Source organism: Paenarthrobacter sp. NPDC089714 (assembly GCF_044748905.1).
GTDB lineage: Bacteria > Actinomycetota > Actinomycetes > Actinomycetales > Micrococcaceae > Arthrobacter.
This window is the reverse complement of record NZ_JBIVGX010000005.1, coordinates 1-230686: the sequence shown is the minus strand read 5'-3', so window position 1 is coordinate 230686 and position 230686 is coordinate 1. Positions and strand designations below refer to the sequence as shown.

The window sequence follows — 230686 nt, the reverse complement described above, 5'->3', positions numbered from 1 at the left end:
GGGTGGGCAGGCCCTCCCCGGCCGTTGGCTCGTGTCCGGACGTGAGGACGCGGGTGAACCCGAGCTCCAGGAGTTGCTCCAGGGCACGGAGAGGATCCCGGGATTGATCGATGGCACGGTGGAAGGTTATCCCGGCCTCCGGCTTGGTCTGCCGGGCCACGTCCACCAGTTTGGCCGTCACGGGAACGTCCACTTCGTCGTCGCGGGTCAGCGCCCCCACCACAACGCCGTCAGCTCCCAGGGCCAGCAGGTGCCTGACTTCGTGAACCATGGTGTCCACGTCCGAGGCGGAATAGTGGAAATCGCCGGGCCGGCACCGGACCAGGGCATGGATTCCCAGGCGACCGTCCACATGTTCCATGCTTGACTCCAGGAGGCCCTGGCTTGGAGTAAGGCCACCGAGTTCCAGGCCGCTGCACAGTTCGATCCTGTCGGCGCCTTCCGCGGCTGACGTTCCTGCGCCCGCAGCGCTTGTCACGGCGATCTCAAGTTTCATGGTGAAACTCTACGTGGACCCGGGTTTGGGCACACCAAAGGCCCCTGAGAAGCATCTCCCAGAGGCCTTAGGTGCAAAACACGGCGGCTCAGGCCTGGTAGGCCGCGAGCTTCTCCTTTTGCTCCGGCGTGAGCCTCAAGACCCGTCCGGTCTCTTCAGCCACGAAAGCCAGGTGCGTGCTCGCTTTGACGCACTCCTCACGGGTTACGGGATCCCTGATGACGTAGTGGAGATCGAAACTGGCTCCCTTAACGGCGCCCACCCAGATTTCCACGACTGCCGGGATGTTGCGGTACTCCAAGGTTCGGACATAGCGGACCTTGTGCTCGACGACGAGGGTCATGACGCCTTCGCCAACATCGTTGAACAAGGCGGCGGGCGGCTCCGTGCCCGGCAAACCGGCGCCTGCGGGCGGACCGAAAGCCGCGATGCGGGCTTCCTCCAGCATGCGCACGATCTGCACGTTATTGATGTGGCCGTAGGCATCCATGTCACCCCAGCGCATGGGCACCAAGACCTCGATGCGCTGGGGTGCCACCGACGATTCCGCGGACGCGGGTGCCGTTTGCGTGCTCAGCTGTGCACCGCCGTCGAATCGTCCACAGTGGTTTCGCCCGCATCCTCACCGGCAAACTGGGACATGTAGAGGCGGTAGTACGCGCCCTGCAGTGCCAGCAACTGGCTGTGGTTGCCCTGCTCCACGATCTGGCCGTTCTCCATCACCAGGATGGTGTCGGCATCGCGGATGGTGGAAAGGCGGTGGGCGATCACGAAGCTGGTGCGGTCCGTGCGGAGGGCAGCCATGGCCTTCTGCAGCAACAGTTCGGTACGGGTGTCAACGGAGCTCGTCGCTTCGTCGAGGATCAACAAGGATGGATCGGAAACGAACGCACGTGCGATGGTGATGAGCTGCTTCTCACCGGCGCTGACGTTGTTGCCCTCTTCATCGATGATTGTCTGGTACCCGTCCGGAAGCGCACGGACAAAGCGATCCACATAGGTGGCCTTTGCCGCCTCCATGACCTGTTCCTCTGTCGCATCCAGGTTGCCGTACTTGATGTTGTCGTAGATGGTGCCACCGAAGAGCCACGCATCCTGCAGCACCATGCCCACCTTCGAGCGGAGCTCGGCCCGGCTGAGATCCTTGACATCCACGCCATCCAAGGTGATCCGCCCTGCGTTGAGCTCGTAGAAACGCATCACCAGGTTGACCAAGGTGGTCTTGCCAGCCCCGGTCGGTCCCACGATTGCCACCGTGTGACCCGGCTCAGCGCTGAAGGAGAGGTCTTCGATCAGCGGCTTGTCCTCGACGTAGCTGAAGTACACCTTCTCGAATTCCACGTGTCCGTCTGTCTTGGCCGGCAAGTGCTTGGTGCCGGTTTCCTGGACTTCCTCCTCGGCATCCAAGAATTCGAAGACACGCTCTGCCGAGGCCACGCCCGACTGCAGCATGTTGGCCATGCCCGCGATTTGGCCCAGCGGCTGGGTGAATTCGCGCGAGTACTGAATGAAGGCCGTGGCATCGCCGAGGCTCATGGAACCTGAGGCGACGCGCAGGCCACCGACGACGGCGATGCCCACGTAGGACAGGTACGAGACAAAGTTCATGGCCGGAAAGATGATGCCGGAAACGAACTGTGCACCGAATGAGGCTTTGTACAGTTCCTCGTTCTTTTCATCGAAGCGGACCAGCATGTCTGCATCGCGGCCGAAGACCTTCACCAGGTCATGGCCGGAGAACGACTCCTCGATCTGGCCGTTCAAGGCACCCGTGTTCTTCCACTGCGCTGCGAAGAGCTTCTGGCTCCTGGCACCGATCACGCCGGCCATGACTCCGGAGAGCGGCAGCGCGATCAAGGCGATCAGCGCAAGCTCCCAGGACACAATGAACATCATCACGATGATGCCCAGCACGGTCAGTACCGAACTGACCAGCTGCGCGAATGCCTGCTGGAGGCCCTGCTGGACGTTGTCCACATCATTGGTGACGCGGGACAGGATGTCGCCCCGCTGGCGGGTGTCGAAGTAGTTCAGCGGGAGCCGGTTGAGCTTGGCCTGGACTTCGTCGCGGAGGTTCCTGATGACCCGCATGACGATCCGGTTCAGCAGCCATCCCTGGGCCCACAGGAAGATGTTGGCCACGAAGTACATGAGCAGGACGATCGAAATCAGGAATGTCAGCTTCGGGAAATCGATGCCGTTGGTCAGGGTCATTTTGGAGACCATGTCCGCGAAGTTGTCCTGGCCCTGCTGGCGCATGAGGTCCGCGAACTGCTCCGGGGTCACACCTGGCGGTATCTGCTTGCCAATGACGCCACCGAAGATGACGTCCATGGCGCTGCCGAGGACCTTGGGAGCGATGACGTTGAGGACCACGGAAACCACCACGAGTCCGATGACGATCAACACACCAACCCGTTCGGGCTTGAGCAGGCCCATGAGACGCTTGGCGGAAGGCCAGAAAGCCTTGGCCTTCTTGGCCGGCACATCGCCGAACATTCCGCCGTCGGCCTCTGTGGGGACGTACTCTTCCTCGACGAAGTCCTCGTCTTCAAGGGCCTCTGTGGCTACATCAGCGGCAGCCTCGGCCTTGGCGGCTTTGGCGGCTTCCGCCTTGGCAGCCCAGCCACGCTTCTTTTGCTGGTTCTGCTCGGTCATGCCACTTCCTCCACGCTCAGCTGGGATTCAACGATTTCCTGGTAGGTGGGTGAGGTTTCCAGGAGTTCGTCGTGGGTACCCCTGTCAACGATCCGCCCGTTGTCGAGGACGAGGATCTCGTCGGCGTCGCGGATGGTGGAGACGCGCTGGGCGACGATGATCACCGTGGAGTCGCGGGTCTTGGCCTTCAGCGCCTTGCGCAGCCGGGCGTCGGTAGCGACGTCCAGTGCCGAGAACGAGTCATCGAAGACATAAACGTTGGGCTTGGTCACCAAGGCGCGCGCGATGCAGAGGCGCTGCCGCTGGCCACCGGAGACGTTGGTGCCGCCCTGCGCGATTCGGCGGTTGAGGCCTGCCGATTTCTCCTCCACGAAGCCTTTGGCCTGCGCGGTTTCGAGTGCCTCCCAGAGTTCCTCATCCGTGGCCTCGGTCTTGCCGAAACGGAGGTTGTGCTCGATGGTGCCGGAAAACAAGTACGGCTTCTGGGGAACGGCGGCCACACGGCTGCTGATCTCCGACGCATCCAGTTGGGTGACAGGGACGCCGTCGAGCAGAACTTCACCGGAGGCGACGTCGTAAAGCCGCGGTAGCAGCGAAACCAGGGTGGTCTTGCCTGCGCCGGTGGACCCAATAATGGCCAGTGTCTTGCCGGGTTCGGCTTTGAAGGAGATGTTGCTCAGCACGGGAGCCTCAGCGCCCGGGTACTTGAAGGTAACGTCGCGGAACTCCACGCGACCGGCTTTTTCGGCCGGCACCACCGGGGTGGTGGGGTTATGGATGGAAGGCTCGACGTCGAGTACCTCGCCGATGCGGTCTGCACACACCGAAGCGCGGGGAATCATCATGGCCATGAAGGTACCCATCATGACGGCGATCAGGATCTGCAGCAGGTACTGGAGGAACGCGGTCAGGGCCCCCACCTGCATGTCTCCGGAATCGACTCGCTGGCCACCAAACCAGAGCACGGCGGCGGTTGAGAGGTGGAGGATCATGCCGATGGCCGGGAACATGAGGACGAACAGGTTGCCGATCTTCACGGACACGGCCGTGAGGTCCTGGTTGGCCTCGCCGAAGCGCTTTGCCTCGTACGGCTCCCGAACGAAAGCCCGGACCACGCGGATACCGATGATCTGCTCGCGCAGCACGCCGTTGATGGCGTCGATCTTGGCCTGCATGGACCGGAAGAGCGGCATCAGGCGAACCACCAGGTAACCGACCACCGCCACGAGGACGGGCACGGAGACCCACACGAGCCATGACAGGCTGACGTCTTCCTGGACGGCCATGATGATGCCGCCCACGCACATGATGGGCGTGGAGACCATGAAGTTCAGGCCCATGAGGACCAGCATCTGGACTTGCTGGACATCGTTGGTGCCGCGGGTGATCAGGGTTGGAGCGCCAAATTTGTTGACGTCCTGGGCGGAAAAGCTGCTGACTTGGCGGAAAACGCCCCGGCGGAGGTCGCGGCCAATGGCCATGGCCGTCCGGGCTCCGAAGTAGACGGCCGCGATGGCAGTGAGTACCTGGGCGAGGGCGACAGCGAGCATCAGCGCGCCGGTCCGCCAGATGAAGTCGGTATCGCCGCGGGAAACTCCCTCGTCAATGATTTTGGCGTTGAGGCTGGGAAGGTAGAGCGTTGCGATGGTGGACGCCAACTGGAAGATGAGGACGGCCACGATTTGCGGCAAATACGGCTTGGAGTAGCGCCGTATAAGGGTGACAAGCATGCCCACGGATCCTTAAGGAGAGAGTACGTGAATGAGTTAAGTAAGTTCTAGCAGCAGGCGCTGACAGTATTAGCCTCCCCACTCTACGAGGTCAGTTGCCTATGCGAAACAACCTCCGGAAAAGATCATCCCAGCGGAGTACCAGCAGCGACACTCCGGTGTAGATGGCGCTAGCCAAGCATCCCGAGGTACTTCGGGCGGCATTTCATCGCATGGATCAGTTCTTCACTACCGTCGTCCCAGACCAGTACTACGAGTTCCAGCAGTCGCCCGTGCATATCAAAGCCGAGGCGAAGGAACCTGCGTGGGTCCTCATCATCCAAAGGGACTGACACCAGCGGCCAAGTCGCCGCCTCGATCGCGTCAGCGGAGCTGATACCGTGCTTGCTTGCGGAACGGCGGACATTCACGCCGCGTGCGACCAGGCGGCCAGGGCGGCACGGATGGCTTCGGATCGGTTGAGGTGTTCGCGCTCGGCTCTTGCCATCACAGCTGCCAACTCGTCCACCGTCAGGCGTACCGGAATGACCTGAGATGCCTCCGCCCCCCGGGCAGGGCGCCCCATCCGCGCCTTCAACTCCTCAAGGTCGTAGCCAGCTTCGGCCTCCTCCACCCATTCGTCGATCTCAGACTCCGAGACTTCCCGTCCGCGCATTTTGCGTTCCATGCAAAGAATCGTATTACGAATATCTTCTGGTGACCACAGCGACCGACGGCTGCGACCCAAAGACAAAAGGCACTGGCAGGAATCCCGGCCAGCGCCTTTTGTCGCGCCCTTGTTCAATTCCCGTCTCAGCGAGGTGGGGAAAGCGAGCAGGAAAGGCAGGTTGGCAAACTTAGCCTGCGTGCTTGCCGTGGTCCGTTTTGGCTTCGACGCCCTGCAGGAGCATCAGGGCCATGCGTTCCTGCTGCCGGCGTTCGCGCTTGAGTTCCTTGCGCAGGGCCCTCAGCTCATCGGCGGTCCTGGCTTGCTGCTCGGCGACGCCCTGCTGCTCGCGGAGCCGGGCCTGGAGTTCCACGTTCGCCCGGCTGAGCTGGAGCTGTTGTTCCGCCAGGACGTACTGGGTCCGTGACAGTTGCTCCTGGAGTTCCTTCACGTCGGTCGCCGCATGGGGCCGTTCCTGGGTCAGGATCCTGGCGAACTCAAGGTCGAGGTCCTCCGACGAGCGGTCCCCCGGTGCCGAACGCCGCGCGCTTTCCCCGGACCCGCCCTGCCGGGGACCGGAATCCTGAACCGAGCCGGAAGCAAGGTGCCGTTCGGCATCGAGGCGGGTGCCGGCGTCGTGCGATTCACCAGCGCCGGACGGCACTGCGTCCAGGGACGTCGTGTCCAAGGACATCGCTGCCTCACCGGACGCGGTGGCGATGAGTTCCTTTTCCGGGGCCGCGTCGACGGTCCGGCGGAGGGGGCGTTCCTTGATCAGGAGAACGGCCAGAAGGGCAACCACGCTGATGACGGCAGAGATCATGAAGATCTGGGCAGTGGCGTCACCGTAGGCGGCACGCATGATGTCGCGGATCGGGGCGGGCATGTCGGCCAGGTCCATGCTGGCACCGGAGGAACCACCCTGCACGGGGATTCCGGCGGCGGCCAGTCCCTCGACCGCCAGGTCCTTCACGTGGTTGGACATGATTGCGCCCAGGACGGAGACACCGATCGCGCCACCCACCGAGCGGAAGAATGCCACGGAAGCACTGGCCGTTCCAATGTCCTTGGCCTGCACGGTGTTCTGCACGGCAAGCACCAGGTTCTGCATGAGCATGCCCAGGCCAAGGCCGAACACGCCGGTGTAGATCGCAACGATCCACAGTTCAGTGGTGTGGTCCATGGTGCCGGCGAAAGCGAGCCCGCCGATCAGCAGGACGCTACCGGCGATGAGGAACCTCTTCCACTTGCCGAAGCGGCTGATCAGGATACCCGAGGCCACCGAGCCCACGAGGTTTCCGGCGATCATCGGGAGCGTCAAGAGGCCGGCCTCCGTAGGCGTGGCGCCACGTGAAACCTGGAAGTACTGGCCAAGGAACGTGGATGAACCGAACATCGCGATGCCAACGGCAACGGAAGCCAGGATGGCCAGGGCCGTGGTGCGCTCCGAGATGATCTTCAGGGGAATGATCGGCTGGGACACCTTGGTCTCAACGAACACCAGGAGCGCCAGGAGGGCCACACCGCCGCCCACCATCAGGGCGGACTGCCAGGACACCCAGTCGTAGTACTCCGGGTTGCCGGCGAAGGAAACCCAGATGAGGAGGAGGCTCACGCCGGTGGTCAGCAGGATGGCACCCAGCCAGTCGATCTTCGCCGGACGCTTGATGTGCTCGATCTTCAGCGTGATCTGGAGCAGGATGAGCGCAATCACGGCCAGCGGAACGCAAACGAAGAATGTCCAGCGCCAGCCGAGGGGGCTGTCCACGATGAAGCCACCAAGCAGCGGGCCACCGGCGGTGCCAACAGCCATGACAGCACCCATGTAGCCCGAGTACTTTCCGCGGTCGCGCGGCGGAATCATGGAGCCGATGATGGCCTGGGCCAGTGCCGTGAGGCCACCCATGGCCACGCCCTGGACCACGCGGGCAGTCAGCAAAAGCGGAATTGTCTCGGACAAACCTGCCATGACCGAGCCCGCAACGAAGATGATGATGCTGAGCTGCACCAGGAGCTTCTTGTTAAAGAGGTCTGCGAGCTTGCCCCAGATGGGCGTGGTGGCCGCGTTGGCGAGCAGGGCCGCGGTGATGACCCAGGCGAAGTCGGTCTGCGTGCCCTTGAGCTCGGACATGATGGTGGGGAGGGCGTTCGCCACGATGGTGCTGCTCAGGATCGCGGTAAAGAACGCTGCAAGGAGGCCCGTCAAAGCCTCCATGATCTGGCGGTGGGTCATGGGCGCTGCGGCGCCCACGTGCCCTGGCGCTGCGGTTTGGACTGCTGGTTTGGCCATGCGTGGCTCCTAAACTGTGAGTTTCGTCGTTGTGGAACCGGCCGCCGTTGCCCGGATTGAGTCTTTGAGGGACGTGCTGAGCTTCTCCAGCACCCTGGATGCTTCAAGCGCATCTGCTTCGCTCCAGTCCGCGAGGTAGTCCCGCAACCGGACGCTCCGCTGCTCTTCGAATTCGCGGAGTTTGGCTGTGCCGCTCTCCGTCAGCGCGAGGAGCTGCGCCCTGCCATCTGCCGGATCAGGCCGCCTCATGACGAAGCCCAGGTCCTCCAGCTCGGCTATGTGGCGGCTCAGGACGGGCGCGCTGACGCCCAGCTTGGCCGCCAGGTGGGTGGCACGGGTCTCCCCCTCGCCAATGAACCGCATGACACCTTGGACGGCCATTCCGACGTCGGGAACGCGGGCCAGGTGGGCGGTCACCACACAGCGCAGAGTCCGCTGCAGGTCGAAAATTTGATGCACAAGATCGGTTGCCGTGGCTGAACCGACGGACATGGAAAACACCCCTTTTTTGTTTGCCTAAAGCAACTATACACAAGAATGATTGCTTTGGGAAACTAAAGAAGGGTCAGGAGGCGTCCTCGGTCAGCTCCCGCGCCACGGAAATGACTTCCTCCACCCGTCTGGGCCGGTGCACACCCGGCGGGACCACGGCAACGAGCTTGTTCTCCGGCAGCTTGTCCTCAATGGGAACCAACGCCACCCGGGCGCCTGTATAGAGGGACTCGATCCCGGGCCACACGTTCGTCACCGAATACGCCCTGCCACTGGCCACAATCCCGCGGATGGTCTGAGCCACCACGCTCCGCCACCGCACCTTGGGCTCGATCCCCGCCGAATGGAACATGGCAATGACGCGCTCCGCGCTGGGTGGTACGTCAAAGAGGACTACGTCCTCCTCCGCCAGATCGGCGAAGCTGAGCGATCTCCGCTGTGCCAGAGGGTGGTCCGCCGCCAGCATGAACTGCGGGCGGGATGCTGCCACCGTGAGGATTTCGACGCCGGGAACCGCCTGGAGCGAATAGATGAACGCCACGTCCAGCTCCCCCTCCCCCACAGCCCGTTGGAGTTCTTCGGCATTGCCCTCCACGAAGTCGAGTTCCACGTCCGGCCACCGCGCGGCGAAGACACGGATCAGTTCTGGAATCAACCGTGGCGAGATCGCGATCATGCAACCAATCGACACACGGCCGCGCATGTCCTCATGGGAGCCGTGAAGCGCGCCATGGAGTTCCGCGGTTTCCCGCAGGATGCGTCGCGCACGGACACCCAGCTCCATCCCCGCCGGCGTGGGTTCCACCCGCTTGGCGCGCGTACGGATCAGCAGGTCCAACCCCAGGCTCTTCTCCAACTGGGCGATGGCCATGGAGGCCGCAGCCTGGGAAATGTTGGATTCGCTGGCGGCCTTGGTCAGCGAGCCGTGGTCCAGGACGGCCACGAAGTATTCCAACTGCCGCAGCGTAAACTCACCCATCAGTTCTCCTTATGAACTTCTTAGAATTGATTGATTATACAAGTGACGTGGTGCGGACCACACTGGAAGAAAGACCTTCCGACCAAGGAGAACCATGACGCCGACGTCATCCCTCAAACCACACATCGTCACCCTCGGAACAGCCGGTGGGCCACGGTGGTGGGCCGCAGCCGATTCCGGCGAGCGCACGGGAATCGCCACGGCCGTGGTGGTTGGGGATGCCTTCTACCTGGTGGATTTCGGGCAAGGCGCGGGACGACGGCTCAGCCAGTCCGGACTGCAACTGAAGGACCTGCGTGCCCTGTTCATCACGCACCTCCACTCGGACCACGTCTACGACCTTGCCGGGCTCGGTATCTTCGGGCTCTACGCCCTCACCGAGCGCACGGAGAACCCGGTCCGCATCATTGGACCCGGCAACCGTGGCGAGCTTCCCGCGGTGTCGCCGCGCGCCGTCGTCGCTCCTGAACCGCTGGCTCCGGAGAATCCGACGCCGGGCACCCGCCAAATGTTCGAACAGCTCATGAAGGCCCACGCAACGGACCTCAACGACCGCATCCTGGACAGCCTCCGGCCCAGCCCCCTGGACATCTTCCACGCCGAAGACATCCGGATCCCGGCCGAAAGCGGCTACCACCCCAACACCAACCCGACGCCGGACATGGAACCGTTCGAGGTATACCGCGACGAACTGGTCACGGTGACGGCCATCCTGGTGGAGCACCCGCCGGTGGCTCCGGCATTCGCGTTCCGCTTCGACACCGCCGAGGGCTCGGTGACCATCTCCGGCGACACCGCGTACACGCAGAACATGATCACCCTCGCCCAGGACACGGATCTGCTGCTGCACGAAGCCATCGATTTCGCGTGGGTGGAGTCCCTCTACGCGGACAAGACGGACGAGTCCAGCCGGGCTTCCCGCGACCACCACTACAAGTCCCACACCAGCGTCCGCGAGGCCGCCAAACTGGCAGAAATTGCCGGCGCCGGCCACCTGGCCCTGCACCACCTCGTCCCCGGTTCCGCCCCGGAGTCGGTCTGGCAGGAAGCGGGAGAGCACTTCACCGGGACCTTCACTGTCCCGAACGACCTCGACACCATCCCGTTCGCCCGTCAGCGCTGACGCGGCCCGAAACACCAGAGGAAACCCCATGAGCTCAGCCCCAACAGCCCCGGAAACCGGAGCTGTCACCACCACGGAATCGTCCATGAATTCCAAGGACATGCGCCGCATCCTGGCCTCCAGCTTTATTGGCAGCGCGATCGAATACTACGACTTTGTCCTGTATGCGACGGCAGCGAGCCTGGTCTTCAACAAGGTCTTCTTCGCCAACCTCGGCCCGGGCTTCGACCTGTTCGCCTCCTTCGTGACCCTTGCAGTGGGCTACATCGCCCGCCCGTTGGGTGGCCTGATCTTCGGGCACTTCGGCGACCGCCTGGGCCGCAAGCAAATGCTGGTGCTGTCCATGTTGATCATGGGCCTTGGCACCACGGCCATCGGCCTTCTTCCCACCACTGCACAGATCGGCATGGCCGCACCGTTGGCCCTGGTGATCCTCCGGCTGGTCCAGGGTGTGGCCGTGGGTGGCGAGTGGGGCGGAGCGGCGCTCATGGCGATCGAACATGCGCCCAAGGAACACCGTGGTTTCGCTGCAGCGTTTGCCAACGCAGGCGGGCCGGCCGGGGCCATCCTCGGCACGCTTGCGCTGTCCCTGTTCGCCGCGGTGTCCGGCAAGGATTTCCTCGTGTGGGGCTGGCGCGTTCCGTTCCTGCTGAGTGCCTTGCTGATTGTGGTGGGCCTGGTGATCCGCCTGAAGGTGGCCGAAACTCCGGCGTTCCAGCGGCTCGAGGCAGCCGGCGAAAAGCGCCGGGTCCCCCTGCTGGATGTCCTCAAGAACAACCCCAAGGCCGTGCTCCTGGGCTTGCTCGCAACCACCTCGTTCTATGTATGCCAGTCGATGACCACCGTTTGGGGCGTTTCCGTGGCCGTTGACAGCGGCGCGGACAAAAACGGCGTCCTGAACATCAAGGCGTTTGCCGCACTCCTGACCCTGGTGATCTGCTTCTATTCCGCCCGCCTCAGCGACCGCGTGGGCCGCCGTCGGGTGCTCATCGGCGCGTCCCTCCTGGGTGCGGTGCTGGTGTACCCCATCCTGATGCTGCTGACCAACGGCGAGTTGTGGGGCTTTGCGGTGGCGATCATCCTGGGCAACGGCCTGGTCCAAGGGTTCCTGTACGGACCCATCGCAGCCTACGTGGCCGAACAGTTCCCCACCCGCAATCGTTACACGGGCGCATCCTTGGCGTACCAAGGCGCTTCCATGATCGGTGCAGGTTTCACACCGATGATCGTCGCGGGCCTGAGCCTCGCTGCCGGAGGCGGGATCTGGCTGATCGCAGTGTTCTGGATCGTGGCCATGCTGGCCTCGGCGATCGCGGTCAAGGCCACACCGGAGGGCACGCGGCGCGACCTCGACTAGCTTGTGGGTTCCGCCCTGCAACGCAGAAAAACCCCCGCGCTTCTGCGCGAGGGTTTTTCGTGCTGCTAGTCGTCCAGGTGGGTGGGGCCGAACATCTTCAGCAGCGTTTCAACCACGACGACGTTGGGTCCGTCTGCGGCAAAGGACGCCTTGAGCGCATCCCCCACTTCCTCCGGGGATACCCGGCGCGCGGGGACGCCGAAGGACTCGGCCAGTTTGACGAAGTCCGGGCGGGCCAGTTCGGTAGCCGTCGCCTTGCCGAAGGCACCCACCATGTATTCGCGCAGGATGCCGTAGCCGCCGTCGTCCACGATCAACCACGTGACCGGAATGTTGTGCTGCTTCGCAGTGGCGAGTTCCGAGATGGAGTACATGGACGAACCGTCGCCGGACACTGCGAGTACCCGCCCCGGTTTGCCGGTGGTTTCCAAGCCCACGGCACCGCCGATCGCGGCGGGGAACCCGTAGCCCAGCCCGCCGGCGCCCTGCGCGGAATGGAACTGGCCTTCACGGGCATCCCAGCAGGACCAGCCCCAGTACGCGGAAATGGTCATGTCCCAGAAGGTCTGCATGTCCGCCGGAACGGCTTCGCGGATATCGGCCATGAACTTCAGTTCCTTGGCGAGGTCCTGCGATTCCAGACGGGCTTTGACCTTGGCCAAGGCGTCCTTGACCACATCCTCCGGGCTGGTACCGTGCCAGTCGCGTCGGGTTGCATCCGCGGCGCCAGCTTCAGCAAGTGCCTCGGTGAGCGCCTCATCGAGTGCTGCGAGGGCCTGCCCGGCGTCGGCACGGATGCCAAGGCCGGGACGGTTGGACTCCAGGACACGGGGTTCGGCGTCGATCTGGATGATCCGGCCGCGGGGGGCGAACGTGAAGTAGTTCGACGTCACCTCGCCCAGGGACGAACCGATGACGATCAGTACGTCCGCGTCCTCAAGGACGTCGGTCATGTACCTGTCCTCGATCCAGGACTGCAGGGACAGCTCGTGGTTCCACGGGAACGCGCCATTGCCGCCCGGGGTGCAGATCACCGGGGCCCGCAACTGCTCGGCAATGGAGAGCAACGACTTTTCGGCCCGGCCACGGCGCGTACCGCCGCCGGCGATGATCGCCGGACGTTCCGCCGTCGTAAGCCACTTCACGGCCTCACGGACCAACTCCACACGCGGCGGGTTGTCGAAAGCCTCAGCCAAGGCATCTTCCACCGGCGGGACCACGATCGGATCCAGCAGCACGTTCTGCGGAATCTCGATCCACACAGGGCCCTGCGGGGACGAAATCGCTTCCGTCCAGGCGTCCTGGATGGCAGACGGGATACCCGAAGCGTGCTGGATCAGCCGCTGGCTCTTGGTGACATTCGCGGCCGACGCCTTTTGGTCATCAAGCTGGTGGAGCATGCCCTTGCGGCGGGCACCCAACCCCTCCAAGGGGATCTGGCTTGCGACGACCACCATCGGAACACCGGTGGCGTAGGCCTCCTGCAAACCAGCCAGGGACGTCAACGCGCCCGGCCCCGTGGACAGGAACAGCACGCCGACCTCGCCGGTAGCGCGGGAGTACCCGTCAGCGGCGAACGCGGAGTTGTTCTCCACGCGCGAGGAAACGAAGTGCAGGTTGCCGCGGCCCATGGCATCGAACAAACCCAGGGCGTGCTGGCCGGGAATGCCAAAGACCGTCTTCGCACCGAGCGCTTCAAGGGTCTCGACAACGAGGTCCCCACCGTTGCGCTGGCCTGTCTCCTTGGTGGGAGCCGCCGTGCCCGGATCAAAGTCGATCATCGCCGGGTAGCTTTCGCGAGTTCTTCGATGCGTGCACCCAGGGCCTGCTGGGCGTAGCCGTTCGGAGCGCCGTGCCGGTCGCCCTCCACAGCGTTGTCCGCCATGAGGGTCACCAGTTCGTAGGCAACGTGGCTGCCGGCCACACCCGTAATTTCCGCGTGGTCGTAGGCCGGAGCAACTTCCACAACATCGGCTCCCACGAGGTTCATGCCACGGAAGCCGCGGATGATCTCCAGGAGTTCACGGCTGGTGATGCCGCCGGCTTCCGGCGTACCCGTTCCCGGCGCATGGGCCGGATCCAGGACGTCGATGTCCACGGAGATGTACAGCGGGCGGTTGCCGATCCGGTCCCGGATCTTGGCCACCGTCTCGGCAACGCCCTGGTAGTAGACGTCTGCCGAGGTGACGATGCCGAAGCCAAAGCGGTGGTCGTCGTCGAGGTCTTTCTTGCCGTACAGCGGACCGCGGGTTCCAACGTGGCTGATGGCCTCGGTATCCAGGATGCCTTCTTCGACGGCACGCCGGAACGGGGTACCGTGCGTGTATTCCGCACCGAAGTAGGTGTCCCAGGTGTCCAGGTGGGCATCGAAGTGCAGCATGGCGATGGGCTCGCCGGCACGTTCAGCCGCCGCCCTCAGCAGTGGGAGGGCAATGGTGTGGTCGCCGCCGAGAGTGACCAGTTTGCTGCCCGTGGCGGTAAGGTCCAGGGCGTTTTGCTGGATGGTTTCGATGGCCTCGTTGATGTTGAACGGGTTCACGGCCATGTCGCCGGCGTCGGCAACCTGGATGTTCTCGAACGGGCTGACGTCCCACGCGGGGTTGTACGGGCGCAGCAAGCGGCTGGCCTCACGCACGTGGTTGGCGCCGAAGCGCGCGCCGGGACGGTAGGAAACGCCGGAGTCGAATGGCACGCCGACAACGGTGACGTCGGCCTTGGACACCTGGTCCAGGCGGGGCAGGCGGGCGTAGGTGGCTGCACCGGCGTAGCGCGGGATGCGGGAGGAATCGATGGGGCCGAGGTTGCCGTTGGCCTCGATACGGAGCTCTTCCAAAGTTGCGCAACTCCTTAAGTAGATGGCTGCTGTGACACCCATCATACACTCAAAGTTGTCTAATAAGCATCACCTGTTTACAAGTCAGCTTTGTCGGGTCGACCATATGAGATGCCGGTCACATGAGGCGTAAAGATTCCATAAAAACCGGTATTAACAGGCAATTCCCAGCAATACGCTCCATTCCGGGAGCAGCACCGTGCTGCGCGAAAGGACGACGTGACCACGCTGACCAGGCCTCCGGCCGACCCTGCCGACCGGCGCAAGGAAGCCTTCAATCTCAAGGCGTGGCTGCTGGAAGGCATGCCGGACACGTCGGGCAAACGGCAAGGACCGCACGGGAAGCCGTCCGAGTCGCACAAGCCGCAAGCCTGGTGGAAGGTCATGTGCCTCACGGGCCTGGACTACTTCTCCACCCTTGGTTACCAACCCGCCATCGCGGCCCTTGCCGCAGGCCTGCTCTCACCGCTGGCTACCCTGCTCCTGGTTTTCGCCACCCTGGCCGGAGCGCTGCCCGTCTACCGACGCGTGGCCAAGGAAAGCCCCCGCGGCGAAGGCTCCATCGCCATGCTGGAACGCCTGCTCCCCCGCTGGGGAGGCAAGCTCTTTGTCCTTGCGCTCCTCGGCTTTGCGGCAACGGACTTCATGATCACCATTACGTTGTCCGCCGCTGACGCAACAGCACACCTCATCGAGAACCCGTTCGCTCCGGAATTCCTGGAGGGGCAGCACGTGGTGATCACCTTGGCCCTGATCGCCGGGCTGGGCATCGTCTTCCTCCGGGGATTCCGGGAAGCCATCAACGTTGCTGTGGTGCTCGTCGCGGCCTTCCTGGCACTGAACCTTGTGGTGGTCTTCGTGGCCATCAGCCACCTCTTTACCGAATCCCACGTGATCACCGACTGGTGGAGTGCACTGACCACGTCACATGGCGATCCGTTGATGATGATCGGGCTTGCCCTGCTGGTCTTCCCGCGCCTGGCCCTGGGCCTCTCCGGGTTCGAAACCGGCGTGGCCGTGATGCCGCAGATCAAGGGGCGCGCCACGGACACCGATGCCAACCCCGCAGGCCGGATCAAGGGTGCCCACCGCCTGCTGACAACGGCAGCGATCATCATGAGTTCCTTCCTGATCACCTCAAGCTTCACCACGGTCATGCTGATCCCCGCCGCCGAGTTTGAATCCGGCGGCAAGGCCGAGGGGCGCGCCCTGGCCTACCTTGCCCACAAGTTCCTCGGCGATGGCTTCGGCACCGTGTACGACATCAGCACCATAGCCATCCTGTGGTTTGCCGGCGCTTCTGCCATGGCCGGCCTGCTGAACCTGGTCCCCCGCTACTTGCCGCGCTACGGCATGGCTCCCGCGTGGGCCCGGGCACTCCGCCCCTTGGTTCTGGTGTTCACGGTCATCGCCTTCGCCGTGACCATCATTTTCCAGGCAGACGTGAACGCCCAGGGCGGCGCCTATGCCACGGGCGTGCTGGTGCTCATTACGTCGGCATCCATTGCCGTGACGCTCTCCGCACGGCGCAAGAAGCAGCGGGCCCAGTTCATCGGCTTCGGCATCGTCTCGCTCGTCTTCATTTACACCACGGTGGTCAATTCGATCGAGCGCCCGGACGGCCTCAAGATTGCTGCCCTGTTCATCCTGGGCATCATGGTGGTGAGCTTCATTTCCCGGATCCGGCGCGCCTTCGAGTTGCGGGCCACCCATATCAAAATGGACGAGGAGGCCCTCGAGTTCACCGCGAACAACAGTGATGGTCCCGTCCGGATCATTGCCCACGAGCCCAAGCACCTCAGCGCGGACCGGTACCAGGAGAAGCTGGAACACGCCCAGCAGGCCAACCACCTGCCCAAGGACTGCGGCGCACTTTTCATCGAGATCATCGTGGACGACAGCTCGGACTTCGAGCAGGAACTCCAGGTAGTGGGCAAGGAACGCCACGGCTTCAAGATCCTGGAAGTCCACAGCAACAACGTGCCCAATACCTTGGCTGCCGTACTCCTCCACATCCGGGACGTCACGGGCTTCATGCCGCACATCTACTTCCGCTGGACCGAGGGTAACCCGATCTCCAACCTGAGCAAGTTCCTCTTCTTCGGCGAGGGCGAGATCGCACCGGTCACCCGGGAAGTGCTGAGGGAAGCCGAGCCGGACATCACCCGCCGCCCCTGGGTCCACGTGGGCTAAGCCCCCAGTCCTACCTGCTGGCCGCGGGCACCAGGACCCAGAGCACCTCCACCGTCTCATCCGTGGGGTTGATCCAGGTGTGGGGCTCGCGGCCCGGGAAGGAAAGGGTATCCCCCTCTTCGAGGTCATATTCCTCGTTGGTCAGGATCAGCTTGATCCTGCCTTTGACGACGTGCAGCACGTCAACATCGCAGTCCACGGCATAGAGTTCGTTTTCGCCACGCCCCCGCGGCTCGATGGTTGCCTGCAGGATCTGGAGCCTGCGCTCGGAACGCGCCGTCAGCAGCCGCTCCACAATGCCCTGGCCACCCAGGGAAATGCGCGGTCCATCGTCGCGCCGCGTCAGATGCGTTTCGGGCGCTGCGAACAAGTCGCCAACAGACACGGACAGCACCTGGCACAGCGTCACCAGCGAGGCCACTGACGGTGAGGTGAGGTCCCGCTCCACCCTGCTGAGGAAGCCTTTGGTCAGTCCCGTCGCGTCTGCAACCTGCTCGATAGTGAGCCGCTGCGCCTGCCGGGCTGCACGGATTCTGGAACCGATGGCAACGGGAACATTGCTGGGTTCAACGGGTAGAGCCTTCATTCACAAAACCTTTCAGGCCCGTCCGGGAGGCCCTGTCATTGGAGCCAATAGTAGCCGGACAGCCACGGCAAAGACCCAGAATCCGCGGAACCATGACCAAACCACCTTGACTGTTACTCCCATCACAACATATCCTCATAGGCAACAAGTGTTGTCTGTGAGGCACACAACACACGTCCAACTCCGTTCGTCAGCACAGAGACTTCGACGCCCTGCAGGAGTATCGTCGAATACCCCAACCTCCGTGCATCAGCTCCAAGGAGCCACTCATGGACTCTTCGTTCATCAACATCGCCATTGTGGTGGTGTATTTGCTTGCCATGCTGGCGTTCGGCTGGTGGGGCAAGTCCCGCACCAAGAACAACAGCGACTTCCTGGTGGCCGGCCGCCGCCTGGGACCGTTCCTCTACACCGGCACCATGGCCGCGGTTGTCCTGGGTGGCGCATCCACCGTTGGCGGCGTTGGCCTGGGCTACAAGTTCGGCATCTCCGGCATGTGGCTGGTGGTGGCCATCGGCGCCGGCGTCCTCTTGCTGAGCCTGCTGTTCGCCGGCACCATCCAGCGCCTGAAGATCTACACGGTCTCGCAGATGCTGAGCCTCCGCTATGGAAGCAAGGCCACCCAGACCTCCGGCATCGTCATGCTGGCCTACACCCTCATGCTCTGCGCAACCTCCACCGGCGCCTACGCCACCATCTTCGTGGTCCTTTTCGACTGGGAACGCTGGCTGGCAATCGCCGTGGGCGGTGCGATCGTGCTGGTTTACTCCACCATCGGTGGCATGTGGTCCATCACCCTTGCTGACCAGGTCCAGTTCATCATCAAGACCGTGGGCATCTTCCTGCTGATGCTGCCGTTCGTCATGAACGCAGCCGGCGGCCTGGACGGCATCCGCCAGCGCGTTGATGCAAGCTTCTTCCAGATCGACGGCATCGGCCTGCAGACCATCATCACGTACTTCGTGGTGTACACGCTTGGCCTCCTGATCGGCCAGGACATCTGGCAGCGCGTCTTCACGGCAAAGACCCCCACGGTTGCACGCTGGGGCGGCGCAACCGCCGGCGTCTACTGCATCCTCTACGGTGTAGCCGGCGCCCTGATCGGCCTCGCCGCACGCGTGGCCTTGCCGGACATCGACGTGGCAAACCTCGGCAAGGACGTTGTCTACGCCGAGGTGGCAACGCACATCCTGCCCATCGGCATTGGCGGCCTGGTCATGGCAGCTGCCGTTGCCGCGATGATGTCCACCGCCTCCGGCGCACTCATTGCCGCGGCCACAGTGGCTCGCGCAGACGTTGTCCCGTTCGTCGCAAGCTGGTTCGGCAAGACCATCAACACCGACGACACGGAGAACCCCGAGCACGACGTCAAGGCGAACCGCTACTGGGTCCTGGGCCTCGGCGTCCTGGCGGTCCTGATCTCCATGGCGGCCCAGGACGTGGTCGTGGCCCTCACCATCGCATACGACATCCTGGTAGGCGGCCTCCTCGTCGCCATCCTCGGCGGCCTTGTATGGAAGCGCGGTACCGGCATCGCGGCAGCCTGGTCCATGGCCGTGGGCTCGGTCCTCACCCTGGTCCTGCTGATCCTCTTCGCAACGGGTGTGATCGAGAGCGCCGACGGCGTCTACGCGAACGATCCCATCTACTGGGGCCTCGGCGCTTCGTTCGTGACGTTCGTGGTGATCTCTCTGCTCACTCCGCCCACCGATGCCGCCGTCCGCGCGGCGTGGGACAAGCGGGTTGCTGGAGCCATCTCGGATGAGCTCCCGCTGGACGCCCACCCGGTCACCAGCCACAAGGCCTGACAGGCTCGATTCACTGCGGTAAACCAAGCAATTCACGACGGCGGCGCCACCCTTCGCGGGGTGGCGTCGCCGTTTGCGTCGTCCCCGGCATCCACAAGCACACCCACCCCCATTGCGGGGAGGCATTAGGATAGGACGCAGCTTCAAGAGATGTGGCGCCAAGCTCCGACTGGCCGCACACCAACCCCATGTTCACGGGTGGTTCGGATGAGGAAGCGGCCCGCCCCGGACCAGAGACAACCGAGCGGGCAAGAGCACTCCCACCAAGGAGCAGTCCTTGCCGTACCAGGCTGAAACCAGCACGATCCAAGATCCCGCACACCGAGCAGGCGCATCCCAAGCGGCTTTGATCAACGCCAGCCCCATCGAAAGCGCCGCCCCCGCAGTCCGGGTGATTCCCGTCGTCGATCTCGTCCACGGCACGGTGATCATTGCAGCGCGCGGCCGCGCCGAACGCTTTCACCACCCCGAGCCCCGGCTGCTGGCCGCGGCGTTGGCACGGTCCGTCCGCGCCGCGCGTTGGTGTTCCGCGTCGCAGACGCTGACGGTGACCGTTGCCGCCGTCGGACGTGCCGCCGGGCGCGAGCGGCTCTTCAACCTGGTGCCGGCCGCCTAGGAGTCGTCGCCGTCGCCGCGGAATTCTTCCTCTGCCTCATCGAGCGGCACAATGCGCTCGTCGTCGTCCGCCACCTCGCCTTCCTCTGCCCAGGCCTCGTCCACTTCCTGGTCCTCGTTGTAGTCGTAGGCCGGATCCGATTCGATGGTTGCCCGTTCCGGGTGGTGGGGATGTGATTCGGTGCTCATGCTGCAACCTCCGTCCGACGGGCCGCACCAGGCGGTCCACTGACCGATGTGCGGGGAGTGCCCCGCCCCTGTCTATCCATCTGAGCACCGCCTCAAGGAGGGGTCAAGGGAGGGTTGCCGACGGCCGCAGCGCCGCTGCAGCAGGGTACGGAATTAAGGCATGCCGAACATTCCCGCTAAGGAATACCAGCCAAAAATCCCCGGAAATAAGCGGTACAGTGGGCGGTGCAAAGGGGCCGTAACCGTCCCATCAAGCCCAGGAGAAACAGTGCAACAGCACCAGGAATCCCACGGTCCGTCGAGCCCCGCTCCGGCCCCCCACCCCGCAGACGAAGCCCCGCGAACACCCACGCAGTCGGATATCCGGCGCTGGCGGCAGTACCTGGCAGACGAACGGGCCGAGGCCGCCGTCTACCGCGAACTCGCCCAACGCCGTGACGGCGAGGAACGCCAGATCCTCCTGGCCCTGGCAGAGGCGGAAGGCCGGCACGAAGCCCACTGGCTCAAGCTGCTCGGGGAACACGCCGGCATGCCCAAGGCGGCGTCCGCACGCAGCCGGCTCCTCGGTTTCCTGGCGCGGCACTTCGGATCCGTCTTCGTCCTCGCGTTGGCCCAACGTGCTGAGGGGCGCTCCCCCTATGGCACCGACCCGTACGCCACCCCCGCCATGGTGGCCGACGAGCAAATCCATGAGGAAGTTGTCCGCGGCCTCGCAACCCGCGGCCGCAACAGGTTGTCCGGCACGTTCCGCGCAGCGGTTTTCGGCGCCAACGACGGCCTGGTCAGCAACCTTTCCCTGGTGATGGGCATGGCCGCGACGGGCGTTTCCAGTGCCGTGGTGCTGATGAGTGGCGTTGCCGGCCTGCTGGCGGGTGCGCTGTCCATGGGTGCCGGCGAGTACGTCTCCGTCCGGTCGCAACGGGAACTGCTCAACGCCACCCTTCCCACCCAGGCCACGTTGGCCGCAGCGCCGTCCTTGGACGTGGAGCACAACGAACTCGTCCTGGTGTACCTGGCGCGCGGCATGACCAGGGAAGCTGCTGAACACCGCGCCGCCGAGCGCCTGGGGCTCTTCAGCTGCGACTGCGATCCCAGCCTTTCGCTCCAGCCAGAGAAGGAAGAGGTGGCGGACGAGCACGAGACCGTCGGTTCCGCATGGGGCGCTGCCATGTCGAGTTTCTGCTTCTTCGCCTCGGGCGCCATCGTCCCCATCCTGCCATTCGTCTTCGGCATGGTCGGCTGGAACGCGCTGATCCTGGCCGGAGCGCTGGTGGGCATTGCACTTCTGGCGACGGGCGCCGTCGTCGGGCTGCTCTCCGGAACGTCCCCGCTGAGCCGTGGCCTCCGCCAGCTGGCCATCGGCTTGGGCGCCGCAGCTGCCACCTACGGACTGGGCCTCCTCTTCGGAGCGGTGATCGTCTAGGCCTCGCCGGCATGAATAGACGGGACCACCCCGGTCCCGTAATGTTGGTTCGTCCTCTGCGCCGCCTGCGTGAACGGGGCCTGAGGAATGGAGAACCGTGGACACCGAGCATGGGGAGTCGCATGCGCAAGAACCCCGCCGTGCCGGCAAGGCGCTGCGTTTGCTCCTCGGCCTGGTCATGGCGGTGGTTGCGGCTGTAGTCGCCGTCCTGGTCAGCGGTTTCCTGCACGGCGATCCACGCATTACGGCCCTGGTCCCGGGCGCCGCCCTGCCCAACGCCCAAGAAGGCGGACCAGGCACGCACAACCCGGCGCGCGCCCTCAACGCTCCCCCGCCCGGGCTTGAAGAGGCCGATGCCCCGCTGGCGTCACCTCCCGCGCCGGCCTTCACGAGCGATTCATACAAGTTCCTGGCGACGAACGACGACGGCACACCGGTTGGCTATTCGCCGTGCCGGCCGCTGCACTACGTGGTCAATGACGCCTCGGCGCCCGCGGGAACGGATGGGCTGCTCCAGACTGCCTTGGCCAACGTCTCCGCCGCGACGGGCATCCAGTTCGTCAATGACGGCACCACGGACGAGCTGCCCACTGCGAAGCGGGAGCCCTACCAACCGGCGAAGTACGGCGAGCGCTGGGCACCGCTGCTGATTTCCTGGACCACGCCGGAGGCCGCACCCGCGCTGGAGGACAAGGTCATTGGCACCGGTGGCAGCACCATGTATTCGCTGAACAAGGGACCCAAGAGTTACATCACGGGCAGCTTGGAACTCGATACGCCACAGATCTCCGAGCTCCTCGCCGAGGAAGGCGGCTCGGATTACGTCCTGGCCGTCATGCAGCACGAACTGAGCCATGTGATGGGGCTGGACCACGTGGATGATCCGGTGCAGTTGATGTATCCGGAGATCGGCGCACCCGATGGTTTGGCTGACGGAGACCTGACCGGCCTGCACCTGCTGGCGTCTGCCCCCTGCCGCAAGGACATCTAGGCCCGCTCTTGGCTGGAGCCGGACCATGGACTTCCCGGCGGGCGCGGTCCTATGCTGTCCCCAACGGCCGACGGCGGCGCCCCAACCGCGGTTCCGGGCCGTCGCGTCAGGGGGTTCGATGGAACCTGATGGGTCGCCACAAGGGCCAGACCCCTATCCCCCGCCGCGTCATCTCCCTCCTGCGCAAGGACCGCTGCAGCAACCCACTCCACAGATCAGGCACCGCACCGTGGCCGCGGTCTTCTTCTTTTTCGGGGTCCTGGGATTGGTCTGCGCAGGTGCCTATTTCGGCGGAGACCTGCAGCCGCTGTGGGGTTCGTCCGCCCCGCAAAGCCAGTCCCCGCGCCCGGGGGTGCTGCCGTTCGGCCAACGGGAAGACCCGGTTCCAGGGCGGGAGGAGGCTGACGCTCCTCTGGGCGCACCCGCGCCCTTGCAGCGGAGCAGTACGGCCTACAAATTCCTGGCGGTCAAGACGGACGGAACACCCGTGGCCTACTCCCCCTGCCGCCCCATCCATTACGTGGTGAACTCGACTCTGGCTCCCGCGTCCTGGCAGTCCTTGGTCGAGGAGGCTGTGCGGCAGGCCAGCCTGGCGACGGGACTCCACTTCGTTTACGACGGCCCCACCTCGGAGCAGCCCACCAGCAACAGGGCCGGCTACCAGCCTGAAACGTACGGCGACCGCTGGGCTCCCGTCCTGATTGCCTGGACCACCCCGGAGCAGGTCCCACGGCTCACGGGCCAGACCGTCGGACTGGGTGGCAGTTCGTCGATCGGACTGAGCAACGGCTACAAGGCCTATGTCACCGGCACGGTGTCCCTGGATGCGCCGCAGTTCGCCGGAATCATGGGGTCCTCCCAGGGCCGCGAGATCGGCGTGGCAGTGATCATGCACGAGTTGGGACACGTCCTGGGCCTCGACCACGTGGATGATCCCCGCCAGCTCATGTACGACCAAGCCTCATGGGTGCGCCAATACGCGGCGGGCGACCTGACGGGCCTGGCCAAGCTCGGCTCCGGTCCGTGCAGCAAGGACTTCTAGCGCTCCTTTACACGACGCCCGGCCCGTCCGGCCACGATGTCCACCGCTTCCTCCACAGTGTCCACCAGGAAGATCCGTTCAGCCATGGGCCTTCCCGCGGCCAGGCTTTGCAGCATGGGCCACGCGGGGAAGCTCCGTTCCCAGTGCTCGCGTCCCACCAGCACCATGGGCGTGACGGTTTCCGGCGCACCGTAGTAGTTCTCGCACGCGTCCTGGAAGATCTCCTGCACGGTCCCGGCCGAGCCCGGGAGGAACACGATTCCGCCGTTGCACAGTTCCAGAAGGATGGCCTCCCTGATGGCGTTCGCGAAGTACTTGGCGATGTGCGTCGCAAACAGGTTGGGTGGCTCATGACCGTAAAACCAAGTGGGAATGCCCAGCGTGGCGGTGCCTTCCGGATGATGGTCGACGACGGCGGCGGCCTCGCGCGCCCAAGCCGTCACCGACGGCCTGAACCCCGGAACGACGGCGAGCGCCTGCAGCGCCGCGCGGAAGTCGTCGTCGTGCGTTTCGCTCAAGTACGCACCCAGGTTGGCCGCTTCCATGGCACCAGGCCCGCCGCCCGTGGCGACCGTGAGACCGGCCTGGGCCAGGAGGCGTCCCAGTCGGGCGGCGTCGGCGAACTCCCGGGTGCCACGCTGGGCTGCGTGGCCGCCCATGACTCCCACCAGTTTGGAACCCGCGAAGGACCCATTCCGGAGTGCCGCGTCCAAAGCGTCGCCGATCGCGTGGTCATGGAGTGCTGCGGCGAGGGTCGCATCAAGGCTTGAGCGCTGGCCCGGAAGGATGCTCCACTGGTAGACCCTGGCGTCCAGCGTGTCCTCGTACTCAGTGGCGGAGATGTGATCGTAGAGCTCCTGTGCGGTGTAGAGGCTGCCGCGGTAGGGGTTGAACGGGACTCCGCGCAGCTTGGGGAAGATCAGGGCGCCTCGGCCCCGGAGGGTGTCTTCCACGCCGTCGTCGAACGTACATCCCAGGAAGATGGCACCCTGCGGACTGAGGGAGAGCAGTTCCCGTGAGCGTCCGCGGAGGTCCAGGGACTGGGCGTGCCAGCCATGCATCGAAGCCGCTCCGGCGCCAACCAAACGGTCGAAGTGAACCACGCTTTCGACGTCGAGCGTCCGGGGGCTGGGGTTCAGGGAGCCGGAGGGATTCATGGTTTCAGCGTAGTGCGCGGGAAGGTTACACCGCCGTTTGGGGCCCGGGACACCGGCCGTGCATCATGAAGCATGACCAACACTTCCGGCGCTCCCACGCGCATCGGTGTCCCCGTCCGCCTCAGCAGCTCCGACGCCCCGGACGCCCGGGTGGGCGAGGCCAATGAACTGTTCGTGTTCATTGTCGAGCTGCTGCGTGAGGCCGGCGCCGAGCCGGTGCTGCTGACCCCGGAATCCGTGTTGGACACAGAACTGGGCGCGCTGGACGGGGTGCTCTTGCCGGGCGGCGGCGACCTTGACCCCCGGCTGTATGGCCAGGAACCGGTGGAAGCCGTGTACGACGTCAACCCCGAACAGGACACGCTGGACCTGGCCGTTGCGCGCGCAACGCTCGACGCCGGGCTGCCGCTCCTTGGCATATGCCGCGGACACCAGCTCCTCAATGTGCTCTATGGGGGAACGCTCATCCAGGACATGCTTCCGTCCACCGTGGTGCACAGCGGCCTGGATCCGGATGATGCCGCCGCGAGCGAGTGGGCGTGGCATGACGTGGTGCTGGCCCCCGGCTCCCGGACCGCTGCCCTCTACGGCTCCACGGACGGCACCACGGTCAAGATCGCTTCGGGCCACCACCAGGCCGTGGCTACCGTCGGCGAGGGCCTGGCAGTCACAGCCATTGCCGACGACGGCACCATCGAAGCACTGGAAGATCCCGACCGGTGGGTGACGTCCGTGCAGTGGCACCCCGAAGCAGCCCAGCTCCCTTCCGCCGAGCGTCTCCTGCCTTTCAGCGCCTTCGTAAAAGTGTGCCGGAGAGCTACCCAGGACCGGCCCGGAGGAGTACAGTAACGCTCACTGCATCAGTTCCCTTACTTTCTGGGGACCTGGAGCGCACAATTACATTCGAATGACGTCGCAAGGGCGTCTTAAGTTCGCCGGCTGGGGGGCCCAACGTCTGCTCAAAGGAGCATTGTTGTGGTCCGTTCAAAACCCGCCAATCCACACCGTCATCCGAAGACTCCCGCTTCCCTCCTTGGCATCCTGCTGACTTCCGCTCTGGCCTTCGGCGGGCTTGTCCTCGGCGGCGCCGCGCCGGCAGCCGCCGCAGTCCCACCCTGCGCCGGAACCGGCGGGGCCATGCAGATCGTGGCCCACACCGACGACGACCTGCTGTTCCTCAGCCCCGACTTCATGCGGGATATCCAGGCCAAACGCTGTGTCCAGACGATCTTCACCACCGCCGGGGAAGCCGGCGAAGGCGCCTCGTACTGGCGCGGCCTCGAGGCAGGCATCCGTGCGAGCTACTCCAAGATGGCCGGCGTCGCCGACTCGTGGACCACCTCCGACGCCGGTGTCCCCAACAGGCCGCTGACCATGCAGACGCTCAACGGGGCACCCAACATTTCCGTGGTGTTCATGCGGCTCCCCGACGGATTCCCCGATGGCGATGGCAGCGCCGCGTACAACGACCAAAGCATCCTGAAACTCTGGGACGGACGCCTCTCCTCCATCCGGCCCGTGGACAACGCAGCAACGTTCACCAAGACGCAGTTCCAGAACGCCCTCAACCGCTTGGTGGCCAACTTCCAGCCCACCACGTTCCGCACGCAGGACTGGACCGGGAACTTCAACAACCCCTACGACCACAGCGACCACTGGGCCACGGCAAAGTTCGCCCAACTGGCTACCCGGAGCTACACCGGTCCGCACACCTCCATCGCCTACGACGCGTATGTGATCGACGAGTATCCGCAGAACGTGACGGGTGCTGATCTCACGGCCAAAGTGGATACCTTCGTGCGGTTCGCCGACTTCGACATGTACATCTGCAGCAGCCCCGGCGAGGGCTGCCCGGACTCTCCCTACGACGAATGGCTCAAACGGCAATATGTCACGGCCATCGAGTGGGTAGGAAACGCTGCCAAGTTGGCGGGCACCACCGTCACGGCTTCGTCCCAGAAAGCTGCAGCCCAGAGCCCCGAAAAGGCACGCGACGGGTACTTCTGGGGCGCGCCGATGGACGCTACCCGGGAGTGGGTCACCGCCAGTGAAAAAACCGGCAGCTGGATCCAGTACAACTTCTCGCCCACGCGGACCATCAACGCGGTGACGCTCTCGGACAGGCCTGTCCTCACTGACCAAGTGACCGGCGGCAACCTTACCTTCTCCGACGGCAGCACCGTGGCGGTCCCGGCCTTGCCAAACAACGGCTCAGCCCTGACAGTCAACTTCCCGGCGCGGACCGCGAGCTGGGTACGTTTCAACATCACCTCAGTCAGTGCGGGCACCACCAACGCCGGCCTGTCCGAATTCGAAGCGTACGTCACTGCTGACACCGTGGCGCCCGTCGTCACGGCCACACCGCCGGGCGGAACCTACGCCGCCGGCCAGGCCATCACCCTGGCAACCAACGAGACCGCCACCATCTACTACACCGTGGACGGCAGCACACCCACCACGTCCAGCCCCAAGTACTCGGCCCCGATCACCCTCAACGGTGCGATGACCCTGAAGTACTTCGCCGTGGATGCAGCGAACAACTCCTCCGCCGTCGCCACGCAGATGTACTCAACCGGCCCTGACGTCACCAAGCCCGTGGTGACGGCCAACCCGGCCAGTGGAGCCTACGCGGCGGGAACCAAGATCGCGCTGACCGCCAACGAGCCGGCCGAGATCCGATACACCACGGACGGCACGGATCCGCTGACAGCAGGACTTGTGTACAGTGCACCGGTCACCTTCAACGGCCCCGGCCCCCTGACGTTGAAGTACTTCGCCAAGGACACGGCAGGGAACACCTCCGACGTCGCTACCCAGACGTACACAGTGCCCCCGGACACCACGGCACCGGTGATCACTGCCAATCCCACCGGCAGGGCTTTGGCCAGTGGGGCAACCATCAGCCTCGGCGCCAATGAGCCGGCCACGATCTACTACACCACCAATGGAAGTACCCCCACGGCTACCGAATCGGCGACCAACCTCAAGTACACGGCCCCGATCGTCATGGGCAGCTCCACGCTGACGCTCAAGTACATCGGCGTGGACACGGCCGGGAATACCTCGGCAGCGGGAACCCAGACCTACACCGTGCCCGCAGCCGGACCGCCGTCGGCCCATGACTTCAACGGCGACGGGCGTGCGGACGTCCTGGCTGCGGACACCGCAGGCAACCTCTACCTGTATCCGGGCAACGGTTCCGGCGGGCTCCTCCCCCGGCAGGTGGCCCTGCCCGCCCCTGCGTGGTCCTCGATCACGGACACCATCACTCCGGGCGACTTCAACAGGGACGGCAAGAACGATCTCCTGGCCCGTGCCGGGGACATCCTGTACTTCTACCCCGGTGACGGTGCAGGCAGCTTCGGCGCAAGGACCCAGGTGAGCACGGGCTGGAGCACCATGACCCAACTCTTCTCCCCCGGCGACTTCAGCGGCGACGGAATCCCTGACTTCATGGGCCGGCGCAGCAACGGTGAGCTCCGGCTGTACGAGGGCAACGGAAACGGTGGCCAGCGCACCCCGTACACAGTCGGCACCGGCTGGGGCATCATGAACGCCATCTTCAGCACCGGCGATTTCAACGGAGACGGCAAAGCCGATGTACTGGCGCGCCGAACGGATACGGGAGCATTATGGCTGTATCCGGGCAATGGCTCCGGAGGTTGGCTGCAGTGGAACCAGATCGCTACGGGCTGGAATACGCGCACTGCACTCGCCGGCCCCCGGGACCTAAGTGGCGACGGCAAGAACGACGTCCTGGGCCGCATTGGAGACAACTTGTGGCTCTACCCCGGATCGGGAGGCGGAACTCTGGGAAATGTGCCGCCGATCAGCCTGGGCGCGGGTTGGCAGGGGATGAAGGTCATCGCCTGAACAACCCCCACTGAACCTGGCGCGGGTCGGAGTTTTCCCCCAGACTCTTCCGGCCCGCGTCAGCCACGTCCGACCCTCTCTCACCAAACCGCCCTCTCCCACCGACCCTCTCTCACCAAACCGCCCTTCCCCACCGACCCTCTCTCACCAAACCGCCCTTCCCCACCGACGCTCTCTCACCAAACCGCCCTCTCCCACCAACGCCCTCTCACTTGCCTCAAGAAAGCCAACCGCAGGAAGGCCCGACGGCGGCACTCACCCGCGTGCCGACGTCGGGCCCTCCTGCGGCCGATGAGAGACCGTTCGGTCGATAGGGGCATTGGATGAGAGAGGGACCGGTCAAAAGGGGCATTAGGTGAGAGAGGGACCATTCAAAAGGGGGGATTCGGTGAGAGAGGGACCGGTCAAAAGGGGCATTCGGTGAGAGAGCGTTTAGGGGCGCACCTTGACGGGGACGCCGGTTTCGAGTGACTCCTGCGCTGCGTCGGCCACGCGGGAGGCGGCCACAGCGTCCTCCGGCGTGCAGGGGTTCTTGCGTTCGCCAAGGATCACTTCCGCGAACGCTGCCATCTCCGAGCGGTACGCCTGGTGGAAACGCTCGGCAAAAGTGCGGTGCGCGGTACCGGCTGGGAACGCGATCCCCAATTCGGCTGAACGTACCGCCATCTGGTGGTCCATCCCCACCAGGATTGAACCGTCAGAACCCTGCAATTCCAACCGGACGTCATGGCCAGCCCCGTTGTAGCGGCTGGCCGAGACCGTTCCCACCGTGCCGTCGTCGAACGTCACCACCGCCAGAGCGGTGTCGACGTCGCCCACCTCACCGATCGCGGGGTCGCCGTTGTTGGAGCCCTTGGCGTAGACCTCCACGATCTCCCGGCCCGTGAGCCAGCGCAGGATGTCGAAGTCGTGGACCGAGCAGTCCCGGAAAAGACCGCCGGAGCTGGCAAGGAACTCAACAGGTGGCGGCGTCATATCGCACGTGACGGCGCGGACGGAGTGGATCCAACCGAGTTCACCGGCATCGTAGGCCCGTTTGGCCTCCAGGTAACCTGCGTCGAAGCGTCGCTGGTGTCCGATCTGGACGGTGCCGCCCTTCTCACGGATGTAGTCCAGCACCGGGAGGGATTCGGCAACGTTGACGGCCACGGGTTTCTCGCAGAAAACCGGGATGCCGGCGTCCACGCCCGCCCGGATGAGGTCCGGGTGGGTGGCCGTACCGGTGGCGATCACCAAACCGTCAATGCCGGACGCGATCAGCTCCTCCACCGCGGGCAGGAACTCCGCCCCGAAGTCCGCGGCAACGGACCTGGCGTGTTCGTGCGCGACGTCGGTCAGCTTCAGCCGCACGTGAGTCCCATCAGGGTTAAGGACCTCGTTCAGCGCGACGATATTCCTGGCGTGCATCACGCCGATCCTGCCCACGCCCACCAGGCCGAGGGTTACTTCTTTCATGCTGTCTCACTTCCTCTCCGGACATTCGCCGGATAATCCAGGGAAACCACGGAAGGGCCCCGGCGGACGTGCATCAGCCGGGGCCCGTACGCGGGCGAACTAGTGCCGTTTGGTGGTGCTTTCGGGCGCGGCATCGGCGACGTCGGCTACTTCGGCTTTGACTTCTTCCAGGGCGTCCGAGTGTCCGCCGAGTTGTTCGAGTTCGTGCGCCAGCTCGGCGAGTTCGGCGCCACCGGCCATTTGGGCGGTCAGCTCTTCGAGGGTGATGTCCTTCTTCTCGTAGTAGCCGATGGACTTGCCGCGCTTGAGCAGGAGGAACCGGTCGCCCACGGGGAAGGCGTGGTGCGGGTTGTGGGTGATGAAGATGACCCCCAGGCCGCGGTCGCGGGCCTGCAGGATGTAGCGGAGCACGACGCCGGACTGCTTGACTCCCAGCGCGGCGGTGGGTTCGTCGAGGATCAGGACCTTGGCGCCGAAATACACGGCCCTGGCGATCGCCACACATTGGCGCTCACCGCCGGAGAGCTGGCCGATGGGCTGTTCCACGTCGCGCAGGTCGATGCCCATGTCCGCGAGTTCCTTCTTGGTGATGTCCTTCATTTTCTGGACATCCATACGGCGGAACGGGCCCACGCCTGTGGTTAGTTCGGAGCCCAGGAAGAAGTTCCGCCAAATCGGCATGAGGGACACCACGGCGAGGTCCTGGTACACCGCTGCGATGCCGGCGTCGAGCGCTTCACGGGGTGAACCGAGCTTGCGGTCCTCGCCCATGATCTTGAAGCTGCCTTCGTCGTGCTGGTGCAGGCCTGCGATGATCTTGATCAGCGTGGACTTACCGGCACCGTTGTCGCCCAGGACGCACGTGACGCGGCCGTTGTCCACGGCCATGGTCACGTCCCGGAGGGCGATGATGTTGCCGTAGTGCTTGCCCACGGCTTCGAGGGAGAGCAGGTGCACGGGCGTGTGGGTCAAGGGGTCCTTCTCGTCTTTCAGCAGGGTCTGCTGGTCGATCTGGTGTGCATTCATTGGTCCGGCCCCTTACTTCAGTTCTGCCCGGCGTTTGACGATGAGGTTGACGATGGTGGCCAGCAGCAGCATCAAGCCCAGGAAGAACTTGAACCAGTCCGGATTCCATTGTGCGTAGACAATGCCCTTGTTGGCCATGCCAAAGATGAATGCACCGATCGCGCCGCCCACGGCCGAGCCGTAGCCACCGGTGAGGAGGCAGCCACCGATCACTGCGGCGATGATGTAGAGGAACTCGTTGCCCACGCCTTCACCGGATTGCACGGCGTCGAAGGCGAACAGGTTGTGCATGCCCAGGATCCAGCCGCAGAAACCGACTGCCATGAACAGTCCGATCTTGGTCTTGGTCACCGGAACACCCACGGCGCGGGCGGCATTCGCGTCGCCGCCAACGGCGAAGATCCAGTTGCCGACGCGGGTCCTTAGCAGGATCCAGGAAGCAATCAGCACTAGAACGATCCAGAAGAACACGGTGATCTTCACTTCAACACCGCCGATGCTGATGGAGGAGGCGAAGACGGCGCGGGCGGAATCGAAGCCGTCCAGCTTGGAAATCGAAGGGGAAGAAACGGAACCGCCGATCAGGCGGGTCAGTGCCAGGTTCAGGCCGGTCAGCATGAGGAAGGTGGCCAGGGTGACGATGAAGCTGGGCAGCTTGGTCTTGACCAGGATCCACCCATTGATGAAGCCGATGCCCAGGGAAACCACCAGCGCCAGGAGGACGCCCACCCAGGCGTTCATGGAGAAGTACCAGCTGAACAGCGATGCGGTCAGGGCCGAGGAGATGACGGCCACACCCGTGGAGAGGTCGAACTCACCACCGATCATCAGGAGGGACACTCCCACTGCCATGATCCCGATGGTGGAGGAACCGTAGAGCACGGTAGCCAGCGCATTCGGCTGGGTAAAGGTCTGCGAGACGGATGCGAAGAAGATGAAGAGGACAACGGCACCAACGAGTGCGCCAACCTCGGGCCGTGCGAGGAATTTCTGGAACGGGTTCCGGCGCCCGACCCGCTCGTCACCGGGCGCTGTCGCCGGCGGCAGGGTTGCTGTGTTTGCCATAGGAATGACTCCTTGTTGGTCAGGCTGCGCGGCGGGCGAATCGCCGCGCAGCCGGATTCCTGGATCTAGCGGACGCCCTGCTGGGCGAACTTGAGGACGTCGGAAGCGTTGGACTTGTCCACGATGGTGGGTCCGGTCAGGACGGGCTGGCCGCCACCGATCTTGAAGCCGCCGCGCTTGGCCTGCCACAGGGCGTCAACGGACATGTAGCCCTGGAGCCACGGCTGCTGGTCGACCGTAAAGATCACGTTGCCGTCCACGATCTTCTGGGCGAGTTCGGCGTTGAGGTCGAAGCTGGCCACCTTGGCCGAGCTGCCCGCATCGGTAACGGACTTGAGGAGCGTCAGGGTGATGGGGGCGCCAAGGCCGATGATGACGTCAGCGTCCTTCGAAGCCTGGAGCTTGGCGGTTGCGGTGGACTGCACGGCGGTCATGTCCTTGCCGTCAACGTAGAGAATCTCTGTTGCGGGGACTTTGGCCTTCACGCCTGCACACCGGGCTTCGAGGCCCACGTGGCCCTGCTGCTGAATGACGCACACGGGGTGCTTGTAGCCCTCCGCAGCGAGCCTGGTTCCCACTGCTTCGCCAGCGAGCTGCTCGTTGGAACCGAAGTGTGTGAAGGCGCCGAGCTTTGCCGAGACGGATTCTCCGGCGTTGAGGCTGACGACGGGAATACCTGCATCGGTTGCCTTCTTGAGGACGTCCTTCAGGGCGTCGGGTGTGGCAATGGTGACGGCAATGCCGTCCACTTTCTGGTCGATGGCCTGCTGGACCAACTGCGCCTGGCGCCCGGCTTCAGGGTCGCTCGTGTAAAGGAGTTCAACGTTGTCCTTGGAGGAAGCTTCCTCCGCACCCTTCCGGACGATGTCCCAGAACGTGTCGCCGGCTGCGGCGTGGGTGATCAGGGCGACCTTGATGCGGTCAGTGGAAGCTGCCTGGCCTGCCGCAGCACCACCGCCGTTGTCTGCGGGCTTTCCGCCCTGGCTCGAACAGGCGCTCAGTGCTATCAGGGGAACCACTGCTGCGGCGAGTGCCGCTTTGCGCCACGAGAATTTTGCCACCGTTATCTCCTTTGATTTCAGCTTGGGGTGTCCGGAGACTCGTATCCGGATCAGCCACTACTCAGATCATGGTGACTGACCTCACACTTTGTCAAGAGTTTGTCCTGACATTAGGATGTTTTTACGTAAACCCTTCTCAATGACGGCGCCATACTTCCGGGCGAGACCAATTCCTTGACGGCCCGATAGCGGCTGCTATGATCAGAAAAAGGCAGTATGTCCTATCAAGCGAACATGAGCGGACAAACTCATCCATCCGGCAGAGGAGCCATGACCCTGCTCCCCGGCCGGCTTTTCGAGCCGTCCAGGAGGAAACAGTGACGAACCAACTCAGCCTCAGCATCGACCGTTCGTCCCCGGTGCCGCTCTACCACCAGGTGGTGCAAGGCATCGAAGCCGCGATCCACAGCGGACTCCTGGAACCGGGCAGCCGCCTGGACAACGAAATCGATCTCGCGGCGCAACTGAATCTCTCCCGCCCCACCATGCGCAAAGCCATGGACGAACTGGTCCGGGCCGGCCTCTTGGTCCGCAAGCGGGGCGTGGGCACCCAGGTGGTCGCCAGCCAGGTCCGGCGGCCGCTGGAACTCTCCAGCCTGTTCGACGATCTCAGCAACAACGGCAAGAAACCCACCACGGATGTACTGAGCTTCTCGCACGTGGAGGCCGATGCCGCGACACTCACGGCCCTGCAACTCCCTGCCGGATCCAAGGTGTACCACTTCACGCGACTCCGCAAAGTGGGCGGCAAACCCTTGGCCCTCATGGAGAACTGGGTCCGCGACGACATCACCAGCATGGACGAAGCCCAGCTCGCCAGCGAAGGCCTCTACGCCATCCTGCGGCGTGGTGGCGTGAACTTCCGGCTCGCTTCGCAGCGCATCGGCGCCATGATCGCCAACGACTACCAGGCTCCCCTCCTCGAAGCCGAGGTGGGTTCGGCCCTGGTCACCATGGAACGCACCGCGGTGGACGACACCGGACGCATGGTGGAAACCGGACACCACGTCTACCGCGCCGATTCCTACAGCTTTGAAATGACCCTCGTACAGCGCTAACGCAAGGACACAACTTATGGCCAACTGGGTATACCCCCTGGGAACCGCCACCGACGGCAAGTGGGACGTTTCCCTCGGCACCTCCGATTCCAGCCTCGCCGTCGACGGCTGGGCCCATACCGGACTGAAGGTCGCGACGCTCGCCCCGGGTGCCGCCGTCGAACTTTCCGCCGCTGCCGAAGAGCGCATCGTGGTACCGCTGAACGGCTCCTTCACGGTAACGGTCGACGGCGGGTCGTACAGTCTCGCTGGCCGGCAGTCGGTTTTCCACGGGCCAAGCGACGTCCTCTACACGGGTATCGATAAGGCCCTCACCATCAGCTCGAACGACGGCGGCCGCGTCGCCGTCGCGACCGCACCGGCAAAGGCCGGGTACCCCACACGCCTGATCACCGCCGCCGAAACCCCCGTGGAACTGCGCGGCGCGGGCAACTGCTCCCGCCAGGTGCACAACTTCGGCACACCGGCCGCACTCGAAGCCGACCGTTTCATCGTCTGCGAAGTCATCACCCCCGCCGGCAACTGGTCCTCCTACCCGCCGCACAAGCACGACGAGGAGAAGGACGGCGAAACCAGCCTCGAGGAGATCTACTACTTCGAAACCCGCGTGGCTCCCGGCTCCCCCGCCCCGGAAGACGCCGATGCGTTCGGCCATGCCCGTGTGTACGCCTCGGACGAGCGTCCCATCGACGTCTCCGCGGAAGTCCGTACCGGCGATGTTGTCCTGGTCCCCTACGGCTGGCACGGCCCGGCCATGGCAGCACCCGGCTATGACCTCTACTACCTCAACGTCATGGCCGGCCCTGGACGTGTCCGCGACTGGCTCATCAGCGACGACCCCCACCACGGCTGGATCCGCCAAACCTGGGAAGGCCAGGGCGTGGACCCGAGGCTCCCGTTCTCGGCCTGATCCTGAAAACCCAGAAAGCCCCTGTGACTCGACGAGTCACAGGGGCTTTCTTTGCGTTTGGGCGCTACTTCGCTTGGGCGATGTAGTCCGTCATCGTCTTGAGCTGGTAGCGGGAAACGTCCTCGGCGTTCTCGTCCTCGGCGAAGACGCTGGAGACCATGACGGTGTTCTCCTTGTCCAGGAAGCCGATTTCCTTCAGGCCGCCGAAGAACTCGTTCCAGTTCACGTCGCCGTCACCGATCTTCAGGTGCTGGTGGACGCGGACGGCGTTGCCGGGCGGGTTGGTGATGTAGCGCAGGCCGTGGGAGGCGTGGTGGTTCATGGTGTCTGAAATGTGCACCAGGCGCAGCTTGTCACCGGCGGCGCGCATGATATCCAGCGGCTTGTTGCCCATGTGGAAAGTATGCGAGGCAACGTAGACCATTCCGATGTTCGGGGAGTTGATGCCGCGAATCACGCGCAGTGCGGCCAGGCCGTCCTCCACGAAGTCATCCGGGTGCGGATCGATCAGCACGTCCAGGCCCTCGCGCTCGATGATCGGCACCAGCTCCTCCATGGACCGGTAGAAAGCCCGCTCTGACTCTTCGGCCTTCTCCGGGCGTCCGCTGAACTCGGTGTTCATGGTCTGCACACCGAGGTCGACGGCGATCTGGATGGCACGCTTCCAGTAACGGACCGCCGCTTCACGGGCGTCCTCGTCCGGGCCTGACCAGCGCAGGACGGGAAGGATCGAGGCAATCTCGACTCCGGCGTCCTTACAGGATGCCTTCAGCTTGCCAACCAGCTCATCGTCCGCCTTGGGGTGGTTGTAGAACGGGATGAGGTCCGCATGCGGGGTCATTTGCAGGTACTTGTAGCCGAGATCGGCAGCAACGCGCGGGAACTCGAGCAGGCTGTGGCTGTGGTGGAACGGTGTGGGATCGAGGGCGATCTTCACTGGGCACTCCTTTGTGGTCTCTGGGGAAGGAAAACGGTGGCCGGCCGCGGTACTGCCGGCCAGACACCGCTGTGATGGTGGGGCTGCGTTAGTTGTACAGGTCCGGCTTGGTGTTGAGCTGCACCTTGACCTTCTCGCCGGACTTCTGGGCCTCGACGCCGGCCTCACAGCACGCTGCCGTGGCATAACCGTCCCAAGCCGTGGGGCCGCCGATTTCACCGCGAAGTGCCGCGTCCACCCAGCCCTGGACCTCGACGTCGTAAGCGGCACCAAAACGGTCCTCGAAACCGGGGGTGACGTTGCCGCCCCACTTGCCCGCTGTCTGGACGTACGGGCCGCTGTCGCCACCGATGCTCACGATGCCGTCCTCGAAGGACGCCTGCGTGGCCACCTGGTAGCCGAACTTGGCATTGACATAGATTTCGACGTCGGCCAGCACACCGGATTCGGTTTCAATCAGGACATGCTGGGGATCGTGTTGGCCGCTGGGTGCGTTGCGCGTGGGCTTGCCCAAGCGAACCTGCACGGACGTGATTTCCTCACCCGTGAAGTAGCGGATCGCGTCGAATTCGTGGACAACGGAGTCGTTGATCAGCATTTCGTTGGTGAAGCCCTCGGGCGTGGTGGGGTTCCGGTGCTGGTGGTGCAGCATCAACAGCTCCCCCAATTCGCTGTTGCGGATGATGGAACCCAACGCCGAGTACTCTGCGTCGAAGCGGCGCATGAAGCCAACCTGGATGCGCTTGTGCCCCAAAGCCTGCTCGGCCTGCACAACCTTCCAGGCGCTCTCTGCGTCCGGGGTCAGCGGCTTCTCGCAGAGGATCGGGAAGTCCTTCTCCAAGGCCTTGTACAGGATTTCCTCGTGCAGGAAGCCCGGGGTGGCGATCAGCACGGCGTTGACGTCGCCATTGTTGAGCGCCTCGTCGGCGCTGGCCAGGGCAACCGCCCCGTCAATGCCTTCGATGGCGGCTTGCGCACGGGCCAGGTCGACATCGACGACGGCGGCCACTTCGGCGCCGTGGATGCGGGTGCTGAGGCGCTTGATGTGGTCCGCACCCATGCGGCCTGCGCCGATGACGGCAACGCGGAGAGACTTTGTCACTTTCTTATCCTTCGTGAGGTTTGGTTGGCTACTGGACCCGTGTACGGGATCCGCAGGACAGGAGGTAATTGCGGGTTCGCTTGGCAATGGGCATCGGTACGTCGAACGCTACCGGGTACATGTCCTGCTCCACGATGCCGAAGATCGGCCGGTTCAGGCCCTCGACTGCTTCGATGACGGCACGGAGATCCGGGAGGCCGTTCGGCGGCTCGGTCATGACGCCGGCCAGGTTCGCGGCGGCCCAGGTCATGTTCTTCTCGTTGACTTCCGCCAGGACCTCGGGGTTGATCTGCTTCAAGTGCAGGTAGCCGATGCGGTCCGGGTAGTTCTTGATGAGCTCCAGGCTCGAAGCACCGCAGTATTCGGCATGGCCGGTGTCCAGGCACAGGTTCAAGTACTGCGGGTCCGTGGCTGCCAGGAGGGTTTCGATATCCTTCTGCGCTCCAACATGGGAGTCGGCGTGGGAGTGGAACTGCTGGTGCAGGCCGAAGTCCTCCAGGAGGACCTTGCCCATCCGGTTGTGGCCGGCGAAGAGATCCGCCCACTGTTCGTCCGTGAGTTCGCCGTTCTCCACGGCCTCACCCGTGACGTCGTCCCGCCACATGGCCGGAATAACCACGATGTGCTCGCCGCCCATGGCCGCCGTCAGTTCGGCCACCTTGCGGGCCGGTTCCCAAGCTTCGTCGTACTGCTTGGCACCGCGGTGGAATGCCGTGAAAACCGTACCGGCGGTGACCTGCAGGTCGCGCTGCTTCAGTTCTTCTGCGAGCCGGGTGGGGTCGTTCGGCAGGTAGCCGTAGGGGCCCAGTTCGATCCACTTGTAACCGGATTCGGCAACCTCATCCAGGAACCGTTCCCACGGGGTCTGCTGGGGGTCATCCGGAAACCAGACACCCCAGGAGTCGGGGGCGGTGCCAATGATGAGCTTGTTCTCGACGTCGGTCATGACCACGGTGTCTTTCTTTCGAGGGTCCGTCATGCTCCGGCCGATTGGCCGGAGCAGGACGGATGGAACTAGTTGGAGGGGAAGTTGTAGGAGGCGCCGGAGGCGTGGTGGGTTTCGGGCCAGCGGGAGGTGATGACTTTGCCGCGGGTGTAGAAGGAGACGCCTTCGGGGCCGTAGATGTGCTTGTCACCGAAGAGGGAGGCTTTCCAGCCGCCGAAGGAGTGGTATGCCACCGGGACGGGCAGGGGCACGTTGATGCCGATCATGCCCACCGTGACCGAGCGCTGGAACTTCCGTGCTGCTGCGCCGGAGGAGGTGAAGATTGCGGTGCCGTTGCCGTAGGGGTTGGAGTTGATCAGCTTTATGCCGGCTTCGAGAGTGTCCACGCGGACCACGACCAGGACGGGGCCGAAGATTTCCTCGGTGTAGGCGCTCATTTCGGTCTTGACGTGGTCGATCACGGTGGGGCCAACCCAGAAGCCGTCTTCGTGGCCCGGGACGACGAGGTCGCGGCCGTCCACTACCATCGCAGCACCGGCGGTTTCGGCTTCGGTGACGATCTTGAGGATGCGTTCCTTGGAGGCCGGGGTGATGACGGGGCCCATTTCTGCGCCGGGTTCTGTGCCGTTGTTGACCTTCACGGCCAGGGCGCGTTCTTCGACCTTCTTCACCAGCAGGTCCGCGGCGTCACCGACGGCGACGGCCACGGAAATCGCCATGCAGCGTTCCCCGGCCGAACCGAACGCGGCAGCGGCGAGGTGGTCGGCGGCGTTGTCCAGATCAGCGTCCGGGAGCACGATTGCGTGGTTCTTCGCCCCGCCCAATGCCTGGACCCTTTTGCCGTGTTTGGTGGCGGTTTCGTGGACGTATTGGGCGATCGGGGTGGACCCGACGAAGGAGATGCCGTCCACGTCCGGGTGGGTCAACAGACCGTCGACGGTTTCCTTGCCGCCGTGCAGGACCTGGAACACGCCGTCGGGCAGGCCTGCGTCCTTCCAGAGCTTGGCGAGCAGCAGCGACGGGGACGGGTCCCGCTCGGAGGGTTTGAGGATGAACGCGTTACCCGTGGCGATGGCCATCGGGGCCATCCACAACGGGACCATGACCGGGAAGTTGAACGGGGTAATACCCGCCACGACGCCGAGGGGCTCGCGGAAGGAGAACACGTCAATGCCGGTGGAAACCTGGTCCGAGTAATCACCCTTGAGCAAGGACGGGACACCGCAGGCGAACTCGATCACTTCCAGGCCGCGGCCGATCTCGCCCTTCGCGTCGGAGAGGACCTTGCCGTGCTCGGCCGTGATCAGTTCGGCGAGTTCGTCCACGTGCGCGGCGACGAGCTCACGAAACTTGAACAACACAGCGGTGCGCTTGGCCAGGGAAATGTCACCCCAGGAATCAGCGGCCTTGCGGGCCGCGGCGACCGTGGCATTCAGGTCGGCCTCGTTCGCCAGGCGGAGCTCCGCGGTGACCTGCCCTGTGGCCGGGTTGTACACCGGCTGGGTCCGGTCGCCCTCACCGGCGGATTCAGCACCGTTGATGAAGTGGTTGATGGTGGTCAAAGTGGTCGTCGTCGACATGCGGACTTCCTTGTCTGTGGTGCGCGGGTAGTGGCTGGGAAACTCAGCCGAGCAGTTTGCGCTGGCGGTTCTTGTGGTCGGTGTAGGTCTTGTAGGCCTGCTGGGTGGACTCGAGCTCGGAGACAGCCGAGACCGGCACGTCCCACCAGGACTCGGAGGACGGGGCGTCCAGGAGGGGATCGGATTCGACGTGGATCACGATCGGTCCGGTCTCCTCAGGAGCGGCTTTCGCATCCCGGATGGCTTGTTCGAGTTCGGCGATGACCTTCTCGCCCGGCTCGATCCGGATGACTTTCGCACCGAGGGATTCTGCGTTGGTGGCGAGGTCGATGGGCAGGTTCTCGCCGGCGTCGAAGGAGTGTTGTTCCTTGTCCAGGACGCGGTACTGGGTGCCGAAACGCTGCGAGCCGAGGGACTCGGAGAGGGACCCGATGGAGGCGTAGCCGTGGTTCTGGATCAGGACCACGATCAGTTTGATGCGTTCGGCGACGGCGGTGACCAGTTCGGTGTGCATCATCAGGTAGGAGCCGTCCCCCACCATGACCACGACGTCCCGGTCCGGACCACCGTTCGCGGCTTCGGCAAGGGCTGCGCGCTTGACGCCCAGGCCACCGGGGATTTCGTACCCCATGCAGGAGTACGCGTATTCCACGTGGTACCCGAACGGGTCCCGGACACGCCACATCTTGTGCAGGTCACCCGGCAGGGAACCCGCTGCGCAGATCACCACGTCCTGGGCATCCATCGCCTTGTTCGTGGCACCGATGATCTCGTTCTGCGCCGGCAACGGCGTGAACCGGGTCTCGAACGCCTCATCCACGATTCCGTCCCAGCGGGCCTTCTCGGCGGCGACCTTCTCTTCCAGGTCAGCCCCCACACGGTAACCGCCCAGGGCCTGGTTCAGTTTCACCAAGGCCTTGCGGGCATCAGCGACGATCGGCAGCGTGGTGCCGTGCTTGTACGCATCGATCGCGGCGACGTTGATGTTCACGAAGCGCACGTCCGGGTTCTGGAACGCCGTGCGGGACGCGGTAGTGAAGTCCTCGTACCGGGTGCCGATCCCGATGATCAGGTCCGCCTCCGCGGCCATGGCGTTGGCCGCCGTCGTGCCCGTGGAACCAATGGCTCCGAGGGAGTGCTTGTGGTCCCACGGCAGAACGCCGACACCGGCCTGGGTGTTGCCCACCGGGATGCCCGTGAGCTCGGCGAACTTCGCCAGCTCGTCATTGGCGTAGGCGTAGAGGACGCCACCGCCGGCAATGACCAGCGGACGCTTCGCTGCGCGGATCGCTTCGACTGCGCGGCGGATGTCCTCATCTTCGGCCTCGGGCCGGCGGATCCGCCATTCCCGCTCGGCCAGGAACTCCTCGGGCACCTCGAACGCTTCGGCCTGGACGTCCTGCGGCAGCGAAATGGTCACCGCACCGGTCTCGGCCGGGTCCGTCAGCACCCGCAGACCGTGGTGGAACGCGGAGAACAACTGCTCGGGGCGGGAGACCCGGTCAAAGAACTTCGAGAGCGGCCGGAACGCGTCATTGACCGTGATGTCATACGCGTACGGCAGCTCAAGCTGCTGCAGCACCGGGTCAGCGGCGCGGGTCGCGAACGTATCCGACGGGAGCAACAGCACCGGCAGGCGGTTCGTCGTGGCCAGCGCGGCACCGGTGAGCAGGTTCGAGGACCCCGGACCGATCGAGGTGCTGATCGCGAACGTCTGCCGGCGGCGCGTGTGCCGGGCATACCCCACAGCCTGGTGCGCCTGGGCCTGCTCATTGCGGCCCTGGTAATACGGCATGATCGACGGGTCAGCAGCCTGGTACTGCTTCAACGCCTGGCCCACACCAGCGACGTTGCCATGCCCGAAAATACCGAACGTGCCCGGAATCAGTCGCTCACGGAACTCCACACCAGCAACAGAATCCACGGTGTACTGCTTGGACAAAAACTCGACCACGGCCTGAGCCACGGTCATCCGACGGGTTACAGATCCCATGGGTAACTACTCCGATACTTTCACGGGGATACGGTCTGACGAAGCGAACCCCGCGGCAGCGGCGGCAGCGGGCGCAGTGGTGTTCAGCAGCGAGGCGGCCGTCGCGACGGCACCTGCCACATCGCCGTCGTGCGGGTAAAGCAGCGTCCGCCCCACGGTGAGGCCCTGCACACCGGGCAAAGCCAGCGCAGCCTGCCAGGAAGCGAACACCTCGTCCTGGGAACCGTCCGGGTCGCCACCGAGCAGCACGGTCGGCAGGGTGGTGGAGGCCATGACCCGCTCCATCTCGGCCACCACGGGCAACTTCATCCACGTGTAGGCGCTCGTGGAACCCAGACCCTCGGCGATCCCGACAGACTTGATCACGGCATCGGCACGGAGATCGTTACGGACCTTGCCGTTCGCGTCACGCACGGACAGGAAGGGCTCCACCATGGCGATGAGCTTCCGCTCGGCCAAGGAATCGATCGCCTTCGCAGTCGCTTCAAGCGTGGCGACCGTGTCCGGGTCGCCCAGGCAGATCCGGGTCAGCATCTTCCCACCATCCGCGCCCAAAGCCTCCAAAGCGGCGGCGGTATGCCCAGTGAAGCGGTCATCGAACTCGTTCACCAGGCCGGCCAGGCCGCCGCGGTTCATGGAACCGAACACGAGCTTGCCCTCCAAAGCACCGAGCAACAACAGGTCATCCATGATGTCCGGGGAAGCCAGGATGCCGTCCACGGCAGGGTTCGCCAGCGCGACCTGCAAACGGTCCAGCAAATCGCGCCGATCAGCCATGGCCATCGGCTCCGAACCAACAGACAGGGCACCACGGGCCGGGTGGTCCGCGGCGACAATGAAGTTCTGCACGCCATGCTTCAAGCCAGGATGACGACGGCGGGTGGCAGCAGCGCGGGCCACGGCCTCCGGATCCTCCAAACGGATACGGCTCAAGTGCTCATAACGGCGGGGGTCATCGTTGAGGCTCAACGCACTGCTCCTTCTGTAACGGCGGCGGAAGCGCCGGGGACCGGACGGCCGCGTTCAGCCAGCAGCGAGGTGACCTCATCCGGCGTCGGCATCGCATCCGCGCAGGACAGACGCGAGGCGACAATCGCACCAGCGGCGTTCGCGTAATCCAGCACCTCGGACAAAGGCCAACCGGACAGCAATCCGTGCACGAACGCGCCACCGAAGGAATCCCCCGCACCCAGGCCGTTCACCGTCTCCACCGGAACCGGGGCCGACACCACACGCTCGGTGCGGGTCTTCGCCATCACACCTTCCGGGCCGAGCTTCACCACGGCGATCTCCACGCCGGCAGCCAGGAGGCGGTCCGCCTGCTCATCAGGAGTCCCCTCCCCCACAGCCACGGCGCATTCCTTGTCATTGCCGATCGCGACCGTCACATGCGGAAGGATCTTGGCCACCTCCGCGCGGGCCTCTTCCTCGGAAGCCCAGAACATCGGACGGTAATCCAGGTCCAGGATGGTGAACTGGCCATCCTTCAAACCGGTCCGGGGGCGGGCCTCATGCGCCGCAATATGGGCGCTGCGTGAGGGCTCCTGGCACAGGCCCGTCACCGTGGACCAAAAAATCACGGCGTCCCGGATCGCGTCCAGATCCAACTCTTCGGCCTTGATCTGCAGATCCGGCGCCGTGGGAAACCGGCCATAGAAGTACAACGGGAACTCATCCGTGGCCGGCTTGATCGCACAGAACGTGGCCGGAGTCTGCCCAGCAGCGGGGGTGACGAAGGAATCATCCACATTGAACTTGCGCAGCTCGCGGTGCAGGAAATTGCCAAAAGGATCATCACCGGTCCGGGTAATCACACCCGTGCGGCGGCCATGGCGGGCAGCGGCTACGGCCACGTTGGAGGGCGAGCCTCCCAGGTACTTGCCGAAGGACGTCACGTCCTCCAGGCCGACTCCAATGTCGTTCGGGTAGATATCAACGCTGATGCGCCCGATCGTGAGCAGTTCGTGGGTCACGGTACTCGTGGACCTTTCTCTTGTGAACTCTGAACCTTTGAGCGCTGGGCCCCAATGCCTTGCTACCCCTCAGTGAGCGGGGCCACATGACTACTTTGCACCAGATTTAATGTCCTGTCAAAGGTTTGTACTGACATATTTACAACGTGACACGCAGCGCGCCTACTTGCGGGGAACCGCCAATTCTCCGGTGACATACTGACTGCGCCCAAAGCCGAACGACCAGTCCCCGGCAGTGTTCTCCACATAGCCCAAGAACACGTCCTCGCCGGCAATCCCCACCCCCGCGAGCCCGGAAGCAATGGCCTCGAAGAGCGAACTCTTCGCCACCTGGCTGCGACCACCCTGGGTGAAGATTTGGATCATCACAACGCCGGAACTGCGCTCAAAACCGAGTCCGGCGTCCTGGGCGACGATCTGGCCCTGTGGATGCTCCGTGAGGATATGGAAGTAGTCCCGCTCTGGAATTCCATACTCAGTCAGGATGGCATCGTGAATGGCTCGGCTAATGGCGGCCAGATCCTTGGGCGAGCGGCCCTGGTTGACGTCGACACGAACAAGAGGCATTGCAGGTCCCTTCGAATAGTTTGTCCTAACATACTAACAAACTATTCCGATTCCGGATACAGCAATGGCCCGCCCAATACCTGGACGGACCAAATACCCAGCCTTGCGAGGCCGCTCTACATCCCTACCCCCAACCTCGCAAGCTCGGCCAGGCAACCCGGGTGCTGCGCCCGGCTGAGGAATAGCGCGCTGAGCAGGCCTCACAACGGGCGCTTAAAGCACGACGGCGGCCCGTCACCTTTCCGTTCGAAAGGTGACGGGCCGCCGTCGTAAGGCTGTTGTAAGCCTAGAGCGCTGCGAAAACCTCGCGCAGCAGCTTGGCGGTCTCGGACGGCGTCTTGCCGACCTTCACGCCTGCTGCCTCGAGGGCTTCCTTCTTTGCCTGTGCGGTACCAGCGGAGCCGGACACGATGGCGCCGGCGTGGCCCATGGTCTTGCCCTCGGGAGCCGTGAAGCCTGCCACATAGCCGACAACCGGCTTGGTGACGTTGGCCTTGATGAAGTCGGCTGCGCGCTCTTCAGCGTCGCCACCGATTTCACCGATCATGACGATCGCCTTGGTCTCCGGGTCGGCTTCGAACGCAGCCAGGGCGTCGATGTGGGTGGTGCCGATGATGGGGTCGCCACCAATTCCGATCGCGGTGGAGAAACCGAGGTCGCGGAGTTCGTACATCATCTGGTAGGTCAAGGTACCGGACTTGGAAACCAGTCCGATGGGGCCCTTGCCCGTGATGTTTGCCGGGGTGATGCCAACCAGGGCCTCACCCGGGGTGATGATGCCGGGGCAGTTCGGTCCGATGATGCGGGTGATCTGCTTGCCGTCAGCGTCCACCTTGGACTGGGCGAGTGCCCAGAACTCGGCGGAGTCCTGAACCGGCACACCTTCGGTGATGACTACAACGAGGCCGATCCCGGCTTCGATGGCTTCAACCACTGCGTCCTTGGTGAATGCCGGCGGAACGAAGACGATCGAAACGTCCGCGCCGGTTTCGGCGATGGCTTCCTTGACGGTGCCGAAGACGTTGATTTCCTTGTCGCCGTGCAGGACCGTGGTGCCGGCCTTGCGGGCGTTGACGCCACCAACAATGTTGGTGCCGGCCTTGAGCATCAGGGCGGTGTGCTTGGTGCCCTCGCCGCCGGTGATGCCCTGGACGATGACCTTGGAGTCCTTGTTGAGGTAGATAGACATTGTCGCGTCCCTTTACTTAGCTGCGTTGGCGAGCTCGGCGGCCTTGTCGGCGCCCTCGTCCATGGTGGCGGCCAGGGTAACCAGCGGGTGGTTGGCCTCGGTCAGGATGCGGCGGCCCTCTTCGACGTTGTTGCCGTCGAGGCGAACAACCAGCGGCTTGTTCGCCGAGGAACCGAGCTCTGCCAGTGCACCGACGATGCCCTTGGCGACGGCGTCACAAGCGGTGATGCCACCGAAGACGTTCACGAAGACGCTCTTGACCTGGGAGTCGCCCAGGATGACGTCCAGGCCGTTGGCCATGACCTCGGCGGACGCTCCACCACCGATGTCAAGGAAGTTGGCGGGCTTCACGTTGCCGTGGTTCTCGCCGGCGTAAGCGACGACGTCGAGGGTGGACATCACAAGACCGGCGCCATTGCCGATGATGCCAACTTCGCCGTCCAGCTTGACGTAGTTGAGGTCCTGGGCCTTGGCCTTGGCCTCGAGCGGGTCGGCCGCGTCCTTGTCTTCCAGCTCACCGTGGTGCACGTGGCGGAAGTCGGCGTTCTCGTCCAGGGAAACCTTGCCATCGAGGGCAACAATGTCGCCTGCGCCGGTGCGGACCAGCGGGTTGACCTCAACCAGGGTTGCGTCTTCCTTCTTGAAAACGTCCCACAGCTTCAGAATGACATCGGCGACTTTGCCGCGCAGTTCTTCAGCGAAGCCGGCAGCTGCGACGATCTCGTCAGCCTTGGCCTGGTCGATTCCAACAGCAGGATCGATGGCGATCTTGGCGAGTGCCTCGGGGCGCTCTACAGCAAGCTGCTCGATCTCCATGCCGCCTTCAACCGAGCACATGGCCAGGTAGTTGCGGTTGGCACGGTCCAGGAGGACCGAGAAGTAGAATTCTTCGGCGATGTCAGCGCCCTGGGCAATCATCACCTTGTTGACGGTGTGGCCCTTGATGTCCATGCCCAGGATGTTGGTGGAGTGCTCAAGCGCCTCGTCGGCAGACTTGGCAACCTTGACGCCGCCAGCCTTGCCGCGGCCACCAACCTTAACCTGCGCCTTTACGACAGTAACGCCGCCGATCTTCTCAGCAGCTGCCTTCGCTTCTTCAGGAGTGTGCGCCACGATGCCGGCGAGCACGGGTACACCGTGCGCTTCGAACATATCGCGCGCCTGATATTCAAACAGGTCCACGGTTTAGTGTCCTTCTACGTCGAAGTAGTTTCTGTCCAGCCGGAACCGCGATGACCGCGATTAGCCAGCTGCGGAAAGTACGCGGTCATAACCAGTAATCATGCCCGGTCACATTGCGTAAGGTCCTCTCGGAACTTTAGCCCTTTGAGGCGTCCCGCCACTCCCACAGTACCGGTTAAGTGAGTAAGCTTACACTTCTATCGAGCGTAGAAAATCCGCGTGATGGCGCGGTTTTTGGGCTCACACGTACGCTCCGCAGTGGTCAGGAATCTTCCTTCAGGTTCCCGCGGACCGTCTTGCCGCCGTCGGAAATCAGCTGGTAACCCTCGCGGCTGACGAAGAACGCTACGCCACCGGAGACGTTTCCGCAGGCAACGCCGTCGTTGTACGCGGAGCACCGCAGGCCGTTACGTTCGATGTTCTGCCCGTCAGCCAACTCACGGAGCTTGGAAATGGTACCGTTCCGCGTTCCTTTGGGACCGTACTCCGACTCCATTTGTGTTACGCCGGAGCGACACGAGCCGTACACGGCCTTGTCCGGCGAGAGCAGCACGGTCCCACCCAAGTAGCCCAAGCCGGTAGCGCCGCAATCGTCGGAAATGTCCTCCGCTTCAGGTTTGGCGTAGGCCGCCAATTCGCACTGCACCACGGGCACCACGGCGAATTTGTTGTTGGCAGCGTCCGAGTACGTGTTGGGCTCATAGGGCAGGTTAATATGGCCGCCCCGCGAGGACGTCATGGCGCAGACGATGTTGTGGTCCGGGGTGACGAACGCAATGACGTCGTCGCCCGCGGCGAGGGTTGTCTGTTGCGTCACCGGCACCTGCTTGAGCTGTTCCAGGGGAGGCAGCGGCTCCGGAGGAACGTAGTTGGGGTCCTTGGTGGAGAAGGAACACGCCGTGCTGGCCAGCAAGAGCAAGGCGGCAAGAATCCCCAATACAGTCCGTCGCATGGCTCCAATTATGCCGTGGCTGCTCAGCCGGCCCCGCCACGCCTCCGGCTTTGATGCGCTGCGACTGCGATCAGTGTGCCGAACGTCAGAAGACCTCCGGCGGCCCACAGCATTGCGTTGAGGGTTCCGGACTGCAGCCCCGTAGCCGCCAGTTCAGCGGACGACGCCGGCTCTACCGCGCCTGCCGGCAGCACCGTTGTTGGAGGTACTTCACCCGCGGCTGGTGGTTGTGCTGCAGGCGGCGGTTCGACGGCGGGTGGCCGGGTTTCGAGGACGGTGACGGTGGTCCAGAAGATCTCCCGCTCAACGAGGCCCGCGTCACGGAATTTCACGTAAATCCGGAACGATCCCGCCCTGGTGGGCGTGCCATTGAGGAATCCGTTGCCATCAATAACGAGCCCGTCCGGACCGGGATCGTGCCAATGCAGGCTGCCGGCCATGTGCTGCGGCGTTCCCCACCACATGGAGTAGGGGCCGACGCCGCCGGTCACCGAAGCGATCTTGGCCGAGTAGGGCTCCCCCAGGACGGCGGGCGGCACTACATAGCCCACAGCGTACGGTGCACTTGCCCGCACAGTGATCCTGAACGAGGCTTCGCTGGAACCGAACTGGTCCGTCGCCCGGACGGTGAAGGCGTACGTGCCGACAGTCGTGGGGGTTCCGCTGGCTGACTTGTTGCTCCAGGACATTCCGGGCGGAAGTTGCCCTTCAACGATCGATGTGGTGAACGGTATGACTCCGGCCGTGAACACGTCGATGCTCTGCTCATACGGAAGGCCAATAACGGCGTCCGGGTACTGACCGGTGTAGGTATGCAACTCAATTTTTGGCGGGTGGTATTCGCTGATGCTCGCCGAGACTTGTCGTGACACGGTCTGGGCAGGTTCCGAGGAGTCCGTTACGGCCACGGTCATCTGGTAGTAACCAGCTTGGCTGGGCGTCCCCGTGACCTTCAGGCCAGCCTCATTGAACGCCAGCCCTGGCGGCAGGTCGGTCACTGTCACGGAATACGGGGCAGTACCTCCTGAGACCACCAACGGTTCGTCGAAGGGCTTTCCCACGAAGCCGTTCTCCACGTACCCCTGCACGGCCAAGGGCTCAGGGTCCGCGGCGAGAGTTTGGTCAGGCCCATTGGTCGACCCTGTGGGCACCACCGCTTCCGGAATCGCAGGCTCTGTGGCCGGGATCGACACGGTGCCTGTTGGTTGTGGCTCTGGAGTCGCCGTGGCAGTGGCTGTGGGTGTTGCTGTGGACGAAGGGAGCGGCGCGGTGCCCGGCTCGGTGGACACCGGTTCCGGCGCGGGCTCGACGGCGGGAAGCTGGGTGGGCGTTGCAACCTCGGCGCCCGGCACGGGTTCGCCTGCAGCTAAACCGGGAGGCGCCAACTGCAACGCCAACCCACCAGCCAAGGCGGCGGCCAGAATCATCCCCCAGATTTTAGCGGCAAAACCACGTTCCCTCTGCATGGCGCCCACGCGCGTCCTCCCCCACAAGAATGCGAAACCCCCGAAGCGCAGCGCCCTACCGAATCATGCGGACCCCAAGCGCGCACGCCCGGCCAGTCTAAGACGCGCTAAGGCTCCTGACAACGGGCAGACCGGACGGCTCAGTGCTCGACCCCCCCCCCCGCTGAAGTCACACCACAACCGTCAATCACGACAGAAGACGCGATGGTGATTGGCAAACACAGCCACCGGATACCAGGCCTTCCGGCACGGGATATCTTTGCGTGGTGTGACTCGCTGGCCAAGGCTACGTGGTCTTCTTCCGTGCGGCAGGGTCCAAAGTGCACTCGCCGATTACTTTAATGAAGCTGCCGTACTTTGTTGCTGTGAAGATCAGGGTCATTCCCCGTGGACCTGACGCACCTATTTCAAGGCCAGTGCTGTCCGCACCCTTGCCGTCGAAGATATTTCCAATGGTGTAGCCCTTCGATTCCCAGTGCGCTTTCATCACTTCGACTGCTGCCTGTGGATCGGCGATGGCACCACCCTTGATTTGCCGCTGGTACAGCCTGCCGTCGGCGCGCGCATGTATGCCACAGGGTTCGGAGACGTAGTCCACGGTGTCCTGGCGGTCCCATCCTGGCCAGGTGGTGCCGGAATGTTGAACCGTGTCTTCCATGGCATCCAAGAAGTCGGTGAACACTTCGGAGGCGCTGCGTTGGCCTGGCCCCGGCTCAGTGCTCGATCCACCCGCTGAAGTCACACCACAACCGGCAATCACGACAGAAAACGCGATGGTGATTGGCAAACACAGCCACCGGATACCAAGCTTTCCGCCACGGGATGTCCTTGTGTGGTGCGACTCTTTGGTCATGTCTATGTGGTTTTCTGCCTGGCAGCGGGATCGAGGGTGCACTCTCCAATTACGTTGATCAAGCTTCCCCGGGGTGTTGGCGAGAATTGAAGTAGCATTCCTCGGCTTGTGTAAGCGTTTATCTGGGCACCCGTCGCGGGGTCTCCGTTATCGAAGGTGTTTCCGATCTTGTAACCCTTCTCCACCCAGTGCGCTTTCATGTTCTCTATTGCGGCCTGCGGATCGTCTATAGGACCTCCCTTGATCTGTCGTTCGTATGAGCGACCGTCAGCGCGTGCGTTCACACCACATGGCTCTGAGACGTAGTCCGCCGTATCCTGGCGGTCCCATCCTGGCCACGTGGTGCCGGAATGTTGAACCGTGTCTTCCATGGCATCCAAGAAGTCGGTGAACACCTCCGATGCACTCCGCTCGCCAGGTCCTGGCTCGTCAAGCTGCCTATCCTTTGTTGGATCTACATTGCATCCGGTCATCAGTAAACTTCCCATCATCATCGAGACCAACCACACCCTGTATGCAGGCTTTAGCATCATCATTTGCCAAGTTCTTCTCTTAGTTCTTGCGGTGTAAGGTCGCGCTCTACGGAGCGTCCCAGCGGAGCCATCTCACCGCGAATTTCCACCAACTCGCGTCGGAGCGGAATCAGCTTCTTAATCTGGCCTTCCTTGCCCGTGGACGTCAATGCGATGTTATGGGCGGACTCGGTGCTGGGGTCGAGGTAGCCATGATCACGCGTCGCAGCAAACAGGGTATTGCCGCTACCCTTTACTGCCCAACCGTTGGCGTCGTGGCCCGTGGTCCTCCAATAGACCTCACCAGTGTCCGGATCGTAGCCACCCTCGGAAGAGAAGTTTTTCCCGCCAAACCAAGAATTCAGAGGATCTAGCCGACCCTCACGACCACGCAGTCCGCTGCCAATAATTCCGAATGGAGCAACACGGTCCTCGCTGGACGCCGTCACAAAGACGTCGGGCCTGCCGTCCGCGTCCTTTGCCACGTGCAGGTCCATTGCCGAGCCCACGTCCCGCCAGGCAATTCCGGCAGAGCCGAAGAACGTGACTGTATCGACGGAGTGGGTGGTGGAGATCAGCGCATACGATGCGGTGGTGGTGCCGTAGGAGTGGGCAACTACGTTCAGATGAGGTTGGTCAACTCCGTCGGATCCGCTCGTACGCAACTCCGAAAACCCATCCAAGGCCATGGCTAGCTTGGCCCCGCCAGCCTTGGCCTGTTCAGTCGATAACACCTCACTGCTGGGCGGAGCCTCAGGGCTGTCGTAACCCACCCAGGAAACCACGGCAAGAGTGCGGATGTCGCCGCTTTTAAGCCCGGCAAATTCTTGGACCTTATACAAATCCTGCGCCGACTTCGTCCATGACTCCAGCCCGTCGGCCACGGTGGTTTTCATGCCCGGGACGTTCCATGTCACATTCGAAGCCGTGTCTAAGTCACCAATCGCAACAGCCACGAGAGGTTTTCCATTCTCGTCCGGGGTGAATGAGACGATGCTCCGGGGAGCGGCAGGGTCTTCATCGTTGTCTTTTCGGGGCTCCAGCGCGTCGTATATTTCCTGCAACACAGCCTTGTGCTCAGCAGTGGTCCGCGGATCCTTGTACACGGCATCCACGTTTGCTTTGTTGGCCTTGGCACGCGCGGCGTACGGAATCCCGTTCAGGTTTCCGATGACTCCTGGTGCCGCCACCACGAGGGCCGCCTGTTGGTCGGTGGTTAGACCAGCCCACCACGCCTTCACCTGCGCGACCGGTGGCGGCGAACGGAATCCCGATCGAAGGTAGTCAGACTCGGCCATCCCGTAATCGAGCAGTTGCCCCGGCGTCAGGGTCTTCCACAACGCCAACATTGCCAGGGGATCCCCTCCCCCGGACTCCATGCGGCGCAATTCCGCACGAGCATGGTCCAGCGCCGGATCCGTGGCGGTCCCACCCGGGTAATACGGAGGAACCGTTGACTCCCAGCGGTGCACCCCACGGACAGCGAACTCGCATAAACGCTGAGCTTCCTCGTGTTCCGACACCAACACCGAAACCCTGCGCAGTAGGTCGGAATGTTCCATAAGCGGAGCCTGTCCAGTGTGCTGACTGCCGAAACTTTCTTGGCTGGAGTGGGGATCCCAACTAGGGGTTTGCCCCAGATGGATCTCCATCCTCCGGTGGAAATCGGCGATGTCGTCCAAGAGGAGCTGACGCTTCCGTCGCAACTCCCGGACGGTTTCGGCGTAACGCATCAACGCGGAGAACACTGTGACCATGCCGGACCGAATGTTGTCACTCGTCTGGGTCACGGGCTTGAACAACGCCAAGACCACCGGCGCCTCAGGAGCTACGTAGGCATCAGCCAAAGCGGACCATTCCGATGACGCAGCCTGCACTGCATTGATCATCCCCTGCGCATGCCGCACCAGCGGAGACACAGCGGTTTCCAGGGCATCCGGATCAGGGAGGGCGAACAAGCCTGACGTATCAATCTGGTACTCGTTCACGCGGCCCTACCCCATCGGCCTAGCGCGGAACTTGTCCAGGCGGAAGCTGAACGTGGGGGCATCCACAATGCTTCGAGCGTTCCTGAGCACATCTGCGGCCAACTGCTCGTCACCGGCCACATAAGCAGCAACCGCAGCTTGGGTCCCGCCAAACACGTTGGCTATCCGCTGTGACAGCGCGAGGAGGTCCAGCAGCAGCACGTCGTCGCCGTAGAACTGGAGGGCACCGAAGACCGGCCCCGCACGCAAGGACCCGCCCACTTCATCAACGGTATGCCGCACGGCTGCGCGTATCGGCTCAAGTTCGCTGCAATGCGCCTTCGCTGCAGCGACCACACCCAGAGACTTGGCCACATCGATGTCAAACGTCATTGCTTGTCCCCAATGATTCAGTAAGGATTCTTATTAATCAATCGAAATGATTAATCCAAGCAAGAGTGTATACCGACAGAGAACTATCGAATCAAAGCGCCTCAGGCATCCAGTTTGGTCAGTGGCGCGTAACGCAACAGCAGGCGCTTCTCGCCGACGTCGAACTTCACCTTGGCCACTGTCTTGTCGCCGGCTCCTTCGACGCCCAGCACCACCCCGTTGCCGAAGCTGGTGTGGTTGACCTTGTCCCCCACCGACACGGCGATGACTTCCTTCTGCGGCTGAACCCGGGTCCTAGCCACGGCTGCAGGGACATCGGCGTCGAACCCGGCGGTTGGGCTCGCGGCAACTCCGCGGGAGGTGCCGGCTCCCCAGAAGGATCCGCCATAGCGGTTGGAGCCGATGGGTGCACCGCCCCAGCCGCCTGCGGCCTGGCGGGATGTACCCTCGCGTTTCCAGTCCACCAGTTCCGAGGGGATTTCCTGCAGGAACTGGCTGGCCGGGTTGTACTGGCTCTGGCCCCACATGCTGCGGACCTCGGAGCGGGTCACATAGAGCCGCTTGCGTGCGCGGGTCAGCCCAACGTAGGCAAGGCGGCGTTCCTCGGCGAGCTCCTTGGGATCCGTGGCGGAGCGTTGGTGCGGGAAGATCCCGTGCTCCATGCCGGTCAGGAACACCACGGGGAACTCCAGGCCCTTCGCCGTGTGCAGCGTCATCAGCGTGACCACGCCCAAGCGCTTGGCTTCGGCGACTGCGGCGTCGATGTCGGCCCCCGGCGCGTCCGGGATCTGGTCGGCGTCCGCCACCAGGGAGACCTGTTCCAGGAACTCGCCCAGTGAACCTTCGGGGTTGTCACGCTCGTACTCGCGCACCACGGCCACAAGCTCTGCGAGGTTCTCCACGCGGGATTCGTCTTGGGGGTCGTTGCTGGCGCGGAGTCCGGCAAGATAGCCAGTCTGTTCAAGTACGGCTTCCAAGGCCGCGGACGCCCCGGACCCCGAGGCTACCTCGGCGAGGTCGTCCAGCAGCTTCACGAAGCCCAACACTGCATTGACGGAGCGGGTAGCCATGCCGGGTGCTTGATCGGCGCGGCGCGCTGCGTCCATGAAGGACGTCCGGTCCCGCTCGGCCAAGGCAGCAACAGCGCCCTCGGCACGGTCCCCGATGCCCCGCTTCGGTTCGTTCAATACACGGCGGAGGTTGACGTCGTCGTCCGGGTTCACCAGGACGCGCAGGTAGGCCAGTGCGTCCTTGATTTCCTTGCGCTCGTAGAACCGGGTACCGCCAACCACCTTGTACGGCAGGCCAACGCGGACCAGTACGTCTTCAATGGATCGCGACTGGGCGTTGGTTCGGTAGAAGATGGCAACGTCGCCGGGACGCAGCCCCTCCTCGTCCTGTAGCCGGTCGATTTCCTTGGCGATGAACTGGGCTTCGTCGTGCTCGTTTTCGCCGACGTAGCCCACGATCTTCTCGCCATCGCCCTCGGCGGTCCACAGGCGCTTTTCCTGCCGGTTGGGGTTCCGGGAAATCACGGAGTTGGCAGCGCTGAGGATGTTCTGCGTGGAGCGGTAGTTCTGCTCCAGCTTGATGGTCCGCGCGTTCGGGTAGTCGTGCTCGAACTCCACGATGTTGCGGATGTCCGCGCCCCGGAAGGCGTAGATTGACTGGTCCGAGTCGCCAACCACTGTCAGTTCGCTCGGCTGGACCTCGGTGTCATTACCCAGGCCTACGATTTCCCTGACCAGGGCGTACTGGGCATGGTTGGTGTCCTGGTATTCGTCCACCAGGACGTGCCGGAAACGGCGTCGGTACGATTCCGCGAGCGCCGGGAAAGCCCGGAACATGTAGACGGTCTGCGCAATGAGGTCGTCGAAGTCCATGGCGTTGGCCTGGCGCAGACGCTGCGTGTAGCCCTTGAAGACCTCAGCCACAGCGGTTTCGAAAGGCTCGTTGTAATTGGCCGAAGACGCAAAGGAATCGTCGTCGATGAGCTCGTTCTTCAGCGCGGAAATCTTGTGCTGGATGGCCTTGGGCGGGAACTTTTTGGGGTCCAGGTCCAGGTTCTTCGCCACGAGCGTGATGAGGCGCAGCGAGTCCGCGGAGTCATAGATGGAGAAGTTGGAGTTCAGTCCCACGTTGGACGCCTCGCGGCGAAGGATGCGCACGCAGGACGAGTGGAAGGTGGAGATCCACATGGCCTTGGCACGTCCACCAACCAGCGCTTCGATGCGTTCCCGCATTTCCGCCGCAGCTTTGTTGGTGAACGTGATGGCCAGGATCTCACCGTGATGCGCCCGCTTGGTGGCGATCAAGTACGCGATCCGGTTACTGAGTACACGGGTCTTGCCCGAGCCGGCGCCGGCGACAATGAGCAGCGGGCTGCCGGAGTGCTTGACGGCCTCTTCCTGTTGCGGGTTGAGGCCCTGCAGCAAGGCATCAGCGGACGGCAAGCCATGCGACCCCTGGTGACCCCAGCCGCCCGAACCGGGAGCCCCATCATCCTCGCCTGTCCGGGCAGGAGCAGCACCACCGCCGCTGTGTGAAAGCTCCGGCGCAGCCTTGACTGCGGCCCGTGAGCCTGCCTTGAAGGGTCCGTCTGCATAGGGGTCAAACAACATATCCATGGTGCCTACCAGTCTAGGCGGTGGGTCTGACACTCCTTCGACCGGTGCCCGGGATGCGGACCACGTGCCCGCTCAAGCCAGCCCAGGACTAAGCGAACTGGGGCACGGAGGTGAGGGCAGCACTCAACTCGCGGACCGCCGTCGTGCCTCCTGCGACGAACCAGTTGAGTCCGTTGACCTGTACGACGGCGGTGTCCCCACCGGCAGCGCGGACGATCGCCTTGCCGGGGAGCCAATCCCATTCGGGGCAACTGTGCTGGAACCAGCACCCCAGTTCGCCGTCAGCCACCCGGCCGAGGTCGCACGAGCCGGAACCGAACATCCGCAAGGATGCCGCGGTGATTGCCGCGGCGTGCCACGGCATGGCCGCGCGCGGATCCGCCAGCCAGGTCGGGTGGATGTAGGTCGCGGCACTCAGTTGGCCCACTGCCACATCCCCCGAACCGGAGATCGGTTCCCCATTGAGCGTTGCGGGACGTCCTTCGCCGCCGAGCCACAGCTTGTCCGTTTCCGGCTGGTAGATGGCACCAAGCACCACGGAGGGATCCGCTACCGGGTTGCCGCCGCGGTCCGAGTCGTCGCGTTTCAGGGCGATGGCCGAGCACCAGTAGGTGGAGCCATGCAGGAAGTTGTAGGTGCCATCCACGGGGTCGATCACCCAGGTCCGGCCGCTCGTTCCGGCAACGGAGGCACCTTCTTCGCCCAGGATGCCATCCTCGGGGCGGCAGCGGCGCAACTGTTCAAGGACGTAGGCCTCGGCGGCGCGGTCGGCAGCCGTCACCACGTCCGACACCGAGGTCTTCCGCTCCCCCTGCAGGCCCCCCATCCGCATAAGCAGGGCCAACTGACCTGCCTCACGGACCAGGGCGCTGGCCAGTTGGTAATCGTCGAGTGATGGGTCCAGTTCAGTTGCTGTGTGCCTGCCGATGGTCATGGGTCCAGCTTATGTGGCGGAATAATGAATCACATGGCCAAGACCCCAGCGCAGCGCATCAAGAAGCACGGAGCCAAAGCGGCAGTCCCGGAGCACTCCCTGCCGCCCGTGATCAATCCCACCACCCAGCGCACCCCGCAGAAGGCACAGAGCAACTCCAGGCTCATTGTGATTGCGGGCGTGGTGGCCAGCGTCTTCCTGTTCTGGTACCTGCACCTGCTGACCCTCAACCAAATGACGCAACTGTCTGGCGGCCTGGCGATGCCGGACTCCCTCATTGGCGGTTTCTCCACGGACTACATCGCCCAGCTCCGTAACGCCATGGACGATGCCGCCCGGGGTCAGCTAAATTACGTCCACAAGACCGCCGGCACCCTGTTTCCCTTGATCTTTGGCTTCAGCTGGCTGCTCCTCATCGGCACCAACGTGGCCCGCAAATCGTGGCGCTGGGCCATGTGGGCGGCGCCGTTGCTGTTTGCCGTGGCCCACTTGTGGTCGAACGTCGCCATTGATTCGGTGATGGCTTCTGAAACGCCCGACGCCGGCTCGGTCGCCATTGCCTCGGCCGTGACCGTGGCGTCGTGGGTGCTGTTCCTGCTCAGCCTGTTGTGCGGACTGGTGGCTGTGTTCCTTGGGCGGAAGGACGCTACTGCACGGAAGGACGCTGACCCAACGTCCTGACCGCTTTCCGTTCCCTGGTGACCTGGTGGGCCACAACGAGGCCCACCAGGGACAGGCCCAGGATGATGGGATACGCCATGGTCCGTTCGATGGCACCGGCTTCATCCACCCGGAGCTGCACTGCCAGGACATAGATGGTGGTTCCCAGCGATACCACCCCGAACAGCAGCACCATCCACGACATTTGCGTGTGTCCGCGCCACACCAGGCCCAGGACCACCAGGGCGATGGGTCCGGCGATGAAGTACATTCCGGCGCCCGTCAGATGCAGTGCCAGCTCCGTGTCCTCGGGAACCAGCCCCACCATGGCCTGCCCGATCCCCGCAACCAGGATGAGCGCCCGAACCGCACCCGCTGCGATCCACGGAAAAGCCTCCGCGGATTTCGAAGCCATGCTGGGCCGGATGCCGCGCTGGCCCGGCTCTGCAGCCACGGACAGCACGGCGGAACTGACCAGCACGGCCCCCAGTACCATGGCCACGCCCTGGAGGACGAACGAGGCGTTCATCAGCCAATTCAACGGCGAACACACGTCGTAGCCATTGAAAGGTCCACAGTGCGCGGCACCGAGATCGCTGATGACGTGCTCCCGGCGGTCATAGGGCGGATCGCCGCGCCACGCCGCCATCGCAATGGCTTCCACCACGAAGTAGTGGATCAGCGTGATCGCAGCCCAACCCCCAACAAGTTCGCGTCGCCCTGCGAGGTCAGGCAGAAGCCCGCGGTCCCCGCCACGCGGACCAGCCGCCGTCGTCATAGCGCCAGAATAGACCCGCCGCAGCAGGCAGCGCAGCCCTTGTTTGACTCCGTCCCGCTACCGTTCACGCCGGACGCGCCATTCGTTGGCAGGCGCCGCTACCGTTCACGCCGGACGCACCCCTTGCGAAAGCGCGCCGCTACCGTTCCCGCCCAGCGCACCCGTTCTTACGGGAGCCCACGGCGCAAACGAGTGCGACCAGGCCAGCACACACCCCTCGTTGGCCGGCGCCGCTACCGATCCCGCCCAGCGCGCCCTTCGTTGGCCGGCGCCGCTACCGTTCACGCCGGACGCACGCCTTGCGAACCCGCCCCGCTACCCTTCCCGCCCAGCGCACCCGTTCTTACGGGAGCCCACGGCGCAAACGGGTGCGACCAGGCCGGCACACACCCCTCGTTGGCCGGGGCCGCTACCCTTCCCGCCCAGCGCACCCGTTCCGAACCCGCCCTGCTACCCTTCCCGCCCAGCGCACCCGTTCTTACGGGAGCCCACGGCGCAAACGCGTGCGACCAGGCCAGCACACACCCCTCGTTGGCCGGCGCCGCTACCCTTCCCGCCGGACGCACCCGTTCTTACGGGAGCCACGGCGCAAACGGGTGCGACCAGGCCAGCACACACCACTCTTGGCCGCCGCCGCTGCCCCGGGGCCACTAGCGGGTCCGGAAACGCCGTTCGCGGTGCACGCGCTGTGCAATCACCAGGCCTGCGGCCGCCAGGCCGATCGTCACGGGGTAGCCCATGAGCCGTTCAAGGATCCCAGGCTCGGGCACGTCCATGCGGGTGAGGCCGCCGACCACGAGCGCGCCGATGCACAGCGCCCCGCTCGCTGCGAGGAACCAGCTCACAGGGGTTTGCCGCAGCCAAAGGATTCCCAGCAGGATCAGGGCGAAGCCGCCACCAATGAAGAACATCAGGGCGCCCGCAAAATGCCATGGCGAGCCAAGGTCCTCCGGCACCAGGCCCACAAGGACCGTGCCCACGCCGGCAACCCCGGTCAGGATGCGAATGGCCACCGCAAGGATCCAGTGCTGGGCAATCACCCGCGGCGCCTCGCCGTGGAACCGCCGGGCCGGTACCCCCGGCCTCGCTGCGACACACAACAAACCGGCCGTCAGGAACACGGCACCAAGGATCAAAGCGAGCCCTTGGACAACAAACGAGGCATTCATCAGCATGTGCAACGGAGAGCACACAGAGCGGTCCTCGTAGATTCCGCAGGATATTGCGCCAAGGTCGCTGATGTAGCCGGTGGCGCGGCTGTACGGTTCGGGTCCCGCCCACGCGTCGATCACGGCAGCCTCGGCCACGAAGTACTGCACCACGCTCAGCTGGGCCCAGCCGCCGATGGCCGCACGGATGCTGCGGACGTTGGGAAGGAACGTGCCAGCCGATGCCGGTACTGTCGCGTGGCCACTCATGTCCGCCAGCCTAACCGTGTTCGGGCAGCGCCCTTGCAGCTTGTATGCTTATAGTCGTGTTCGGGCCGGAAGGCTCCCGCCAGGGACCTCCACAGGCCATGGACATGCGCCCTCGTAGCTCAGTGGATAGAGCACGGCTCTCCTAAAGCCGGTGTCGTTGGTTCGATTCCAATCGAGGGCACTTGAATGACCAGCAGCCACGGATGGACTTGCGGGCCTACCTGGCCGGCGAATGGAACGTGGAGCGGACCCTCCTTGATCGCGCCACCGGCACCCGCGGAACCTTTTCCGGCGTCGTACGTTACGTCCAGAACCCCGACGGCGGCCTGGACTACCGCGAAGACGGAACCATGCACTGGCCCACCCACTCAGGCCCGGCCTTCCGCGAGTACGTCCTGAAACCCGGCGCCACCGGGCAAAGCATGGACGTGTTCTTCCCCGATGGCCGGCCCTTCCACGTGATGAGCTTTGCCGCGGACGCCAACCAGGACAAGCACTGGTGCGATCCGGACGACTACTACGTCAACTACACCTTGGAGGGTCCTGACGCTTTCAGTTTTACGTGGGACGTCCACGGGCCGGCGAAGGACCTGCTGCTGGAGTCGCATCTGAGGAGGAACACATGAACGTGATCGTGGTCAGCGCCGTGTGCGTCTATAACGGGGCGGGCCAGCTCCTCACCGTCCGCAAGCGTGGGACGGACAAGTTCATGCACCCCGGCGGCAAGCCGGAGCCCGGCGAAACCGCTGCCCAGGCGGCGTCCCGGGAACTGGCCGAGGAAGTCGGCATCAGCGTGGCTCCGGACCAGCTTGAGCCCATGGGCGTGTGGCATGCCGTTGCCGCCAATGAGGAAGCGACCACCATCGAAGCCACGGTGTTCACGGCACCGGGTACGTGGGACGCGCACCCCTCGGCCGAGATCGCGGAGATCCGCTGGCTGGACCTGCACGCGCCGCTGCCGGACGACCTCGCCCCGCTGCTCACGGACCACGTCCTCCCGGCCCTCGCCGCCCCCAAGTAGGTCGCATTTGTGCGCGTTTTCCGCGATCAAAACGCGCACAAATGCGACCCAGTTGGGTACACCGGCATCAAAGCTCCGGGACCGCTTCCTGGGCCACGGCTGCGGCTTCCGCGAACTGTGTCCGGTACAGCTCGGCGTAGCGGCCGTCCGCAGCGAGCAGCTCGCTGTGCGTGCCCCGCTCCACGATCCGGCCGTCTTCCACCACCAGGATCGCGTCGGCAGCCCGGATGGTGGATAGCCGGTGGGCAATCACGACGGCGGTACGACCCTCGAGCGCTTCGCCCAAGGCTGCCTGGACGGCGGCTTCGTTCGTGGAGTCGAGCGCGGCGGTGGCCTCGTCCAGGATGACGACCCTGGGCTGCTTGATGAGGAGCCGGGCGATGGTGAGGCGCTGGCGTTCGCCACCGGAGAGCCGGTAGCCGCGCTCCCCCACCACCGTTTCGAGTCCGTCAGGCAAAGAGCGGATCATCGCTTCCAGGCGGGCGCGCCGCAGTACGTCCCACATCTGTTCCTCGGTGGCATCAGGCCGGGCCAGGCGCAGGTTGGACGCGATGGTCTCGTGGAACAGGTGGCCGTCCTGGGTCACCATGCCCAGGGTTTCGCGGAGGGCATCGAAGCGGAGGTCGCGCACATCCGTTCCGGTTCCAACCCCGTGGCCGCCCAGGCGCACCGCTCCGGAGTCGACGTCGTACAGCCTGGACAGCAACTGGGCCACCGTGGACTTGCCGGCACCGGATGACCCCACCAACGCCACAGTCTGGCCAGGCTCCACCCGGAAACTGACCCCATGGAGGACTTCTTCGCCGCCACGCGTGTCCAGCGTGGCCACGTCTTCGAGGGATGCAAGGGAGACCTTGTCAGCCGAGGGGTAGGAGAAGCGGACGTCGTCGAATTCGACCGCCACAGGTCCCGCCGGAACCGCCACAGCGTCCGGCTTCTCGGTGATGAGCGGCTTGAGGTCCAGGATTTCGAAGACGCGCTCGAAGCTGACCAGCGCACTCATGACTTCCACGCGGGCGTTGGACAGTGCAGTCAGCGGGGCGTAGAGGCGCGTGAGCAGGAGGGCCAGCACCACAACGTCACCCGGTGCCAACTGTCCCCCGATGGCGAGCCAGCCGCCGAGCCCGTACACCAGTGCCAGGGCCAGCGCGGAGACCAGGGTCAAGGCGGTCACGAAGGTGAACTGCAGCATGGCGGTCCGGATGCCGATGTCGCGGACCCGGCCTGCACGGGCAGCGAACTCGAGGGATTCCTCATCCGGCCGTCCGAAGAGCTTCACCAGCGTGGCGCCGGGCGCGGAGAACCGTTCGGTCATTTGGGTGCCCATGGCGGCGTTGTGCGCTGCGGCTTCGCGGCGCAGGTCCGCCAGCTTTGACCCCATCCGCCGTGCAGGGATCAGGAAGATCGGGAGCAGCACCATGGCCAGCACGGTCACCAGCCACGAGGTGTTGAGCATGACGGCCAAGGTCAGGGCCAAGGCAACCACGTTGCTGACCACACCGGACAACGTCCCGGCAAAGGCGGACTGGGCCCCGATCACATCATTGTTCAGGCGGCTCACCAACGCACCGGTCCGCGTGCGGGTGAAGAAGGCGATCGGCATGCGCTGCACGTGGTCGAACACCCGCGTGCGAAGGTCCACGATGACCCCCTCGCCGATGGTCGACGACAACCACCTGGTCAGGAGCCCCACGCCGGCCTCGCCCACCGCTACCAGCGCGATGAGCACGGCAAGCCAGACGATGGTTCCGGCACCGGATTTTCCGATGATGGCATCAACCACCTGGCCGGCCAGCACCGGCGTGGCCACGGCCAGCACGGCACCGGCGATCGAGGCGATCACGAACGCGATGAGCTTGCCCTTGTGCGGGGCAGCGAAGCCAAGGACGCGTTTCAGGGTCTCCTTGGAGAACGGCTGCGAACCGCTCTGCGCCCGGGTGATCTTGTAGAGCGAGCTCCAGGCCACGCCATCCATGCTCATGGTTACTTCTCCTGGCCCGGTATGTGGTGCAACTCCTGGACACGGCCATTTTCCAGGTGCCATCGTGAATCGAGCCGGACGTTCTCCAGCAGCCTGCGGTCGTGGGTGACCAACAGCAGGGCACCCTCATAGCTTTCCAGGGCTTCTTCAAGCTGTTCGATCGCGGGAAGGTCAAGGTGGTTGGTGGGTTCGTCCAACACGAGCAGGTTGACACCGCGCGCCTGCAGGAGCGCCAGGGCGGCACGGGTCCGTTCCCCTGGGGACAGGGAATCCACCGTGCGGGATGTGTGGTCGGCCTTGAGTCCAAACTTGGCCAAAAGTGTGCGGACATCGGCGCTGTTCCAATCAACCAGCACGGCCTCCACGGCGGCACCGAGCGGTTTGCCGCCGTCGAGCATTCCGCGGGCCTGGTCGATCTCGCCGATCGCCACGGAGGCACCCATGGAGGCATCGCCGTCGTCCGGGGTCCTGGTGCCGAGCAACAGCCTTAGGAGGGTGGACTTGCCGGCACCGTTGGGACCGGTGATACCGATGCGCTCACCGCCGTTGAGTTGCAGGTTGACCGGTCCCAGCGTGAAGTCTCCTTGGCGTACGACGGCGTCACGCAAGGTGGCGACGACGGCGCTGGACCGCGGTGCCTGGCCGATGCTGAACTGCAGCTGCCATTCCTTCCGCGGTTCCTCCACTTCCGTGAGCCGGGCGATGCGGGACTCCATTTGACGGACCTTCTGGGCCTGCTTCTCGGAGGACTCGGTGCTGGCCGCGCGCCGGATCTTGTCATTGTCCGGGTTCTTCTTCATCGCGTTCCGGACGCCTTGGGAGCTCCATTCCCGCTGGGTCCGGGCACGCGCCACAAGGTCAGCTTTGGTGGAGGCGTACTCCTCATAGCGTTCCCGGGCATGGCGTTTTGCCACGGCCCGTTCATCGAGGAAGGACTCGTAACCGCCGTCGTACACAGCCACGGAGTTCTGGGCGAGGTCCAGCTCCACCACGGTGGTGACGCAGCGGGCCAGGAACTCGCGGTCGTGGGACACCAGCACCACGCCGCCGCGCAGACCCTGCACGAACGCTTCCAGGCGGGCGAGTCCATCCAGGTCCAGGTCGTTGGTGGGTTCGTCGAGGAGGACGACGTCGAACCGGCTCAGCAACAAGGCGGCGAGCGCCACGCGCGCAGCTTGCCCGCCGGAGAGGCCGGTCATGAGGGCTTCGGCTCCGAGCTCCAGGCCAAGGTCCGCCAGCACGGCCGGGATTCGCTCTTCGAGGTCCGCGGCACCGGAGGCCATCCAGCGGTCGAAGGCCACGGAGTAGGCATCGTCAGCGCCGGGTGCACCTGAGCCGAGCGCCTCGGCCGTGGCTTCCATTTCTGCCGTCGCCTGGGCACAACCCGTCCGGCGCGCAATGTAGGCGGCGATGGTTTCGCCCGGAGTCCGTTCGTGTTCCTGCGGCAACCAGCCAACGAACGCATCGGACGGCGCCAGGCTCACCGTGCCTTCCTGCGGCTGGTCAACGCCGGCGAGGATGCGCAGCAGCGTCGATTTGCCCGCACCATTGGCGCCCACCACACCCACCACATCGCCGGGAGCCACCGTCAGGGACAGCTTCGAAAAGAGCGTGCGATGGCCATGGCCACCGGCAAGGTCCTTGGCTACCAAGGTTGCAGTCATGAGTTCAATCCTCTCGCTGCCTGCCCATTTTCTGCAGGCATGGAAAAACCCGCCGGTCCGGACTTGGGGGGTGTACGGACCAGCGGGTTCAAGAATCAAGCATAATTCAATGTGGCGTCCGCGTAAAATCGATTCGTACTACCACTTACAGCAAACTTTCCAGAGAGTCCTCCATGCCCCTACAGTCCAAGGCGTTCCAGCGCTGGCTCCACGGCGTTGCGCCGGACGCCAGCATCGCCGATGTCTGCAGGGTCTCCGGAATCAAACGGACGACGCTGGCCCAGCAGTTGGTTCGCGGCAAGGTAGCCGAATCCACGCTGGTGAGCATCAGCCGCGCCTACGACCTCAACCCGGTCCAGGAATTGGCCACGTTCGACCTCTACGCACAGCTTCGGGGCGAGCCCGTTCCGCCCACTCCCGCCGAGTTGGTCAGCCAGATCGCCACGATCGACCTGCTGCGGGCCGTGGTGGAACGTACCGAACCGGGCAGCGTCCCCGCCACCGGACTCACCGCAACACCGCACCCCACCGCCGTGCGGAACTGGGTGGACGCGATCGACGACGGCGAGTTGCGGCACCGGGTCAGTGAGGCCACCGGGATCGCGCCCCAAAACTTTTCCGCCCACCTGACAGCCAACCGGCTCCCTCCCGAACTGGCCATTGCCACCTCACGGGCCGCCGGGGTTGGACCGGCAGGTGGGCTGGTCGCCGGCGGGTTGATCACCGAAAGCGAGGCCGGCTGGACACCCCACGGGCGCCGGGACGCTTTGGACAGGATGACACTGGGCGAACTGGTGACACTGTCCGGCGAACGCCTCCAGGCCCTGGGCAAGAACCTTCGCCGCCAAGAACAAGACCACGAACGAACTGAACGAATTTGGGAGAACCTCGGATGACGGCTGTCCTGCCCTGGGCAACGCTTGTTATTTGCCTGGCCATTACCGTGGCGCGCATCCCCAGTGCGCTGCGCGGAGAGAACCGCGTGGTCTTCTACATCTTTGCCTTGATGACCATGGACATCCTGCTCAGTATCGAAGCACCCTACCTGGCCATCGACGCCGTCCTCGGGGGCATGAACCTGACCAACCTCATCCTGCGGTTCCTGCTGTATGGAACCTTCCTGCTGATGGGCATCAAGATCGCCACGGGCTTCGACTCCAAATCCGCGGTCCGGGCCATCCGGGGCCCGTGGGGCCTGACCGTCCTGGCCATCACTGCGGCGTTAACGGCCTACTTCTTCCTCATCACCGATACCCGGGGCTCCACCGTGGGCATGACGGGCCTGACGTGGGGTCCATCCATGGAGGCCTACGCTGCCCTTGGCCGGTTCTACCCGGGCTTCGTTTCGGCATGCCTGCTCCCGGCGATCTGGCGCACGGTGACCGGTCGTTTCCCGGCTCTGTTGCGCGGCGCATCGGCCTTGTTGTTCGTCGGCTTGACACTGTTGTTGGTGTCCCAGCTCTTCCCCTTGATTCCCCTGGTACATCTGTGGCTGCGCTCACTGATCAATTACTCGGCCGTGCTGGCGACCGCCATTGGCCTGGCCGGAATCTGGTTTTCCAAGGCCTACGCGAGGCGGAAAAGACGACGCACAGCGTAAGACTTTCACAAAAGCATTAGATCGTGGCACAATCATGAATGTGTGAATGAGGCTTGCAGCCTGACAGCGGAATCAGAGAACGGGTTTCCGGTGGATGTGGCGCCCTCATGATCACAATTGGGGGGATGAGTGGTGGCGGGCTGTTGGGGACCGCCCCCACTCAGCCTTTTTAACGGCCATTTCGCGGGGGCTGGCCGCGTCGGCGCAGCGGGCCTGACGGGGGCCGTGGCTAAGATGGCTTCCATGACCAGTCTTCGTACCCGCCGCTCTGTCCTGGCAGCTACCTTGGCCTCCGTGGCCCTTGCCCTCTCGGCATGCGGCGGTGGTGGGTCCACCCAGTCGCAGTCCGGTGGCGATACGTCCCTTTCCGATGTGAAGTCCAAGGGTGAACTGGTCATCGCCACCGAGGGAACCTACCGCCCCTTCAGCTTCCACGCCAACGGTGCCGGCGAGCTGACAGGCTACGACGTGGAGATCGCCAAGGCAGTGGCGGACAAACTGGGCGTGAAGGCAACGTTCCAGGAGACCCAGTTCGATGGCATCTTCGCGGGACTCGACGCCAAACGCTTCGATACGATCGCCAACCAGATCTCCATCAACGAAGACCGCAAGGCCAAATACGACTTCTCCACGCCCTACACGGTCTCCACGGGCGTGGTGGTGACCAAGTCCGACAATTCCGGCATCAACAGCTTCGCCGACCTCAAGGGCAAGACCACGGCGCAGTCCCTCACCAGCAACTTCTACAAGATGGCCGTGGACGCAGGAGCCAACGTCCAGGCCGTGGAAGGCTGGGCCCAGGCGGCAACGCTGGTTCAGCAGGGCCGGGTGGACGCCACTGTCAACGACAAGCTCACGTACCTGGATTACGCCAAGACCACCCCGGATTCCGGCCTCAAGGTGGCGGCAGAAGCCCCGGACAAGACCGAAAGCGCCATGGTGTTCCGCAAGGGCTCCACGGAACTGGCCAACGCCGTGAACAAGGCCCTCGCCGACCTGCAGGCTGACGGCACCCTGGCAAAGATCTCGGACAAGTACTTCGGCGCGGACGTCTCCAAGTAAATGAACTGGGACCTCGTCTGGAGTTCCTTCGGGCCGCTCGTCACAGGTGCCGTGACGGGGACCATTCCGCTCACGCTGCTGTCTTTCGCGTTCGGGCTGGTCCTGGCGCTCCTGGTGGCCTTGATGCGGCTCAGTCCCAACTGGCTGCTCTCGGGCATCGGGCGCTTCTATGTGTCGGTGATCCGCGGAACTCCCCTCCTGGTCCAGTTGTTCGTGATCTTCTACGGCCTGCCCAACCTGGGCGTGAAGCTGGATCCGTGGCCCAGCGCCATCATCGCGTTCTCGCTGAACGTGGGTGGCTACGCGGCCGAGATCATCCGCGCTGCCATCCTGTCCGTACCCAAAGGCCAGTGGGAGGCCGGGCACACCATCGGCATGTCCACCCGGCAAACCCTGGTCCGGATCATCCTCCCCCAGGCGGCCCGGGTGTCGGTCCCACCGCTGTCCAACACCTTCATTTCCCTGGTGAAGGACACCTCGCTCGCTTCGCTGATCCTGGTCACCGAACTGTTCCGCAATGCCCAGCAGATCGCCGCGTTCAGCCAGGAATTCATGGTCCTGTACCTGCAGGCAGCCTTGGTCTACTGGGTGATCTGCCTTGTCCTGTCCACGGCGCAGTCAGCCGTGGAACGGAGATTGGACCGCTATGTCGCCCACTGACTCACCGCAGCCCCGCCCGGCACCGGTCCTGAAGGCCCGCAACCTCGCCAAGGCCTTTGGCAGCAACGTCGTGCTGCGCGACATCGATATCGACATCCGCCGGGGCCAGGTGGTCGCACTGATCGGCCCGTCCGGTTCGGGCAAGACCACCGTCCTGCGCTCGCTCAACGGGCTGGAAATTCCCGACGCCGGCACGGTCGCCTTCGGGGACGACGGAACCGAAACTGGTCTCTCCATCGATTTCGGCACCAAGGTGGGCAAAAAGGACATCGCCGCCTTGCGGGATCGCAGCGCGATGGTATTCCAGCACTACAACCTGTTTCCGCACATGACTGTGCTGAAGAACATCATCGAGGGCCCCGTCCAGGTCCAGAAAAGGCCCAGGGCCGATGCCATAGCAGACGCCGAGCGGCTCCTGGAACGGGTTGGTTTGGCCGACAAGCGCGATGCGTACCCCTTTGAACTCTCCGGGGGCCAGCAGCAGCGTGTGGGCATTGTCCGTGCCCTGGCGCTCAAACCGCAGCTGCTGCTCTTCGACGAGCCCACGTCGGCCCTGGATCCGGAACTGGTTGGTGACGTCCTCGGCGTCATCAAGGAGCTTGCCGAAGAAGGCTGGACCATGGTGATCGTGACCCACGAGCTCGCCTTCGCCCAGCACGTAGCGGACGAGGTCATCTTCATGGACGGCGGAGTAGTGGTTGAGCGCGGCCCCGCCACCGAGGTCCTCCGTGCTCCCAAGCAGGAACGCACTAAGCTCTTCGTCAAGCGCCTCCAGCACGACGTCTAGCCCGGCTGGCGTATCCTCATAAGGTTCCTGCTCAAAAGGAACCTTATGAGGCTTCAAGTGCCCGGAGCCGGGCGCGCGTCAAAAAATCGGGGGGTAAGACGGACTGTGGAAGAGACAGAACAGCCGGCGCAGAAGAAGAGTCGGCGAACACCCATCATCGTGGCAGTAGTGGCGCTGGCTTTGGTGGCCGGAGGGCTTGGCACGTGGTACGCGCTGTCACGCCCCGCGGGTGTCCAGCGTGCGGACGTGCTTCGCCTGGACAAGCAACGGGCCATCGTGGACAACTCCATGAATATCTACGACCCCTTGGTGCAGGAATTCACGGCCCGGTACACCAGCGCGGTCTCCACTGATGCGGATGAAGATGAGGTGGGCCAGGTACTGCAACAGCAGCGAGATGTCCTGGAACGGGAATCCGCCACGAACAAGAACCGCTTGGAAGCCATGACTGGCTCGCCTGCGCTGCAGGAGTCCGAGGTCAAGGATGCCGTGGGGCAGTTCAAGGACAAGTACGGCGCAGTGGTGGCCTACAACGACCAGCGCTTGACCAACACGGCAAACATCACCCAGTCAGTTGGCGGAGCCTGTGCACCTTTGCACCGCGACCTGAACATCGGCAGCGAAACGTACGCCAAGGACTACGTTTCCACCGCCGATGCGTGCTTGGCCGCCCTGTCGGATGCCAAGAACGGGTCCGATGCAGAGACAAGCACGCTCCTGGGTGCCTTCGAGGGCGTCATTCGCGGACAGCGGGACAAGCAGCAGGAAGTCCTGGACGCCAAGGATGACTTTGAGCGGGCTGCGAAGCGTACCCTGGCGGCCATCGCGCTGCTCGACATCAATGATTCCCTGGACAAGCCCCGCACGGAATATGAGAACGCAGTGAAAAAAGCGTCCACGACGGTGGTCAACGAAGCGAACGAATCAAACGCCAACCTCGAGCGGATCCTGAAAGAGCGGTTGGAACGCTTTGATGCCGCCGGCCAGGAGGGGAAATAGGCCATGAGCAACCACATTCCGGAGACCACTGCCGTCCCCGTCCGCCGCAATCGCCGCCCAGTACTCCTGGTGATTGGTATTCTCCTCGTTGTGCTGGTCATTGCCGCCGGAACGCTGGTGGCCATGAACAACTTGGCTGCACAACAGCGAAAAGAAGGCCTGTCCTTACTGAAGGAAGACCGGATGAATGCCCTCAGCGAGGCCAGGGACAAGATCCAGCCGGCAGTCAACGCTTATCTGGCGGCCTACAAGAAGGCACGGAACGCCCCCGCTTCCCGGGACGAGGCAGCACGGAACAGCCAGAAAGAGAAGGATGACGTCCAGCAGGCCACGGAGTCTGCCCGGGCCGCTTTGGACAACCTGAAGGCCACGCATGGTTCCAGCGACGACACCGTGGGAGTCGCACTGCAGCAGTTGGTGGAGTCCCACGACGGGTACTTCGGCTACATGGAGGGACTCGTGAACTCCTACCCGCAGTTCGAGGGCCTCTTCCGCGAGGACGACGCAGCCGGGTGCAACGGCCTGTTCGTGGGTTCCAAAGCAGCCAGCCTGCGGGAACGCCAAACCTTGCTGGCCAAGGCTGCCACACCGTGCCGGAAAGCAGCGGAGGAACTGAAGCAGTCCAACAACACCGCTTATCAGGAGTTCGCCCGCATATTCGACGCCAAGGTGGCCGAGCTTGAGGTGCACGCCGAGGCAACCGCGAAGGGCGAAGAAAGCTATGCGGAGTTCGTGCGGCTCAAGGACGACTTCGTCAAGAAAGCAGACGATGCTGAGGCGCGCAACGCCCCGGCCGAGGAAGTCCAGAAGATCGCCGACGACGCCAAAGCGCTCAACGCCAAGATCCGGTACAACAGATCGGACTTCGATTTCGCCGCGAAGCGTTACCTGGCCGGGGTCAAGGAAATGCCGTCACTGGTTGAGGAAGTGTTCACCAAAGGGGTGGCGGACGACATCAAACACTTCAGCACTGTCATCCCCCTGCGCGAACAGGTCCTGAAAGGCGTCGTGGACGTCGAACTGACCGAGTAGCCGGATGCGGGCCTGCATCCAAGGATGCAGGCCCGCACCGACTACCTGGAAAAGCGCAGCGTGACCAACTGGAACGGCCGGAGAACCAGCTCCGCTGCCGAACCTGCGCAGACCACACCCGCGGCCTCAACGGTCCGTTCAAGCAAGTCCGTCGCCACCACACCGGAAGATTCAAAGTTGGCCATCACCGTGCCCTTCGACCGCTGTCCAAGGGATTCGTAGAGCCGCACAATGACGTCCCCACTGCCGTCCTCCGCGAGCTTCACCGCTTCCACCACTATTGCGGGGTTGGACACCGAAACCAGTGGCTCCACCGGGTTGGTTCCCGTGACGTAGCGGGGCTTGAGGTTGGTCCGGTAGCCCTCTTCCACGGCGTCGGCGATGCCCGCTCCGGGCCTGATGGACACCTCCAGCGTGTGCTCGCCACGGTCTGCCTCGGGGTCCGGGAACTTCGCCGACCGCAGCAGCGAGGTGCGCACCGTCGTCGTGGTTCCACCATCCTGGCGGACCGCCCGGGTGACGTCGTGCCCGTAACTGGACGAGTTGCTGACCGCCACGCCATATCCCGGTTCCCCTACATGGATCCAGCGATGCGCGCAGATCTCGAACTTGGCGGCATCCCAGGACGTATTGGTGTGGGTTGGCCGGAACACGTGGCCGAACTGGGTTTCCGAGGCCGAATGGTCGGCCCGCACATCCAGCGGGAAGGCGATCTTCAGCATCTTCTCGCGTTCCTGCCAGTCCACTGTGGTGGCTATCGCCAGAGACTCCGCGCCGGCGTCGAGCGTGATGCGTTGCGTGATGGTGGACCCGCCCACCGAACGCTCAACGACGACGACGGCGCCCGTCGCGGTCCGCTCCAGGGCGGTACCTTCGACGTCGGTCAGCGGGGTGACGTTGTGGCGGTAGAACTCCTCGATGTCCCAGGCGTCCCATTCGTTCGGGGTGTCGCGGAAGAGCTCCAGCAGGTTCCCCGCCTGGCCGGGGGCGATGGCGTCACGGCCACTCGCATGGTCGACGAGCGAAGTCAGGAGGCCGTTGCTGTCCAGGACTGCCCGGATGATGCCGTTGTCCACCACATAGCCGCCGGCCTCTTCCAACACCTCCACGGAAGCGTCGGTGCTGGCGGCTTCGGCGACGCCCAGTGCCTGCACGCCATTCCGCTTGTGCGGCGCGGCATTGAGGAGGAACCGCGTGTCCCCCTGGCCGACCAGAGCCTGCGCGGCCTCCGCGATGATGGCCTCAAGGTCGCGGGCGATCGCCGCATAATTTCGTTCGGCGTCCTGATGGACCCAGGCGATGGAGCTGCCGGGCAGGATGTCATGGAACTGCTGGAGCAACACCAGTTGCCAGAGCCGCTTGAGCTCCGCCGCCGGATACGGGAAGCCCACACGGACGGCGGCCGTGGAGCACCAGAGCTCCGCCTCGCGGAGCAAGTGCTCGCTGCGGCGGTTGCCCCGTTTGGTCTTGGCCTGGCTGGTGTAGGTGCCGCGGTGCATCTCCAGGTACATTTCGCCCACCCAGACCGGCGGGTTGGCGTACTCCGCCTCGGCCTTGAGGAAGAAGTCCCTGGCCGTCCCCATGCGGACCTTGGGTGAGCCCTCCAGGTCTGCCGTGCGGTGCGCCGCGGCCACCATCTCGCGCGTGGGTCCGCCACCGCCGTCGCCATAGCCAAACGGGACCAAGGACATGGTTCCCCGGCCGTGGTCGCGGTAGTTCCGCTGGGCGTGGGCCAGTTCGCGTCCGTGCAACTCGGCGTTGTAGGTGTCCACTGGCGGGAAGTGGGTGAACAGGCGCGTCCCGTCAATGCCTTCCCAGGTGAAGGTATGGTGCGGCATGCGGTTGACCTTGTTCCAGGAAATCTTCTGGGTCAGGAACCACCGGGACCCGGCGGACTTGACGATCTGCGGGAGGGCACCGGAGTAGCCAAAGGAATCGGGCAGCCAGGCTTCCTGGCACTCAACGTCGAACTCGCGTTGGAAGAAGCTCTTGCCCTCCACGAACTGGCGGGCCATGGCTTCGCCGCCGGGCATGTTGGTGTCCGATTCCACCCACATGCCGCCGACAGGGACGAACTGGCCGGCCTTGACCTTCTCGCGGATGCGGACAAAGAGCTCCGGGAAGTACTCCTTGATCCAGGCCAGTTGCTGGGCGGAGGAGCAGGAGAACACAAAATCGGGGTCGTCATCCATGAGCGCCACCACGTTGGAGAAGGTCCGGGCGCACTTGCGGATGGTTTCCCGGACGGGCCAGAGCCATGCCGAATCAATGTGGGCGTGGCCGGTGGCAAGCAGTTCGTGGGCCGAGGCGTAGGCGGGACGGCTCAGCACCCCTTCCAGCGCGGCGCGGCCGGCCGCCGCAGTCCCGGCAACGTCGTCCGGATCCATGATGTCCAGCATGCGTTCCAGCGCCCGCAGGATCTCGTGCCGGCGGGGCAACTCCATGGGGAGCTCGTGCATCAGACCAGTCAAGGTCCACACGTCCTGGTTGAGCTCCCACACGGTCTCGTTGAGCTCGGCGATGGCGATGCGCCCCAACCGGTAGCGGGGTTCGTCACCGGACGTGGCTTTGTCCCCCAGCGGTGTGGGCGCAAAGGACCAGCCCTGGGCTACGTCCGGGTTGGCGGCCGCTTCGACGTAGAAGTCCACGGAAAGACCGCCACCCAGCAGTTTCAGCGGTACGTGGTAGTTCCGCGGCGAGATCGCCTTGATGATGCTGCCGTCGGCACGCCAGGCCGTACCCTCGCACTGGAATCCGGGGACATCGCTGTTGAAGCCGAGGTCAACGATGATTTCCACCGTGGTGTCTTCCGAGGCACCCCAGCCTTCGGGGACCTCGCCTTGGAGCCGGAGCCACTTGGTGCTCCACGCCTTGCCCCAGGCGGCACCGGCCTCCTGCGGAGTGAACAGCTGCCGCATTGCTTCGGCAGCGGGGACCGGCTCACCCGGCGCCTCCCAACTGCTCAGTTCAAGGGGAACGGACCTGCCGTATATGGCCGGAAGAAGGCGTTCCCGAACAAATCGATCGAGACGCTGTTCTGTGATCCGACGGTCGTCGTGCAATTAAATCCCCTTTGGCGTGAGCTGGGCGGCGGGACTGGCAGGCGGGTGGACGGTGCTCCTCAAAGAGGTGGCGTTCCGGGCACTCCGGCGATTCCATTCGATGGATAAAATCTACGTTGTTCCAGCACAATAGCCAAGTGATGGGGAACTATCCCTGGCCCGCCAGGTCCGCGGAGACCGGGATCTCCTGCAGGATCCGCTCGACGCCGGCATACACGTTGATGCTGTGGCCGCGGCTGAACCCGGCCAACGTCACACCCGTTTCGGCGGCCAGTTCCACGGCGAGGCTGGAGGGGGCGCTGACAGCGGACAGCACGGGGATGCCGGCCATGGCTGCCTTCTGCACGAGCTCGAAGGACGCACGGCCGGACACTTGGAGCACCGTTCCCTTGAGCGGCAGGTGACCGGCCCGCAACGCCCAGCCAATCACCTTGTCCACCGCGTTGTGGCGACCCACATCCTCCCGCAGGCAGAGCAGCTCGGAGGTACCGTCGTCGTCCACCCGGAAGAGTCCGGCAGCATGCACGCCGCCGGTCTTCGCGAAAACTGCCTGCGCTTCCCGGAGCCTGTCCGGGAGGGCCGCCAGGGCCCGCACCGGCACCGTGACGGGATCTTCCTTGGGGCTGTGGTGCGAAGACTTACGCACGGCTTCAATCGAATCGGTGCCGCAGATGCCGCACGAACTTGAGGTGTAGACGTTGCGGCCCGTTTCCGGACGTACGACGTCGGGACGCAGCTGGGCGTCGACGACGTTGAAGGTCTGGACCCCGTCCTCGTCCTCCCCCGCGCAGAAGCGTTCCGAGACCAGCTGCCCGGGCTCCCAGATAACGCCCTCGGAGACCAGGAAACCGGCAACGAGATCGAAGTCGTCGCCCGGCGTGCGCATGGTCACCGAGAAGGACATCTCCCCCAGCCGGATTTCCAGCGGCTCTTCCACGGCAAGGACGTCCTCCTTGTACCGGACGGGATGCTCCATGGCCTGGGGCGATCCGTCCAGGACGAACTTGTGCAGTTTGCGGCGCTGGGTGACGCGTCCCATGTCAGGCTTCTTCCTCTGCATGCCGGACGAACCGCACGGTCATGGCCTTGTAGCCCGGCGTATTGGACTCCCGCGCCACCAACTCCCGGTGGACCAGAGCGTTGGCCTCCGGGAAGTAGGCGGCCGCGCAGCCCTTGGCAGTCGGATACGCGATGAGGCGGAACTTGTTGGCCCGGCGTTCCGTCCCGGCGAACGTGGAGATGACATCCACCAGGTCCCGGTCCTGGAAGCCGAGTTCCTTGATGTCGTCCTCATGGACCAGGATCACCCGGCGGGCCTCGGATACCCCGCGGTAGCGGTCATCCAAGCCGTAGAACGTGGTGTTGTACTGGTCATGGCTACGGACGGTCTGCAGGATCAGGTGCCCGGCAGGGGCTTCGAGGTACTCCAGCGGACTCACCGAGAACCGCGCCTTGCCGATGTCCGTGGCGAAGGTCCTGGTATCGCGTGGCGGGTTGGGCAGGACAAAACCGTTCTTGGTGCGGACCCGGGCGTTGAAGTCCTCGAAGCCGGGGATGACGCGCGAGATGTGGTCCCGGATCACGTCGTAATCCTCGGCCATTGCGCGCCAGTCCACCTCGTGGTCGTCACCGAAGGTGGCCTGGGCCATCCGGGCAACAATGACCGGCTCACTCAGCAAGTGTTCGGAAACAGGTTCCAGCCGTCCCTGGGTCTTGTGGATGACGGACATGGAGTCCTCCACGGAGAGGAACTGCCGGCCCTTGGGGTGCTTGTCATCGGTGTCCGTGCGGCCCAGCGTGGGCAGGATCAGTGACGTCCGGCCGTGCACCACGTGGGCACGGTTGGGTTTGGTGGAAATGTGGACCGTGAGGCCCGCGGTCTTGAGCCCGGCCTCGAGTGCGTTGGTATCGGAACCGGCAGCCGCGAAGTTCCCGCCCATGGAGACGAACACGTCAACTTCGCCCTTTTCCAGTGCGTGCTGGGTTTCCACCGAGTCGTAGCCGTGGTCCCGGGGCATCCGGAAACCGAATTCCTTGTCCAAAGCCTCCAGGAACGGTTCCTTGGGCTTTTCCCAAATGCCCATGGTGCGGTCGCCCTGCACGTTGGAGTGGCCGCGCACGGGGCAGGCACCGGCGCCGGGCTTGCCGAAGTTCCCCTGCAGCAGGAGCAGGTTGATGATCTCCTTGAGGGTGTCCACCGAGTGCGGCTGCTGGGTCAGTCCCAGTGCCCAGCAAATAATGGTGCCCTTGGAGGCAGCCATCATGCCCGCAACCTTGATGATCTCCTCGCGGGACAGGCCGGTGGCCCGCTCCGTCTCTTCCCAGTCCAGCACGGAGCGGGCCCTGGCGTAGTTCTCGAAGCCCTCCGTCTGCTTACCGATGAAGGACTTGTCCACCACCGTGCCGGGATTGCGTTTCTCCTCTTCCAGGAGCAAGTGGCCCAAGGCCTGGAACAGGGCGAGGTCGCCGCCCACCTTGATCTGCAGGAACTCGTCCGCGATGGTGGTGCCGCCGCCAATGACGCCGTTCAAGGACTGGGGATCCTTGAAGTTCAGCAGGCCCGCTTCGGGAAGCGGGTTGACGGCAACAACCTTGCCTCCGTTGCGCTTGCAGTCCCTCAAGGCGGACAACATGCGGGGATGGTTGGTGCCCGGGTTCTGTCCCACCACCAGGACCAGCTCGGCCTGGTGGAGGTCTTCCAAGGACACCGTGCCCTTGCCGATGCCGATGGTCGGATTGAGCGCGCTGCCTGAAGATTCATGGCACATGTTGGAACAGTCGGGCAGATTGTTGGTGCCCAGGCTCCTCGCGAACAGCTGGTACATGAACGCTGTTTCGTTGGCCGTGCGGCCCGAGGTGTAGAACACGCAACGATCCGGAGTGGAGGCGTTGATGTGCTCGCCGATCAAGGCAAACGCGTCCGTCCAGCTGATGGGCGAGTAGTGGGTGTCACCCGGCCTGATCACCACTGGTTCGGCAATGCGGCCCTGGCTGCCCAGCCAGTACTCGGTCTTGTCTTCGAGGTCGGCAATGGAGTGCTTGGCCCAGAATCCACCGCCCACCGTGCGGGTGGTGCTTTCCTCGGCGATGGCCTTGGCGCCGTTCTCGCAGAACTCCGCAGGGCTTCGCCGGCCCGTGATGGACTCCGGCCAGGCGCAGCCCGGGCAGTCGAAACCATCGTGCTGGTTGACCCGGAGCATGGATCGGACCGTACGGGCCACACCAGCCTGGGAATAGCCCCGTTCGAGGGCGACGCTCACGGCCTTCAGACCGGCAGCGGCTCGTTTGGGCGGGTGGATCTGCAGGTCATCTTCGTTGATGTCCTGTTCTGGGGCATGCCTGTTCATGTGTCCATCATTACAAGTCCGGCGGCAAAGCCGCCACCTGCGTCCACGGACAGCGTCAGGCGTCCAGCGCGCTCCAGTCCACCGGTCCCGCCGGTGGCTTCTTTGCGGTGCGAACGGGGGCCTTGCGCGGTTTGTCCTCTGTAGCTTGGGGAGCGGGCAGAGGCTTTCCCCACGGCAACGGGAAAGCGGGTACCGGTTCACCCATCTGGACCCCGTGGGGAGGCACCACCATGACACCGTCCGCTCCTGCCAACCCGCGCATCATTCCGGGTCCGGCATGCTGCGACGGCGAAGCCAGCCCGTAAACCAGCTTGAACGGCATCAATCGGGTGCGGCCCGGATCGGCATCGATCATGGAACCGCACGGTACTTCGCCCACGTCGCCGAGGCGCCCATGTCCCAGGGCTGCCAGCAGCGGTCCGCCCACGGTAAAAAGGGCCATCATGGCCGCGAGGGGGTTCCCCGGCAGCCCCAGCACAAAGCGTCCGTCAGGCAGCTCAGCAAGTACCGCCGGGTGTCCGGGACGCATGGCGATCCCGTCAATCAGCAACGTCCCGCCCAGCTCCGCTACGGCCTTACGGAAATGGTCGGTTCCCGAGCGTCCGGTCCCGCCAGTAGTAATAACGACGTCGGCCGGCGGCTCTGCGCCAGCGTCCAGTTCCGTCGTGTCCGCTTCCAGGGTGCCCGGCTCCGCGTCCTGCAGCGCCGCAAGCCACTCCCCGTAGTTATCGCCCACACGGACCAAGCCGCCGTCGATCCCGCCAAGGAGTTCCACCACCGAACCCAGCTGCGGCCCGAAGGTATCCCTGACCTGTCCAGGAGCAGGGACGCCCTGTTCAACCACCTCGGATCCGGTCAGGAGGAACCTCACCAAGGGTTTGCCCAGGACAGGGAGTTCGTCCAGGCCGGCCAAGGCCGCGACGGCCAGGTGCGCAGGGTTCAGCACCGTTGCCTTCTTCAGGAGGACCTCGCCCTCAGCGGCTTCCTCTGCCGCCTTGCGGATGTGTTGCCCGTTGCGCGGCTCCCCCGGCTTCGCGGTGCCGCCGAGCACCAAAACCGGCAGGCCGTCGTCGTCCGTGGCGATGATGCCGCTTTCGCTGCGAAGAACCGCTTTGGCACCGGGTGGAATCAGCCCGCCGGTGACGATCGGGCTGGCCTGGTGTGGTGCCAGCCGCTGGCCGGGTTCGCTGAGGATCCACGGACCGCTGCCGTTGACGGCCCACCCATCCATGGCCGACGACGCGTAGTGCGGCATGTCCTGCAGGGCAAGTACATCCTGGGCGAGGGTCCGCCCCAACGCCCCGCGCAGCGGAACCGGGCTTGCGGGGATGGGAGTGGCGACGTCGAACGCACGCTGCCTGGCTTCGTGCCAGGTATGCGCCGCATGGTGGCCCTGTTCGGGGGCCTCCGTCATTCGGTTTCGGCCCCGGGCTCCGCATACTGCTTGGCTACTTGGCGGGCAAGGTCGAGGGCGGCGGCCATGGCGGCGTCGTCGTTGGCCTGGCCGATGCCGCGTGCCATTCCAGCCGCGTACCCCGCGATGAATGTGGTCAAAGGCGCCGCGGGACGCACCACGGAGTGCGCGGCCACGCCGGCGACTGCAAGGATTTCGTTGACGTCCACGTCTACGCCCTCAAGCTCAAACGCCTGCAGCAGTGTGCGGCACCATTCCTCGAGTGTCTCGTCCTGGCTTTTCACGTCCGCCTCCAAGTCGTTGTCAATGCCCAGGGCCGCTGCGTCCTCCCACGTATCCACGTCGTCCGTGGAGCCATCGGGAACGGCAACAGCCAGCACGTTCAGCCTAGCAAGCAGCTTGAAGACAGATGCGTTCGTTAACGACCGGGCTGCAGCGACTTCGCGTTCCAGGGCCTGTGTGCTGTAGATGCCAAGGAGGGGCTGTTGCCTGCCATCGGAAGACACTGCCATGGCTCCCTCGGTGCCATGGTGCCCCGCGACTTCCTCAAGGATGGCAGCCACTCCCCGTGAGGCATGCGGCATATCGCAGGCCAGCACCAAGGTCCACGGTGCCGGATCAGTGGCCCCAAGAACGGCAAGTCCCGCGGCAATGGCCGCCGCCGGTCCTGCGTAGGCGGGCTCCTCGCGCGCGGACAGTACCCCGTCCGGAAGGCCGTCCTGGCGCGGCCCCACCACCACAATCCGCGAAGCACCCCGGACGGAGTCCAGGGCATGCGAGAGGAGGCTCGCGCCGTCGTACCTTAATCCCGGCTTGGGCACGCCACCGAGGCGGGTGGCCCTGCCACCCGCCAGGATCACGGCGTTGAACTCCATCCGCCCAGATTACCCGTACGGCCGGAGCCCAACAGAAATCGATCAGGCGGCGGATTCCGGCAAGAGGAACGGGTCCCAGTCCGGCGCAGGTTTCTCGAGTTCTTTGATCTGCCACATGGTTCCCGTGGGCACGCCGGGTGTGAAGCGAAGCTTCCAGCCCATCTCGGCGAGCGTCTGGTTGCTCTTGGCGTTATTGCATTTCAAGCACGCCGCAACCAGGTTTTCCCAGGAATCCGCGCCGCCCCTGGATTTGGGGTGGACATGGTCTATGGTGTGCGCTGTCTTGCCGCAATAGGCGCAGCGGTGGCCGTCGCGGCGGAGCACCCCGCGGCGGCTCACAGCGGTGATCCTGTTGTACCGGGGACGGATGTAGCGGTTGAGGAGAATCACGGACGGACGTCCCAGAATCTCCTGTGGCCCGACGACAGGTTCGCCGCCTTCGGCCACTACGCTAGCTTTTCCAGTCAGCACAAGGACCAGCGCCCGGCGGAAGGTGACTACCGCCAGCGGTTCATATCCAGCATTCAGAACGAGTGTGCGCATGCACGTACCTCTTCACGGCCGCACCCGTCAGGGGCACGAGGGCCGGCTGCCCTCTGCATGTACGGGCTGTGGATCGACACCATAAGGGTAAGCACTTATATGCCGTATCAACGAATTTTCTGGCCTGTTCCCGTGCAGTGTCGGCGAATGTTCATGTGCGGGACACCTTGCATGGCCCTCCGCGAGAGGCTTAAAGCGGAACACCCCGCAGGTATTCCTGCGGGGTGTTCAAAGAATCTGTATCAGCCGTTCACACGGATGAAGACCGGGCCGGAGCCGACGTTCACACTGAAGAGTGCAGTGGTGGACCCGTTCCATCCACCGTGTACTGCCATTCCGTTGCCGACGTAGACGGCGATGTGTGCCATTCCACCGTAACCACCGTTGGCGTAGTACGCGAGGTCGCCCGGCTGGGCTTCGGCGGCGCTGACGGTGCGGCCCAAGGAGAGGTAGCCCGCCGGCCAATCGTGGAAGTTGATACCCACGGCCGCCAGCGAATTAGTGACCAACATGGTGCAGTCCTGGGTCACTCCCAGCTGGGCGTAGGCTGCAGCGGCGATGGCTGCCCCGAGGCCACTGGAAGCTGCAGGAACCTTGGCGGCCGCCGTTGCTGAGTTGTCGACTGCCAACGTGGCGGTCGCGCCGGTAGCCGTGGAGCCGGATGCGGCTTTCGCTGCGGGCTTCTCGACGACGGGAGCCGGAGCTTCCACCGTGGTCACAACCGGGCTCTCGTAGGAGATGGCCACGGTGGAGTCGGCAGCGATGGTGGACTGCGTGACTGCCTGGACATCAAGGGCTGTGGTGGCCGTGGATTCACGCTGGACGTTGGTATCGGCGGCGTTCGCAGCAACGCCACTGGTCAAGACCAGTCCTGAAGCGGCAGCGATAACGACTGCCTGGCGGCCGACGCCACCGGCGTTGTTGCTGACAGCCTTCGCGATCACGGCAAGGGAGCTGGTCTTGGGGGCCTCAGCTCGGTGCCGTGCAACCTTGTGTGCACTGGTCATTTTTAATCTCTTTTCGTTTCCGCACGCGGTTGGGGCACGCGCGGTTTGCGGGCAAGCCAGCACTTGGGGGGCATGCTGGCGTACCCCGAACGGGGTTTTAGCGGAGGGTGAAGAATGAAGACGTGCCGGTGGAAGCCACCGAGTGGAGCAAGGTTCCCTGGCTCGGGTTGAGAGCGCTGATCATCATGCCGTTGCCGACGTAGATGCCTACGTGTGCGCCGCCGTTCTGCATGACCAGGTCACCCGGCTGCGGCGTGCTGGTGGCCTTCATGGCAGTCCAGGCGTTGACGCGGGGAATGCTGATGCCGGCCTGGGCGTAGACCCACTGGGTGAAGCCGGAGCAGTCCCAGCCGTTGGGAGTGGTGCCGCCCCAAACGTAGGGGTGGCCGATGCCCGTGTAGGCGATCGCGGCGAGGCCGGAGGCTGCGGCGCTGGAGGCCGTTTCCTGGGCGTCGGAAGACTGTGCGGCGAGCGAGCCGGCGGCCTGGCTGCCAGTGGTCTGGTTACCAGCTGTCTGGGAGCGCTGGGTGGTCTGCGAAGCACGCTGGACCTTCGGGGCTTCCTTGGTGGCCACGACGGGGCTCTCGAAGGAAACAGTGGCCGTGGGCTCTGCAGTGACAACCTCGGTGGTGAGGAGCTGCTGCGTGCTCGTCTCGGCCTTGGAAACATCGGTGTCCGCTGCCTGGGCCGGAAGGCCGACGCTGAGGACGAGGCCGGAGGCTGCGGCAAGAACTGCGGCCTGGCGGCCAACGGTTCCGGCATTCGCTGAAACAGCCTTCGAAAGAGTGTTCAACGGGTGAACCGTCTCGGCGCGGTGGCGCGCAGGGGTAGTGCGTGATGACACGTAGGTAGCCTCTCCCAATGCCTGCGAGGTGAGCTGTCGGATTCGGATGGGAGTCATCCGGCCACGCGCTTCGAGAAGCTTTGTGACTTAACCCCAAGGCCTTCTCTCGAAGACCAAAAGTGGTTCCCCCGCCCCTGCCAGACGAATTTTGCGAACGGATCCTGAGTGGTGGCAGAGCTAGGCAATCCACTCAAGTGCATCGGCCCCCTAAAAAGCCGATGCGCTTTAGACGGTACAACAGTTGAAAGCGAATGTCACATTCAGGTCACGGGGTGTGTCGCGAATGCGAGAGACGACCATCGACTTTGCTTAGAGCCAGCCCATGGGGTCAACAACTTCGCCGTTGACCTGGACCTCGAAGTGCAGGTGGCAGCCCGTGGAGGCGCCCGTGGTGCCGCTCAGGGCTACAACGTCACCGCGGCTGACAGCCTGGCCAACCTTGACGTTGAAGGACGACAGGTGGTTGTACGTGGTTTCAAGGCCATTGCCGTGATCCACCACAACGCGGTTGCCTCCGCCATACTCGTGCCACCCGGCAAACGTGACCTTCCCGGCGGCGGCAGCGTGGACCTGGGTGCCGCACTGGGCAACGAAGTCCTGGCCGCGGTGGAAGTCGCCGGTGCCGCCGGTCAGCGGGCTGACGCGGTATCCGAACGGAGAAGCGGTTGTCAGCGTGTCCAGCGGACTTCCAAGGGTGCCCTTGGAGGAACTGGCCTGGATGCTGCCAACGGACTGGGCGCTGAGCAGCTGCTTGAGCTTGCCGTCGGGATCGGCCTTGGTGGCCACTGCCGCACGGCTGAAGTCGATTTTTGCCGAAGCTTCCGCGGAAACCTCAGGCTGGCTGCCGCCGGATACGGCAAGGGCAGCTTCTGTTTGGCCCGACTCGGAGGTGGCCATGACGGGGCTTGTGGCCGGCAGACCGACAGTGAGGGCGAGGCCTGTGGCGGCCAGGGCCACCCCGGCTTTCTGCCCTACGCCACTGGCTGCGGCGAAATCGGCAACCTGGCGCAACGGGCTCTTACGGCGGCGCACCTGACGCTGGGTGTCGCGCGGCCGGATCTCCGTTACGACGCGGGCTGGCCGCAGCTCAGCAGCGGGGCCGGACGCGCGTCGGCGGCCCCTGACGTTCTGCGATGTCAAACTCTGTTCCTCTCTAGAAAGCCTGCGAAGTTAGCTGTCGGATTCGGATCAGAGAGTGCAAAGACCCGGCCCGCACGCAGCGCATACGGCACACAGGTATCCCGGAGGAAATTGCGTAAGTAGGCACTGCTGCTGCGGACTTCACCCCAAGGCTGCTTCTTCAGGCAGCCGATGGTGGTTCCCCCGCCTCTGCCAGTAGTGGATAACACCCCTGATCTGCTGGCAGAGCTCGGCTCCAGATCAGGTAACGCTTTGGTATCGGCGCTAGTAGATAACTATAGGGGATTAAAGCCTTCGGTAATAAATTCGTTATCTTTCGCAGCGCCGCTTTCCGGGGTGGGCCTTTAGCACCTTTCGGCGGAAACTGCAGGTCACGCCGTTCTACCCGACTCTGGTAGTGAGATCAGACACTCCGGCCGGGACACAAGTGAGGCACCCATCCTTTTCGGGAGAGGTGCCTCGGAAGTCCTACGTTCAGCCAACCGCCACGAAGACGTGGGCTGCAACTTCGGGGGGCAGTTCCAGCGCGCCCTCGATGCCGGGGACGCGGACGGAGATGTACTCCCCTACCCGCGCCAACGAAACTGCCGCGCCCGGGCGGATCCCGCCTTCATCGAGTTGGGTCAGGAGTTCAGGCTCGACCTGGATGGGTTCGGCCAACCTGCTCACCACAACCCGTGAGTCCGTGGCGTAGCCGTCCATTGCCTGGATGAGGTTGACGTCGCCCTTGAGGGAGATCTGGCTGGCCCGTCCACCGAGTGCTTCCAAGCCCGGGATCGGGTTTCCGTACGGCGACTCGGTGGGGTGCTCAAGCAACTCGTACAGCCGGCGTTCAACCCGCTCACTCATCACGTGCTCCCAGCGGCAAGCCTCGTCATGCACATAGGCCCAGTCCAGGCCGATGACATCGGCCAGGAGGCGCTCGGCCAGGCGGTGCTTGCGCATCACTTCGGTGGCCCGCTTCCGGCCAACCTCGGTCAACTCCAGGTGGCGGTCATTGGACACGACCACCAGGCCGTCGCGCTCCATGCGGCCGATGGTCTGGGAAACAGTGGGACCGGAATGGCGCAGGCGCTCGGCAATGCGGGCCCGAAGAGCAACGATGTTCTCTTCCTCAAGCTCCAAAATGGTCCGAAGATACATCTCAGTGGTATCGATCAGATCCGTCATCCAGCTCAGCTCTCCTCGAACGCAGTTCTCGCGTAGTGTCCACCGTACCGCGTCCAGACGAGGCGGTCGGTCCCGCGGCGCCGCCCCATGACGCCTTCTCCAGCTTAGCTTATTTGGAATTACTCTGAATAATCCTCCTTCGCGTTCCTGCGCTCCCGGACTGCACCGTTCCACGTGGCGGACTATGACAACCGCAGGTTCCTGCCCGCGCGCCGTGTCAGGCAGAATTGGGGTGTCGAAGGAGCAGTTGATGCCACCTGCCACGACCCATCTTTGACCGATACCCATTGGAGCCACCCGTGAGCGACAACAGCATCACCATTCCCGCCGACCTGCTGCCCAAGGACGGACGCTTCGGCGCAGGACCGTCCAAGGTCCGCCCGGAGCAGGTCGAAGCCCTGTCCGCCGCGGCCACCACCCTTCTTGGCACGTCCCACCGCCAGGCACCGGTGAAGAACCTCGTGGGGTCCGTCCGCGAAGGCCTCAGCACTTTCTTCCGCGCCCCGGAGGGCTACGAGGTTGTCCTCGGCGTCGGCGGTTCCACGGCGTTCTGGGATGTCGCAGCGTTCGGCCTGGTGGAGAAGAAGGCCCAGCACCTCTCCTTCGGCGAGTTCGGTTCCAAGTTCGCGGCGGCCACCAACAAGGCTCCCTTCCTGGACGCTTCCTCCATCATCAAGTCCGAGCCGGGCACCCGTCCGTCGCCGCAGGCCGAGGCCGGGGTGGATGTCTACGCCTGGCCACAGAACGAGACGTCCACGGGCGTCTCAGCTCCGGTCAAGCGCGTTGACGGCGCAAACGAAGGCTCGCTGATCGTGGTGGACGCAACCTCTGCCGCCGGTGGCCTGGACGTGGACGTCGCGGAGTCCGACGTGTACTACTTCGCGCCGCAAAAGAATTTCGCTTCCGACGGCGGCCTGTGGCTGGGCCTCTTCTCCCCCGCCGCGCTGGAGCGCGCTGCCCGGGTGAAGGCCAGCGGCCGCTGGATCCCCGACTTCCTGGACCTCCAGACAGCGATCGACAACTCCATGCTGAACCAGACCTACAACACGCCGTCGTTGTCCACGCTGGTCACGCTGGACGCCCAGGTGCAGTGGCTCAACAGCAACGGTGGCCTGGATTTCGCCAGCAAGCGCACGGCGGACTCCGCCAGCCGCGTGTACTCCTGGGCCGAGGCCTCCGAGTACGCCACGCCCTTCGTGGCCAACGCCGAGGAACGCTCCAACGTCATCGCCACCATCGACTTCGATGATTCGATCGACGCAGCGGCCATCGCCAAGGTGCTGCGCGCCAACGGAGTGGTGGACACCGAGCCTTACCGGAAGCTTGGCCGCAACCAGCTCCGGATCGCCACGTTCGTGGCCATCGAACCGGATGACGTTTCGGCACTGCTCGCCAGCATCGACTACGTGGTTGGCGAACTGAAGAAGTAAACACCATCAGCGGCCGCACGGCCGGAACGCTAAAAGGCGCCTGCCGGGAAGGATTCTTCCCGGCAGGCGCCTTTTTGTGTCTTCAGTTATTGCTGGTCGTCCTGGCCGGAGTGGTCCGCGTCTTCGACGGCCTCTCCGGTCTCGTCCGAATCGTCATCCGCGTCGTCATCAACCTGGGCATCGTCTTCGCCCGCCTTGACCGTTTCCTCGGCGACGTCTTCCTCGGTCTCTTCAACCAACGGCTTCTCGTCCTCCGGGCGGACCCGTTTGGCCCACGGCACCCATTCCGGCGCAAGGATGGAGTCCTCGGACGGCAGGAGCCCCAGCTCGCTGACGGTGACGATTTTGGACCGCGAGTTACGGGTCACCACGGCGTACCACTGCCAGCCGCCGTAACCTGCCAGCTTCGATTCGAACAGGTGGGTCACCACCCGGTCGCCTTCCGATTTGGCTCCGAGGTGCGCACCTACTTCCCTACGGTTGGCAATGCCTTCCACGGCCTGGCGGGCGACATCGACGGCGGCAGCCAGGTAGGAGTCCGGCTTGCCGGTGCGCCATACAGGAACGCCGGCGCGCGGCTTCGGGGCTGCGGCCTTGGCTTCAGCGGGCTTCCGCCCGGGAACTTCCCTGGTGGCAGGGGCGTCCCCGTTTGCAGGAGCCTCGGCAACGGGGAGGGCAGGGGATTCCTGCGCGCCTTCCCCTGCCTCTATATCCCGTGCGGATTCCGATGTCATGGCGTTCCTAGGCTTCCAGCTCGTCGGCAACCTTGCGCAGCGCCATTCCGATCGCCTTGGCCTTGTTGCCTTCCGGATACTTTCCCGAGGACAACGTACCGGACAGATTGTCCAGGACGGTGACCAGGTCCTGGACCAGCGGTGCCAGGTCGCGGGCGTTCATGCGCTTGGCCTTTGCGATGGAGGGGGTCTTGTCCAGGACGCGCAGGCCCAGCGCCTGGGCACCGCGGCGGCCGTCGGCAACGCCGAACTCCACGCGCGTACCGGCCTTCAGCTCGGTGACCCCTGCAGGCAGGGACGTCTTGGGCAGGAAAACTTCCTGGCCGTCTTCGGCCGCGAGGAATCCGAAGCCCTTTTCCTTGTCATACCACTTGACCTTGCCGGTGGGCACGTAATCAACCTTCTTCGTTCTTGCGTGGGAACACGTCGGGCCGCCACCGCATCCACAGAGTCCTGCGGGATCGAGGGTGACAGCCCGCTCCGTGTGGGTCTGTTCCTTCAAGGTTATCCTGCCGGGCACCCTAATCATGCTTCGCACCGTCCCGCGTAGCGGCGACCGCGAGCAAACAGCTAGCGTTGAGGCATGACTTCCACGGGTTACCGCCGCCCCCTGACGATTGCCGCCGCGATCGTTGCCATCATTTCCCTGGCCGCCGTCGCGGCTGTCATGGCCATCGCCTTCAACGGCGGAATTGCACCCGTGTGGATCACGTCGACGGCGCTCTATGGGCTGCCCTTGGCCTTCATCCTGGCCGTTGTTCCCGTGGTGGACGCCGTCCGCCAGCGTCGCCGCCACTAGCTGACCTGCAGTTGCGGGTCCCGCTTTGCGTGGCAAAACACGAGCCAAGCGCGCAGAGCAGGCCCAGCAACGGTAAATTTGAAGTGATGTCCCTCATTCGCGCGCTCAGCAAGGAACTTGAAACGCGCAGCGACGCCTCGCTGCGGGCTCTGTTTGCCGCGCGACCGGACCTGATCTCGCCCATGGCCCCCGATTTCGCGGCCCTGGCGGCGCGGGCCAGCGCACGGGTCAGTGTGCAGCGGGCCTTGGAACGCCTCACCAAACCCGAGATGCAGGTCCTGGAAACACTGCATCTCTGTACCAACGCGGATACGGGCCACAGTGTTTCGGCGGCAGGACTGAAAAAGGCCATTGCCGGGTCCACCCTCTCAGCCCTGGAACCCATCCTCGCCAAGCTGCAGGAATTGGCTTTGATCCACCGGGCCGAGGCGCCACCGGCCACCCACCCTCCGGCAAGTTCGCGGCAGAAGTTCTACCTTCCCGTGGGCAGCCTGAAGGACGTCATCGGGATCTACCCCGCCGGGCTGGGGCGCAGCTACACGGAGTTGGTCCGGCTCCAACCCGCCTTCGCCCAACGGGTAGTCCAACTGGTGGGCGAACTCCACCACAGCGGACTCGGTATCCACCCGGCCAGCACCCCTATGGACGCAGCCCTCTCGCTCCAGCGCTGGACGTCGACCCCCGAGGGCGTCCGCGACATCCTGGCCAACGCACCGGAACGGACCATCGGCCTCCTGGACAAGTTCGGAAGCTGGGCCATGGGTGCCGTACCCCAAGCGCAAAGGCGCGCCTCGGTCACCCACGAAAGTGCCGACGTCGGGCCTATCGACTGGCTCCTGGCCCGCGGACTGCTGGTCCCCCTGGACGCCGGCCACGTGGAATTGCCGCATAGCGTGGGCATTGCTTTAAGGGGCGGGGCCGTTGTTGACGACTTCACCCTGGCGCCCCCGGTTCCGGAGCTCGGGCACACCAGCGCAGCCCTGCGTCGCAATGCGGCCCTGGGTGCCATTGCAGAAACCCTTCGGCTCGCCAACGAGCTGCTGTTCGCCGTCCGGGAGCAACCCTTGGCAACCCTGCGGAGCGGCGGCGTGGGGGTCCGCGAATTGCGGCGGCTCGCCGAGTCCATCCGCTGCGGCGTCCATCAAACGGCGATCCTGCTGGAAACCTGTGCCCTGGCCGGATTGCTGCGGCTGGACGTTGACAGCTCCACCTGGGTCCAGCCGCCGTCGTTGGAGTGGCTGACCTTGCCGCGGCAGGAACAATGGCTGTGGCTGGTCAACGCCTGGCTGGCCAGCGAGCGCGCGCCGTCGTTGGTGGGCCAGCCCCTTGCCGGCAGCACCCCGGCGGCGCATCCAGGAACTGCCGGAACCACCATCAATGCCTTGTCCGCGGAAGCGCAGCGGCCTGACGCCCCGGTGGTCCGCCGGAGGATCCTGGAGATCCTCAACGAACTCACCGTGGAGGCGGCGGCCCCCGATGGCAAGGCTCCTGTCCTGGATGCCCGTGCGGTGCTGCAGCGTGCGGAATGGACCCAACCCCGGATGTCGCGGCGTTTCAGTTCGCTGGTCAAGGGCATCCTTGAGGAGGCCACGCTCCTGGGACTCATGGGTTCCGGGGCTTTCACGCAGCTGGGGTCCGCCCTCGCCGTTGGCCAGCCGGATGAAGCCATGGCCATTCTTGGCGAGCACTTGCCTGCGGCGGTCAACCACATCCTGCTGCAGGCTGACCTGACGGCGGTGGCACCGGGCTACCTTGCCCCGGAACTCAGCGAAACGCTGTTGCTCATGGCCGACGCCGAGGGGCAGGGACCGGCGTCGATCTACCGTTTTTCCGCCGCGACCATCCGCAGGGCGCTCGACGCCGGACAGGATGCGGAATCGCTGTTGGCATTCTTGCGCGAACATTCGGCAACGGATGTGCCCCAGCCCCTTGCCTATCTGGTGCAGGACACCGCATCACGGCACGGCCGCTTGCGTGTCAGCACCAGTGCCAGCTTTATCCAGAGCGATGACGAGTCAGCCATCGCCGAGCTCCTCCAGGAAGCCCGGACGTCCGTACTGAGCCTGGTCCGCATCGCCCCGACAGTCCTGACATCGGCCGCCAGTCCCCGCGAAACCGCGCGGGTCCTGCGCGAGCTGGGACTCTCGCCCGCAGTGCAGGAGGTGGAGCCCGCCGTCGTGCGTTTCAAGCGGACCACGGCCGTGGCCGGCAGTGCGCGTCCCGTCTACACGGCGCCTCGGACGGCTCCGCCGGACGACGACGTCGAGGCGCAGCTTTCCATCCTGCGCCAGCATCGCAGTGTCCCGGCCGACGGTACGGGGGAGGCTTCGACGCAGCTGGGCCTGGAAACCCTGCAGAAGGCCATCCGGCTGAAACAAGCCGTGACCATGAACGTGGTGGACAGCCTGGGCAACTCGAACACCGAAACGGTGGTCCCGGTTTCTGTCTCCGGCGGCCGGGTGAGGGTGTTCGATCCCGGCAAGGACACCGAACGGGTGTTGTCCATCCACCGGATCATTGACGTTGAACCCGCCGGAGACCGGCACAAGTGAGTGATGCAGACGTGAGGATTCAAGAGTGACCGACGGTCCCCTGATCGTTCAAAGCGATAAAACCATCCTGCTGGAAGTCGACCATGAGCTTGCCACGGAGGCCCGGCATGCCATCGCGGCGTTCGCGGAGCTGGAGCGCGCTCCGGAGCACATGCACAGCTACCGCCTCACTCCCTTGGGACTGTGGAATGCGCGGGCCGCCGGGCTGGACGCGGAACAGGTGCTGGACACGCTGTTGAAGTACTCGCGTTTCCCCGTGCCGCACGCCCTGCTGATCGACATCGAAGAGACCATGTCCCGGTACGGCCGGCTCCGTTTGGAGAAGGACCCACAGCATGGCCTGGTGATGCGGACGGACGACTACCCCGTCCTGGAGGAGGTCATCCGCGCCAAGAAGATCGCCCCGCTGCTGGGGCCACGGATTGATGGGGAAACCGTGGTGGTCCATTCATCCCAGCGCGGGCAGTTGAAGCAGTTGCTGCTCAAACTCGGGTGGCCCGCGGAAGACCTGGCCGGTTACGTTGATGGCCAGCCGCACCTGATCATGCTCGACGAAACCGGTTGGGAGCTGCGCCCTTACCAAAAGGTGGCCACGGAGAACTTCTGGGCCGGCGGCAGCGGCGTCGTCGTCCTTCCGTGCGGTGCCGGAAAAACCCTGGTGGGTGCCGCCGCGATGGCCACCTCCTCCACCACCACGCTGATCCTGGTGACCAACACGGTCTCGGCCCGGCAGTGGCGGGACGAACTGCTCAAACGGACCTCGCTCACCGAGGACGAGATCGGCGAGTACTCGGGGGCGGTCAAGGAAGTCCGGCCCGTCACCATCGCCACCTACCAAGTGCTCACCACCAAGCGCGGCGGACTGTATCCCCACCTGGAACTCGTGGACGGCCACGACTGGGGCCTCATCATCTACGACGAAGTCCATCTGCTGCCCGCACCGATCTTCCGGATGACGGCGGACCTGCAGGCCAGGCGGCGGCTGGGCCTGACTGCCACGTTGGTCCGCGAAGACGGCCGCGAAGGCGAAGTCTTCAGCCTGATCGGACCCAAACGGTACGACGCCCCGTGGAAGGACATCGAAGCCCAAGGCTATATTGCCCCCGCTGACTGCGTGGAGGTCCGGGTGGACCTCCCCCGCGACGAACGGGTGGCCTACGCCATGGCCGACGACGCGGACAAGTATCGTCTGTGCGCCACCTCGGAGACCAAGACTGCCCTGGTGGAACAGCTGGTGGAGGCCCACAGGGGCGAACAGCTGCTGGTGATCGGACAATACATCGACCAGCTCGACGAGATCGCGGAACGCCTGGACGCGCCGGTGATCAAGGGCGAGACGAGCGTCAAGGCACGGCAGAAACTCTTCGATGCCTTCCGCAAAGGTGAGATCCACACCTTGGTGGTTTCCAAGGTGGCCAACTTCTCCATCGACCTCCCTGAAGCGTCCGTTGCCATCCAGGTCTCGGGCTCGTTCGGCTCCCGCCAGGAGGAAGCGCAGCGGCTGGGACGCCTGCTGCGGCCCAAGCAGGACGGACGGGAAGCGCGGTTCTACTCGCTGGTTGCCCGGGACACCCTGGACCAGGACTTCGCGGCGAAACGCCAGAGATTCCTTGCCGAACAGGGTTACGCCTACCGCATCATGGATGCCAAGGACATCGGAAAAGACGTGGGAACCGAACAGGCCTGAGCTTGCTTGGACGGTGATTAACCGCAGTCCCCTTGCTATTTATCTCCAGCAATTTTACGATTCCAAGTGAAGCTCTCCGCCCTGATGGGTTGCCCCTGGTCCAGGCAACCTGGCGGCCAGTCGTCGGCAGTGGGGGCAGCCCGCAGCCAGGGAGCCGGCGATTAGAAGGCCTAGACGAATCCGTGAAGTCTTGTCCGAGGATTCCCCATGCGTAAGACCCTCCTGGTCCTTGCGGCCATCATTCTGCTCTCATCACTCGCCCAACTGTTTTTCGCCGGATACTTCCACTTCCAAAACACCATCGAAGCCCAGCGCGAGGCAGGCGTGTACCACGTCATGAACGGCCAGTTCGTGCTGCGCTACGCCGCCCTGCTTGCCGTCATCGTAGCCGCGATCGCCCGGGCGGGTTCCCGGACCATCTGGCTCGCTGCCGGCATTTTCCTGATGACCTGGGTCCAACTGTTCATCTTCATCATCGGAGGTATGCTGACCGGTTCTTCGGAGGACTTCATCACTCCCTCCGGGTCCTGGGTGGCGTCAATCCATCCCATCACCGGCTTGATGATCATCTTCATGTCCTACTGGTTGTTCAACCGGGCACGGGCCGTGGCACTGAATCCACAGCCGCTGCCACCCAAAGCCTCGTCCACGGATGCTTCAGCTTCCGCCACGGCCTGACCCCCATCAGCTGTGAACTCCTCACAGCTGATGGCCATGGACCTGGTGCTGGCGGTCCTTGCCGCCGGTGCCTGGATCGCGGCAGCGTGGCTGACAGCATCCCGAAAGGTACGGCGTCATGGGGTAGACGCGGCCTTGCTGTCCCTGGGCGTTGCCGTCCTGGCAACGGCCGGCCGCTACGCACTGCTTCCTGCCTTGGCGGCAAGCAGCTGGTGGTTTGCCCATGAGCGCATAACCATCAGCCTGCCGTTGACCGCCATTCCCGCGGTTGGGGCCGCGATGGCCGGTGTTCCGTATTTGCTGAGGAAGCGGAACACCGGCTCACAATCTGCCCCCGTCCCTGCGGGGCGCGGACGTCAGTGGGCCGTGCTGTCACTCGTGGCCGCCGGGGCTGCGGCTGTGGGATCGCTCGGGCTGGCATTCATCCTGGGGCCGTTCCCGGCCGTGTGGTCCCTGGTGATCCTGCTGTTCCTCGTGGGCGGCACCGTCCTGGCGGCCAAACTCGCCCTGTTTCCACCGGTCCGCGGAGGGTCCGTGACACCGGAAAGGCGCACGACGGCGGTCACCGCAGTCGCCGGGCTCCTGGCCTGTACCGCGTTGGGTTCGGGGGTCTTCGCCTGGCTCGGCAGCCGCGCGGCCGACGGCACCGGAATAGCCACGGCAGTGGGACACCACGACGGCGGTGCAACAGTTCCGGTAGCAGCGCCGGTTCCGGTGACCACGCTGTTGGGCAGCTCTCCCGCACATGCCGTGGTTCGCCACTATGAACTCACCGCCCGTGTGGAACAGGTGACGCTGCCATCCGGTCAATCGGTAGAGGCCTGGACGTTCGGGAGCTTGCCGGGACCCACCTTGGAGGCACAGCAGGGCGAAGTGATGGAGGTGGTGCTGAACAACCGGGATGTGACGGCCGGGGTCACGCTCCATTGGCATGGTTATGACGTCCCCAACGCCATGGACGGGGTTGCCGGCGCAACGCAGGATGCCGTGATGCCCGGGCAATCCATGACCTACCGTTTCACAGCCGCACAAGTGGGTACGTATTGGTACCACACGCACCAGGATTCTGCCGAGGGAGTCCGGAAGGGACTCTACGGCGTATTCGTCGTGCACGGCACCACCGATGTCCGTCCTGATGCGGACATCGCGGTAGCCGGACACGACCTCAGCGGTCTGGGGTTGCTGGGCTCCTCAGACCGTAGCAGCGCCTACACGGCCACGCCGGGATCCACCGTCCGCGTGCGACTCGTCAATACCGATTCGCTCCCCCAGCGCTACCTGGTGTCCGGGACGGCCTTCAAGGTAGCTGCCGTTGACGGGACCCCCGTGAACGAACCCGGAGAGGTCGAAGGGCAGCTGCTCCGGATAGGGGCGGGCGGCCGGAACGACTTCACGTTCACCATGCCGGCTGCACCAGTGACCGTCCACTCCGATGCGGCCGCGGATGCTGTGGTGGTCATTTCTCCACCGGACTGGACCTCCGGGACTCCCGCGAAACCCGCGGCAGGCGTTTATGCGAGCACTCCGGTCCTGGATCTTCTGGGCTATGGCAAGCCCGTATCCGGGCAACCGTCCGTTCCGGCGGCGACTCGCGAAGAAGTGGTAGTGCTGGACCGGCAATTCCGCTTCGTGGACGGAATCCCGCGCTACGCCTTCACCGTCAACGGCGCTGCGTACCCCTTGGTGCCATCCATGGAGGTAGCCGAAGGGGATGTCCTGAACGTGACGATCGTGAACAGGACCGCCGAACCCCATCCGATGCATCCCCACGGCCACCACGTCCTGGTCCTGAGCCGCAACGGAACGGCGCCTACAGGTTCTCCGCTGCTGCTGGACACCGTGGACATCCAACCAGGGGAAGTCTGGCAAGTGCAGCTGACCGCCGACAATCCAGGAATCTGGATGGACCACTGCCACAACCTGGACCACGCCGCCGAGGGCATGATGATGTTGCTGCAGTACCAGGGCGTCTCGTCGCCGTTCGTGCACGGAGGCCACGCGCACAACAAGCCGGAGTAACCTCCGGCGCGATGTGCGTCTAGGCCACCAGGCGGAGGTGGGCGTGGATCTCCACGCGTTCCACTATCGCCCAGGAATCTTCCGTGCGGAGCTGCAATGCCACAAAGCGCTCAGCGGCAGCAAGGTCATCGAATTCTTCAATCTGAACCGGGCCAGTCTGGGAGTCGGAGTAGCTCACGTGGTACTCGTATTCGACGTCGGCCGACGGGGACGTGCTGCTGGTTGGTGCTATTTTCTTTGCCATGTTTCCAGTGTGGGATGGGGCACTGACATTTTTGGAAGCATCGGCGGGCGTGTTCCACATCCGTTTCAGCTATGGCTTGCGCAGGAACTCCGCCGCAGCCTCCCTGACCGTATCGCTCACCACATCCAACACCGTGGATGCCGTCTTCCAACGCTGCCAGTACAAGGGGACGTCGAAGGGCCGGTCCGGCGCGAGCTCGATCAGCCGGCCATCTGCGATGTCCGGCCCACACTGGACCTCGGGAATCAGGCCCCACCCCAATCCCAGCCTGATCGCGTCTCCGAAGTCATGGGATGCAGGAACATAGTGGCGTGGTCCTTTCCGTTCAGGAGTTTCCTGCGGTTTCCCCGGCCACGTCCTGACGAAGGCCCACTGATACGTGTCCTTCCGGTCGAAATCGACGGTAGGCGCAGAGTTAAGCTTCGCCTGGTCCACGCCGTCGGCAAACCAACGCCTAGCGAAGGCAGGTTCCGCCACCGCCCGGTACCTCATGACGCCGAGCGGCTCCACCCGGCAACCCTGTACGGGATCCGGAGTCGCGGTCACGGCGGCCATCACCTTGCCGGAGCGAAGGAAGGACGCAGAATGCTGCTCGTCGTCCCGGTGGAGATCGAAAGTGACGTTCAATTCCTTGGGAAGACGGGCCAGGGCTTGGAGGAACCACATGGACAAGGAATCGGCGTTGACCACGATGGGGATGGCCAGCCGCGGCCCGTCGGAGCCCAACCCGAGTTCCGTCCCTGCGTCAGCTTCGAGTTGCGCCACTTGCCGTGCCAGGCGCAGCACTACCTCGCCGGCTTCCGTGGCCTGGGCCGGATTGCTGCGCTGCAGCAGGACTCTGCCCGCCGATTGCTCCAGGGCCTTGAGTCGCTGTGACACGGCTGAGGGCGTGATGTGAAGCTGCCGTGCTGCTGCGTCCAACGTCCCTTCGGAGAGGACCGCGGCGAACGTCAGCAATTGCTCGGACGGAAATTGGGTCATAAGAATATCTTAGGCAGCTTCAGAATCTTTAGCTGGTCTAAAGAACATCCGATTCATAGTTTTGAAGGGTGAACACTGCTGACATCTTCAATACCGCCGGGCTTGGCCTGGCCACCGGACTCGCCCTCATCGTCGCCATCGGGGCACAGAACGCCTTCGTGCTCCGGCAAGGAATCCGCGGTGAACACATTGGCCCCATCGTCGCAGTCTGCGCCCTGTCAGACGCTGTCCTCATCGCAGCAGGAGTCCTGGGCATCGGTGCGCTGATCGCGGCGGCGCCTGCCGCCGTCGTGATTCTCCGCTTTGTGGGCGCAGCGTTCCTGGTGACCTATGGCGCAATGGCGGCCCGCCGTGCACTGCGGCCCCAGGCGCTCCTCGCGGGCGATGGATCCAGCTACCCAGGCAAGCGGGGGCTTGCCGCCGCCGTCACCACCATGCTGGCCCTGACGTGGCTGAACCCGCACGTTTACCTGGATATTGCCTTGCTCGGATCGATCGCCAGCGCCCAGGGAACACAGTTGCAGTGGTGGTTCGGCATCGGTGCAATGGTTGGCAGCGTCCTATGGTTTTCGGCGCTCGGCTTCGGGGCGAGGTTCCTCCGCGGATTCTTCGCCAAGCCCTTGGCATGGCGGTTCCTGGATGGTGGCATCGCCGTGACCATGACCGCCCTGGGGATAGGGCTGGCACTGGGCGCGTAAGGACCTGGTACCGTCGCGGCACGCAGCGCCCTCCCATAGAGCATCCAGATAACTCCCAGAATCTGGGAGCATCATGGGTGTCATGAAAAAGAACGGCCCCGAAGCCAAGCTCCTTGTCGTCGACGACGAACCCAACATCCGCGAGCTTCTCTCCACGTCACTGCGCTTTGCAGGTTTCGAGGTCGTAGCCGCATCGAATGGCCGCGAAGCCCTCGCAGCCGCAGACACCCACGCCCCCGATCTTGCCGTCCTGGACGTCATGCTTCCGGACATGGACGGCTTCACGGTGACACGGCGCCTCCGTGCTGCCGGCAAGCACTTCCCCGTATTGTTCCTGACGGCCAAAGACGATACCGAGGACAAGGTCACCGGCCTGACCGTGGGTGGCGACGATTACGTCACCAAGCCCTTCAGCCTGGATGAAGTCGTTGCCCGCATCCGTGCCGTCCTGCGCCGCACCCAGCCGCTGGAAGACGACGACGCCGTGATCCGCGTGGACGATCTGGAACTCGATGACGACGCCCACGAGGTTCGCCGTGGCGGGACCGTGATCGAACTGTCCCCCACCGAATTCAAGCTGCTTCGCTACCTCATGCTGAACCCCAACCGCGTGCTGTCCAAGGCCCAGATCCTGGACCACGTGTGGGAATACGACTTCAACGGCGACGCCTCCATCGTTGAGTCGTACATCTCCTACCTGCGCAGGAAGGTGGACATCGACCCCGATGCTGCCGCCCTGATCCAGACAAAGCGGGGCGTGGGCTACGTCTTGCGGACGGCAGAGAAGCGCTGACCTTGCTGCAACGCTGGAAATCGGCGTCCCTGAGGTCGCAACTCGTTGCAATCATCATGGGGCTGCTCCTCTTGGCCCTGGCTGCGACCGGGGCCGGTACGCTGACCCTCGTCAAGAGCTACCTCCAGGGCCAGGTGGACGACAAGCTCAAGGCCGCAGTTGCCCTTGCACAGGACCAGCAGTCGTTCGACAAATTGTCCGAGTACAACCCGGCCGTGCCTACGGATTACTCGCTGACACTCTATGTCTCCGGCCTTTCGCCGTACCCGTTCGGCGGGAACGCAAACGACCGCCCGGCGATCGCAAACATCACCCCGGCCGAAGCCAAGGCACGCGGCAATGCTCCCTTCCAGGTCAGCGGAACCGCGGGAACCAACTGGCGCGTAGTGGCCGTGGGAGTAGTGGCCAACGGCCAAAACGGCGTTGTGATCATCGGCCTGCCGCTGACGCCCGTGGACAAGGTCATGGAGCACGCCGTCCTGGTGGTTGTCGGGGTGGGACTCCTGACGCTGGTCCTGGCGTTCTTCATAGCCACCTGGACCGTGGCGCGGTCCTTCCGGCCATTGGCCCGTGTGGAGAAGACCGCCGCCGCCATCGCCGCAGGGGATCTCTCCCGCCGCGTCGAGATCGACAATCCGCACACCGAGGTGGGGCGCCTGGGCGGCTCACTCAATGCCATGCTGGCGCACATCGAATCCTCTTTTGCCGCCCGCGCCGCGTCCGAGGCCCGCATGCGGCGGTTTGCTGCGGACGCCTCCCACGAACTCCGCACTCCCCTGGTCACCATCCGGGGCTTCTCCGAGCTGTATCGCCACGGCGCGCTGACCTCCCCCGATGACGTCTCGACGGCGATGGGCCGGATTGAGAGCGAAGCGAAGCGCATGGGGTCCATGGTTGAGGACCTGCTGATGCTGGCCAGGCTGGACGAACAGCGCCCGCTGCACTTGAAGCCAGTGGATCTGCAGTTGCTGGCGAACGACGCCGTGGTGGATACCCGCGCCGCCTCCGGTGACCGCACCATCAGGCTTGTAGGCCTGGACGGCACCTCTCCTGCACCCGCACCAGTCCAGGGCGACGAAGCCAAGCTGCGGCAGGTGATCGGAAACCTGGTGGGAAACGCTCTGCGGTACACACCGGACGGCAGCCCGATCGAACTGGCTGTTGGCGTCCGGACCGCCCCGGAGGGCTCCTTCTCCGCCATCGAGATCCGGGACCATGGCCCCGGCATTCCGCAGGAAGAAACCAACAAGATCTTCGAACGCTTCTACCGCGCGGATACCTCGCGGACGCGCGAAACCGGCGGAAGCGGCTTGGGACTGGCCATTGTCGCCGCGATCGTGGGAAGCCACGGCGGTACCGTCCGGGTCACCGAGACCGACGGCGGCGGGGCCACTTTGGTGGTCAGCCTGCCCTTCCACGAGGAACCCGCAGAGGTGTTATCCACATAGCGGTGATCGACCTTTCCGCGGATTGCGGCTGGTGCCTAGGCTCGATGTCGTGGCCACGCTTCCACCGCGACACCGCGGAACATCCTCGTCGAAAGGCATCACCCATGAGCGTTATCTCCGTCGATACCGAACTCCTTCAACTCAAGGCTGCCAACGTCAAAGCAACGGTTGACCGCATCAGCACGGACGTTCAGGCCATGAAGCAGGGACTTGATGAACTCCAAGCCACGTGGCGCGGCTCGGCGGCCACCAATTTCCAGTCACTGGTCCTCGAATGGACCCTGACCCAGAACAAGGTGGAGTCCTCCCTCGCATCCATCAACGTCGCCTTGGCGACCGCAGCTTCGAACTACGCCGAGGTTGAGCAGGGCAACACGCAGCGCTTCGCCTACTAGGGGCCGGCTTCCGAAACTCCTGCGGGGCGGCCGTCTTCCCCCCTGTGCGGCCGCCCCGCAGGTCAGCCTAGTTTTCGGCAGTTCCTTGGTGGAACCGCAGCCTCCACTGGCCCCGGTCAAGAAGCCATACCGAGCTGCGGAGAGCCGAACCCGCGTGGGACAAGCTCCGGTAGTTCAGCAGGATGGTGTTCTCGCTGAGGCGGTCTGCGTTCAGGAGTTCCAGTTCCACGTGCTCCCCCGGATCCTCCTCCAGGGCAACCATCATGGCGTCCCGGGTCCAGAACCTTCCGGACTGGCCGATCTCGGCAAACTCGGGGTGCAGCAACACGCCGATCCTCCCGATATCCGCGCGAACGTCCGGACGGAGCAGTTCGCGTTCGAGGGCCACCACCACTTCCTCGGCCGACAGCTCCGGGGTTGCAGCGGCGTCTTCCAGCTCGCTGAAAAGGTCGGCTTGGCCAAAGATCCCCGATTCGCCAAAGAGCGTGGGCTCGGAGTGCAAGCGGGGTGTGCGCTCCAGCCGCGAAGCCGGGAGGGGGCTGGATGCAGGCGCGGCTGGCGCCGAACCGGAGACTGATGATGGAACGGCGAGTGATGCTGGTGCTGCTGTCGGGGCTGCGGCTACGGCCTGGGCCGGAGTACCGCCGGAGGCCGCTGTAGCCCGTGCACGGGCCGGAGTACCGCCGGAGGCCGCTGTAGCCCGTGCACGGGCCGGAACGGGCTCTGCGGCTGTTCCAGCGGCGCCCGAGAAGCCGGGTCCACCCGGGGCTGCCACACCTTGCTGGTAGGCCGTTGCCGCAGCACGCGCTCGCTCATCAGCAGCTTCGTTGAGATCGTGGCCCGCATGGCCTTTGACCCACTCGAACGTGTACTTGCGGCCAACAATCGCCTGGTCGATATCTTTGAGGAGGTCCACGTTGAGCACGGGCTTGCCGTCGGCCTTGCGCCAACCCTTCCGCTTCCATCCGGGCATCCACTTGGTGACGCAGTTGATGACGTACTGGCTGTCGCAGAGGATACGCAGCTCTTCCTGGGGGATGTGGGCCGTTGAACGGAACAGGTCAAGGACAGCCATGAGCTCGCCCATGTTGTTGGTGCCGTGCGGCCAACCTCCTGCGCGCCAACAGGAATCGTCAACATACCAGGCCCAACCGGCCGGCCCAGGATTGCCGAGGGCAGAGCCATCGGCGGCAGCAATAATCGTCATGCCTTTAATCCTGCCAGACTGCACTGACACTTTTTGCGGCCCCCGGGAACCGCGAGGATGCGGGAAGCGTGCCATAACGCCGCAACTCTCCCTGCGAAGTGGCCGGATTCCCACGCAATCGGCGGCCCATCCCCCAGCGGTGAAACGCCGACGGCGGCCCCCACCAAAGGTGAGGACCGCCGTCGTACGTTCTGAGCGTGACGCTGCAGTACAGGAGGCTTAGAAGCCGCCCATGCCGCCCATCTCGTCGCCGCCCGGAGCCGGAGCGTTCTTCTCAGGCTTGTCGGCTACTACAGCCTCGGTGGTCAGGAACAGACCAGCGATGGAAGCAGCGTTCTGGAGGGCCGAACGGGTGACCTTGACGGGGTCGTTGACGCCGGCGGCCAGCAGGTCTTCGTAAACACCCGTGGCGGCGTTCAGGCCGTGGCCGGAAGGCAGGCCGCGGACCTTGTCGGCAACAACGCCCGGCTCGAGGCCGGCGTTGAAAGCAATCTGCTTCAGCGGAGCGTCGATGGCAACCTTGACGATGTTGGCGCCCGTTGCTTCGTCGTTCTCGAGGTTCAGGTTGGCGAAGGCCTTGGCACCGGCCTGGATGAGGGCAACGCCACCACCGGCGACGATGCCTTCTTCAACGGCAGCCTTAGCGTTGCGGACAGCGTCCTCAATGCGGTGCTTGCGTTCCTTGAGCTCAACTTCGGTTGCGGCACCGGCCTTGATGACTGCAACGCCGCCGGCCAGCTTGGCCAGGCGCTCCTGCAGCTTCTCGCGGTCGTAGTCGGAGTCGGAGTTCTCGATCTCGGAACGGATCTGGGCAACACGGCCTGCGATCTGCTCGGCGTCGCCTGCACCTTCGACGATGGTGGTCTCGTCCTTGGTGACAACAACCTTGCGGGCGGTGCCAAGGAGTTCCAGTCCAGCGTTCTCCAGCTTGAGGCCAACCTCTTCGGAGATGACCTGGCCGCCGGTGAGGATGGCGATGTCGGCGAGCTGTGCCTTGCGGCGGTCACCGAAGCCCGGAGCCTTGACGGCAACGGACTTGAAGGTGCCACGGATCTTGTTGACGATCAGCGTGGCAAGGGCTTCACCCTCGATGTCTTCAGCGATGATCAGCAGCGGCTTGTTGGACTGCATGACCTTCTCCAGGACCGCAACGAGTTCCTTCACGTTGGAGATCTTGGAGTTGACGATCAGGATGTAAGGGTCTTCGAGGACCGTTTCCTGGCGCTCAGCGTCGGTGACGAAGTAGGCGGAGATGTAGCCCTTGTCGAAGCGCATGCCTTCGGTGAGCTCAAGCTCCAGGCCGAAGGTGTTGGATTCCTCGACCGTGATGACGCCTTCCTTGCCCACCTTGTCCAGGGCTTCAGCGATCAGTGCGCCGATTTCCTGGTCGCCGGCGGAGATGGAAGCCGTAGCGGCGATCTCTTCCTTGGTTTCGATTTCCTTGGCGGAGGCCAGCAGTTCGCTGATGACAGCGTCAACGGCCTTCTCGATGCCGCGCTTGAGGGACAGCGGGTCGGCGCCGGCGGCAACGTTGCGCAGGCCTTCCTTGACCAGTGCCTGGGCGAGGACCGTAGCGGTGGTGGTACCGTCACCGGCGACGTCGTCCGTCTTCTTGGCAACTTCCTTGACCAGCTCGGCGCCGATCTTCTCGTAAGGATCGTCCAGCTCGATCTCCTTGGCGATGGAAACACCATCGTTGGTGATCGTGGGGGCGCCCCACTTCTTTTCGAGGACGACGTTGCGTCCACGCGGGCCGAGGGTGACCTTGACGGCGTCAGCAAGGGTGTTCAGGCCCCGCTCGAGGCCGCGGCGTGCCTCTTCATCAAATGCAATGATCTTGGCCATAACGGCGGTAGTCCTTTCGGGACAGTCGTTAAGAAGGTACCTGTCAGGTGGGATGCCCGCGACGGACGATCCTTTGCCTGCGACCTCTGTATGCCGCGCGCTCCGGACCTCACCCCACCAGGGTGTTTCTTGATCCTCCCGGCACCGATCACCATCCCCGAGGCGCCGCGAACGGGCCGGAATTAGCAGTCGATGCGTGGGAGTGCTAAATCAATAATTAGCACTCGACCGTTGAGAGTGCAAGCAGGGGCGCCACCTTGCGCCATACATCCGGGCAGTTTCAGCCGACAGCGGAGAACCGGACTCCGGGTCAGGCGACGCGGACACTCTCGGCCTGAGGGCCCTTCAGGCCTTCGCCGAGTTCGAACTCAACGCGCTGGCCCTCTTCGAGCGCGCGGAAACCGTCCATCTGGATGGCCGACCAATGCACAAAGACGTCATCGCCGGAATCGTCCACAGTAATGAAGCCGTACCCTTTTTCGGCGTTGAACCATTTGACGGTTCCCAAAGCCATGATGCCCACACTTTCACAGTTGCCAAGACCGGTTGACGGGATCTCCGTACCGGAATCAATCCACTGTAACCACAGTCACGGCGCCCGCGCTGCCGCCCGAAGGCAGGGCAGCGTTTTTGTTATTGAGGCTTAACCGGGATGGCTGGAGCGCGCTGTTTACTGGTAGCCGGGTCCCACAACAACTACCAGCGGCTGCTGGACTTCCGGTGACTCCACTACCGAGGTGATGCGCAAGAGGGCGGCAACTGCCTCGGCGTTCGCCTTTTGGGCCGGGGCGTTGTAGAACACCACCGAAGTCTGCTGCGGCAGCCCGCCCCAGTTCCCCACCGTGCCGAGTGCCCAGCCATCGCCCTGAACGAGTCCGGCCACGCGGCTGGCGAGGCCCGCCGTCGCGGTGCCGTTGTAGACGGCCACCGCAGTGGTCTTGTCCACCGGGGCCGCGGACGGGGTAGCCGACGCTGACTCGGAAGGCGTGGGTTCACCCGAGGCGATGGGGGCGCTGCCCGTCTCGGACGGGGTTGCGGACGGCGCCGCCTCGCTGTGCTGCGAGGCCGGCGCGGAAGTGCTGGACGAGGCAACAGGAGCCACGAATCCAAGACGCGGCAGGATCAGGAAAGCAACCAGGCCGAGCACCAAGGCGACGACTCCAACCGTCAGGACAGGCCACAAGGTGGGGCGGGCTGTCTCCGTGGCGTCGCGGTGCACGCCCTGCCGGGACGCGTTCTGCGGGACCCGGTCGAATTCATCCTTGGCAAATTTGGTCATGGTGAAGCGTTGTCCTTGCTGGTTGCTGCTGACAGATCAGCCTGCCGATTTACGCGTCCGACCCCAAGCGCCGCGCTGTCCGCGCGCGTTGGCGGGACGTACGTAGTCTACGCAGTCTCTTGACCAGCATGGGATCGTGGGCCAATGCGTCCTCGGTATCGATGAGGGCGTTGAGGATCTGGTAGTAGTGCGTGGCGGAGAGATCGAAGAGTTCCCGGATAGCCTGTTCTTTGGCCCCCGCGTACTTCCACCACTGCCGTTCCAAGGCCAGCATCTGCTGGTCCCGCTCGCTCAACGGCGAGTCGCTGCGGACGCCGGCCGCAAGGTCTTCAAGGGCAAAACCCGTTGCCTGCGGCGCCATCGGTTCCGGTGCTGGTTCGGCCACGGCACACTCCTTCGACGCTTGTTGGGGAAAATGTCCTACCCCTATGTTACGGGCGAATAACAAGCCTGTCATTCGCACGCGCAGCCCAGGCAAGGGACAATGGCCGGGTGACTGGCGAGGATGCACTCTTTGACCTTGAACCCAACAACACTGCCAACCAGGACTTCGGCGCGCTGCTCGACAGACCCCTCGAGGAACTCATGGCTCCCGACTGGGCAAGCGCCCTTCGGCCTGTTGAGGGAGAGCTCTACGAGGCGTTGGCCTTCGTGGCCAAGCAGGCCGGGCAGGGGACACAGGTCCTTCCGGCTGCCTCCAACCTCCTGCGGGCCTTCCAACGGCCACTTGCCGACGTCAAGGTGCTCTTGCTCGGCCAGGACCCGTACCCAACGCCGGGACACGCCGTCGGGCTTTCCTTCTCGGTGTCCCGAGAAACCCGGCCCGTCCCCCGAAGCCTGGCCAATATCTACCGCGAACTCCACGATGATCTGGGGCTGCCGCCGCGCATCCACGGCGACCTCACGGCGTGGTCGGACCAGGGTGTCCTGCTGCTCAACCGCGTGCTGAGCGTCGCGGCAGGGAATGCCGGCTCGCACCGCGGCAAGGGGTGGGAGGCCATCACGACGGCGGCTGTCACCGCCGTCGCGAACCGCACCGACGCCGATGGAAAGCAGAAGCCGCTCGTCGCGATCCTGTGGGGGAAGGACGCGGAATCCGTGGGGCCACTGTTGAACGGCGCGCCGTCGATCGTGTCCGTTCATCCGAGTCCACTGTCCGCGTCCCGGGGGTTCTTCGGGTCCAAGCCGTTCAGCCGAACCAACGAGCTGCTCGCGGGGCAGGGTGCCGGGCCGGTCGATTGGGAACTCCCCGTTCTCTAGCCCCCACCCACGCCCGGACCCTCTCTCACCAAACCACCCCCAATCACGGTCCCTCTCTCACCAAACCACCCCCCAATCACGGTCCCTCTCTCACCGGCTAGTGCCCGGCGGGAGTCGGTGAGAGAGGGTCCGCCAGAAACGGGCATTACGTGAGAGAGGGTCCGCCAGAAACGGGCATTACGTGAGAGAGGGCCCGCCAGAAACGGGCATTACGTGAGAGAGGGCCCGCCAGAAACGGGCATTACGTGAGAGAGGGTCCGCCAGAAACGGGCGTTAGGTGAGAGAGGGTTGGGGTGTAACGTTCGACTCATACACAGGCCACGCGCAGCCAATTAGCTTAGGCTTACCTTCATGCCTGCTGCTCTTCCTGTGACGTCGTCCGCAACCCGCCAAACACGCCCCCAGATCAACCTGGTGGTGCTGCGCAAGGAACGCCTTTCGACGCACATGGTGCGGATCGTGGCGGGCGGCCCCGGCTTCAGCGACTACGCGAACAACGAATTCGTCGACCGCTACGTGAAGATCGTCTTCCCGCAGCCTGGCGTGCACTACGAGCTTCCACTGGATCTCTGGGCCATCCGGGAGACCATGCCCCGGGAGCAGTGGCCGCACACCCGGACGTACACCATCCGCTGGGTGGATCTGGAAGCCCAGGAACTGGCCATCGACTTTGTGGTCCACGGCGACGAAGGGCTCGCGGGTCCTTGGGCAGCCGCAGCGGAACCCGGCGACGCCTTGGTATTCACCGGCCCGGGTGGCGCCTACAACCCGTCGCCCGACGCCGACTGGTACCTCTTCGCCGGTGACGACGCGGCCCTCCCGGCAATTGCGGCAAGCATTGAGGCACTGGGGCCGGACGCCCGTGGCTTCGCGTTCCTGGAAGTGGACAACGCCGAGGACATCCTGCCCCTCGCTGCTCCGTCGGGCATGGAACTGCACTGGCTGCAGCGCAATGGAGTGCCGGCCGGATCCAGCGAGATCCTGCTCGACGCCCTCCGCAACGTCGAATGGCTGCCCGGACGAGTGGATGTCTTCGCACACGGAGAGCGCGGCTATATGAAGGGCCTCCGTGAGATTTTCTTCGTGCAGCACGGCCTGGAACGCTCCCAGGTCTCCCTGTCCGGATACTGGGCACAGGGCCGAGTGGAGGAAGTGTTCCAGGCCGAGAAGAAGCTTGCCATAGGCAAGATCTAGGAAAACCTAGCGGCGGCGTACCCTCCGCCGCTCGTTGCTGGACAGGCCCTTCGTCAGCGGCCTGGCAAGGTTGTCGCCGAGCACGACTCCTGCGGCCACACCGAGGACGATCGCTCCGGCGTTGAGCATCCCGCCCGCACCCGCCAGGATGTCGCCCCCTTCGACGGTCAGTGCATACATCGACCGGAAGATCGTCAGGCCGGGCAGCAGGATCAAGGCTGCAGGAACAGCAACCACCAACTGCGGAGCGCCAAGCTTCAGGGCAACCACACGACCCAGCAGACCGATGACCACTGCCGAAATGGCGGGCGACAAGCGGTCGCCAAGACCGAGTTCGCCAACCCCCCACAAAACGAAGAAGCCCACCAAGCCGACCGCCGCCGTCGGGAGTAACAGACGCATTCTTGTCTGTTCGGTGACGCCGATGGCCACCACGGCGATCGCGATCAGGATTGCTTGCCCCCACAAGGGGTAGGCGGGCGGGAACGTATTGGTGACGTCGAGGACCTGGCTGCCCATGAGGGTGCCCACCACCACGGCGACGCCTATACCTGCCACGATGGCCCCGAAAGTGAGCAAGGTGGAGAGGAACCGGCCGGCCGCAGTGACCGGGAAGCCGTTGATCGCGTCCTGCACGGAAGAAACCAGCCGACCCGTGGGTAGGAGCAGCAGGATACCGCCGGCCACCACAATGGACGGAGCGATGTCCGCGCCTGCCCAGCGCAGCATCAGGGCAACGAAGGTGACCACGAAGGAACTCGCCATGGTGACAAAGAAGTCCGGAGTCCGCCAACGGATCAACTGGCGCGCCAGCAAGCTGATCAGCATGTTGGACGCGAAGGCGAGGGCGGAAGCCCCGGGCCCCCCGCCGAGTACCCCCACGAAGACCGCGGCGAACACGCCGAAGGCAACAGTGACCATCCAGCGTGGGAAGGGCTTGGCGCTCCGGGTAATCTCAGTCAACCGCCGAACGGCCTCGTCGCGTCCCACTCCCCCGGCCACGATGTCCGAAACCAGCTGGTGCACCTGCGCGAGCCCGGCGTAGTTATTGGTCCACGATCGCACCACGCGGAGGAGTGTGATGGGCGTTTGGTCCTTCGGCGCATAGTTGATGGCCACCGACTGGTTGGTGATATCAACCTCGACGTTCTTCAACCCAAGCGCAGCGGTGACCGCAATCATGCTGGTCTCCACCTCCAACGCGCCTGCGCCGTATCGGAACATGGCCTCGGCAAGGTGCAGGGCGAAGTCGATGGTCTTCCGGGCTGAAGCGTCTACACCGGCCACCTGGATGGTGGGGTTGGCGTAGGGGCTTCCAGCCAGGCGGTCCACGATGCTCATTGGCGCCGTAGGTGGACTGTCGCCTTGGACCAACCGCATCAGCATGCGTTTGGCGTTGGCGTTCTGTCGCACCTGCGACGGCCGCAGCGGCTGGGTCTTCGGCAAGCCGTCCGTGTGAGGCCTGCCGCCGGTGCCCTCCGGGCGTTCAGTCATGCAGCAATCCTCCTTTGGCTTAGTTCCTCTTGAGGAGTTTTCCTATGACCGGCAATTGTCCGGGGTTTCGCAAGTTTCCCAAAACCGTCTGGGCGGCTCCTGCGAGCTTCCTGACCGCGCGGTAGGCGGTGTACTTGACGGGGCTGACAGGTGCCACGAAGTCTCCCAACAACTGGACTACCTCGCCGCCGAATCCCTTCTTGAACTCGTACCCGCCGTGGCCGGTCTCGGCCTGGCCCTGGATGCCGAACGTGCCGTAGAAGTTGTACTTGGAGTAGCCGTTGTTAAGGGCGTGCAGCATCATGCCCCAGTAGAGGGACGTTGCGCCGTTGAAGTAGATGTAGTCCTGGACGGTTCCGCCGATGACGCAGGTCAGTTCGTCGCCGGAGCAGGCGAAGTGGATCGCTGCCACCGTTGCCACACCTACGGAGTCCGGGAAGCGTTCGATGTCCTTGAGGCTGCGTTCGTAGCTGTCCACCAGGTCCTGGACAACCTTGACCCGGTTGGCTTTCTTCTTGCTGCCGGTTTCCTCGACCTCGCGCTTCAGGTCCGCCAGCGTCCTGGATTCGGCTTCGAGTCGCTCCGTGATGGAAGCGCGGTACTCGGGGATGTTGATCTTGGCCATCATGAGCTTGGTGAACTCATCCGAGGTGTTGCGGAGCAAGTGCTCGTAGTACTCGCGTTCGCGGTATGTGAAGCCCTTCTCGTCGCCCGCGGTCTTGAGGGCGTTGTAGAAATCGTCCAGCGTCTCCAACGTGGCCTGTTCCAGGTACACGCCGTTCTTCTCGGCCTTCCGGATGGCCTTACGGGTGCGGTAGTTCATGCCCATGATGAGCTCTTCGGAGTCGGCGACTCCGTCAAGGGTCTTGATGAACATCCAGTTGATGTTGGCGAAGTTCATGTCGAAGCCCTGGTGCTTGAATCCGAGGCCCTCCAGTTCCTTGAGAAGCGGCCGGTTGTCTTCGATCTCCGGGTGCTCGGCGCCGTCTTCGTCGCGGGCGATGTACTTCACGTTCGGGGAAATGCGCAGCTCCGCTGCCCTCTTCGAAGCGGCGTGCTTCTTCAAGAGCTCGACGACGGGCCTCACCGCTGCGGCGTCGCTGTAGTCCATCAGTGGTCCCTTGGCGCAGTCCGCCACCTTGTAGCCAACGCGGTTGGAGGTGTAGACGATCTTGCCGGCGGCGATCAGGCTGCCACCGCGGTTGATGCCGAAAAGTTCCACTTCCTGCCCGCGGGCCCGCTGGAAATGGGTAAGTTCCATGGACTGGATGAAACTCCCCTGTGGGTGTCCCTTGGCGAAGGTCTCGAAGTCAGCGTCACTGAGAATCACAAATTCCATGTCTGTTCCAGCCTCGATCGGAGTCAAAGAAAATTACCTCATCTTGTTGGATGTGCACCCGTTGGTGGCCGGGGCGGGCCTTTTTGTCTGGTGTGTTCTTAGTAGAACTGGCCGCCGGTACGCATGGTTTCCAGCCGACGGAAGACCTTCTCTCCACCCTTGAGCCAGAGCTTGTACCGTAGCGGGCTGAGGACAAGGTCGTAGCAGCCGACGAAATCCGTAACTGTCTTGGTGAAGCTCGTTTTGAACAGACCCATGCCGTACAAGGGGTGGGTCTTGTCCTTGATTCTTGCCGCACTTGGCGTGCCGCAGAAATCGTACTCAACGCAGCCAAGTTCCTGCATACGCTGAATGGCAGCCCACTGGGTCAAGTGCGAATCGCCGTATTGCTTCCGGTTCTGGGTGGAGCCGCCGTCCTTGTACGTCGCCTTGGCTCCGTAGTTGATCACGAACGCGCCCACGCTGGGCTGGCCGTCCTCGTAGACGAAGAAGAAGTGGCCTTGGCCCCGGCTGCTGAATCCGTTCCAGAACTTTGCGTAGTAGTCGTAGCTCCGCAACGGCATCGCGCCCTTGGCGTTCACCGTGTTCTGCATGAGGGCGTAGAGCTTCCTGTAGCTTTGTTCGCCGGCTTCCTCCTGGCGGACTTCACAGCCTTCGCGCTCAGCCCGCCGTACCGCATTTCGAGCCCGGGAGGAGATGCTGCGGAGGACCTCGTTGCTGGGCTTGCTGGTGTCCAGGATCGCTGTGGAGTCGTTCGACTGGATGTTGGGGGCCTTAACCAAGCCCGCCACCTTCAGCTGCGCAACAACCTCAGGTGACTCCACGACGTCGGGCTCTATCTTGATGGTGAAGACGTTCATCTTCTGTTCGCGGGCCAGCCTGGCGACGGCGGTGAGCATTGGCTTGATGTCTTCGACGGCGGCAGCGTCCGGTCCCTTGATGAGGTACCAAAGCCGGCCCAGCACCGGGAACTTCTTCTCCAGCAGCAGGTTGTAGCTGGAGTACTCGGCAGTCTCGATGACGAGCCTCCGGACCAGCCAACCGTTGCCGTCCTTGACCGCGGCGTAGGCATCCGACTGCAGCATGTTGCCGCCGTTCGGGTTGGCCGTGACGTGCTTGTCCCAGTTATCGATTTCCTCGGCGGTGGCAAAGCGGGCGGTAAATTCTCGCAAGGTGGCCGTGTCCAATCTCAGGGTTCAGTGCAGTGTTCAAAGCGGTGTTCAAAATGCGGGGCGCATGCGGACATGCAGGCTCCAGTCTATCGGTGAGAGCATGATTGGCGATTCCAGGACCGGCCCGAAGCGGCGCTCCGGAACTCATCAGTGACCACTTAAATCCCAGACCCGGCGAGGGCGAGCGCAGCAGCCTGGCTCTCAGACAACGACGGAGCGGTCTGCGATCAGCCCCGTATGGCCTGTGCTGGGTCAGCTCGCGAAGCCGATATTGCAGGATACATTGCGGCCAGGACTCCAGTTACCGCCCCCGCCAAGACTCCCATCGCAACAGCTTCCAAACCCAATACCGGCGTCCACCCTTGCTGGAGGCAAAACACCAGGAGTGCGGCCATGCCGGCTGCCCCTCCGGCCAGCCCACCGCCGGTTCCGACCAGCAGGCCCTCAAAGACAAACATCCGGCGGATGCTCGCGCGGCTGGTTCCGATCGCCCGGCGAAGCGCGATCTCCGACCTTCGCGTCTGGACCGTCAGGTACATGGAGGTCGCAGAACTAAGACACGCCAGCGCCAGCAAGACCCAGGACAGAACCCCGATGAACACACTCAAATCCGTGTTTACGCCTCGTCTGAGTGACCGGAGATCCGCCACAGTGCTCACTTTGAAGTACTCGGGATGAGCTGCGTCCAGGGCAAGAGGAACTGCCTCGCTCAGCGGGGCGGGGAATCCGGGAACAGTACGCACAATGAACATTGGATCCGTCAACACAGGTTGACGGAAGTCTCCTATACCCATAACTATGCTGTCGGAGAGCAACTGGTTCCGACCAGGGCTTTCGATGACGCCCACGACAGGCACAGGCTGCCCGGCGACCCAAATCTTTTGATCCGGCCCGGCGGCTGAAATACCCCAGCGGACGGCGGTTTCGCGTCCAACAAGCGCTACAGGTTTCCCGAAGGACTCATCCAGGAGCGACAGCGCCGAAGCGGGCTCGACGACGACATCGTTCAGTTCAAGGTAGTGCGAGTCCACAGCTAACAAGGAACCTGCAAACGTGGGCTCATGCACTGCAAGGCCGGGCTGAAAACGGGAAGGCTTCAGATCTTTCGAAGCCATGTCGTAACGCAAACCAACGTCAACAACACCATCCAATCCCTCAATCCTGTTCCTCTGGTCCGACGGCGTCGTCCCAGAGGAGTCATATGCCTGTGAGCCCGAGGCACTCAATGACACTTGAAGTTCATCAAGCGCTGCCCGGGCAAGACGTTCCGAAACCTGGGCGGAAGCAGTTTGGCTGAGTCCCACCGACAAAACAAGCCCTCCCGACCCCAGCATGAATGCGATGATGAGGAGTATTGTCCGTCCTGTCCGTGACGTCAGCGCCGTCAGGGCGTCGTATACGTCGTCGACCACACCCTGCCAATGTCCCGGCTTCCTTCCAGAAGGCACCGAAGCCGTAGGATCAGCCACGTCCGGCTTAATAGCGTGCGAGTTCCATGAACTTGACGCCCGTTTTTCGGTTGACTGAACCAGGACGCCGTCCACGATCGTCACCTGGGATCGAGCTGCAGCAGCAACAGCCGGATCGTGCGTAATGACGACAACCGTCATTCCCTGGGCATTGAGACTCCTGAGTTCGTCGATGACTCGTTTCGTGTTGGCCACGTCCAGGTTTCCGGTCGGTTCGTCGGCAAATAGAACTTTGGGATTGGTTGCGAGGGCGCGCGCCAATGCCAATCTCTGGCGTTCCCCTCCGGACAGATTCTTACCCGGCGCGTCCGTTCGGTGAATGAGTCCAACTCGCTCGAGGGCAGGGCGGATGCGCTTTTCCCGTTCCCGATGCCCCAGCCCTTGAATCCGAAGTCCGAGGGCAACATTCCTGGCAGACGACTCTTCAGTCATCACATGCGATGCTTGAAAGACAAAACCGAACATATCGGACCTCAAGGCATCCCGCTGCCTCTCCCCCAACCCGGTCACATCGTCTCCATTGACGTGATACTTGCCGACCGTCGGTCGGTCCAAGAGAGCAAGGAGATTCAACAGCGTGGACTTTCCTGATCCTGACGGCCCGAGGATGGCGAGAAAATCGCCTTCGTGTATTTCCAGATCTACGTCCCGCAGGACCCGGGTCTCAGAATCTCCTACGTTGTAGGTTCGTCCCACACCCTTCAGCGTCAAGAGAGGTATGGCATCCCTGGCGGTAAGGTCCCCTGTCACGAGACGATGACCAACGTTCCAGGCTGCAGCAGTGAAGTCTCCTCGATGGCTGCCCACCCATCACGCTGCTCCATTACCGTGATGTCCACCCGTTTAGGGGCTGAGCCACCATCTCTATGACCTTCGGAACCCGGCAAGGTCACATAGGTACCGCGGTCATCCTGCTTTACAGCGGTCAGAGGTACAGCCAGAGTTTCCACTGCCGCTTGGTGGACCTTGATCGAAACCGACTGACCGGGCTTTGGTTGCGTTTCCTCCACCGGAACAGAGGACACGACGTCCATGCCCGGAACTATGCCCTTCTCCGGGTCGCCTTCACTGAAAGGACCAATGCTTTGGATTGTTCCTTTCGCCGAATACCCCCCAGCTTCGAGGTCGACCTCCTGGCCAACAACGAGCGCCTCGGCCTGGTCTATAGTGGCACGGCCAACTACCACGTCCGGAGCCGTCTGGACGGTCCCCAGGTTCAAGTCTCCTTCCAACACGTCCCCGGGCCTCAACAGGCTCGTGATCTTTCCCGTATCCCCGGGAATCTGTACGAACTCCCGCCAGTTAAAGACAACCTTCTTATCTTCAGATGCCGGGGCCGTAAGTTGAAGATCGCGGTAGAGGTTTTTGAGGGCATTCGCCGTCCCCGAGTCGAAGACTCCGGTGGCTCCAGCCCAATATCCCAGGCCTTGAAGCCACTTTTGCAACGCCAACACATCCGGGCCTCGGTCACCCTCAACAAGGTCCCGGTACAGAGGCACGTCCGAAGACATGACCAGAACTGGACGCCCTGAAACCGCAGCGATCAGCGACCCCGGAGCGACGGTGTCGCCAGCGTGGGCATACACGGCCGTCACCACCGCCCGCTCGGCTCCCTTTGGAACGGATGCCCGCAACGGCACTGAGGGGCCGGCGGACATAGCTGCTGAAATGATCACGGAGGCAGCCAGTGATTTCCTTTCCACAGCAGCGTTCACTTCAACTTTGGTGTCACTGGAATCGATGGCAGAAGATTCGGGCGTTCGCATTTGACTTCCAAGCAAGAACGAACCGGCTGTGCAAGCCAGAACAACGCACAAGAAAGCAACAACCCGCCTGATTCGTGGAACCCGCGGAAGCTTCACGACGGGTGTTTCGTCCACGATCACTACAGCCCACTATGTCCGTGTTGCCTCAGAATATCCTTCGCTCTGGCCAATGCGGCGGCTTTCTCATCGGCCAGGGTGTTCAATGCCGCTTGATGAGCCTCTATGAGAGCAGTCTGGTATTGGGCCCGTATATCCATCAAACCCTGCATCATGTTTGTTTTGCTTTTGCATTCTGCATCTTGAAGTGCTGTACGTATTTCGCCCTGTTTGTCTGCCGGGTAGGCTGGCACCCACGCATCGGGCGAGTCCTGACGCATGTTGATGCCTGAATCCCCAAGGCACTTGACCCATGCCCCTCGCAAGTTCTTCCAATCCGGATCACGCTCAGCCAGAGCATTGGAATCATTGACGATGCTGGTCAGCAGCGAATCCTGGCCTGCAATCCGGCTTCGAAACGGAGGAATTTGTTCACCGACGGTCGAGTTGTCGCACTCGAAGTACTTCTTGACGGCAGGTTGTGGCGATTCCCGTGTTCCCGAATCGTAGATTCCAGGTATGGTCCTGACTATTGGTCTTTCATACCCAAACTTTGCCGCGAACGCCGGTACCCAAACGCCGTAAGACTGATCCGCCTTCACCTCAAGATCACCGTGTTTTTCCGGCATGCGAACTCCGGCCTTCTTCATGCAACCCTCGATTATGTACATGTTCGCTGCAGTGATGACCATGGATTCATCGGCGCTTGCCTCGTATCTATCCATCGGCATGCGGACTTCGACATTAGCCTGGTCAAGTTGTGCGTGGACCCCCGAATAAGCTGAACGATTGATGGAGGGCAGGGGCCCGGCGTCCGCCTGTGGTCCAGTTTGGCTCGTAGCGCATCCTGGCAACACGAAGAGCAGCATTACTGGTAGAAGCAGACGCCGGGTCATCGTCACCTTTCGACACTTTTCAGGAACCTGGGGAATCAGTAGGATTCATCGTGGCTGGAAATTCGGTTATCCCAATTTCCGTCCCCGGGATAAGCGATGTCCGCAAGGTAGCTGATCGCCTGCCCCTCCTTCATGTAGAAGGAGTTTCCCCCAAAGTTCAGATGTTCAAAGAATGTAACGTATCTGTAGGACGGGTTGGTGGTGTATCCAACAATGTTCGACGTTGGATCATTAGCGCCACTACCGACCCAAGACGTTGCATAGTTGTTTGAGTACTTGGTCCCGTTCCACACGGAGCTTTGGAACAAGCAGACTTGGCCGTTTCCACATGTTTGGTCCGCCCAAGCATTGGCGGCGCCAGCATTGGCACCAGCATGATGGGTATTGCGACTACGGTGGCCGCCGCAATGCTTAGCATTCTTTTCATTTCACCGTTCCTCTATCGAGTGGAGTCTGGTGATGACATACCTCAAACGTCAAATAGAAGAGACGTTGGTCGCGCCCCAGTAGGCTCGAAAATAGCGGTCGGATGGTGGGTGAATCAACACAGGAACCACAGATCAGTACATTTTGGTGAAATATGGGCGATCCAGAAGAAACATTCCTATTGCCGCGTCACGATCAGATCGCTCCGTCCACTTACTTAGGGGGCTGTTTACTCTAATCGTCTGGTCGGTACCCGTCAGCGACAGCGACGTACCCCCAACGCCGACGCTACGCCCATTCCCGGCAAGGCCCAGAATCCGTAAGTCGAGAATTAGGAGTGAAAATGAACTACAAGACATCCAATCCCAGGGTTCTTCAAGCGTTCTTGGCCGCGGCAATGCTCAGTGCTATGGGCATTGGCGTGGCCCACGCAACGGCACAACGTCCAGTGACACCGACGACGGAAATCCAAGAGCGCGCTCATTTCGACGGCGACGCCGGTCTTGAAAGGACCGAAACTGGTCAAACATACGGAATTCCAGGCGAAGTCAACGAACAGATCGCCGAACCGGATCTGATCCGTGCTTATGCCACCAACGGGACGCAGGGCTACATGAAGAACAGCGAACGGAAAGTCGCGACGGGTGACCCCTCGATCTTCAAGTCGCCCGAGGAAGCATTGAAATGGCAGGAAAACAGGGGCAGCCTTCCGGTGACGGTACCTGTCTACGATATCGACGGAGCCACCGAAATCGGCATCTTCGAATTCTCAACAGGACAGCCCACGGGCATGGTGAAGTAGAACGAAAGGCAGCGCGCAAACAATTCAACAGGCCACGCGCACTCGAACTACAACTTGATCTGCTCCATGCTCTCCAGTTTTATTGCTTTCGGCGCTTTGCCCAGCTCGCGTTGGCCGCTGGCAAGCCGGTCAGCGTTCGTCAGGCGGCTAAGGCTGAGCCCGGTGAGGTCTGCGATTTCCCCGATAGGAACCTGGAACGTCCTGAAGGGCCCCAGGGGTGGCGGTTCGCCCTCGAGGAGCCGCTCGGTGATGGCTTTCTTCAACTCCACCTTTCCCAGCAACGGTGACTGATCAAGGATGAACCCCGCTGCGCCCAGCTTGGCGTCATTGGTCCAAGCGGCAATCTTCCAGAATTTCCTGGGCACCTGCACGCCCCGGTACGGAGGATCGTCGTCGAGCAGGACGGGTCCGGTGAACACGCTGAGCTTGGCGTCAAACGTATCCGCGTGTTCCAGGACATGGTCTTCCAGTCCTACCCAGAGTTCCTTGCCTTGGTTAAAGTCGTCCACTTGCGGCGCGGCATTAGTGAAGGAAAACGTGTCCTGGTTGGCTTTCTTGGCTGTCGCTTGGTCACCCCACACGGGATCCAGGCGCCGGACCAAATGGCCTCTGTCAAAGGCGTTGTTCTTGTAGACGTCCGGGCCTGCTTGTTGTTCCTTGGGGACCCGCTCATCGAAATGCCAGGTGCCCTCACGTGCCAACGGGTTCAGTTCACTACCGCTGATGTTGACGCCCACGATCGCCGCGAGTTTCCGGGCCGTCCGGAAGCGCACGGAGAAATGCGTGTAGTCCAACAGAATCGTCGTCGCCGACGGACTGGGCAGCTCCAGGCGTGCCCGCAAGAAATCCCGGTCATATCCCCCGCTCATGCATACAGCATGGCACTAGGGACTGACAGCGAACAGACTCAGCATTCGACGACGTTGACGGCCAAGCCGCCCATGGCTGTTTCCTTGTACTTATGGGACATGTCCTTGCCCGTCTCACGCATCGTCACGATCACCTCGTCCAACGACACCCGATGCGTCCCATCACCCCACAACGCCATCTTCGCCGCGTTGATCGCTTTCGCCGCAGCAATCGCGTTCCGCTCAATACACGGAATCTGCACCAACCCACCAATCGGATCACACGTCAGCCCCAGGTTATGTTCCATCGCGATCTCCGCCGCGTTCTCCACCTGCCCCGGAGAACCACCCATCACCTCAGCCAACCCCGCAGCAGCCATCGACGACGCCGACCCCACCTCACCCTGACACCCCACCTCAGCACCCGAAATCGAGGCCTGCTCCTTATACAACACACCCACCGCACCAGCAGCCAACAAGAACCGCACCACCACATCATCCCGGTCCTGTTGGCTGGCCTTGTCCATGCCCGGGGCGTAATGCAACGCGTAATACAACACCGCCGGAATGATGCCCGCCGCACCATTGGTCGGGGCCGTCACCACCCGACCACCGGAAGCGTTCTCCTCATTGACCGCCAACGCGATCAAGTTCACCCACTCCTGCCAATACTTCGGATCGTTCCGGTCCTTGTCCTCCTTCAACAACCGCTCCAACCAATCAGGAGCACGACGCCGGACCCGCAAACCCCCAGGCAGCACACCTTCACGCTTCAAAGACGTTTCAACACAGGCCTCCATCACCGCCCAAATGTGCAGCAAACCCGCCCGGATCTCTTCTTCGCTGCGACTGGCGCGTTCGTTGATCAGCATGATGTCACTGATCCCCAACCCCTTGGACTGGCACCTGCCCAGCAACTCCGCCGCCGTCCGGAACGGCAACGGCAACTCCTGCTTCGACTCCTCCAACTCCGCCTGCGCCGCGGACTCCCCGCCCTCCCGCACAATGAACCCGCCACCGACCGAGAAGAACGTCGCCTCCTTGAGAACATTTCCCTCAGCATCGGTAACGGCGAACTTCATCCCGTTCGTATGCCGCGGCAACACCGTCAACGGATGCAACACCATATCCGCCACCGCATACGGCAAACGGACACCACCGCCGGCGCCGGAGCCGCCAACAGCACCAGCCAGGTCCAACACACCGGTCTCCGCGATCGCCGCCAACCGCTCCTCCACCTCATCAGGCAGAATCAACTCCGGCTCGAACCCCTCCAACCCCAACAACACCGCCGTGAACGTCCCGTGCCCCTTACCCGTCGCCGCCAACGAACCATACAAATCAACCCGCAACCCCGCCACAGCAGACAACACACCCGACTCAACCAACACCCGGGCAAACACCGCCCCAGCACGCATCGGCCCCACCGTATGCGAACTCGACGGACCAATACCCACAGAGAACAAATCGAAAACACCAACAGCCATGGCCGGGATCCCTTTGACAGCTTGAAACGGTCCGGCAGATGGTCCTGCCGGATGGCCGCCTCCGCTCGTGACGGCAGGCGACCGAAGCACGACGCCGGGTGGCCCCCTTAGGCGGCAACCCGGCGTCGCAAGTTCATTCAGTTATTACAGTCCACGCTACGCCAGTAGGCGCGTGGTGGCGTGCTCAGCCTGGCATCCTCTGCGGCACGGGTTCACGTGGCGCAATGCGGCCGGAAGGGCCTCGACCCGATACGGGGCATCGCTGCCGAACATGCCGTACGCACGGCACACTCCGCAGCGAGCCCACGAATCGGCGGGACGACACGATCATGGGTGGCCCTTATGGGTTCGGCATCCGGAAGCGTGCGTCCAAGGGAGCGTCACGTCCGCTCAGCGGGCGTTTACGCGACCGAGCACGCGGAGGATGCCGAACCCATCGGGGCATCGCTGCCAAACATGCCGTTCGCACGGCACACTCCGCAGCAAGCCCACGAATCGGCGGGACGACACGATCATGGGTGGCCCTTATGTGTTCGGCATCCGGAAGCGTGCGTCCAAGGGAGCGTCACGTCCGCTCAGCGGGCGTTTACGCGACCGAGCACGCGGAGGATGCCGAACCCAGCGGGCCAACACGACCAATCACGCGGAGAATGCCGGACCCATCGGGTCCGACGGGGAACTACGCCAGGTCCCCACCATTCTTGGAGGCGTACTCCACCGCGGAGAGCAGCGGGCCGTCGGACTCGGCGGCGACCTTGAACAGCCAGCCTTCGCCGTAGGGGTCGTTGTTGATGAGGGCGGGATCGGACACTACGGCGTCGTTGATCTCCGTGACCTCGCCGGTGACCGGAGAGTACAGGTCCGAGACGGACTTGGTGGACTCGACTTCGCCACAGGTCTCGCCTGCAGTCACCGTCGAACCAACCTCGGGCAGGTCGACGTACACGATGTCACCGAGCGCATCGGTGGCAACCTCGGAGATGCCAACAGATACCGAGTTCCCCTCCCCACGCAAAACCCACTCGTGCTCGTCGGAGTACTGAAGTTCAGGCGCTACTTTGGGCATTCTGTTTCCTAACGTTGTATGGACAAATCTGTGGCCGGGGCGCTGTGACCAGGAACGGGCCCCTTCGGGTCCGGTATCCGGAAGCGGGCGTCCAAGGGAGCCTCACGTCCGCCCAGCGGGCGCCTAGGCGACCGAGCCCGCGGAGGATGCCGGAGCCGACGGGCCAAAGGCGACCCGTCGGACAGCAAACGGCTTACTTCTGGCGCTTGTAGAACGGCAGAGCGACCACTTCGAAGGGCTCAGCCTTGCCGCGGAGGTCCACGTCCAAGGCAGTCCCCGGCTCAGCAAGGGCCACGTCGACATAGGCAAGAACCACGGGGTACCCGAGCGTCGGGCTTGGCTGGCCAGAGGTTACTTCGCCCACGACCACGCCGTCTTTCAGGACCGGGTAGTGCGAACGGCCGGCACGGCGTCCGAGGCCTTTGAGGCCAACGAGCTTGCGACCAGTGGAGACCCCGGCGCCGGATGCTTTCAAAGCAGCGAGGGCTTCCTTACCAACAAAGTCGCCTTCCTTGGACAGTGCCACCACGGGTCCAAGCCCAGCGGCAAAGGGGTTGCCTTCACGGGAGAGTTCGTTGCCGTAGAGGGGCATGCCGGCTTCGAGGCGCAGTGAGTCGCGGGAAGCGAGGCCTGCTGGAACCAACTCGCCCTCTTCGGCAACCGCGGAAATGGCCTGCCACAGGGCTGCGGCAGATTCGTTGGGCACAAAGATCTCGAAGCCGTCTTCGCCGGTGTATCCGGTACGGGCCAGGAGCAGGTCCTGGCCGCTGCCGGCTACCAGGAAGGTCACGTCAACCGCGGCGTAGTACTTCAGTTCCGTCACGAGGGTGTGCTGCTCCGCCGGGACCAGTCGCAGGAGGACGGCTTCGGCGAGGGGTCCCTGAACCGCGATGAGGGAGGTCTCAGAGGAGGCGTCCTCAACCACGACGTCGAACCCGGCGGCACGCACCAGGAGCGCGGCAGCAACAACGGGAGCGTTTCCGGCATTGGGTACCACCAGGAACTTTTCGGGACCGCGGCGGTAGACAATGAGGTCGTCGATGATTCCGCCGTCCTCCTGGCAGATCAGCGAGTATTTGGCCTTACCGTCGGCAATCGCGGACAACTTGCCCACCAGCGCGTAGTCCAGGAAGGCGCCCGCGTCCGGACCAGTAACCCAGACTTCGCCCATGTGGGAGAGGTCGAACAGGCCGGCGGACTTCCGCACGGCGTGGTGCTCAGCCAGTTCTGAGGTGTACTTGAGCGGCATCTGCCAGCCACCGAAGTCGGTGAAGGAGGCGCCGAGCTTCTTGTGCTCTTCGTAGAGGGCTGTGTATTTCCCAGTCATGACCAGTCCTTAGTTTTCGAAGTCTTCGATCGGCGGGCAGGAGCACACCAGGTTGCGGTCACCCGCAGCACCGTCAATCCGGCCGACGGGCGGGAAGTACTTGTCCTGCTTGAGGTGGTGGACCGGGAAGGCGGCCTGCTCACGCGGGTAGGCACGGTCCCAGTCGGAGCTCACGACGGCGGCTGCCGTGTGGGGTGCGCGGCGGAGCGGGGAATCCTGCACGGAGAAGTCCCCGGCAGCTACCTGCTCGATCTCGGCCCGGATGGTGATCATGGCTTCAATGAAGCGGTCGATCTCCACGAGGTCCTCGGACTCGGTGGGCTCCACCATGAGCGTGCCCGCAACAGGGAAGGCCAACGTGGGTGCGTGGAAGCCGAAGTCGATGAGGCGCTTGGCCACATCCTCAGCCGTGACGCCGGTCTTCGCCGTCAGCTCGCGGAGGTCCAGGATGCACTCGTGCGCTACAAGTCCGCCTTCACCGGTGTAGAGAACCGGGAAGTGCTCGTTGAGGCGGGAAGCGATGTAGTTCGCAGCCAACAAGGCGGACTTGGTGGCTTCGGTCAGTCCCTGGCCGCCCATGAGCTTCACGTAGGCCCAGGAGATGGGAAGCACACCGGCCGAGCCGAAGCGCGATGCCGAGATCGGAACGTCGTTGCCTTCGGTCCAGGACGTGGCGTCACCGGGCATGAACGGTGCGAGGTGTGCCTTGGCTGCCACCGGACCAACACCGGGTCCGCCGCCGCCGTGCGGGATGCAGAAGGTCTTGTGCAGGTTCAGGTGGGACACGTCCCCGCCGAACTTGCCCGGCTGGGCCAGCCCAACGAGCGCGTTGAGGTTGGCGCCGTCGATGTACACCTGGCCGCCGGCTTCGTGGATCGCGTCGCACACCTCGCGCACATCGGCGTCGTAGACACCGTGAGTGGACGGGTAGGTGATCATGATGGCCGAGAGCACGTCGCGGTTGGCCTCGATCTTGGCCTTGAGGTCATCGTGGTCGATGGTGCCGTCGGAGGCAGTAGCCACCACAACGACCTTCATTCCTGCGAGCACGGCCGAGGCAGCGTTGGTGCCGTGGGCAGAAGCCGGGATGAGGCAGACGTTGCGCTGCTGGTCGCCGCGGGAGTGGTGGTAGCCGCGGATCGCGAGGAGGCCTGCCAGCTCGCCCTGGGAACCGGCGTTGGGCTGGATGGAGACCTGGTCGTAGCCGGTAATCTCGGTCAGCTGGGCTTCAAGATCTGTGATGAGTTCACGCCAGCCAGCGGTCTGGGAATCCGGGGCGAACGGGTGGATGGAGGCGAACTCCGGCCAGGAAATGGCTTCCATCTCAGCCGTGGCGTTGAGCTTCATGGTGCACGAACCCAGCGGGATCATGGTGCGGTCCAGCGCGAGGTCGCGGTCGGAGAGCTTGCGGATGTAGCGCAGGAGCTGGGTTTCGGAGCGGTGCGTGTTGAACACCGGGTGCTGCAGGTATTCGCTGGAGCGTTCAACGGAAGCTTCAAGCGCGAAGCCCTCAGCGGACTCAACCACGGAGGCGCCGAAGACGGCTGCGACGTCGGCGACAACCGCCGTCGTGGTTGTTTCGTCCACAGAAATGCCGACCGTGTCAGCGTCGATCCCGCGCAGGTTGATGCCGCGCTCTTCAGCGGCAGCCACAAGGGAGGATGCGCGACCCGGGACACGGACCGTGATGGTGTCGAAGAAGGAACCGTGCAGGACCTCGACGCCGGCAGCCTTCAGCGAGGCGGCAAGGGTGCGGGCGTGGTGGTGTGCGGTCTCGGCGATCGCCTTCAGGCCTTCGGGACCGTGGTAGACCGCGTACATCGAGGCGACGATCGCCAGGAGTGCCTGTGCGGTGCAGATGTTGGACGTGGCCTTTTCGCGGCGGATGTGCTGCTCACGGGTCTGCAGCGCCAAGCGGTAGGCGGGAACACCGGCGTCGTCCTTTGAAACGCCCACCAGGCGGCCGGGCATGGAACGCTCGAGCCCCTTCTGAACGGCCATGTAGGCGGCGTGCGGGCCGCCGAAGAACAACGGGACGCCCAAGCGCTGGGCGGAGCCGACGGCGATATCGGCACCCTGCTCGCCCGGAGGGGTGATGAGGGTGAGGGAGAGAAGGTCTGCAGCGACGGTGACCAGGGCGCCCCGTTCTTTGGCCTCGGCGATCACGGCGGAGTGGTCAAAGACCCGGCCCGAAACGCCAGGCTGCTGCAGGACGACGCCGTTGATGGCGCCTTCCGGGAGGCCGGCACTCAGGTCCGCAACTTCGACCTCGAAGCCGAGCGCTTCAGCGCGGCCCTTCACGATGGCGATGGTCTGCGGGAGGCAGTCGGCGTCCAGGACGGTTTTGCCATCCTGGGCGGCCTTGTTCTTGTTGGCCCGGCGCATCATCAGCACGGCTTCGGCCACGGCGGTGGCTTCGTCAAGCAGCGAGGCGTTGGCGATCGGGAGGCCAACGAGGTCCTGGACCATGGTCTGGAAGTTCAGCAGCGCTTCGAGGCGGCCTTGGGAAATTTCCGGCTGGTAGGGCGTGTATGCGGTGTACCAAGCCGGGGATTCGAGGATGTTGCGGCGGATCACCGGCGGTGTGACGGTGTCGAAATAGCCCTGGCCGATCATCTGGACGGCCGTCTTGTTCTTGGAGGCGAGCTTGCGCAGTTCCGCGAGGACCTCCACCTCCGAAAGGGCGTTCTGCAGGGTCAGGGCAACGTCCTGGCGGATGTCGTTGGGAACCGCGGTGTCCACGAGGGAATCCACGGAGTCGTAACCGACAGACTTGAGCATGGTGTCAATGTCGGCCTGGCGGCGGGCACCGATATGCCGGTCGACGAAGGTGGTGGAGGCTGAACTAACCGTCACGAAGGAACTCCATTACTTGGGCGGCGTTTGGGTACGCCGCAGTGGCTCGGGTTCCTCCCCGCTCTGTATTGGACCTGAGAGTTTCCGCGTGATGCTGTCCGCACAGCCACCCGCTTGCACCGTCGGTGAGCACAACAATCCGGCCGGACTGCCTGCTGCTTTCCAGAGTTGCCTATCCGCGGCGGTGCATGGGCCTGAGAGATTCCTGGGGAGGATTTGCTCCTACGGCGCCTGCATCTCGTACTGCAGGACTCTCCCGCCGCAGATCAAAGGCTTTATGCAGTTGTAGGCGGCGTGCCAAGGAAGGCACACCACAGATGTTAATTGTCCTATGCCCGCAGCGCGGCGGCAAATGGAAGGTCCGCTACTTCCGCAGGCGGTCCAGGACCGCGAGGAGGACCTCGACGTCGGCCTCCCGCCCGGCGCCGCCGGCTTCCTGTCCGCCCTCGAACATCGCGTTGAAATAGAGGCCGTCTCCCATGTAGCTGACCGCCTTGGCAACCTCCGGGCCAACGTCGTCGGCAAGGACGTCAAGCCAGCGCTGTTGAATGGCCGCGAACCGGCGGCGGGTCTCCTCGTGGGCCACCTCGGCCAACCTGGTTGCCGCAACGAACGCCCGGTCCATGGGTGTTCCGGCCCAGAGCGAGGAGCGGATGAAGTAGGCCGCTGCGCCGTCGGGCGCCGCCTGCATCTGTTCGGTATCTTCCTTGGCCAAGTCATCCAAGCGCTCCAGGAGGGCGCTGATGAGCGACTCCTTGTTCGGGAAGTGATAGAGCAAGCCTCCCTTTGAGACGCCTGCGCGCTTGGCCACGGCGTCCAGGGTGGCAGCACGCTCCCCCACTTCGATCAGGAGTGCTTCAAAGGCGTCCAGGACGGCGTCCCGGGCTACTGGTTTTCGCGGCATGGATCCATCATTCCCTAAAGCTTGGTCTTGTTCTATTTGAAACTGTACCGTCTGGACGGTACAGTAAAGGTCATGTTCTCGCCGTCCTCAACCCACGCTCCCCGTTCCTCCGTGCGCCCGGTTCCGGGCAAGACCGCACCGTGGCGCGACTGGACGGCCCTGGCACTGCTGATGTTCCCGGTGCTCCTGGTGGCCGTCGACAACACCGCGCTCACCTTCGCCCTGCCGGAAATCGCCCGCTCACTGGAAGTCGGCGGCATCCAACTCCTCTGGATCGTGGACGCCTACCCGCTGGTCCTGGCGGCACTGCTGGTGTCCATGGGCAACTTCGGCGACCGGATCGGACGACGGCGGCTGCTCCTGATCGGCAGCACAGGCTTCGCGGCGGTTTCGGCTGCCACGGCGTTCGCGCCTTCCGCGGAGTGGCTGATCGCCGGTCGCGCCGCACTTGGTGTCTTCGGCGCCATGCTGATGCCCTCCACCCTGTCCCTGATCCGGAACATCTTCACCGACCCCAACCGTCGCCGGCTTGCTATTGCCGTCTGGGCTGCGGGTTTCTCCGGCGGCGCCGCGCTCGGCCCGATCTTCGGTGGCTGGCTCGTGGAGCACTTCTGGTGGGGCGCCGTGTTCCTCGTGGCGGCCTTCCTCCTCCTGCCGCTGCTCGCCTTCGGCCGGGTGCTCATCCCTGAGTCCAAGGATGCCAACCCGGGCCGCGTGGACGTACCCAGCATCGTCCTGTCCGTGCTCACCATGGCGCCCTTTGTCTACGGGATCAAAGAACTCGCCGTGCATGGATTCGGAGCATCCGCGGCTGCCTTCATGGCGTTCGGCTTGGTGATGGGCGTGTTGTTTGTGCGCAGGCAGCAGCAACTCTCCAGCCCCATGCTGGACGTCCGCTTGTTCCACAACAAGGTGTTCAGCACGGCCATTGTGGCCAACGTGTTGTCCTTGTTCTCCATGACTGGGTTCATCTACTTCTTCGCCCAACACCTGCAATTGATCGAAGGGCAGTCACCCATGGAAGCCGGAATCGCCATGATTCCAGCGCTTCTGGCAACAGTGGTGGCCGGTCTCCTGGTGGTCCCGCTGGTGAAGCGGATCCGCCCGGGATTCGTGGTAGCCGGTGGGCTGACGCTCAGCGCCGTGGGCTATTTCGTGGCGATGGCCGGCGACCACGGAACCGGTCCCGTGTTCCTGCTCTCCGCATTGACCGTGCTGGCCGTTGGTGTGGGGGCCGCGGAAACCATCTCCAACGACCTCATCCTGGCCTCCGTGCCGGCCGACAAGTCAGGGGCGGCCTCGGCCATCTCGGAAACCGGGTACGAACTCGGATCCCTGCTGGGCACGGCCGTGCTCGGGTCCATCCTCACGGCCTCTTACCAGCACAACCTCGTCATTCCGGACGGCGTATCTTCGGAGGCTGCGGGCAAGTCCGGGGAGACGCTGGCCGGAGCGGTTGACGCCGCCTCGGCACTCCCGGCGCCCCTGTCGGAAGCGTTGACCGAGGCAGCCCGGGTTGCCTTCGAATCGGGTGTCCACATCACTGCGGCGATTGGGCTGGTACTGATGGCAGGAGCGGCAGTGCTTGCCGCCGTCGTACTTCGCCGGGTACCGAAGGCGCAGTAGGTGGGTCTGCCCCCAGGATTCACAAGATTCACAAGATTCACAAGATTCATACGGAGTCCCGGACGAAGCAGCCCGGGCCGCACCAGCGGCCCGGGTTGCTGGCGTTCAGACTGCCTGGTTGAGTGTCGAGCCGAGGCCCAGGGTCCGGGTAATGCCACCGGTGGTGGCAGTAGCCAATGCGGAAAGGTAGTCGTTCCGGCGTCGAACGGTGATACGGGACTCCGGCTCGAAAGCCCGCTCCGGGTTGTCGGCATAATGCGCGGCCAGTCCGTCCCGCATGAGGCGGATGCCCTCGGCGCGCTGCTGGGACACAGCTGCGTGGGTGGACCCCAGTTCCTCCGCGAGTTCCTTGACGGAGCGGCCGGAAAGGTAAATCTCCTGGATGACAAAGCGCATCTTCTCCGGCAAGGCATCCACGGCCGCGCGAAGGTACTTGATGCGTTCGTCGGCCAAGACGGAGTTCTCCGGGGACGGCGTCACTGACGCAACCGTGTCCACCACTACCTCATCCAGCGACGTCAAGGTGCGGGCGGCGTCTGCCAGTGCCGCCTCAACGTAGCTCCGCTCCACGCCCAACGCCGATGCCATCTCGGCAACGCTGGGCCCGCGGCCCAAAACACCGGTGAGCGTCTCCTGGATTGCCAGGGTCTCCTTGATCCGCTTGCGGGCGGAGCGGGTGGCCCAGTCCCCCGCGCGCATCTCGTCAGCGAACGCCCCGATGATTCGACGACGTGCGAATGCCCCGAAGGGAACACCAAGGTCCGGGTCAAATGAATCAGCCGAAGTAATGAGCGCCAGGGAGCCTACGGAAGCAAAATCATCGCGCGACAAATGAGATGCGCGCGCACAAAGGTCAGAGACCAGGTAACCAACGAGCGGAAGGTGCTGCAACACCAGCTCGTTGCGCTGTTCGCGATTCAAATTTAAGTCCCCCCATGAGACCGGATTATTGAGTTGCCATAACCTTTGACCGCAAATTCCGGTCGGCGCCTAGAGACCAATCACGGCGACGATGAGGGACTTCGTTTCAGGTACGTGTTCAGAGAACATATCACCTGAAAACGACTCTGCGTGTACGCTCGACACAACAAATTCAAAACCCTGCTGAAACGTTGTTTCCACGGGTTAAAAGAGATGGGGGCACCGTGGGGGCGGATGAGCTGTCAGCGACGCTTTGGCGGGAACGAAGACAACTGGATTTCCTGCTTTTCCTGCTTGAAACCCAGCTTCTGCACCTTCGCGCCGGGAGTTGGCATCGCCTCAACATCACTGCGGCCGAACTGGAAAAAGTGCTCGAAAAGCTTCGTTTTGAATCACTGGCCCGGAGTGTCGAAGCCTCGTCAGCGGCCGCCGAATGGAAGGCACCTGATAAATCAACTTTGCCGGCTCTGATGGAAATTGCGCCCTCGGGAGTTTGGGCAGAGCTCTTGGACGAGCATCTTCAGGCCATGATTACGCTGTTGTCGTCGATTGACGCAGCGGCCAAGGACAATATTTCGGCATTGCTGAGGGGCCCTACCGCCAACGCTGCCGACGCCGATGACCTTTCGGTCCTGGCCCACCAAGCCAACATCCAGCGTGCTTTGGACGCCGTGAAGGGCACCTCGCTTCGGTCTTTGCGGGATTTCCTCGGCCTGAATTGAAGCTTCGTGAGAGAGGATCCGCCGCAAAGGGCGATTCGGTGAGAGAGCGTCCAGGAAAACCGGCGATTCCATGAGAGAGCGTCCGGGAAAACGGGCGATTCGGTGAGAGAGCGCCCGGAAAAACGGGCGATTCGGTGAGAGAGCGCCCGGGAAAACGGGCGATTCGGTGAGAGAGGGTCAGTCTTGGGTGGGGGTTGGGGGGCGGAGGTTGGCCAGGAGCGCTTCGGCGTCGGGACCGGCCTGGGTTGCGGCGAGGTTGGCGGCAGCGATCGCCTCCACCACTTCGCTGCGTTGGATGGAGACGCCGCGGGGTGCCTCGATTCCGATCCGCACGCCGTCGCCACGGCCCTCCATGACGGTGATGACAATGTCCTCACCGATCATGATCTTCTCGCCCGGCTTGCGCGTCAGTACCAGCATGACTTCAATGTACCTTTCCAAGGACGGGCGTGCTCGCGGGCTTGCCGTCCACCCAGCCCACGGGGATGCCCAGGGCGTCCACGGTTTCGGGCGTGGCGGTTTCCGAAGCTCCGATGACGGCCAGCGCCGAAATCCCGGCCGCGTCGGCCGGAAGTGTTGATGGGGCAGCAAGCAGTGACTGGAGCCCCTGAACCCAGGCCCTGGTGTCCTCGGCCTTGCGCCTGGCATCGACCACCACCCAGAGCTGGTCGGCGGACAGGCTCGCGATGTGGGCAGCCTGCGTGGGTACGTCGCCGACGCGGCCCAGCCCGAAAGCGACCACCACGCTCTGGCCGGTCAGTACCGCCTGGGCGCGGGCCGCCGTCGCGCTTTGCCGTCCCTGCACGTGCAGGTGGCCGAACGCGCTCAATTCGCCGGCTGTCCGGACATCGCAGCCACCGGCGGCAATGGACATCTCCAGCGCGGTCCCCAAAGCGTCGTCGCCCAGGCCCAGGAGGACAATGAGGTTGCCGTCGCCGGTGAGCGGCTGCGGTACCGGGGCGGACGGAGCGTCCGACGGCGGCAGGACGGCCCCGGCGCCCGCGGGCACCGCAGGAGAGGGCACGGCAGACGGAAGCGCGGCAGGCGCAGCCGGGATTACGGGAGCCGCCTCGAGCTCCTTGCCGAGTTGTTCCAGGAGGCCCGCGAAATCGGGCGTTGCGGTGGAGACCGGCGCCGGCTTGTGGAGTTCGAGTTCGGCGGCGTCAGCACGCTCAAGCAACGCGGCAATGGCCGGACCGTGAAGCGCATGGGCATCGGCCGGTCCGGCGGCAGGCAGAGGCTCAGCAGCCGACCCAGATGCAGCAGCCGGCCCACGCGCGACGGTCGACCCAGGCACGGCGACAGGCAGAGGCACCGAGGCCGGCCGAAGCACAGCAGCCAAATCCGCAGGCGCCGCCCCCACCTCCACCGTGGCCTCGAAACGTGCTGCCGCAAACAGCCCAACAATGCCCGGGTTCGTAACTTTTTCGGCGGCGACGATCCGCGCACCGGGCCCGTACTGCTGGAGGGCCTTCTCGCGGATGGCTTCGAGCGAGGCGCCCCTAAGCTTGAAGCGCTTCTGCAAAGCGGACCACCCCCACGGTTTCGATCCTGATATTGGCAGACGTCACTTCCCGGTACGAGAGGACGGGGACACCGCCGTCGGGAGCTCCTACAAGGCGGCGGATCGCGGGACGCAAGGCGGGAGCGCAGACGAGGACCGCCTGCCGTCCGGTGGCGGCGGCGCCCTCCACTGCGGACTTGAGGGAGGACAGGACGGCGTCGAGCTTGGCCTGGCCCATCACGATCTGGGTGCCGCCCTCCGCCGGGCGCATGTCCTCCAACATGGACTGCTCCAGCAGGGGATCGATCATGATCACGTTAAGGACAGAGCCGTCCAGGTACTTGGTGGCCAGCACGGGACCCAAAGCGTGGCGCGCCGACTCGATCAGCGCCTCGGGATCGGTGGATGCCTTGGCCCGCAGCGCCAGGGCTTCGTAGATTCGAGGGAGATCGTTGATGGGAACCTGCTCGTCCAGGAGGCCCTCCAGGACCCGTTGGATTTCGGCGAGCGAGAGCAGCGCGGGTGTCAGTTCCTCCACGGCCGACGGGCTTTGCTTGCGGACCCCCTCGGTGAGCACGCGGACATCCTCCCGGGTTAGGAGCCGCGCGGCATTGGCACTGATGATGGAGGAGAGATGCGTGACCAGTACGGACACGCGATCGATGACTGTGGCACCGGTCATTTCGGCGCTGTGCCGCATCTCGGTGGGAACCCATTTGCCGTTCAACCCGAAGACCGGCTCCACGGTAGCCGTCCCGGGGAGGGCGTCCAGGAATTCGCCCAAGGCCAGAAGCTTGCCCGACGGCGCCACTCCCCTTCCGGCCTCGACGCCGGCGATGCGGATGGCGTAGGTGGAGGGTGGCAGGTCCATGGCGTCGCGCGTCCGGACGGGTGGGACCACGAGTCCCAGTTCCATGGCGATCTTGTGGCGCAGGGACCGGACCCTCGCGAGGAGGTCGTCGGAGGCTCCGGAGACGATGTCCACGAGGTCGGGTGCCAGGAGGATCTCTACGGGGTGGACGCGCATGTCTTCCATGAGCCGCTCGTTGGGGTCTTCCTCGGCTGCCACAGCAGCGTTGTCTGCTTCCTGCGCTGCCGCTGCTGCTTTCTGCTGGGCGGCCACGCGCCGCGATGCGATCACCAAGAGGGCACCGACCAGCAGGAACGGCAGGATGGGCATGCCCGGAATGACCGCCATGCTCGCCGCGGCAAGGCCCGCGATCAGCAGTGCATTGGGCGACTGCATCAGCTGCGAGGACGCCGTACGGCCCATGTCCTCCTCGGCGTTGGACCGGGTGACGATCATGCCCGTGGAGACCGCCATGAGCAGAGCGGGGATCTGGGTGACCAGGCCGTCACCCATGGTCAGGAGACCGTAGGTGTTCAGGGCATCCACAGCGTCCTGGCCGCGCTGCAGCACGCCGATCGCGATGCCGCCCACGAAGTTGATGATGATAATGATGATGCCCGCGATGGCGTCGCCCTTGACGAACTTGGATGCACCGTCCATGGCGCCGTAGAAATCGGCCTCGGCGGAAACCTCGGCGCGGCGCTTCCGGGCTTCGGCGTCAGTGATGAGTCCGGCATTGAGATCGGCGTCGATGGCCATCTGCTTGCCGGGCATGGCATCGAGGGTGAAGCGGGCCCCCACTTCGGCCACACGTTCGGCACCCTTGGTGACCACCACGAACTGGATGACCACCAGGATCAGGAACACCACGGCCCCGATGATCAACGAACCGCCAACCGTCACCTTGCCAAAGGCCTCGATGACCTGTCCGGCGAACCCCTGCCCCAGGACCAGCCTGGTGGAGGCCACGTTCAGGCCCAGGCGGAACAGGGTCGCCACGAGCAACAGGGACGGGAACACGGAGAAGTCCAACGGCTTCTTCACGAACATGCTGGTCAGCAGGATCAGGAGGGCCAGCAGGATGTTGCATACGATCAGGAAATCGAGCAAGGGCGCAGGCAGCGGAACCACCAACAGCAGCACGATGGCCACGATCCCTACCGGCACTGAAAGCCGGGCGAACTTGTTGTTCATGCCAGCAAACCTTCCTTCATGCGATGGATTCCGCGTGATGTCCCGCGGTTCTTGAGCGACATCACGAAGGCCAGGACCGCGGCCACGGAACGGTACAGCTCCACGGGGATCTCCTGTCCCAGGTCACAGGCCGAATGCAGGGCACGTGCCAAGGGGATGTCCTGCACCATGGGCACGCCCTTGCTCTCGGCTTCCTCCCTGATGCGGGCAGCAATGACCCCGGCCCCCTTCGCCACGACGCGAGGCGCCGATTTACCGGCGTCGTACTTCAACGCAACTGCCACGTGCGTCGGGTTCACCAGCACGACGTCGGCGTCCGCGATCGAGGCGATCATGCGGTTGCGGCTCATGCTCAGTTGGCGTGAACGCCGGTGCGACTTGACCAGGGGGTCGCCGTCGGTGTTTTTGTTCTCGTCCTGGATTTCCTTCTTGGACATCCGGGTCTTCTTCCGGTTGCGGCGCATCACCACGACAATGTCGGCCGCGGCCAGGATGAGACCGGCCACCACGGCGAACTGGATGAGCGCACCGATCCCGCCTGCGGCCGCCGCGAGCACACCCGCCACGGGCAGTCCGCCCGCGGTCAGGAGCACGGGCATCAGCCCCTGGATCACGGTGTACAGGACAAGACCCACGACGGCGGTCTTCAGCAACGCTTTGACACCTCCCCAGAGTGCCTGCGCACCGAACATGCGCTTGAAGCCGGCGAGCAGGTTGAAAGGCTCGAACTCGGGGCGGAACTTCTTGAAACGGATTCCGCCCTGCAGCGCGGAGCCGGCCAGGACCACCACGGTGACCACCAGGAGCAGCGGGCCGAGGATTCCGCCGAGGGAACCCAGCCCGGCTTCCAGTGCGGCAATGGCCTTGGCGGGGTCGGGATCAGCCATGACGCCCTTGACCGTGAACAGTTGGTCCACCGCGGCGTTCGACGCATGGTCGATGGTGGCCGGAAGCATCGCAGCAGCGCCGCCTACCGCAAGCCAGGCCATGAGGTCCTGCGACCTGGAGAGTTGGCCCTTCTGCCGGACCTCCCGCATGCGTTTGTCCGTGGCTTGTTCGGTTTTCTCCTGCGAATCCGCCACTAACCCACCCCCAGCACGGTCCGTGCGGCCAACTCGGCCAAACTCGCGACCAGCCGAGGCAACGCCAGGAACAGAAAGCCCGCCAAGGCCAGCGTGATGAAGATCTTCAAAGGGAACCCGAGCGAGAAGGCATTCAATGCCGGCGCCACGCGCGTGAGGAGACCAAGTCCGACGTCGGCCAGCACGAGGACCACCAGCAGCGGACCCGCGATCTGGACCGCGGAGATGAACATCCCCGTGATTGCCCCCACCATGGCGTCCACCGGTTTGCTGAGGTCGATGCCGCCGGCCAGCGGAAGCGCGTTGAAACTTCCCGTGAGGCCGCCGATGACCAACTGGTAGCCGTCCGAGGCGAAGAGCAACGCAAGGGCGGCCATCTGAAGCAAACGCGTGAACTGGGCGCCGTTGACCATCATCTGGGGGTCGAAGGCCTGCGCCATCTGGAAACCGCTGAAAAGGTCGATCAGGCTGCCCGCGGACTGGATGGCGGCGAACACGGCCATCACCAGGAACCCGAGGACCAGGCCGGTAACCAGCTCCAAGACCACTGCCGTAATGAAACCCGCGGTGTCCCTGGGGACGGCGTCGGCGGAGAGGCGCTGCGAGACAGCCAGGCCCAGGCCGATGCCGAGCATGGCCTTGATCCGGGCAGGAATCGCGTGGTGGGCGAAGGGCGGAGCCACCACCAGGAAGGCTGTCATGCGGACCGAGGCCAGCAGCAGGACCTGGATCCACTCCTGGTTGATGGGGATGTCCACCTCACGCGCCACCGATCAGTCCGGGGATGCGCGCGAAGAGTTCGTTAGTGAACGTGACCATTTCCGAGATCATCCAGTGGCCGCACACCACCAAAGCGATGGCCACGGCAACGGCCTTCGGGACGAAGGAAAGCGTGGCTTCCTGCAATTGCGTAATGGATTGCAGGAGCGAAATGGCCAGGCCAACCACCAGGGCGGTGACCAGCGTGGGCGCGGCCAGCTTGGCGGCCACGATCATGGCCTGGAGGCAAATGTCCAGGACGGCGTTGGTATCCATCAGCCGCTCGCATAACTCTGGATCAGGGACGTGATCACCAAGCCCCAACCGTCAACCAGCACGAACAGCAGGATCTTGAAGGGCAGCGAGATCATCACCGGAGGAAGCATCATCATGCCCATGGACATCAGCGCCGCCGAGACCACAAGGTCGATCACCAGGAACGGAATGAAGATCACGAAGCCGATGATGAACGCGGCCCGGAGTTCGGAAATCATGAAGGCCGGAACCAGCGTCTGCAGCGGGACCGCTTCGGGGTTGGCCGGGTTCGCCATGTTGGCCGCCCGGGTCATGAGGGCAATGTCCTCCTCCCGGGTGTGGGCCAGCATGAAGTGCTGCAACGGCGTCCACCCGGCGGACATTGCTCCGTTGAAGTCCAGTCCTCCGTTCAAGTAGGGCTGGACCGCCACCGCATGGATGTCAGACACCACCGGCCACATGACGAACAAGGAGAGGAAGAGGGCCAGGCCTGCGAGGACCTGGTTGGGCGGAATGGCCGGGAGCGAGAGGGCGTTACGGGTCATGGCCAGCACCACGAAGATCTTGGTGAACGAGGTCATCATCAGCAGCAAGGCCGGAGCCACGGACAGCAAGGTGATCCCAATGAGGGTGACCACCGCCGAGGAAGGTGCACCGTCCAGGCCGTTGATGTTGATGCTGACGTTACCGCTGCCTTCCGGCGTGGCCGGCGGGGTGGGTGGACTGGGGGCCGTGGGATCAATGGGGGCAGCGTGGGCCGCAGCCATGCCCAGCCACACCAAGGCCACCGTGAGCAGGAGTGCCCACAGCGCCAGGAAGCACAGCCGGGCAGCGCGGGGTGGCGCGGCAAGCAAGGCTGTTGCAGGTGGCACCGGGAATCCGGAACCAGCAGAACGGATCAATTGCGGCGTCCCCTGAAGGCATCGGAGGCCTGGCGCCACGTGGAAGCGGAAAGGATGGAACCGTGCAGCGGGTGGGCCTGGGCCGGTGTCCGCCGGTGCAGGTCCGCCCGGCGCCGGACCACCGGAATCTGGCCCGTGACCAACTCAGTCCGGGGTACGGATTCCGCCGACGCCTGCCGGAACAATTGGGCGAAGCTTTGCTCCTCGATGACCTTCTGCGGCGCGGCTTCCACCACCTCGGCAGCAAGCACCGGAGCGTCGCTGGTGTGCAGGACCGTGACATTGTGCTCGGTGACGCCCAGCAGGAACCGCTTGTCTCCGGCGTCCACCACCACCACGGAAGCCTTCTGCCCCAGTGCTTGGCGGCTAACGACGCTCAGCGTTGAATCGGCACGGCGACGGCCTTTGCCTTTGCCGAGCCGGCGCTGCAGCAGCCAGATCACGGCAAGCACGGCGCCGAGGGCAACAACCACCCGAAGTCCCAGGATGAAGGAATCCATCTAGAACGTTCCCTCTGCCCCGTCCAGGATCCGGGTGATGCGCACGGCATAGTCCTGGTCCACCACCACAACTTCGCCGTGCGCGATCAGCCGTCCGTTGAGCAGGACATCCGCCGGAGCGCCGGCCGAACGGTCAAGCTCAATCACCTTGCCCGGCTCAAGCGCCAGGGCGTCACGCACGGACATTCGCGTCCGGCCGATCTCCACGGTCAGGGCCATTTCCACGTTGCTGATGAGGCCCAGGCGGGCAGAAACATCGGCGTCCTGCGCGCCGCGGGAGGGACCGGCGTCGTTATCCCGCACGCGGACGGCGAACCACCCGAAGGGGGCTCCCCCGTCACTCAACTCAAAGACCACGGTGGCGGGGTCCTGCAGCAGCCCGGCGGCGTCTGCCTCGCGCAACTCCCCCAGCACGCCGGCGTCGAACGCCGATGCGGCCTGTTCCAAGGCGGGACGCAGGACGTCGCCTGCAGAGAAGTGTGCACCCGCAACCGCACCTCCGGCAGCGGCCAGGAAGGAATTGTCCACCAGCAGCAACGCAAAGTCCGCCGTGGACGCACCGACGAACGTCGCCGTGACAGCAGGCGAGGCATAGGCGGCGGCAGCTTCGGCGGGGACAATCCCCGCCACCGTCAGCAGCGACGAGGCCGGCAGGTGCTGGGCCAGTCGCTCGGCTGCCGCTTCCTGCAGGGTCAGGGTGATGCTCATCGCTGGTGCTCCTCGGTTGTGACAATGACGGCGGCGGCGCGTGAGCCGTGCCTGGCGGCTGCGGCGGTGGCCAGGCGGGTGCCGTTGATGGTGACGTCGAACGGCCGGTTTTCCAGGTGCGGAAGCGGCAGGACATCGCCGACGGCGAGTTCCAGGATCTGCGCGGGAGTCACCTGTGCGGGGGTCAACTGGATGGCGACGTCGACTGGAACCTGGGCGAGTTGGGTCCGGACCAACGACTCGTTGTCCACGCTGTGGACGGTGGGGTTCACGTCGCCCAGCTTGGTGAGGAGGACATCCGCGGGGATGGCGAGGGTGGCGGCGCACTGGGTCTCTCCAACGTTCACGCTGAAGCCGGCAACGATCATCAACTCGGACGGCGCGGCCGCTTGGGCGAACTGGGAGTTGTACTGGATGCCGTCCATGGTCACGGACTGCGTCAAGAGATTGCCCAGGGAGTACTTCAGGTCCTCAAGGACCTCCTCCACCATGCGGGAGACGAGGGCGTGCTCGATTTGCGTGAACTTCCGTTCGGGCACGGTCGTGTCCGCGGAGCCACCCAGCATGCGGCTCAACCAGGACAAGGCCGCCGTTGCCGGAAACTGGATCACCAGGCGGGAGTCGCTGTCCTCGATCCGGCACAGCACCATGGAGGTCACGGACGGCAGGGAAGCGGAGTACTCGTCGTAGCTCTGCATGCTCAACTGTTCCAGCGTTGCCGTGGATTTCAGCCGGACCTTGGCCGTGAGCTGGGTGCCCCATTGCCGGGCGAACGTTTCGAAAGCCACTTCCAGGACACGACTGTGCTGGCGGGGCAGGGTTGTGGGCCTGCGGAAGTCATAGACGTCCACGGTGCGCTGGCGTTCGGCCGCGCGATCTTCCTGTTCTCCCACGGATGGCACTATCGGCAGGTAACTTGCGCGTGTAAGGCCGTTTTAACCCCGGTTTTCCTGCCTACTTCGCCGCCTTGGCTGCAGCCGCCGAGTCATGTGTCTGCGCCTCCATGGCTTGCGGGATGAGCGCGCGGATATCCTCCGGACGGTTGGACACCAGCACCACGTCCACGCGCCGGTTGAGTTCCATGAGCTCTTCGGTGGAGTCGTCGGTCACTTGCCGTGCCGAGCCGAAGGCAACGGCCCCGATTTTGGCTGCCGGCATCCCGGATTGGTCCACGAAGAACCTGAGGACGTTCACCGATCTCGCCGCGGAGAGTTCCCACGTGGAGGCGTAGGCGGTGTACCCCTTGGCTGCGTGGCCCTCAATCATCACTTCGAGACCGGAACCAACAACCGTTGGCGCAATGGCCGTAAGGATCTGCACGGCCTTGGGAGTCAGGTCCGGCATGTCCGGCTGGAAGAACGTCTGCGAGCCAACCAGCTTCACCGTCAGGCCCCGCTCCCCCACCACGAACTCCACGTTCTTGTCCAGGCCCTGGGATTGGAGCTGGGTCTGCATGGCTCCCTGCAGGGCTGTGAGTTTGTTGACCTCCTGCGTGGCCAGGTCCAGCGGGGAGAACCCCTCGCCGTTGGAGGTAGTCAGTTCGCCGGGGACCACCACGCCGCTGGCCGTGTCCACCTTCTGGCTGATCTCCGTCCCGAAGCCCGTGGCCAGGGAATTCCGGAGCTTCTCGAACTTGATCTGGTCCACGGAAGACATGGCAAAGAGCACAATGAACATGCACATGAGCACAGTGACCATGTCCATGTAGGACGCCATCCAGCGCTCGTCCACGTGGTGCTCTTCGAGTTGCGCCCCGCGTTTCCTGCGCGACCTCATGCGGCCCTTGACGCTGTGAGCTTGCCGGTCTTGCCGCCGTCGTCCGCTTTGTCCTTGGTGGACTTGGACTTGGGATCCGCCGGAACCATGGCGCGGAGGCGCTCGGCCAGGAGCAGCGGCTGGGTGCCGCTCTGCACCGCAAGCAGGCCTTCCATGAGCAGGTTCATCCGCTCTACCTCAAGCTCGGACAGGCGCTTGAGCTTGGCGCTGACCGGGAGCCAGATGAAGTTCGCGGAGAGCAGGCCCCACAGGGTAGCGACGAAGGCTGCGGCAATCATCGGGCCCAGGTGGTCCGGCGAGGACAGGTTCTCCAGCACGTGGGTCAGGGAGACAACCGTGCCGATGATGCCGATGGTGGGCGCATAGCCGCCCAGGGCTGCGAAGAACTTCGAAGCCACGTGGTCGGCGCGCATCCGGGTATCGATCTCGTCCTCCATGAGGAGGCGGAGTTCCTCGGCATCCGTGCCGTCGGCGATGTTCTGGAGGGAACGGGCAAGGAACGGGTCCTTGGCGTTGTTGGCCTCTTCTTCCAAGGAGAGCAACCCCTCGCTGCGGGCCTTCTCCGCCAGGCGGACCAGTTCATCGATGCTCGCGCTGGCCTTGGCCGGCTTGCCCATGAACACCTTGGGGACCTGCTTGAAGGACTGGATGACATCCGGGAGGGTGTTCCCGGCCAGCCCCACGGCAATAGTTGCCCCGAAAACCAGCACCATGGGCGCCGGCAGGAGCAGGGACATCAGGTTGGCGTGCTCCAGGGTGACCATGACCACCACGGAGGCAAAGGCGAGCAGCAGGCCGATGATTGTCACGGGCTACCTTCCGTTTCGGGGGTCGTTTTGTTCGTTTGCCTGGGGCACCAGGCTGAGCGGGTAACCGGTCACCCGCGGCAGGTCCTGAGCCCGCCGCAGCACACTTGCCCGGTATTCCGCGATCAGTTCCACCACCTCAACCAGCGATTCGCGCACCACGTACGCGGCGCCGTCGAGCGTCACCAAATGCGTATCCGGACTTTCATGGATCCGCTCCAGGATGTCCGGATTGACGGCGAAGCGTGTGCCGTTGAGGCGGGTGACAACGATCATGTGCTGTTCTGCTTTGGCTTGGGGTGGCTGTACTTCCTACTGTCGGCCGGGAGGGGCAGAGCGTTAGCGGATCCTGCCCTGTTGGTCCATGCGGATTGGCCAAGGGGCAGGACCCGTTGCGGACTAGCGCTTCAGGTTGCTCAGTTCCTGCAGGACCTCGTCCGAGGTGGTGATGATGCGGGCGTTCGCCTGGAAGCCGCGCTGGGCCACAATCAGGTTGGTGAACTCCTGGGACAGGTCCACGTTGGACATCTCCAAAGAACCCGAGCTGAGCGAGCCCAGGCCAGCGTCGCCGGGGACCCCAAGCTGGGCTGCGCCGGAGTTGGCCGTAGCAACGTACGACGAGCCGCCGGCTTTCTCCAGGCCCTCGGCATTGGTGAACTTGGCCAGCGCCACTTTGGCCAGTACCTGCGTGCTGCCGTTGCTGAACGCGCCTACCAGGGATCCGTCGGCAGCCAAGGTGAACGACTCGAGCTTGCCGGCCTCGGCGCCGTTCTGGCCCGTCACCGTCAGCGTGCTCATCTGCGCGAACCCGGTGACCGCGCCGAGATCCACGTTGATCCCACCCACGTTCAATGAGCCGCCGGACGTCAGGGCACCATTGGCGAAGGTCAGGGCGCCGGATCCCGTGGCACCGTTGGCGTCGGCACCGGCAACGCTCCAGCCCGTGTTCGTGCGGCTGAACGTGAGCGTGAGTGCGCGTTCGGCACCGTTGCCGTCGAATACCTTGACCTGGCGCTCCAGCGAGGTGCCCACCGCCGCATCCGAAGGCAGGTTGCCACCCAGTGAGGCAGCCGTAGTTGCCACGGCAGGGGCGGTGGTGTTCGGGGACAACGTGATGGGCCCTGTCAGTCCGCCCACATTCACCGCGCCGTTGGTGGCGGACCAGCCTTGGAGGATGCCGCCGTCGGGCGTGGTCAAACGGCCGGACGCATCCAACTGGAAGTTGCCCGCGCGGGTATAGAACTGCTGGGTTCCCTTCGCCGTCACGAAAAAGCCCTCGCCCGAAATCATGAGATCCGTGCCGCGGCCGGTGCTCTGCGACGAACCCTGGCCAAAGTTGGTGCTCACCCCGGCCACCCTGACGCCCAGGCCCACCTGGGCGGGGTTGGATCCGCCCGTTCCTTCCTGTGGTGCGGCGGCCCCCTGCGTCATCTGCGACAGCGTGTCCTGAAACTGCGCCGACGAGGACTTGAAGCCCGTGGTGTTGACGTTGGCGATGTTGTTGCCGGTGACGTCGAGCATGGTCTGGTGGGCGCGGAGGCCGGAAATTCCGGAGTACAGCGAACGGAGCATGGTGTTGCCTTTCTTCGGGGGTCTGTGTGTTGTGCTGTGTTCAGGCGGCGGATTTTTTAGGCGGCGGGTGATCAGGCGGCGGGCGTCCCGGCGGTGATGCCGGTGATGTTGTCCAGCGGGACCTTTTTGTCGCCGATGCTGACCAGCGGAACTCCGTCAGCGAAGGACACGGAGGTTGCAACGCCCGAGCCCTTGGTTCCATCGGCGAGCGCGTAGTCCACCGTGGTCCCGATGATCTGGGCCGCAGCCGTGCGCATCTGGAGCGAGAAGCTCTCCTTGGAACCAGCCGTGAGCTCAGTCATTTTCTCCATCATGGACAACTGGACCGACTGGCTCATCATCTGGTTGGTGTCCATCGGCGCGCTGGGATCCTGGTACCTCAGCTGCGTTACGAGCAAATGCATGAAGACCTCGGAATCCATCGCCTGGACGGGCTTGCGCACAGTCTGGCTGGTGGTGGCCTGCACCGCGCTGGGTATGGCTTGGACGGTCATGCTGTTCTCTCCTTTGCGTCAGACGAGGACGTCGAGCCGGTTGGTTTCGGGGTCGTGCGTAGGTTGCTCCGGTTCACGTCCGGTTGCGACGCTTCGGGGCACTGGTGCTTGGAAAGCCGGTTCGTGGGGCCGATGGTCTCCCCTGTCCGTTGGCGCATCCTGCGGGCTGTCCTGCGGGTGGTCCTGCGACGACAAGTTCAGGCTGGCCCCGGCATCCTCCAGGCCCCGACGCAGTTCGGGCAGCACGTGGCGGACCGCTTCCCGTCCGGCGTCCCCAGTAGCGAACAGTTCGATCCGCACGCCCGCGTGGTCGATGTGCGCCCGCACCGTCAGCGGACCCAGGTCCTCCGGCGACACCCGCAGGGTCATCACGTGCTCCCCGGGCTTGGCCGAGGCCAATGCAAACAGGGGCTGGGCGAGCTGGTGGTTCAGTGGCGGGTGGTTCAGTGCTTGTTGGTGCAGCGCGGCCGGGTTTGCGGGCTGGGCCTGTGTAGGTTGCACGGGTGCGGTTTGGCCCGGCGCGGTTTGGCCCGGCGCGGCCTGGACGAGCACAGCTTGGTCCGGTGCGGCCTGGCCCGTCGCGGTTTGGTCCGTCGGGGTTTGGTCCGGTGCGGCTGGGCCCGGAGTGGCTTGGACGAGCACAGCTTGGTCCAAAGCAGCCCGGGCATGGTGGGAGTCCTCCGGCCCGGACTGACTCTGCGCGGTCTGGCCCGCTCCTGACTGCCCCGGAGTGGCCTCGCCCGGCGCCGCTTTCCCGCTGGGGTGTACGACGGCGGCGCTTGGCTGCGCGGCTGCGTCGGCTCCTGGTGTGCCTGGCTGATTCACGGCCGGGCCGGGGTTGGCTACGACCGCTGTATCCATTTCGACGGCTACCTGCGCACTAGACGGCAGGAGTCGTCGAATGGACAGCGAGTCGTTTAAACGGTCAGACTTCCCAGCACCGGATACCTCCAACTCGATGCCCGACTGCGAATCATGCCGTACGCCCGGCACGCCCTGCAGCGAACCCACGAATCGGCCAGACGTAGCCTCAACATCGGAGCCCGAACCGGCCAAGGCACCACCACCAAACACCGCCGACGTGGAACCCACTCCAACAATCCGGGCACCACCCTGGCCACCGCTGGGGTGCACGGCGGCGGCGCTTGGCTGCCCGGATGCGTCGGCTCCTGGTGTGCCTGGCTGATTCACGGCCGGGCCGGGGTTGGCTACGACCGCTGTATCCATTTCGACGGCTACCTGCGCATTAGACGGCAGGAGTCGTCGAATGGACAGCGAGTCGTCTAAACGGTCAGACTTCCCAGCACCGGATACCTCCAACTCGATGCCCCGCTGCGAATCATGCCGTGCGCCCGGCACGATCGGCAGCGAGCCCACGAATCGGCCAGACGTAGCCTCCACGGCATCTGCGCCCGAACCGGCCAAGGCAGAACCACCAGACACCGCCGACGTGGAACCCACTCCAACCATCCCGGCATGGGCTGAGCCTGCCGCGGAGGCACTCGCCGACCCCGGCCCGCCAATCGCAGCACCACCTTGGTCACCGCTGGCGAGTGTCACCCCGGCACCAGGCACGCTAGTGCCGGGCGCGAGGTTCGAAGCCAAGCCCGTTTCGACGGCTCCCTGCGCATTAGACGGCAGGAGTCGTCGAATGGGCAGCGAGTCGTCTAAACGGTCAGACTTTCCAGCACCGGATACCTCCACCTCGATGCCCCGCTGCGAATCATGCCGTGCGCCCGGCACGATCGGCAGCGAGCCCACGAATCGGCCAGACGTAGCCTCCACGGCATCTGCGCCCGAACCGGCCAAGGCAGAACCACCAGACACCGCCGATGTGGAACCCACTCCAACAATCCCGGCATGGGCTGAGCCTGCCGCGGAGGCACTCGCCGACCCCGGCCCGCCACCAAACACCGCCGACGTGGAACCCACTCCAACAACCCCGGCATGGGCTGAGCCTGCCGCGGAGGCACCCGCCGACCCCGGCCCGCCACCAAACTCCGCCGACGTGGAACCCACTCCAACAATCCCGGCACCACCCTGGCCACCGCTGGGGTGCACGACGACGGCGCTTGGCTGCGCGGATGCGTCGGCTTCTGGTGTGCCTGGCTGAGTGACGCCGGGGTTGGCTACGACCGCTGCGTCCATTTCGACGGCTCCCTGCGCACTAGACGGAAGGACTCGTCGAATGGACAGCGTGTCATCTAAACGGCCGGTGGGCGACGCAACATCATCGGCCACTTCGATGCCCCGCTGCCGATCATGCCGTGCGCCCGGCACACTCTGCAGCGAACCCACGAATCGGCCGGACGCAGCCTCGGAGGACGCAGCCTCGGTCGCTCCCGTACCCGCTACGAATGAACCCCCGGAGCCCGCACTACCCAGAGCGCCGGCGGCTCCATCCGTGCCAGGGGTCTCCAGCATCCCGCCCAGCACAGCATCGAAGGACCCGCCCGCAACGCCGGAAGCATCCGTGCTACCCAATAAGCCCGGCAGAGGTCCCCGCGGAGAGCAGCCAAGCACCTGCATCACGAACCCCCAGCCGGGACGATCCGGCGGATGGAGGTCAGGTTGGAGTACTTCTCCCAGGCATCGCGGATCTGGATGGTTTGTCCGGGCACGGGCGCATCGATCGCCTTGCCGTTCCCCAAATAGATGGAGATGTGCTCGCCGCCGTAGCTCACCAGAAGGTCACCGGGTTTGGCCTCGGCCAGCGAAGCGACGGGTGTGCCCTTCTGCATCTGGTCGCTCACCACCCGGGGCAATTCCACGCCCAGGTCCTTGAACACCCTCTGCACAAAGCCGGAGCAGTCCATTCCCGTAGCCGGGTTGGTCCCACCCCATACGTAGGGCACACCAATGTACTTCTTGGCTGCAGCAACCACGGCGTCACCTGTGACTCCCCCGGCAGTGCTGCCGGTAGCGGCAGCAGCCGTGACCGCCGTCGTGCTTCCTGTTGGGGAGAGCAGAGCGGAAACGTCGGGGGTTCCCATCGCCGAACTGAGCGCCGAGGCAAAAGAGGCGGATGAGGCGGATGAGGCGGAAGATGCAGGTGCGGCACCCGAAACGGCAGCAGCAGAACGCTCCGACAACTGCTGCAGGGACGCCTCAATGCTCTGGATCCTGCCCAGCGCCTCAACCATGCTCATGAGCCCGCCTTCCGGTGCCACGCGGCGGAAGCAATCTCGTCCAGGGCACCTTGTTCGGCCCGGAGTTCGGCAGCGAGAAAGGCGGCGTCGTGGCGGGTTTCGAGTTTCTCCAGCCCAACGGCCCGGCGCTTGGCCTCGGTGTATTCGTCCTTGGCAGCCGCGGCCTCGGCTTCTGCGACAGCAGCCAAAGCATCGAGTTCGGCAAGCATGCTCTGCGAAGCAGCACGCGCGGCGGCGATGCCCAACAAGGTGGCAGAATCCCCCAGCGAGCCAACGGCACCCGACGAATCCGCCAGGGCTGCACGGGCTTCGGCCCGCCGTTCACGCACAGAGGATGATCGAGAGTTCGCCGTAGCCAATCCGGATTCGGCAGCCTTCTGCTCGGCCTGCCGCAGCCTGAGCAGCCCTGCCAGGGAGAATTGTCGGTTCATACGGATCCTTCCACGCCAAACGCAGCGGCCAACCGGGCGAGTCCGGCCCACGAATCGGCCATTGAGGAGGGCAAACCCATCCCCTGCCGCAGGAACTGGTTGATGGCAGCCTCGTTGTCCAGTGCGGCATCCACCAAGGGGTTGCTGCCGTGCCGGTAGGCACCGACGTCGATCAGGTCCTGTGCCGCACGACGAGCCGCGAGAACCCTCCGCAACGCAACCGCGAGCGCGGCCTGTTCGGGCGCGGTAACCTTCGACGCCACGCGGGACACCGAGCCGAGCACATCCACCGAGGGGAAGTGCCCCGTGACGGCGAGCTTCCGGTCAAGGACCACGTGCCCGTCCAGGATGGAGCGCGCGGCGTCGGCGATCGGCTCGTTGTGGTCGTCCCCGTCCACGAGCACTGTGTAGATGCCGGTGATGGAGCCGGTTTCCGCGGTTCCGGCACGTTCCAGGAGCCTCGCCAGCACGGAAAAGGTCGACGGCGGGTACCCTCGCGTCGCGGGCGGCTCACCAGCGGAAAGCCCTATCTCTCGCTGGGCCATGGCGACGCGCGTCAGGGAGTCCATCATCAGGACCACGTCCTTCCCGGCTTCCCGGAACGACTCCGCGATCCGGGTTGCCGTGACCGCCGCCCGGAGCCGCATGAGGGCGGGTTCGTCGGAGGTAGCGACCACCACCACGGACCGGGCCAGGCCCTCTGCGCCGAGGTCGTCCTCGAGGAACTCGCGCACTTCACGCCCACGCTCCCCCACCAAGGCAATCACGGAGACTTCAGCGTCAGTACCCCTGGCCACCATGGACAGCAGCGAGGACTTGCCCACGCCCGAGCCGGCGAACAATCCAAGGCGTTGCCCGCGACCCAGGGTACAGAGGGTGTCCAGCACACGGACTCCGGTTTGGAGTGGGGTGTCGATGCGGGCCCGGCGCATGGCATTCGGCGCTTCCTGGTCCATCGGCACCTTGCCGGCGCAGAGCAGGGGTCCTTTCCCGTCAATCGGCCTGCCCAGCGCATCCAGCACGCGCCCGAACAACCCGGCACCGGTAGGAACCATCACCGAATTCCCGGCAGCCCGTGCCGGAGCTCCTGCGGCAATGCCGGTGAGCCGGCCAAGGGGCATGCACCGCACTCCCCCGGCAACGGAGGCCACAACCTCGGCGTCGAGCGCGTCGGCTCCAGTACCAACCGTCACCAGCTCCCCGACCGCGCATTCCAGCCCGGCGACCTCCAGCCCCAGCCCGAGCACGGACGTCACGGTCCCCACGCGTTGCGGCGCGGCTGCGGCAACGGCAGCAGCGAGGCCCCTCACGCCAGGCCGCCCAGCAGCGCTTGCCGCGCCCGGTCCACTGCGGATCCCAGCCGCGCGTCGATCCACCCGTGCGGATAGTCGCCGACGGCGTCGCCCGGGTTGAGCGCGGGGTCGGCCTTGAGTTCAACACCTGCCGGAGGCACGACGCCGGCAGCTTCCAAAGCGGCCACGTCACCAGGGTGCAGGCGAACGGCAGTCACGGTTCCGTCGCCCTGTCCGAGCGCGCGGTCAAGGGCTGCCCGCGCCGTCCGTTCTCCGTGGGCGAGCTCGTAGCCGAGGATCGCCTCCGCGAGTTCCAACGCACCGGCAGCCAGCACGTGCTCGATCCCGGCGACGGCAACCTCCTGGCGGCGTTGCGCGGCCGAAGCTGCCGCCTCCAGGACGGCGACGGCCCGCGCAACAGCCGAGCGACCGGCGTCGAGCCTTTCTTCGTGCTCAGCCAACAACTGTTCACGCAAGCGGCGCTGTTCTGCGGCCGCGGCCTGCATCCCGGCCGCGTAGCCGGCAGCGTGGCCCTGCGTGAATCCCCGCTCTGAGGAAGGTTGCTCCGTGCGGAGTTCCGGGAACGTAACGCGGGTGTACGGCTCAGTAGACAAAGTCGTCCTCGTCCCCGCGCCGGACAACAATGGCACCCGCCGCTTCGAGTTCGCGGATGGACCGGACGATGTCCGCCCGTGCTTCCTCTACCTGCGAGGCCCGGACCGGACCGGATGAAGCCATTTCGGACTCGAGGATCTCCAGGTTGCGGCCGGACATGTTGGCGCGGACCGTGTCCAGTACCACTGGCGGGGCGCCCTTCATGGCAACGGCAAGGACGTCGGCGCTGACGCCGCGGAGGATCTGCTGGATATCCCGCGGCTCCAGCTTCACGATGTCCACGAACGTGAGCATCCGGGCACGTACATCGGTCGCCAAGTCCGGGTCCACGGTGCCCAGGCCGTCAAGCACGGAGCGTTCAGTATTGACGTCCGAGCGGTTGATGATGTCCACCAACGGCTGGATGCCGCCCACAATTTCGTTGGTTTTCCGTTGCGACATCACCGCGCCGGCGCGCACCTTGAGGGTCTCGGCCACGATGCCCACCGCTTCGGGGGAGGCCGAGCCCATGGTCGCGATGCACCGGGCAACCTCGATGCGCTGGGTGTCGCCCAACCCGGACATGACGGCGGAGGCTTTTCCGGGACGCAGGTGGGCCAGGATCAGTGCGATGGTTTGCGGCAACTCCCCGTCGATCAGGGCAAGGATCTGCCCGGGGTCCATCATTTCCAGGAACTCGAAGGACTTCCCGGCCATGGTTGAGGCGAGGCGGTCCATGAAGCCGGCAGCTTTGTCCGCGCCGAAGGACGCTTCAAGAAGCCCGACGGCGAATTCCTGGCCGCCGCGGGCAGTGCGGCGGCCGCTGACGGCCAGTCCGTGGAACTCGTTGATGACGTGGTCCGCCACCACGGAGGAGACACGGCGGAGACGGACGATCTCCGCGGCGATGTCCTCAGCTTCGGATTCGGAAAACTGGGCCATGACCGCCGCCGCACTCGATGGGCTCATCTGCATGAGCACCACCGCCACCTTCTGCACCCCGTTCAGGGCTGAGGCTTCCGGGAGGCTCACACCGACTGCCTTTCATCCATGAGTCCCCGCAAGTACTCCGCAGTGCGGGCCGGGTTGTCTGCCACCATGGCCTCGATCTGGGCCCGCTTGAGTTCGCCGTCGAGTGCTTCGGAGCCAGGCAAAGGCAGGGCCGGGGCTGGCTCCAGCGGGGCTACGGGCTGGATGGAGGTGAGCTCGATGGCTGTGGTGGGCGGCCCGGCGATGGCTGGGGTGGGGATGGCTTCGGGCAGTGCCTCGTAGTCCAGGCGTTCGCCGAGGTCCACTGGTTCACGTTGCTGGCGGCGCTTGAGGATGATCAGCACGGTCACGATCAGGGCAATCGCGGCGAGGAGGATGCTTCCGGCCATGATGAGGGTGTTCATGAGCGCTGCGTCCTTGGCAGCCTCTGCGTCCGCCTGGGCGCTGCCGAGTGCCTGCGCTGCTTTGTCAGCCGCAGCCGTACTGAACGGCAGGACCTCCACCGTCACCACATCGCCGCGGGCCGTGTTGATGCCCGCAGCAGCCGTCACCAACGCGCGCACGGAGTCAACGTTCACTCCCCCGGCAGCGGATTGGTTGATGGCCACTGAGATGGTCTGGCGTTTGACGGCGCCCTGCGGGATGGTCCGGTCCTCGGTGACTTTGTTGACCGCGTTGTTCTTGGTGGTGTCGCTGGAATCGTAGGAACCGTTGGCCGCCGTGCCACCGGGAACAGCGATGTTGTCCGGACCGAGCACCCCGGACGCGCCACCGCCGGTGCCCGTGTACTTCTCGGTCTTGGTGGACTCGCTCAGCGCGGGGGTATTGGTGGCGGGGGTAAAGGTCTCGCTGCGTTGCTGGGCCGATTCCGCCGTGACGTCCGCGGCCACGGCCACGGTGGCGTTCCCCGGACCCACTACGCTGTCCAGCACGGACCGGACCGCATCCGAGGTGCGCTGCTGGTAGTCCGTTGCCTGCTTGGACGAGGACCCCGTGGCTCCCGCGCCAACGGTGGAGAGCACGTTGCCTTGCGAATCGACCACGGAAACGTTGGTGGGTTTCAGGTTCTCGATGGCCGCGGAGGTCAAATGCACAATGGCCTGGACCTTGTCCGAGGAGAGCGTTGTTCCCGGCTGGGTTTGCACGAACACCGATGCCGTGGCGTCCGGGGTGGTGGAGACGAACACCGACTTTTCCGGAATGGCGAGCTGGACGGCCGCGGACTTCACTCCGTCCATGGCCTGGATGGTGGTGCTGAGTTCCCCTTCCAACGCGCGCTTGTACGTCACGGATTGCTGGAATTCCGAAGACGTGACGCCCAGTTTGTCCAGCAAGGAGTAGCCCGTGGCTGCGGCGGTGGGCAGTCCGGCCGCTGCGGCCTTCAGGCGTTCGTCGTAGACCTTGTCCTCGGGGACCAGGATGGTGGATCCGCCGTTGCTCAGTTCGTAGGGAATGTTGTCCTTGCGGAGCTGCTCCACGATGCTGTTGGCGTCCGTGTCCTTCAACCCGGAAAACAGGGGCGAGTAGGCGGGCTTTCCCAGCCAGGCGGTCAACGCCACGCCACCCAGGACCAATACCGCCACACCCAGGATGGCGAGCGTCCGCTGGGCAGGGCTGAACGCCTGCATGCCGCTGCCGAGTTTGCGGAAGAACTGGGAAATCGCCGGTGGCATCAGGCCTGCATCCTCATGATCTCGTTGAACGCGTCAACGCCCTTGTTGCGCACGGCGGCAACCAACTCGAACGTCACTTGGGCGCGCGTGGCAGCAAGCGTTGCCTTGTGGATGTCATCCAGGTTGCCTGTCACTGCAGACACGGCGAGTTCCTTGGAGGCCGACTGCAAGGACTGCAAATCGTCGACGGCGCCAGTCAGGGCCGTGCCAAAGTCACCGCCGGTACTGGCTGGCTTGGCACTGCCCGCATAACCGGTTCCGCTGACGCCTTGGACGCTCTCAACAGGACCCAGGGCCATCAGGACTTTCCTATCTCAAGTGCTGCCAGGTACGTTTCACGGGCGCGGTCCACCACTTGCGCGTTGGCTTGGTAACCGCGCTGGGCGACGATCAGGGTGCCCATCTGTTCGGCCAGGTCGATGTCCGGGTACTTCACGTTCCCGTTGGCGTCGGCCAGGGGGTGGTCCGGCTGGTAGACGATCCTGCCGGTCGCATCACCCAGAGGGGTGCTCTTGACGTACACGCCTTGGCCGTCGTTGCCCTCGGCGGCCTCGATGTAGCGGGCACGGAACACTTGCCCGTCCGTCCGCGAGGCGTTGTTCATGTTGGCGAGGTTGTCCGAGACGGCATCGAGCCACTTGCGGTGGACGGTGAGTGCCGAGCCTGCGATTCCGATTGCGTCGAAGGTCATCAGTTGGTCCTCAATGCCGTGCGGAGGGACGTGAATTCCCCGGCGACGGCCCGGGCAGCAAACTGGTACCGCAGCACGGTATCGATGTTGGAAAGCGTCTCCGTGTCCAGGTTGACGTTGTTTCCGTCCGTGCGGGTTGGCTCGTCGGAAGGTGAGATTGTGGCGTTGACGGTGCCGTCACCGGAGCGGACCGATGCAGCCAACTGGTCCTCAAAGGAGACGCGTTTGGCCGTGTAATTGGGCGTGTTGACGTTCGCGATGTTGTTGGCGATAGTCCGTTGGCGCAAAGAAAGCGCGTCCATGGCGCTGGCCAGGGCGACGGAGGTCACGGATTCAAGCACAAAGTCCTCACCTGGTGGTGTTCAAAGGCCAATCCGTGGCCAAGCATCGAGCGATCCCTGCTCAGCAACAGCTATCGGCACTGTTCGAAAGGGCGTTAGGCGAATCGCCAATGAATTTTGTAAACCACGTGCGGGCTTCCCTTGCAGGGCCCGCTGTGTATCCCCACAGCAGGCCTCACAACGTGTCCGTTGGGGCCGCCTTGTTGTCCACGGCTACCGTGAGGTCATCGATCCGGTCCATGGCGTCGCTCAGGCGGCCGACTGTTTCCCACAACTGGGGGTGCTGCGCTCGGACGTTCTCCAACGGCGTCCCGTCCTTCGCGAGGGCAGCGAGATCGAAACTGACGTTGGTCCGTGCACCGGCAATCGCAGCGCGCAGGGCCCCGAAGGCCACAACGACGTCCGCAATCAGCGCCGGGTTCCCGTTTGTCGCCAACCACGCGAGGTCCTCAATGGCGTCCATTGCGTGATCTCCCAGCACGGCCGAAGCTTTGGCTGCCTCAACGGATGCCCGTCGAACAGCCTCTTCACGTTGCGGTCCGGGGTCCAGGCGAAAAGCGGCACCGAAAGCCTTGGAAGCAACCGCGTCTTCGTCAGCCAAGCGAAGAGCGGTCTCCCGCAAAGAGCATGCCCGGTCCTGGAGGTCCTCTCCGGCATCCTCCGTATACCCCGCCACCATGGACGTCAGGGAAGCTGCGATGGCGAGCATCACTCCCGTCCCGGCCCCGCCACCGGGTGAACCACTGGACTGGGCCAGGGCCTCGGTCCATTCCTCCACAGTGGATTCCTGAGTGGTGATCTCTTGAGAAGCAGCCATGCACCCAAGTCTGCACCGGACGGGTGGGACCCAGGCACCCATCAGCCCCACTCGATACACTGGCCCCATTCCCGGCGTCGAACGGTAAGGGGTAAGTCCGTGGGCATTGACCTTGAAGAGCTGTACAAAGACCTGCACTCAAATCCAGAGCTTTCTTTCCAGGAAGTCCGGACCGCAGGCATCGTCGCGGGCCACCTCGAAGAGTTGGGCCTCGCAGTGCACCGCAACATCGGCAAGACCGGCGTGGTGGGCGTCCTCAACAACGGCGACGGTCCGGTGGTGATGCTCCGGGCTGACATGGACGCGCTCCCCGTCAAGGAAGCCACCGGACTGGACTACGCCAGCACAGCCATGGGCGAAGACCATGAAGGCCGCGAGGTGCCCGTGATGCACGCGTGCGGTCACGACGTCCATGTCACCTGCCTCCTGGGCGCGGTGGAGAAACTCGTCAACCAGAAGCAGGAGTGGCAAGGCACGCTCATCGCCGTGTTCCAGCCCGCCGAGGAATGGGGCGGCGGAGCCAACGCCATGGTCAAGGATGGCCTCTACGATCGCATCCCCAAGCCGGATGTGGTGCTCGGCCAGCATGTGGCCCCGTTCCCTGCCGGCTGGTTCGGACTCCGGTCCGGCGTTGCCATGGCCTCGGCGGATTCGCTCAACGTCACCCTGCACGGCCGGGGTGGTCACGGGTCGCGTCCCGAAACCACGGTTGACCCCGTCCTCATGGCCGCGGCAGCAACTGTCCGTCTCCAAGGCGTGGTTTCCCGCGAAATCGCCCCGAGTGATTCGGCGGTGGTGACAGTCGGCCAACTCCACGCCGGAACCAAGAACAACATCATCCCCGAAACGGCGACCCTCGGTCTCAGTATCCGGTCCTTCGCCGAGCCGACGCGCCAGAAGGTGCTGGCCGCCGTCGAACGCATTGTACGGAGCGAGGCCACCGCCTCGGGCGCCACCCAGGAACCTGACTTCCACTACGAAGAGCGCTTCCCCCTGACCGTCAACGACGATTCAGCGGCGAAAAGGGTGGATGCGGCTTTCAGGACCACTTTCGGCGCCCATCAAGTGATCGATCCAGGCCCGGTTTCCGGAAGCGAGGACGTCGGGATGCTGGCGACGGCGGCCGGCGCACCGCTGGTGTTCTGGTTCCTGGGCGGGATCGAACCGCATTACGCCAAGGAGTTCGCAGAGAAGGGACGGCTCCCGGAGGATGTGCCGTCCAACCACTCCCCGTACTTCGCCCCGGTGATCCAGCCGACGCTGGGCATTGGCACGGACGCCTTGGTCACGGCAGCCCGGGAGTTCCTGGCCTGACCCCCTCGTAGCACCCAACTGGGTCGCATTTGTGCGCGTTTTGACGGCTCAAAACGCGCACAAATGCGACCCAGTTGGGTGCGCGCAAGGGAAAGTTAGCCGCGCACGTCCAGCAGGAGCGGCCGCGAGGAACCCGGCCCGGACGGGACCGCGGCGAGCGCACCGAGCTGCGAGCCGGCGTCGTTCTTCAGGCGGGCCAGGAGGTCCATGGCGTCGGCCTGTGCATCCAGGACTTGCCGTGCCCGTGCCTCCAAGGCGACGGGCAACGGCCCGGCATCACGCGGCGGCTCCCACGACGGCGGGAACCCACCGGAAACAGCCAGGGCGATGTCCGCCTCCAAACGGTCCAGGACAGCGGACCAAGCGTCAAGCGACACCGAGAGCCCGCCCCGAGGCAGCTCCGGACGCAGACTCCACGGGCAACTGCGCCGCCGCCTCGTGCCACCCCTGCCGCAGGGGTTCCAGGAGCTCGATGCACTCCTTGGTCCGCTCCACGTCGCGGTAGATGTTGGCGCCAATGAGCGCCTGCATGGCGTACTCGTAGATGCTGGCAAGCGAAGCGGCGCCGTCCCACAGATCCACACGGAGTGTGGACTGCAGCTCGGCAACAATCGCTTGGGCATGCAGCAGGTTCTCACGGGCAGAGTCCCAATGGGCGTTTTCCTGGGCCAGGCGGGCGCGTTTCACATCCAGCAGGAGGCGGTCGTACAGCATGGTCAGCAGCCGGGCAGGCGGCGCGGACAGGACGGCGTCGTCGTTGTAGCGCGAGAGCTGCTGGGCGCGAAGGGCACTGTAGGTCATGGCTATTCTCCTGTGGACTGCTTCGGGAGGCTGGAAATCTGCCCGGACAGCCAAGTGGACTGCGATTGGAGGCCGCCGAGGAGCACCTCCATGTTGGTGTAGACGGACTGGAGCGTGGCCCGGCGCGTTGCCAGGCGCTGGTCCCAGTCGGCGATCCTGGTGCCCAGGTCCCGGACTTCGGATTCGCGGCCCTTGATGAGGCCGGAAATGGAGCCGTTGTAGGGATCTGAAGCGGCTTTGGCCGCGTCGGCTACCCGCCCTGCCAAGGCCTGCACCGCCGCCTGGGTCGCCGCTGGATCGGCCGACAAAGCCACGGCAAACTTGTCCGAATCGAACGTGAAATTCCCGTCCTTGGTGATGTTGATGCCGTACTCGGCCGGCGACTTCCCGCCGATCGGCCGGGAAAGTGCCGCCACCACTTGGTCATTGACGGCGCGCACACTGGTATTGCCGGTCAGGATCCCGGCTTTGGGGACGGTGGCTCCGCTGGAGTCCGTGGTCTTTGAGACTGCGCTGTACATGGAAACGAAGCTGAGGACGTCGTTGACGGACCTCACCAGGTCTTCGGCCTTCTTGGTGATGCCTGGAACGTCGCTGGCAACGGTCACGGTCACCGGCCCGGTGCTCACCGCGGTGGCCGTCACCGACACGCCCGGCAACACATCCGTGAACGTGTTGGTTCCCGAGGTCAGGACCTGCTCCGCCGCAGTGCCCGCGTACAGGGTCGCTTTGGCGTCCTGGGCGGAGCGTACGACGGCGGCGGTCGGGTCCGCCATAAGGTCCACCGCCGTGCCGCCCGCCACTTGGGCGGCCGTACCTTGGTAGGCGGTAAAGGCTCCGGCTGCCCCGGACGTGGCCGCCGTGAGTTGCAGGCGGTATGTGCCGTTGCCGGCCGGAACCTTCACCGCGTGAGCGCCGCCGGACGCTGCGTTGATCGCCGAAACCACGTCATCCAAGGAAGTGCTGTTGGGAGCAATCTCGGTCTTCTTACCCGTGGAATCAACGATCGTCAGGTGTGCCGGCGCACCACCGTCGGTGGGCCAGGAGGCCATGGCCGCGGTGACGTTTACCTGCGTCTGGGCCAGCTGCGTCACGGTCAGGTCGATCGATCCCGCGGTGGCCGCCGTCGTGGTCTTTGCCGTGACGGAAGGGGAGCTGCTGGTGGCAGTGAACAGGTTCAGCGCGCCGGTGGCGGAACCTGCAACGGAAAGGTCCTTCAGCGCGGTGAGCTTGGAGTTGAGGGACTGCAGGGTGGAAATGACAGTCTGGTTGGACGCCAGCTTGGTCTTGAGCTGGGTCTGCGGCAAGGCTTCGACGGACATCAGGGAGTTGATGATCGCCGTGGTGTTCAGGCCACTGGCGAGCCCGTCGATAGCGGTTGTCACAGGTTCTCCTTCCAGGTTTGTTCACGGGCCGCGCCGAGCGGCGGCCGGCCGGGATGGGGGCCCGGCCGGTCGCCGCAACAGGCTCGTACGGCTTAGCGCAGGAGCGGTTAGCGCAGGAGCGAAAGAACGCCCTGGCCGGACTGGTTTGCCTGTGCCAGCATGGCCGTGCCTGCCTGGGACAGGATGTTGGCCTTGGTGTACTTGACCATTTCCGCAGCCATGTCAGTGTCCGCGATGCGGGACTGTGCAGCCTGCAGGTTTTCGCCGGCAACGTTCAGCGACTTGATGGCGTGGTCCAAGCGGTTCTGGCTTGCACCGAGGTCCGAACGCTGGGTGGAGACTGCCTTGATGGCCGAGTCGATCGCCGTGATGGTGGTCTGGGCGTTGGCGTTGGTGGTGACGTCGAAGCCCGTGGCACCGGCTGCGCCGGACAGCGTGCCCGCTGCCGTTGCTACGTCGCCGAGGTTGACGGCAATGACGTCATTGGCCGAACCGGCAGTACCCACCTGGATGTTCAGCGCCGCGCCACCCTTGAGGAGGTCGATGCCGTTGAAGTTGGTGGACTGCGTGATGCGGTCCAGTTCCTTGCCCAGCGAGTCGGCTTCGGTCTTGATGGCCGTACGTGCGTCGGCGTTGTTGGAGTCCGAGGCACCCTGGACTGCGAGGTCGCGCATGCGCTGCAGTACGGAGTGGACTTCGGTGAGGGCACCTTCCGTGGTCTGGATGATGCTGATGCCGTCCTGGGCGTTACGGGCGGCAACCGAGGAGCCGCTCACCTGGGACTTGAGGCCCTCCGAGATGGCAAGACCGGCCGCGTCGTCTGCGGCACGGTTGATGCGCAGGCCGCTGGAGAGCTTTTCCATCGACTTGGCGAGGGTGTCCTGCGTGGCATTCAAGCTGCGGTACGCGTTGTTCGCCATCAGGTTGTTGTTGATCTGCATGCCCATGATTTTTCCTCCGTGATCTGGACTTACTGTGTGGCAGCCCATCCGTGGGCCGTCACACCGCACTATCGGCGGTGCCCACGCGAGCGGTTAGTAAAAACTTGGAACGGCTTTTGGCCCCGGGCGTGCCTAACGCTTGGGGTCGCCCGGCCGATAGCTAGTGGGGACATCCCCAAACCAGAACTGGAGTTGACCTCAGTGGCCATCCATGAACTGTCAGCCCTGCTGTGGCGCGAACGCGAGCTCCTGGATCTCCTGACGTTCAAGCTCGAAGAAGAGCAACTGCTGCTGACGGCCGGCAAGTCCCGTTGGTTGCCGCATGGCACACGCGAGGTGGAGCAGGTCCTGGACCGTGTATCACAGGCCGGACTCACCCGCGCGGTGGAGATCGCCGCCGTTGCCGAGCAATGGGGGCTTTCGCAGGATTGTTCCCTGGCCGAACTCGCGGCTGCGGCACCGGAACCTGCCTGGGCCGACGTCCTGATGTCCCACCTCACCGCCATGCGGCAGCAAACAGCAACCATCAAGGAACTCCGCGACGCCAACGAACAGTTCCTCCGGGCAGCGGTCCGGTCCACCCAGGAGACACTGGCCGACCTGAAGCCCGCAGCCGGTACCTACGACGCCCACGGACGCACCGGCGATTCGTCCTCCGCCCATTTGGTGGACCGGAAGTTCTGAAGGGGAACACATGAGCACTTTCGGCGGACTCAACACGGCCTACCGCGGACTCACCGCAGCGCAACAAGCCATCAACCTGGCCGGCCAGAACATCGCCAACGCCTCCACTGACGGTTATACCCGTCAACGGATTGAACAGTCTGCCATTGGCGCACCCCTCCCCGTGGGGCTCAACGCCGGCATCGGGCAGGCCGGACAAGGAGTCTCCGTTGATGGAATCGCGAGGCTGGGCAGCAGCTTCCTCGACGCGGGTGTCCGCAACACCGCCGCAGCATCCGGGTACGCGACCATCCGGTCCACGGAATTGCAGCGGCTCGAGGACTCGTTGCAGGAACCCGGCCCCCATGGGCTCTCGACGGCGTTGCAAACCTTTTGGGCGGCGTGGCAGGGAGTGGCGAACCACCCGGGCGAGTCCGCTCCGACGTCGGTCCTGCTCGAGTCAGCGGCCACCGTGACTGAAACCGTTGCTGCGGGCTACAAGGCCCTGGACGCCCAGTGGAGCCGGGTCCGGGGTGAAGCCGCGGCCAACGTCAACGAGCTCAACGCCGCCGCCGGGCGCGTGGCCGACCTCAACGGGCGGATCCGGTCCACCGTGGCTGCCGGCGGATCCGCGAACGAGCTCATCGATGCCCGGAACCAACTGACGGAGTCCATCGCTGCCATGGCTGGGGGCACGGTCCGCGAGAACCCCGACGGCACAGCGGACGTCTTTATCGGCGGCAACGCCTTGGTCTCCGGGACGTCAGCGCGGCAACTGGCCCTCTCCGGCCCCACGACCCTCGGCAGCACAACACCGGTGCAGCTGGAATGGGCGGACCGCCCGGGCATGGCGGTAAACCTCGACGGCGGTGAACTCGCCGGGGCGGTGTCCCTCCTGGCACCGGCCAACGGGAGCGGCACCGGCGGCGCCCTCGCCCAGGCCGCGGCATCCTACGATGCCTTCGCAACGCAGCTCATGAACGACGTCAACGCCATCCACCGCACCGGGCAGTCCACCACCGGTGCCGGCAACCTGGACTTCTTCGCCACCACACCTGGTGTCCCTGCGGCCCTGTCGCTCAGGGTGGTCCCGGGAAGTGCGGCTGGAATCGCCACGGGAGCTGCGGGCGCGGGTGCGTTGGATGGAAGCATCGCCGATTCCCTTTCCCTCATTGGTTCCTCCTCCACGTCGCCGGATGTTTTCTGGAGCGGAGTCGTTTCCGGGATCGGCATGGCCTCCCGCTCGGCTCAACAGCATTCGCAACTGGCCGACGCAGCGGGAGTTGCCGCCGTCGGGCAGCGCAACTCAGGTGCCGGAGTCAGCCTGGACGAGGAAAACATCAACCTCCTCGCCGGGCAGCACGCCTACCAGGCCGCGGCCCGTGTGATGACCGCGATCGACGAGGCCTTGGACGTCCTCATCAACCGCACCGGACTGGTGGGAAGGTAAGCCATGATCAACCGCGTGACCACCCACATGATGGCGGCCTCGTCGCAGCGCAGCCTGCAATCGGCACAAACCCGGCTGGCCGAGCTGCAGGACCGCGCACTCACGCTCAAGAACATCAACCGTCCCTCGGACGATCCCGCCGGCGCCGCGCAGGCGATCGCCCTGCGGGGCCAGCTCAACGCGGCCAACCAGTACGGCAGCAATATCAGCGACGGAAACGGCTGGCTCGCAGCGGCTGACACGGCGTTGGGCCAGTCCACCAACATCCTGAACCGGGTGCGGGACCTCGTGGTCCAGGTGGCCAACGGCACGCTGAACGATTCCGCCAAGGAGGCCATCGCCGTCGAAATCGAAGGCCTCGGCAAGGACCTCCTGACGCAGGCCAACACGCAGTACCTGGGCCGCAACGTTTTCGCAGGCAGCTCGGATACGGACGGCGCGTTCACCAACGCCACTCCCCCCGTGTTCAACGGTGGGGCCGGAGCCTCGGTGGAGCGTCGGGTGGATGCATCGCGGACCGTGCGCGTGGATTCCGACGGCGGTGCGATCTTCGGCAGCGGCGCCGGCTCGGTTTTCGCCATGGTGGGTGATGTTGTGGCTGACATCCGCGCCGGGGTCAACCCCAACGGTCGGCTTGCGGCCGTTGGCGTCGGGATCCAGTCAGTCATCGATGGCCGCGCCGATGTGGGCATGCGGCAAACACGCCTGGGCCAGGCCCAGGACTCATTGGAAGGGATGAAGGCTACGCTGGAAACGCAGAGGTCCCGGGTGGAAGACCTGGATTTGGGAAAGGCTGTCATGGACTTGAAGGTGCAGGAGACCAACTATCAGGTGGCCCTCGCGGTGACCGCCAAGGTATTGCAGCCTACGTTGATGGATTTCCTGCGATGAGCACGTCCTTGGTTTTCGCGGCTCCCCTGCCCGGACTCGAGGCCGCGGAAGGTTTCACCCTGCGTGGTGTTCCGGGTGCCGATGGCTTGTTCGCCTTGGAGGCCACGAATCCGCAGGTACGGATGTTCGTCGCCGACGCTTCGGTGTACGTGCCGGACTACACCCCGGCCATTCCGGGCTTTGCGCTGGAAGCCGTTGGACTGGCCCCCACGGAGGGGACCACTTTGGTGGTAGTGAATCCCTCGGCAGATAAGACCACGGTGAACCTCATGGCGCCGATCGTCCTCAACCCGTCCACGGGCACGTGCATCCAGGTGATCCTCGACGGCGGCACGTACCCGCTGCGGGCAGAGCTCGGTTCCTAAACGCAAAACCCCGCCCAACGGACCATTCACCGCGGCGTTCCAGGGTGAGTCGTCCGTTGGGACGGGCTTGGATCAGCTAGAGCGCCACTGCCCGCTGTTCTGCATCGCTGAGGCGGGCCGCGTCCAGTACTTCGAGCGTCCGCACTCCCTCCTCGGCTGGAACCGGCTCCGGCCCCTCGCCCCGGACGGCCCGGGCGAACTCCGTGTAGAACGTGGCGTAGTTGCCTTGGGCCGAGGGGATGCGTTTGGAGCTTCCGTTGACCGCCAGGATTCCTGCATTCCCAGGAACATCAATCCCCCAGTTCTCCGGATCCGCTGCCGGACGGCGCCCGGCAAACAACGCTTCGGCCTGCACGTCGGCGCCGGAGGCGATGTAGCTTCCTTGGCTCCCGTAAGCCCGCAGTTCCCGCGTGGTGGAATGGTTCAGCTTGGTGGCCGAGACCGTGGACAGGGCACCCGAGGCATGGGTCAGCGTGATGAAGAAGCCGCAGTCGGTCCGTTCCCCGAACCGTTCCGTCCAGTCGAGCTTCGCGTGCACGTGCGTCGCCGGTCCCAGGAGCCACAGCATCTGGTCCACCAGGTGGCTGCCCAAATCCCGCAACAGTCCCCCGGTTGGACCGACCTCCAAAGTGTCCGCACTGTCCTGGTCCATGATCGAGTGGACCCGCCACGGCTCGCCCAACTCCCCCGAGGACAGGACGTTGGCGAGCGTGAGAATATCGGCGTCGCGGCGTCGGTTGTGGAACACGTTCAACACCGCACCCGCCTCCTTCGCAGCGTCCACCAACTCTTGTCCGGCAGCCGCCGTCGGGCCAAACGGCTTGTCTGCCACCACGTGCACGCCCGCGGCAAGGGCCTCGAGCACCAGGTCCCTGCGGGTGTGCGGCGGAGTGGTGATGGTGACGGCGTCCACCCCGGCAGCGAGCATCTCCTTCAGGCTTTCGTACACGGGAAGCCCCGGATAGTCGGCCTGCACCTCGGCCCGCTTGGGCTCGGAGCGTGCCACGATTCCGGCGAGCTCCACCTCCTCGGCGGCTTCGATGAACGGTGCGTGGAAGTATTTCCCCCCGACGCCGTACCCCACCACTCCAATACGCATCATGCGGTGACGTTCAGCGATGCTTCGAGGGCGGCGTCGGCGTCGCGGAGGACTTTGGCTGCGACTTCGAGTCCTTCGATCCGGCCGAGGGAGACGTCCTCGTGTTCGATGTTGACCAGCATGTTGGGGTCTACCTCGTGGAGGGCGCGGAGGAACTCGGTCCAGTACGCGGTGTCGTGTCCGCGGCCCAGGGCAACGAAGTCCCAAGCGGAGTTCTTCGGCCATTCGTTGGCCCACTCGTCCCCGCCCAGGTTGGTGCGGTTCTCCTCCGCCGAGAGCCTGCGGAAGCTGTTGTCCAGCACACCGTAGAGGGCGGCATTGTCCTTGTTGACGCGGACGTCCTTCGCGGCGGCCTGGAACACCAGCGGGCCGAGTTCGCGGACCACGGTGACGGGGTCCATTTGCTGCCAGAACAGGTGGGATGCGTCCAGTTCAACGCCCACATGGGTGGCTCCGGTGAGTTCAATGAGCTTGTGCACGTCGGCGGTGTTGAACACGATGTTCTGCGGGTGCAGCTCCAACGCGACCTTGACGCCGTGGTCTGCTGCGAGGCGGTCGGTTTCCTTCCAGAACTCCGCGGCCACGCCCCACTGGTAATCCAGGACGTCCAGCGCGGCGGAGTTCCAGGCGTTGACCACCCAGTTCACCACGGTGGCGCCGGGTTCGCCGCCGGGCAGCCCGGACATGGTCACTACCCGGTCCTGGCCAAGACGCTGCGCCAGGCGGATGGAGCGGCGGATGTCCTCGGCGTGCTTCTCGCCGATTTCGCGGCGCGGGTGCAGCGGGTTTCCGTTGCAGTTCAGGCCGGCGATGGACACTCCGGTGCCTTCAAAGAGTCCCAGGTAGTCATCGCGGGCGGCATCGCTTTCCAGGATTTGGTCCATGGTGGGTACGTGGGTTGCGGGCAGGAACCCGCCGGTGTTGATCTCGATGCCGGTCAGGCCAAGATCGGCGATGACCTTCAGGGCTTCGGGAAGCGGGCGGTCGTGCAGGATCGCGTTGTAGACGCCGAGTTTCATAGCGTGATCTTCTTTCCGTTGTTCAGGGCGGATTCGGTGACGGCACCGAGGAGTTCCATGTTGCGGACGCCCTCGTCGAACGTGGCGCAGCGGGGCAGGGACTCTGCTTCGGACAGGCCGGCAATTTCTTCGAGGAAGGCGCGGGCCTGGTATCCGAAGGCGTCGTTCTGGCCGAAACCGACTTCGGGCGCATCCATGGCCAGACCGCCTGCGATGTACGGGTGGCCCGGTCCGAGGATGACCTGGCGGTACCCGTTCTGGATACCGGAGTCGTCGTTGAGGAAGAGCTGGATTTCGTTGGGGCGGCGCTGGTCGAACTTCGCGCCGCCGTTTTCGCAGAACACCTCGAACTGCAGGCTGTTGGCGTGCCCGGCAGCAACCCGGGACACTTCGAAGCTGCCCGCACCATTGGCGAACTCGGCGTTGAAGGCTGCGTAGTCGTCGTTTTCCACCGCCTCGAACGTGTCGCTGACGGCCACGTGGTCGTGGCCCATGACCGCGCTGAGCGGCAGCGGACGCTTGTCGATCGCGGTGGTCAGCCGGCCGCCGCTGATGGACGTGATATCGCCGCACAGGAACTCGGAGACGTACGTGAGGTGGCTGCCGACGTCGGCCAGCGCGCCGGAGCCGGGTCCGCCCTTGTACCGCCAGCTCATGGGGGCCGAGGGGCTGAAGCCGTAGTCGGTCCAGTACCGGCCGCTGAAGTGCAGCACGTTGCCCAGTACGCCGTTCTGGATCAACTCCCGGATGTAGGCGATGCCGGGGGTGCGGCGGAACGTGAACCCGATGCGGGCCAGGTTCCCGCGGGCCTCGGCGGCGCGGGCGGCGTCTGCCATGGCGCGGGCGTCCTCCAGGGTGTCGCTCAGCGGCTTCTCGCACAGCACGTGCTTGCCGGCCGCCAACAATCCCTCCACCACTTCACGGTGCAGCGAGTTGGCAATCACAACGCTGACCACGTCAATGTCGTCGGCCTCGGCAATGGCCTGCCACGACGTGTCGTTGCGTTCGTACCCGAAACGGCGCGCGGCCAGGGATCCGAATTCGGCGTTCACGTCGCCGATCGAGACAAGCCGCACCTGGGGCAGCACCGGGCTGTAGAGGGCAGAGGCCGTGCGGTACGCGGCGGCGTGGGCCTTACCCGCCATGCCTGCACCAATAACGGCGACGCCGAGGCTTTCAGCCATGATTTCTCCTTCGAACTTCCGCCGTCAGAGGGGGCACTGAACGGCATTTTGTAGCGCTACAATTTTTGCACTGGCATTGATCGTAACCATGTCCATATGTCCTGTCAATCATTGGCCGACTATCCTCGAAAGCAGACCCGAAAGGCATGCTTAACTCCGTGAAAACACCCGACGCGCGGCCCGCTCCCCAGCCCCGACGCCCCACCCTCTACGACGTCGCCACCCAGGCCGGTGTCTCGCCGTCGTTGGTTTCGCTCTTCCTGAAGGACCCCGAGAGGGTCAGCGCCAAGCGCCGGGACGCCGTGCACAACGCCATCAACGAACTCGGCTACCGGCCCAGCCGCGCTGCGACCACCCTGGCCAGCAACCGCACCAAGAGCATCGGGCTGGTCATCGACGACTACCGGAACCTCTGGTTCGTGGACCTGCTCCGCGGCATGGAATCTGTCCTCTCCGATCCCGGCTACCAAGTCACCCTGGCCGATTCGCGGCCCGGCGAGAACCGGATCAAGGAAGCCACGGACGGCCTCCTCGCCATGCACGTGGACGCCCTGGTCATCGCCGCCGAGCCCAGCGAGTCCATGCTGGCCCGCACCTGGGTGCCCACCGTCGTCGCCGGTTGGCGCCAGGGTGTCCCCGCAGGAGCCGACCTGATCACCAACGATGACGACCTCGGCGGCGCCATGGCAACGAACCACCTTCTGCACCTGGGCCACACACGCATTGGCCACCTGTCAGGGCACGACGGCGCCTCCGCCCACCGGCGGGCGGGTTTCCGCCGCGCCATGGAGACTGCGGGTGCGGACGCAGTAGTTGCCGAATCCGGCGGAACATCGGAAGAGGACGGTTATGCGTCCGCATGCTGGCTCCTGGACCACCATCCGGACACCACCGCGATCTTCGCCGCCAACGACACCATGGCGCTGGGAGCCTTCGCCGCGCTCAAGGCACGCGGGCTGTCCGTGCCATCGGATGTCTCGGTGATTGGCTACGACAACTCGCCCCTGGCGAAGTCGCGTTACCTGGACCTGACATCCATCGACAACCGAAGCGATGTGGTGGGAATGGACGCGGCACGCCGCCTGCTGGCACGCCTCGAGAACGACGGCCTGCAACCAGAGCGCACCCTCATCGAACCCGCGCTGGTTCTCCGGAGCACAACCACCGCCCCGGCTTAAAACAACGCGGGGTCACTGACGGCCCATAATCCCCCTCTGGATGGGCTGCAAGTGACCCCGCGTTGCTTGAATCAGACTTTCTCGCGAATGCGTTCGGTCTCCGGTTCGGAGACTTCGAATTCCCGACGCCGGCGGGCCAGGAACGTCCACAGCGTGCCTTCTGTCTGTGGTCGCTTCTCGACGGGCTGAACCGGGGTTTCCTCAGTCTTGCGGGTTTCGGGTTTGCGCGCGGAGTCCTTCTTCGTGCGCCGCTCGAAGTCCTGATAGTACGCGTAGCACATACCAACCTCCTTCAATGGCTGCTCTTTAATCGTCCTCGCCTTCAGGCCACAAGTCGACCGTTAATTGCTTGGCCGCAGCCCTCCCGCCACGCGCAGTTTCCCGTTAGCGACAAGCCACTGGATGGATTCGAGCACGGCCGCGTCCGGCTCGTAGCGTGGCTGGTATCCGAGGAGCCGTTCGGCCTTTCTGATGGAGAAGCAATGGTTGCGGTGCAAGTGCGCCCAGCTGGCCTCGGCATGCTCTTCCGGAATGGAGCCGCGGAACTCGTCCCAGCTGACGGCGTTGAGCCGGGCTGCCTGCCCGAACCACCCGGCCGCGATCTCGGCGTACCCGCGGACGCTGAGGGCGGTGGGAGCCACGATGTTAAAGTCCTCCCCCGCCGCCTCCCGCCGGCGCTCCACTGCCTTGTCGAAGGCCTGCGCCAAGTCATCGGCGTGCACGTGGTGCATGAGCTCCGTCCCGCTGCCGGGGATTGTCAGTAGTTCGCCCGCGGACAGCGTGTGCCAGACGTCCGGGTCCAGGTTGCCCAGCGGGCCAATGGGCTGCCAGCCCGGACCCACGATGTGGCCGGGATGCAGCGACGTGGTGGCCAGCCCACCGTTCGCGGTTTCCTCCTTGAGCATCCGGGCGATCCGGTCCTTCTGGATCCCGTATTCACCGTACGGCGGGAGGTCGGCTTCCTCGGGAATGGGAACCTTCCGGCTTGGCCCATAACGCCAAATGGAACCGCAGTGCAGCAGGTGCCCGGCCTCGCCGCGCAAGCGTTCAACCAACGCCGCGGCTGATTCGAGCGTGAAGCACACCAGGTCAATCACGACGTCGGCACGCAGTTCCGCGATCCGCTGACCGAAGGTGCCCTCCCGGTCCTCCTGCTCCCGATCGGCCGCCACGCTATGGACCTGGCTCCATTCCGGACTTTCCACATAGGGTGCCCGGTTCCCGCGGCTGACGTTGATGACCTCGTGGCCACCCCGCACCAGCCGCGGCACCAGAAAGCTGCCGATGTGTCCACTACCGCCGATAACAACGATTCTCATGGTGTCCCATCTCAAGGCTCGGAAGGATCTGGGCACCACGCTAGTCCGTCAGCGAACCGTTGCGAGAGACCCCTGCCGGGCTGCCTCCACCGCCATCCGGGTTTCGGCCACCATGAGGTCGGCGTTGATCACCGCTCCGGCCATGTTGCCCGCGGCAGCTGCGGCCACCACCTGCCCCGTCAGGTCCGTGACATTACCGGCCACCCACACGCCGGGGACCGATGTCGCACCGCCAAGGGCCGTGGTTTCCACGTGGTGTCCCACTCCCATGGGATGCTCGGCCGGTTGGATACCGAGCGACTCAAGGACACCTGACCGCGCCTCCATCCGCGGCCCCACTACTGCGGCCTCCACGGGGATGGTCTGACCCGATTCCAGGGTGACGCCGGACAAAGCATCATGCTCGGCCTTGAGGGACGCCACTTTGCCGTCAACCACCGTGATGGAACGGGCTGCCAGCTGATCCCACTCTTCCTCAGTTGGCTCCACCACGCCATTGAGGAACAGGGTGATGTCCGGGCTCCATTGCCGGAAGAGCAGAGCCTGATGCATGGACATCGGCCCGCTTCCCAGGATCCCGATCGCCTTGTTCCGCACCTCCCAGCCGTGGCAGTACGGGCAATGCAGCACGTCCTTGCCCCAGCGTTCGCGGATGCCCTCGATGTCCGGGAGCACGTCCTTCAGGCCGGTCGCAACGAGCAAACGCCGCGCCGCAACCAACCGCCCATCAGCCAGCTCCACCGCAAAGGCGGGCTCCGCGCCCGGGCCGGGTTCCGCCGTCGAGCGCGCCGCTACCGCAGCCCCTTCCACGATGCTGCCGCCGTACTTCCGGACTTCCTCCCGCCCTACAGCGAGCAGGTCCAGCGGGCTCATGCCGTCCCGGGACAGGAATCCGTGGACGCCTGCCGCCGGCGCATTCCTGGGCTCTCCTGCGTCGATGACCAGCACCGAGCGCAATGCCCTGCCCAACGTGACGGCCGCACTCAACCCGGCCGCTCCGCCACCGATCACTACAACGTCGTACTGCTGTTCCATACTCTTCCCTTCATCCGTTGCGGGGCCCTCCGGATCCCCACCGCCTCCCTAACTTCGCAAGCTCAGTCAGGGAACCCAGGCGGCGTGGGCCCTGTCATCGAACCAAGGCGCAAAGCGGGCCCCACAACACCGTGATTCCATCGTTTCGCGGCCTCGCAGAGAACAGCAAGAAAGTTTGCTGCTATGGCAAACTAGAACCATGGATTCCGATTTCAGCAAACTCCTCGATTCCGTCGGCCCCAGGCTTCGGGACCTGCGCACCCGGAAAAACGTGACGCTCGCGGAGGCCTCCGAGGCCACGGGCATTTCGGTCAGCACGCTCTCCCGGCTCGAATCCGGCCAGCGCAAGCCCACCTTGGAACTCCTGTTGCCCATTGCCCGGCTGCACCAGGTCCCCCTCGAGGAACTCATCGACGCGCCGGAAACGGGCGATCCCCGCATCCACCTCAAGCCCCATGTCCACCACTGGGGAACCGCTTTGCCATTAACCAAGAGAGCCGGCGGCATTCAGGCCTTCAAGATGATCCTGCCGGGAGGGACCGGCAAGGAAGAACCCACCCCACAGTCCCACGAGGGCTACGACTGGATGTACATCCTCAACGGCAAGCTCAGGCTGATCCTGGGAGAGAACGACTTCATCCTCAAGGCCGGCGAAGCCGCGGAATTCGACACCCGCACACCGCATTGGTTCGCGAGCGCAACCTCGGAGCCGGTGGAACTCCTGACACTCTTCGGCCAGCAAGGCGAGCGCATGCATGTGAGGACCCGCCCCAAGCGCTGAACACTGCCACTCGGGCGGTCATAAAAGAACGAGGTTCATTTCTACCCTTGCGCTCCGGCGTGACTCCCGCCATACTAAATGAACGCTATTCATTTAGTGACAGTCGTCTCACCGGAGTACATGCCATCATGATAGAAATTACCCGCCTCGAAGCCCCGACTTCCCTGGCACGCACCGAACCGTCCACCCGCACCCCGCTGCGGGTCGGCGTCGTCCAGCACCGCTGGCATGCCGACGAAGCCGTCCTGCGCGCCGAGCTCAACGAGGGCATCGAGCGTGCGGCCAAGCTGGGAGCCACCGTTGTCTTCCTCCCTGAGCTGACGCTCTCCCGCTACCCGGCGGACACCCGCCCGGAGAACAACCCCGCTGCAGGCATCCGCCCCTCGGACATCACCGAGGACCTCCTCACGGGCCCCACCTTCACCTTCGCCGCAGAAGCAGCCAGGACGTTCGGCGTCTCCGTCCACGCGTCCTTGTACCAAAAGGCCGAGAACCCGGACGGCAGCGATGACGGGCTGGGCCTCAACACCGCCATCCTGGTCTCCCCCGCCGGCGAGCTCGTTGCCCGCACCCACAAGCTGCACATCCCCGTGACGGCCGGCTACTACGAGGACAAGTTCTTCCGCCAGGGCCCGGACTCCGATGATGCCTACGCCGTGCACGCACCCGCCGAGCTGGGCGGCGCCCGCCTGGGCATGCCCACGTGCTGGGACGAATGGTTCCCGGAACTGGCCCGCGTGTACTCCCTGGGCGGCGCCGAAATCCTGGTCTACCCCACGGCCATCGGTTCCGAACCGGACCACCCGGACTTCGATACCCAGCCGCTGTGGCAGCAGGTGATCGTGGGCAACGGCATCGCCAACGGACTGTTCATGATCGCCCCGAACCGCCACGGCAGCGAAGGAACCCTGAACTTCTACGGATCCTCCTTCATCTCCGATCCGTACGGCCGCATCCTCGTCCAGGCACCGCGCGATGAGTCCGCAGTCCTGGTGGCTGACCTGGACCTCGACCAGCGCAAGGACTGGCTGACGCTCTTCCCGTTCCTCGCCACCCGCCGCCCGGAAACGTACGCCCGCCTCACCGAACCGGTGAACGCTGATGCACCGCTCGGCTCCCAGCCCCAGGCGGTCTCCGCGTGAGCGCCTGGCGCATGCCGTCGGAAACGGCCCCGCAGGACCGCGTCTGGATGGCCTTCCCCACCGGCGGCTACACCCTGGGCGAGACCGACGAAGAGGCACACGCCGCTCGCTCCACGTGGGCGGCCGTCGCCAACGCCATCCTTGAGTTCGAGCCGGTCACCATGGTGGTAGCGCCCGACGACGTCGAAACGGCCGCGCGCTACCTGGACCCTCGCGTCGAGGTACTGACGGCGGAACTGAACGACGCCTGGATGCGGGACATCGGACCGTCCTTCGTGCTCGATGCCAACAAGAAGCTCGGCGCCGTGGACTGGATCTTCAACGGTTGGGGTGGCCAGGATTGGGCCGCGTGGGACAAGGACTCCCTCATCGCCGAATTCGTCTCCGGCCGGGCCGGGGTCCAGCACTTCCCGTCCGGCATTGTCAACGAGGGCGGCGGAATCCAGGTTGACGGTGAAGGAACCGTGCTGGTGACCGAAACCGTGCAGCTGGACCAGGGCCGCAACCCGGGCCTGACCAAGGCCGACATCGAGCAAGAGTTGGCCCGCACCATCGGCGCGACGCACGTCGTGTGGCTCCCCCGCGGCCTGACCCGTGATTCCGAGAAGTTCGGAACCCGAGGCCACGTGGACATCGTGGCAGCCATCCCCAGCCCGGGAACGCTGCTGGTCCATTCGCAGCAGAACCCGGAACACCCGGATTACAAAGTCTCCCGGGAAATCATCGACTTCCTGCGCACCACCCATGACGCAGCAGGCCGGGAGTGGAACATCATCGAGGTTCCCGCACCGGAAACACTCACCGACGACGAGGGGTTTGTGGACTACAGCTACATCAACCACCTCGTAGTCAATGGCGGGGTCATCGCCTGCAGCTTCAACGACCCCATGGACGAGAAAGCCCTCCGCCTTCTCGCCGATGCCTACCCCGGCCGCCGCGTGGTCAGTGTTGACGCCCGCGAGCTGTTTGCACGGGGTGGCGGCATCCACTGCATCACGCAGCAGCAGCCTACGGCCATCTAGAAAGGGCCTTCCATGAGCCAGACAATCCGAAGCAGCGGCACTGACGCTGCAACGTCGCACAACATCAGCGGCAAGGGACTGAAGACGGGGCAGTTGGGGCTCCTCGCCGTCGTCGTTCTTGGCATTTCAACCATCGCCCCGGCGTATACGCTCACCAGCGCGCTCGGACCCACGGTCAACGAAGCCGGGCTGCAACTGCCCGTGATCTTCCTGATCGGGTTCATTCCGATGATCCTGGTGTCCCTCGCCTACCGGGAACTCAACGCGGACTCCCCGGACAGTGGAACCACGTTCACCTGGGTCACCAAGGCGTTCGGCCCCTGGGTGGGCTGGATGGGCGGTTGGGGCCTGCTGGCAGCCAACATCATCGTCCTGTCCAACCTGGCCGGCGTGGCCGTGGACTTCTTCTACCTGTTCCTGGCCCAGGCAACCGGCAACCCGGAACTCGCCGACCTCGCCGGTGACAAGGTGGTCAACGTCCTCACCTGCTTCGTCTTCGTGGCACTGGCAGTGTGGGTCAGTTACCGGGGCCTGCACACCACCAAGATCGTGCAGTACGGCCTGGTGGGGTTCCAGCTGCTGGTTTTGGGCCTCTTCGTGGCCATGGCCTTCGCCAACTGGTCCACTTCGGAGACCGCCGTGCCGTTCAGCTGGGACTGGTTCGACGTCACCAAGATTGAAACCTTCGGGCAGGTAGCGGCCGGCATCTCGCTCTCCATCTTCGTGTACTGGGGCTGGGATGTGTGCCTCACCGTGAACGAGGAGACGGCCAACGGCAAGAAGACAGCGGGCGCAGCAGGAACCCTGACCGCAGTGATCGTGCTGGGCATCTACCTGCTGGTTACCATCGCCACCATGATGTTCGCCGGCGTTGGGGACACCGGAATCGGGCTGAACAACGAGGAGAACCACGCCAACGTGTTCACGGCCCTCGCGTCACCGGTGATGGGACCGTTCGCGATCCTCATGTCCCTCGCGGTCCTCTCGAGTTCAGCGGCCTCACTGCAGTCCACGTTCACGTCGCCGTCCCGCAGCCTGCTGGCCATGGCGCACTACGGCGCCCTGCCCGAGCGTTTCAGCCACATGAGCCGGAAATTCTCGACGCCGGGCTTCGCCACCATCGCTGCCGGCGTCCTGTCCGCGGGCTTCTACGCGGTGATGCACGTGATCAGCGAAAACGTCCTGAACGACACCATCCTGGCCCTGGGCCTGATGATCTGCTTCTACTACGGGCTCACCGCCATTGCCTGCGTTTGGTATTTCCGGAACAGCGTCTTCACGAGTGCCCGCAATTTCTTCCTGCGGCTCCTGTGCCCGCTGCTGGGTGGCGTTGGACTGTTCGTCGTGTTCCTGCAGACGGCCGTGGACAGCTGGGCTCCGGAGTTCGGCAGCGGCTCGGAGATCTTCGGTGTGGGCCTGGTGTTTGTCCTCGGCGTAGGGATCCTGGCGATGGGTGCGGTGGTCATGCTGATCATGTCCCGCGTGCGGCCGGGGTTCTTCCGCGGAGAGACCATCCGCAAGGACACTCCTGCGTTGGTGGTCCCCGAGTAGGCCTGACCTGCCCTGACCCGACCACGCGCAGTTCGCTGGAAAGCTGCCGGTTCGCACGGAATTTTCCGTACGAACCGGCAGCTTTCCCCGTGTGTGGCCGTGTCTTGGGAGGCCTACCAGTGGTGCGCCACGTCCACTACCAGGCGGGAGCCGCCGTCGGGCCCGTTTAAGGTGAACACCCGGAACGGAAGCCGGGCACGGACACCCAGCCCCACGCTCGTGTAGCCTTCGAAGCTGCCCGCATAGGCCACCTGTCGGAATGTCTGGTAGCCCGAGACGTTGGAGAGTTCGGCCTTCGCCGCAGGAACATACGTAGCTTGGCCGCCCTGGTTGTAGGACGGTGCCGTGACAGTCACTTGGAGATCGGCGTCGCCCAGCAACGGGATCTCAAAGCCCGAGCCATCCTGGACCACCACCGGAACATACTGCACGGAGTATCCGGCCACTTTGCCGGAAAGGTCGATCACCAAACGGTCGTAGCAGGCCTGTTGGCCTGTGCGGACGCTCGTGACATTCGCGGAGCTCATGTCCGGATCGGCCTTTGCCAGCGATCCCCACATGATCCCGCAATACGGTGATGCCGAGGCAGGGCCCGGCGCCACCAGCCCGAGACCGGCAACCGCGACCACGGCTCCCATTCCGGCGCTGATTTTCCTCATTTTTTGCCCCCTTCAAGGCGGGTTGGATACCACCAGAATAGGAGCGTCACCCCGCATTTGGACCGCTCGTTTCCGCTTCGGCGCCCAACCGTTAGGGGGATATTTCGGTGGTCACGGAAAGGTCATGCAGTGGGCATTTTGGCTCCCCTGGAACGCCATTCCTTGTAGTTCCGGCACCCCGTTCGTAACCCAAGATCACGTGACCGTGGCGTGATATTGGGCACGTAAAAACCCCACCCGGCCATTCCTGGTCAGATGGGGTCCGTTGCGCCGCGAAGTGGCTCAGCCTTCGCAGTCCTTGCAGTATTTAAGGCCGTTCTTTTCCAACGCCACCTGGGACCGGTGACGGACCAGGAAACAGGAAGCACAGGTGAATTCATCCGACTGCTCGGGAACCACCACAACGGTCAATTCTTCATTTGAAAGATCGGCGCCCGGGAGGTCGATGCCTTCGGCGGTGTCGTTTTCATCGACATCGATGACAGCAGTCTGGGCACCGGTCCCACGGGACTGTTGAAGGGCTTCAAGCGATTCAGCGGGAGACTCTTCTTCGGTCTTGCGCGGGGCGTCGTAATCAGTAGCCATAAGGTTCGCTTTCGTTGCTGCATAAGTGCCATTCCGGCACCTCAGTGCAGCAGTTTAGGGCAAAGAACCCGCATTCCACGAATACTGTGTCCAACACGACACCACGGTGCCATTTCGCTTGGATTTACGCTGGTTTCGCTGCGGTAATGCCTAGCCCGCCAAGGCCTGTTCCACAATGTACTCGGCAATGGCCATGGAGGACGTAGCCCCAGGTGACGGGGCGTTCCGCACCAAAACCGTGTCCCGGCGTCGGGCAATCACAAAGTCGTCCACCAGCGAACCGTCGCCGTTCATGGCCTGGGCGCGCACGCCGCGGGTGCCGGGAACCACCGTGGCACCTTCCAACGAGGGCACAAACCGCATGGCCTCCCTGATGAATTTCTTTTTGCTGACTACCGTTTGGAACTCACGGATGGCCGAAGGGACATTCTGGCGGGCGAAATTCCAAAACCCTGGGAACATCGCGTAATTCAGCACGTCCCGGACATTGACGTCCTTCCAGGAATACGATTCCCGGCCGAAGGAAATGAAGGCGTTGGGACCGAGCATCATTTCGCCGTCAATGCGTTTGGTGAGGTGCACGCCCAGGAAGGGATGTTTGGGGTCCGGAACCGGGTAGATGAGTCCCTTGACCTGGTTGCGGGCTTCGGGTCCCAGCAGGAAGTACTGCCCGAAGAAGGGAACAATCCGCGGCGTCTTCGGCTCCCCCGTCGCCGCAGCGAGCCTGTCCGACTGGAGCCCGGCGCAAGCAACCACCAGGTCGTAGTGCTCTCCCCCATTTTTGGTGTGGACAACAACGCCGCTGGCCTGCTGTTCCAGGGAGGTGACCTCCTGGCCGAGGCGGATCTGGCCGCCCGCGACGCGGACGTCGTCGGCGAGCGCGTTGGTGATGGCCCCGTAGTCCACGATCGCCGTTTCCGGCGAGTGGAGGGCGGAAAGCCCGACGGCGTTCGGCTCCACCTCGCCGATCTGGTGGGCGTCGAGCATTCGCACTCCCGGAACTCCGTTAGCCGTGGCGCGGGCGAAGATGTTGTCCAGGCGCCTGGCTTCTTCGGGGGTTTGGGCGATCACGAGCTTGCCGCACGCATCATAGGGGAGGTCCTTCGCGGCACAGAACTCCTGGAGCAACCCCACTCCCCTGCGGCAAAGGGTTGCTTTCAGTCCACCAGGCTCGTAGTAGAGGCCAGCGTGCACCACCCCTGAGTTGTGGCCCGTCTGGTGCGCCGCGAGCTTGTCCTCTTTCTCGTAGAGGGTGACCTGGGCGCCGTCGAGCTTGTTCGCGAGTTCGCGTGCAACGGCCACCCCAATGATGCCGCCCCCAACCACTGCGCAACGTCTGATGCTCCTGGCCTGTGCAGGGTTGGTCATGTCATGTCACTCCTCGTCGTTGGGGCTGGTCTTCAGCATGCCACGGCTTGGTTCATGGGATACGAAAAGGGGCGGCACATGGTGTGCCGCCCCTTTTCGGGTAATGCGGGGTCCTTATGCGGTGGGCACGTCGAAACGCTGGCCGGCCGGGTTGGACGGGAGCAGCGTCAGGACGAGGACAGCCAGGGCTCCGAGGAACGGAACCAGGACGAGCAGGACAAGCCAGCCGCTGAAGTTGCCGTCGTGCAGGCGGCGGACGGTCAGGGCGATGGACGGAACGATCGTCGCGAGGCCCCAAACAATCGCAAGGATCATACCCACGACATAGCCTGCGCCAAGAACCGGAGTTCCTTGCGAGTCAACGGAGATGCCCGTTGTGAGAAGAATGTTCAACACGATTCCGACGATGGCCGCAACAAGCGTCCACCACCAGTATTCGCTGCGGCTCGCACGGCCCGTGAACGCTGTGTACTTCTTGACGAAACGCTGGACAGCAGCGCCAATGGGTGCGCCGTAGTAGGGAGCCCACAGCGGCGGTTCGCCGCCCTGTGCGCCGTAGGGCTGGGTCTGCTGAGGTTGTTGCTGATAGCTCATTGGTATATCCCCCGGTTAGGTGTGAGTCGAACTCAGACGTGTACTCATTCTGATGAGTCGTTGCTCATCGTAATGCTCTTGGGCTGGCAAAGGCAGTTGAACGGACAAAATTAACCGGGATTTATCCCTTTGACGGAATGTTTCCGGCTTCGTCGGTGTCAGCCAACCAAGCCCCCTGCCATCAGCCCACCTTCACGTGGAGGCCCAAGACGTTGGCTATCGCAACGAGCGCTCCCAGCCCTGGGTTGCCGGTTCCAGCCAATTGTGGCGCCTAGGCAGCGAATCGGCAATATCCTGCCGATTGCGCCCGGGGTGGCCTACTCGCCGCTCTTCGGATAAGCGCCCATCAACGCCGCCGAAATGATCCAGATCGCCCCCATGGCCACCACCATCACGGCACCGCCCAACCCCGCGGCCGAGGCTGCCACCGCCGCGCCACCCGCTGATGCACTGGCTCGGAATCCGGCGCTGACAGTGAAGATCTGTGACTTGAGGTGCGGCGGGCTAAGCCGGTTCCGCAGGAACAGCATGGCGGCAGTCGAGGGTGCGGTGAACGCGCCGGACAAGCCGATGGCCAAGACCGTCCAGAGCGTGCCGAAGTTCAACGCGGCCACCGCAGTCAACAGTCCGGTGGCCAGGAAACCCGCCAGCATCACGAATTCCGGCGAGCGCCGCGTGGGCCGCGCCGTCTCGTAAAGCGCCCCGAGAAGACTGCCCACGGCAAAGGACGTCACCACTGCTGCGCCTTCGCTGGGCGATCCGACGCGTTCCACGGACAACGCGATGGCCGCAACGGCCAAACCGCCTTGCCCCAACTGCGTCAGAGTGGACGACGCAGTCATCACAGCCAGCGGACGATGCGAGAAGATCATGGTCAGGCCCCCTTTGACGGCCTGCCAGGGCGAGCCACCCGATCGGCCATGGGGACGGAGGCGCACGGCCCGTATCGCCAAGGAACCGAGGGCCGCCGCAGCAGCCAACACCCACAGGGCAGCCTGCGCCGGGAGTAACACGGAGATGATCGCTACCAAGGCAGGACCGGCCACGGCGGACACGTTGTAGGACAGCGCGTCATAGGCGAAGGCCCGGCGGCCATCCGGAATCGCCCCGGACACGAAACTGGAGAGCCCGCCCATATAGAAGGGCGACACCGCGCCAGCCAGGACCAGGAGGACGAACACTACCGCCAGCGGAACCTGCCCAATGAACGCTGCAGCGGCAAACGCGATGGCCGTCAGGACACCGGATCCCGCCACCAACAAGCGGGGGCGGCGGGTCCGGTCCAGGGCAGTGCCCACCAAGGGTGCGGCCAGCACGCTGGGACCCAGCGACGCCGCCACCAACAAGCCCCCGACGGCGACGTCCCCCAATTGCTGAACGGCCAGGATGGGCAGGGCTACTGCGGCACCGGCACTCGCCATGCGTGGCGGAACTGAAGCGGCGAGATATCCGAGCGCGCCCATGTGTGATGGAACCCCTTGTGAGCCTGGGAAGTGAGTCTTTCCAGCACCTTAGCCCACGCTTGACAGGACCCGTTGCGCGCACGACTCTTGGCGTCGTGAGATGCTTGAAGCGGTCATGGGGGCCTGCGCATCTGACAAAAATGTAGCGGTCGTGGTCGTTTCTACTATTTGGAGTTGTCATGGGTCCGCTGCTTGCCGATGTTGAAACACCGCGCCTCGCGGCCGCGGAGATCGGCAACGATGTTGGCCTCTTGCTGGGGAAGCTCCACGACGCCGGCTCCGCCCTCAACAAGCACACCCTGGGCGACTTCCGCCTCCGCGAGCGCACCTTCTCGGTACTGACACTTGCCTGCAGTGGTTTGGACGCCACGCAACGCGAGATTGCCGAATTCCTCAGCCTCGACGTCAACCAGGTGGCGGGCCTGGTGGATGATCTGGAACACCGCGGGCTGGTGGAACGCGCCCCCGGACAACGGAACAGGCGCTCCCGGGCCATCGTCTCCACGGGTGAGGGACGCCGGATCCACAACAAGATCCGGTCGGAGCTGGACGCTTGCGAACAACAGCAGCTCGCCCACTTGAGCGAGGACGAAGTGACGCAACTGAAGACCCTGCTCCGCAAAGCCCTTTGGGGCTAAGTATCTGACGGAACTTAGTGCTCACAATACTGACCACTAAAGCACTTAATGGTCGTAATCCTGACCATTAAGGTCTATGCTGACATCATGGCAATGTCGCGGACCTCCAGCAGAACCCAACGGACGGCCGCCACCATCGGCGAACAATTGCTCACGTGGCGGAGGCTCCTGGGGCTCACCGCGGCGCAAGTCGCAGATCGGGCCGGCATAAGCCGCAATACACTCCGAAAGATTGAACACGGGGAGTTGGGCGTGGGCTTGGAAGCCTTTCTCGACGTAGCCAGAGTACTCGGCCTAAACGAGCAACTAAATAAGGCCCTGGACCCCTACGAAACGGATTTTGGCCGTGCCCGCGCCGACCAGATACTCCCTGAGCGCGTACGACGATGACGAATCCCGTCGAGGTAGACCTCGAGCTGGCCACTGGGCCAATCAACGTCGGCAGGGCCTACATAGTTGCTCGGCGGGGTGTCACCACTACGAGCTTCACCTACTCCCCCACCTTTCTGGCCAATCCTGAGTCGTACGCCATCGATCCGGCGCTCCCTGTTACCCGTGGAAGCCACACGGTCAAGGGTCTGCCCGGAGCGTTCGCCGACGCCTCGCCTGATCGTTGGGGCCGGCACATAGTCACCAAGAGAGTCCAAACTGAAGCCAGGAGCCTTGGAAAAAATCCGGGTACGCTAACCGACCGGGACTTCCTGCTAGGGGTATCGGATGTCACGCGACAAGGAGCTCTTCGGTTCCGCCTCGTGGACGGTCCGCATCTGAGCGATGGCACCGACGTGCCCAAGCTCGTCCAACTCCCGGAACTCCGGGCAGCCGCTCATGAAGCCGAGTTGGACACCGGGAACCTCGCTGCACTAAAGAAGCTACTGGACGCCGGAACGGCGAGCCTTGGAGGCGCGAGGCCAAAAGCATCAGTCCAGGACGGCTCCGAGCTTGCCATAGCCAAGTTCGCGCATCAAGGAGATCAATGGAAAGTCATCGCATGGGAAGCGGCGACCCTCAAGTTGGCCCGCGACGCGGGGATCAAGACTCCTGCCTTTAGCCTTCATCAGGTGGGCACAAATGACCCGGTTCTTGTGCTGGATCGCTTTGACAGGCTCAAGAGTCAGCGGATCAACTACGTATCGGCCATGACCATGCTTCAGCAGGAAGACGGCACACACGGAGACTATCTTGATCTTCTGGATGTCATCGACGAACATTCGGAGGCTCCTTCCGAGGATCGCGAAGAACTATTCCGGCGAATAGCTTTCAATTACGCCGTCAACAACACAGATGATCACCTTGGAAACCACGGCTTCATCCGAGGAAGCAATGGGTGGCGCCTATCCCCGGCCTTCGACGTCAACCCCAACCCGGACGTCAATTCAGAACACGCTACTTCAATTGATGGCGCTACGAATCGGGAGTCCGGGCTGCGGGCACTGATGGGCGTTTCGGAATACTTCGTCAGTGCCGACAAGCGGGATGCCATTCTGTCGGCCATTCTCCGGTCCGTCGCCCAGTGGCGGGAAGCAGCGGTTAGCTGCAGGATTCCTGCAGCCGAAGTTGAATTGTTCACACCGCTCTTGGATGCACGCCCGCATATCTGGTAGACGTCCGGAGAACGCTCTCCCTCACAGCAGCCGCAAGGCTGCGAGGGATTTGGCTTGACATGGATTCTCCAGCGGCACAGCTTGAAGTGCCGACCAGGCCCCCAAAACCCGTGGACAAATGCACAAGCAAATGCCAGTCCGATATGCATCCGTCCATATCACCGGGTTTTCAGTTATGCAAGGATCAGAGTTCATATCCCTTTAAGCGTTTCCAAGGCTGCACCCGTGCGGCCCGCTCTTTCCGGAATGGACCCATGAATCTCCCTCTCTTCCACGATCCCCTGCAGGGCTCCGTCACCGTCGACGCGCCCCTGCGTGAACCGAGGACGGCACGCGACGCCGCGTTCCGCCGCAACACGCAGCCGCGGACTTCCCAACCGCGCCAGGCCTCGAAACCCAAGCACGGTTCAGGCGTCCTGACGCGCAGCGCCCGCCAGGACAAGGTTGCCGAAGACCTTCAGGCCCTTATCGCGCGCACTGCAGACCGGCACTGACGGCACGCAACGAGGTTATCCACAGTTCCGCCTAGCGCAATTTGCCTGCCCGCCGGAAGCCATGCCTAGGGTGGCCGCATGACTGTGCCCAGCTTCCAAAACGTCGTCGATGACGCCGCCGTCCTGTTCCTCGAAACCCACCAGATGCAGGACAACCGCTTCGAGGAGTGGGAGTACCAGCGCTGGGATACTGCGGACCAATTCGCAAGCCTCGAGTTCCATTTTGCGGGGCACAGCTCCAAGCATTCGGACACCGCCTTCCTGGGAACCGCGGCTCCCGGACCGCAAAGCTTCCTCTGGGCGTGGGCCAATCCGCACGTTGAGGCATCACCCGCCCAGCAGGCCGTCTTGGACCAGATCCTCGATTTCGGCAAGCACCACAGGATTCCGGAGCTGACCACGGGCGAAGTCCCGTTCACTGCGATCGTGCCGGCGTATGCCGATGACGAGGTCCGCCACAACGGAGCGAAGGGCGGGGCCACGCTGGTTGCGTTCAAGGTCGCTGCCGCCGCACTTCTGATTACCGGCAGGCCGAACCATTTCACGGCGGACGTCGGCCGCGGTTCCATGGCCATGGTCACCTACAACCATGGCAGCCTGCAGTTGGGTCCCGCGTCTGCCTTGACGTTCCAGATGCGCCTGATGGAGGGCATCTCCGGCTTGATGATCGAAAACCATCGGCGCGCCGTCGAGAGTTACGCCAGGTTTCGGTTGGGGAGGCCGGTTACGGACGTCCAGCCGGGCGTCGTTGAACTGACGTTCGACGACGGCAAAGTCACCATTGATTTCGACGAGGCGAACCGCGTGGCCAACCTCCATGCATCCTTGGGTGGCGGGAAGTAGGCCAGTGAATGAAAGCCATGTGACAAGACCAGTGTCTGCCGGCCCCGCTAGGATCTCTGGTTGGGGCGTCGCCTTGGCGCCGTATGGAATATCGAAGGGTGCAGCGATGGAATTGGGGGCCACACGCGTTGAAGTGTTCGCCGACGGCCGGGTAACAGTCGGTGGAGAATCCATTTCAACCACCGAGGGAACGGATCCGTATTCGGCGGCCATCACCGTCCTTGCGGGCTATGCCCAGGCGTCCGGCGCTCCGGTCCTCGCTGAGGCCATCGACCACGTCAAGGGACAGGAAGGCCGCTTTCACGTCCACCCGGATGGCCGGGCGGAGGCTCTGGGAAGTTTCCCCGTCGCCGAAAAGACCATCCAGGCGCCGTCCGTCCCCGTGGCAGCCCCTTCGGCTCACTTGGAGACCCAGTTCGTCCGGCCTGACAAGCCGCGTCCCAGCACCGGGTTCCGCAGCGTCCTGTACTCGGCAACGGGCGGCTTCGTGAACCTGGGCCCCAGCGCGAAGGACCAGGACGAGGCCGAACTGGAACGCCGGATTGCCCGCCCGCTGTCAGGGAGCTTCAACACAGCGATCCTGAGTTTGAAGGGCGGCATCGGAAAGACCTCCACCACCGTAGGCGTCGGCATGATCCTGGCCGAGTACCGGGGAGACCATCCCTGCGCCATTGATGCGAATCCTGACAGCGGAGATCTGGCCGAACGCGCACTCGGGGAAATGCTCTACCAGAAGGTCAAACCGCGCACCATCACGGATATTGTCCGCGACATCGACCACATCAACTCCCTGACCATGCTCACCGACTACATGCACCACGCCAACAGGCTCCACCTGGTGGCCGGCGAGCAGGACCCGGCCTTGTCGGATGCGCTGACTGCCGGGGAATACCTCCGGATCAAGCAGCTCGTTTCGCAGTATTACTCGGTGACGCTCACCGACTGTGGCACCGGCGTCTCACACCCGGCCATGGCAGGCGTCCTGCCCGAGGCAACCAACCTGGTCATCGCTTCCGGGTACGCCGTGAGCGGCGCCAAGAGGGCACGGAACACCTTGCAGTGGCTTGCGGACCACGGCTATGAAAACCTGGCCCGCAACGCAATCGTCGTCGTGACGGACAAGGACCAGGTTTCCAGCCGCGTCAACAAGCGCGCCATTGAGGAACACCTCGCGGGGTTCTGCCGGCAGCTCATCACGGTGCCGCACGATCGCGGGGTAGCCGATGGCGACCGCATCTCCCTGGATAAGATCGCTGCGGGAACCCGGCGGGCCTACAAGGAGATCGCAGCGGCAATCGTGGATGGCTACGTCTGAGCAACGGCTCCAGGGAAGGCAGCAACCAAGTGCTGGAACGGGGCCCGGCCGCGCAGCTCGACGTCCGCGTCCAGCTTTTCCGGTAAGCCACGGTGCAGTGAGGGACCCAATACCCTGAGCCGGGGTTCCCTGAACCGTTCTCCCCCGACTCGTACAAACCCGTCCACCAGCCCGTGATGACCGTCGATGCCGATTTCCTGGGCGTTCGCTTCCACGGCCGCGTCTGCCAATGCCGGTGCCGAATCTGCTTCCGGTAGCCCGGCAGGCAGCAGGACATCGAAGTTTTCCACCACGCCGGCCTCAGTGCGGTACGCGCTCACGGTGCCGGAAAACCCGTCCCCGGACACCAAGGCGACCCCTTTCGGTGCCTGCCTCTTCAGCTCAGCGGTCAAGGCATCCATGTCCCACGCTTGGTGCAGTGGCTCCGTGAGTCCCATGTACTCCGGACTCAGGGAGCACGCCGCAAGCATCCGCGTCGTAAAGGCGCCCACGGGAAGGTCACCTCCTTCGGCGTGGAGCACACTGCCGAAAAGCACGACGGCGGTACTCGCCGCTGGAGCCTGGTCCCAGCCGGCGACGGGGTCCAGCAGCCCATTCCTGATTTTTCCGTGAGGCCCTTCCACCAGCCACAGGATTGCGCTCGCTCTAAGGAAAGACACCAGCGGATAGCTCAGGCACGCCTCGGAAGATGTCTGAAGGGCCAGGGCGTAGCGTTCCGGGGCGTTGGCCACGGCTTCGGCCAATTGCCTCCGCAGCCCGGTCCCCACTGAAGGCCGCGGGCCGTGTACTGCGACTGTAAGCAGCGGCGCCGGTTTCACGATCCCCAGTCCGCGTTGATCACCTGCTGGGATTGGGGATCGATCAGCACGCCCTTGGTGCCGATCACGGCGATCATCAGAAAGGCCCGGACCGACTCGGCATCTTCCTTGTCAAGAGGAATATTGACGTCGGAAACCCAGCCCTGCCCACCCAACTGCGTGGCTACGTCGTCGCCGAAGAGCCGACGGAGCTCGCTCTGCGGAACCGGGATGGGCTCGGTGATGAGGCCCAAGGCTTCGCCAGCGAGGCTCAGGATCAAGTCTTGGGAATCCTTGGCTTTCTCATAGGTGAACTTGTTCTCGAACTCCCCCGCGGCATAAGCGAAGCGCTCTTTCCGGGGATCTTCTTCGCAGATCAGGTGGAAGTCATAGCTCATGGGTTTGTACCTCGTTGTGGTGGAAAGACTGGATGGTGGTTGGTGGGCGACCGGTCCGTACCACCCTTGCCCGGCCGGTTGGCAGGGGGACGGGCCGGACGCCACTGGCTACCGCGCCTTCGCTGCGGTCCCCGGAGAACATGATCACGGGAGCACCCGACGCCCTGGTTCCGGCGATGAAGGTGTCATGGATCAGCAGGCTGCTCCCGCTGGTCCTGGTGGTGACCATGGCGTGGTAACCAATATCCGCTCCGGACGGCAAGTAGCTGGCCAACGCGTGGAGCGGTTGGTTGCCAGTGGCTACGAGGATGTCGTAGTCGTCCACCAGCAGCACGATCCTGGGTTTGCGCAGGGGTTCCTTGGCGCCGTCGCCCAACCGTTCCTTTGCCTGGTCCGAGAGGTACACGGCCAGTTCGGAGGCCCGGTGGCTGTTGGCCGCGTATTCGCCCAGGTAGTCGTCCGGGATGAACCCCTGCAACTGCTGGCGCGGGTCGAAGACTGCAAACACCAAGTCACTGGGCTCGTGGGTGGCCATCAATTGGGCTGCGGCACTCCGCAGGAGGTTGGTGCGGCCGGTCTCCGGATCACCCACCACAATGGCTCCCCTGTCCGTGCCGAACAGCTCAAGGTTCTCCGTACCGCCGTCGTGCTCCCTGAGCCCCAGCGCAATGGTGCCCGGCGCAGCGTCGTGGTCCCCGGGCAGACCCACCAGGCGGGGCAGGACCCGCACAGGCGCAGCGCTCGTGGAGGCGTATTGCCGAAGCGTGCCAGCGAGGGCAGCCAGTTCCTGCCCGGCATTGTCGCGGTCAGGTTCGGTCTCCAACGACGGCAGTGCGAAGTGGCCGATCTTCTTTTCCCTGGTCAGTGCCCGGCCCGGGCGATCCGCACCGATACTGCCCGCAAGCCGGCGGTCCATCGAGTCGGCCGGATCGGTCAGGTGCAGTTCAATCCTGTTTCCGAGCAGCGACTGCCGGTTCATCTTGATGTCGGACCAGTTCCGGGCGCTGACAACCACGTGGACGCCCAAGGTGCTGCCACGCATCATGACGTCGTCCACGGCTTCTTCAAGCTCGGGAAACTCCGAACCCAGGCTGCCGAACCCGTCGATGAAGAGGAAAGCGTCGGTGCAGCTCAGTTCCGGCAATGCTCCCCTGCTCCGCATGGTCCGCATGGCGTGGAGCGAGTCGAGTTTGTACCGGTCGAAAACCGTTTGCCGGGCGTTGAGCAGGCTTTGGACTTCTTCCACGGTCCGCCGCAGCAGTTCCCGGTTCCCTCTGCCTGCAACACCGCTGCAGTGCGGCAACTCCGCCAGCCCCGCCAGGGAGTTACCGAGCAAGTCCACCGCGTAAAGGTTGACCTCAGCCACGCTGTGGCTCAGCGCCAACGACGCCGCGATGGTACGCAGCGCCGTCGACTTCCCGCTTTGCAGGGCGCCGAGGATGGCCAGGTTGCCGCCGCGGCCGGCCAGGTCCAAGTGCCACGACCCCTGCCACTGGCGGGCGGGGTCGTCCAGGATCCCGACGGCGGGGCTCAGGTACCGGGGCTGGGCCAGCCGTGGTCCCGTGGACGTGAGGTCCAAGGAAGCACCGGTCCCCGAGAAGGAGACAGCAAAGGGCAACGGCGGCAGCCATACAGGCTGGGTCAAGCGCGGTTGCCCGGCCGCGAAACCCACGACGGCGGAAAGGATGGTTGCGCTGTCGGCGTCACGGGGCTCGGAGCGGCCAGGCGACGATGGCACGGGGGTAGCCACCGCCGGCACGGAAAGTACCGAGGTTGAGTCACCCGACAAGCGGAAGGTACGGACGGGGACGGCCTCGGGAACCAAGCTGCCGGCGTCGTCGTCACCCGAAGGCAAGGGACCGGAAACGTAAGCTGCGCGGAACCGTTTGAACACGGAGGTATCCACCTTGAGGATGCCATGGCCGGGGGTGCTGGGCAGGTGGTAGGCGTCCGGGACGTCGATGATGGTGCGGCTTTCCATCTCCGAGTTGGTGTGCAGGGCGATCCGGTAGGCGAGGTAGGTGTCCAGGCCGCGCAGCATGCCCTGTTCCACTTTCTGCGACGCCAGGAGCAGGTGGATGCCGATGGACCGCCCAATCCTGCCGATGGACAGCAAGAGGTCGATGAAGTCGGCTCGGGCGGTGAGGAGTTCGCCAAACTCGTCGATGCACACGAACAGGTAGGGCATGGGCTCCGCGAGCGCGGGGTCCCCCGGACGCCGTTTCCGGGCCTCGCGGTAATCGTTGATGTGTGCGAAGTCGCCGCCGTTCTTCAGCAACTCCTGCCGCCGCTTCACTTCTCCGGCCAGGCTGGAGTAGATCCTGTCGATGAGGCCGGCATCGCTGACCAGGTTGGTCACCAGCCCGGAGACATGCGGCGCCTGCTCGAAAGGCGCAAAAGTAGCTCCGCCTTTGTAGTCCACCAGGACCATGGTCAGGTCTTCCGGCGGATGCGTCGCGATGAGGGAGAGCACTATGGTTCGCAGCAGCTCCGACTTTCCCGAGCCCGTGGCACCCACGCACAATCCATGTGGTCCCATGCCCTGCCGGGCCGGTTCCTTCAGGTCGAGGTGGACGGGCGTGCCGTCCTCGTCCTCGCCGATGGCCACTCGGAGGAAGTCAGCACCCCGAGGTGTCTTCCACAGGTTCAGCATCTCCTCAACGGTGTAATCGGCCAAGCCCAGGGCTTCGGCGTAGCTCCGCGACGACCTGTGCTCCCCGAATTCGTGGGACAGTTCGGACAGCCGGAGCGGAGCGAGCGCCCGGGCCACGGAGTCGGCCACCACCGCCGGGACTTTGTCCGCTGTGCCACGGATGGTTTGGCCCGTAGCCGTCCATTCAAGGGTGACCTCGTCCGGAGCGGCCCGGAGCCGCAGATCCACCCGTTCCGGCTCCTGCTGTTGTTCGGCCAACAGATGGATCCGGGTGACGGCCAGCCTCGCCGCAGGCATGTCCGACGGCATTCCGGGAAGGGAGGCGGCGTTGTGCCCCGGACGATCCGAGATAACGATCAAACGGGGAAGGGCGTCGGGAGCCACCTGTTGGAAATTGCGTGCTGCGCTGTTCATGACGGCCAAGCGGGCGGCCAAGGGACCTTCCAGGAGAACAGCCAGCTCAGCAGGAGTGGACGCCCGGCGCAGCGATCCGCGGTCCTGCAGATGGGGCAGCCACTTGGCCCACTCCCAATCCTCGGCCTCGTGGTTCCCGGCCAGGATGGCCAGCTCAACGTCCTCCGGTGATTGCGCTGACGCGAGGTGGCACAGCAGGCTGCGGCAGATGTCGAGGGCCGTTGCCCTGTCCCCCACGATCGATATTTCAGAGGCCGCGGCCAGTGGCAAGGTGAGGGGCATGTCCGGATTGGCGGCGAACCGCCCGCGGAGCTGCTCAGCTTCGGACAGCATGAAGGCATCGGGCCGTTCGACGGCGTCTCCGCTGTCCTGGATGGTGATCCTGCGTCGAGGCACGCTTCCCGTTCCAAAGCGGGTCACGAGGAAATCCGGACTTGTCCGTCGCCGTTCCCACAGCCGGTGCGGGTGGTTCACCACGGCCTGGACAAGCACGTCGGCCCGCGGGTGGGCCGCATTTGCCCTGGACCTGGCAGCTTGTTCATCTGCCTCGAAGTCACTCCGGCGGCGTCGCAGGTAATCCATGTACAGCCTGCGCTTGGAGGCCCGTTGCCGGGTGGCCTTGCCGCGCTGCGAGAACATGAGGACCACGGAAGCCAGCACAGTGGCAACCATCATGAGCGCACCGATCCCGGCCAAGGACGAACCACGGAACAACATCATCACTGTCACTGACGTAGCCGCGCCGAGCATGGGCACCAGGGCCAGCAGGTTCATTCCTCCGGCACCGCTGGCCAGCTGGGGAGGTGCATCAATGACCGCGGCTTCGGGCGGCTGTTCCGGGAGCGTGGTGCGGGCAGGGCGGTGAACCAGGCGGGTGGTCATGGGGTCACGCCCCGTTCGCGGCCATGAGTGCCTTGCCGGCGAGTTCGGTGGCTGCAATCCTGGTCCGCGCTCCGAGTTTGCCAAGCTGCAGGGTTCCTGCTGAGGCGAGGTGCCGGTCAAAGGGCAGCACGCCGTCGGCGAGCGCACCACCGTGGCCTTGCCGCGAGTGCACGGTGACGTGCACCTGTTGCACGTCGGGATAGGAGCCCATGAGGTCTTCCCTCATCTCCTGCAGCTTGGCCGGGTCCGCGCCCACCGGCGAAACAAGGACCACTGCGTGCGCGCTGTCCAGCAGGGCCGCGGCGTGCCGTGAGAAAGGTGAGGCACCGCCGTCGACGATCGTGACGGCCATGAATCGCGAGAGCGTGGCCGAGACGTCGGTCCATTCCTGCAGGCCAATCGGCGCATCCGCTGCGGCTGGCACGTCGCCGCGTCCCACCGCGAAAACCCTGCTTCCACTAGTGCCGGCGGCAGCAACGGCATCCGGCAATGTCCTGACGGGTTGGGCCGTGTATTGCCGCATCAAGTCAGACAGCAGGGCCGTTTCCTCCACACCGAGGTATTTCAAGAGACGGCCGTGGAGGTCCGTGGCATCCACAGCCATGACCGGTTCCTGGCGGATGCTTCCCAGGAGCTTTGCAAGCAACGCCGTCACGGTGGATGTGGCGGCTCCCCCGGCCGTTCCCAGGACCACCACCCGGCGCCCGGTGGTGATGGGAGCTTCCACGGCCGAACTGGCCCGGATCAACCGCTCGGACAATGATCCGGAGGTCACGGCATCGGTGACCTCGAAACGAACGCGTTCCCACCAGGTATCGCCGCCTTTCCTGGACGCCTTCGCCATGGTGGCTGGCTCGGAAGGAGCAACGCCCGACGGCGGCAGCGAACTGGACGCTGTGAGCGGCGGCAATGATGGGGCTGCTGTCGTCACGGGCGCTTGCGGCGGCGTAGCCAGGGCGGTTGTTGGAGGGCCAGGCACGTCGTCTACCGCAGGCCGGCTCCCAGGGGAGCCGGCCATACCCGGAAAGCCGCCCGCCGTCGTCGTGCGTGTTCTTTTGCCGCCCGGTTCCTGGAACGGGAAGCCGGTGCGTGGTTGTTCAGCCAAAGGTATGTCCCAACTGTGTGTAGGCGCCTGAGAGGCCCAGGACCAGCGGCACGGCGGCGAGGATACAGATCAGTTCAAGACGCGACGCCACGACGCGAAGACTGGCGGCAGTCTGTTCGCGGACCGTGAGCATCGAGGCAAGCAACACGAGGAGGGCCACCGCCGCCGCAGCGGCCAGCACAAAGGGCTGCTTGGCAGCTACCGCCAGAACATACGCGGCGCCCCAGCAACCTCCTGCGGCCGCGACGTAAACACCGGCACGCTGCGCAACCAGCGGGAGCGCCAGGCCGCGGAACGTCAAAGCCCCGAGCAGCGACACCGAGAGGAGGACGGCCCACACGGGCCTGTCCCGCGCCGTCGCCACAACCACTGCGGCAGTTCCCGCGACGATCGCCGCGGTCAGCGTCCAGCCGGTCAGTGTGGCATGGGCAGCGTGGATGGCATCGAGGGTGGTGTTCCGGGTGATTCGCTTGCCTTGGCGCTGGTCGTCGTCCAGGGCGCCGAGTCCCGTGAGCACAGTAGCGAGCCGGGGCGCAATGCCCAGCGCGAAGATTGCCAGGACCCCCACGATCCCTGCGGAAAGGGGTTGGTCCCGCGTCACGAGGCCCAGGACGGCCCACAAGCCACCCAGGCCAAGGAGCAATCCCGCGCTGGAGAGGAGCGGAGTATATTTTCCTGTCGCCAACGCCCCTGTTGCCATGGCAAACACCAAGGCCGCTGCGAAGAGCAGCGAACCGGTCGCGAACGGAACCACGATTGAGCTCGTGGCGGCTGCGGTGGCCAAACCGGCCGTCAGCAGGGACAGGCCTCCCGGTGTGGAGCGTGTCCGCCCAAGCACAGCGCCGGCCACCATGAGTGCGGCGGCAATGGCGATGCCGGTCAGTGCTGCCGTGCTATTTCCGATGGAACGAAGCAGCAGTACAAACGAACTGGCCGCCGCCGCCAAGAGCAGGGCGGAGACCGCCGACAAGCCGACGGTCCTCAGCCGCCCCTTCCACAACGCCTGCATGCGTTCCAGCGAGTCCGCGGCAAACGAAGGAACGTCGTACACGTCGGGGGCGGCCGGCACGTCACGCTCCTCGCGAAGGTAGAGCACCGAGCCGTCCTGGATTCCAGCCTCGCGAAGAGAGCCGGAGCTTTCCAACGTGGAGCCGAGGCTGGTTGTGAGGACGGACGTGGTCACCACCTGCAGGCTTCCGGGCGAATGCTGGCTTTCGCCGTCACCGGGGTCCGCCATCATGGTGATGATCTGCGGCAGCAGGGTTGCAATGGGTTCATCCGACGGAAGTCGCAGGTCCAGGTGACGGTGCGCGGCCATCACCGTCACCCTGCTGAGGGCGGTGCTCATACGGTTCCTTCGGTCATGGTCACGGCTGTAGCTGAGGACGCCGGGGGCTGCTTGGCTGCTTGCTCGCTGAGGAGGTGCTGGACGAAGCTGAAGCCGACGCAAACGGCCGCGACCAGCGCGGCAATCAGGAGCGACTGCATCAGCCTGGCGGTAGCGGACTTGTAGGTGCGTTCCTGCGGATTCTGCCCGAACAACAGCGCATCATCGAGCCTGTGCTTACGCACGCGTGCGGACTCCAGCAGACGGGAATCGTAGTCTTCAGCCAAGTACACTCCCCCATTCGGGCATCGTCGTGGCTACCGCTCAGCTGCGGTGCCACAGCCCTTAAACCTATCCCGCCATTGATCCGCCAGCGCAAGTCATGGCAACCCGCCCTGTGGAAATCCAGCCGTATGACTATTAAGTCATCATGTTTATGGATCATGTTTACTTCATCGACTGGACATAACCAACGCTTGTCACCATGCTGGTTAAGGTCGTCCGCTGGTTCAGCGGAACAGAACTGTCTTCAATTGGGGGACCTCATGGCTATTTTCGATATGGGTGCGCAGACGCTCGCCACCCTGGGTAAGCAAACGGATGCTTCGCATCAGGACCTCGGTGCGTTGGTGCGCCGGTTCGTGGACGCCGTCACCCCGCTGGAAGGAAAGTTCAGCGGCGCAGGCAAGGCCGCGTTCGACTCCTTCAAGAACCGCTCCGACCTGGTCGCCTCGGAGTTGAACACCGCGCTGGGTGCGATCGTGCAGGGCCAGTCCGGGATGGACACCGCCTTCACCCAAGGCGACCAGGCCGCCTCCGACACGGCCCGCCGAGCCGAGGGGTCCGCGAACTTCGACGCCGCACGCTTCCAGGGAAGGGCCTAACCCGATCATGAGCCGCATTGCTTACGACACGAACGTCTCCGCCCAGGTCCAATCCGACATCCAAGCCCTGGCTGCGCAGTTGGAGAACCTCATCACCGCCCGGCAACAGGACGTGAACCACGCCATGGCCGACTTCCGCGCCGACGGCGTCGACGCCGAATACCAGGCAGTCGAAGCCCGCTGGACCAACGCCGCCTCCGAAGTCCGGTCCATCGTCGCGCTGGTCCGCTCCACCCTCGCCCAAACCGACGAGACCGCCACCACCGCTGCGACCGCCGCACGGAACGCCGTGCAAGGCATCGGCTGATCCACCGGATTTCTGATGGCTGTCTGGAACATCGACATGGCCGGCGCCGCCTCAACACTGAAGGCAGCCGCCTCCCACGTCGAAGCTTCGCAACCCTCGCTGGAGGGGATGGGCAAAGCACTCGAGCAGGCCGCTGCGTCGATCCCTGGTGACGCTGCAGTGGTCCTCAATGCACTCAACGACGTAGTGGTCCTCGGGCTTACACCGTCCGCCGGAGAAGTGGCCGGCCGGTCCGAAACCATCCTTACGTCCACCGCCAAGGCCCTGGCCTTCTACCAGCAAGGGGACCTGGCCATGGCCAGCGCTGCACAACGCAACGCCGCCTTGGCCGAGACCACCGCACCCGCTCCCGTGCACGGCGGTCCGGCGCAAGCGTTGAAGGAATAGGACAGATGGCTCTAACCCCTGAAGTGTGCGTCCAGACGGGCTCGTCCGGGCTGGATCCTTCCGGAGGCTTTCGTCTCCCGGATGTTGATACTCTCGACACCGCGTCCAAGTCACTGCGCCAGCACGCAGAGGACTACCTTGTCAGTTTCACCAACACCACGGGAGCGTGGCGGGGCCTCTCGGCCCACTACACCGCCGACGAATCCGCCACTGTGCTGTCCGCTTTTGACCACCTGACGCCGACCGCGCAGCGGGTACAAAGCACGGCGAGCTCCACAGCCGCAGCACTCGAGACCTTCTCCGGTGTCTGCAGGGATTTGAAGCTGCGTTTGGAGGCCTACGGCCGGGCCGTACACGCTCTGGACGCCGACATCGACGCGTTCCCAACGTCGGTTGAAAAAACGACCATCACCCAGGGTGGTCAGCAAATTACCACTCACGAGCAGCGACACTGGACTGGTGACTCAGACCTGACGGCCATACGAAATCGGTTGTCTTCCGACGTTGAGGCCATCCGCTCTGAGTACTTCGCCGCCCAGAACACTTGCGCAGCGTCCTTGGCTGAAGTCTCGGGCGGACAGGTTCACCGGGTGGACCTCCCCGAGGAGTCCGACCTTCGGTCCGGAAGCGTGGTGGATGAAATCCTCTACGACGCCGGTTCGTTTTTTGGAATCCAGCATGACGAGCAACGTCCCTGGGGAAATAAAACCGTTGTGTACCGGCCTCACGATGTCCTGGGACTGATGCAGGGCATCGGCGCAGGCGCCGTCGAACTCGTCGACGGCGTCTGGTCGTTCAATCCATGGACCAACGAAGACAAACGTGATGCTACCTACGGCGGCATCAATGCCATGGCTGGGGCAGCGGGGACCCTGATCGCCTCGCTCTGGCACTTGGACGATAAGGAATACCAGAAGCGCGAGGGTCAAAAGATCCGGGAAGCACAAGACCTTTTTGGTTCCCTTCCTTCCGCGTTCATCCATCTCAAGGATGGTGAAACCAACGTCGGTTGGGCCATCGGCGGTGCCACTTTCAACATCGGCAGCACGGTTATCGGCGTCGGCGCCGGCGCAGCGGTGAAGGGCGGGACTTTGGCCAGCAAGGCAGGGCTCGCTGCCGAGCACCTGAGCATCGCGACGATGGACAGTGCACGCTTGGCGGCCTTTTCTGCCAGGCTGAGTGCCACGTCCAGTGTGCTCCTCAAGACCGGCCAATTCCTTGACAAGCCCGGCTCCCTGGCTCTGAAAGTCTCCGACATCCTTGCCCCCAACACCACGGCGAAGGTCCAGGGAGCGCTTACCAAGGCCAGCGTGGGTAGCTGGAACCTTGTCACCAAGGCGCAGGACGGATTGGTCTCCGGGGTGAAGAACACGGCCGCCAACAGCCTTTCTGGCGCTGCCCACGGTTTCCGGAGAATGGACGAGGCCTTCTCCCGAGCCGTGATTCCCAATCCCGACGGCGTCCTGATGCGCACCGGAGGCCACACCGCAATGGCCGACAAGCTGGATAGCATCGCGGGTTCAATCAAGGAGAACAACCAGCCCGCGTTCACCCCGCCAAGGACATCCGGGAGCCACGCACCCGCAAGTACATTCACCTCCACCATGGAGACGAAGTTCCCCAAACCAGAGCACATCACCGACACCGTGACCTTGCGGCACGGCGATATCGAATTCCCCATCCACCGCAAGGAAAACTTCGCCGCTCGCACCAACCTCAAGCCGAGCACCGAGTACATCATTGAAAACCGGCGTCTGATGAAGGACAACACCGGCGAAGTCAACACCGCAACCATCGAGAAGTACTACACCGACGAAACAGGCAAAGTGACCAGGGTGGACACCTACGCGGGCGTGAAACGCGCGTGGTCACCGGAACTGATGAAGCCCTTGCCCAACGTGACCTACAACGTTGTTGCCGAAGTCGACGGTGGCTTACAAAACACCTTCACACTCGTCATGGATCAAAACGCCCATCTTGCATCGGCAAAGGGCCACATCGTCTCCACGCTCGCCGGGAACTCCAACCGCAACGGCTACCAGCAACTCAAGGCTGGTCGGCTGGGCGGCCCAGGCTACGACGGCGGCCACGCGAGCCCCTCAGCCCTCGGCTTCATCGGAGAAAAGGCGGGCCTCTTCCCTCACCACGAGTGGCAAAACCGCGGCAAGGGCACACCCAACGAAATCGACGAGAACAACAACTTTCACAAAGCCGAAATGGATGTCATTGATAGAGTGAAGTCGGACTTGCGTACCGGCGACCCAGTCGACCTCCAATGGATTATGGACCTATCACCGGGAAAAAGCGCAGGTCTACCAAGCGATGTTCGCCTCCAGTACACGTTTGGAGATGAAGACTGGCAAAAATTTGTCTTCAACAACCTGGCCAGGAGGGAAGGCTTACAAAATTGACGACTTATGATCTCGAATCCCGGCCCATTATCATCGAAGGCCTGAGGGCGCTCCACCAAGAGGCGTTCGGACCATCCGGCTTCGCTTCAGGAATTGACGAGGTGGTCGACATCGTCATTAAGCGGCCAACGTCTACATATCGACGAGGCCACATGAAGGCGGGGCAGAAACGGATCAGGCGTGAACAGAACGCCGAATATGCGGAGAGTTCCTTGGACCCGTGGCTCGACGAATGCCGAAACGCAGCCTACGTACCCGGGTACGGTACATGGACGACAGCACAGGTACACGTATTGGCCAAAGGGCAGAGCCACGTCGATTTTTCCGACGAGGAAGTTCTGGACCGAATGCCAAATGGAAATTGGTACCCAGGTGCCCACCCTTCCGGAGCGCAGACTTGGGCGCAGCAACTTCTTGCCTATCCTCGTACTGCAGACAATATCCCTTCCTGGATGTGGGACATCTTCCGCGCGGAGGGCGTGACTCCCCCGATCTACAACCCAGAATTCAAGTCTGTTGACTGGAAGAACCGGCGCCGCCCCGTCACTGACCGCGGCACCGACTTCTCCGTCGAACCAACAATCATCGACCCGTCCCTGGAATCCGGTGTCTTGTCACGGATCGGCAAGAAGCTCTTCGGCAGCCGCTCCTGAGGGGCGAAACCCGTCGCATACAAACTCTGCACGTTTCGGCATCCCGGGCGCACGCGAGTCCTTTTGGACTCAGGGTTAGTGCAGGAAAGTGACCAAGATCGACACCTACGCGTGCGTGATACGCGCATGGTCACCGGAACTGATGAAACCCATGCCGACTGCGACCTACAACGTTGTTGCTGAAGTAGACGGCGGCCAGCAAGCCCCTCAGCTTCGGTTTCATCGGAAAAAAGCCCGGCTCTTTCCTCAGCATGAGTGGCAGAACCGGGGTTAAGGCAAACCCAATAACACCGCGAATTTCCATGCGAGTGAGATGTGCGTAATCCGCCGAGTTAAGTCGACGTTAGAGGCCGGAAGCCCGGTAGATTTACACTGGTCCTTAGACTTGCACGAGCCCGATAGGACCGGTCCGCCTAAAAGAGTCAACCTGAAATTCTACTTCGGCGGCGAAAGACCGCATGAGCAAATTCTCTGCAATGTTTCTAGTGAAAGTAGGAATCAATGACCCCGACCAACATGACCAATGATCCTTTCGTCCAGTCTGGCCTACAGCAACTAAGCAATGAAGCATTTGGTCCGAATGGCTTTGCAAACGGAATGGAAGAAGTTTTCCATGTTCTAATTCATCGAGGATCCGACACACTCGGCTATGGGCATATGATTTCGGGTGACGAAGTGATTTTCACAGGCAGGACGGACTCGGATAGTTTCTCGGACGCCGCCCTCAATGTATGGCTTGATGAATGCCGCATAAGAGCTTATTCGATGGGCGCAGGAACCTGGACCACGGCTGAAGTTCATGTATATCCCGACAAGCCGGGGATTCTGGATCTGTACGATGAAGAACGAGTTGAAAGGGATGCCCAGGGAAACTGGCCACCGGGTGGTGGGCCAGCAGGAGCGCAGGCATGGTCCCAACAACTCCTTGCCTACCCTCGTACTGCAGACAATATCCCGTCCTGGATGTGGGACATCTTCCACGCTGAAGGCGTGACTCCCCCGATCTACAACCCAAAATTCAAGTCTGTTGACTGGAAGAACCGGCGCCGTCCTGTGACTGACCACGGCACCGACTTCTCCGTCGAACCAACTGTCATCGACCCATCTCTGGAACTCAGTGTCTTCTCACGAATCCGCAAGAAACTCTTCGGCGCCCACTCCTGAGTGCGAGACCCGTGTCGGCACCTTTGGCGGATGCCAGTCCACGTAGACTATCCCCCAGCGTGAGTGGCTATACCGCCGCAAGGGCACACCTAATTAGATCAACGAGAGCAACAACTTTCATGGACCTAAATGAAGGTCATCACGAAAGTGAGAAGCGACCTGATGTCCGGCGAGCCAACTGACCTCACCTGCGAATTGAAGCTATTGCCGGCCCCTAGAAGCCGCGTACCCGGACACGCACGGTCGAGCCACACCGTCGCAGCACAGCGATCTATTTCCGGTAGATTCAACGCCATACGCGAGGCCAAAGTAGGCTGAATTGGTGGATTCCTTGAGACTTAATTCCGATCCATTTGTTATTGCGGGCCTTGAGCGCTTGGCAGATGAAGCTTACGGTTCCTCAGGTTTTGCCCTCGGGACGGATGAGGTAGTCCACGTCTTGGTTCATTACCGGACATACACGTTTGGTTACGGTCATGTGGTTACTGAAGGTAAGACGACGTACAAAAACAACAACTTCGACGAGGATTTTTCGGCTCAAGCACTCGACGATTGGCTTGATGAGTGTCGGACGAGGGCCTACTCGCCCGGTGTTGGAACCTGGACAACAGCAGAAGTTCATGTGTTCCCGAGTCAACCCGGACAACTGCACATCTTCGATGAGGAACACCTTGAAAGGATGAACAACGGACGCTGGTATCCGGGTGGTGAACCTGCAGATGCCGCCACGTGGGCCCAACAACTCCTCGCCTACCCGCGAACCGTAGACAACATCCCTCCGTGGATGTGGGACATCTTCCGCGCTGAGGGCGTGAGTCCCCCGATCTACAACCCGGAGTTCAAGTCCGTGGATTGGAAGAACCGGCGCCGTCCTGTCACTGACCGCGGCACGGACTTCTCCGTCGAACCAACAATCATCGACCCGTCCCTTGAACCCGGCATCTTGTCACGGATCGGCAAGAAACTGTTCGGCAGCCGGAGATAACCCCGCACATGCAAGTCTTTTCCCGTGTAGGTAATCTCTAGTGAGTGCGGGTGCTGCCCGGAGCCAGGTTTCTTAGTACAGGCGAAGTGACCAAGATCGACAACTTCGCGGGCGTGAAACGCGCGTGGTGACCGGAACTTATGAAGCCCATGCCGCACATGACTTACAACGTTGTTGCCGAAGTCGACAACGGCGTACAAAACACCTTCCCACTCGTCATGGATCAAAACGCCCATCTCGCAAAGGCGAAGGCCGGATCAAGGCAGGTCTCCGAGGTGGACCAGGCTACGACGGCAGCCATGCCAGCCACTCTGTCCTCGGCTTCATCGGCAAGAAAGCCGGCTGTTCCCACCACGAGTGGCAAAACCGGGGCAAAGGCACACCCAACGAGGTCGATGTAAGGAACAACTTCCACGACAGCGAAATGAATATTATTAACAGGGTCAAGGACGACTTATCGAACGGGAAACCCGTTGACCTAAGCTGGAGCATGGAGTTAAAGCGATCCGACGATGCGTCCGTTCCATCATCAGTCAGGCTTGAACACTCCTTTGGAGCGGAAAATCCGGTAGTCGCCAGATATGACAATCTCTTAGCGGCTGGAAAGTTTAGGGCGTGAAAACAAACTTCGTGTGTGACAACGGCTGGACCACGGATGGATTGGATCGCTTGCGCGAGGAAGCCTTCGGTTCCGAAGGCTTCGCTCACGGAGCAAGTGAACTGGTCGACGTGCTGGTTCATAGAACCACAAGCACTTTCTGGCGTGGCCAAATGTACCAAGACGGCAAGCGAGTTCGTAGAGGCTCAGAACTTCAGTTTTCCGAAGAGGCCTTGGCCGAGTGGCTGGATGAGTGTCACACTCGCGCGTACAAGCCCGGTCTGGGCACTTGGGTAACTGCGGAGGTCCACATATACCCCGACCGGCCCGGCGAACTTAACCTCTTTGATGAAGAACACCTGGAGCGTGCCTCAAACGGTGAGTGGTATCCAGGCGGATGGCCATCTGATAGCACGGCCTGTTCGCAACAATTGTTGGTTTTCCCGCGCACGGAAGACCACATACCTCTCTGGATGTGGGACATTTTCCGGGAAGAAGGCATGACTCCCCCGATCTACAACCCGGAATTCAAATCCGTGGATTGGAAAAACCGGCGACGCCCCGTCACGGACCGCGGCACTGACTTCTCCGTCGAACCAACAGTCATCGATCCCGCCCTGGATCCCGGTGTCTTGTCACGGATCGGCAAGAAGCTCTTCGGCAGCCGCTCCTGATGGCGAGACCTGACGCATAGAAACAATAACCTTTAGAAAGCTGGGTAACTGCAGAAGTGACGGATTCGGGATTGCAAGAGAATTCCTACGTCAACGCGGGCCTTGAGAGGCTGCGTGACCAAGCATTCGGTGAGTCAGGTTTTGCTCATGGCGTCGACGAACTGTACTACGTGCTGATACATCGGGGCTCGAACACTATCGGATTTAGGTATGCGGTAGTAAACGACCAAACTCGAACGCGGGGCATGACCGAGCCGGACGACGAATTCACCTATGAGGCCTACGATGAATGGCTCGACGAGTATCGGAAAACAGCCTACGAGCCGGGCCTCGGTACCTGGACTACAGCGGAAGTTCGTATTTTTCCGCACAAGCCGGGCACCCTCCATGTCTCAGACGACGAGCACCTCAGACGAATGAGTGATGGAAGCTGGCATCCGGGAGCGAGGCCGGCGGACGCGTCCACGTGGGCACAGCAACTCCTCGCCTACCCGCGAACCGTAGACAACATCCCTCCGTGGATGTGGGACATTTTCCGTGAAGAAGGCGTGACTCCCCCGATCTACAACCCGGAATTCAAGTCCGTTGATTGGAAGAACCGGCGCCGCCCCGTCACGGACCGCGGCACCGACTTCTCCGTCGAACCAACAATCATCGATCCGTCCCTTGAACCCGGCACCTTGTCACGGATCAGCAAGAAACTCTTCGGCACCCGGTCCTGAGGGGTGAAGCCCAGCTCAGGTAAGCAACACGCGGCCACCTGGGTGCAGCAGGGAGTGCAAGTTTGCGCGAGCCGAGTATGGGGTCGCAGCTAGCTGGCCGTGGCCATCTTGTGCAGGAACCACACGGGAAGCTCCATGCGTTCGGTTTCCGCCAAGTAGTCCCCGGCTTCGGGCTGCTTCGCCCACGCGGGTTCCCGGTAAATAAACTCCGTTTCGTAGTGACCCGGTTTCGCAGGGTTGAGCTCGGCTTTGCACTCGAACCACGTGCTGCCGCCGGGACCACGCGTCAATTGCCGGACTTCCGATAGCTGGTCCATCAACTGCGCGGGAACGTCGTTGGTGTAGCGCCCACCGTCCATCTCAAAAACAAAGAGGCCTTCCCGGTGGGTACCGATCTCCCTGAACTCCAACCACGCGGCAGACCACTGAGGCGGCAGCATGGGGAAGAGCCCCGCGAGCACTTCACCTACCTGGCCCACGGCCGCAATGGAGTTTTCACTCACTACTGCGGAACCCCCAGGTTGAGCCACTGCCACGACTCTCGGAGCGTGCTGCCTGAAGCACCAGGCGGAGGAAATGGCCACCAGCGGACCAAGCACTTGCGTCAAGAGTGGGAAGAGTGGATCCATGCCGCCACTCGTCGTCAACGCTGAAATGCCCAGGGTTACAAGAAACAGGACCAAAGCCAATCCGATGTAGCCCTTGGTACGTCTCGCCCACCTTTGCAAGAGCACGTACAGTATGACGGCCAGCACCAGGACCAAACGGGCAGAGCCGAGCTGTGGATAAACCACGCAAAGCAACTACCATCCAAACCATGGCCATCCACATCGGCACTTCCGGCTGGAGCTACGACCATTGGGCCAACGTGCTCTACCCGCCGGGCCTGCCCACAGCCAAGCGGCTCCAAGCCTATGTGGAGCGGTTCAGCACAGTGGAGCTCAACGCCAGCTTCTATCGCTGGCCGCGGGACACCACGTTTGCGGGTTGGCGCGACCGGCTTCCACCCGGCTTCGCCATGTCCGTGAAGGCACCCAGGGGCCTCACCCACGGCAAGAAGCTCTATGCCCCGGAGGTCTGGCTGGAACGGATCGCCCGGTGCTGGCACGAACTGGGAGACAAGAGGGCCGTCCTTTTAGTTCAGCTCCCGCCGTACTTCGCCCGCGACGACGCGCGGCTCGACTACTTCCTCACAGCCGTGCCGCACTGGATCCGGGTATCCGTGGAATTCAGGCATGAGTCCTGGGACCATCCTGACGTTTATGCGATCCTGGAGCGCCATAAGGCCGCCTACTGCATCATGAGCGGCGCAAAACTGCCGTGCATCCTGAAGGCCACGGCGCCGTTCGTCTACATCCGCCTGCACGGACCGGACCATCAGCACCTCTATGGCGGCTCCTATTCGGATGACGACATGCACTGGTGGGCAGACCGGATCCTTGAGTGGACCGGTACCGGCAGGGATGTGTTCGCGTACTTCAATAACGACGGCGGTGGGAACGCCGTGCGGAATGCTGACACGCTGCGGGGACTGCTTGGCGCCGGTTGACGCTCAGCAGCCCCGCGCACGTCATCAGGACAGCCGGGAGCGCACGATCTCGCTGACGGTCTTGCCGTCGAAACGACCCGCGACCTTGGCCGTCACGGGCTTCATCACAGCCCCGAGGGACCGCATGGAAAGTTCCTGTCCGTCCGCCTTCAGCGCGGCAATCTCCTCATCAACAATCGCTTCCACTTCCTCGCGCGCGAGCGGCTTGGGAAGGTAGGCCTCGATGATTTCTGCCTCAGCAACCTCGGCGGCGGCACGGTCCGATTCTCCGGCTTCGGTGTAGATCCTGGCCGTGTCGCGGCGCTTGGCGGCTTCCTTCTGAAGCAGTGCCGTCACCTGCGTATCGTCCAGGTCCACCGGGGTCTTACCGGACTTCTCACGCGTAGTGATCTCGCCCAGCACGTTGCGGACAGTGGTCAGCGCGGTTTTGTTGCCGGCTTTCATGTGGTCAACGACGTCTGCTTTGAGACGATCCTTCAGTGACATGGTGCTCCTCGCTCGGGGTTCTCCCCCAGCCTATTACCCGGTGGACCCCGACCCTTCCGGACCAGAGTCCCAGGACGGACCAGAAGAGCCAGACGTACCCGAAGCATCAGGCTCCTTGTCCACCGGCCCACTGACCACCACCTGCGCGGGACTGTGAAGGACATACCCGTTGAGCCAGGAGAACAGTGCGCGGGCTTTCTGCTGCAGGCCGGACAACAGCGCCAGGTGCACCAGCAACCAGGACAGGAAGGCGAAGGTGCCCTGCAACTGGAGACGCTTACGGCCAAGCTCGGCCACCGCTGCGCCGCGTCCCACCATTGCCATGTAGCCCTTGTCTACGTAGTGGAAAGGCTTGCGGGTGCCACCGTTCAGGTCCGCAAGCACGTTTCCGGCTGCCCACTTGCCCGCTTGTTGGGCCACCGAACCCAGCTGGGGCAGCTTGGTGCCGGAGGCGTCGGTGATGTTCGCGGCGTCCCCGAGCACATACACACCGTCAACATCCGGCGCGGTCAGGTCCGGACGGACGTCAATCCGCCCGCCCCTCCCCTGCGCAAGGCCCGAGCCGGAGATGAGATCGCCGGCCTTCAAACCGCCGGCCCACACCACGATCTGCGCCGGAATGAACGTGCCATCGGCCAGCGAGACGCCATCTGCCCGGACCTCCGTCACACCCACACCCATGTGCAGTTGTACTCCCACCTTCCCCAGATGGTCGGCCGCGTAGTCCTGTGACTTCTTCGAGAATGCGTTCAGGACCACCGGAACCATGTCCACAAGGTGCACCCGGCAGCGGGCGGCCAGTTCAGGCGAGAAATACTTGCGGACCACGTACTTGACGTTCTCGGCCATCGCCCCCGCTGTTTCCACGCCGGTGGGACCTCCGCCCACAACCACCACGTCCACCATGCCCTCGGAGCCACGATCGGCCTTGTCCAGGAGGCGGGTGAGCCCCGTGCCAAGTTTCGTGGCATCAGTGACGGAGTAGAGCGGGTAGGCGTACTGCTCGGCTCCGGGGGTGTTGAAGAAATTGGGAACAGCGCCCACGGCAAGAATCAGGATCCGCCCATTAAAGGTCCGGCCATCCTCGATGGTGACGGTTTTACCGGCGGTATCAACGGACGCGACTTTGGCTGTCAGGACCTTGACGCTCTTGAAGCGACGGAACACGGACCGCAGCGGCCGCGCAATGGCCGAGACGCCGATCTGCGAGGTGGCCACTTGGTAAAGCAAAGGCTGGAACTGATGGTAGTTGTTTGAGTCGATCAGCAGGACCCTGACGCCCTTGCGCCCCAGCTCCTTGGCTGCTGCAACGCCAGCAAATCCGCCACCAACCACAATGACTTGGTATGTGTCGTCCATTCCAGCAACTTACTTCACCACGCGCGGCGGCAACAGGCCTTGACGACGACGACGGCGGCAGGTCGCCGTCGGGCGTTTGACTCCAGCACGATTGGGTACTGGGCGAATAGGTTTCTGCTTTCGGCCAAGCAAACAGACGGGGTGGTGCCGGATGAACGACGACGGGCTGACAGATGCGGTGCAGGAAGCGGGCGCCGTGGAGCTGCTGCTGATCAGGCACGGCGAGAGCGAGGGCAACGTAGCTGCCACCGAGGCCCGCGAAGCCGGCCGGGAGGTCATCGATGTCCCTGCTCGCGACGCGGACGTGAACCTCTCGGGCACCGGGCAGGAACAGGCCAAGGCACTCGGGACCGCGTTGGCAAAAATACCGGAAGATTCCCGGCCGGACGCAGTGGTGTCCTCACCCTATGCAAGGGCCAGGGAAACCGCGGGCATAGCTTGCGAGTCGGCAGGCTGGCAAGCAAACATCCTCACTGACGAGCGGCTTCGGGATCGCGAATTGGGCATTCTGGACCGGCTGACCAGCCGTGGTGTCCAGGCGCGGTTCCCCGAGGAAGCGGAGCGCAGGCTGTGGTTGGGGAAGCTGTACTACCGGCCGCCAGGGGGCGAGTCGTGGGCTGATGTAGCGCTGAGGCTGCGTTCCGTGCTCGCCGAACTCAACACCCTGAACAGTGGACGCCGCGTCATGCTGGTGTGCCACGACGCCGTGATCCTGCTGGTTCGCTACGTGTTGGAAGGGATGTCCGAGGAGGAGATCCTGGACCTGGCGTCAACCACCTCTGTGCTGAACGCCTCCATCACAAGGTACGTCCGGCCGTCAGGCGCCGGCCCGTGGACCTTGGAGAGCTTCAACGTGGCGGACCACCTCACGGAGCAGGGAGTAACTGTAACCGAGCATGCCGGGGATGCCAGTGTCCATCCACAGTGAAACTCCAACACCCGTCACACCGTCACTGCTGCGTGACTGGCCGCTGCCAGCGCCAGGCGAAGACAAGTATTCGCGTGGTGCAGTGCTGGTGATAGGTGGTTCGCGTTCGACGCCGGGGGCTGCTTTGCTGGCGGGGATCGCTGCCCTCCGGGCCGGTGCCGGCAAATTGACCTTGGCGGTTCCCGAGTCGGTGGCCGTCCAACTGGGTGTTGCTTTGCCGGAGTGTGGGGCGGTGGGTTTGCCGGAAAATGGCGAGGGCTCGATGACGGGCGAAGGACTTGACCGAATTTCCTCGTACCTGGACCGATCGGACGCCATCCTGGTCGGGCCCGGCCTGGACAACCTTGGGCTGACGGAGCAACTGCTGGCCGCCCTCCTTGACCGGGAGGAGTCAACCGGTGCGGAGCGCACGGGCAGCGGTCCCGCCGTCGTACTGGACGCTTACGCGCTGGCCTCGGTAACCAAGCTCGAGGACCGACTGGATCCGTGGCGCGGCAGGCTGATCCTCACTCCCAATCCCGTGGAGGCAGGAATCCTGCTTGGCCGCGACACCAATGACCTGCAGCAGGACGTAGCCGACGTGGCGCGGAGGTTCGACGCGGTCGTCAGCTGCCAGGGTTTCATTGCCGCTCCGCCAAGCGCTTCACCGGACGACTCCGCGCTGTGGAAGATCACCACGGGATATGGCGGCCTGGGTACCTCCGGCAGCGGCGATGTGCTGGCCGGAACGATTTCCGGCCTTCGCGCGCGGGGAACCAGCCATGCCCAGGCAGCCTGCTGGGGAACGCACCTTCACGCGGCTGCCGCAGACCGCTTGGCAAGCAAGCTTGGTCCTCTCGGATACCTCGCACGCGAACTCGCCGACCAACTCCCTGCATTGATGCTCGAATTGAATACCTAGGCCGGTTTCAGGAGTTCATTCTCCACAACAGCCGAGCGGGAAAGGGTCTTATAGCCCTCGCGTTCGAACAGCACGGTGATGACGTCATCCTCATACCGCATGACAAGCCCTGGACCCCACTCCTTGTGGACCACCGGGGACTGCAACGGGAAGGGACCGTCAGAAGGTGACCCACCGCCGTCGTGCGTTGCTGCCTCGGCAAGCGGAGCTTCGGCGCGCCGGGCCGCCTCCGCGCAAGCATCGCAATTCCCACACTCTTCCGGGAGTTCCTCGCCGAAGTACCCCAGGAGGAGCTGCCTGCGGCACCCATCGGTCTCCGCATACGCGCGCATCATGGTGAGGCGGGATTCGTCGACGCGCTGCCTCGCCTCAGCGAGCTCAACAGCGTGATTCACCAGTGCGGGAAGCTTGGCCTTCGAAACAAGCCTGACACCGCGCCTCCCGACCCGCACTGCCTTGGATTCCTCCAGCTGGTTCACCAGCGCCGTGACACGGCGCGCTTTCAAACCGGTCAACTCGGCGATGGCCGTCTTAGGCGCAGCCTCGCCTGCGTGCTTCACCACCTTCAGTACAGCCAGCAGCGCTTCCTCATCCGGCGCGTGGGTGCCGAAGAACTTCCGGAGTCCAAGATCCTCGGCACGATAGTGCAGCACGGCTTTCGCTGGCCCACCGTCGCGGCCGCTGCGGCCAATCTCCTGGTAGTAGGCGTCCAGCGATTCGGGAATGTCTGCGTGCATCACAAACCGCACATTGGGCTTGTCGATGCCCATTCCGAAAGCCGTCGTGGCGACGACAACATCCAGTTCATCCGCCAGGAATTGCTCGTGGATGCGCTCGCGCTCGGCAGCTGAACGGCCAGCGTGGTAGGCCTCGGCACTCAGGCCGGCGTCCGCCAACTTTGCGGCGTACTTCTCAGTGTCCTTGCGCCTGGCCGCATAGAGCAGCCCTTTCTCCCCCGCCCCTGCCAGCCTGGCAACCTGCTCCAGGAGAGCCGACCGCTTGGCTTTGTCGTCCTGGTGACGGACGACATCCAGGCTGATGTTCGGCCGGTCGAAGCCGCGAACCAGGACCAGGGGGTCCCGCATGTTGAGCCGTTGCACGATCTCGTCCCGAACCGGTGGCGATGCCGTGGCTGTGAGTGCTGCAACGGGAGGGTTCCCCAGCCGCTCCCGCACGCTGCCGAGTTCCAGGTAATCGGGCCGGAAATCATGGCCCCACGACGAAACGCAGTGGGCTTCATCCACCACGAACACCGAGAGGTCCAGCTTGCCAAGCCTGTCCACAGTGCCCGGTTTGGCCAGTTGTTCGGGGGCCAGGAAGAGGAACGCCGCCCGCCCGGATTCAACGGCTTCCCACGCGGCCTCGACGTCAGAGTCATTGCGGGATGAATTGATGGCCACGGCAGCACCATCACCCAGCTGCTCAATCAGCGCCTCGCGTTGGTCCTCTTGCAGCGCAATGAGGGGAGAAACCACGACGGCGGGACGTGCGGTCTTGTTCGTGCCCTTGCGTTGGTGGAGGTACCACGTCGCGACTTGGTAGGTGGCTGACTTGCCGTAGCCGGTGGGCATGACGGCCAGGACATCACGACCATCGGTGAGCGCGCCCATGGCATCGAGTTGCCCGTCACGGAGCTCGGGAAGGCTGAACGCCGAGGCGGCGACGTCTATCAGATCTGAGTAGTCCGGCATGGAAGCAGCTCCGCACAGTTGTACCTGTGGCCGCTTGCTTCAGCCGAGTGTCCACCCTATCGCCACCATGCTCATGATCGGGAATTAGGGCTTGTCCGAACAGCGGGGCTACGCCTTCTTTGCCGGAACCTTGGCGGCCGGCGCCTTCCTGCGAAGCAGCACTGTGATGGCCGCCGCAGCAGCGAGTACCAAGCCCACAATGAGTCCGATGGTCCAGCCGCTCAGGGCTGTAGTGCTGGTCTGCGCTGCGGGTTCTGTCGAAGCTACTTCGTTGGATGCGTCTCCTGATCCTGCTTCGGGGGACGGAACAGTGATTGTCGGCAGGAGCCCGGCAGCATCAGCGGCGGCCGGTGAAGCTCCGGCATCTGCCAGAGGAAGGACGGGTGCCTGGGCCTGGGGCCACGCCATGACGATCGGGGCGGAGCCACGCGCAGCGTCGAAGAACGGCGCATTCGCTGACGTACCGGCCGACTGGCGAGCGGCTTCAGCGGCCTTGGCGGCTTCAGCCGCGCGCGCAGCCTCTGCTGCACGGGCTGCCTCAGCAGCTTCAGCCGCCTTGGCCGCTTCAGCCGCAGCACCGGCGTCGAGCCTTGCCTTGTTGGCGAGGGCCGTCAGCTCCGCAATCATGGAGTCGATGCGCCCAATGTGCGCGGCAGTGGCCGCATCACGATTGGCGGCGGTGGATTGCCCCGCAGTTGCGAAGGCCTGCTGATCTTCCCGGCTGCCACTCAATGCCACGTCCGCGGCAGTGCGTTCTTCCGGGCCACCGTTCGCAATGCTCTTGTACGCGAAAATGGAGTTGTCCAGCTCTGCGGCTTGAGCCCATCCGTACTCCAGGAAGTAGCGGACATCCGGGTGGCTGCCCGTTTCCAGCGCCACCTTCGCAGCCTTTTGGACGGTGGGACCGCCGGTGCCGATGGCGTTATAGGTGCGCTGGCGGTCGGACTCGAACTCCGAGCCGCCGGCCGCCTGTGCCTTAGCCAGACCGGTAGCAATGAACGTCTTAACCGCTTGGTCACCGGCCTCCAGGGCGTCCTTCGCAGCCTTCTGCACCGTCGGAGTTTCAACCAGCGAGACGTACAACGTCGCTTGACGGGCCTTGGCGATGTCCTGGTCCAGGTCCGCTCCGGCCAGCGCCTTCAACAGCCCAGGGAGCTCTTTCGCAGCATTGGCAAACGCCTCACGCGCCGGCTTTTGCCGGGCGAGGACAACGCCCTCCAGAACGGCCCTTTTGTTGGCCTGGGAGACGAGAACCGTCCTGTCCGCCCCCAGCCTCGCCTGGTCTTCGGTCCTCGCTGCGGCAGCGATGGTTTTGGCCTGCCCGACGGCGGCTTCCGCCCTGTCAGCCACAGCTGCGGTTCCAGTTGGGTTGCCTGCGACGTCGGCCTTGACCTGCTCCAGAACCTTCGTGACAGAGGCTGCTTCAGCATCGCGGCCGGCAGCCACGTGCTGGCCGTAGCGCAGGAAGTCCGCCAGCACAGCCGGCTCGTAGGTATCGAGGGCAGCCTGCGCGCCGAGGGTGACGCTGGGCGAAGAGGAATCCGTCAACCACGTCACTTCCACGCGGTCGTTGGTGGCCGCGACCTTCTTCCAGCCGTTGAGCACGAATTCCTCAACAGCGTCCTCGGACGTATCCAGGCTGGTGGAGGCAGCCTTCTGCACGCTCGCCACTCCGTAGTGGAGGAAGTTCGTGGCCGCTATTCGCAAGTCCACCTGCCAGGCGCGCTCCCACCCTGTGGCCAGGAAAGCGTCAATCTTTGCGGGATCGCCCGTGGCCAGCATCTTCGAGGCAGACGAACGCACGTGCTCCGTGCCGCTCTGCGTCAATTCGGTCACCAGTTGCTTCCGGTCAGTGGCGAGCGCCGCGTCCTGTCCGCCGTCGATGAAGGCCTGCACGGCACCGGCGCCACCCGTCAGCGCCACGCCTGCAGCCTTCCGCGTGGCCGGCCCGCCCTTGGTCCAGAGGTCCAGGACATCGGCTGCATCAGCAGCCCGGTCAATGTAGGGCAAGGGCTCCTGCGAGGCATCCGGCACGTCGAAGACAGGAGCGTCGTAAGCCTGCGCGGGAGCTGCGAAGAGGAGCGATGCGCCCACTCCGGCGGCAAGAATGGCAGCAGAAACGCGGCGCCGGGTACGGCGGAGTACAGAGCTCAAGAATCCCCCAATAAAGATGCGAAGACAGGGTCCGTGAGTCTACGTGGGCGACGCTGGAAGCGAGGGATGCCTACCGGTATGACTACCTGTCCGCGGCTATCCTATCCGACTCCCGGCACGCCGCCGGACACGGTCCACTGAACGGCGGCAGCCGCACGCTTAGACGATCAAGCACGACGGCGACGCTTCGCAGGGCGGGCGCCTCGCCGTCGTGCTTCTTGCTGCATTGGCTCGCTGCCGTTATGGCGCGGGCCTGAGCAGTGGCGGTAGCTTTGGAATACTCTTCCTTCGAAGCGGCGGAGGTACCGCTGATGCAAGGCCTATCGACGTCATTGGTTGTCATTGCCTTGCTTGCTGTCGCTGCGCCGCTGGCGGTCCGCTCCCTTGACCGCTTCGTCAAGGTGCCGCTGGTGGTGTTCGAGATCCTGCTCGGTATCCTCCTTGGCCCCAGCGTCCTTGGATGGGTCCAATCAGTTCAGTTCACTGATACCTTGGCCGACTTCGGACTGGCCATGCTGTTCTTTGTTGCCGGCAACGAGATCGACTTTGGGCTGATCCGGGGACGACCCGCAACTCGTGCAGGCCTTGGCTGGGTTATCTCACTTGCAGCAGGCATCGGCGCCGGACTGCTCCTTGGCCCTTCCGTGGAGGCCGCGGTGATTATCGGCGTCGCGTTGTGCTCCACTGCGCTGGGAACACTGCTGCCGATTCTCCGGGACGCCGGAGAGTCCAGGACTCCGATGGGAATCGCGGTTTCCGCGCTCGGGGCAATCGGCGAATTCGGGCCCTTGGTCGCGATTTCCCTGTTCTTCAGCGGGAAGCAACTCGGTCCGGCATCAGCCGTGCTCTTGGGATTCGTACTCCTCACGGGATTGGCCGTGTTCCTCGCCTCGCGCTCGAGGCATCGTTTCCTGCACGCCCAGGTCACGCGCACCCTGCACACCAGCAGCCAGTTCGCCGTGCGGTCCATCATGTTCATCCTCACCGTACTGGTAGTGCTGAGCATGGTTCTTGGACTCGACATGCTGCTGGGTGCGTTCGCGGCGGGAATCCTGTGGAAGGTAGTTATCGCCCGGGCTCCCGAACAGGACCGGACCGTCATCGAGGCGAAAGTGGACGCCATTGCCTTCGGATTCTTGGTTCCGATCTTCTTTATCGACACAGGCATCGATTTCGATCTTGGCGCCCTTGCGGCCAGCCCCCTGACACTTGCCCTTGTTCCCTTGCTCCTTTTGCTTCTCTTGGTCATCCGTGGGCTGCCGTCAATGCTCGCGGCGCCTAGGAACTCCTCCTTCGCCGAGAAGCGCGCGATTGCCCTGTTCGGGGCAACGGGCCTCCCGATCATCGTTGCCGTCACAGGTATCGGGCAGGACACCGGGATCATCTCAAGCGGCATAGCATCCGCCCTGGTGGGCGCGGGGATGCTTTCGGTGCTGCTGTTTCCCATGCTCGCGCTGCGGCAAAGGGGACGGAAGGCTGCGGAGGTTGAGGAACTCGCCTGAGGCTTCCGCTCCCTACGGCTGATAGAACGGGTGGACGCTTTGTCGGGCCGGTTCCTGTGTGGGGGCCACGGGTTTCATCCGGAGCAGGCGGATGGCCTGGATAACGAGGGCCGCATTGATCAGAATGGCGAACACTGGCGGCATTCTTCCGGTGGTCGTCACCAGATCCACGGTGTTGATCACAGCAAATGCCAGCGCCATCGCGGATACCACAAGGCCGATAACCAGCGGGGCAATCGACGTGCCCCGCCGGGCGGCGATGTTCCAGATGCCGCAGCCGAGCAATGCGGCAAAGAACAGGACGTTGAGCGCCAGTACTCCAAATTCAAAGATCTTGTCCGCATCCTCCATGGTCGCCAGGAGGTGCCAGTCCCTCGCATACACGAAAGTGACGCCGGCGGCGTTGACCGCTGCCATGACGATCAAACCCGTACCGAGACTCCGCCGCCCCTTGCGGTACTTGTCGGCGTCGAACTCAGGCTTGGCCGCGGGCAGTTCGCCCGGGCTGGGAATGCGAAGGCTCATGGGAGTTCCTAGGAGAATACAGGGAGTACCCTGCGCGCCCCCAACGAGAACTATCTAGGACTCGGGGGCCGCCGTCAAGCGCTCTCTCCGGCGGCTGCAGGCACATGAGGTTCGCCGTTTCGCATGCCACCAGTTCACGATGCGCAGGTCCTTGAGTCCGAATTTCCCTTCAGGCAAAGCGGCCCTTATCCGGTCCTCGTCAAACAGAAGCCTCGGCTTTAGCTCATCGGGAAGATCCGAGGCATACGGAGCTGGCATACTCACTCCCTCGGCGAGCATCCTGGCCTGCGCCTTGGCGACCAACGGAACAACCATCAGCCACTCTGTGAGCTGTGCCAAGGCCCGGATGGTCCACACTGGCACCGGTACGAACAATGGCTTGCGGCCCGCAACCCTGGCAATCCGGCGCACGGCAGTCCCCAGCTCGAGTTCTTCGGCGCCCAGCAAAGCTACTGTGGCATCCGGCAGCCGACCCTGGAGTGCCGCGATTAGAACAGTCACGGCCTCCTCGACTGGCACCGGGCGGACAGTCCGCTCGCGGAAGCCTACCGTCGCGAAGACCGGCAAGGACCGCACCGCCCGGGTCACGTGGTCCACCATATGGTCGCCATGTCCGTAGATCATGCCTGCTTTGAGGATGGTGTACTCCAACCCCGACGCCCGAACGAGTTCCTCTGCCGCCCACTTTGTTTCGTGATAGCCGGATCCGCAGTCCGGTCTGGCTCGAAGGAAGCTGAGCATGACAATCCGTTTCACGCCGGCACGCTGTGCGGCATCGAGCACCGCCCGGGTTCCGTCCACGTGCGCCTTTTGAAAGGTTTGTCCGCCGATCTCACGGTTGATGCCCGCGCAGTGGGCCACAGCATCAACCCCTTCGAATGCTGCGGTCAAGGCCTCCACGTCGTCGACGGCCACCCCCGTCCTGCGTGAAATGACCACCGTGTCCGGGCTGGCCAACCGTTCAGCCAAGTGACTTCCCACGAACCCGGTCCCACCAGTAATGGCTACTCGCATCTTCTCGCTCCTTCGCTTATTAGCAATGAAGCTAAACTGTATATAGCTAATGTGCTATATTGCAAACATGGCAGATGCAGCGTCCGAGATCTTCGCCGCTTTGGCACACCCCACACGGCGGCAGATCCTGCAGGACCTCAAGGACGGCGAAATGGCCGCCGGCGAGATCGCTTCGCGGTTCAACGCCACGGGACCCACCATCTCCCGCCATCTCAGCGTGCTGCGGCAGGCCGGCCTCGTCTCCGAGCGCCGGGACGCAAACCGGATCCTCTACTCGCTGGTCGGCGAGCGCCTGGCTCTTTCGGTCGGCGACTTCCTCTCGACGGTCTGCCCGGAACAAATCGTTCTCCGCGAAATCCGAAAGCGTCCCGCCAAGCCGGCAAAGGAAGCCCGCGCCCAAGCATGAGGCCCGCGGGCACCCCCACCCCCGCCCCACGCATTACCAAAACCCGCCCAGCGCACCCACTCCCGCCCAGCGCACCCGCGAGAAGCGTGGCGCAGGGCGTCAGCGGGTGCGACGCATTCATGATTGCCGCCACTCCCCTCCGGATCGAGACCCTCAAGCACTCTTGACTGAAATTTCAGTCAGGTTTTATAGTGGATGCATTGCATCAACGTGATGTAGTTCACGAAAGGCTTGACATGTTCAGCACGCGCTTCCGCAAAGACGCGGATCCAGCCGGTGCCGTGTCCTCGGGCAAGGACAGCTTCGGCCGCATCGAATCAGTCGGTATCGAGTACATTCCCGACGATCAACGCACTTCCCGCCCACGTAATCTCTTCTCCGTCTTCTTCGGCGGAAACTTTGCTTTCTCGGTCATCGTTTTCGGCTGGCTTCCAATCACGTTCGGGCTCGATTTCGTGGGTGCCGCAACGGCCAGTTTTACCGGGCTCGTCATTGGCACGGTACTCATCGCCCCCATGGCGCTCCTGGGTCCCCGCACCGGCACCAACAACACGGTGTCCAGTGCGGCACATTTCGGGACCAGGGGCAGGTTGATCGGCTCCGGACTGACGCTCCTCTTTGCACTGGCGTACGCAGCAATCGCGGTCTGGACATCCGGAGACGCGCTGGTGGCCGCTGCTGAAAGGCTGCTGGGCGTACCCGTGGACGGCACCACCCTGGCCATCGGCTATGCGGTCATTTCCATCGAGATTGTCCTGGTTGCCCTGTTCGGCCACGGAACGGTGGTCGCCATGCAAAAGTTTGTGGCCCCTGTGGTCGGTGTCCTTCTGGTCGCAGGGGTGGTGGCATTCGCCCCCACGTTCAGCCCTTCCACCGTGCATACGGACTACCTGCTGGGTGATTTCTGGCCCACCTGGATCCTGTCCGTGGTCATCTCCATCGGCGGCCCGCTGTCCTACGCACCCACCTTGGGAGATTACAGCCGACGTATCTCCCGGAAGGACCACTCTGACCGTGCCGTCCTGGCCGCGACGTGTTCGGGAGTGTTCCTGGGCCTCTTTGTCACCGCACTCTTCGGCGCCTTCACCGCAGCCGCCCTTCCTGAACTCGGCGGCTCCTACGTCGCGGACCTGGTTCGTGCTGCTCCGGCCTGGTACCTGATACCGATCCTCGTGATCGCCCTGGCCGGCGGACTCGGCCAAGGCGTCCTGAATCTCTACGCAAGCGGCTTGGACCTCGAAGCACTGTTTCCGCGGCTCCGCAGGATCCACACCACGCTCATTACGTCGGCAGTCGCCGTCGGGCTCCTCTATCTGGGTGTCTTTGTCTTCAATGCCGTCGACTCCATCACGGCGATGACGCTGGTCCTCAACAGTTTTGCCGGACCATGGGTAGCCATCAACGTCCTCGGTTTCCTGTTTGCGCGCAGGGGGATTTACAGCCCGCCGGACCTCCAACTGTTCCGCTCTGACGGCCCCTCCGGCCGGTATTGGTTCACCATGGGCTGGAACCTGCGGGCAGTGGTTTCTTGGGCGATCGGCTCGGTATTCGGGCTCCTCGCAACGGACACGTCCCTCTATACCGGCCCACTCGCACACTTGGGCGGCGGCATCGACATCAGCTTCCTGGGTTCCACAGTGATCGGGTCCCTCGGCTATCTCGCCGCCCTCCGCCTCTGGCCTGAACCATCCACCACCCTTGCCAGCACGTCAACGGAGCGGGGTGAGCACGTATTACTGTCAAACCATGACTGACAAACTAGCCAAGATCCTGACCGCCGCCACCACCTGCATTGCCAGGAGCGGCGTGCGGGGACTGCGGGTCAACGATGTTGCGAAGGAAGCCGGCGTCTCCTCCGGACTGCTGTACTACCACTTCACCGACAGGGCCGGCCTGCTCGCCGCTACCCTCGAGCACATCAACAAGCAGGTCAGCAAGGACGACGTTCCCGGATCCCGGACCACCCAGAACAGCGGCAAGCACCTTAGGCATCTGCTCCTCGACGAAATCAAGGACGACGCCGATGTCCGCCGGAACTCGGTGGCCTGGAATGAACTCCGGGCCTGCTCAATCTTTGAACAGGAACTGACGGAGCCGCTCGCACGGACCACGTCCCAATGGAACAGCGAAATCGCTGAGGCCATCCGTGCAGCAAACCCCGATGCCGATGATGATCAGGCAGCCGTCACCGCCGAGATCCTCACCAGCCTCGTGGAAGGCATCTCCGGACGCTGGCTGAGCGGATTCATCACCACCGAGCACGCACGTTCCCTGGTATCGGCAGCCATCGACTCGCTGGCTGCCAGCCGCCCGCTGCAGAAAGTTCCCGGACAGGAACTTGGCGCATGAACACCATCCAACAACACGTACCAAGGCCGGATTCATGCCGAATCCAGGCTTTCAAGGACCCCTAGGTCCAGTCAGGAAATCCACCATGGACATCATCAGCAACACCACGCCGCCCGCTTCCTTCGCCCGCAGCCGCGAATCGACCCGCCAACCTCTCCGCGTGGCACTTATCCAGCACCGCTGGCGGAACGATGCCGCCGAGCTGAGGTCAGTGTTGACCAATGCCATCGGCAAAGCAGCAGACGGCGGCGCCACGTCCGTCTTCCTGCCGGAATTGACCCTCTCCAAATACCCGGCAAACGTCACGGCGGGAGCGAACCCGGCGCGGGACGCCGAGGATCTGCTCAATGGCCCGACGTTCGACTTCGCCGCCACCGCCGCCCGCGATCACGGTGTCGCTGTCCATGCCTCCCTCTACGAACGCGCCGACGGCGACGACGGGCTGGGCTTCAACACCGCCATCCTCGTCTCCCCCTCCGGCGAGCTGCTCGCGCGGACACGCAAGACGCACATCCCCATCAGCGCCGGCTACTACGAGGACACCTACTTCCGGGCCGGCCCTGCCGGGGACGCCTACCCGGTGTACCGTCCAGCGGAACTGGACCATGCCGCCGTCGGGCTTCCTACCTGCTGGGACGAATGGTTCCCCGAAGTTGCGCGGCTCTATTCCCTGGCCGGCGCCGAGATCCTGGTGTACCCCACCGCCATCGGTTCCGAGCCGACCTTCCCTGACTTTGACCACCAACCGCTGTGGCAGCATGTGATCACCGGCCACGGCATCACCAACGGCACCTTCATGGTGGTCCCCAACCGCACAGGCGACGAGGGGGACATCACGTTCTACGGGTCCTCGTTCATTTCGGACCCCTACGGGCGGGTCCTGGTACAGGCACCGCGGCACAAGGAGGCTGTGCTCATTGCCGATCTGGACCTCGACCAGCGCAAGGACTGGCTGGACCTGTTCCCCTTCCTGACCACGCGCAGGCCTGACACCTACGCGGAACTCACGCGCGAGGTGGACGTCGAACGCCCATACGGCGCCAATTCCGGCGTGCAGAACGCGGCACGGCCATGACCTGGCGCATGCCCAGCGAGACGGCTCCACAGGAGCGCGTCTGGATGGCGTTCCCGCCTGAACGCTCTTCGATCGGGCACACGGACCAGGAAACCCACGAGGCACGGGCGGCGTGGGCTGCGGTTGCCCACGCCGTGTTGCGGTTCGAGCCAGTCACCATGGTCGTCGATCCGCCGGATATGGAAGCTGCGCGCCGCTACCTTTCCGCTGATATCGAGCTGGTGGCAGCGCCGCTTGATGACGCGTGGATGCGGGACATCGGGCCGACTTTCGTGATTGACGACGGCGGCCGGCTCGGTGGCGTGGATTGGGTCTTCAACGGGTGGGGCCAGCAGGATTGGGCCACGTGGGGCAAGGATTCCGCCGTCGGGGCCGAAGTAGTGCGGCTGGCCGGCGCGGGCCTGGTGGACAGTAGTTTGGTGAACGAAGGCGGCGGAATACAGGTCGACGGACTGGGCACGGTCTTGGTCACCGAGACCGTGCAGTTGGACAAGTACCGGAACCCGGCGCTGAGCAAGGCCGCTGTCGAGGCGGAACTGCGGCGAACCATCGGCGCCACGCACGTCATCTGGCTACCGCGCGGCCTGACCCGTGATTCAGAGGCTTTGGGAACCCGCGGCCACGTGGATATCGTCGCAGCCATTGCCTCGCCTGGCGTGTTGCTGGTCCACTCGCAGCGCAATCCCGACCACCCCGACTTCCAGGTCACGACGGACATCATTTCCCTGCTCGCCACGACGCACGATGCCGAAGGGCGTTCCTGGGACATCGTTGAAGTGCCCGCCCCCGGGACACTTCGGGATGAGCACGGTTGGGTGGACTACAGCTACATCAACCATCTGGTGGTGAACGGCGGCATCATCGCGTGCAGCTTCGACGACCCCGCGGACGCCGAAGCCAAGCGGATCCTGGAGCACGCCTACCCGGGCCGCGAAGTGGTCATGGTGGACGCCCGTCCGATCTTTGCCCGCGGTGGCGGAATCCACTGCATCACCCAGCACCAGCCCGCCGTTTAGGCGGCGTCTTTACCGATGTACGACGGCGGTACCTCCTGTGGGTGCCGCCGTTCCGGGTGCCGCCTAGTGCCCGGAAGCGAACGACGCCACGAGAAGCCGCAGCGGCAGTGGCGCTTCGCCGTCGGGCAGTGCCTCGACCAACAACTGCGCGTACCGGATCTTATTGCCGCTGCGGCCGCCGAAGAACCGCTTTAGCTGCTCCGGGACCGAGCGCTCCCGCAACGACGGCTGACGCTGGAGAAGGCCGAATGATGCCAGTTCGCCCTGCTCGTCGATGACGCTGAGCACCCTGTCGGTTCCGAGAGCGCGGATGAGTTCGTCTTCAAGGTCCTCGTGGCACACCTGGAAACCCAGCTCGGCAAGCGATCCAGGGATTCCGGCGCGGCTCAGGGCCCTGGCGACGCCCGGTGATTCGCGGGCGTCGCACAAGCCCAGCAAGCGATGACCAGCGCCTTGGGGTCCATAGCGGTCAAGGAAATGAATAATGCTGGTGGCACCGCCCATGGGAACCACCGTCACCCGCTCGGCGGCCAAGTCGTGGCCGAGGCGCGTGGCCAGTGCCTCCACCGCCACCTTGTCGCTCTCCCCTTCGACGAACACCATGGTTGCCTGCATGAAGCCAGTATGTAGGACTAGACTGCTCGGCACAGGACGGATTGGGGGATCCGCGGCGACTTTTCCGCCGTTCCACTGGTCGGTCAAAGCAGCGACCAAAGGATGCTTGTGAGTTTCTTTGAGGATTTCCCCGTCCCGACACCACCCCAGCGCAGCCGGTCCCCGAGATTCGTTCCGCCGCCCTGGACGGGAGCGCCCCGGGACGAACTTCCCGGCATCGTGCACATCGGCAAATTCCTGCACGTCAGCCCCACCCGCGTCATAGCGGTGAAAAGCGCGGAGGTTTACTCCACGGGATGCAGCTTTGACCTCACCTGGGTTGTTCGACGCGCGGAAGAATCCGACGAAGACTGGGACGCCCTCAACGGAGTGTTCTTCCAGCACGGACTGCGGCCGCGGCCGGGACAGGACCTTATGGGTGCGCTGTTGTTGTTTGGCGTCGAGTTGCCGGATGGATCCAAGGCAATCGCGGGGACGCCAGGCCCGAGTGGATACTTTGACCCGTCCGCGCAACCGGAAGCGCCGGTCCTTACGCTGAGCGGAGGCGGTGGAAGCGGAGGGGACGAAGAGTTGACGGGCACGGGGTCCCTTTGGCTGTGGCCGCTCCCGGAACCAGGCGACATCCGGCTGGTTGCGCAGTGGCCGCACCTGGGCATACAGGAAAAATCCGTGGTGCTCGACGGCGGTCAGTTGCGTGCCGCGGCGGCGGACGTCCAGCGGTTCTGGTCGTAGCCGTTCAGCGATGGCCGCTAGGCTGGCGGCATGCCTTCACCGTGGACTTTCCTGATCGCCCTGCATGCCATCGCAGCGGGCTACGCCTTGATCTTCGGCGCCGTGAATCTGCTTCGCCGAAACAAAGGCAGCGCGGCACACAAGGTCCTGGGCCGCATCTGGGCGGTGGCCATGTATGTCGTGGTCCTGACGTCGTTCGGGATCCGGACCATCGACGGCGGATTCAACTGGCCATGCCCTGTCCGCACTGACGTTCTGCACCCTGACCATCGGCCTGTGGTCGGTCGGTAAAGGCAACATCCGCGCGCACCAGCGGTTCATGACGGGCAGCTACTTCGGGCTGGTCGGCGCCTTCATCGGCGTCATCGCAGTACCTGACCGGCGGCTTCCACAAATGGCCATCCACGACCTCGCTGGCCTCGTCTTGTGGGTGGCAGCCCTCGCGCTCACCGCCGGACTGACTGTTGCCGGGCTGCTGCAGCTGCGCATGAAAGTCCGCGACTAGTACTAAAGACCCCTCCGCCCCAGCGCATTGGCTGGAGCGGAGGGGTTTCGTGGAGCCCCCTGTCGGATTCGAACCGACGACCCCCGCTTTACAAGAGCGGTGCTCTGGCCAACTGAGCTAAGGAGGCGTTTCCCCGACTAACGGGGAGGCGCGTAACAACGCTAGACAAGGTTAGCCCAGACCGTCCCCCACCACGAAATTCAAAGGCCCATGGCCGGGCGGGGAAACAACAGCGGCCGGTTGCCTTCGGGAAGAAGGCAACCGGCCGCCGTCGTACTTACCGGGAAATCAGCCCTTTGCGGTGATCGCGGTCTGGATCTCTGCGTTCAGGTCGGTTGAACCATCCCACTGTTTGCCGTCGACGAAGACAGTCGGGGTGCCGGTGATGCCAATCGCCGCAGCTTCCTGCGTGGCAACCTTCACATAGGGCCGGAACTGCTTGCTGTCGATGCAGGAGTCGATGTTGGCCGCACCCACTTCCGTGGCCATGGCCTTGAGGTCCTTGTCCGAGATACCGGCGCTGCCTTCGGCGGGCTGGCGTTCGAAGAGGAGGTTGAAGAAATCGGCGTACTTCTCAGGCGAGGAGTTCACCACGCAGGCCGCGGCGTTCGCTGCGCGCGAGGAGTAGTTGGTGGTGGACTGCTGGTCCAGGAAACCGAGCGGGCGGTACTCGAGGGAGATTTTGCCTTCGTTGCGCAAGTTGGTCAGGGATTCACCGTAGGTGGTCTCGAAGCGCTTGCAGACGGGGCAAATGAAGTCGATGTAGGCCACTACCTTCACCGGCTTGCCGGCCTCGGCTTCGGCGCCGGGGGCCGTCACGGTGGCGGGCTTCGAAGCAGCCGGTGACGGAACATCGGCGACGTTCACTGTTGCAGCTGCTGACTTCACGACTTCGCTGTTTGCGAGAAGTGTTACGCCACCGTGCACGTTGCCGTTGGCGGGCGTCGGGCCGCTGTCGGCAATGGGGGCGTTGTTCTGGATGTTGGTGACCACCACCAGGGCGATGACCACGAGGATGGCAACTACCGCAACCACGATGCCCCAGAGGACCAGCATCTTGTTGCGCTTGTCCTTCTTCAGCTGTTCTTCGCGGATTTTGCGCGCTTGTTCCCGGGCCTGGGCGGTCTTCTCGGCCTTGGACAGGCGCGGTTCGTTTGCGGGGCTCATCAGTTCCTCGTGGTTACTCGGCGTCGTAGTGCAACGGGGTCAGTTTACGGGAGCAAACCTGAGGATTTGCCGCCAGCACAATGACCCGGTTGTTGAACGATCAACTGGCGGCGATGATTCCGCCGGTAGGCTGGGATGTGAGTCACAGCAACCCCAGGGAGCAGTAATGCAGGATTTGGCAAGCGAAAAACTCAGTACCGAGGAAGGCGTCCGGGCATCGCCAACCAGGAAGCCGACGGCGAGCAAGTTCGACTTCATGGTGGTGTCCAACCGCCTGCCCGTCGACAGGTCCGACGACGGCTGGCGCCGCTCGCCCGGCGGCCTGGTCACTGCCCTCGCACCGATGATGACCAAGTCCGATGGCGCGTGGGTGGGTTGGCATGGCGCCCCGGATGAGACGGTGCGCCCGTTCAGCCATGAATCCATGGACCTCGTCCCGGTCCAGTTGAGCAGCCACGAGGTGGAGCTGTACTACGAAGGCTTCTCCAATGCGACAATTTGGCCGCTCTACCATGACGTGATTGCGCCGCCCGAGTTTCACAGAACCTGGTGGGACTCCTACCGGCAGGTCAACAAGAAGTTCGCTGATGCCGTCATCCGCCATGCCTCGGACGGTGCCACCGTGTGGGTCCAGGACTACCAACTCCAGCTGGTTCCCCGGATGCTCCGCACGGCCCGTCCGGACCTGAAGGTCGGATTCTTCAACCACATTCCCTTCCCGCCGCCGGAGATCTTCGCGCAGCTCCCGTGGCGCCGCGAGATCATTGACGGCCTGCTGGGGGCGGACCTCCTGGGCTTCCAGCGGCCCAGCGATGCCGGCAACTTCATGCGTTCGGCACGGCGCTTCCTGGGGGCGAGCGTCAAGCAGCAGCAAATCCATGTGAAGGGCGCGGACGGCCAGGTCACCCACATCGCCCGCGCCCAGGCTTTCCCCATTTCCATTGACGTGGACCAGATCCGCGAACTCGCCAGCCGCCCGGACATCATCGAGCGGTCCAAGCAGATCCGCAAGGACCTGGGCAACCCCAAGACGATCCTCTTGGGCGTCGACCGGCTGGACTACACCAAGGGCATCGGGCACCGCTTGAAGGCCTTCGAGGAACTCCTGGCGGATGGCCACATCAAAGTGGAGGATGCAACGCTGATCCAGGTTGCCAGCCCCAGCCGCGAGCGGGTGGAGCAGTACCGGCTCCTGCGGGAGGAAATCGAAGGGACTGTGGGCCGCATTAATGGCACTTACGACACCATCCAGAACACTGCGGTGCGCTACCTGCACCACAGCTATCCGGTGGAGGAAATGGTGGCGCTGTACCTTGCGGCCGACGTCATGCTGGTCACCGCTCTGCGGGACGGCATGAACCTGGTGGCCAAGGAGTACGTGACAGCCCGTTCCGAAGACGACGGCGCCCTGGTGCTGAGCGAATTCGCTGGCGCCGCGGACCAGTTGAAGCAGGCGCTCCTGATCAATCCGCACGACATCGACGGCCTCAAATCGTCCATTCTCCGTGCGATCAACCTGGACCCGAAGGAAGCCCGACGCCGCATGAAGTTGATGCGCAAGCAAATCCTTGACCACGACGTTGACCACTGGTCGGCCGAGTTCCTCGACTCCCTTAAGGAAAAGGTGGTCCGCGATGACAGCTGAACAGACGCCCTTGACGCTGTCGCCGGAATTGCTGGACGCCATCCGTGGGATCGCGGGAACGGAACACCTCCTGGTGGCCCTGGACTTCGACGGCACGCTCTCGCCGATCGTCGACCGCGCGGAGGACGCCCGCCCCCTCCCGCGGTCAGCTGCGGCCCTGGAAGAACTCGCCGGGCTGCCGCGCACGACGACGGCACTCATCTCGGGCCGCGCACTGGACAGTTTGCGGCTGGTCGCCTCACCACCGGCAAACACGTTGTTGATAGGCAGCCACGGAGCTGAAGTCTGGATGGGCGAAGGCTCGTTGGGCTTGGAGTTGGACGACGAGCAGCGCGAACGGCTGGCTTCGGTCCGGGAAGTCCTAGCCGGAATCGTCAACGTCGCCCCGGGAACCCTGCTGGAAGACAAGCCCGCGGGCGTTGTGCTGCACACGAGGCTTGCCGATGATGACGTGGCGGAGGACGCCGTCGAGGCCGCCCGGATCGAGTTGCAGGACCGCCCGGGCGTATTCCTGAAGACCGGGAAGCGCGTGCTGGAGACGTCGGTGGTCCACGCGTCCAAGGGCGAAGCAGTGGAGTTCCTGCGCCAAGCGACGGGAGCTACGGCCATCCTGTTCGCTGGCGACGACGTCACCGATGAGGACGCGCTGGGCCGGCTCCTTGGCGATGACGTGGGCATCAAAGTAGGACTCGACTTCACCCAGGCCGCGTTCCGCGTGGAAGCTCCCATGCACGTGGCCGAGCTCTTGGAGGCGCTGCTCCGCGAACGTCGTCGGGCCACCACCAACGCTTAGCGTGTGATGAACGCAACATGTGATCTTTGCAACAAATTCGACAGAGGGTCGAAGTGTCTGTAATACTCTTGCTTGTGACGTGACGCACATTATCGTGCGACGCCACGCATAACTCCTCGGCTTTGGCCGAGGAGTTTCAACTGAAGAAAATGAACCATTCACAACGGATCGTCCGGCACGTACCTGCCGGTGAAGGGATTGATAACTGTGGCTACAGTTACTTTTGATAACGCTACGCGTCTGTACCCGGGCACAGATAAGCCCGCCGTCGATAAGCTCAACATCGACATCGCCGATGGCGAATTCCTGGTCCTCGTTGGACCCTCCGGTTGCGGTAAGTCCACCTCCCTGCGCATGCTCGCAGGTCTTGAGGATGTGAACGCCGGCCGCATTCTGATCGGTGACCGTGACGTCACGGATGTCCCGCCGAAGGACCGCGACATCGCAATGGTCTTCCAGAACTACGCTCTGTACCCGCACATGACCGTTGCGGACAACATGGGCTTCGCCCTCAAGATCGCCGGCGTTTCGAAGGAAGAGCGCGCAGAGCGTGTCCGCGAAGCAGCCAAGCTCCTCGACCTTGAGCAGTACCTGGACCGTAAGCCGAAGGCACTCTCCGGTGGTCAGCGCCAGCGTGTTGCCATGGGCCGTGCAATCGTCCGTAACCCGCAGGTCTTCCTCATGGATGAGCCGTTGTCCAACCTTGACGCCAAGCTCCGTGTCCAGACCCGTACGCAGATCGCATCCCTGACCCGCCGCCTCGGCGTCACCACGGTTTACGTGACGCACGACCAGGTTGAGGCCATGACCATGGGTGACCGCGTTGCAGTCCTCAAGGACGGTCTCCTCCAGCAGGTCGACACCCCGCGCAACCTGTACGACCGCCCGCAGAACGTCTTCGTTGCAGGCTTCATCGGCTCCCCCGCCATGAACCTGCTGGAACTGCCGGTTGTTGACGGCGGCGTCCAGTTCGGTGGCACCGTGTACCCGGTCAAGCATGACGTCCTCGAGGACGCTACCGGCAAGACCGTCACCGTTGGTTCCCGTCCGGAAGACCTGGAAACCGTCGGCCAGGGCGAAGGCCTGCAGGTTGAGGTTGATGTCGTCGAAGAACTCGGTGCTGACGCCTACGTCTACGGCCACACCATCCTCGATGGCAAGAGCCACGACATCGTTGCCCGCGTCGACGGTCGCCGTCCTCCGATGAAGGGCGAGTCCATCTACGTCCGTCCGCAGTCCGGCCACGTGCACCTGTTCGACACCAAGACCGGCCTGCGCCTGGGCGACTAGTCACCCTCGCCTAACCGGCCATCAGCAGATAGCGGCCCGACCCTCACCGGTCGGGCCGTTCTCTCGTTAACCCCTTCTCTGTCGGAAAGAACGGTATGAACTCCACGGACAACCTGATCCCCCGGCCCCAACACGTCACTGCCCTGGACGGCACGGCCTTTAGGCTGACGGCGACCACCCGCCTTGCCGCCTCCGCCGGAGCGGAACCGGTCGCCGAACAGCTCGCCACGCTACTCCGGCGCGGCACCGGTTTCGACCTTCCACTGGCCAGTGACTTCCGCCCCGGGGACATCGCCCTGGAGCTGGACCAAGCGTTCGACGGCGGCCCGGAGGCTTACGCGCTCACCGTCACCGACGCTGGCGCCCGGCTGAGGGCATCAACACCGGCAGGGCTTTTCAACGGAATCCAAACGCTCCGTCAGCTATTCCCCCCTTCCATCGAACGCTCTCTCACCGAATCGCCTGAATTTACGGACGCTCTCGCAGGGGAACGCACCTGGGCGATTCCCGCCGTCGAAATTCACGACGCACCGCGCTTCCCGTACCGCGGCCTCATGCTGGACGTCGCCCGCAGCTTCTTCACGGTGGACGAGGTGAAGGAGCAGATCGACGTCATGGCGCAGTTCAAACTGAACGCCCTTCACCTGCACCTGACCGATGACCAGGCCTGGCGCATCGAAATCGTCATGCCGGAGAACAACCCGTCGGGGCTGGACTACGCCAACCTCACCGCTGTTGGCGGCGCAGTGAACCATCCGGGCGTCGGGCTCACGCCCGGGCACACCGGTTTTTACACGCAGCAGGATTTTCGGGACATCCAGGCCTACGCCGCTGCGCGGAACATCCTGGTGGTATCCGAAATCGACCTTCCCGGACACGTCAATGCGGCGCTGGCGGCGATCCCCCAGCTGAACCCGGACGGCATCGCCAAACCCGCCAACACCACGGGGGACGTGGGCTACTCCACGCTGACCGCCGACCTGCCGGCCACCTACGAGTTCGTCAGCGAAGTCCTGGGCCAGGTCGCTGCCATGACGGACGGTCCCTACATCCACATCGGCGGGGACGAAGCCCACGTCACCGGGCACGACAACTACGTGGCCATGGTGACGGAATTCGCCAGGATCGGCGCCGCAACGGGCAAGACTGTCGTGGGCTGGAACGAGTACGCGGAGGTGGAACTCCCGCACGGCAGCGTGGTGCAGTACTGGTGGGGCGATCTCGCGCCCGTCGTCCGGCAGGCCCAGGAGACAGGCGTGGGAGTCATCATGTCACCGGCAGCCAACACGTACCTGGACCAGAAATACGATTCCGGCAGCCCCATCGGCCTGTCCTGGGTGGAGGGCGGCCCCTTCACGTGGTCTGAGTACTACCAGTGGAATCCGGCCCAGGGCGGGCTTGAGGACCAGCACTTGCTCGGTATCGAAGGTCCGCTCTGGACCGAAACCGTCCGTGGCAACCGACAGGCCTATTGGCTCATGTACCCCAGGGCCATCTCGCTGGCGGAGGTGGGTTGGTCCCGGCAGGAGGACCGGGACCTTGGTGACTTCCGACGTCGGCTGGGCGCCTTTGGTGAGCGGCTCGCCAACCAGGGCGTCGGCTTCCAGGCCGCGTCCGACGTCGAATGGTCCGCCACAGCGGCGGATCCGTTCACAGAACCGAACAGCACCCCTGAGTACGGAACAATTGAGGCATGAGCGAGCAAAACGGAGCCCAGTGGCACGACGAACCAACCGACTACGGGCAGATCGGCAAGCTCCCCCGGACGGAAGCGGCCAGCGCGCAGGACACAGCCCCTCCGGCCAGCGTCATTGGCTCGCTGAACATCACGGCCGCTGCCGCTGATCCTGAACTGTTGGACCTTCCCTGGCACATCGCCTTGGAGGAATGGCCGGCGGAGTACCTCGCCGCGCTCCCCCGCGGTATCTCCCGGCACATTGTGCGTTTCGCCCACTTGGGCGGCTCGGTCATTGCCATCAAGGAAACGTCAGAGCACGTGGCCCGGCATGAATACCACATGCTGCGAAAGCTCGCACGGCTGGATGTCCCGTGTGTGGAGCCTGTGGCGGTCATTACCGGACGGACCACCGCCGACGGCAAGCCGCTGAACCCGGTGCTGGTGACCAGGCACCTGAAGTTCTCCATGCCGTACCGCGCACTGTTCTCCCAGATGCTGCGCAAGGACACCCTGACCCGCCTGATCGACGCACAGGCTCTGCTCATGGTCCGTTTGCACCTCATCGGTTTCTACTGGGGCGACGTCTCGCTCTCCAACACGCTGTTCCGTCGCGATGCGGGCGCTTTCGCCGCTTATCTGGTGGACGCCGAAACGGGCGAGCTGTACCCGGACCTGTCCCAGGGCCAGCGTGAGTACGACCTCGAAATTGCCCGCGTGAACATCGCCGGCGAGCTCATGGACCTCCTGGATGGCGGGCTCATCGAGGAGAAGGTGGACCCCGTGGCCACCAGTGAGCTGATCATGGACAGCTACCGGCGGCTCTGGGCGGAGCTCACGGAGAAGGAGTCCTTCGAACTCGGCGAACGCTGGCGCGTCGGTGCCCGCATCCGCCGGCTCAACGAACTCGGTTTCGACGTCGAAGAATATGCCATCAAGACCACCGCCGACGGTTCCACCATCCAGCTCCAGCCCAAAGTGGTGGACGCCGGACACCACCAGCGCCGGCTGCTGCGCCTCACGGGCCTGGACGCCCAGGAAAACCAGGCCCGCAGGCTGCTCAACGACATGGACCAGTTCCGGGCGGACAACAACCCGGACCTGGACGAGGAAATCAGCGCCCACGCCTGGGTCAGCCAGATCTTCGAACCCATCGTGCGGTCCATCCCGCGGCACCTGGCCGGGAAGTTGGAACCGGCGGAAGTGGTCCACGAGGTCCTGGAGCACCGCTGGTACATGAGCCAGAAGCAGGACCGCTACATTCCGTTGGCCGAGACCGTCCAGTCTTACATCGACACGGTCCTGCAGCACCGCCGGGATGAAGCCGCCATCATGCTGAATCCGGACACGGAGATGCTGAAGATCCTGGAAGTGGAGGTTGAGGAGTCGGGCCGCTATGACGACGAGGAATACCCCGACGCCGACGACTGACGGGCTTTCCCAAAGGTCCGGTTAGGGCTCCAGGGTCGCCGCCAGCCCGGCCAGGACGGGCTGGCGGCCCAGTTCAATGTGCGAGTACGCCAGGGAGTACGCCAACTCGGGACGCCCGGCCAGGATCGCGTTGCACAGTTCAGTGTGCTCGTCCCGCTGGAGTTCGTTGCTGCGGTTGTGCGCCAACCCGAAGATCCAGCGCATCCGCCCGAACAGCGGCTTGACGGATTCGATCAGAAGGCGGTTGCCGGAGAGGCGCACGATTTCGGCGTGCAGTTCGGCGCTGATAAGTACGACGTCGTCAGTCCGGTCTTCGTCGATGGCCGCCTTCGAGGCTTCCATCAGTTCTTCGAGGCGACCTCCGTCGCCGCTTTCGGCAACACGGGTGGCCGCCATCTTCGCTGCAAACGTCTCGAGGCAAAGCCGTACATCGAAGAGTTCGTTGACGTCGGTCAGGGTCAGTTGGCGGACCACTGCTCCACGCCGGGGGAACGTGGCCACGAAGCCGTCCTGCTCCAGCCTCTGGATGGCCTCGCGGACGGGTATCCGGGAAACGCTGTACATCTCCGACAGTTCGCGTTCCCGGAGGCGGGATCCCTGGGCGAAGGAACCGGAGACGATGCCCTCCAGGACCAACTGATAAACGTACTCCGCACGGGCTTCGTCATCGCGGACATTGCCCGCTTCCGGGATCGCCTCTGCCACTCTCAAACTCCCCTTCATGCGTGCGCCCGTGCGACTTTGCCGGACGGTTCCGCTCACTGCTCCAACCGAGCATACACGGGAGGAAACAGCTCATTTGCGGGACGGTTCAAAGCATCCCGGGTTGTGTAGGCTTCACGCATTTTCGTAAAGAGAACCTGGGCCTTGCCACGCCAGGAATCCAGGTCCACTCCCGCGATCAGGCCATCGGCCATGATGGTCCGTCCGGCCACAACGGAAAGGACAGCTTGGCGTGCCGTCCCGTTGAGGGTCAGGGTGCGGAGGGGATCGTCGTGGACACCGTCACGGATGTCGTCCAGGGAAAAGGCCACCATGTCCGCCTGGGCACCGGCTTCGAGCCGGCCAAGATCGGGGCGGCCCAGGGCGCGGGCTCCCCCGAGTGTGGCGGCATCGACATATCCGGCGAGGTCGCCGGCGTCGTTCCTACCGGCGAGGATCTTCGACAACTGCGCCCCGGCGTCGATCCCGCGGATGAGGTCCGGCGGGAACGAGTCGGTCCCCAGACAGATGTTGACGCCCGCTTCTTTGTACGCGTTGAAGGAATCGAGGGTGCTGCCATAACGCATGGACGTGAGTGGGCAGTGGATGATGCTGGCCCCGCTGGCCGCCAGCTTGGCCAGGTCTCCGCGGTCTTCCCCATGGACGGCGGGATTGCGGTCGATGTAGGTGGCGTGAGGAATCAGGAGCCTGTCGTTGAGCAGGCCCACGTGGTCCAGGAGCTCAAGGGGCGTTACGCCATGCCATTCCATGATGAAGTCCCGCTCCACGAGTCCCTGCAGCGAGTGCAAGCGAACCAGTACGTCCCGTTCCCCGGAAGCCGCAGCAGTCGCCTTGAGTGTTTCGATGTCCAGGGTCTCGATCCGGCACGGCAACAGGACCCCTTGGACCAACGGATCGTTCAATCCCGTCACGTGGTCAATGAAGCGCAAGGCGTCCGCGAATCCCTCACGGCCGCGATCGGCGTCGAACATCACTGAGCGTTCGCCGTCGTCCAGCACCACGTTCACGCCCGAGCGGTAGGCGGGCCCCAAGTACCCACGCAATCCGAGCCGCCTGCTGGTCTCGGCCATGCCGACGAGTTCCTCGAACGTCTCTGCCCATTCGGAATGAACCTCTGACGCGATGGGCATGTAGGTGGTGATGCCGTGCAGGACCAGCTGGATGAGTGCGTACTCGCGGATCTGTTGGCGTTCCTCGGGCGTAAAAACATCCTCGCGACGGTTCCTGAAGTAGTCCTCGGACCACTGGTGCCCCTTGGCGAGTTCCGGACCTGCCCAGCTGTCCAGGATGAGGTGGTCGACGTCCGTGAGGGCATCAAGGTCGATCAACCCGGGCATCAAAAGTGCGTCGCCGAGGTGCCGTTCTTCGTCCACAGGTCCTTGGTAGTCATGGCCGACGTACTCAATGGTGCTGCCCCTGTAGACCACGCAGGCATCCTCCAACAGCACATGCTGTCCATCGAGGAAACCCAGTACATAGCGGGCGGTGGTCTTGAGGTGCACAGGAGCTCCTTCGCTCGGTCAGATAAGTCTCTGGTATTCCAAACAGTACATTAATTGTGATTTACATCCCATCAAAGGTGCTCTACTCTATTTTGGTATACAAGATTTTCCGGAGTCAGCTCCCTTCACGAAACGAGCAAACGGTTGACCCAGTTACAATCCGTCGAACCAAACACCGGCAGCCCACCGCTACCCACGGCAACGACGCCGGACAGCACGGCTGCCGCCCCCGCTGAAGCGCGGTCCCTGCTGGCCACGGCATGGCTGAGGATCCGGCGCAGCAAGGTTGCGCTGCTGAGCCTCTGCGTCGTGGTGGCCATCATGCTGTTCGCCATCCTTGCCCCGGTACTCAGTGCAATGTCCGGCAATGATCCCTTCACCTCCAACACCAGCCCCGAGGTCCTGGATGATTTCCAGACACCGGGCCTGCCCCTGCCCGGCTACATGTACCCATCTGCTGAGCACTGGCTGGGCGTGGAACCCGGGCTGGGCCGCGACCTCTTTGCCAGGCTCGCCTTCGGCGGACAGGTATCGCTCACCATCGCCCTGCTGTCCACCGCCGTCTCCGTGGTGCTGGGGACCGTCCTCGGCGCGGCGGCGGGCTACTTCGGCGGCAAGACCGACGCCATCATCAGCCGGATCATGGACCTGTTCCTCGCGTTCCCGCACCTGTTGCTGGTCCTCTCGCTGACGCCGATCCTGCAATCGCGGCTCCGGGACACGCCGTTGGGTGAAGGCAGCTTCCTTCCCATGGCGTCCCTGGTGATCATCCTTGGCTTCTTCGGCTGGGCCTATTTGGCCCGCATCGTCCGCGGCCAGGTGCTCAGTCTCCGCGAACGCGAGTTCGTCGAAGCCGCCCGTTCCTTCGGGGCTTCCCACGTGAGCGTGCTGTTCCGCGAGATCATCCCCAACGTCATGGGCGTGGTCCTGGTGTACGCCACCATGCTCATTCCCACCAACATCTCCGCTGAAGCAGCCCTGTCGTTCCTGGGCGTAGGCGTCAAGGACCCCACGCCGTCGTGGGGCCAGATGCTCAACGCCGCACAATCAGGCAACTGGTACCTCAGCGATCCCTGGTTCCTGGCCGTCCCGGGCGTGATGCTCATTGTCACCGTCCTGGCCTTCAACCTCCTGGGCGACGCAGTCCGCGACGCCCTGGACCCCAAAGCATCCCGCCACTAAATCTCCGTTTCACCCACCCTTCAAGAGGAGCACCATGAAAACCCCCACGAGAGCACTGGCGCTTTCCGTGCTGATCGCGATGTCGGCCGCCGGCTGCAGTGCAGGTCAAAACCAGGCCAACAACTCCAAGCCGGAGTCCGTCACCGAACTGGCACCGGTGGTGGTGAAGTCCGGCTTCAACGCCAAGGGCGGCAACATCAACGTCCTGATGTCGTCGGACTTCCAGACCCTGGACCCGGGCAACAGCAACTACGTACAGACGGCCAACGTCGGCCAGCTCTACTACCGCACACTGACCATGGCCAAGGAGACCGCCGGCCAGCCTCCAACGGTGGTGCCCGACCTCGCCACGGACACCGGCAAGGTTTCCGATGACGGCCTGAGCTGGACGTTCACCCTCAAGGACGGCGTGAAGTTCGAGGACGGCACGCCCATCACTTCGGCAGACATCAAGTACGGCGTGGAGCGCACCTTCGCGCAGGACGTCTTCACCCAGGCGCCGCAGGAACTGAATGCAGCGCTCGACGCCGGCGGGTACAAGGGGCCGTACAAGGACCCTTCCGCTGTGCTCAAGGCCCTTGAAACGCCCGACGAGCGCACTATCGTCTTCCACCTGAAGAAGCCTTTCGCCGAATTCCCCGCTTTGGCCTCCCGTTCCAACACTGCCCCGGTCCCCGCAAACAAGGACAGCAAGCTGGATTACACCAACCACCCGGTCTCCTCCGGCCCGTACATGGTGGAGTCCTACAACCGCGGAAAGTCGCTGAAGCTGGTCCGCAACCCGCATTGGGATCCTGCAACGGACCCCAACCGTTCCGCCCTGCCTGACACGTTCAGCTTCTCCTTGTCCACGTCGCAGGCCACCATCAGCCAGCAGTTGCTCGCGGACTCGGATCCGAACGCGATCACCCTCGATTCCAACGGCGCCCTGCAGACCTCCGATTCAGCAAAACTCGCTGACGCCAAGGTCAAGGACCGTGTGGCCTCGGGACTCCTGGGCTGCAACGACGTGCTGAGCCTGAACACCCAAAAGATCAAGGACCCGGATGTCCGGAAGGCAATCGCCCTGGCACTGGACCGCCAGTCCATCCTGGTCCAGTACGGCGGACGCCGCTTCGGTGAGCTGACGCAGAGCCCGCTCAATGACAAGATGCGCGGGTACGTTGAAACGGAACTCGAATTGGATCCCGCGGGCAAGCCCAAGCTGGAGGAAGCCAAGAAGCTGCTCGAGGGTAAGGAGTACCCCAAGACGCTCACCTACGGCTACGCCAACAACCGCGATGCCTTCAAGAACACCGGTACCGTGATCCAGCAGAACCTTAAGGCCTTGGGCATCGACGTCGAACTCGTGGCCATCCCTGCACCGAACTACTACTCGATCATGGCCAGCGAACAGCTTCCGGACCTGGGCCGATCCGGCTGGTGCGGCGGTGCCGACCCGGCGTCCATCCGGACCTCCGCAGACCCCTTGCTGGGACCGAACAATGACGGCACCAGCTACGGTTTCTCCAACACCTCCCGCTACTTCGATCCGGTGGTGTCCAAGACCATGTACGAGCTCCGCAACACAGACGGCACATCGGAGGAACTGGGCAAGAAGTGGTCTGAGGCGTTCGGCACAGCTTTGAAGACCTACCCGATCGTTCCGCTGATCCGCACCCACACCAACTCCGTGGTGGGCTCCAAGGTGCGGAACGCCCAGGTTGGCTACTTCTTCGGCGGAATCGACCTTTCGATCGTCGGCGTCGAGCACTAACTCCAAGCACCATGATCACTTTCATTCTTCGCCGTGCCGGATCGTTGGTCCTGCTCCTTTTCGCGGTCAGTTTCATTACCTTCACGTTGTTCCAGCTTGGCCCCTCTGATCCTGCCGCGGCAGCGTGCGGACAGGAGTGCACGCCGGAACGCGTTGCGGAAGCCCGGGTTGCCTTGGGCATGGACCAACCGTTCTTCGTGCAATACCTCGACTACATGCGTGGCCTGTTCTCTCCCCGGATGATCGGTGCCGCCGGCGCCCAGACCCTGTGCGAATGGCCGTGCCTGGGTAAGTCGTTCCAAACCAATGAGAACGTTGCGGACATCATTGCCCGGTCGCTCCCTTACACCTTCTCCATGGCCATCGGGGCGCTGGTGCTCTGGACCATCACCGGGGTGGGCCTCGGCCTCCTGGCCGCCCTGCGCAAGGGTTCACCGATGGACAAGTTCATTGTTGGGGCGGCTTCGGTGGGCGTTTCGCTCCCCATCCCTGTTACTGGCCTGTTCCTGCTGTTGCTCTTCGTCAACCAGTTGCATCTGCTGCCCTTCACCACCAATGAGATCAGCAGTCCGTTCGGCTCTCAAGGCCCCGGCGCGTGGGTGATCAACTATCTGTTGCCGTGGATAGCGCTGGCCGTGCTGTTCAGTGCCTCCTACATCCGTGTCACCCGCACCAACATGATCGAGACGTTCGGTGAGGACTTCATCCGAACAGCACGTGCCAAGGGCCTCGCCCCAAGGACAGTGACGTTCAAGCACGGCGTCCGGGCCGGCATCACGCCAGTAGTCACCATGCTCGGCATGGACATCGGCCTGCTCCTGGGCGGCGCCGTCCTGACCGAGCAAATCTTCTCCGTCCCAGGCCTCGGCTTCACGGCAGTGCACGCAGCTATCTCCGGCGACCTGCCTGTCACTATGGCCATCACCATGCTGGCCGCGTTCTTCGTGATTGTCGCCAACGTGGTGGTGGACCTCGCGTACGCCGCCATCGATCCCCGAGTGAGACTCCAATGACCCACATGCCACTCGCGCAAAAGACCAGCACTGTCCCTGCGGGCACCAACGCCTTCCTGGACGTGCGGAACCTGTCCGTGAAGTTCCCTACCGACGACGGCCTCGTTTCCGCCGTCAACGGCATGGACTTCACCTTGGAGCGCGGCCAGACCCTGGGCATCGTCGGTGAGTCCGGCTCTGGCAAGTCCGTCACCAGCCAAGCCTTGATGGGCCTGCTCAAGGGAACATCGGCGCAGGTCACCGGCCAGGCGATGTTCCAAGGGCAGGACCTGGTCGCCCTTCCGGAGTCGGCCATGCGGCAACTCCGCGGACGCAACATCGGAATGATCTTCCAGGATCCCCTTTCTGCCTTGCACCCCTTCTACACGGTGGGCCATCAAATCGCCGAGGCGTACTTGGTCCACAACAAGGCGAGCAAGAAGCAGGCCCGGACAGCCGCCGTCGAGATGCTGGGAAGGGTGGGCATCCCCAGTCCCGAACAGCGCTTCGATGAGTACCCGCATCACTTCTCCGGAGGCATGCGGCAGCGCGCCATGATTGCCATGGCCCTGATCTGCGAGCCGGAACTGCTGATCGCAGACGAGCCCACCACCGCCTTGGACGTGACCGTGCAGGCGCAGATCCTGGACCTCATGTTGGAGTTGCAGGAGGAAACCAATTCAGCCCTCATCCTCATCACGCACGACCTGGGGGTTGTAGCAGAGGTGTGCCATAACGTACTGGTGATGTACGGCGGCCAATGCGTGGAATCCGGGCCGGTGGATGAGATCTTTTACGACACCCGCCATCCCTACACGCTGGGCCTCCTCAATTCGATGCCCACGTTGGCCGGTTCCTCGGGCCAGCTGAACCCGATCCCCGGCCAGCCGCCGTCGCTCCTCGACCTGCCCAAGGGCTGCATCTTCAGCGCCAGGTGCCAGTACGCCGACCTTGCCGGCGACGGCGTCTGCGCCAGCCAGCGGCCCGAACTCACCGTGGAAGACGGTCACGGCAAACGCTGCCACCTCAGCGGTCCGCAGCTCCTCACCATCCGTACTGCGCGATAGGACCGCCATGGATAACCAGCCAATTCTCCAGGTGGAGAACCTGCAAAAACACTTCCCGCTCAAAGGCGGCCTCCTGCCGGGGGCCCCGAAGCGCTCGGTCAAAGCGGTCGACGGCGTGACGTTCAGTGTGGGTCGGGGCCGGACTTTGGGACTCGTGGGTGAGTCCGGGTGCGGCAAATCGACCACCGGCCGTATGGTTTCACGGCTCATGGACCCCACTGGTGGCCGCATCATGATCGACGGTGTGGACATCAGCCAGCTGCGTGGTCGGGATCTCTACAATTTCCGGCGCAAGGTCCAAATGATCTTCCAGGACCCCTTCGCGTCCCTGAATCCGCGACAGACCGTGGGCACGGCCATCGCGGCTCCCATGGTGGCGCAAAAGATCAACCCGCCGGGCGGACTCAAGAACCGGGTCAAGGAACTCCTGGACCAGGTGGGCTTGAAGCCCGAACACTACAACCGGTTCCCGCACGAGTTCTCCGGAGGCCAGCGTCAACGCGTGGGCATTGCACGGGCCATTTCCCTGAACCCCTCGGTGATTGTGTGCGACGAGCCCGTGTCAGCCTTGGACGTCTCAGTGCAGGCGCAAGTGGTGAACCTGCTGCAGCAGATTCAACGGGACACGGGTGTGTCCTACATCTTCATCGCCCACGACCTCTCTGTGGTCAGGCACATCTCGCACGAAGTCGCCGTGATGTATCTCGGAAAAATCGTGGAGCAAGGCACACGGGACTCCCTGTTCAGCGATCCGCGCCACCCCTACACCAAAGCCTTGCTCTCGGCCGTTCCGCTCCCCGATCCCCGGGCTGCCCGCGAACAGGTCAAGATCAGGCTCCGCGGAGACCTGCCCTCACCCGCCAATCCGCCGAGCGGCTGTGTCTTCCGCACCCGTTGCCCGCTGATCGCTACCTTGCCCGAAGAGCAACGCCAGCGATGCATGAACGAGGTCCCCGCAACAGCTACCTCCGCCGCTCCGGCCTGCCACCACACCGGGGTGGCAGCCGAGGTGTTGGCGGGTGTGCAATAGATCCACAATCAAAGGAGAAACAGTGAACACCCTGATTCGTGCCGTCCGTCCGTGGGGGCAGGCGTTGAGCGATGTCGTGCTCAGCGGCGGCGAGATCACCGGCGTCGAACCCCATGACCCCGCCAGGGCGGTACCGGCAGGTACCACCGTCGTGGAGGGCCGCAACCGCCTTCTGGTGCCGTCGTTCTCGGACGTCCACGTGCATCTGGACTCCACCCGGATCGGCCTCCCCTTCCGGGAGCACACCGGGGGTCCCGGCGTGTGGACCATGATGATGAACGACCGCCTCAACTGGCGCAACGCCGAGGTTCCGCTGCAGGAACGGGTCAATGACACGCTGGGCCGCATGATCGCCCGCGGTACCACCCGCGTCCGCTCCTACGCCCAGGTAGACGTGGACTGCCGACTGGAGCGTTTCGAGGCGGTGGCGACCGCGAAGGAGGCGTTCGCGGACCGCGCTTCCGTGGACATCATCGCCTTCCCGCAGGCGGGTTTGTTGCTGGAAGAGGGCACCGTTGAGCTCATGGAAGAAGCCTTGAAGGCCGGCGCCAACGTGATGGGCGGCATTGATCCGTGCACTTTGGACCGGGACCCCGCAAAGCACCTGGATATCGTCTTTGGCTTGGCGGAAAAGTACCAGGTGCCCATCGACATCCACCTGCACGAGCCCGGCGAGCTGGGGGTCTTCAGCACGGACCTGGTCCTCGAGCGCACGCGAGCCCTGGGCATGCAGGGCAAAGTCACCATGTCCCACGCTTACCAGCTGGGTAGTGTGAACGAGGCCACGACGCGGCGCCTCATCGACTCGTTCGCCGAGCTCGATGTCTCGCTGGCTTCCGTGGCTCCGGCCGCTTCGGGACAACTGCCCATTCCGCTGCTCACGGAAGCAGGGGTCCGCCTGGGCCTCGGCGAAGACGGCCAGCGTGACTACTGGTCCCCCTACGGAAACACGGACATGCTGGACCGGACATGGCAGCTGGCCTTCACGCACGGATTCCGGAAAGACGAGCTCATTGAGCACTGCCTGGCCATTGCCACGATCGGCGGGGCCAGCATCCTGGATCCTGAGGCCATACGGCTCAAGGACACTGCCCACCGTCCAGGAGTCGAGATCGGCGACCCCGCTGAACTGCTCTTGGTGGATGGCGAAACCGTGGCGTCCACCGTCATGGACCGCGGCAAGGACCGCACTGTGATCCATGCAGGAAAGGTAGTGGCCGACCAGCTGGAACTCGTTTAACCCAGCAGCTCGTGAGTCTGTACGTTGCCGGGCAGCGCAGAAGCCGTAGCTGAACTGTGCTGCGGCTCGCGGCATAGGGCTCTACGGCGACAAAGGGCTATACGGCGGCATATGGTTCATGGACAGTCGCCGGGGTTCGTGAGCGGGTTCGTGTCCCCGATCTGAAGAGGGACGCGGCGCTCCCGTCCCCCGGCGGCTCGTCCGGGTTTCCCGCGGCGAGGTTCCCGCTGACCACCCGCCCGTCGGGATCTCCCGCCACAACGGACCCGTTGACCAGCGACGAGCCCTGTTCTCCCGTCGCCACGGCCCCATTGACCAGCAGCCCTCCCGGGTCTCCCGCCACAACGGACCCGTTGACCAGCCGCCCGTCCGGGTCTCCCGCCACAACGGACCCGCTAACAGGTGACCCGTCAGCATGTTCAGCGGCTGGGTTGCCGCTTCCGGGGAGTGGTGGGGCTGTGGATTGGTAGCGGTGACCGGTGGGGGTTCTGACCTCCAGACTTCGTGGTCCCTGATCGCTTGGGTTGGTGTTCCAGCCGGGGTTTTCTTTGGTGTGGTTGCAGGCTTCGCAGAGCCCTGCGCCGTTGGCCAGAGAAGTCTTTCCACCGGAATGCCAAGCCAGGACGTGATCGTAGTGGCGGATGGGCGCGTCACAGTACGGTGTGCGGCACGTGTCATCACGGGTTTCGATGAACCTGCGCATCCCCTGGGGGAACAACCTGGCCTTGGAATCAGTGGCCAGCAGCTCATTGGTCCCCGGCGCCGTGTACAGCCGCCGGATCCACACGGCAAAATCGGACTGGAGCCCTGAAGGACCACCAACGTCCGGGACGTCCACGGTTGTTTCCTCACCAAGCCCGGCAGACCCGGGTGGCCAGTTGCCGGCCCCTTGCCCGGCACCGGCGACTTCCCGGCAGTCGCCTACAGTCCTACCGCCGACCGCTTCCCGTCCGGCAAACCCGGCAGGCCCGGATGGCCCGGGAGGCCTTTCGGGACCATTGCCGGCTTCCCGCCCGACGAGTGTGGCCGGGTCACTTCCCGTCTCCCGCCCAGCGTGGGTGGCCGGGTCGCTGACCTCATGCCCGGCACGTGTTGCCGGGTCGCCGCCCGCCACCTGCCCGGCTCGCGTGGCCGGGTCGTTGTCGGGGCCGTGCTTGATCAACTCCCGCGCCCAGCCGGCAGGGACGAT

215 protein-coding genes, 2 tRNA genes and 4 riboswitches (1 of these 221 cut by a window edge) are annotated in these 230686 nt (G+C 63.9%); of the genes, 86 read left to right on the top strand and 131 right to left on the bottom strand.

All coding sequences use genetic code 11. The annotated features are described in order from the left end of the window. From ACIPY3_RS11890 to ACIPY3_RS11855, 8 genes are all read right to left on the bottom strand, one after another. Positions 1–496, bottom strand: the 5' portion of a protein-coding gene (locus ACIPY3_RS11890) for a copper homeostasis protein CutC (protein WP_400334242.1). The gene continues 269 nt to the left of window position 1, outside the view; the window shows 496 of its 765 coding nt (coding positions 1–496); the start codon lies at positions 494–496; its stop codon lies beyond the left edge, outside the window. Positions 497–584: 88 nt separating this feature from the next. Continuing rightward, positions 585–1001, bottom strand: a complete 417-nt coding sequence (locus ACIPY3_RS11885) for an acyl-CoA thioesterase (RefSeq protein WP_400334364.1) — start codon at positions 999–1001, stop codon at positions 585–587. Between the two features lie 68 nt (positions 1002–1069). Then, a complete protein-coding gene (locus ACIPY3_RS11880; protein WP_400334239.1) occupies positions 1070–3154 on the bottom strand; it encodes an ABC transporter ATP-binding protein in 2085 nt (694 codons plus the stop codon). Continuing rightward, on the bottom strand, positions 3151–4884 hold the full coding sequence (locus tag ACIPY3_RS11875) for an ABC transporter ATP-binding protein (RefSeq protein WP_400334236.1): 1734 nt from the start codon (positions 4882–4884) through the stop codon (positions 3151–3153). The genes ACIPY3_RS11880 and ACIPY3_RS11875 overlap by 4 nt, the downstream gene beginning before the upstream one ends. A gap of 406 nt (positions 4885–5290) precedes the next feature. Then, entirely contained in the window at positions 5291–5551 is a 261-nt protein-coding gene (locus ACIPY3_RS11870) for a ribbon-helix-helix protein, CopG family (RefSeq protein ID WP_400334233.1), read from the bottom strand. 169 nt (positions 5552–5720) lie between these two features. Further along, a complete protein-coding gene (locus tag ACIPY3_RS11865) occupies positions 5721–7820 on the bottom strand; it encodes an MFS transporter (protein ID WP_400334230.1) in 2100 nt (699 codons plus the stop codon). Positions 7821–7829: 9 nt separating this feature from the next. Further along, the gene (locus ACIPY3_RS11860; RefSeq protein WP_400334227.1) at positions 7830–8312 is read right to left on the bottom strand and encodes a MarR family winged helix-turn-helix transcriptional regulator; all 483 of its coding nucleotides are present in this window, start codon (positions 8310–8312) and stop codon (positions 7830–7832) included. 73 nt (positions 8313–8385) lie between these two features. Next, positions 8386–9291 carry a LysR family transcriptional regulator gene (locus ACIPY3_RS11855; RefSeq protein WP_400334224.1) on the bottom strand — a complete coding sequence of 302 codons (906 nt, stop codon included), beginning with the start codon at positions 9289–9291 and terminating at the stop codon, positions 8386–8388. A 94-nt stretch (positions 9292–9385) separates the two neighbouring features. Between ACIPY3_RS11855 and ACIPY3_RS11850 the strand changes: the two genes are divergently transcribed. Both ACIPY3_RS11850 and ACIPY3_RS11845 read left to right on the top strand, forming a co-directional pair. Continuing rightward, a complete protein-coding gene (locus ACIPY3_RS11850; protein ID WP_400334222.1) occupies positions 9386–10414 on the top strand; it encodes an MBL fold metallo-hydrolase in 1029 nt (342 codons plus the stop codon). A gap of 28 nt (positions 10415–10442) precedes the next feature. Beyond that, positions 10443–11771: an MFS transporter gene (locus tag ACIPY3_RS11845; RefSeq protein WP_400334220.1), complete on the top strand. Its 1329-nt coding sequence runs from the start codon at positions 10443–10445 to the stop codon at positions 11769–11771. A 65-nt stretch (positions 11772–11836) separates the two neighbouring features. Here ACIPY3_RS11845 and ACIPY3_RS11840 read toward each other — a convergent pair whose 3' ends face one another. After that, positions 11837–13552 (bottom strand): thiamine pyrophosphate-binding protein, encoded by a 1716-nt coding sequence (locus ACIPY3_RS11840; RefSeq protein WP_400334218.1) that lies wholly within the window; start codon positions 13550–13552, stop codon positions 11837–11839. After that, complete coding sequence (gene speB, locus ACIPY3_RS11835; protein ID WP_397323073.1) at positions 13549–14604, bottom strand: agmatinase; 1056 nt, start codon at positions 14602–14604, stop codon at positions 13549–13551. The genes ACIPY3_RS11840 and speB overlap by 4 nt, the downstream gene beginning before the upstream one ends. Before the next feature lie 219 nt (positions 14605–14823). On the opposite strand from speB, the gene ACIPY3_RS11830 reads away from it, so the two are divergent. Then, positions 14824–16797: an APC family permease gene (locus ACIPY3_RS11830; RefSeq protein WP_400334214.1), complete on the top strand. Its 1974-nt coding sequence runs from the start codon at positions 14824–14826 to the stop codon at positions 16795–16797. Between the two features lie 10 nt (positions 16798–16807). On the opposite strand, the gene ACIPY3_RS11825 is transcribed toward ACIPY3_RS11830, so the two are convergent. Continuing rightward, positions 16808–17383, bottom strand: coding sequence for a helix-turn-helix domain-containing protein (locus ACIPY3_RS11825; RefSeq protein ID WP_018777077.1), 576 nt, complete (start codon positions 17381–17383; stop codon positions 16808–16810). A 269-nt stretch (positions 17384–17652) separates the two neighbouring features. On the opposite strand from ACIPY3_RS11825, the gene ACIPY3_RS11820 reads away from it, so the two are divergent. Continuing rightward, positions 17653–19191 (top strand): sodium:solute symporter, encoded by a 1539-nt coding sequence (locus ACIPY3_RS11820; RefSeq protein WP_400334211.1) that lies wholly within the window; start codon positions 17653–17655, stop codon positions 19189–19191. 141 nt (positions 19192–19332) lie between these two features. Then, positions 19333–19452: riboswitch (SAM riboswitch) on the top strand. A gap of 16 nt (positions 19453–19468) precedes the next feature. After that, the gene (locus ACIPY3_RS11815; protein ID WP_400334209.1) at positions 19469–19807 is read left to right on the top strand and encodes a hypothetical protein; all 339 of its coding nucleotides are present in this window, start codon (positions 19469–19471) and stop codon (positions 19805–19807) included. Here the strand turns inward: ACIPY3_RS11815 and ACIPY3_RS11810 are convergent. Further along, complete coding sequence (locus ACIPY3_RS11810; RefSeq protein ID WP_400334207.1) at positions 19804–19995, bottom strand: hypothetical protein; 192 nt, start codon at positions 19993–19995, stop codon at positions 19804–19806. The two genes, ACIPY3_RS11815 and ACIPY3_RS11810, sit on opposite strands and share 4 nt — an antisense overlap. Positions 19996–20263: 268 nt before the next feature. Here ACIPY3_RS11810 and ACIPY3_RS11805 point away from each other — a divergent pair, with 268 nt between their 5' ends. The 3 genes from ACIPY3_RS11805 (at position 20264) to ACIPY3_RS11795 (ending at position 23451) form a co-directional block, all read left to right on the top strand. After that, positions 20264–21418, top strand: coding sequence for a VIT1/CCC1 transporter family protein (locus tag ACIPY3_RS11805; protein WP_400334204.1), 1155 nt, complete (start codon positions 20264–20266; stop codon positions 21416–21418). A 154-nt stretch (positions 21419–21572) separates the two neighbouring features. Continuing rightward, positions 21573–22409: a matrixin family metalloprotease gene (locus ACIPY3_RS11800; protein ID WP_400334362.1), complete on the top strand. Its 837-nt coding sequence runs from the start codon at positions 21573–21575 to the stop codon at positions 22407–22409. Positions 22410–22638: 229 nt separating this feature from the next. Then, positions 22639–23451, top strand: coding sequence for a matrixin family metalloprotease (locus tag ACIPY3_RS11795; protein ID WP_400334201.1), 813 nt, complete (start codon positions 22639–22641; stop codon positions 23449–23451). On the opposite strand, the gene ACIPY3_RS11790 is transcribed toward ACIPY3_RS11795, so the two are convergent. Next, on the bottom strand, positions 23448–24608 hold the full coding sequence (locus ACIPY3_RS11790; RefSeq protein ID WP_400334198.1) for an LOG family protein: 1161 nt from the start codon (positions 24606–24608) through the stop codon (positions 23448–23450). The genes ACIPY3_RS11795 and ACIPY3_RS11790 overlap by 4 nt on opposite strands. A gap of 72 nt (positions 24609–24680) precedes the next feature. Here ACIPY3_RS11790 and ACIPY3_RS11785 point away from each other — a divergent pair, with 72 nt between their 5' ends. Together ACIPY3_RS11785 and ACIPY3_RS11780 are read left to right on the top strand one after the other, a co-directional pair. Continuing rightward, positions 24681–25457 carry a gamma-glutamyl-gamma-aminobutyrate hydrolase family protein gene (locus ACIPY3_RS11785; RefSeq protein WP_400334195.1) on the top strand — a complete coding sequence of 259 codons (777 nt, stop codon included), beginning with the start codon at positions 24681–24683 and terminating at the stop codon, positions 25455–25457. A 126-nt stretch (positions 25458–25583) separates the two neighbouring features. Next, positions 25584–28481 carry a chitobiase/beta-hexosaminidase C-terminal domain-containing protein gene (locus ACIPY3_RS11780; protein WP_400334193.1) on the top strand — a complete coding sequence of 966 codons (2898 nt, stop codon included), beginning with the start codon at positions 25584–25586 and terminating at the stop codon, positions 28479–28481. A gap of 432 nt (positions 28482–28913) precedes the next feature. On the opposite strand, the gene ACIPY3_RS11775 is transcribed toward ACIPY3_RS11780, so the two are convergent. The 4 genes from ACIPY3_RS11775 to ACIPY3_RS11760 form a co-directional block, all read right to left on the bottom strand. After that, on the bottom strand, positions 28914–29936 hold the full coding sequence (locus tag ACIPY3_RS11775) for a Gfo/Idh/MocA family oxidoreductase (protein WP_400334190.1): 1023 nt from the start codon (positions 29934–29936) through the stop codon (positions 28914–28916). 99 nt (positions 29937–30035) lie between these two features. Further along, positions 30036–30962 carry an ATP-binding cassette domain-containing protein gene (locus ACIPY3_RS11770; RefSeq protein ID WP_397323087.1) on the bottom strand — a complete coding sequence of 309 codons (927 nt, stop codon included), beginning with the start codon at positions 30960–30962 and terminating at the stop codon, positions 30036–30038. A gap of 12 nt (positions 30963–30974) precedes the next feature. After that, positions 30975–32027 carry an ABC transporter permease gene (locus tag ACIPY3_RS11765; protein ID WP_400334186.1) on the bottom strand — a complete coding sequence of 351 codons (1053 nt, stop codon included), beginning with the start codon at positions 32025–32027 and terminating at the stop codon, positions 30975–30977. Between the two features lie 65 nt (positions 32028–32092). Then, complete coding sequence (locus ACIPY3_RS11760) at positions 32093–33088, bottom strand: substrate-binding domain-containing protein (RefSeq protein ID WP_397323089.1); 996 nt, start codon at positions 33086–33088, stop codon at positions 32093–32095. A 317-nt stretch (positions 33089–33405) separates the two neighbouring features. Here ACIPY3_RS11760 and ACIPY3_RS11755 point away from each other — a divergent pair, with 317 nt between their 5' ends. Continuing rightward, a complete protein-coding gene (locus ACIPY3_RS11755; protein ID WP_400334182.1) occupies positions 33406–34146 on the top strand; it encodes a GntR family transcriptional regulator in 741 nt (246 codons plus the stop codon). Positions 34147–34162: 16 nt separating this feature from the next. Next, positions 34163–35056: a 5-deoxy-glucuronate isomerase gene (gene iolB / locus ACIPY3_RS11750; RefSeq protein ID WP_400334180.1), complete on the top strand. Its 894-nt coding sequence runs from the start codon at positions 34163–34165 to the stop codon at positions 35054–35056. Between the two features lie 64 nt (positions 35057–35120). On the opposite strand, the gene ACIPY3_RS11745 is transcribed toward iolB, so the two are convergent. The 18 genes from ACIPY3_RS11745 to ACIPY3_RS11660 form a co-directional block, all read right to left on the bottom strand. After that, the gene (locus ACIPY3_RS11745) at positions 35121–35993 is read right to left on the bottom strand and encodes a sugar phosphate isomerase/epimerase family protein (protein ID WP_400334177.1); all 873 of its coding nucleotides are present in this window, start codon (positions 35991–35993) and stop codon (positions 35121–35123) included. An 88-nt stretch (positions 35994–36081) separates the two neighbouring features. Next, positions 36082–37095 (bottom strand): Gfo/Idh/MocA family protein, encoded by a 1014-nt coding sequence (locus ACIPY3_RS11740; RefSeq protein WP_400334175.1) that lies wholly within the window; start codon positions 37093–37095, stop codon positions 36082–36084. A gap of 28 nt (positions 37096–37123) precedes the next feature. Then, positions 37124–38041, bottom strand: a complete 918-nt coding sequence (locus tag ACIPY3_RS11735) for a sugar phosphate isomerase/epimerase family protein (protein ID WP_400334361.1) — start codon at positions 38039–38041, stop codon at positions 37124–37126. A 68-nt stretch (positions 38042–38109) separates the two neighbouring features. Next, positions 38110–39621: a CoA-acylating methylmalonate-semialdehyde dehydrogenase gene (locus tag ACIPY3_RS11730; protein ID WP_400334173.1), complete on the bottom strand. Its 1512-nt coding sequence runs from the start codon at positions 39619–39621 to the stop codon at positions 38110–38112. A 43-nt stretch (positions 39622–39664) separates the two neighbouring features. Beyond that, complete coding sequence (gene iolD / locus ACIPY3_RS11725; protein ID WP_400334170.1) at positions 39665–41614, bottom strand: 3D-(3,5/4)-trihydroxycyclohexane-1,2-dione acylhydrolase (decyclizing); 1950 nt, start codon at positions 41612–41614, stop codon at positions 39665–39667. A 6-nt stretch (positions 41615–41620) separates the two neighbouring features. After that, complete coding sequence (locus tag ACIPY3_RS11720; protein ID WP_400334165.1) at positions 41621–42583, bottom strand: deoxyribose-phosphate aldolase; 963 nt, start codon at positions 42581–42583, stop codon at positions 41621–41623. Then, positions 42580–43587: a 5-dehydro-2-deoxygluconokinase gene (iolC, locus tag ACIPY3_RS11715; RefSeq protein ID WP_400334162.1), complete on the bottom strand. Its 1008-nt coding sequence runs from the start codon at positions 43585–43587 to the stop codon at positions 42580–42582. The genes ACIPY3_RS11720 and iolC overlap by 4 nt, the downstream gene beginning before the upstream one ends. 162 nt (positions 43588–43749) lie before the next feature. Beyond that, positions 43750–44154, bottom strand: a complete 405-nt coding sequence (locus ACIPY3_RS11710) for a tautomerase family protein (protein ID WP_400334159.1) — start codon at positions 44152–44154, stop codon at positions 43750–43752. 286 nt (positions 44155–44440) lie between these two features. Next, on the bottom strand, positions 44441–45343 hold the full coding sequence (gene sucD / locus ACIPY3_RS11705; protein ID WP_400334156.1) for a succinate--CoA ligase subunit alpha: 903 nt from the start codon (positions 45341–45343) through the stop codon (positions 44441–44443). Positions 45344–45355: 12 nt separating this feature from the next. Further along, the gene (gene sucC, locus ACIPY3_RS11700; protein ID WP_397323104.1) at positions 45356–46525 is read right to left on the bottom strand and encodes an ADP-forming succinate--CoA ligase subunit beta; all 1170 of its coding nucleotides are present in this window, start codon (positions 46523–46525) and stop codon (positions 45356–45358) included. 262 nt (positions 46526–46787) lie between these two features. Continuing rightward, entirely contained in the window at positions 46788–47477 is a 690-nt protein-coding gene (locus tag ACIPY3_RS11695; RefSeq protein WP_400334153.1) for a hypothetical protein, read from the bottom strand. Positions 47478–47500: 23 nt separating this feature from the next. Beyond that, positions 47501–48904 carry a putative Ig domain-containing protein gene (locus tag ACIPY3_RS11690; RefSeq protein WP_400334150.1) on the bottom strand — a complete coding sequence of 468 codons (1404 nt, stop codon included), beginning with the start codon at positions 48902–48904 and terminating at the stop codon, positions 47501–47503. 325 nt (positions 48905–49229) lie between these two features. After that, positions 49230–49796, bottom strand: coding sequence for a hypothetical protein (locus ACIPY3_RS11685; protein ID WP_400334147.1), 567 nt, complete (start codon positions 49794–49796; stop codon positions 49230–49232). Between the two features lie 2 nt (positions 49797–49798). Further along, a complete protein-coding gene (locus ACIPY3_RS11680) occupies positions 49799–50332 on the bottom strand; it encodes a hypothetical protein (RefSeq protein ID WP_400334144.1) in 534 nt (177 codons plus the stop codon). Then, on the bottom strand, positions 50329–51657 hold the full coding sequence (locus ACIPY3_RS11675) for an alpha/beta hydrolase (RefSeq protein WP_400334141.1): 1329 nt from the start codon (positions 51655–51657) through the stop codon (positions 50329–50331). Before ACIPY3_RS11675 ends, ACIPY3_RS11680 begins: the two co-directional genes overlap by 4 nt. 645 nt (positions 51658–52302) lie before the next feature. After that, positions 52303–52668, bottom strand: coding sequence for a DUF6507 family protein (locus tag ACIPY3_RS11670; RefSeq protein WP_400334138.1), 366 nt, complete (start codon positions 52666–52668; stop codon positions 52303–52305). A 101-nt stretch (positions 52669–52769) separates the two neighbouring features. After that, a complete protein-coding gene (gene pcrA, locus ACIPY3_RS11665) occupies positions 52770–55295 on the bottom strand; it encodes a DNA helicase PcrA (RefSeq protein ID WP_400334136.1) in 2526 nt (841 codons plus the stop codon). Between the two features lie 88 nt (positions 55296–55383). Next, complete coding sequence (locus ACIPY3_RS11660; RefSeq protein WP_400334133.1) at positions 55384–56229, bottom strand: inositol monophosphatase family protein; 846 nt, start codon at positions 56227–56229, stop codon at positions 55384–55386. Positions 56230–56262: 33 nt separating this feature from the next. On the opposite strand from ACIPY3_RS11660, the gene ACIPY3_RS11655 reads away from it, so the two are divergent. Further along, positions 56263–56910, top strand: coding sequence for a hypothetical protein (locus tag ACIPY3_RS11655; RefSeq protein WP_400334130.1), 648 nt, complete (start codon positions 56263–56265; stop codon positions 56908–56910). On the opposite strand, the gene ACIPY3_RS11650 is transcribed toward ACIPY3_RS11655, so the two are convergent. After that, on the bottom strand, positions 56876–57667 hold the full coding sequence (locus ACIPY3_RS11650; RefSeq protein ID WP_400334127.1) for a DUF998 domain-containing protein: 792 nt from the start codon (positions 57665–57667) through the stop codon (positions 56876–56878). The two genes, ACIPY3_RS11655 and ACIPY3_RS11650, sit on opposite strands and share 35 nt — an antisense overlap. A 650-nt stretch (positions 57668–58317) precedes the next feature. Then, the gene (locus ACIPY3_RS11645; RefSeq protein WP_400334125.1) at positions 58318–59085 is read right to left on the bottom strand and encodes a DUF998 domain-containing protein; all 768 of its coding nucleotides are present in this window, start codon (positions 59083–59085) and stop codon (positions 58318–58320) included. A 108-nt stretch (positions 59086–59193) separates the two neighbouring features. Here ACIPY3_RS11645 and ACIPY3_RS11640 point away from each other — a divergent pair. From ACIPY3_RS11640 to ACIPY3_RS11630, 3 genes are all read left to right on the top strand, one after another. Next, positions 59194–59266, top strand: a tRNA-Arg gene (locus tag ACIPY3_RS11640). Position 59267: 1 nt separating this feature from the next. Continuing rightward, the gene (locus ACIPY3_RS11635) at positions 59268–59711 is read left to right on the top strand and encodes a DUF6314 family protein (RefSeq protein WP_400334122.1); all 444 of its coding nucleotides are present in this window, start codon (positions 59268–59270) and stop codon (positions 59709–59711) included. Next, complete coding sequence (locus tag ACIPY3_RS11630) at positions 59708–60106, top strand: NUDIX domain-containing protein (RefSeq protein WP_400334119.1); 399 nt, start codon at positions 59708–59710, stop codon at positions 60104–60106. The genes ACIPY3_RS11635 and ACIPY3_RS11630 overlap by 4 nt, the downstream gene beginning before the upstream one ends. Positions 60107–60173: 67 nt before the next feature. Here the strand turns inward: ACIPY3_RS11630 and ACIPY3_RS11625 are convergent, their stop codons facing one another. Both ACIPY3_RS11625 and ACIPY3_RS11620 read right to left on the bottom strand, forming a co-directional pair. Then, positions 60174–62087, bottom strand: coding sequence for an ABC transporter ATP-binding protein (locus ACIPY3_RS11625; RefSeq protein ID WP_400334116.1), 1914 nt, complete (start codon positions 62085–62087; stop codon positions 60174–60176). Between the two features lie 2 nt (positions 62088–62089). Continuing rightward, complete coding sequence (locus ACIPY3_RS11620) at positions 62090–63751, bottom strand: ABC-F family ATP-binding cassette domain-containing protein (protein WP_400334113.1); 1662 nt, start codon at positions 63749–63751, stop codon at positions 62090–62092. Positions 63752–63924: 173 nt separating this feature from the next. On the opposite strand from ACIPY3_RS11620, the gene ACIPY3_RS11615 reads away from it, so the two are divergent. The 7 genes from ACIPY3_RS11615 (at position 63925) to ACIPY3_RS11585 (ending at position 69891) form a co-directional block, all read left to right on the top strand. Next, positions 63925–64647, top strand: a complete 723-nt coding sequence (locus tag ACIPY3_RS11615; RefSeq protein WP_400334110.1) for a hypothetical protein — start codon at positions 63925–63927, stop codon at positions 64645–64647. Next, entirely contained in the window at positions 64644–65351 is a 708-nt protein-coding gene (locus ACIPY3_RS11610) for a hypothetical protein (RefSeq protein WP_400334107.1), read from the top strand. The genes ACIPY3_RS11615 and ACIPY3_RS11610 overlap by 4 nt, the downstream gene beginning before the upstream one ends. 243 nt (positions 65352–65594) lie before the next feature. Next, a complete protein-coding gene (locus ACIPY3_RS11605) occupies positions 65595–66413 on the top strand; it encodes an amino acid ABC transporter substrate-binding protein (RefSeq protein ID WP_400334104.1) in 819 nt (272 codons plus the stop codon). Next, entirely contained in the window at positions 66414–67073 is a 660-nt protein-coding gene (locus ACIPY3_RS11600; RefSeq protein WP_400334101.1) for an amino acid ABC transporter permease, read from the top strand. After that, positions 67060–67860 carry an amino acid ABC transporter ATP-binding protein gene (locus ACIPY3_RS11595; RefSeq protein WP_400334098.1) on the top strand — a complete coding sequence of 267 codons (801 nt, stop codon included), beginning with the start codon at positions 67060–67062 and terminating at the stop codon, positions 67858–67860. Before ACIPY3_RS11600 ends, ACIPY3_RS11595 begins: the two co-directional genes overlap by 14 nt. Before the next feature lie 105 nt (positions 67861–67965). Continuing rightward, positions 67966–68859, top strand: a complete 894-nt coding sequence (locus ACIPY3_RS11590; protein ID WP_400334095.1) for a hypothetical protein — start codon at positions 67966–67968, stop codon at positions 68857–68859. A 3-nt stretch (positions 68860–68862) separates the two neighbouring features. Then, complete coding sequence (locus ACIPY3_RS11585; RefSeq protein WP_400334092.1) at positions 68863–69891, top strand: hypothetical protein; 1029 nt, start codon at positions 68863–68865, stop codon at positions 69889–69891. Positions 69892–69932: 41 nt separating this feature from the next. Here the strand turns inward: ACIPY3_RS11585 and ACIPY3_RS11580 are convergent, their stop codons facing one another. The 10 genes from ACIPY3_RS11580 to ACIPY3_RS11535 all read right to left on the bottom strand — a co-directional run bounded on the left by ACIPY3_RS11580 (position 69933) and on the right by ACIPY3_RS11535 (position 83293). Further along, entirely contained in the window at positions 69933–72953 is a 3021-nt protein-coding gene (locus ACIPY3_RS11580) for an alpha-mannosidase (protein WP_400334089.1), read from the bottom strand. A gap of 148 nt (positions 72954–73101) precedes the next feature. Continuing rightward, positions 73102–73992 (bottom strand): formate dehydrogenase accessory sulfurtransferase FdhD, encoded by an 891-nt coding sequence (fdhD, locus tag ACIPY3_RS11575; protein WP_400334084.1) that lies wholly within the window; start codon positions 73990–73992, stop codon positions 73102–73104. Position 73993: 1 nt separating this feature from the next. Beyond that, entirely contained in the window at positions 73994–76300 is a 2307-nt protein-coding gene (locus tag ACIPY3_RS11570) for an FdhF/YdeP family oxidoreductase (RefSeq protein WP_400334081.1), read from the bottom strand. A gap of 55 nt (positions 76301–76355) precedes the next feature. After that, entirely contained in the window at positions 76356–77714 is a 1359-nt protein-coding gene (locus ACIPY3_RS11565) for a molybdopterin molybdotransferase MoeA (protein WP_400334078.1), read from the bottom strand. Next, the gene (locus ACIPY3_RS11560) at positions 77711–78589 is read right to left on the bottom strand and encodes an NTP transferase domain-containing protein (RefSeq protein ID WP_400334076.1); all 879 of its coding nucleotides are present in this window, start codon (positions 78587–78589) and stop codon (positions 77711–77713) included. The genes ACIPY3_RS11565 and ACIPY3_RS11560 overlap by 4 nt, the downstream gene beginning before the upstream one ends. A gap of 42 nt (positions 78590–78631) precedes the next feature. After that, positions 78632–79132: an HNH endonuclease gene (locus ACIPY3_RS11555; protein ID WP_400271457.1), complete on the bottom strand. Its 501-nt coding sequence runs from the start codon at positions 79130–79132 to the stop codon at positions 78632–78634. Positions 79133–79374: 242 nt separating this feature from the next. Continuing rightward, entirely contained in the window at positions 79375–80139 is a 765-nt protein-coding gene (locus ACIPY3_RS11550; RefSeq protein ID WP_400334073.1) for an NlpC/P60 family protein, read from the bottom strand. 97 nt (positions 80140–80236) lie between these two features. Further along, complete coding sequence (locus ACIPY3_RS11545) at positions 80237–80983, bottom strand: C40 family peptidase (protein WP_400334070.1); 747 nt, start codon at positions 80981–80983, stop codon at positions 80237–80239. A 4-nt stretch (positions 80984–80987) separates the two neighbouring features. Further along, a riboswitch (cyclic di-AMP (ydaO/yuaA leader) is annotated at positions 80988–81146 on the bottom strand. A gap of 146 nt (positions 81147–81292) precedes the next feature. Continuing rightward, the gene (locus ACIPY3_RS11540) at positions 81293–82123 is read right to left on the bottom strand and encodes a M23 family metallopeptidase (protein WP_400334067.1); all 831 of its coding nucleotides are present in this window, start codon (positions 82121–82123) and stop codon (positions 81293–81295) included. 4 nt (positions 82124–82127) lie between these two features. Beyond that, positions 82128–82368, bottom strand: a riboswitch (cyclic di-AMP (ydaO/yuaA leader). 229 nt (positions 82369–82597) lie between these two features. Then, a complete protein-coding gene (locus ACIPY3_RS11535) occupies positions 82598–83293 on the bottom strand; it encodes a metal-dependent transcriptional regulator (RefSeq protein ID WP_400271453.1) in 696 nt (231 codons plus the stop codon). Between the two features lie 299 nt (positions 83294–83592). Between ACIPY3_RS11535 and serC the strand changes: the two genes are divergently transcribed. Then, positions 83593–84723, top strand: coding sequence for a phosphoserine transaminase (serC, locus tag ACIPY3_RS11530; RefSeq protein WP_400334064.1), 1131 nt, complete (start codon positions 83593–83595; stop codon positions 84721–84723). Between the two features lie 86 nt (positions 84724–84809). Here the strand turns inward: serC and ACIPY3_RS11525 are convergent, their stop codons facing one another. Both ACIPY3_RS11525 and ACIPY3_RS11520 read right to left on the bottom strand, forming a co-directional pair. Continuing rightward, positions 84810–85457, bottom strand: a complete 648-nt coding sequence (locus ACIPY3_RS11525) for a DUF3027 domain-containing protein (protein ID WP_400334062.1) — start codon at positions 85455–85457, stop codon at positions 84810–84812. Between the two features lie 7 nt (positions 85458–85464). Further along, a complete protein-coding gene (locus tag ACIPY3_RS11520) occupies positions 85465–85848 on the bottom strand; it encodes a cold-shock protein (protein WP_397323143.1) in 384 nt (127 codons plus the stop codon). A 192-nt stretch (positions 85849–86040) separates the two neighbouring features. Between ACIPY3_RS11520 and ACIPY3_RS11515 the strand changes: the two genes are divergently transcribed. The 5 genes from ACIPY3_RS11515 to ACIPY3_RS11495 all read left to right on the top strand — a co-directional run bounded on the left by ACIPY3_RS11515 (position 86041) and on the right by ACIPY3_RS11495 (position 93192). After that, complete coding sequence (locus ACIPY3_RS11515; protein ID WP_400334059.1) at positions 86041–86256, top strand: hypothetical protein; 216 nt, start codon at positions 86041–86043, stop codon at positions 86254–86256. 86 nt (positions 86257–86342) lie between these two features. Then, the gene (locus ACIPY3_RS11510) at positions 86343–88808 is read left to right on the top strand and encodes a helicase-associated domain-containing protein (RefSeq protein ID WP_400334056.1); all 2466 of its coding nucleotides are present in this window, start codon (positions 86343–86345) and stop codon (positions 88806–88808) included. 25 nt (positions 88809–88833) lie between these two features. Next, positions 88834–90495: a DNA repair helicase XPB gene (locus ACIPY3_RS11505; protein ID WP_400334053.1), complete on the top strand. Its 1662-nt coding sequence runs from the start codon at positions 88834–88836 to the stop codon at positions 90493–90495. A 207-nt stretch (positions 90496–90702) separates the two neighbouring features. After that, positions 90703–91173, top strand: a complete 471-nt coding sequence (locus ACIPY3_RS11500) for a hypothetical protein (RefSeq protein WP_400334050.1) — start codon at positions 90703–90705, stop codon at positions 91171–91173. 12 nt (positions 91174–91185) lie between these two features. Next, positions 91186–93192 (top strand): multicopper oxidase family protein, encoded by a 2007-nt coding sequence (locus tag ACIPY3_RS11495; RefSeq protein WP_400334047.1) that lies wholly within the window; start codon positions 91186–91188, stop codon positions 93190–93192. Between the two features lie 19 nt (positions 93193–93211). Here the strand turns inward: ACIPY3_RS11495 and ACIPY3_RS11490 are convergent, their stop codons facing one another. Further along, on the bottom strand, positions 93212–93436 hold the full coding sequence (locus ACIPY3_RS11490) for a hypothetical protein (protein WP_400334045.1): 225 nt from the start codon (positions 93434–93436) through the stop codon (positions 93212–93214). A 69-nt stretch (positions 93437–93505) separates the two neighbouring features. Continuing rightward, the gene (locus ACIPY3_RS11485; protein ID WP_400334042.1) at positions 93506–94417 is read right to left on the bottom strand and encodes a LysR family transcriptional regulator ArgP; all 912 of its coding nucleotides are present in this window, start codon (positions 94415–94417) and stop codon (positions 93506–93508) included. Positions 94418–94485: 68 nt separating this feature from the next. On the opposite strand from ACIPY3_RS11485, the gene ACIPY3_RS11480 reads away from it, so the two are divergent. From ACIPY3_RS11480 to ACIPY3_RS11465, 4 genes are all read left to right on the top strand, one after another. Then, positions 94486–95115 (top strand): LysE/ArgO family amino acid transporter, encoded by a 630-nt coding sequence (locus tag ACIPY3_RS11480; RefSeq protein WP_400334039.1) that lies wholly within the window; start codon positions 94486–94488, stop codon positions 95113–95115. Between the two features lie 82 nt (positions 95116–95197). Beyond that, positions 95198–95908: a response regulator transcription factor gene (locus ACIPY3_RS11475; protein WP_347109954.1), complete on the top strand. Its 711-nt coding sequence runs from the start codon at positions 95198–95200 to the stop codon at positions 95906–95908. A gap of 2 nt (positions 95909–95910) precedes the next feature. Beyond that, complete coding sequence (locus ACIPY3_RS11470) at positions 95911–97356, top strand: ATP-binding protein (protein WP_400334036.1); 1446 nt, start codon at positions 95911–95913, stop codon at positions 97354–97356. Positions 97357–97460: 104 nt separating this feature from the next. Continuing rightward, a complete protein-coding gene (locus ACIPY3_RS11465; RefSeq protein ID WP_397323156.1) occupies positions 97461–97751 on the top strand; it encodes a WXG100 family type VII secretion target in 291 nt (96 codons plus the stop codon). Positions 97752–97818: 67 nt separating this feature from the next. Here ACIPY3_RS11465 and ACIPY3_RS11460 read toward each other — a convergent pair whose 3' ends face one another. The 5 genes from ACIPY3_RS11460 to ACIPY3_RS11440 form a co-directional block, all read right to left on the bottom strand. Then, a complete protein-coding gene (locus ACIPY3_RS11460; protein WP_400334034.1) occupies positions 97819–98958 on the bottom strand; it encodes an RNase H family protein in 1140 nt (379 codons plus the stop codon). 219 nt (positions 98959–99177) lie between these two features. Next, positions 99178–100803: a chaperonin GroEL gene (gene groL / locus ACIPY3_RS11455; protein ID WP_397323158.1), complete on the bottom strand. Its 1626-nt coding sequence runs from the start codon at positions 100801–100803 to the stop codon at positions 99178–99180. 310 nt (positions 100804–101113) lie between these two features. Further along, complete coding sequence (locus ACIPY3_RS11450) at positions 101114–101317, bottom strand: cold-shock protein (protein WP_217376272.1); 204 nt, start codon at positions 101315–101317, stop codon at positions 101114–101116. A 156-nt stretch (positions 101318–101473) separates the two neighbouring features. Beyond that, the gene (locus ACIPY3_RS11445) at positions 101474–102082 is read right to left on the bottom strand and encodes a LytR C-terminal domain-containing protein (RefSeq protein ID WP_400334031.1); all 609 of its coding nucleotides are present in this window, start codon (positions 102080–102082) and stop codon (positions 101474–101476) included. Positions 102083–102131: 49 nt separating this feature from the next. After that, the gene (locus tag ACIPY3_RS11440) at positions 102132–102467 is read right to left on the bottom strand and encodes a DUF3263 domain-containing protein (protein WP_387438035.1); all 336 of its coding nucleotides are present in this window, start codon (positions 102465–102467) and stop codon (positions 102132–102134) included. 107 nt (positions 102468–102574) lie between these two features. On the opposite strand from ACIPY3_RS11440, the gene ACIPY3_RS11435 reads away from it, so the two are divergent. Continuing rightward, positions 102575–103342, top strand: a complete 768-nt coding sequence (locus ACIPY3_RS11435; RefSeq protein WP_400334028.1) for a uracil-DNA glycosylase — start codon at positions 102575–102577, stop codon at positions 103340–103342. Between the two features lie 351 nt (positions 103343–103693). Then, positions 103694–104536, top strand: a complete 843-nt coding sequence (locus ACIPY3_RS11430; RefSeq protein ID WP_400334025.1) for a siderophore-interacting protein — start codon at positions 103694–103696, stop codon at positions 104534–104536. A 6-nt stretch (positions 104537–104542) separates the two neighbouring features. Here ACIPY3_RS11430 and ACIPY3_RS11425 read toward each other — a convergent pair whose 3' ends face one another. From ACIPY3_RS11425 to ACIPY3_RS11400, 6 genes are all read right to left on the bottom strand, one after another. Continuing rightward, positions 104543–106030, bottom strand: coding sequence for a threonine/serine exporter ThrE family protein (locus ACIPY3_RS11425; protein WP_400334022.1), 1488 nt, complete (start codon positions 106028–106030; stop codon positions 104543–104545). Between the two features lie 19 nt (positions 106031–106049). Beyond that, the gene (locus tag ACIPY3_RS11420) at positions 106050–107369 is read right to left on the bottom strand and encodes a peptidoglycan bridge formation glycyltransferase FemA/FemB family protein (RefSeq protein WP_400334019.1); all 1320 of its coding nucleotides are present in this window, start codon (positions 107367–107369) and stop codon (positions 106050–106052) included. 98 nt (positions 107370–107467) lie between these two features. Next, entirely contained in the window at positions 107468–108556 is a 1089-nt protein-coding gene (locus ACIPY3_RS11415; RefSeq protein WP_400334017.1) for a lipid II:glycine glycyltransferase FemX, read from the bottom strand. A 212-nt stretch (positions 108557–108768) separates the two neighbouring features. After that, entirely contained in the window at positions 108769–110760 is a 1992-nt protein-coding gene (locus ACIPY3_RS11410) for an ATP-binding cassette domain-containing protein (protein WP_400334014.1), read from the bottom strand. Beyond that, the gene (locus tag ACIPY3_RS11405) at positions 110757–111776 is read right to left on the bottom strand and encodes a peptidoglycan-binding protein (protein WP_400334011.1); all 1020 of its coding nucleotides are present in this window, start codon (positions 111774–111776) and stop codon (positions 110757–110759) included. Before ACIPY3_RS11405 ends, ACIPY3_RS11410 begins: the two co-directional genes overlap by 4 nt. Positions 111777–111895: 119 nt before the next feature. Then, positions 111896–112774 (bottom strand): hypothetical protein, encoded by an 879-nt coding sequence (locus tag ACIPY3_RS11400; protein WP_400334008.1) that lies wholly within the window; start codon positions 112772–112774, stop codon positions 111896–111898. A 763-nt stretch (positions 112775–113537) separates the two neighbouring features. On the opposite strand from ACIPY3_RS11400, the gene ACIPY3_RS11395 reads away from it, so the two are divergent. Then, positions 113538–113996 carry a hypothetical protein gene (locus ACIPY3_RS11395; RefSeq protein ID WP_400334006.1) on the top strand — a complete coding sequence of 153 codons (459 nt, stop codon included), beginning with the start codon at positions 113538–113540 and terminating at the stop codon, positions 113994–113996. 47 nt (positions 113997–114043) lie between these two features. Here the strand turns inward: ACIPY3_RS11395 and ACIPY3_RS11390 are convergent, their stop codons facing one another. The 6 genes from ACIPY3_RS11390 to ACIPY3_RS11365 form a co-directional block, all read right to left on the bottom strand. Next, positions 114044–114865: a DNA/RNA non-specific endonuclease gene (locus ACIPY3_RS11390; protein WP_400334003.1), complete on the bottom strand. Its 822-nt coding sequence runs from the start codon at positions 114863–114865 to the stop codon at positions 114044–114046. Positions 114866–114903: 38 nt separating this feature from the next. After that, entirely contained in the window at positions 114904–116331 is a 1428-nt protein-coding gene (locus ACIPY3_RS11385) for an L-serine ammonia-lyase (protein WP_400334000.1), read from the bottom strand. Positions 116332–117010: 679 nt separating this feature from the next. Next, the gene (gene gcvH, locus ACIPY3_RS11380; RefSeq protein ID WP_400333997.1) at positions 117011–117397 is read right to left on the bottom strand and encodes a glycine cleavage system protein GcvH; all 387 of its coding nucleotides are present in this window, start codon (positions 117395–117397) and stop codon (positions 117011–117013) included. 193 nt (positions 117398–117590) lie between these two features. After that, the gene (gcvT, locus tag ACIPY3_RS11375) at positions 117591–118724 is read right to left on the bottom strand and encodes a glycine cleavage system aminomethyltransferase GcvT (RefSeq protein ID WP_400333994.1); all 1134 of its coding nucleotides are present in this window, start codon (positions 118722–118724) and stop codon (positions 117591–117593) included. A 9-nt stretch (positions 118725–118733) separates the two neighbouring features. Continuing rightward, positions 118734–121580, bottom strand: a complete 2847-nt coding sequence (gcvP, locus tag ACIPY3_RS11370; RefSeq protein WP_400333991.1) for an aminomethyl-transferring glycine dehydrogenase — start codon at positions 121578–121580, stop codon at positions 118734–118736. A 172-nt stretch (positions 121581–121752) separates the two neighbouring features. Continuing rightward, positions 121753–121849, bottom strand: a riboswitch (glycine riboswitch). A 95-nt stretch (positions 121850–121944) separates the two neighbouring features. Further along, positions 121945–122484, bottom strand: coding sequence for a TetR/AcrR family transcriptional regulator (locus ACIPY3_RS11365; protein WP_400333989.1), 540 nt, complete (start codon positions 122482–122484; stop codon positions 121945–121947). Between the two features lie 72 nt (positions 122485–122556). Here ACIPY3_RS11365 and ACIPY3_RS11360 point away from each other — a divergent pair, with 72 nt between their 5' ends. Next, positions 122557–124110: an MFS transporter gene (locus tag ACIPY3_RS11360; RefSeq protein ID WP_400333986.1), complete on the top strand. Its 1554-nt coding sequence runs from the start codon at positions 122557–122559 to the stop codon at positions 124108–124110. 105 nt (positions 124111–124215) lie between these two features. Here the strand turns inward: ACIPY3_RS11360 and ACIPY3_RS11355 are convergent, their stop codons facing one another. Continuing rightward, positions 124216–125031, bottom strand: coding sequence for a sigma-70 family RNA polymerase sigma factor (locus tag ACIPY3_RS11355; protein WP_400333983.1), 816 nt, complete (start codon positions 125029–125031; stop codon positions 124216–124218). A 224-nt stretch (positions 125032–125255) separates the two neighbouring features. On the opposite strand from ACIPY3_RS11355, the gene ACIPY3_RS11350 reads away from it, so the two are divergent. Then, positions 125256–125753 (top strand): flagellar protein FlgN, encoded by a 498-nt coding sequence (locus ACIPY3_RS11350; RefSeq protein ID WP_400333981.1) that lies wholly within the window; start codon positions 125256–125258, stop codon positions 125751–125753. A 177-nt stretch (positions 125754–125930) separates the two neighbouring features. Here ACIPY3_RS11350 and ACIPY3_RS11345 read toward each other — a convergent pair whose 3' ends face one another. The 26 genes from ACIPY3_RS11345 to ACIPY3_RS11220 all read right to left on the bottom strand — a co-directional run bounded on the left by ACIPY3_RS11345 (position 125931) and on the right by ACIPY3_RS11220 (position 148133). After that, the gene (locus tag ACIPY3_RS11345) at positions 125931–126173 is read right to left on the bottom strand and encodes a carbon storage regulator (RefSeq protein WP_400333978.1); all 243 of its coding nucleotides are present in this window, start codon (positions 126171–126173) and stop codon (positions 125931–125933) included. Positions 126174–126177: 4 nt separating this feature from the next. Further along, complete coding sequence (locus ACIPY3_RS11340) at positions 126178–127278, bottom strand: hypothetical protein (RefSeq protein ID WP_400333976.1); 1101 nt, start codon at positions 127276–127278, stop codon at positions 126178–126180. Continuing rightward, positions 127256–129301 carry a flagellar biosynthesis protein FlhA gene (locus ACIPY3_RS11335; protein WP_400333974.1) on the bottom strand — a complete coding sequence of 682 codons (2046 nt, stop codon included), beginning with the start codon at positions 129299–129301 and terminating at the stop codon, positions 127256–127258. Before ACIPY3_RS11335 ends, ACIPY3_RS11340 begins: the two co-directional genes overlap by 23 nt. After that, positions 129298–130383, bottom strand: coding sequence for a flagellar biosynthesis protein FlhB (locus tag ACIPY3_RS11330; protein WP_400333972.1), 1086 nt, complete (start codon positions 130381–130383; stop codon positions 129298–129300). The genes ACIPY3_RS11335 and ACIPY3_RS11330 overlap by 4 nt, the downstream gene beginning before the upstream one ends. Then, entirely contained in the window at positions 130383–131141 is a 759-nt protein-coding gene (locus tag ACIPY3_RS11325; RefSeq protein ID WP_400333969.1) for a flagellar biosynthetic protein FliR, read from the bottom strand. Before ACIPY3_RS11325 ends, ACIPY3_RS11330 begins: the two co-directional genes overlap by 1 nt. Before the next feature lies 1 nt (position 131142). Beyond that, complete coding sequence (fliQ, locus tag ACIPY3_RS11320; protein WP_397323185.1) at positions 131143–131418, bottom strand: flagellar biosynthesis protein FliQ; 276 nt, start codon at positions 131416–131418, stop codon at positions 131143–131145. Further along, positions 131418–132164, bottom strand: a complete 747-nt coding sequence (gene fliP, locus ACIPY3_RS11315; protein ID WP_400334359.1) for a flagellar type III secretion system pore protein FliP — start codon at positions 132162–132164, stop codon at positions 131418–131420. Before fliP ends, fliQ begins: the two co-directional genes overlap by 1 nt. Before the next feature lie 131 nt (positions 132165–132295). After that, positions 132296–132799, bottom strand: a complete 504-nt coding sequence (fliO, locus tag ACIPY3_RS11310; RefSeq protein ID WP_400333967.1) for a flagellar biosynthetic protein FliO — start codon at positions 132797–132799, stop codon at positions 132296–132298. Then, entirely contained in the window at positions 132800–133507 is a 708-nt protein-coding gene (gene fliN, locus ACIPY3_RS11305) for a flagellar motor switch protein FliN (RefSeq protein ID WP_400333965.1), read from the bottom strand. It abuts the gene before it with no gap. Then, complete coding sequence (locus tag ACIPY3_RS11300; RefSeq protein ID WP_400333962.1) at positions 133504–134400, bottom strand: flagellar motor switch protein FliM; 897 nt, start codon at positions 134398–134400, stop codon at positions 133504–133506. The genes fliN and ACIPY3_RS11300 overlap by 4 nt, the downstream gene beginning before the upstream one ends. 61 nt (positions 134401–134461) lie before the next feature. Continuing rightward, positions 134462–135283 (bottom strand): flagellar motor protein MotB, encoded by an 822-nt coding sequence (locus ACIPY3_RS11295; RefSeq protein WP_400333959.1) that lies wholly within the window; start codon positions 135281–135283, stop codon positions 134462–134464. Further along, entirely contained in the window at positions 135280–136047 is a 768-nt protein-coding gene (locus ACIPY3_RS11290; RefSeq protein WP_400334357.1) for a motility protein A, read from the bottom strand. Before ACIPY3_RS11290 ends, ACIPY3_RS11295 begins: the two co-directional genes overlap by 4 nt. A 48-nt stretch (positions 136048–136095) precedes the next feature. Next, positions 136096–136365, bottom strand: a complete 270-nt coding sequence (locus tag ACIPY3_RS11285) for a flagellar FlbD family protein (protein ID WP_400333956.1) — start codon at positions 136363–136365, stop codon at positions 136096–136098. Positions 136366–136488: 123 nt separating this feature from the next. Then, complete coding sequence (locus ACIPY3_RS11280; protein WP_400333953.1) at positions 136489–137661, bottom strand: flagellar hook protein FlgE; 1173 nt, start codon at positions 137659–137661, stop codon at positions 136489–136491. Positions 137662–137732: 71 nt separating this feature from the next. After that, complete coding sequence (locus tag ACIPY3_RS11275) at positions 137733–138155, bottom strand: flagellar hook assembly protein FlgD (RefSeq protein ID WP_400333950.1); 423 nt, start codon at positions 138153–138155, stop codon at positions 137733–137735. Positions 138156–138173: 18 nt separating this feature from the next. Further along, positions 138174–140639 carry a flagellar hook-length control protein FliK gene (locus tag ACIPY3_RS11270; RefSeq protein ID WP_400333948.1) on the bottom strand — a complete coding sequence of 822 codons (2466 nt, stop codon included), beginning with the start codon at positions 140637–140639 and terminating at the stop codon, positions 138174–138176. A 44-nt stretch (positions 140640–140683) separates the two neighbouring features. Continuing rightward, positions 140684–141304 (bottom strand): C40 family peptidase, encoded by a 621-nt coding sequence (locus ACIPY3_RS11265; RefSeq protein ID WP_400333945.1) that lies wholly within the window; start codon positions 141302–141304, stop codon positions 140684–140686. Further along, complete coding sequence (locus ACIPY3_RS11260) at positions 141301–141735, bottom strand: flagellar FliJ family protein (protein ID WP_400333943.1); 435 nt, start codon at positions 141733–141735, stop codon at positions 141301–141303. The genes ACIPY3_RS11265 and ACIPY3_RS11260 overlap by 4 nt, the downstream gene beginning before the upstream one ends. Beyond that, complete coding sequence (locus tag ACIPY3_RS11255; RefSeq protein WP_400333940.1) at positions 141732–143045, bottom strand: FliI/YscN family ATPase; 1314 nt, start codon at positions 143043–143045, stop codon at positions 141732–141734. Before ACIPY3_RS11255 ends, ACIPY3_RS11260 begins: the two co-directional genes overlap by 4 nt. Beyond that, positions 143042–143641 carry a hypothetical protein gene (locus ACIPY3_RS11250; protein ID WP_400333937.1) on the bottom strand — a complete coding sequence of 200 codons (600 nt, stop codon included), beginning with the start codon at positions 143639–143641 and terminating at the stop codon, positions 143042–143044. Before ACIPY3_RS11250 ends, ACIPY3_RS11255 begins: the two co-directional genes overlap by 4 nt. Further along, positions 143631–144653 carry a flagellar motor switch protein FliG gene (gene fliG / locus ACIPY3_RS11245; protein ID WP_400333934.1) on the bottom strand — a complete coding sequence of 341 codons (1023 nt, stop codon included), beginning with the start codon at positions 144651–144653 and terminating at the stop codon, positions 143631–143633. Before fliG ends, ACIPY3_RS11250 begins: the two co-directional genes overlap by 11 nt. Further along, on the bottom strand, positions 144650–146284 hold the full coding sequence (gene fliF, locus ACIPY3_RS11240) for a flagellar basal-body MS-ring/collar protein FliF (protein ID WP_400333931.1): 1635 nt from the start codon (positions 146282–146284) through the stop codon (positions 144650–144652). The genes fliG and fliF overlap by 4 nt, the downstream gene beginning before the upstream one ends. Continuing rightward, complete coding sequence (gene fliE / locus ACIPY3_RS11235; protein ID WP_400333929.1) at positions 146284–146583, bottom strand: flagellar hook-basal body complex protein FliE; 300 nt, start codon at positions 146581–146583, stop codon at positions 146284–146286. Before fliE ends, fliF begins: the two co-directional genes overlap by 1 nt. Beyond that, positions 146583–146975, bottom strand: coding sequence for a flagellar basal body rod protein FlgC (locus ACIPY3_RS11230; protein WP_397323207.1), 393 nt, complete (start codon positions 146973–146975; stop codon positions 146583–146585). The genes fliE and ACIPY3_RS11230 overlap by 1 nt, the downstream gene beginning before the upstream one ends. After that, positions 146975–147316 (bottom strand): flagellar basal body rod protein FlgB, encoded by a 342-nt coding sequence (locus ACIPY3_RS11225; protein ID WP_400333928.1) that lies wholly within the window; start codon positions 147314–147316, stop codon positions 146975–146977. The genes ACIPY3_RS11230 and ACIPY3_RS11225 overlap by 1 nt, the downstream gene beginning before the upstream one ends. A gap of 175 nt (positions 147317–147491) precedes the next feature. Continuing rightward, positions 147492–148133, bottom strand: a complete 642-nt coding sequence (locus ACIPY3_RS11220) for a cyclodeaminase/cyclohydrolase family protein (protein ID WP_400333925.1) — start codon at positions 148131–148133, stop codon at positions 147492–147494. A 99-nt stretch (positions 148134–148232) separates the two neighbouring features. Between ACIPY3_RS11220 and ACIPY3_RS11215 the strand changes: the two genes are divergently transcribed. Continuing rightward, positions 148233–149447 (top strand): amidohydrolase, encoded by a 1215-nt coding sequence (locus ACIPY3_RS11215; RefSeq protein ID WP_400333922.1) that lies wholly within the window; start codon positions 148233–148235, stop codon positions 149445–149447. A gap of 95 nt (positions 149448–149542) precedes the next feature. Here ACIPY3_RS11215 and ACIPY3_RS11210 read toward each other — a convergent pair whose 3' ends face one another. The 4 genes from ACIPY3_RS11210 to ACIPY3_RS11195 all read right to left on the bottom strand — a co-directional run bounded on the left by ACIPY3_RS11210 (position 149543) and on the right by ACIPY3_RS11195 (position 152580). After that, complete coding sequence (locus ACIPY3_RS11210; RefSeq protein WP_400333919.1) at positions 149543–149824, bottom strand: hypothetical protein; 282 nt, start codon at positions 149822–149824, stop codon at positions 149543–149545. After that, the gene (fliS, locus tag ACIPY3_RS11205; protein WP_400333916.1) at positions 149814–150248 is read right to left on the bottom strand and encodes a flagellar export chaperone FliS; all 435 of its coding nucleotides are present in this window, start codon (positions 150246–150248) and stop codon (positions 149814–149816) included. Before fliS ends, ACIPY3_RS11210 begins: the two co-directional genes overlap by 11 nt. A gap of 2 nt (positions 150249–150250) precedes the next feature. Next, positions 150251–151633, bottom strand: a complete 1383-nt coding sequence (gene fliD / locus ACIPY3_RS11200) for a flagellar filament capping protein FliD (RefSeq protein WP_400333913.1) — start codon at positions 151631–151633, stop codon at positions 150251–150253. A 107-nt stretch (positions 151634–151740) separates the two neighbouring features. After that, entirely contained in the window at positions 151741–152580 is an 840-nt protein-coding gene (locus tag ACIPY3_RS11195) for a flagellin (RefSeq protein WP_400333909.1), read from the bottom strand. 195 nt (positions 152581–152775) lie between these two features. On the opposite strand from ACIPY3_RS11195, the gene ACIPY3_RS11190 reads away from it, so the two are divergent. The 4 genes from ACIPY3_RS11190 to ACIPY3_RS11175 are packed head-to-tail and all read left to right on the top strand — an operon-like array spanning position 152776 to position 155943. Next, a complete protein-coding gene (locus tag ACIPY3_RS11190) occupies positions 152776–153258 on the top strand; it encodes a flagellar protein FlgN (protein WP_400333906.1) in 483 nt (160 codons plus the stop codon). A 10-nt stretch (positions 153259–153268) separates the two neighbouring features. Further along, the gene (flgK, locus tag ACIPY3_RS11185; protein WP_400333903.1) at positions 153269–154687 is read left to right on the top strand and encodes a flagellar hook-associated protein FlgK; all 1419 of its coding nucleotides are present in this window, start codon (positions 153269–153271) and stop codon (positions 154685–154687) included. Positions 154688–154690: 3 nt separating this feature from the next. Beyond that, the gene (gene flgL / locus ACIPY3_RS11180; RefSeq protein WP_400333901.1) at positions 154691–155578 is read left to right on the top strand and encodes a flagellar hook-associated protein FlgL; all 888 of its coding nucleotides are present in this window, start codon (positions 154691–154693) and stop codon (positions 155576–155578) included. Then, positions 155575–155943: a flagellar assembly protein FliW gene (locus tag ACIPY3_RS11175; RefSeq protein ID WP_400333898.1), complete on the top strand. Its 369-nt coding sequence runs from the start codon at positions 155575–155577 to the stop codon at positions 155941–155943. The genes flgL and ACIPY3_RS11175 overlap by 4 nt, the downstream gene beginning before the upstream one ends. 76 nt (positions 155944–156019) lie before the next feature. On the opposite strand, the gene ACIPY3_RS11170 is transcribed toward ACIPY3_RS11175, so the two are convergent. Genes ACIPY3_RS11170 through ACIPY3_RS11160 form a run of 3 tightly spaced genes read right to left on the bottom strand, consistent with a single transcriptional unit; the run spans position 156020 to position 159245 of the window. After that, the gene (locus ACIPY3_RS11170) at positions 156020–157042 is read right to left on the bottom strand and encodes a Gfo/Idh/MocA family protein (protein WP_400334355.1); all 1023 of its coding nucleotides are present in this window, start codon (positions 157040–157042) and stop codon (positions 156020–156022) included. Continuing rightward, positions 157042–158061: a sugar phosphate isomerase/epimerase family protein gene (locus tag ACIPY3_RS11165; RefSeq protein WP_400333895.1), complete on the bottom strand. Its 1020-nt coding sequence runs from the start codon at positions 158059–158061 to the stop codon at positions 157042–157044. Before ACIPY3_RS11165 ends, ACIPY3_RS11170 begins: the two co-directional genes overlap by 1 nt. Beyond that, positions 158058–159245 carry a Gfo/Idh/MocA family protein gene (locus ACIPY3_RS11160; protein ID WP_400333892.1) on the bottom strand — a complete coding sequence of 396 codons (1188 nt, stop codon included), beginning with the start codon at positions 159243–159245 and terminating at the stop codon, positions 158058–158060. The genes ACIPY3_RS11165 and ACIPY3_RS11160 overlap by 4 nt, the downstream gene beginning before the upstream one ends. A 158-nt stretch (positions 159246–159403) precedes the next feature. On the opposite strand from ACIPY3_RS11160, the gene ACIPY3_RS11155 reads away from it, so the two are divergent. Then, the gene (locus tag ACIPY3_RS11155) at positions 159404–160423 is read left to right on the top strand and encodes a LacI family DNA-binding transcriptional regulator (protein WP_400333890.1); all 1020 of its coding nucleotides are present in this window, start codon (positions 159404–159406) and stop codon (positions 160421–160423) included. Positions 160424–160494: 71 nt separating this feature from the next. Here ACIPY3_RS11155 and ACIPY3_RS11150 read toward each other — a convergent pair whose 3' ends face one another. Genes ACIPY3_RS11150 through ACIPY3_RS11140 form a run of 3 tightly spaced genes read right to left on the bottom strand, consistent with a single transcriptional unit; the run spans position 160495 to position 162777 of the window. Beyond that, positions 160495–160704, bottom strand: coding sequence for a hypothetical protein (locus ACIPY3_RS11150; protein WP_400333887.1), 210 nt, complete (start codon positions 160702–160704; stop codon positions 160495–160497). Positions 160705–160764: 60 nt separating this feature from the next. Beyond that, positions 160765–161742: an NAD-dependent epimerase/dehydratase family protein gene (locus tag ACIPY3_RS11145; RefSeq protein WP_400333885.1), complete on the bottom strand. Its 978-nt coding sequence runs from the start codon at positions 161740–161742 to the stop codon at positions 160765–160767. 48 nt (positions 161743–161790) lie between these two features. Then, positions 161791–162777, bottom strand: coding sequence for an NAD(P)/FAD-dependent oxidoreductase (locus ACIPY3_RS11140; RefSeq protein WP_400333882.1), 987 nt, complete (start codon positions 162775–162777; stop codon positions 161791–161793). Positions 162778–162976: 199 nt separating this feature from the next. Here ACIPY3_RS11140 and ACIPY3_RS11135 point away from each other — a divergent pair, with 199 nt between their 5' ends. The 4 genes from ACIPY3_RS11135 (at position 162977) to ACIPY3_RS11120 (ending at position 167273) form a co-directional block, all read left to right on the top strand. Further along, positions 162977–163558 (top strand): helix-turn-helix domain-containing protein, encoded by a 582-nt coding sequence (locus tag ACIPY3_RS11135; protein ID WP_400333879.1) that lies wholly within the window; start codon positions 162977–162979, stop codon positions 163556–163558. Between the two features lie 128 nt (positions 163559–163686). Next, the gene (locus ACIPY3_RS11130) at positions 163687–164700 is read left to right on the top strand and encodes a nitrilase-related carbon-nitrogen hydrolase (RefSeq protein ID WP_400333877.1); all 1014 of its coding nucleotides are present in this window, start codon (positions 163687–163689) and stop codon (positions 164698–164700) included. Continuing rightward, positions 164697–165722, top strand: coding sequence for an agmatine/peptidylarginine deiminase (locus tag ACIPY3_RS11125; protein ID WP_400333874.1), 1026 nt, complete (start codon positions 164697–164699; stop codon positions 165720–165722). The genes ACIPY3_RS11130 and ACIPY3_RS11125 overlap by 4 nt, the downstream gene beginning before the upstream one ends. A 12-nt stretch (positions 165723–165734) precedes the next feature. Further along, a complete protein-coding gene (locus tag ACIPY3_RS11120) occupies positions 165735–167273 on the top strand; it encodes an APC family permease (RefSeq protein ID WP_400333871.1) in 1539 nt (512 codons plus the stop codon). Positions 167274–167386: 113 nt separating this feature from the next. Here the strand turns inward: ACIPY3_RS11120 and ACIPY3_RS11115 are convergent, their stop codons facing one another. The 5 genes from ACIPY3_RS11115 to ACIPY3_RS11095 all read right to left on the bottom strand — a co-directional run bounded on the left by ACIPY3_RS11115 (position 167387) and on the right by ACIPY3_RS11095 (position 171942). Next, entirely contained in the window at positions 167387–167932 is a 546-nt protein-coding gene (locus tag ACIPY3_RS11115) for a hypothetical protein (RefSeq protein WP_400333868.1), read from the bottom strand. A gap of 282 nt (positions 167933–168214) precedes the next feature. Continuing rightward, positions 168215–168517, bottom strand: a complete 303-nt coding sequence (locus tag ACIPY3_RS11110; protein WP_387438096.1) for a DUF4193 domain-containing protein — start codon at positions 168515–168517, stop codon at positions 168215–168217. A 150-nt stretch (positions 168518–168667) separates the two neighbouring features. Further along, the gene (gene lhgO / locus ACIPY3_RS11105) at positions 168668–169885 is read right to left on the bottom strand and encodes an L-2-hydroxyglutarate oxidase (RefSeq protein WP_400333865.1); all 1218 of its coding nucleotides are present in this window, start codon (positions 169883–169885) and stop codon (positions 168668–168670) included. 114 nt (positions 169886–169999) lie between these two features. Next, a complete protein-coding gene (locus ACIPY3_RS11100) occupies positions 170000–170479 on the bottom strand; it encodes a DUF805 domain-containing protein (RefSeq protein WP_400333862.1) in 480 nt (159 codons plus the stop codon). A gap of 317 nt (positions 170480–170796) precedes the next feature. Continuing rightward, positions 170797–171942: an MFS transporter gene (locus tag ACIPY3_RS11095; RefSeq protein ID WP_400333859.1), complete on the bottom strand. Its 1146-nt coding sequence runs from the start codon at positions 171940–171942 to the stop codon at positions 170797–170799. Positions 171943–172121: 179 nt separating this feature from the next. On the opposite strand from ACIPY3_RS11095, the gene ACIPY3_RS11090 reads away from it, so the two are divergent. The 6 genes from ACIPY3_RS11090 (at position 172122) to ACIPY3_RS11065 (ending at position 176836) form a co-directional block, all read left to right on the top strand. Further along, a complete protein-coding gene (locus ACIPY3_RS11090; protein WP_400333856.1) occupies positions 172122–172580 on the top strand; it encodes a MarR family winged helix-turn-helix transcriptional regulator in 459 nt (152 codons plus the stop codon). 87 nt (positions 172581–172667) lie between these two features. Continuing rightward, a complete protein-coding gene (locus tag ACIPY3_RS11085) occupies positions 172668–172970 on the top strand; it encodes a helix-turn-helix domain-containing protein (protein ID WP_400333853.1) in 303 nt (100 codons plus the stop codon). Further along, the gene (locus ACIPY3_RS11080; RefSeq protein ID WP_400333851.1) at positions 172967–174184 is read left to right on the top strand and encodes a type II toxin-antitoxin system HipA family toxin; all 1218 of its coding nucleotides are present in this window, start codon (positions 172967–172969) and stop codon (positions 174182–174184) included. Before ACIPY3_RS11085 ends, ACIPY3_RS11080 begins: the two co-directional genes overlap by 4 nt. A 254-nt stretch (positions 174185–174438) precedes the next feature. After that, a complete protein-coding gene (locus tag ACIPY3_RS11075; protein ID WP_400333848.1) occupies positions 174439–174678 on the top strand; it encodes a hypothetical protein in 240 nt (79 codons plus the stop codon). Between the two features lie 78 nt (positions 174679–174756). Then, positions 174757–175521 carry a DUF6882 domain-containing protein gene (locus tag ACIPY3_RS11070; protein WP_400333846.1) on the top strand — a complete coding sequence of 255 codons (765 nt, stop codon included), beginning with the start codon at positions 174757–174759 and terminating at the stop codon, positions 175519–175521. Positions 175522–175627: 106 nt separating this feature from the next. Continuing rightward, the gene (locus ACIPY3_RS11065; RefSeq protein ID WP_400333843.1) at positions 175628–176836 is read left to right on the top strand and encodes a MinD/ParA family protein; all 1209 of its coding nucleotides are present in this window, start codon (positions 175628–175630) and stop codon (positions 176834–176836) included. Here the strand turns inward: ACIPY3_RS11065 and ACIPY3_RS11060 are convergent. From ACIPY3_RS11060 to ACIPY3_RS11035, 6 genes are all read right to left on the bottom strand, one after another. After that, on the bottom strand, positions 176827–177579 hold the full coding sequence (locus tag ACIPY3_RS11060) for a DUF6177 family protein (protein ID WP_400333841.1): 753 nt from the start codon (positions 177577–177579) through the stop codon (positions 176827–176829). The genes ACIPY3_RS11065 and ACIPY3_RS11060 overlap by 10 nt on opposite strands. Positions 177580–177650: 71 nt before the next feature. Further along, positions 177651–178031, bottom strand: coding sequence for a hypothetical protein (locus ACIPY3_RS11055; RefSeq protein WP_400333839.1), 381 nt, complete (start codon positions 178029–178031; stop codon positions 177651–177653). Then, positions 178021–181980 (bottom strand): type VII secretion protein EccCa, encoded by a 3960-nt coding sequence (gene eccCa, locus ACIPY3_RS11050; protein WP_400333836.1) that lies wholly within the window; start codon positions 181978–181980, stop codon positions 178021–178023. The genes ACIPY3_RS11055 and eccCa overlap by 11 nt, the downstream gene beginning before the upstream one ends. A gap of 4 nt (positions 181981–181984) precedes the next feature. Next, complete coding sequence (locus ACIPY3_RS11045; protein WP_400333834.1) at positions 181985–182911, bottom strand: hypothetical protein; 927 nt, start codon at positions 182909–182911, stop codon at positions 181985–181987. Between the two features lie 166 nt (positions 182912–183077). After that, a complete protein-coding gene (locus ACIPY3_RS11040) occupies positions 183078–184433 on the bottom strand; it encodes an EsaB/YukD family protein (RefSeq protein WP_400333831.1) in 1356 nt (451 codons plus the stop codon). Further along, positions 184430–184699 carry a hypothetical protein gene (locus ACIPY3_RS11035; RefSeq protein ID WP_400333828.1) on the bottom strand — a complete coding sequence of 90 codons (270 nt, stop codon included), beginning with the start codon at positions 184697–184699 and terminating at the stop codon, positions 184430–184432. Before ACIPY3_RS11035 ends, ACIPY3_RS11040 begins: the two co-directional genes overlap by 4 nt. A 258-nt stretch (positions 184700–184957) precedes the next feature. Here ACIPY3_RS11035 and ACIPY3_RS11030 point away from each other — a divergent pair, with 258 nt between their 5' ends. The 9 genes from ACIPY3_RS11030 to ACIPY3_RS10990 all read left to right on the top strand — a co-directional run bounded on the left by ACIPY3_RS11030 (position 184958) and on the right by ACIPY3_RS10990 (position 193197). Then, positions 184958–185296, top strand: coding sequence for a hypothetical protein (locus ACIPY3_RS11030; protein ID WP_400333825.1), 339 nt, complete (start codon positions 184958–184960; stop codon positions 185294–185296). 7 nt (positions 185297–185303) lie between these two features. Beyond that, a complete protein-coding gene (locus tag ACIPY3_RS11025; RefSeq protein WP_400333823.1) occupies positions 185304–185603 on the top strand; it encodes a pore-forming ESAT-6 family protein in 300 nt (99 codons plus the stop codon). Positions 185604–185618: 15 nt separating this feature from the next. Next, the gene (locus ACIPY3_RS11020) at positions 185619–185990 is read left to right on the top strand and encodes a DUF6507 family protein (RefSeq protein ID WP_400333820.1); all 372 of its coding nucleotides are present in this window, start codon (positions 185619–185621) and stop codon (positions 185988–185990) included. A 5-nt stretch (positions 185991–185995) separates the two neighbouring features. Next, the gene (locus ACIPY3_RS11015) at positions 185996–188401 is read left to right on the top strand and encodes a hypothetical protein (protein ID WP_400333818.1); all 2406 of its coding nucleotides are present in this window, start codon (positions 185996–185998) and stop codon (positions 188399–188401) included. After that, positions 188398–189054 (top strand): hypothetical protein, encoded by a 657-nt coding sequence (locus tag ACIPY3_RS11010; protein WP_400333815.1) that lies wholly within the window; start codon positions 188398–188400, stop codon positions 189052–189054. The genes ACIPY3_RS11015 and ACIPY3_RS11010 overlap by 4 nt, the downstream gene beginning before the upstream one ends. Positions 189055–189555: 501 nt before the next feature. After that, positions 189556–190218, top strand: a complete 663-nt coding sequence (locus tag ACIPY3_RS11005) for a hypothetical protein (RefSeq protein ID WP_400333812.1) — start codon at positions 189556–189558, stop codon at positions 190216–190218. Between the two features lie 319 nt (positions 190219–190537). Further along, positions 190538–191203, top strand: coding sequence for a hypothetical protein (locus ACIPY3_RS11000; RefSeq protein ID WP_400333809.1), 666 nt, complete (start codon positions 190538–190540; stop codon positions 191201–191203). Between the two features lie 669 nt (positions 191204–191872). Beyond that, complete coding sequence (locus tag ACIPY3_RS10995) at positions 191873–192475, top strand: hypothetical protein (RefSeq protein WP_400333806.1); 603 nt, start codon at positions 191873–191875, stop codon at positions 192473–192475. Positions 192476–192720: 245 nt separating this feature from the next. Beyond that, the gene (locus tag ACIPY3_RS10990; RefSeq protein ID WP_400333803.1) at positions 192721–193197 is read left to right on the top strand and encodes a hypothetical protein; all 477 of its coding nucleotides are present in this window, start codon (positions 192721–192723) and stop codon (positions 193195–193197) included. Between the two features lie 89 nt (positions 193198–193286). On the opposite strand, the gene ACIPY3_RS10985 is transcribed toward ACIPY3_RS10990, so the two are convergent. Beyond that, positions 193287–193700, bottom strand: coding sequence for a hypothetical protein (locus tag ACIPY3_RS10985; protein ID WP_400333800.1), 414 nt, complete (start codon positions 193698–193700; stop codon positions 193287–193289). A 314-nt stretch (positions 193701–194014) separates the two neighbouring features. On the opposite strand from ACIPY3_RS10985, the gene ACIPY3_RS10980 reads away from it, so the two are divergent. Further along, positions 194015–194746: a DUF72 domain-containing protein gene (locus ACIPY3_RS10980; RefSeq protein WP_400333798.1), complete on the top strand. Its 732-nt coding sequence runs from the start codon at positions 194015–194017 to the stop codon at positions 194744–194746. A 24-nt stretch (positions 194747–194770) separates the two neighbouring features. On the opposite strand, the gene ACIPY3_RS10975 is transcribed toward ACIPY3_RS10980, so the two are convergent. Continuing rightward, positions 194771–195232 carry a GatB/YqeY domain-containing protein gene (locus tag ACIPY3_RS10975; protein WP_400333795.1) on the bottom strand — a complete coding sequence of 154 codons (462 nt, stop codon included), beginning with the start codon at positions 195230–195232 and terminating at the stop codon, positions 194771–194773. A gap of 33 nt (positions 195233–195265) precedes the next feature. Beyond that, positions 195266–196591, bottom strand: a complete 1326-nt coding sequence (locus tag ACIPY3_RS10970) for an NAD(P)/FAD-dependent oxidoreductase (protein ID WP_400333793.1) — start codon at positions 196589–196591, stop codon at positions 195266–195268. Positions 196592–196742: 151 nt separating this feature from the next. Between ACIPY3_RS10970 and ACIPY3_RS10965 the strand changes: the two genes are divergently transcribed. Further along, positions 196743–197519 carry a histidine phosphatase family protein gene (locus ACIPY3_RS10965; protein ID WP_400333790.1) on the top strand — a complete coding sequence of 259 codons (777 nt, stop codon included), beginning with the start codon at positions 196743–196745 and terminating at the stop codon, positions 197517–197519. Next, complete coding sequence (locus ACIPY3_RS10960; RefSeq protein ID WP_400333787.1) at positions 197497–198420, top strand: NAD(P)H-hydrate dehydratase; 924 nt, start codon at positions 197497–197499, stop codon at positions 198418–198420. The genes ACIPY3_RS10965 and ACIPY3_RS10960 overlap by 23 nt, the downstream gene beginning before the upstream one ends. Here ACIPY3_RS10960 and ACIPY3_RS10955 read toward each other — a convergent pair. Together ACIPY3_RS10955 and ACIPY3_RS10950 are read right to left on the bottom strand one after the other, a co-directional pair. Beyond that, positions 198417–200111 (bottom strand): RecQ family ATP-dependent DNA helicase, encoded by a 1695-nt coding sequence (locus ACIPY3_RS10955; RefSeq protein WP_400333784.1) that lies wholly within the window; start codon positions 200109–200111, stop codon positions 198417–198419. The two genes, ACIPY3_RS10960 and ACIPY3_RS10955, sit on opposite strands and share 4 nt — an antisense overlap. A gap of 108 nt (positions 200112–200219) precedes the next feature. Then, positions 200220–202265, bottom strand: a complete 2046-nt coding sequence (locus ACIPY3_RS10950; protein WP_400333782.1) for an ALF repeat-containing protein — start codon at positions 202263–202265, stop codon at positions 200220–200222. A gap of 311 nt (positions 202266–202576) precedes the next feature. Here ACIPY3_RS10950 and ACIPY3_RS10945 point away from each other — a divergent pair, with 311 nt between their 5' ends. Continuing rightward, entirely contained in the window at positions 202577–203767 is a 1191-nt protein-coding gene (locus ACIPY3_RS10945; protein WP_400333780.1) for a cation:proton antiporter, read from the top strand. Between the two features lie 12 nt (positions 203768–203779). Here ACIPY3_RS10945 and ACIPY3_RS10940 read toward each other — a convergent pair whose 3' ends face one another. Both ACIPY3_RS10940 and ACIPY3_RS10935 read right to left on the bottom strand, forming a co-directional pair. Next, a complete protein-coding gene (locus tag ACIPY3_RS10940) occupies positions 203780–204292 on the bottom strand; it encodes a hypothetical protein (RefSeq protein ID WP_400333777.1) in 513 nt (170 codons plus the stop codon). A 54-nt stretch (positions 204293–204346) separates the two neighbouring features. Beyond that, positions 204347–205306, bottom strand: a complete 960-nt coding sequence (locus ACIPY3_RS10935; protein ID WP_400333774.1) for an NAD(P)H-binding protein — start codon at positions 205304–205306, stop codon at positions 204347–204349. A 67-nt stretch (positions 205307–205373) separates the two neighbouring features. Between ACIPY3_RS10935 and ACIPY3_RS10930 the strand changes: the two genes are divergently transcribed. The 5 genes from ACIPY3_RS10930 to ACIPY3_RS10910 all read left to right on the top strand — a co-directional run bounded on the left by ACIPY3_RS10930 (position 205374) and on the right by ACIPY3_RS10910 (position 210152). Further along, positions 205374–205712, top strand: coding sequence for a metalloregulator ArsR/SmtB family transcription factor (locus ACIPY3_RS10930; protein ID WP_400333771.1), 339 nt, complete (start codon positions 205374–205376; stop codon positions 205710–205712). 236 nt (positions 205713–205948) lie between these two features. Then, positions 205949–207466 (top strand): purine-cytosine permease family protein, encoded by a 1518-nt coding sequence (locus tag ACIPY3_RS10925; RefSeq protein WP_400333768.1) that lies wholly within the window; start codon positions 205949–205951, stop codon positions 207464–207466. Beyond that, on the top strand, positions 207459–208061 hold the full coding sequence (locus tag ACIPY3_RS10920) for a TetR/AcrR family transcriptional regulator (protein ID WP_400333766.1): 603 nt from the start codon (positions 207459–207461) through the stop codon (positions 208059–208061). The genes ACIPY3_RS10925 and ACIPY3_RS10920 overlap by 8 nt, the downstream gene beginning before the upstream one ends. 85 nt (positions 208062–208146) lie before the next feature. Then, positions 208147–209136 (top strand): nitrilase-related carbon-nitrogen hydrolase, encoded by a 990-nt coding sequence (locus ACIPY3_RS10915; RefSeq protein WP_400333763.1) that lies wholly within the window; start codon positions 208147–208149, stop codon positions 209134–209136. An 8-nt stretch (positions 209137–209144) separates the two neighbouring features. After that, positions 209145–210152, top strand: a complete 1008-nt coding sequence (locus ACIPY3_RS10910; protein WP_400333760.1) for an agmatine/peptidylarginine deiminase — start codon at positions 209145–209147, stop codon at positions 210150–210152. 63 nt (positions 210153–210215) lie between these two features. Here ACIPY3_RS10910 and ACIPY3_RS10905 read toward each other — a convergent pair whose 3' ends face one another. After that, on the bottom strand, positions 210216–210767 hold the full coding sequence (locus tag ACIPY3_RS10905) for a TOPRIM nucleotidyl transferase/hydrolase domain-containing protein (protein WP_400333758.1): 552 nt from the start codon (positions 210765–210767) through the stop codon (positions 210216–210218). 108 nt (positions 210768–210875) lie between these two features. On the opposite strand from ACIPY3_RS10905, the gene ACIPY3_RS10900 reads away from it, so the two are divergent. The 3 genes from ACIPY3_RS10900 to ACIPY3_RS10890 are packed head-to-tail and all read left to right on the top strand — an operon-like array spanning position 210876 to position 212004. After that, positions 210876–211499, top strand: a complete 624-nt coding sequence (locus ACIPY3_RS10900) for a hypothetical protein (protein WP_400333756.1) — start codon at positions 210876–210878, stop codon at positions 211497–211499. 30 nt (positions 211500–211529) lie between these two features. Continuing rightward, positions 211530–211790, top strand: coding sequence for a hypothetical protein (locus ACIPY3_RS10895; protein ID WP_400333753.1), 261 nt, complete (start codon positions 211530–211532; stop codon positions 211788–211790). Continuing rightward, positions 211738–212004: a DUF2306 domain-containing protein gene (locus tag ACIPY3_RS10890; RefSeq protein ID WP_400334353.1), complete on the top strand. Its 267-nt coding sequence runs from the start codon at positions 211738–211740 to the stop codon at positions 212002–212004. Before ACIPY3_RS10895 ends, ACIPY3_RS10890 begins: the two co-directional genes overlap by 53 nt. Positions 212005–212054: 50 nt before the next feature. Here ACIPY3_RS10890 and ACIPY3_RS10885 read toward each other — a convergent pair. Both ACIPY3_RS10885 and ACIPY3_RS10880 read right to left on the bottom strand, forming a co-directional pair. After that, a tRNA-Thr gene (locus ACIPY3_RS10885) sits at positions 212055–212131 on the bottom strand. A gap of 161 nt (positions 212132–212292) precedes the next feature. Then, positions 212293–213171, bottom strand: a complete 879-nt coding sequence (locus tag ACIPY3_RS10880; protein ID WP_400333750.1) for a DsbA family protein — start codon at positions 213169–213171, stop codon at positions 212293–212295. 166 nt (positions 213172–213337) lie between these two features. On the opposite strand from ACIPY3_RS10880, the gene ACIPY3_RS10875 reads away from it, so the two are divergent. The 5 genes from ACIPY3_RS10875 to ACIPY3_RS10855 all read left to right on the top strand — a co-directional run bounded on the left by ACIPY3_RS10875 (position 213338) and on the right by ACIPY3_RS10855 (position 220005). Beyond that, positions 213338–214816, top strand: a complete 1479-nt coding sequence (locus ACIPY3_RS10875; protein WP_397323285.1) for a trehalose-6-phosphate synthase — start codon at positions 213338–213340, stop codon at positions 214814–214816. After that, a complete protein-coding gene (otsB, locus tag ACIPY3_RS10870; RefSeq protein ID WP_400333746.1) occupies positions 214806–215609 on the top strand; it encodes a trehalose-phosphatase in 804 nt (267 codons plus the stop codon). The genes ACIPY3_RS10875 and otsB overlap by 11 nt, the downstream gene beginning before the upstream one ends. 207 nt (positions 215610–215816) lie before the next feature. Further along, positions 215817–216899, top strand: coding sequence for an ABC transporter ATP-binding protein (locus tag ACIPY3_RS10865; protein ID WP_400333743.1), 1083 nt, complete (start codon positions 215817–215819; stop codon positions 216897–216899). 95 nt (positions 216900–216994) lie between these two features. Next, positions 216995–218596 (top strand): beta-N-acetylhexosaminidase, encoded by a 1602-nt coding sequence (locus ACIPY3_RS10860; RefSeq protein WP_400333740.1) that lies wholly within the window; start codon positions 216995–216997, stop codon positions 218594–218596. After that, positions 218593–220005: a DUF4032 domain-containing protein gene (locus tag ACIPY3_RS10855; RefSeq protein ID WP_400333738.1), complete on the top strand. Its 1413-nt coding sequence runs from the start codon at positions 218593–218595 to the stop codon at positions 220003–220005. The genes ACIPY3_RS10860 and ACIPY3_RS10855 overlap by 4 nt, the downstream gene beginning before the upstream one ends. A 21-nt stretch (positions 220006–220026) precedes the next feature. On the opposite strand, the gene ACIPY3_RS10850 is transcribed toward ACIPY3_RS10855, so the two are convergent. Together ACIPY3_RS10850 and ACIPY3_RS10845 are read right to left on the bottom strand one after the other, a co-directional pair. Then, positions 220027–220710 carry a GntR family transcriptional regulator gene (locus tag ACIPY3_RS10850; protein WP_400333736.1) on the bottom strand — a complete coding sequence of 228 codons (684 nt, stop codon included), beginning with the start codon at positions 220708–220710 and terminating at the stop codon, positions 220027–220029. A 53-nt stretch (positions 220711–220763) separates the two neighbouring features. Continuing rightward, a complete protein-coding gene (locus tag ACIPY3_RS10845) occupies positions 220764–222230 on the bottom strand; it encodes a chlorohydrolase family protein (protein ID WP_400333734.1) in 1467 nt (488 codons plus the stop codon). Positions 222231–222374: 144 nt separating this feature from the next. Here ACIPY3_RS10845 and ACIPY3_RS10840 point away from each other — a divergent pair, with 144 nt between their 5' ends. The 6 genes from ACIPY3_RS10840 to ACIPY3_RS10815 are packed head-to-tail and all read left to right on the top strand — an operon-like array spanning position 222375 to position 229497. Then, positions 222375–223412 carry an ABC transporter permease gene (locus ACIPY3_RS10840; protein ID WP_400333732.1) on the top strand — a complete coding sequence of 346 codons (1038 nt, stop codon included), beginning with the start codon at positions 222375–222377 and terminating at the stop codon, positions 223410–223412. A gap of 34 nt (positions 223413–223446) precedes the next feature. Next, positions 223447–225168: an ABC transporter substrate-binding protein gene (locus ACIPY3_RS10835; protein WP_400333729.1), complete on the top strand. Its 1722-nt coding sequence runs from the start codon at positions 223447–223449 to the stop codon at positions 225166–225168. 11 nt (positions 225169–225179) lie between these two features. Further along, on the top strand, positions 225180–226181 hold the full coding sequence (locus ACIPY3_RS10830) for an ABC transporter permease (RefSeq protein ID WP_400333727.1): 1002 nt from the start codon (positions 225180–225182) through the stop codon (positions 226179–226181). Positions 226182–226186: 5 nt separating this feature from the next. Continuing rightward, positions 226187–227227, top strand: a complete 1041-nt coding sequence (locus ACIPY3_RS10825; protein WP_400333724.1) for an ABC transporter ATP-binding protein — start codon at positions 226187–226189, stop codon at positions 227225–227227. 7 nt (positions 227228–227234) lie between these two features. Continuing rightward, positions 227235–228257 (top strand): ABC transporter ATP-binding protein, encoded by a 1023-nt coding sequence (locus ACIPY3_RS10820; protein WP_400333722.1) that lies wholly within the window; start codon positions 227235–227237, stop codon positions 228255–228257. Between the two features lie 22 nt (positions 228258–228279). Continuing rightward, positions 228280–229497, top strand: coding sequence for an amidohydrolase family protein (locus ACIPY3_RS10815; protein WP_400333720.1), 1218 nt, complete (start codon positions 228280–228282; stop codon positions 229495–229497). 97 nt (positions 229498–229594) lie between these two features. Here the strand turns inward: ACIPY3_RS10815 and ACIPY3_RS10810 are convergent. Then, a partial coding sequence (locus ACIPY3_RS10810; RefSeq protein WP_400333717.1) for an HNH endonuclease occupies positions 229595–230686 on the bottom strand: 1092 nt, incomplete at its 5' end.

What these genes read in the sequence shown, in the direction of transcription:
- ACIPY3_RS11885 (WP_400334364.1), bottom strand. Translation starts at nt 1,001, where the DNA reads ATGCGCTGGGGTGACATGGATGCCTACGGCCACATCAATAACGTGCAG.
- ACIPY3_RS11880 (WP_400334239.1), bottom strand. Translation starts at nt 3,154, where the DNA reads ATGACCGAGCAGAACCAGCAAAAGAAGCGTGGCTGGGCTGCCAAGGCG.
- ACIPY3_RS11875 (WP_400334236.1), bottom strand. Translation starts at nt 4,884, where the DNA reads ATGCTTGTCACCCTTATACGGCGCTACTCCAAGCCGTATTTGCCGCAA.
- ACIPY3_RS11870 (WP_400334233.1), bottom strand. Translation starts at nt 5,551, where the DNA reads ATGGAACGCAAAATGCGCGGACGGGAAGTCTCGGAGTCTGAGATCGAC.
- ACIPY3_RS11865 (WP_400334230.1), bottom strand. Translation starts at nt 7,820, where the DNA reads ATGGCCAAACCAGCAGTCCAAACCGCAGCGCCAGGGCACGTGGGCGCC.
- ACIPY3_RS11860 (WP_400334227.1), bottom strand. Translation starts at nt 8,312, where the DNA reads ATGTCCGTCGGTTCAGCCACGGCAACCGATCTTGTGCATCAAATTTTC.
- ACIPY3_RS11855 (WP_400334224.1), bottom strand. Translation starts at nt 9,291, where the DNA reads ATGGGTGAGTTTACGCTGCGGCAGTTGGAATACTTCGTGGCCGTCCTG.
- ACIPY3_RS11850 (WP_400334222.1), top strand. Translation starts at nt 9,386, where the DNA reads ATGACGCCGACGTCATCCCTCAAACCACACATCGTCACCCTCGGAACA.
- ACIPY3_RS11845 (WP_400334220.1), top strand. Translation starts at nt 10,443, where the DNA reads ATGAGCTCAGCCCCAACAGCCCCGGAAACCGGAGCTGTCACCACCACG.
- ACIPY3_RS11840 (WP_400334218.1), bottom strand. Translation starts at nt 13,552, where the DNA reads ATGATCGACTTTGATCCGGGCACGGCGGCTCCCACCAAGGAGACAGGC.
- ACIPY3_RS11825 (WP_018777077.1), bottom strand. Translation starts at nt 17,383, where the DNA reads ATGAAGGCTCTACCCGTTGAACCCAGCAATGTTCCCGTTGCCATCGGT.
- ACIPY3_RS11820 (WP_400334211.1), top strand. Translation starts at nt 17,653, where the DNA reads ATGGACTCTTCGTTCATCAACATCGCCATTGTGGTGGTGTATTTGCTT.
- ACIPY3_RS11810 (WP_400334207.1), bottom strand. Translation starts at nt 19,995, where the DNA reads ATGAGCACCGAATCACATCCCCACCACCCGGAACGGGCAACCATCGAA.
- ACIPY3_RS11790 (WP_400334198.1), bottom strand. Translation starts at nt 24,608, where the DNA reads ATGAATCCCTCCGGCTCCCTGAACCCCAGCCCCCGGACGCTCGACGTC.
- ACIPY3_RS11785 (WP_400334195.1), top strand. Translation starts at nt 24,681, where the DNA reads ATGACCAACACTTCCGGCGCTCCCACGCGCATCGGTGTCCCCGTCCGC.
- ACIPY3_RS11775 (WP_400334190.1), bottom strand. Translation starts at nt 29,936, where the DNA reads ATGAAAGAAGTAACCCTCGGCCTGGTGGGCGTGGGCAGGATCGGCGTG.
- ACIPY3_RS11770 (WP_397323087.1), bottom strand. Translation starts at nt 30,962, where the DNA reads ATGAATGCACACCAGATCGACCAGCAGACCCTGCTGAAAGACGAGAAG.
- ACIPY3_RS11765 (WP_400334186.1), bottom strand. Translation starts at nt 32,027, where the DNA reads ATGGCAAACACAGCAACCCTGCCGCCGGCGACAGCGCCCGGTGACGAG.
- iolB (WP_400334180.1), top strand. Translation starts at nt 34,163, where the DNA reads ATGGCCAACTGGGTATACCCCCTGGGAACCGCCACCGACGGCAAGTGG.
- ACIPY3_RS11735 (WP_400334361.1), bottom strand. Translation starts at nt 38,041, where the DNA reads ATGACCGACGTCGAGAACAAGCTCATCATTGGCACCGCCCCCGACTCC.
- ACIPY3_RS11730 (WP_400334173.1), bottom strand. Translation starts at nt 39,621, where the DNA reads ATGTCGACGACGACCACTTTGACCACCATCAACCACTTCATCAACGGT.
- iolD (WP_400334170.1), bottom strand. Translation starts at nt 41,614, where the DNA reads ATGGGATCTGTAACCCGTCGGATGACCGTGGCTCAGGCCGTGGTCGAG.
- ACIPY3_RS11710 (WP_400334159.1), bottom strand. Translation starts at nt 44,154, where the DNA reads ATGCCTCTTGTTCGTGTCGACGTCAACCAGGGCCGCTCGCCCAAGGAT.
- sucD (WP_400334156.1), bottom strand. Translation starts at nt 45,343, where the DNA reads ATGTCTATCTACCTCAACAAGGACTCCAAGGTCATCGTCCAGGGCATC.
- ACIPY3_RS11695 (WP_400334153.1), bottom strand. Translation starts at nt 47,477, where the DNA reads ATGCGACGGACTGTATTGGGGATTCTTGCCGCCTTGCTCTTGCTGGCC.
- ACIPY3_RS11690 (WP_400334150.1), bottom strand. Translation starts at nt 48,904, where the DNA reads ATGATTCTGGCCGCCGCCTTGGCTGGTGGGTTGGCGTTGCAGTTGGCG.
- ACIPY3_RS11685 (WP_400334147.1), bottom strand. Translation starts at nt 49,796, where the DNA reads ATGACCAAAGAGTCGCACCACACAAGGACATCCCGTGGCGGAAAGCTT.
- ACIPY3_RS11680 (WP_400334144.1), bottom strand. Translation starts at nt 50,332, where the DNA reads ATGATGATGCTAAAGCCTGCATACAGGGTGTGGTTGGTCTCGATGATG.
- ACIPY3_RS11675 (WP_400334141.1), bottom strand. Translation starts at nt 51,657, where the DNA reads ATGTTGGCGTTGTGGAAGACCCTGACGCCGGGGCAACTGCTCGATTAC.
- ACIPY3_RS11670 (WP_400334138.1), bottom strand. Translation starts at nt 52,668, where the DNA reads ATGACGTTTGACATCGATGTGGCCAAGTCTCTGGGTGTGGTCGCTGCA.
- pcrA (WP_400334136.1), bottom strand. Translation starts at nt 55,295, where the DNA reads ATGGATATGTTGTTTGACCCCTATGCAGACGGACCCTTCAAGGCAGGC.
- ACIPY3_RS11660 (WP_400334133.1), bottom strand. Translation starts at nt 56,229, where the DNA reads ATGACCATCGGCAGGCACACAGCAACTGAACTGGACCCATCACTCGAC.
- ACIPY3_RS11655 (WP_400334130.1), top strand. Translation starts at nt 56,263, where the DNA reads ATGGCCAAGACCCCAGCGCAGCGCATCAAGAAGCACGGAGCCAAAGCG.
- ACIPY3_RS11650 (WP_400334127.1), bottom strand. Translation starts at nt 57,667, where the DNA reads ATGACGACGGCGGCTGGTCCGCGTGGCGGGGACCGCGGGCTTCTGCCT.
- ACIPY3_RS11645 (WP_400334125.1), bottom strand. Translation starts at nt 59,085, where the DNA reads ATGAGTGGCCACGCGACAGTACCGGCATCGGCTGGCACGTTCCTTCCC.
- ACIPY3_RS11630 (WP_400334119.1), top strand. Translation starts at nt 59,708, where the DNA reads ATGAACGTGATCGTGGTCAGCGCCGTGTGCGTCTATAACGGGGCGGGC.
- ACIPY3_RS11625 (WP_400334116.1), bottom strand. Translation starts at nt 62,087, where the DNA reads ATGAGCATGGATGGCGTGGCCTGGAGCTCGCTCTACAAGATCACCCGG.
- ACIPY3_RS11620 (WP_400334113.1), bottom strand. Translation starts at nt 63,751, where the DNA reads ATGACTGCAACCTTGGTAGCCAAGGACCTTGCCGGTGGCCATGGCCAT.
- ACIPY3_RS11615 (WP_400334110.1), top strand. Translation starts at nt 63,925, where the DNA reads ATGCCCCTACAGTCCAAGGCGTTCCAGCGCTGGCTCCACGGCGTTGCG.
- ACIPY3_RS11610 (WP_400334107.1), top strand. Translation starts at nt 64,644, where the DNA reads ATGACGGCTGTCCTGCCCTGGGCAACGCTTGTTATTTGCCTGGCCATT.
- ACIPY3_RS11605 (WP_400334104.1), top strand. Translation starts at nt 65,595, where the DNA reads ATGACCAGTCTTCGTACCCGCCGCTCTGTCCTGGCAGCTACCTTGGCC.
- ACIPY3_RS11600 (WP_400334101.1), top strand. Translation starts at nt 66,414, where the DNA reads ATGAACTGGGACCTCGTCTGGAGTTCCTTCGGGCCGCTCGTCACAGGT.
- ACIPY3_RS11595 (WP_400334098.1), top strand. Translation starts at nt 67,060, where the DNA reads ATGTCGCCCACTGACTCACCGCAGCCCCGCCCGGCACCGGTCCTGAAG.
- ACIPY3_RS11585 (WP_400334092.1), top strand. Translation starts at nt 68,863, where the DNA reads ATGAGCAACCACATTCCGGAGACCACTGCCGTCCCCGTCCGCCGCAAT.
- fdhD (WP_400334084.1), bottom strand. Translation starts at nt 73,992, where the DNA reads ATGGGACGCGTCACCCAGCGCCGCAAACTGCACAAGTTCGTCCTGGAC.
- ACIPY3_RS11570 (WP_400334081.1), bottom strand. Translation starts at nt 76,300, where the DNA reads ATGAACAGGCATGCCCCAGAACAGGACATCAACGAAGATGACCTGCAG.
- ACIPY3_RS11565 (WP_400334078.1), bottom strand. Translation starts at nt 77,714, where the DNA reads ATGACGGAGGCCCCCGAACAGGGCCACCATGCGGCGCATACCTGGCAC.
- ACIPY3_RS11560 (WP_400334076.1), bottom strand. Translation starts at nt 78,589, where the DNA reads ATGGAGTTCAACGCCGTGATCCTGGCGGGTGGCAGGGCCACCCGCCTC.
- ACIPY3_RS11555 (WP_400271457.1), bottom strand. Translation starts at nt 79,132, where the DNA reads ATGCGCACACTCGTTCTGAATGCTGGATATGAACCGCTGGCGGTAGTC.
- ACIPY3_RS11550 (WP_400334073.1), bottom strand. Translation starts at nt 80,139, where the DNA reads ATGACCAGTGCACACAAGGTTGCACGGCACCGAGCTGAGGCCCCCAAG.
- ACIPY3_RS11535 (WP_400271453.1), bottom strand. Translation starts at nt 83,293, where the DNA reads ATGACGGATCTGATCGATACCACTGAGATGTATCTTCGGACCATTTTG.
- ACIPY3_RS11525 (WP_400334062.1), bottom strand. Translation starts at nt 85,457, where the DNA reads ATGACATCGGAATCCGCACGGGATATAGAGGCAGGGGAAGGCGCGCAG.
- ACIPY3_RS11515 (WP_400334059.1), top strand. Translation starts at nt 86,041, where the DNA reads ATGACTTCCACGGGTTACCGCCGCCCCCTGACGATTGCCGCCGCGATC.
- ACIPY3_RS11510 (WP_400334056.1), top strand. Translation starts at nt 86,343, where the DNA reads ATGTCCCTCATTCGCGCGCTCAGCAAGGAACTTGAAACGCGCAGCGAC.
- ACIPY3_RS11500 (WP_400334050.1), top strand. Translation starts at nt 90,703, where the DNA reads ATGCGTAAGACCCTCCTGGTCCTTGCGGCCATCATTCTGCTCTCATCA.
- ACIPY3_RS11490 (WP_400334045.1), bottom strand. Translation starts at nt 93,436, where the DNA reads ATGGCAAAGAAAATAGCACCAACCAGCAGCACGTCCCCGTCGGCCGAC.
- ACIPY3_RS11485 (WP_400334042.1), bottom strand. Translation starts at nt 94,417, where the DNA reads ATGACCCAATTTCCGTCCGAGCAATTGCTGACGTTCGCCGCGGTCCTC.
- ACIPY3_RS11475 (WP_347109954.1), top strand. Translation starts at nt 95,198, where the DNA reads ATGAAAAAGAACGGCCCCGAAGCCAAGCTCCTTGTCGTCGACGACGAA.
- ACIPY3_RS11465 (WP_397323156.1), top strand. Translation starts at nt 97,461, where the DNA reads ATGAGCGTTATCTCCGTCGATACCGAACTCCTTCAACTCAAGGCTGCC.
- ACIPY3_RS11460 (WP_400334034.1), bottom strand. Translation starts at nt 98,958, where the DNA reads ATGACGATTATTGCTGCCGCCGATGGCTCTGCCCTCGGCAATCCTGGG.
- groL (WP_397323158.1), bottom strand. Translation starts at nt 100,803, where the DNA reads ATGGCCAAGATCATTGCATTTGATGAAGAGGCACGCCGCGGCCTCGAG.
- ACIPY3_RS11450 (WP_217376272.1), bottom strand. Translation starts at nt 101,317, where the DNA reads ATGGCTTTGGGAACCGTCAAATGGTTCAACGCCGAAAAAGGGTACGGC.
- ACIPY3_RS11445 (WP_400334031.1), bottom strand. Translation starts at nt 102,082, where the DNA reads ATGACCAAATTTGCCAAGGATGAATTCGACCGGGTCCCGCAGAACGCG.
- ACIPY3_RS11430 (WP_400334025.1), top strand. Translation starts at nt 103,694, where the DNA reads ATGCCTGCTGCTCTTCCTGTGACGTCGTCCGCAACCCGCCAAACACGC.
- ACIPY3_RS11425 (WP_400334022.1), bottom strand. Translation starts at nt 106,030, where the DNA reads ATGACTGAACGCCCGGAGGGCACCGGCGGCAGGCCTCACACGGACGGC.
- ACIPY3_RS11420 (WP_400334019.1), bottom strand. Translation starts at nt 107,369, where the DNA reads ATGGAATTTGTGATTCTCAGTGACGCTGACTTCGAGACCTTCGCCAAG.
- ACIPY3_RS11405 (WP_400334011.1), bottom strand. Translation starts at nt 111,776, where the DNA reads ATGCGAACGCCCGAATCTTCTGCCATCGATTCCAGTGACACCAAAGTT.
- ACIPY3_RS11395 (WP_400334006.1), top strand. Translation starts at nt 113,538, where the DNA reads ATGAACTACAAGACATCCAATCCCAGGGTTCTTCAAGCGTTCTTGGCC.
- ACIPY3_RS11390 (WP_400334003.1), bottom strand. Translation starts at nt 114,865, where the DNA reads ATGAGCGGGGGATATGACCGGGATTTCTTGCGGGCACGCCTGGAGCTG.
- ACIPY3_RS11385 (WP_400334000.1), bottom strand. Translation starts at nt 116,331, where the DNA reads ATGGCTGTTGGTGTTTTCGATTTGTTCTCTGTGGGTATTGGTCCGTCG.
- gcvH (WP_400333997.1), bottom strand. Translation starts at nt 117,397, where the DNA reads ATGCCCAAAGTAGCGCCTGAACTTCAGTACTCCGACGAGCACGAGTGG.
- gcvT (WP_400333994.1), bottom strand. Translation starts at nt 118,724, where the DNA reads ATGACTGGGAAATACACAGCCCTCTACGAAGAGCACAAGAAGCTCGGC.
- ACIPY3_RS11365 (WP_400333989.1), bottom strand. Translation starts at nt 122,484, where the DNA reads ATGCCGCGAAAACCAGTAGCCCGGGACGCCGTCCTGGACGCCTTTGAA.
- ACIPY3_RS11360 (WP_400333986.1), top strand. Translation starts at nt 122,557, where the DNA reads ATGTTCTCGCCGTCCTCAACCCACGCTCCCCGTTCCTCCGTGCGCCCG.
- ACIPY3_RS11345 (WP_400333978.1), bottom strand. Translation starts at nt 126,173, where the DNA reads ATGCTGGTACTGACGCGCAAGCCGGGCGAGAAGATCATGATCGGTGAG.
- ACIPY3_RS11335 (WP_400333974.1), bottom strand. Translation starts at nt 129,301, where the DNA reads ATGAACAACAAGTTCGCCCGGCTTTCAGTGCCGGTAGGGATCGTGGCC.
- fliQ (WP_397323185.1), bottom strand. Translation starts at nt 131,418, where the DNA reads ATGGATACCAACGCCGTCCTGGACATTTGCCTCCAGGCCATGATCGTG.
- fliP (WP_400334359.1), bottom strand. Translation starts at nt 132,164, where the DNA reads ATGGCTGCGGCCCACGCTGCCCCCATTGATCCCACGGCCCCCAGTCCA.
- fliO (WP_400333967.1), bottom strand. Translation starts at nt 132,799, where the DNA reads ATGGATTCCTTCATCCTGGGACTTCGGGTGGTTGTTGCCCTCGGCGCC.
- fliN (WP_400333965.1), bottom strand. Translation starts at nt 133,507, where the DNA reads ATGAGCATCACCCTGACCCTGCAGGAAGCGGCAGCCGAGCGACTGGCC.
- ACIPY3_RS11295 (WP_400333959.1), bottom strand. Translation starts at nt 135,283, where the DNA reads ATGAGGTCGCGCAGGAAACGCGGGGCGCAACTCGAAGAGCACCACGTG.
- ACIPY3_RS11290 (WP_400334357.1), bottom strand. Translation starts at nt 136,047, where the DNA reads ATGGTCACCCTGGAGCACGCCAACCTGATGTCCCTGCTCCTGCCGGCG.
- ACIPY3_RS11285 (WP_400333956.1), bottom strand. Translation starts at nt 136,365, where the DNA reads ATGATCGTTGTCACCCGCCTCAACGGCACACGCTTCGCCGTCAATCCG.
- ACIPY3_RS11280 (WP_400333953.1), bottom strand. Translation starts at nt 137,661, where the DNA reads ATGCTCCGTTCGCTGTACTCCGGAATTTCCGGCCTCCGCGCCCACCAG.
- ACIPY3_RS11275 (WP_400333950.1), bottom strand. Translation starts at nt 138,155, where the DNA reads ATGACCGTCCAAGCCATACCCAGCGCGGTGCAGGCCACCACCAGCCAG.
- ACIPY3_RS11265 (WP_400333945.1), bottom strand. Translation starts at nt 141,304, where the DNA reads ATGAGCATGGTTGAGGCGCTGGGCAGGATCCAGAGCATTGAGGCGTCC.
- ACIPY3_RS11260 (WP_400333943.1), bottom strand. Translation starts at nt 141,735, where the DNA reads ATGAACCGACAATTCTCCCTGGCAGGGCTGCTCAGGCTGCGGCAGGCC.
- fliF (WP_400333931.1), bottom strand. Translation starts at nt 146,284, where the DNA reads ATGCCACCGGCGATTTCCCAGTTCTTCCGCAAACTCGGCAGCGGCATG.
- fliE (WP_400333929.1), bottom strand. Translation starts at nt 146,583, where the DNA reads ATGGCCCTGGGTCCTGTTGAGAGCGTCCAAGGCGTCAGCGGAACCGGT.
- ACIPY3_RS11230 (WP_397323207.1), bottom strand. Translation starts at nt 146,975, where the DNA reads ATGACCTTCGACGCAATCGGAATCGCAGGCTCGGCACTCACCGTCCAC.
- ACIPY3_RS11220 (WP_400333925.1), bottom strand. Translation starts at nt 148,133, where the DNA reads ATGGCTGCTTCTCAAGAGATCACCACTCAGGAATCCACTGTGGAGGAA.
- fliS (WP_400333916.1), bottom strand. Translation starts at nt 150,248, where the DNA reads ATGACCTACAGTGCCCTTCGCGCCCAGCAGCTCTCGCGCTACAACGAC.
- ACIPY3_RS11195 (WP_400333909.1), bottom strand. Translation starts at nt 152,580, where the DNA reads ATGGGCATGCAGATCAACAACAACCTGATGGCGAACAACGCGTACCGC.
- flgK (WP_400333903.1), top strand. Translation starts at nt 153,269, where the DNA reads ATGAGCACTTTCGGCGGACTCAACACGGCCTACCGCGGACTCACCGCA.
- flgL (WP_400333901.1), top strand. Translation starts at nt 154,691, where the DNA reads ATGATCAACCGCGTGACCACCCACATGATGGCGGCCTCGTCGCAGCGC.
- ACIPY3_RS11175 (WP_400333898.1), top strand. Translation starts at nt 155,575, where the DNA reads ATGAGCACGTCCTTGGTTTTCGCGGCTCCCCTGCCCGGACTCGAGGCC.
- ACIPY3_RS11170 (WP_400334355.1), bottom strand. Translation starts at nt 157,042, where the DNA reads ATGCGTATTGGAGTGGTGGGGTACGGCGTCGGGGGGAAATACTTCCAC.
- ACIPY3_RS11165 (WP_400333895.1), bottom strand. Translation starts at nt 158,061, where the DNA reads ATGAAACTCGGCGTCTACAACGCGATCCTGCACGACCGCCCGCTTCCC.
- ACIPY3_RS11160 (WP_400333892.1), bottom strand. Translation starts at nt 159,245, where the DNA reads ATGGCTGAAAGCCTCGGCGTCGCCGTTATTGGTGCAGGCATGGCGGGT.
- ACIPY3_RS11150 (WP_400333887.1), bottom strand. Translation starts at nt 160,704, where the DNA reads ATGTGCTACGCGTACTATCAGGACTTCGAGCGGCGCACGAAGAAGGAC.
- ACIPY3_RS11145 (WP_400333885.1), bottom strand. Translation starts at nt 161,742, where the DNA reads ATGAGAATCGTTGTTATCGGCGGTAGTGGACACATCGGCAGCTTTCTG.
- ACIPY3_RS11140 (WP_400333882.1), bottom strand. Translation starts at nt 162,777, where the DNA reads ATGGAACAGCAGTACGACGTTGTAGTGATCGGTGGCGGAGCGGCCGGG.
- ACIPY3_RS11135 (WP_400333879.1), top strand. Translation starts at nt 162,977, where the DNA reads ATGGATTCCGATTTCAGCAAACTCCTCGATTCCGTCGGCCCCAGGCTT.
- ACIPY3_RS11130 (WP_400333877.1), top strand. Translation starts at nt 163,687, where the DNA reads ATGATAGAAATTACCCGCCTCGAAGCCCCGACTTCCCTGGCACGCACC.
- ACIPY3_RS11120 (WP_400333871.1), top strand. Translation starts at nt 165,735, where the DNA reads ATGAGCCAGACAATCCGAAGCAGCGGCACTGACGCTGCAACGTCGCAC.
- ACIPY3_RS11115 (WP_400333868.1), bottom strand. Translation starts at nt 167,932, where the DNA reads ATGAGGAAAATCAGCGCCGGAATGGGAGCCGTGGTCGCGGTTGCCGGT.
- ACIPY3_RS11110 (WP_387438096.1), bottom strand. Translation starts at nt 168,517, where the DNA reads ATGGCTACTGATTACGACGCCCCGCGCAAGACCGAAGAAGAGTCTCCC.
- lhgO (WP_400333865.1), bottom strand. Translation starts at nt 169,885, where the DNA reads ATGACCAACCCTGCACAGGCCAGGAGCATCAGACGTTGCGCAGTGGTT.
- ACIPY3_RS11100 (WP_400333862.1), bottom strand. Translation starts at nt 170,479, where the DNA reads ATGAGCTATCAGCAACAACCTCAGCAGACCCAGCCCTACGGCGCACAG.
- ACIPY3_RS11095 (WP_400333859.1), bottom strand. Translation starts at nt 171,942, where the DNA reads ATGGGCGCGCTCGGATATCTCGCCGCTTCAGTTCCGCCACGCATGGCG.
- ACIPY3_RS11090 (WP_400333856.1), top strand. Translation starts at nt 172,122, where the DNA reads ATGGGTCCGCTGCTTGCCGATGTTGAAACACCGCGCCTCGCGGCCGCG.
- ACIPY3_RS11085 (WP_400333853.1), top strand. Translation starts at nt 172,668, where the DNA reads ATGGCAATGTCGCGGACCTCCAGCAGAACCCAACGGACGGCCGCCACC.
- ACIPY3_RS11080 (WP_400333851.1), top strand. Translation starts at nt 172,967, where the DNA reads ATGACGAATCCCGTCGAGGTAGACCTCGAGCTGGCCACTGGGCCAATC.
- ACIPY3_RS11075 (WP_400333848.1), top strand. Translation starts at nt 174,439, where the DNA reads ATGAATCTCCCTCTCTTCCACGATCCCCTGCAGGGCTCCGTCACCGTC.
- ACIPY3_RS11070 (WP_400333846.1), top strand. Translation starts at nt 174,757, where the DNA reads ATGACTGTGCCCAGCTTCCAAAACGTCGTCGATGACGCCGCCGTCCTG.
- ACIPY3_RS11065 (WP_400333843.1), top strand. Translation starts at nt 175,628, where the DNA reads ATGGAATTGGGGGCCACACGCGTTGAAGTGTTCGCCGACGGCCGGGTA.
- ACIPY3_RS11055 (WP_400333839.1), bottom strand. Translation starts at nt 178,031, where the DNA reads ATGAGCTATGACTTCCACCTGATCTGCGAAGAAGATCCCCGGAAAGAG.
- eccCa (WP_400333836.1), bottom strand. Translation starts at nt 181,980, where the DNA reads ATGACCACCCGCCTGGTTCACCGCCCTGCCCGCACCACGCTCCCGGAA.
- ACIPY3_RS11040 (WP_400333831.1), bottom strand. Translation starts at nt 184,433, where the DNA reads ATGAGCACCGCCCTCAGCAGGGTGACGGTGATGGCCGCGCACCGTCAC.
- ACIPY3_RS11030 (WP_400333825.1), top strand. Translation starts at nt 184,958, where the DNA reads ATGGCTATTTTCGATATGGGTGCGCAGACGCTCGCCACCCTGGGTAAG.
- ACIPY3_RS11025 (WP_400333823.1), top strand. Translation starts at nt 185,304, where the DNA reads ATGAGCCGCATTGCTTACGACACGAACGTCTCCGCCCAGGTCCAATCC.
- ACIPY3_RS11020 (WP_400333820.1), top strand. Translation starts at nt 185,619, where the DNA reads ATGGCTGTCTGGAACATCGACATGGCCGGCGCCGCCTCAACACTGAAG.
- ACIPY3_RS11015 (WP_400333818.1), top strand. Translation starts at nt 185,996, where the DNA reads ATGGCTCTAACCCCTGAAGTGTGCGTCCAGACGGGCTCGTCCGGGCTG.
- ACIPY3_RS11005 (WP_400333812.1), top strand. Translation starts at nt 189,556, where the DNA reads ATGACCCCGACCAACATGACCAATGATCCTTTCGTCCAGTCTGGCCTA.
- ACIPY3_RS10990 (WP_400333803.1), top strand. Translation starts at nt 192,721, where the DNA reads ATGACCGAGCCGGACGACGAATTCACCTATGAGGCCTACGATGAATGG.
- ACIPY3_RS10980 (WP_400333798.1), top strand. Translation starts at nt 194,015, where the DNA reads ATGGCCATCCACATCGGCACTTCCGGCTGGAGCTACGACCATTGGGCC.
- ACIPY3_RS10975 (WP_400333795.1), bottom strand. Translation starts at nt 195,232, where the DNA reads ATGTCACTGAAGGATCGTCTCAAAGCAGACGTCGTTGACCACATGAAA.
- ACIPY3_RS10970 (WP_400333793.1), bottom strand. Translation starts at nt 196,591, where the DNA reads ATGGACGACACATACCAAGTCATTGTGGTTGGTGGCGGATTTGCTGGC.
- ACIPY3_RS10965 (WP_400333790.1), top strand. Translation starts at nt 196,743, where the DNA reads ATGAACGACGACGGGCTGACAGATGCGGTGCAGGAAGCGGGCGCCGTG.
- ACIPY3_RS10960 (WP_400333787.1), top strand. Translation starts at nt 197,497, where the DNA reads ATGCCAGTGTCCATCCACAGTGAAACTCCAACACCCGTCACACCGTCA.
- ACIPY3_RS10955 (WP_400333784.1), bottom strand. Translation starts at nt 200,111, where the DNA reads ATGCCGGACTACTCAGATCTGATAGACGTCGCCGCCTCGGCGTTCAGC.
- ACIPY3_RS10945 (WP_400333780.1), top strand. Translation starts at nt 202,577, where the DNA reads ATGCAAGGCCTATCGACGTCATTGGTTGTCATTGCCTTGCTTGCTGTC.
- ACIPY3_RS10940 (WP_400333777.1), bottom strand. Translation starts at nt 204,292, where the DNA reads ATGAGCCTTCGCATTCCCAGCCCGGGCGAACTGCCCGCGGCCAAGCCT.
- ACIPY3_RS10935 (WP_400333774.1), bottom strand. Translation starts at nt 205,306, where the DNA reads ATGCGAGTAGCCATTACTGGTGGGACCGGGTTCGTGGGAAGTCACTTG.
- ACIPY3_RS10930 (WP_400333771.1), top strand. Translation starts at nt 205,374, where the DNA reads ATGGCAGATGCAGCGTCCGAGATCTTCGCCGCTTTGGCACACCCCACA.
- ACIPY3_RS10925 (WP_400333768.1), top strand. Translation starts at nt 205,949, where the DNA reads ATGTTCAGCACGCGCTTCCGCAAAGACGCGGATCCAGCCGGTGCCGTG.
- ACIPY3_RS10920 (WP_400333766.1), top strand. Translation starts at nt 207,459, where the DNA reads ATGACTGACAAACTAGCCAAGATCCTGACCGCCGCCACCACCTGCATT.
- ACIPY3_RS10915 (WP_400333763.1), top strand. Translation starts at nt 208,147, where the DNA reads ATGGACATCATCAGCAACACCACGCCGCCCGCTTCCTTCGCCCGCAGC.
- ACIPY3_RS10910 (WP_400333760.1), top strand. Translation starts at nt 209,145, where the DNA reads ATGCCCAGCGAGACGGCTCCACAGGAGCGCGTCTGGATGGCGTTCCCG.
- ACIPY3_RS10905 (WP_400333758.1), bottom strand. Translation starts at nt 210,767, where the DNA reads ATGCAGGCAACCATGGTGTTCGTCGAAGGGGAGAGCGACAAGGTGGCG.
- ACIPY3_RS10895 (WP_400333753.1), top strand. Translation starts at nt 211,530, where the DNA reads ATGCCTTCACCGTGGACTTTCCTGATCGCCCTGCATGCCATCGCAGCG.
- ACIPY3_RS10880 (WP_400333750.1), bottom strand. Translation starts at nt 213,171, where the DNA reads ATGAGCCCCGCAAACGAACCGCGCCTGTCCAAGGCCGAGAAGACCGCC.
- ACIPY3_RS10875 (WP_397323285.1), top strand. Translation starts at nt 213,338, where the DNA reads ATGCAGGATTTGGCAAGCGAAAAACTCAGTACCGAGGAAGGCGTCCGG.
- otsB (WP_400333746.1), top strand. Translation starts at nt 214,806, where the DNA reads ATGACAGCTGAACAGACGCCCTTGACGCTGTCGCCGGAATTGCTGGAC.
- ACIPY3_RS10860 (WP_400333740.1), top strand. Translation starts at nt 216,995, where the DNA reads ATGAACTCCACGGACAACCTGATCCCCCGGCCCCAACACGTCACTGCC.
- ACIPY3_RS10855 (WP_400333738.1), top strand. Translation starts at nt 218,593, where the DNA reads ATGAGCGAGCAAAACGGAGCCCAGTGGCACGACGAACCAACCGACTAC.
- ACIPY3_RS10835 (WP_400333729.1), top strand. Translation starts at nt 223,447, where the DNA reads ATGAAAACCCCCACGAGAGCACTGGCGCTTTCCGTGCTGATCGCGATG.
- ACIPY3_RS10830 (WP_400333727.1), top strand. Translation starts at nt 225,180, where the DNA reads ATGATCACTTTCATTCTTCGCCGTGCCGGATCGTTGGTCCTGCTCCTT.
- ACIPY3_RS10825 (WP_400333724.1), top strand. Translation starts at nt 226,187, where the DNA reads ATGCCACTCGCGCAAAAGACCAGCACTGTCCCTGCGGGCACCAACGCC.
- ACIPY3_RS10820 (WP_400333722.1), top strand. Translation starts at nt 227,235, where the DNA reads ATGGATAACCAGCCAATTCTCCAGGTGGAGAACCTGCAAAAACACTTC.